The sequence below is a fragment of the Mesorhizobium sp. WSM1293 genome, assembly GCF_000513875.1.
In the GTDB taxonomy this organism is placed as follows: domain Bacteria; phylum Pseudomonadota; class Alphaproteobacteria; order Rhizobiales; family Rhizobiaceae; genus Mesorhizobium; species Mesorhizobium ciceri.
On the sequence record NZ_AZUV01000008.1, the window covers coordinates 57,342 to 282,239 of the forward strand.

217 protein-coding genes, 2 tRNA genes and 5 pseudogenes (2 of these 224 running past the window's edge) are annotated in these 224,898 nt (G+C 62.4%); 127 read left to right on the forward strand and 97 right to left on the reverse strand.

Features of this window, described 5'->3' with window-relative positions; translation table 11 throughout:
* The 3 genes from M729_RS0110120 to gltX (M729_RS0110130) form a co-directional block, all read left to right on the forward strand.
* On the forward strand, positions 1-1,069 hold the 3' portion of the coding sequence (locus tag M729_RS0110120) for an ABC transporter ATP-binding protein (RefSeq protein WP_027161486.1). The gene continues 737 nt to the left of window position 1, outside the view; 1,069 of the gene's 1,806 nt are visible here — the last part of the coding sequence; its start codon lies off the left edge, out of view; its stop codon occupies positions 1,067-1,069.
* A 260-nt stretch (positions 1,070-1,329) separates the two neighbouring features.
* Complete coding sequence (locus M729_RS0110125) at positions 1,330-2,505, forward strand: hypothetical protein (RefSeq protein WP_024503554.1); 1,176 nt, start codon at positions 1,330-1,332, stop codon at positions 2,503-2,505.
* 185 nt (positions 2,506-2,690) lie between these two features.
* Positions 2,691-4,064 carry a glutamate--tRNA ligase gene (gene gltX / locus M729_RS0110130; RefSeq protein ID WP_027161487.1) on the forward strand — a complete coding sequence of 458 codons (1,374 nt, stop codon included), beginning with the start codon at positions 2,691-2,693 and terminating at the stop codon, positions 4,062-4,064.
* On the opposite strand, the gene M729_RS0110135 is transcribed toward gltX (M729_RS0110130), so the two are convergent.
* The 3 genes from M729_RS0110135 to M729_RS0110145 all read right to left on the reverse strand — a co-directional run bounded on the left by M729_RS0110135 (position 3,982) and on the right by M729_RS0110145 (position 8,566).
* On the reverse strand, positions 3,982-5,196 hold the full coding sequence (locus M729_RS0110135; RefSeq protein ID WP_027161488.1) for a DUF2865 domain-containing protein: 1,215 nt from the start codon (positions 5,194-5,196) through the stop codon (positions 3,982-3,984). The genes gltX (M729_RS0110130) and M729_RS0110135 overlap by 83 nt on opposite strands.
* 88 nt (positions 5,197-5,284) lie before the next feature.
* Positions 5,285-7,609: an NADP-dependent malic enzyme gene (locus M729_RS0110140; RefSeq protein WP_024503551.1), complete on the reverse strand. Its 2,325-nt coding sequence runs from the start codon at positions 7,607-7,609 to the stop codon at positions 5,285-5,287.
* A gap of 177 nt (positions 7,610-7,786) precedes the next feature.
* Positions 7,787-8,566: an SDR family oxidoreductase gene (locus M729_RS0110145; RefSeq protein ID WP_027161489.1), complete on the reverse strand. Its 780-nt coding sequence runs from the start codon at positions 8,564-8,566 to the stop codon at positions 7,787-7,789.
* Positions 8,567-8,684: 118 nt separating this feature from the next.
* On the opposite strand from M729_RS0110145, the gene M729_RS0110150 reads away from it, so the two are divergent.
* Positions 8,685-9,500: a UDP-2,3-diacylglucosamine diphosphatase gene (locus tag M729_RS0110150; RefSeq protein WP_027161490.1), complete on the forward strand. Its 816-nt coding sequence runs from the start codon at positions 8,685-8,687 to the stop codon at positions 9,498-9,500.
* A 124-nt stretch (positions 9,501-9,624) separates the two neighbouring features.
* Positions 9,625-10,839 carry an MFS transporter gene (locus M729_RS0110155; protein ID WP_027161491.1) on the forward strand — a complete coding sequence of 405 codons (1,215 nt, stop codon included), beginning with the start codon at positions 9,625-9,627 and terminating at the stop codon, positions 10,837-10,839.
* Here the strand turns inward: M729_RS0110155 and dgcA are convergent.
* On the reverse strand, positions 10,810-11,793 hold the full coding sequence (gene dgcA, locus M729_RS0110160; RefSeq protein WP_027161492.1) for an N-acetyl-D-Glu racemase DgcA: 984 nt from the start codon (positions 11,791-11,793) through the stop codon (positions 10,810-10,812). The genes M729_RS0110155 and dgcA overlap by 30 nt on opposite strands.
* A 76-nt stretch (positions 11,794-11,869) precedes the next feature.
* Between dgcA and M729_RS0110165 the strand changes: the two genes are divergently transcribed.
* The 4 genes from M729_RS0110165 to M729_RS0110180 are packed head-to-tail and all read left to right on the forward strand — an operon-like array spanning position 11,870 to position 15,956.
* Positions 11,870-13,057 (forward strand): ABC transporter permease, encoded by a 1,188-nt coding sequence (locus M729_RS0110165; RefSeq protein ID WP_027161493.1) that lies wholly within the window; start codon positions 11,870-11,872, stop codon positions 13,055-13,057.
* Between the two features lies 1 nt (position 13,058).
* Positions 13,059-13,880 (forward strand): ABC transporter ATP-binding protein, encoded by an 822-nt coding sequence (locus M729_RS0110170; protein WP_013531884.1) that lies wholly within the window; start codon positions 13,059-13,061, stop codon positions 13,878-13,880.
* 14 nt (positions 13,881-13,894) lie between these two features.
* Complete coding sequence (locus M729_RS0110175; RefSeq protein WP_027161495.1) at positions 13,895-15,268, forward strand: MlaD family protein; 1,374 nt, start codon at positions 13,895-13,897, stop codon at positions 15,266-15,268.
* Positions 15,249-15,956: an ABC-type transport auxiliary lipoprotein family protein gene (locus tag M729_RS0110180; protein ID WP_013531882.1), complete on the forward strand. Its 708-nt coding sequence runs from the start codon at positions 15,249-15,251 to the stop codon at positions 15,954-15,956. The genes M729_RS0110175 and M729_RS0110180 overlap by 20 nt, the downstream gene beginning before the upstream one ends.
* Positions 15,957-16,008: 52 nt before the next feature.
* Here M729_RS0110180 and M729_RS0110185 read toward each other — a convergent pair whose 3' ends face one another.
* Entirely contained in the window at positions 16,009-16,623 is a 615-nt protein-coding gene (locus M729_RS0110185; RefSeq protein WP_027161497.1) for a 3'-5' exonuclease, read from the reverse strand.
* Between the two features lie 186 nt (positions 16,624-16,809).
* Positions 16,810-23,115, reverse strand: a complete 6,306-nt coding sequence (locus M729_RS0110190) for a kinesin (RefSeq protein WP_027161498.1) — start codon at positions 23,113-23,115, stop codon at positions 16,810-16,812.
* 272 nt (positions 23,116-23,387) lie between these two features.
* Between M729_RS0110190 and M729_RS0110195 the strand changes: the two genes are divergently transcribed.
* The 3 genes from M729_RS0110195 (at position 23,388) to M729_RS0110205 (ending at position 25,412) form a co-directional block, all read left to right on the forward strand.
* Positions 23,388-23,756 carry an Hpt domain-containing protein gene (locus tag M729_RS0110195; protein WP_023813039.1) on the forward strand — a complete coding sequence of 123 codons (369 nt, stop codon included), beginning with the start codon at positions 23,388-23,390 and terminating at the stop codon, positions 23,754-23,756.
* A 111-nt stretch (positions 23,757-23,867) separates the two neighbouring features.
* Positions 23,868-24,188, forward strand: coding sequence for a 2Fe-2S iron-sulfur cluster-binding protein (locus tag M729_RS0110200; protein WP_013531878.1), 321 nt, complete (start codon positions 23,868-23,870; stop codon positions 24,186-24,188).
* Between the two features lie 195 nt (positions 24,189-24,383).
* Positions 24,384-25,412, forward strand: coding sequence for an NAD(P)/FAD-dependent oxidoreductase (locus M729_RS0110205; protein ID WP_013531877.1), 1,029 nt, complete (start codon positions 24,384-24,386; stop codon positions 25,410-25,412).
* 3 nt (positions 25,413-25,415) lie between these two features.
* On the opposite strand, the gene M729_RS0110210 is transcribed toward M729_RS0110205, so the two are convergent.
* Entirely contained in the window at positions 25,416-26,897 is a 1,482-nt protein-coding gene (locus M729_RS0110210; RefSeq protein WP_027161499.1) for an MDR family MFS transporter, read from the reverse strand.
* 201 nt (positions 26,898-27,098) lie between these two features.
* Positions 27,099-27,757, reverse strand: a pseudogene (locus M729_RS01000000134815) (DUF922 domain-containing protein).
* A gap of 103 nt (positions 27,758-27,860) precedes the next feature.
* Between M729_RS01000000134815 and folP the strand changes: the two are divergent.
* The 3 genes from folP to folK are packed head-to-tail and all read left to right on the forward strand — an operon-like array spanning position 27,861 to position 29,571.
* Positions 27,861-28,712 (forward strand): dihydropteroate synthase, encoded by an 852-nt coding sequence (folP, locus tag M729_RS0110220; protein ID WP_027161500.1) that lies wholly within the window; start codon positions 27,861-27,863, stop codon positions 28,710-28,712.
* Positions 28,713-28,715: 3 nt separating this feature from the next.
* Entirely contained in the window at positions 28,716-29,075 is a 360-nt protein-coding gene (gene folB / locus M729_RS0110225) for a dihydroneopterin aldolase (RefSeq protein WP_013531873.1), read from the forward strand.
* Complete coding sequence (folK, locus tag M729_RS0110230; protein WP_013531872.1) at positions 29,059-29,571, forward strand: 2-amino-4-hydroxy-6-hydroxymethyldihydropteridine diphosphokinase; 513 nt, start codon at positions 29,059-29,061, stop codon at positions 29,569-29,571. Before folB ends, folK begins: the two co-directional genes overlap by 17 nt.
* 26 nt (positions 29,572-29,597) lie before the next feature.
* Here the strand turns inward: folK and M729_RS0110235 are convergent, their stop codons facing one another.
* Both M729_RS0110235 and M729_RS0110240 read right to left on the reverse strand, forming a co-directional pair.
* Entirely contained in the window at positions 29,598-30,143 is a 546-nt protein-coding gene (locus M729_RS0110235; RefSeq protein WP_027161501.1) for a DUF924 family protein, read from the reverse strand.
* Positions 30,144-30,157: 14 nt separating this feature from the next.
* Positions 30,158-31,993, reverse strand: a complete 1,836-nt coding sequence (locus M729_RS0110240; protein ID WP_013531870.1) for a monovalent cation:proton antiporter-2 (CPA2) family protein — start codon at positions 31,991-31,993, stop codon at positions 30,158-30,160.
* Positions 31,994-32,153: 160 nt separating this feature from the next.
* On the opposite strand from M729_RS0110240, the gene M729_RS0110245 reads away from it, so the two are divergent.
* From M729_RS0110245 to M729_RS0110255, 3 genes are all read left to right on the forward strand, one after another.
* The gene (locus M729_RS0110245; protein ID WP_027161502.1) at positions 32,154-33,143 is read left to right on the forward strand and encodes an AraC family transcriptional regulator; all 990 of its coding nucleotides are present in this window, start codon (positions 32,154-32,156) and stop codon (positions 33,141-33,143) included.
* Positions 33,144-33,203: 60 nt separating this feature from the next.
* Positions 33,204-34,412 (forward strand): MFS transporter, encoded by a 1,209-nt coding sequence (locus M729_RS0110250; protein ID WP_024503537.1) that lies wholly within the window; start codon positions 33,204-33,206, stop codon positions 34,410-34,412.
* 182 nt (positions 34,413-34,594) lie between these two features.
* A complete protein-coding gene (locus M729_RS0110255; protein ID WP_024503536.1) occupies positions 34,595-34,861 on the forward strand; it encodes a hypothetical protein in 267 nt (88 codons plus the stop codon).
* Positions 34,862-34,988: 127 nt separating this feature from the next.
* Here M729_RS0110255 and M729_RS0110260 read toward each other — a convergent pair whose 3' ends face one another.
* The 4 genes from M729_RS0110260 to M729_RS0110275 all read right to left on the reverse strand — a co-directional run bounded on the left by M729_RS0110260 (position 34,989) and on the right by M729_RS0110275 (position 38,812).
* Positions 34,989-35,543 carry a hypothetical protein gene (locus M729_RS0110260; RefSeq protein ID WP_024503535.1) on the reverse strand — a complete coding sequence of 185 codons (555 nt, stop codon included), beginning with the start codon at positions 35,541-35,543 and terminating at the stop codon, positions 34,989-34,991.
* A 135-nt stretch (positions 35,544-35,678) separates the two neighbouring features.
* Positions 35,679-36,770, reverse strand: coding sequence for a YcjF family protein (locus M729_RS0110265; protein WP_027161503.1), 1,092 nt, complete (start codon positions 36,768-36,770; stop codon positions 35,679-35,681).
* The gene (locus M729_RS0110270; protein WP_027161504.1) at positions 36,767-38,245 is read right to left on the reverse strand and encodes a YcjX family protein; all 1,479 of its coding nucleotides are present in this window, start codon (positions 38,243-38,245) and stop codon (positions 36,767-36,769) included. Before M729_RS0110270 ends, M729_RS0110265 begins: the two co-directional genes overlap by 4 nt.
* A 63-nt stretch (positions 38,246-38,308) precedes the next feature.
* A complete protein-coding gene (locus M729_RS0110275; RefSeq protein ID WP_027161505.1) occupies positions 38,309-38,812 on the reverse strand; it encodes a histidine phosphatase family protein in 504 nt (167 codons plus the stop codon).
* A 332-nt stretch (positions 38,813-39,144) separates the two neighbouring features.
* On the opposite strand from M729_RS0110275, the gene dksA reads away from it, so the two are divergent.
* Positions 39,145-39,561, forward strand: a complete 417-nt coding sequence (dksA, locus tag M729_RS0110280) for an RNA polymerase-binding protein DksA (RefSeq protein WP_013531862.1) — start codon at positions 39,145-39,147, stop codon at positions 39,559-39,561.
* 184 nt (positions 39,562-39,745) lie between these two features.
* Here dksA and M729_RS0110285 read toward each other — a convergent pair whose 3' ends face one another.
* Positions 39,746-40,483, reverse strand: a complete 738-nt coding sequence (locus M729_RS0110285; RefSeq protein WP_024503531.1) for a flagellar biosynthetic protein FliO — start codon at positions 40,481-40,483, stop codon at positions 39,746-39,748.
* 225 nt (positions 40,484-40,708) lie between these two features.
* Here M729_RS0110285 and M729_RS0110295 point away from each other — a divergent pair, with 225 nt between their 5' ends.
* Together M729_RS0110295 and M729_RS0110300 are read left to right on the forward strand one after the other, a co-directional pair.
* The gene (locus tag M729_RS0110295; protein ID WP_024503530.1) at positions 40,709-43,282 is read left to right on the forward strand and encodes an ATP-binding protein; all 2,574 of its coding nucleotides are present in this window, start codon (positions 40,709-40,711) and stop codon (positions 43,280-43,282) included.
* 86 nt (positions 43,283-43,368) lie between these two features.
* The gene (locus tag M729_RS0110300; protein ID WP_013531859.1) at positions 43,369-44,076 is read left to right on the forward strand and encodes a DeoD-type purine-nucleoside phosphorylase; all 708 of its coding nucleotides are present in this window, start codon (positions 43,369-43,371) and stop codon (positions 44,074-44,076) included.
* Between the two features lie 9 nt (positions 44,077-44,085).
* Here M729_RS0110300 and M729_RS0110305 read toward each other — a convergent pair whose 3' ends face one another.
* The 3 genes and pseudogenes from M729_RS0110305 to M729_RS0110315 form a co-directional block, all read right to left on the reverse strand.
* The gene (locus M729_RS0110305; protein ID WP_027161506.1) at positions 44,086-45,303 is read right to left on the reverse strand and encodes a cytochrome c; all 1,218 of its coding nucleotides are present in this window, start codon (positions 45,301-45,303) and stop codon (positions 44,086-44,088) included.
* Positions 45,300-47,065, reverse strand: a pseudogene (locus M729_RS01000000134820) (GMC family oxidoreductase). Before M729_RS01000000134820 ends, M729_RS0110305 begins: the two are co-directional and overlap by 4 nt.
* A 2-nt stretch (positions 47,066-47,067) precedes the next feature.
* Complete coding sequence (locus tag M729_RS0110315) at positions 47,068-47,694, reverse strand: gluconate 2-dehydrogenase subunit 3 family protein (RefSeq protein ID WP_244514297.1); 627 nt, start codon at positions 47,692-47,694, stop codon at positions 47,068-47,070.
* A gap of 588 nt (positions 47,695-48,282) precedes the next feature.
* Here M729_RS0110315 and M729_RS0110320 point away from each other — a divergent pair.
* Complete coding sequence (locus tag M729_RS0110320; RefSeq protein WP_024503525.1) at positions 48,283-48,720, forward strand: VOC family protein; 438 nt, start codon at positions 48,283-48,285, stop codon at positions 48,718-48,720.
* Positions 48,721-48,730: 10 nt separating this feature from the next.
* Here the strand turns inward: M729_RS0110320 and M729_RS0110325 are convergent, their stop codons facing one another.
* Positions 48,731-49,036 carry a ribbon-helix-helix domain-containing protein gene (locus tag M729_RS0110325; RefSeq protein WP_013531854.1) on the reverse strand — a complete coding sequence of 102 codons (306 nt, stop codon included), beginning with the start codon at positions 49,034-49,036 and terminating at the stop codon, positions 48,731-48,733.
* A gap of 207 nt (positions 49,037-49,243) precedes the next feature.
* Here M729_RS0110325 and M729_RS0110330 point away from each other — a divergent pair, with 207 nt between their 5' ends.
* From M729_RS0110330 to M729_RS0110340, 3 genes are all read left to right on the forward strand, one after another.
* Positions 49,244-49,639 carry a VOC family protein gene (locus tag M729_RS0110330; protein ID WP_027161507.1) on the forward strand — a complete coding sequence of 132 codons (396 nt, stop codon included), beginning with the start codon at positions 49,244-49,246 and terminating at the stop codon, positions 49,637-49,639.
* Positions 49,640-49,720: 81 nt separating this feature from the next.
* On the forward strand, positions 49,721-50,251 hold the full coding sequence (locus M729_RS0110335) for a hypothetical protein (RefSeq protein WP_027161508.1): 531 nt from the start codon (positions 49,721-49,723) through the stop codon (positions 50,249-50,251).
* Between the two features lie 46 nt (positions 50,252-50,297).
* Positions 50,298-51,869 carry a GMC family oxidoreductase gene (locus M729_RS0110340; RefSeq protein ID WP_013531851.1) on the forward strand — a complete coding sequence of 524 codons (1,572 nt, stop codon included), beginning with the start codon at positions 50,298-50,300 and terminating at the stop codon, positions 51,867-51,869.
* Between the two features lie 64 nt (positions 51,870-51,933).
* Here M729_RS0110340 and M729_RS0110345 read toward each other — a convergent pair whose 3' ends face one another.
* Positions 51,934-52,347, reverse strand: a complete 414-nt coding sequence (locus tag M729_RS0110345) for a hypothetical protein (protein ID WP_027161509.1) — start codon at positions 52,345-52,347, stop codon at positions 51,934-51,936.
* Between the two features lie 313 nt (positions 52,348-52,660).
* Here M729_RS0110345 and urtA point away from each other — a divergent pair, with 313 nt between their 5' ends.
* From urtA to M729_RS1000000137045, 6 genes are all read left to right on the forward strand, one after another.
* A complete protein-coding gene (urtA, locus tag M729_RS0110350; RefSeq protein ID WP_013531849.1) occupies positions 52,661-53,971 on the forward strand; it encodes an urea ABC transporter substrate-binding protein in 1,311 nt (436 codons plus the stop codon).
* A gap of 97 nt (positions 53,972-54,068) precedes the next feature.
* Complete coding sequence (gene urtB, locus M729_RS0110355; RefSeq protein ID WP_027161510.1) at positions 54,069-55,682, forward strand: urea ABC transporter permease subunit UrtB; 1,614 nt, start codon at positions 54,069-54,071, stop codon at positions 55,680-55,682.
* Positions 55,679-56,911 (forward strand): urea ABC transporter permease subunit UrtC, encoded by a 1,233-nt coding sequence (urtC, locus tag M729_RS0110360; protein WP_027161511.1) that lies wholly within the window; start codon positions 55,679-55,681, stop codon positions 56,909-56,911. The genes urtB and urtC overlap by 4 nt, the downstream gene beginning before the upstream one ends.
* A gap of 6 nt (positions 56,912-56,917) precedes the next feature.
* Positions 56,918-57,664, forward strand: a complete 747-nt coding sequence (gene urtD, locus M729_RS0110365) for an urea ABC transporter ATP-binding protein UrtD (RefSeq protein WP_013531846.1) — start codon at positions 56,918-56,920, stop codon at positions 57,662-57,664.
* 69 nt (positions 57,665-57,733) lie between these two features.
* A complete protein-coding gene (urtE, locus tag M729_RS0110370; RefSeq protein ID WP_013531845.1) occupies positions 57,734-58,429 on the forward strand; it encodes an urea ABC transporter ATP-binding subunit UrtE in 696 nt (231 codons plus the stop codon).
* A gap of 269 nt (positions 58,430-58,698) precedes the next feature.
* Complete coding sequence (locus tag M729_RS1000000137045; RefSeq protein ID WP_013531844.1) at positions 58,699-58,875, forward strand: hypothetical protein; 177 nt, start codon at positions 58,699-58,701, stop codon at positions 58,873-58,875.
* Positions 58,876-58,919: 44 nt separating this feature from the next.
* Here M729_RS1000000137045 and M729_RS0110380 read toward each other — a convergent pair whose 3' ends face one another.
* The 10 genes and pseudogenes from M729_RS0110380 to M729_RS1000000139195 all read right to left on the reverse strand — a co-directional run bounded on the left by M729_RS0110380 (position 58,920) and on the right by M729_RS1000000139195 (position 67,712).
* Complete coding sequence (locus M729_RS0110380; RefSeq protein WP_027161512.1) at positions 58,920-60,071, reverse strand: GGDEF domain-containing protein; 1,152 nt, start codon at positions 60,069-60,071, stop codon at positions 58,920-58,922.
* A 125-nt stretch (positions 60,072-60,196) separates the two neighbouring features.
* A complete protein-coding gene (locus M729_RS0110385) occupies positions 60,197-60,454 on the reverse strand; it encodes a hypothetical protein (RefSeq protein ID WP_027161513.1) in 258 nt (85 codons plus the stop codon).
* Between the two features lie 239 nt (positions 60,455-60,693).
* Positions 60,694-61,500 (reverse strand): DUF72 domain-containing protein, encoded by an 807-nt coding sequence (locus M729_RS0110390; protein ID WP_027161514.1) that lies wholly within the window; start codon positions 61,498-61,500, stop codon positions 60,694-60,696.
* Positions 61,501-61,526: 26 nt separating this feature from the next.
* Positions 61,527-61,996, reverse strand: a pseudogene (locus M729_RS1000000137050) (GNAT family N-acetyltransferase).
* A gap of 30 nt (positions 61,997-62,026) precedes the next feature.
* Entirely contained in the window at positions 62,027-64,948 is a 2,922-nt protein-coding gene (gene uvrA, locus M729_RS0110395; protein WP_027161515.1) for an excinuclease ABC subunit UvrA, read from the reverse strand.
* Between the two features lie 714 nt (positions 64,949-65,662).
* On the reverse strand, positions 65,663-65,959 hold the full coding sequence (locus M729_RS0110400) for a hypothetical protein (RefSeq protein WP_027161516.1): 297 nt from the start codon (positions 65,957-65,959) through the stop codon (positions 65,663-65,665).
* A gap of 88 nt (positions 65,960-66,047) precedes the next feature.
* Positions 66,048-66,653, reverse strand: a complete 606-nt coding sequence (locus M729_RS0110405) for an ATP-dependent Clp protease proteolytic subunit (RefSeq protein WP_027161517.1) — start codon at positions 66,651-66,653, stop codon at positions 66,048-66,050.
* Between the two features lie 20 nt (positions 66,654-66,673).
* Positions 66,674-67,162 carry an SRPBCC domain-containing protein gene (locus M729_RS0110410; protein WP_027161518.1) on the reverse strand — a complete coding sequence of 163 codons (489 nt, stop codon included), beginning with the start codon at positions 67,160-67,162 and terminating at the stop codon, positions 66,674-66,676.
* The gene (locus M729_RS0110415; RefSeq protein WP_013531836.1) at positions 67,159-67,473 is read right to left on the reverse strand and encodes a metalloregulator ArsR/SmtB family transcription factor; all 315 of its coding nucleotides are present in this window, start codon (positions 67,471-67,473) and stop codon (positions 67,159-67,161) included. The genes M729_RS0110410 and M729_RS0110415 overlap by 4 nt, the downstream gene beginning before the upstream one ends.
* 44 nt (positions 67,474-67,517) lie before the next feature.
* Positions 67,518-67,712 (reverse strand): cupin domain-containing protein, encoded by a 195-nt coding sequence (locus M729_RS1000000139195; RefSeq protein ID WP_245267552.1) that lies wholly within the window; start codon positions 67,710-67,712, stop codon positions 67,518-67,520.
* Between the two features lie 407 nt (positions 67,713-68,119).
* Here M729_RS1000000139195 and M729_RS0110425 point away from each other — a divergent pair, with 407 nt between their 5' ends.
* A complete protein-coding gene (locus M729_RS0110425; protein WP_027161519.1) occupies positions 68,120-68,641 on the forward strand; it encodes a single-stranded DNA-binding protein in 522 nt (173 codons plus the stop codon).
* Positions 68,642-68,776: 135 nt separating this feature from the next.
* Positions 68,777-69,202 carry an OsmC family protein gene (locus M729_RS0110430; protein ID WP_027161520.1) on the forward strand — a complete coding sequence of 142 codons (426 nt, stop codon included), beginning with the start codon at positions 68,777-68,779 and terminating at the stop codon, positions 69,200-69,202.
* 33 nt (positions 69,203-69,235) lie between these two features.
* Here the strand turns inward: M729_RS0110430 and M729_RS0110435 are convergent, their stop codons facing one another.
* Both M729_RS0110435 and M729_RS0110440 read right to left on the reverse strand, forming a co-directional pair.
* Entirely contained in the window at positions 69,236-69,865 is a 630-nt protein-coding gene (locus tag M729_RS0110435) for a MarC family protein (RefSeq protein ID WP_013531832.1), read from the reverse strand.
* A gap of 160 nt (positions 69,866-70,025) precedes the next feature.
* The gene (locus M729_RS0110440; RefSeq protein WP_027161521.1) at positions 70,026-70,556 is read right to left on the reverse strand and encodes a hypothetical protein; all 531 of its coding nucleotides are present in this window, start codon (positions 70,554-70,556) and stop codon (positions 70,026-70,028) included.
* Between the two features lie 86 nt (positions 70,557-70,642).
* Here M729_RS0110440 and M729_RS0110445 point away from each other — a divergent pair, with 86 nt between their 5' ends.
* Together M729_RS0110445 and gyrA are read left to right on the forward strand one after the other, a co-directional pair.
* Positions 70,643-71,464, forward strand: coding sequence for an AraC family transcriptional regulator (locus M729_RS0110445; protein WP_027161522.1), 822 nt, complete (start codon positions 70,643-70,645; stop codon positions 71,462-71,464).
* A 220-nt stretch (positions 71,465-71,684) separates the two neighbouring features.
* Positions 71,685-74,486: a DNA gyrase subunit A gene (gyrA, locus tag M729_RS0110450; RefSeq protein ID WP_013531829.1), complete on the forward strand. Its 2,802-nt coding sequence runs from the start codon at positions 71,685-71,687 to the stop codon at positions 74,484-74,486.
* A 69-nt stretch (positions 74,487-74,555) separates the two neighbouring features.
* Here gyrA and M729_RS1000000137055 read toward each other — a convergent pair whose 3' ends face one another.
* Positions 74,556-74,708 carry a hypothetical protein gene (locus tag M729_RS1000000137055; RefSeq protein WP_084652595.1) on the reverse strand — a complete coding sequence of 51 codons (153 nt, stop codon included), beginning with the start codon at positions 74,706-74,708 and terminating at the stop codon, positions 74,556-74,558.
* A 322-nt stretch (positions 74,709-75,030) separates the two neighbouring features.
* Here M729_RS1000000137055 and coaD point away from each other — a divergent pair, with 322 nt between their 5' ends.
* From coaD to tgt, 7 genes are all read left to right on the forward strand, one after another.
* Complete coding sequence (coaD, locus tag M729_RS0110460) at positions 75,031-75,531, forward strand: pantetheine-phosphate adenylyltransferase (RefSeq protein ID WP_027161523.1); 501 nt, start codon at positions 75,031-75,033, stop codon at positions 75,529-75,531.
* 109 nt (positions 75,532-75,640) lie between these two features.
* Positions 75,641-76,135 (forward strand): peptidylprolyl isomerase, encoded by a 495-nt coding sequence (locus M729_RS0110465; protein WP_244506973.1) that lies wholly within the window; start codon positions 75,641-75,643, stop codon positions 76,133-76,135.
* A gap of 40 nt (positions 76,136-76,175) precedes the next feature.
* Positions 76,176-76,688, forward strand: coding sequence for a peptidylprolyl isomerase (locus M729_RS0110470; protein WP_027161525.1), 513 nt, complete (start codon positions 76,176-76,178; stop codon positions 76,686-76,688).
* Positions 76,689-76,700: 12 nt separating this feature from the next.
* Entirely contained in the window at positions 76,701-77,150 is a 450-nt protein-coding gene (locus M729_RS0110475; protein WP_013531824.1) for a DMT family transporter, read from the forward strand.
* Positions 77,150-78,238 (forward strand): tRNA preQ1(34) S-adenosylmethionine ribosyltransferase-isomerase QueA, encoded by a 1,089-nt coding sequence (gene queA / locus M729_RS0110480; RefSeq protein WP_027161526.1) that lies wholly within the window; start codon positions 77,150-77,152, stop codon positions 78,236-78,238. Before M729_RS0110475 ends, queA begins: the two co-directional genes overlap by 1 nt.
* Positions 78,228-78,497 (forward strand): hypothetical protein, encoded by a 270-nt coding sequence (locus M729_RS0110485; RefSeq protein WP_013531822.1) that lies wholly within the window; start codon positions 78,228-78,230, stop codon positions 78,495-78,497. Before queA ends, M729_RS0110485 begins: the two co-directional genes overlap by 11 nt.
* The gene (tgt, locus tag M729_RS0110490) at positions 78,490-79,620 is read left to right on the forward strand and encodes a tRNA guanosine(34) transglycosylase Tgt (RefSeq protein WP_024503503.1); all 1,131 of its coding nucleotides are present in this window, start codon (positions 78,490-78,492) and stop codon (positions 79,618-79,620) included. The genes M729_RS0110485 and tgt overlap by 8 nt, the downstream gene beginning before the upstream one ends.
* Positions 79,621-79,624: 4 nt before the next feature.
* Here tgt and M729_RS0110495 read toward each other — a convergent pair whose 3' ends face one another.
* Positions 79,625-80,044 carry a DUF4864 domain-containing protein gene (locus M729_RS0110495; protein ID WP_013531820.1) on the reverse strand — a complete coding sequence of 140 codons (420 nt, stop codon included), beginning with the start codon at positions 80,042-80,044 and terminating at the stop codon, positions 79,625-79,627.
* A 264-nt stretch (positions 80,045-80,308) separates the two neighbouring features.
* Between M729_RS0110495 and M729_RS0110500 the strand changes: the two genes are divergently transcribed.
* The 16 genes from M729_RS0110500 (at position 80,309) to M729_RS01000000134830 (ending at position 97,229) form a co-directional block, all read left to right on the forward strand.
* The gene (locus M729_RS0110500; protein WP_010909609.1) at positions 80,309-80,545 is read left to right on the forward strand and encodes an Lrp/AsnC family transcriptional regulator; all 237 of its coding nucleotides are present in this window, start codon (positions 80,309-80,311) and stop codon (positions 80,543-80,545) included.
* 171 nt (positions 80,546-80,716) lie between these two features.
* A complete protein-coding gene (locus M729_RS0110505; RefSeq protein ID WP_024503502.1) occupies positions 80,717-82,129 on the forward strand; it encodes a circularly permuted type 2 ATP-grasp protein in 1,413 nt (470 codons plus the stop codon).
* Positions 82,130-82,261: 132 nt separating this feature from the next.
* Positions 82,262-83,203: an alpha-E domain-containing protein gene (locus tag M729_RS0110510; RefSeq protein WP_024503501.1), complete on the forward strand. Its 942-nt coding sequence runs from the start codon at positions 82,262-82,264 to the stop codon at positions 83,201-83,203.
* 85 nt (positions 83,204-83,288) lie between these two features.
* A complete protein-coding gene (locus M729_RS0110515; RefSeq protein WP_027161527.1) occupies positions 83,289-84,083 on the forward strand; it encodes a transglutaminase family protein in 795 nt (264 codons plus the stop codon).
* A 132-nt stretch (positions 84,084-84,215) separates the two neighbouring features.
* Positions 84,216-84,947, forward strand: coding sequence for a peptidase (locus tag M729_RS0110520; protein WP_027161528.1), 732 nt, complete (start codon positions 84,216-84,218; stop codon positions 84,945-84,947).
* A gap of 100 nt (positions 84,948-85,047) precedes the next feature.
* On the forward strand, positions 85,048-86,457 hold the full coding sequence (locus tag M729_RS0110525; protein WP_027161529.1) for an aspartate aminotransferase family protein: 1,410 nt from the start codon (positions 85,048-85,050) through the stop codon (positions 86,455-86,457).
* 78 nt (positions 86,458-86,535) lie between these two features.
* A complete protein-coding gene (locus M729_RS0110530; protein ID WP_013531814.1) occupies positions 86,536-87,303 on the forward strand; it encodes a DeoR/GlpR family DNA-binding transcription regulator in 768 nt (255 codons plus the stop codon).
* Positions 87,304-87,430: 127 nt separating this feature from the next.
* Positions 87,431-88,957, forward strand: coding sequence for a glycerol-3-phosphate dehydrogenase (glpD, locus tag M729_RS0110535; protein ID WP_027161530.1), 1,527 nt, complete (start codon positions 87,431-87,433; stop codon positions 88,955-88,957).
* Positions 88,958-88,999: 42 nt separating this feature from the next.
* Complete coding sequence (locus M729_RS0110540) at positions 89,000-90,079, forward strand: ABC transporter ATP-binding protein (RefSeq protein ID WP_027161531.1); 1,080 nt, start codon at positions 89,000-89,002, stop codon at positions 90,077-90,079.
* Positions 90,080-90,089: 10 nt separating this feature from the next.
* The gene (locus M729_RS0110545) at positions 90,090-91,157 is read left to right on the forward strand and encodes an ABC transporter ATP-binding protein (RefSeq protein WP_013531811.1); all 1,068 of its coding nucleotides are present in this window, start codon (positions 90,090-90,092) and stop codon (positions 91,155-91,157) included.
* A complete protein-coding gene (locus M729_RS0110550) occupies positions 91,158-92,024 on the forward strand; it encodes a sugar ABC transporter permease (protein ID WP_013531810.1) in 867 nt (288 codons plus the stop codon).
* 1 nt (position 92,025) lies between these two features.
* Complete coding sequence (locus M729_RS0110555) at positions 92,026-92,940, forward strand: carbohydrate ABC transporter permease (RefSeq protein WP_027161532.1); 915 nt, start codon at positions 92,026-92,028, stop codon at positions 92,938-92,940.
* Complete coding sequence (locus tag M729_RS0110560) at positions 92,937-93,230, forward strand: DUF2160 domain-containing protein (RefSeq protein ID WP_024503495.1); 294 nt, start codon at positions 92,937-92,939, stop codon at positions 93,228-93,230. Before M729_RS0110555 ends, M729_RS0110560 begins: the two co-directional genes overlap by 4 nt.
* A gap of 79 nt (positions 93,231-93,309) precedes the next feature.
* The gene (locus M729_RS0110565) at positions 93,310-95,037 is read left to right on the forward strand and encodes an ABC transporter substrate-binding protein (protein WP_013531807.1); all 1,728 of its coding nucleotides are present in this window, start codon (positions 93,310-93,312) and stop codon (positions 95,035-95,037) included.
* A gap of 200 nt (positions 95,038-95,237) precedes the next feature.
* A complete protein-coding gene (gene glpK, locus M729_RS0110570; RefSeq protein ID WP_027161533.1) occupies positions 95,238-96,728 on the forward strand; it encodes a glycerol kinase GlpK in 1,491 nt (496 codons plus the stop codon).
* Positions 96,729-96,821: 93 nt separating this feature from the next.
* A complete protein-coding gene (locus tag M729_RS01000000134830) occupies positions 96,822-97,229 on the forward strand; it encodes a DUF6882 domain-containing protein (protein ID WP_224672845.1) in 408 nt (135 codons plus the stop codon).
* Between the two features lie 86 nt (positions 97,230-97,315).
* Here M729_RS01000000134830 and M729_RS0110580 read toward each other — a convergent pair whose 3' ends face one another.
* Positions 97,316-97,801, reverse strand: coding sequence for a BA14K family protein (locus M729_RS0110580; RefSeq protein ID WP_013531805.1), 486 nt, complete (start codon positions 97,799-97,801; stop codon positions 97,316-97,318).
* A 256-nt stretch (positions 97,802-98,057) separates the two neighbouring features.
* On the opposite strand from M729_RS0110580, the gene M729_RS0110585 reads away from it, so the two are divergent.
* Positions 98,058-98,133 (forward strand) — tRNA-Lys (locus tag M729_RS0110585).
* 245 nt (positions 98,134-98,378) lie between these two features.
* Here the strand turns inward: M729_RS0110585 and M729_RS0110590 are convergent.
* The 11 genes from M729_RS0110590 to M729_RS0110640 form a co-directional block, all read right to left on the reverse strand.
* On the reverse strand, positions 98,379-98,849 hold the full coding sequence (locus tag M729_RS0110590; RefSeq protein WP_027161534.1) for a nucleoside deaminase: 471 nt from the start codon (positions 98,847-98,849) through the stop codon (positions 98,379-98,381).
* 129 nt (positions 98,850-98,978) lie between these two features.
* The gene (ugpC, locus tag M729_RS0110595; RefSeq protein WP_027161535.1) at positions 98,979-100,040 is read right to left on the reverse strand and encodes a sn-glycerol-3-phosphate ABC transporter ATP-binding protein UgpC; all 1,062 of its coding nucleotides are present in this window, start codon (positions 100,038-100,040) and stop codon (positions 98,979-98,981) included.
* 41 nt (positions 100,041-100,081) lie between these two features.
* A complete protein-coding gene (locus M729_RS0110600; RefSeq protein WP_013531802.1) occupies positions 100,082-100,903 on the reverse strand; it encodes a carbohydrate ABC transporter permease in 822 nt (273 codons plus the stop codon).
* The gene (locus tag M729_RS0110605) at positions 100,904-101,842 is read right to left on the reverse strand and encodes a sugar ABC transporter permease (RefSeq protein WP_013531801.1); all 939 of its coding nucleotides are present in this window, start codon (positions 101,840-101,842) and stop codon (positions 100,904-100,906) included.
* Positions 101,842-103,179 (reverse strand): sugar ABC transporter substrate-binding protein, encoded by a 1,338-nt coding sequence (locus M729_RS0110610; RefSeq protein ID WP_027161536.1) that lies wholly within the window; start codon positions 103,177-103,179, stop codon positions 101,842-101,844. The genes M729_RS0110605 and M729_RS0110610 overlap by 1 nt, the downstream gene beginning before the upstream one ends.
* A gap of 62 nt (positions 103,180-103,241) precedes the next feature.
* Entirely contained in the window at positions 103,242-103,901 is a 660-nt protein-coding gene (locus M729_RS0110615; protein ID WP_013531799.1) for a GntR family transcriptional regulator, read from the reverse strand.
* Between the two features lie 23 nt (positions 103,902-103,924).
* Complete coding sequence (locus tag M729_RS0110620) at positions 103,925-104,809, reverse strand: dihydrodipicolinate synthase family protein (protein WP_013531798.1); 885 nt, start codon at positions 104,807-104,809, stop codon at positions 103,925-103,927.
* Between the two features lie 145 nt (positions 104,810-104,954).
* On the reverse strand, positions 104,955-106,094 hold the full coding sequence (gene dprA, locus M729_RS0110625) for a DNA-processing protein DprA (protein ID WP_013531797.1): 1,140 nt from the start codon (positions 106,092-106,094) through the stop codon (positions 104,955-104,957).
* On the reverse strand, positions 106,091-106,678 hold the full coding sequence (gene plsY, locus M729_RS0110630; RefSeq protein WP_027161537.1) for a glycerol-3-phosphate 1-O-acyltransferase PlsY: 588 nt from the start codon (positions 106,676-106,678) through the stop codon (positions 106,091-106,093). Before plsY ends, dprA begins: the two co-directional genes overlap by 4 nt.
* A 60-nt stretch (positions 106,679-106,738) precedes the next feature.
* Positions 106,739-108,025, reverse strand: coding sequence for a dihydroorotase (locus tag M729_RS0110635; RefSeq protein WP_027161538.1), 1,287 nt, complete (start codon positions 108,023-108,025; stop codon positions 106,739-106,741).
* Complete coding sequence (locus tag M729_RS0110640; RefSeq protein ID WP_013531794.1) at positions 108,022-108,981, reverse strand: aspartate carbamoyltransferase catalytic subunit; 960 nt, start codon at positions 108,979-108,981, stop codon at positions 108,022-108,024. Before M729_RS0110640 ends, M729_RS0110635 begins: the two co-directional genes overlap by 4 nt.
* Positions 108,982-109,174: 193 nt before the next feature.
* Here M729_RS0110640 and M729_RS0110645 point away from each other — a divergent pair, with 193 nt between their 5' ends.
* From M729_RS0110645 to M729_RS0110655, 3 genes are all read left to right on the forward strand, one after another.
* A complete protein-coding gene (locus M729_RS0110645; RefSeq protein ID WP_013531793.1) occupies positions 109,175-110,803 on the forward strand; it encodes a DNA alkylation response protein in 1,629 nt (542 codons plus the stop codon).
* Between the two features lie 194 nt (positions 110,804-110,997).
* The gene (locus M729_RS0110650) at positions 110,998-111,567 is read left to right on the forward strand and encodes a hypothetical protein (RefSeq protein ID WP_013531792.1); all 570 of its coding nucleotides are present in this window, start codon (positions 110,998-111,000) and stop codon (positions 111,565-111,567) included.
* Entirely contained in the window at positions 111,567-111,908 is a 342-nt protein-coding gene (locus M729_RS0110655) for a DUF6105 family protein (RefSeq protein WP_013531791.1), read from the forward strand. The genes M729_RS0110650 and M729_RS0110655 overlap by 1 nt, the downstream gene beginning before the upstream one ends.
* Here M729_RS0110655 and ruvX read toward each other — a convergent pair.
* Positions 111,826-112,332 carry a Holliday junction resolvase RuvX gene (gene ruvX, locus M729_RS0110660; protein ID WP_027161539.1) on the reverse strand — a complete coding sequence of 169 codons (507 nt, stop codon included), beginning with the start codon at positions 112,330-112,332 and terminating at the stop codon, positions 111,826-111,828. The two genes, M729_RS0110655 and ruvX, sit on opposite strands and share 83 nt — an antisense overlap.
* 122 nt (positions 112,333-112,454) lie before the next feature.
* On the opposite strand from ruvX, the gene M729_RS0110665 reads away from it, so the two are divergent.
* From M729_RS0110665 to M729_RS0110695, 7 genes are all read left to right on the forward strand, one after another.
* Entirely contained in the window at positions 112,455-113,162 is a 708-nt protein-coding gene (locus tag M729_RS0110665) for a metal-dependent hydrolase (RefSeq protein ID WP_027161540.1), read from the forward strand.
* Positions 113,163-113,186: 24 nt separating this feature from the next.
* The gene (locus M729_RS0110670; RefSeq protein WP_027161541.1) at positions 113,187-113,603 is read left to right on the forward strand and encodes a hypothetical protein; all 417 of its coding nucleotides are present in this window, start codon (positions 113,187-113,189) and stop codon (positions 113,601-113,603) included.
* Positions 113,604-113,733: 130 nt separating this feature from the next.
* Positions 113,734-114,021 (forward strand): Asp-tRNA(Asn)/Glu-tRNA(Gln) amidotransferase subunit GatC, encoded by a 288-nt coding sequence (gatC, locus tag M729_RS0110675; RefSeq protein ID WP_013531787.1) that lies wholly within the window; start codon positions 113,734-113,736, stop codon positions 114,019-114,021.
* A 7-nt stretch (positions 114,022-114,028) separates the two neighbouring features.
* Entirely contained in the window at positions 114,029-114,484 is a 456-nt protein-coding gene (locus tag M729_RS0110680; protein ID WP_013531786.1) for a GNAT family N-acetyltransferase, read from the forward strand.
* Positions 114,484-116,049: an amidase family protein gene (locus M729_RS0110685; RefSeq protein WP_027161542.1), complete on the forward strand. Its 1,566-nt coding sequence runs from the start codon at positions 114,484-114,486 to the stop codon at positions 116,047-116,049. Before M729_RS0110680 ends, M729_RS0110685 begins: the two co-directional genes overlap by 1 nt.
* Before the next feature lie 85 nt (positions 116,050-116,134).
* Positions 116,135-116,581, forward strand: coding sequence for a hypothetical protein (locus M729_RS0110690; RefSeq protein ID WP_245267553.1), 447 nt, complete (start codon positions 116,135-116,137; stop codon positions 116,579-116,581).
* 7 nt (positions 116,582-116,588) lie between these two features.
* Positions 116,589-117,380: a YdcF family protein gene (locus M729_RS0110695; protein ID WP_024503482.1), complete on the forward strand. Its 792-nt coding sequence runs from the start codon at positions 116,589-116,591 to the stop codon at positions 117,378-117,380.
* Here M729_RS0110695 and M729_RS0110700 read toward each other — a convergent pair.
* Entirely contained in the window at positions 117,359-118,072 is a 714-nt protein-coding gene (locus M729_RS0110700) for a DUF599 domain-containing protein (protein WP_027161543.1), read from the reverse strand. The two genes, M729_RS0110695 and M729_RS0110700, sit on opposite strands and share 22 nt — an antisense overlap.
* A gap of 178 nt (positions 118,073-118,250) precedes the next feature.
* On the opposite strand from M729_RS0110700, the gene M729_RS0110705 reads away from it, so the two are divergent.
* The 4 genes from M729_RS0110705 (at position 118,251) to M729_RS0110720 (ending at position 121,682) form a co-directional block, all read left to right on the forward strand.
* Positions 118,251-119,654, forward strand: coding sequence for an L-serine ammonia-lyase (locus M729_RS0110705; protein WP_027161544.1), 1,404 nt, complete (start codon positions 118,251-118,253; stop codon positions 119,652-119,654).
* A 76-nt stretch (positions 119,655-119,730) separates the two neighbouring features.
* Positions 119,731-120,168 (forward strand): DUF1489 family protein, encoded by a 438-nt coding sequence (locus tag M729_RS0110710; protein ID WP_027161545.1) that lies wholly within the window; start codon positions 119,731-119,733, stop codon positions 120,166-120,168.
* An 84-nt stretch (positions 120,169-120,252) separates the two neighbouring features.
* Positions 120,253-120,984, forward strand: coding sequence for a hypothetical protein (locus M729_RS0110715; RefSeq protein WP_027161546.1), 732 nt, complete (start codon positions 120,253-120,255; stop codon positions 120,982-120,984).
* Entirely contained in the window at positions 120,984-121,682 is a 699-nt protein-coding gene (locus M729_RS0110720) for a DnaJ domain-containing protein (RefSeq protein WP_027161547.1), read from the forward strand. Before M729_RS0110715 ends, M729_RS0110720 begins: the two co-directional genes overlap by 1 nt.
* A gap of 46 nt (positions 121,683-121,728) precedes the next feature.
* On the opposite strand, the gene M729_RS0110725 is transcribed toward M729_RS0110720, so the two are convergent.
* On the reverse strand, positions 121,729-123,138 hold the full coding sequence (locus M729_RS0110725; RefSeq protein WP_013531777.1) for a D-alanyl-D-alanine carboxypeptidase: 1,410 nt from the start codon (positions 123,136-123,138) through the stop codon (positions 121,729-121,731).
* A gap of 285 nt (positions 123,139-123,423) precedes the next feature.
* Here M729_RS0110725 and M729_RS0110730 point away from each other — a divergent pair, with 285 nt between their 5' ends.
* The 4 genes and pseudogenes from M729_RS0110730 (at position 123,424) to M729_RS1000000137060 (ending at position 127,261) form a co-directional block, all read left to right on the forward strand.
* Complete coding sequence (locus M729_RS0110730) at positions 123,424-123,753, forward strand: phasin family protein (RefSeq protein WP_013531776.1); 330 nt, start codon at positions 123,424-123,426, stop codon at positions 123,751-123,753.
* A gap of 296 nt (positions 123,754-124,049) precedes the next feature.
* The gene (gene clpS, locus M729_RS0110735; RefSeq protein ID WP_023812950.1) at positions 124,050-124,379 is read left to right on the forward strand and encodes an ATP-dependent Clp protease adapter ClpS; all 330 of its coding nucleotides are present in this window, start codon (positions 124,050-124,052) and stop codon (positions 124,377-124,379) included.
* 6 nt (positions 124,380-124,385) lie between these two features.
* Positions 124,386-126,854 carry an ATP-dependent Clp protease ATP-binding subunit ClpA gene (gene clpA, locus M729_RS0110740; protein WP_013531774.1) on the forward strand — a complete coding sequence of 823 codons (2,469 nt, stop codon included), beginning with the start codon at positions 124,386-124,388 and terminating at the stop codon, positions 126,852-126,854.
* 60 nt (positions 126,855-126,914) lie between these two features.
* Positions 126,915-127,261, forward strand: a pseudogene (locus M729_RS1000000137060) (hypothetical protein).
* Positions 127,262-127,302: 41 nt separating this feature from the next.
* On the opposite strand, the gene M729_RS0110745 reads toward M729_RS1000000137060, so the two are convergent.
* The 5 genes from M729_RS0110745 to M729_RS0110765 all read right to left on the reverse strand — a co-directional run bounded on the left by M729_RS0110745 (position 127,303) and on the right by M729_RS0110765 (position 131,640).
* Positions 127,303-128,445 carry a phosphatase PAP2 family protein gene (locus M729_RS0110745; protein WP_245267554.1) on the reverse strand — a complete coding sequence of 381 codons (1,143 nt, stop codon included), beginning with the start codon at positions 128,443-128,445 and terminating at the stop codon, positions 127,303-127,305.
* 203 nt (positions 128,446-128,648) lie between these two features.
* Positions 128,649-129,080, reverse strand: a complete 432-nt coding sequence (locus tag M729_RS0110750; protein WP_027161550.1) for an HIT family protein — start codon at positions 129,078-129,080, stop codon at positions 128,649-128,651.
* An 87-nt stretch (positions 129,081-129,167) separates the two neighbouring features.
* Positions 129,168-130,382, reverse strand: coding sequence for a GNAT family N-acetyltransferase (locus M729_RS0110755; protein WP_013531771.1), 1,215 nt, complete (start codon positions 130,380-130,382; stop codon positions 129,168-129,170).
* 50 nt (positions 130,383-130,432) lie between these two features.
* Positions 130,433-131,161 carry a glycerophosphodiester phosphodiesterase gene (locus M729_RS0110760; protein ID WP_024503355.1) on the reverse strand — a complete coding sequence of 243 codons (729 nt, stop codon included), beginning with the start codon at positions 131,159-131,161 and terminating at the stop codon, positions 130,433-130,435.
* 14 nt (positions 131,162-131,175) lie between these two features.
* Positions 131,176-131,640 (reverse strand): RidA family protein, encoded by a 465-nt coding sequence (locus M729_RS0110765; protein WP_024503354.1) that lies wholly within the window; start codon positions 131,638-131,640, stop codon positions 131,176-131,178.
* A 138-nt stretch (positions 131,641-131,778) separates the two neighbouring features.
* Between M729_RS0110765 and M729_RS0110770 the strand changes: the two genes are divergently transcribed.
* From M729_RS0110770 to tsf, 5 genes are all read left to right on the forward strand, one after another.
* Positions 131,779-132,606 (forward strand): cell envelope integrity EipB family protein, encoded by an 828-nt coding sequence (locus M729_RS0110770; protein ID WP_013531768.1) that lies wholly within the window; start codon positions 131,779-131,781, stop codon positions 132,604-132,606.
* A gap of 113 nt (positions 132,607-132,719) precedes the next feature.
* Positions 132,720-134,018 (forward strand): hypothetical protein, encoded by a 1,299-nt coding sequence (locus M729_RS0110775; protein WP_027161551.1) that lies wholly within the window; start codon positions 132,720-132,722, stop codon positions 134,016-134,018.
* Positions 134,019-134,076: 58 nt separating this feature from the next.
* A complete protein-coding gene (locus M729_RS0110780; protein WP_013531766.1) occupies positions 134,077-134,355 on the forward strand; it encodes a DUF4031 domain-containing protein in 279 nt (92 codons plus the stop codon).
* Between the two features lie 202 nt (positions 134,356-134,557).
* Entirely contained in the window at positions 134,558-135,346 is a 789-nt protein-coding gene (gene rpsB / locus M729_RS0110785; RefSeq protein WP_013531765.1) for a 30S ribosomal protein S2, read from the forward strand.
* 109 nt (positions 135,347-135,455) lie between these two features.
* On the forward strand, positions 135,456-136,376 hold the full coding sequence (gene tsf / locus M729_RS0110790; protein ID WP_013531764.1) for a translation elongation factor Ts: 921 nt from the start codon (positions 135,456-135,458) through the stop codon (positions 136,374-136,376).
* A gap of 34 nt (positions 136,377-136,410) precedes the next feature.
* Here the strand turns inward: tsf and M729_RS0110795 are convergent, their stop codons facing one another.
* Positions 136,411-137,337, reverse strand: coding sequence for a LysR family transcriptional regulator (locus tag M729_RS0110795; protein ID WP_027161552.1), 927 nt, complete (start codon positions 137,335-137,337; stop codon positions 136,411-136,413).
* A 116-nt stretch (positions 137,338-137,453) separates the two neighbouring features.
* Between M729_RS0110795 and M729_RS0110800 the strand changes: the two genes are divergently transcribed.
* The 13 genes from M729_RS0110800 (at position 137,454) to lpxB (ending at position 150,569) form a co-directional block, all read left to right on the forward strand.
* Positions 137,454-137,981, forward strand: coding sequence for a nuclear transport factor 2 family protein (locus tag M729_RS0110800; protein ID WP_013531762.1), 528 nt, complete (start codon positions 137,454-137,456; stop codon positions 137,979-137,981).
* 37 nt (positions 137,982-138,018) lie between these two features.
* Positions 138,019-139,128: an aldo/keto reductase gene (locus M729_RS0110805; RefSeq protein ID WP_027161553.1), complete on the forward strand. Its 1,110-nt coding sequence runs from the start codon at positions 138,019-138,021 to the stop codon at positions 139,126-139,128.
* Positions 139,129-139,275: 147 nt separating this feature from the next.
* Positions 139,276-139,998, forward strand: coding sequence for a UMP kinase (gene pyrH, locus M729_RS0110810; protein ID WP_027161554.1), 723 nt, complete (start codon positions 139,276-139,278; stop codon positions 139,996-139,998).
* Positions 139,999-140,096: 98 nt separating this feature from the next.
* Entirely contained in the window at positions 140,097-140,651 is a 555-nt protein-coding gene (gene frr / locus M729_RS0110815; protein WP_013531759.1) for a ribosome recycling factor, read from the forward strand.
* 34 nt (positions 140,652-140,685) lie between these two features.
* Complete coding sequence (locus M729_RS0110820; RefSeq protein ID WP_027161555.1) at positions 140,686-141,420, forward strand: isoprenyl transferase; 735 nt, start codon at positions 140,686-140,688, stop codon at positions 141,418-141,420.
* Entirely contained in the window at positions 141,417-142,232 is an 816-nt protein-coding gene (locus tag M729_RS0110825) for a phosphatidate cytidylyltransferase (RefSeq protein WP_013531757.1), read from the forward strand. Before M729_RS0110820 ends, M729_RS0110825 begins: the two co-directional genes overlap by 4 nt.
* A 103-nt stretch (positions 142,233-142,335) precedes the next feature.
* The gene (gene rseP / locus M729_RS0110830; protein WP_027161556.1) at positions 142,336-143,478 is read left to right on the forward strand and encodes an RIP metalloprotease RseP; all 1,143 of its coding nucleotides are present in this window, start codon (positions 142,336-142,338) and stop codon (positions 143,476-143,478) included.
* 217 nt (positions 143,479-143,695) lie between these two features.
* Positions 143,696-146,068, forward strand: coding sequence for an outer membrane protein assembly factor BamA (gene bamA / locus M729_RS0110840; protein ID WP_027161557.1), 2,373 nt, complete (start codon positions 143,696-143,698; stop codon positions 146,066-146,068).
* 75 nt (positions 146,069-146,143) lie between these two features.
* Positions 146,144-147,202 (forward strand): UDP-3-O-(3-hydroxymyristoyl)glucosamine N-acyltransferase, encoded by a 1,059-nt coding sequence (lpxD, locus tag M729_RS0110845; protein ID WP_013531754.1) that lies wholly within the window; start codon positions 146,144-146,146, stop codon positions 147,200-147,202.
* Positions 147,195-147,662 (forward strand): 3-hydroxyacyl-ACP dehydratase FabZ, encoded by a 468-nt coding sequence (fabZ, locus tag M729_RS0110850; RefSeq protein ID WP_013531753.1) that lies wholly within the window; start codon positions 147,195-147,197, stop codon positions 147,660-147,662. Before lpxD ends, fabZ begins: the two co-directional genes overlap by 8 nt.
* Before the next feature lie 13 nt (positions 147,663-147,675).
* Positions 147,676-148,509, forward strand: coding sequence for an acyl-ACP--UDP-N-acetylglucosamine O-acyltransferase (lpxA, locus tag M729_RS0110855; protein WP_027161558.1), 834 nt, complete (start codon positions 147,676-147,678; stop codon positions 148,507-148,509).
* The gene (locus M729_RS0110860) at positions 148,496-149,398 is read left to right on the forward strand and encodes an LpxI family protein (RefSeq protein WP_244506957.1); all 903 of its coding nucleotides are present in this window, start codon (positions 148,496-148,498) and stop codon (positions 149,396-149,398) included. Before lpxA ends, M729_RS0110860 begins: the two co-directional genes overlap by 14 nt.
* Positions 149,391-150,569: a lipid-A-disaccharide synthase gene (gene lpxB, locus M729_RS0110865; RefSeq protein ID WP_027161559.1), complete on the forward strand. Its 1,179-nt coding sequence runs from the start codon at positions 149,391-149,393 to the stop codon at positions 150,567-150,569. The genes M729_RS0110860 and lpxB overlap by 8 nt, the downstream gene beginning before the upstream one ends.
* Positions 150,570-150,631: 62 nt before the next feature.
* Here lpxB and gltA read toward each other — a convergent pair whose 3' ends face one another.
* Positions 150,632-151,957: a citrate synthase gene (gene gltA / locus M729_RS0110870; RefSeq protein ID WP_013531749.1), complete on the reverse strand. Its 1,326-nt coding sequence runs from the start codon at positions 151,955-151,957 to the stop codon at positions 150,632-150,634.
* A gap of 184 nt (positions 151,958-152,141) precedes the next feature.
* The gene (gltX, locus tag M729_RS0110875; RefSeq protein WP_027161561.1) at positions 152,142-153,566 is read right to left on the reverse strand and encodes a glutamate--tRNA ligase; all 1,425 of its coding nucleotides are present in this window, start codon (positions 153,564-153,566) and stop codon (positions 152,142-152,144) included.
* Positions 153,567-153,668: 102 nt separating this feature from the next.
* Here gltX (M729_RS0110875) and M729_RS0110880 point away from each other — a divergent pair, with 102 nt between their 5' ends.
* Complete coding sequence (locus M729_RS0110880) at positions 153,669-156,131, forward strand: ComEC/Rec2 family competence protein (protein ID WP_027161562.1); 2,463 nt, start codon at positions 153,669-153,671, stop codon at positions 156,129-156,131.
* On the opposite strand, the gene lexA is transcribed toward M729_RS0110880, so the two are convergent.
* From lexA to M729_RS0110900, 4 genes are all read right to left on the reverse strand, one after another.
* Positions 156,125-156,865 (reverse strand): transcriptional repressor LexA, encoded by a 741-nt coding sequence (gene lexA, locus M729_RS0110885; RefSeq protein ID WP_013531746.1) that lies wholly within the window; start codon positions 156,863-156,865, stop codon positions 156,125-156,127. The genes M729_RS0110880 and lexA overlap by 7 nt on opposite strands.
* A gap of 410 nt (positions 156,866-157,275) precedes the next feature.
* Entirely contained in the window at positions 157,276-158,523 is a 1,248-nt protein-coding gene (gene kynU / locus M729_RS0110890) for a kynureninase (protein WP_024503342.1), read from the reverse strand.
* A 77-nt stretch (positions 158,524-158,600) separates the two neighbouring features.
* Positions 158,601-159,437 (reverse strand): tryptophan 2,3-dioxygenase, encoded by an 837-nt coding sequence (kynA, locus tag M729_RS0110895; protein ID WP_027161563.1) that lies wholly within the window; start codon positions 159,435-159,437, stop codon positions 158,601-158,603.
* On the reverse strand, positions 159,434-161,059 hold the full coding sequence (locus M729_RS0110900; protein WP_027161564.1) for an AMP-binding protein: 1,626 nt from the start codon (positions 161,057-161,059) through the stop codon (positions 159,434-159,436). Before M729_RS0110900 ends, kynA begins: the two co-directional genes overlap by 4 nt.
* 313 nt (positions 161,060-161,372) lie before the next feature.
* On the opposite strand from M729_RS0110900, the gene M729_RS0110905 reads away from it, so the two are divergent.
* The gene (locus M729_RS0110905; protein WP_027161565.1) at positions 161,373-162,203 is read left to right on the forward strand and encodes an alpha/beta hydrolase; all 831 of its coding nucleotides are present in this window, start codon (positions 161,373-161,375) and stop codon (positions 162,201-162,203) included.
* Positions 162,204-162,251: 48 nt separating this feature from the next.
* Here the strand turns inward: M729_RS0110905 and glp are convergent, their stop codons facing one another.
* The 5 genes from glp to M729_RS0110930 are packed head-to-tail and all read right to left on the reverse strand — an operon-like array spanning position 162,252 to position 167,657.
* Positions 162,252-163,457, reverse strand: coding sequence for a gephyrin-like molybdotransferase Glp (gene glp, locus M729_RS0110910; RefSeq protein ID WP_024503338.1), 1,206 nt, complete (start codon positions 163,455-163,457; stop codon positions 162,252-162,254).
* Complete coding sequence (moaC, locus tag M729_RS0110915; RefSeq protein WP_013531740.1) at positions 163,457-163,939, reverse strand: cyclic pyranopterin monophosphate synthase MoaC; 483 nt, start codon at positions 163,937-163,939, stop codon at positions 163,457-163,459. The genes glp and moaC overlap by 1 nt, the downstream gene beginning before the upstream one ends.
* A 2-nt stretch (positions 163,940-163,941) precedes the next feature.
* Complete coding sequence (trpC, locus tag M729_RS0110920) at positions 163,942-164,754, reverse strand: indole-3-glycerol phosphate synthase TrpC (protein ID WP_027161566.1); 813 nt, start codon at positions 164,752-164,754, stop codon at positions 163,942-163,944.
* Between the two features lie 3 nt (positions 164,755-164,757).
* Positions 164,758-165,768, reverse strand: coding sequence for an anthranilate phosphoribosyltransferase (gene trpD / locus M729_RS0110925; RefSeq protein ID WP_027161567.1), 1,011 nt, complete (start codon positions 165,766-165,768; stop codon positions 164,758-164,760).
* On the reverse strand, positions 165,765-167,657 hold the full coding sequence (locus M729_RS0110930; protein WP_027161568.1) for a SurA N-terminal domain-containing protein: 1,893 nt from the start codon (positions 167,655-167,657) through the stop codon (positions 165,765-165,767). The genes trpD and M729_RS0110930 overlap by 4 nt, the downstream gene beginning before the upstream one ends.
* Positions 167,658-167,802: 145 nt before the next feature.
* Between M729_RS0110930 and tpiA the strand changes: the two genes are divergently transcribed.
* From tpiA to M729_RS0110955, 5 genes are all read left to right on the forward strand, one after another.
* The gene (gene tpiA, locus M729_RS0110935; protein ID WP_013531736.1) at positions 167,803-168,570 is read left to right on the forward strand and encodes a triose-phosphate isomerase; all 768 of its coding nucleotides are present in this window, start codon (positions 167,803-167,805) and stop codon (positions 168,568-168,570) included.
* 169 nt (positions 168,571-168,739) lie between these two features.
* Complete coding sequence (gene secG, locus M729_RS0110940) at positions 168,740-169,210, forward strand: preprotein translocase subunit SecG (protein ID WP_013531735.1); 471 nt, start codon at positions 168,740-168,742, stop codon at positions 169,208-169,210.
* A gap of 209 nt (positions 169,211-169,419) precedes the next feature.
* Positions 169,420-170,547 carry a L,D-transpeptidase gene (locus M729_RS0110945; protein WP_013531734.1) on the forward strand — a complete coding sequence of 376 codons (1,128 nt, stop codon included), beginning with the start codon at positions 169,420-169,422 and terminating at the stop codon, positions 170,545-170,547.
* A gap of 137 nt (positions 170,548-170,684) precedes the next feature.
* The gene (locus M729_RS0110950) at positions 170,685-172,322 is read left to right on the forward strand and encodes a CTP synthase (protein WP_013531733.1); all 1,638 of its coding nucleotides are present in this window, start codon (positions 170,685-170,687) and stop codon (positions 172,320-172,322) included.
* A gap of 10 nt (positions 172,323-172,332) precedes the next feature.
* A complete protein-coding gene (locus M729_RS0110955) occupies positions 172,333-172,869 on the forward strand; it encodes a DUF1697 domain-containing protein (RefSeq protein ID WP_027161570.1) in 537 nt (178 codons plus the stop codon).
* Between the two features lie 38 nt (positions 172,870-172,907).
* Here M729_RS0110955 and M729_RS0110960 read toward each other — a convergent pair whose 3' ends face one another.
* Positions 172,908-174,365 carry an NCS1 family nucleobase:cation symporter-1 gene (locus M729_RS0110960; RefSeq protein WP_027161571.1) on the reverse strand — a complete coding sequence of 486 codons (1,458 nt, stop codon included), beginning with the start codon at positions 174,363-174,365 and terminating at the stop codon, positions 172,908-172,910.
* Between the two features lie 240 nt (positions 174,366-174,605).
* Positions 174,606-175,508 carry a LysR substrate-binding domain-containing protein gene (locus M729_RS0110965; protein ID WP_024503328.1) on the reverse strand — a complete coding sequence of 301 codons (903 nt, stop codon included), beginning with the start codon at positions 175,506-175,508 and terminating at the stop codon, positions 174,606-174,608.
* A 247-nt stretch (positions 175,509-175,755) separates the two neighbouring features.
* Here M729_RS0110965 and M729_RS0110970 point away from each other — a divergent pair, with 247 nt between their 5' ends.
* The 8 genes from M729_RS0110970 (at position 175,756) to M729_RS0111005 (ending at position 184,329) form a co-directional block, all read left to right on the forward strand.
* A complete protein-coding gene (locus M729_RS0110970) occupies positions 175,756-177,270 on the forward strand; it encodes a leucyl aminopeptidase (protein WP_027161572.1) in 1,515 nt (504 codons plus the stop codon).
* Positions 177,271-177,322: 52 nt separating this feature from the next.
* On the forward strand, positions 177,323-178,228 hold the full coding sequence (locus M729_RS0110975) for a proline iminopeptidase-family hydrolase (RefSeq protein ID WP_027161573.1): 906 nt from the start codon (positions 177,323-177,325) through the stop codon (positions 178,226-178,228).
* Between the two features lie 18 nt (positions 178,229-178,246).
* Positions 178,247-179,908 (forward strand): ABC transporter substrate-binding protein, encoded by a 1,662-nt coding sequence (locus M729_RS0110980; RefSeq protein WP_024503325.1) that lies wholly within the window; start codon positions 178,247-178,249, stop codon positions 179,906-179,908.
* 39 nt (positions 179,909-179,947) lie between these two features.
* On the forward strand, positions 179,948-180,964 hold the full coding sequence (locus M729_RS0110985) for an ABC transporter permease (RefSeq protein ID WP_027161574.1): 1,017 nt from the start codon (positions 179,948-179,950) through the stop codon (positions 180,962-180,964).
* The gene (locus tag M729_RS0110990) at positions 180,964-181,935 is read left to right on the forward strand and encodes an ABC transporter permease (RefSeq protein WP_013531725.1); all 972 of its coding nucleotides are present in this window, start codon (positions 180,964-180,966) and stop codon (positions 181,933-181,935) included. Before M729_RS0110985 ends, M729_RS0110990 begins: the two co-directional genes overlap by 1 nt.
* Positions 181,932-182,891, forward strand: a complete 960-nt coding sequence (locus M729_RS01000000134835) for an ABC transporter ATP-binding protein (RefSeq protein WP_024503324.1) — start codon at positions 181,932-181,934, stop codon at positions 182,889-182,891. Before M729_RS0110990 ends, M729_RS01000000134835 begins: the two co-directional genes overlap by 4 nt.
* An 8-nt stretch (positions 182,892-182,899) precedes the next feature.
* Complete coding sequence (locus M729_RS0111000) at positions 182,900-183,886, forward strand: dipeptide ABC transporter ATP-binding protein (RefSeq protein ID WP_027161575.1); 987 nt, start codon at positions 182,900-182,902, stop codon at positions 183,884-183,886.
* A gap of 140 nt (positions 183,887-184,026) precedes the next feature.
* Positions 184,027-184,329 carry a DUF982 domain-containing protein gene (locus M729_RS0111005; RefSeq protein ID WP_027161576.1) on the forward strand — a complete coding sequence of 101 codons (303 nt, stop codon included), beginning with the start codon at positions 184,027-184,029 and terminating at the stop codon, positions 184,327-184,329.
* A gap of 109 nt (positions 184,330-184,438) precedes the next feature.
* On the opposite strand, the gene M729_RS0111010 is transcribed toward M729_RS0111005, so the two are convergent.
* The 3 genes from M729_RS0111010 to M729_RS0111020 all read right to left on the reverse strand — a co-directional run bounded on the left by M729_RS0111010 (position 184,439) and on the right by M729_RS0111020 (position 187,036).
* Positions 184,439-185,137, reverse strand: coding sequence for a DUF1194 domain-containing protein (locus M729_RS0111010; protein WP_050596214.1), 699 nt, complete (start codon positions 185,135-185,137; stop codon positions 184,439-184,441).
* Between the two features lie 150 nt (positions 185,138-185,287).
* Positions 185,288-185,989 (reverse strand): hypothetical protein, encoded by a 702-nt coding sequence (locus M729_RS0111015; protein WP_086081341.1) that lies wholly within the window; start codon positions 185,987-185,989, stop codon positions 185,288-185,290.
* Positions 185,990-186,037: 48 nt separating this feature from the next.
* Positions 186,038-187,036 (reverse strand): DMT family transporter, encoded by a 999-nt coding sequence (locus M729_RS0111020; RefSeq protein ID WP_013531720.1) that lies wholly within the window; start codon positions 187,034-187,036, stop codon positions 186,038-186,040.
* A 151-nt stretch (positions 187,037-187,187) separates the two neighbouring features.
* Between M729_RS0111020 and M729_RS0111025 the strand changes: the two genes are divergently transcribed.
* A complete protein-coding gene (locus M729_RS0111025) occupies positions 187,188-189,170 on the forward strand; it encodes a BTAD domain-containing putative transcriptional regulator (protein WP_027161579.1) in 1,983 nt (660 codons plus the stop codon).
* A 243-nt stretch (positions 189,171-189,413) separates the two neighbouring features.
* Positions 189,414-190,412, forward strand: coding sequence for a tRNA dihydrouridine(20/20a) synthase DusA (gene dusA, locus M729_RS0111030; protein WP_027161580.1), 999 nt, complete (start codon positions 189,414-189,416; stop codon positions 190,410-190,412).
* 10 nt (positions 190,413-190,422) lie between these two features.
* Here the strand turns inward: dusA and M729_RS0111035 are convergent, their stop codons facing one another.
* Complete coding sequence (locus tag M729_RS0111035) at positions 190,423-191,127, reverse strand: TIGR02281 family clan AA aspartic protease (protein ID WP_027161581.1); 705 nt, start codon at positions 191,125-191,127, stop codon at positions 190,423-190,425.
* Positions 191,128-191,134: 7 nt separating this feature from the next.
* Entirely contained in the window at positions 191,135-191,368 is a 234-nt protein-coding gene (locus M729_RS0111040) for a DUF1289 domain-containing protein (protein ID WP_024503316.1), read from the reverse strand.
* A 197-nt stretch (positions 191,369-191,565) separates the two neighbouring features.
* Between M729_RS0111040 and M729_RS0111045 the strand changes: the two genes are divergently transcribed.
* On the forward strand, positions 191,566-192,564 hold the full coding sequence (locus M729_RS0111045; RefSeq protein WP_027161582.1) for a nicotinate-nucleotide--dimethylbenzimidazole phosphoribosyltransferase: 999 nt from the start codon (positions 191,566-191,568) through the stop codon (positions 192,562-192,564).
* 12 nt (positions 192,565-192,576) lie between these two features.
* Here the strand turns inward: M729_RS0111045 and M729_RS0111050 are convergent, their stop codons facing one another.
* Both M729_RS0111050 and M729_RS0111055 read right to left on the reverse strand, forming a co-directional pair.
* Positions 192,577-193,107 carry a GNAT family N-acetyltransferase gene (locus tag M729_RS0111050; RefSeq protein WP_032808244.1) on the reverse strand — a complete coding sequence of 177 codons (531 nt, stop codon included), beginning with the start codon at positions 193,105-193,107 and terminating at the stop codon, positions 192,577-192,579.
* A 50-nt stretch (positions 193,108-193,157) separates the two neighbouring features.
* Positions 193,158-194,678, reverse strand: a complete 1,521-nt coding sequence (locus tag M729_RS0111055) for a HAMP domain-containing sensor histidine kinase (RefSeq protein WP_027161584.1) — start codon at positions 194,676-194,678, stop codon at positions 193,158-193,160.
* Between the two features lie 75 nt (positions 194,679-194,753).
* Here M729_RS0111055 and M729_RS0111060 point away from each other — a divergent pair, with 75 nt between their 5' ends.
* From M729_RS0111060 to M729_RS0111075, 4 genes are all read left to right on the forward strand, one after another.
* Positions 194,754-195,374 (forward strand): thermonuclease family protein, encoded by a 621-nt coding sequence (locus tag M729_RS0111060; protein ID WP_027161585.1) that lies wholly within the window; start codon positions 194,754-194,756, stop codon positions 195,372-195,374.
* Positions 195,375-195,417: 43 nt separating this feature from the next.
* Complete coding sequence (locus tag M729_RS0111065) at positions 195,418-196,029, forward strand: glutathione S-transferase (RefSeq protein ID WP_027161586.1); 612 nt, start codon at positions 195,418-195,420, stop codon at positions 196,027-196,029.
* Between the two features lie 2 nt (positions 196,030-196,031).
* Positions 196,032-196,649 (forward strand): uracil-DNA glycosylase family protein, encoded by a 618-nt coding sequence (locus M729_RS0111070; protein ID WP_024503311.1) that lies wholly within the window; start codon positions 196,032-196,034, stop codon positions 196,647-196,649.
* Positions 196,650-196,757: 108 nt separating this feature from the next.
* Complete coding sequence (locus tag M729_RS0111075) at positions 196,758-197,249, forward strand: Lrp/AsnC family transcriptional regulator (protein ID WP_006205209.1); 492 nt, start codon at positions 196,758-196,760, stop codon at positions 197,247-197,249.
* Between the two features lie 27 nt (positions 197,250-197,276).
* On the opposite strand, the gene M729_RS0111080 is transcribed toward M729_RS0111075, so the two are convergent.
* From M729_RS0111080 to moaA, 12 genes are all read right to left on the reverse strand, one after another.
* The gene (locus M729_RS0111080) at positions 197,277-197,846 is read right to left on the reverse strand and encodes a DUF3299 domain-containing protein (protein ID WP_013531710.1); all 570 of its coding nucleotides are present in this window, start codon (positions 197,844-197,846) and stop codon (positions 197,277-197,279) included.
* Between the two features lie 124 nt (positions 197,847-197,970).
* Positions 197,971-198,675, reverse strand: coding sequence for a DNA alkylation repair protein (locus tag M729_RS0111085; protein ID WP_027161587.1), 705 nt, complete (start codon positions 198,673-198,675; stop codon positions 197,971-197,973).
* A gap of 9 nt (positions 198,676-198,684) precedes the next feature.
* On the reverse strand, positions 198,685-199,554 hold the full coding sequence (locus tag M729_RS0111090) for an NAD(P)-dependent oxidoreductase (RefSeq protein ID WP_013531708.1): 870 nt from the start codon (positions 199,552-199,554) through the stop codon (positions 198,685-198,687).
* Between the two features lie 112 nt (positions 199,555-199,666).
* A complete protein-coding gene (locus M729_RS0111095) occupies positions 199,667-200,488 on the reverse strand; it encodes an ABC transporter permease (RefSeq protein ID WP_024503307.1) in 822 nt (273 codons plus the stop codon).
* The gene (locus tag M729_RS0111100; protein WP_024503306.1) at positions 200,485-201,204 is read right to left on the reverse strand and encodes an ABC transporter permease; all 720 of its coding nucleotides are present in this window, start codon (positions 201,202-201,204) and stop codon (positions 200,485-200,487) included. The genes M729_RS0111095 and M729_RS0111100 overlap by 4 nt, the downstream gene beginning before the upstream one ends.
* 80 nt (positions 201,205-201,284) lie before the next feature.
* The gene (locus tag M729_RS0111105) at positions 201,285-202,070 is read right to left on the reverse strand and encodes an ABC transporter substrate-binding protein (RefSeq protein ID WP_013531705.1); all 786 of its coding nucleotides are present in this window, start codon (positions 202,068-202,070) and stop codon (positions 201,285-201,287) included.
* Positions 202,071-202,227: 157 nt separating this feature from the next.
* On the reverse strand, positions 202,228-202,737 hold the full coding sequence (gene mobB / locus M729_RS0111110; RefSeq protein ID WP_027161588.1) for a molybdopterin-guanine dinucleotide biosynthesis protein B: 510 nt from the start codon (positions 202,735-202,737) through the stop codon (positions 202,228-202,230).
* Positions 202,734-203,360, reverse strand: coding sequence for a molybdenum cofactor guanylyltransferase MobA (mobA, locus tag M729_RS0111115; RefSeq protein WP_027161589.1), 627 nt, complete (start codon positions 203,358-203,360; stop codon positions 202,734-202,736). Before mobA ends, mobB begins: the two co-directional genes overlap by 4 nt.
* Positions 203,361-203,408: 48 nt before the next feature.
* Positions 203,409-204,329: a DMT family transporter gene (locus M729_RS0111120; protein ID WP_013531702.1), complete on the reverse strand. Its 921-nt coding sequence runs from the start codon at positions 204,327-204,329 to the stop codon at positions 203,409-203,411.
* Positions 204,330-204,548: 219 nt separating this feature from the next.
* On the reverse strand, positions 204,549-204,908 hold the full coding sequence (locus M729_RS0111125; protein WP_027161590.1) for a hypothetical protein: 360 nt from the start codon (positions 204,906-204,908) through the stop codon (positions 204,549-204,551).
* Between the two features lie 119 nt (positions 204,909-205,027).
* A complete protein-coding gene (locus M729_RS0111130) occupies positions 205,028-205,462 on the reverse strand; it encodes a hypothetical protein (RefSeq protein WP_245267557.1) in 435 nt (144 codons plus the stop codon).
* Positions 205,463-205,552: 90 nt separating this feature from the next.
* Positions 205,553-206,548 carry a GTP 3',8-cyclase MoaA gene (moaA, locus tag M729_RS0111135; RefSeq protein ID WP_013531699.1) on the reverse strand — a complete coding sequence of 332 codons (996 nt, stop codon included), beginning with the start codon at positions 206,546-206,548 and terminating at the stop codon, positions 205,553-205,555.
* A gap of 199 nt (positions 206,549-206,747) precedes the next feature.
* On the opposite strand from moaA, the gene M729_RS0111145 reads away from it, so the two are divergent.
* Together M729_RS0111145 and M729_RS0111150 are read left to right on the forward strand one after the other, a co-directional pair.
* Positions 206,748-207,101: a DUF971 domain-containing protein gene (locus M729_RS0111145; protein WP_013531698.1), complete on the forward strand. Its 354-nt coding sequence runs from the start codon at positions 206,748-206,750 to the stop codon at positions 207,099-207,101.
* Positions 207,102-207,166: 65 nt separating this feature from the next.
* On the forward strand, positions 207,167-207,778 hold the full coding sequence (locus M729_RS0111150) for a pyridoxamine 5'-phosphate oxidase family protein (RefSeq protein ID WP_027161592.1): 612 nt from the start codon (positions 207,167-207,169) through the stop codon (positions 207,776-207,778).
* An 18-nt stretch (positions 207,779-207,796) separates the two neighbouring features.
* Here the strand turns inward: M729_RS0111150 and M729_RS0111155 are convergent, their stop codons facing one another.
* Complete coding sequence (locus M729_RS0111155) at positions 207,797-208,249, reverse strand: MarR family transcriptional regulator (protein ID WP_013531696.1); 453 nt, start codon at positions 208,247-208,249, stop codon at positions 207,797-207,799.
* A gap of 47 nt (positions 208,250-208,296) precedes the next feature.
* Between M729_RS0111155 and M729_RS0111160 the strand changes: the two genes are divergently transcribed.
* Positions 208,297-209,205: an alpha/beta fold hydrolase gene (locus tag M729_RS0111160; protein WP_027161593.1), complete on the forward strand. Its 909-nt coding sequence runs from the start codon at positions 208,297-208,299 to the stop codon at positions 209,203-209,205.
* Between the two features lie 13 nt (positions 209,206-209,218).
* On the opposite strand, the gene M729_RS0111165 is transcribed toward M729_RS0111160, so the two are convergent.
* Positions 209,219-209,614, reverse strand: a complete 396-nt coding sequence (locus tag M729_RS0111165; protein ID WP_013531694.1) for a rhodanese-like domain-containing protein — start codon at positions 209,612-209,614, stop codon at positions 209,219-209,221.
* 55 nt (positions 209,615-209,669) lie between these two features.
* Positions 209,670-210,284, reverse strand: a complete 615-nt coding sequence (locus M729_RS0111170) for a TetR/AcrR family transcriptional regulator (protein ID WP_013531693.1) — start codon at positions 210,282-210,284, stop codon at positions 209,670-209,672.
* 99 nt (positions 210,285-210,383) lie between these two features.
* Between M729_RS0111170 and M729_RS0111175 the strand changes: the two genes are divergently transcribed.
* From M729_RS0111175 to M729_RS01000000134840, 3 genes and pseudogenes are all read left to right on the forward strand, one after another.
* A complete protein-coding gene (locus M729_RS0111175; protein ID WP_027161594.1) occupies positions 210,384-211,130 on the forward strand; it encodes a 3-oxoacyl-ACP reductase family protein in 747 nt (248 codons plus the stop codon).
* A 210-nt stretch (positions 211,131-211,340) separates the two neighbouring features.
* Positions 211,341-213,230 carry a murein L,D-transpeptidase gene (locus tag M729_RS0111180; RefSeq protein ID WP_027161595.1) on the forward strand — a complete coding sequence of 630 codons (1,890 nt, stop codon included), beginning with the start codon at positions 211,341-211,343 and terminating at the stop codon, positions 213,228-213,230.
* Positions 213,231-213,580: 350 nt separating this feature from the next.
* Positions 213,581-214,472: pseudogene (locus tag M729_RS01000000134840) on the forward strand (arginase family protein).
* A 141-nt stretch (positions 214,473-214,613) separates the two neighbouring features.
* Here M729_RS01000000134840 and M729_RS0111195 read toward each other — a convergent pair.
* From M729_RS0111195 to M729_RS0111210, 4 genes are all read right to left on the reverse strand, one after another.
* A complete protein-coding gene (locus tag M729_RS0111195; protein ID WP_032808250.1) occupies positions 214,614-215,096 on the reverse strand; it encodes a hypothetical protein in 483 nt (160 codons plus the stop codon).
* A 352-nt stretch (positions 215,097-215,448) separates the two neighbouring features.
* A complete protein-coding gene (locus tag M729_RS0111200; protein WP_024503292.1) occupies positions 215,449-215,706 on the reverse strand; it encodes a PepSY domain-containing protein in 258 nt (85 codons plus the stop codon).
* 151 nt (positions 215,707-215,857) lie between these two features.
* The gene (locus M729_RS0111205) at positions 215,858-217,015 is read right to left on the reverse strand and encodes a hypothetical protein (RefSeq protein WP_027161597.1); all 1,158 of its coding nucleotides are present in this window, start codon (positions 217,013-217,015) and stop codon (positions 215,858-215,860) included.
* Between the two features lie 106 nt (positions 217,016-217,121).
* The gene (locus tag M729_RS0111210; RefSeq protein ID WP_027161598.1) at positions 217,122-218,039 is read right to left on the reverse strand and encodes a rhamnan synthesis F family protein; all 918 of its coding nucleotides are present in this window, start codon (positions 218,037-218,039) and stop codon (positions 217,122-217,124) included.
* 969 nt (positions 218,040-219,008) lie between these two features.
* On the opposite strand from M729_RS0111210, the gene M729_RS0111215 reads away from it, so the two are divergent.
* Positions 219,009-219,362 carry a hypothetical protein gene (locus M729_RS0111215; RefSeq protein ID WP_027161599.1) on the forward strand — a complete coding sequence of 118 codons (354 nt, stop codon included), beginning with the start codon at positions 219,009-219,011 and terminating at the stop codon, positions 219,360-219,362.
* A 51-nt stretch (positions 219,363-219,413) separates the two neighbouring features.
* Here M729_RS0111215 and M729_RS0111220 read toward each other — a convergent pair.
* A tRNA-Val gene (locus M729_RS0111220) sits at positions 219,414-219,488 on the reverse strand.
* Between the two features lie 354 nt (positions 219,489-219,842).
* On the reverse strand, positions 219,843-220,526 hold the full coding sequence (locus M729_RS0111225; protein ID WP_027161600.1) for a phosphoglycolate phosphatase: 684 nt from the start codon (positions 220,524-220,526) through the stop codon (positions 219,843-219,845).
* 319 nt (positions 220,527-220,845) lie between these two features.
* Here M729_RS0111225 and rpiA point away from each other — a divergent pair, with 319 nt between their 5' ends.
* The 3 genes from rpiA (at position 220,846) to gor (ending at position 223,675) form a co-directional block, all read left to right on the forward strand.
* Positions 220,846-221,577, forward strand: coding sequence for a ribose-5-phosphate isomerase RpiA (rpiA, locus tag M729_RS0111230; RefSeq protein ID WP_024503288.1), 732 nt, complete (start codon positions 220,846-220,848; stop codon positions 221,575-221,577).
* Entirely contained in the window at positions 221,564-222,166 is a 603-nt protein-coding gene (locus tag M729_RS0111235; RefSeq protein ID WP_013531665.1) for a DUF2059 domain-containing protein, read from the forward strand. Before rpiA ends, M729_RS0111235 begins: the two co-directional genes overlap by 14 nt.
* Before the next feature lie 117 nt (positions 222,167-222,283).
* Positions 222,284-223,675, forward strand: coding sequence for a glutathione-disulfide reductase (gene gor / locus M729_RS0111240; RefSeq protein ID WP_024503287.1), 1,392 nt, complete (start codon positions 222,284-222,286; stop codon positions 223,673-223,675).
* A 60-nt stretch (positions 223,676-223,735) separates the two neighbouring features.
* On the opposite strand, the gene mgtE is transcribed toward gor, so the two are convergent.
* Positions 223,736-224,898, reverse strand: the 3' portion of a protein-coding gene (mgtE, locus tag M729_RS0111245) for a magnesium transporter (RefSeq protein ID WP_027161601.1). Its footprint extends 202 nt past the window's final position; 1,163 of the gene's 1,365 nt are visible here — the last part of the coding sequence; its start codon lies beyond the right edge, outside the window — the gene reads right to left on this strand; it ends in the stop codon at positions 223,736-223,738.

Below are 224,898 nucleotides of genomic sequence, written 5' to 3' on the forward strand. Positions count from 1 at the left end.
ATGGCGTGCGCGTACACGGCGCACCTGGGTGCGCGGCACCATCAACGGCACCACGCAAGGGGTGCTGCTGCTGGTCATGCGCGCTGCGGTGATCGGCCTGGCGCTGATGCTGTGGTCGTGGGGGCAGGCGAGCGCCGGCGACGTTGCGTTCGTGCTGACCTCGCTCTTCGTGCTGCAGGGCTATCTCAGGGACATCGGCACGCATATCCGCAACCTGCAGCGCTCCATCAACGATATGGAAGAGCTGGTCGATTTCCAGTCCGAACCGCTCGGCATCGAGGACCGGCCAGGTGCCAAGCCGATCCGGATCACCGAAGGACGGATCAGCTTCGACAACGTCACCTTTCACTATGGCCATCACCGATTGGCGCTTTACCGAGACTTTTCGGTCGATATCGCGCCGGGTGAGCGCGTCGGGCTGGTCGGCCATTCGGGGTCGGGCAAGACGACCTTCGTCAAGCTTATCCAGCGGCTCTATGACGTGAATGCGGGGAAAATCCTGGTCGACGGTCAGGACATCTCGCAGGTGGCGCAAGCCTCGCTGCGCGGGCAGATCGCCATCGTTCAGCAGGAGCCGATCCTGTTCCACCGGTCCCTGGCCGAAAACATCGCCTATGCCAGGCCGAGTGCGTCGCAGGAGGAGATCGAGCATGCCGCGAAGCTGGCGAGTGCGCATGACTTCATCACCAACCTGCCAAAGGGCTACGGTACACTGGTCGGCGAACGCGGTGTGAAACTGTCGGGTGGCGAGCGTCAGCGCGTGGCGATCGCGCGCGCCTTCCTTGCCGATGCGCGCATCCTGATCCTCGACGAGGCGACATCGAGCCTCGATTCGGAATCGGAGGTGCTGATCCAGCAGGCGATGGAGCGGCTGATGGTCGGCCGCACCACGCTGGTCATCGCGCACCGGCTTTCGACAGTGCGGGCGCTCGACAGGCTGCTGGTCTTCGATCGCGGCAACATCGTCGAGGAAGGCTCGCATGATGAACTGATCCGGCTGAAAGGCGGCATCTACCGTCGCCTGTTCGAACGCCAGGCGCTCGAACTGACCAAGGGACTTGTCAGCTGACCTGAGGTGGCCTCCAGCTTCGGCCGGAGGCCGCCTCTGTCAGGCACGGTCAGCCCAGCGGGCTGGAGCAGGAGATGCGATCGCAAGGAGGCAGTCGACCCGTCGATCAGCGCCGTGATGCTGGCCGACTTGATTTGCCTGTGAAGTCCTGTCCGGATAGTAAGTCTTGGGACCTCTGTTCATCATATTGACCGAGATACGTTGTTTCTACCATTGGTTGATATATATCCGATGGAGGCAACCCACGGACGTTCTTCACGATGCATCTTTCTGCGAATGCCGAGGAAAAGTTGGCTGCGCCGTCAGTGCTGGAATCTCAGCATGGCTCGGTTCGGCCGCTTGCTGCCGAAGATCTCGAGCGCGTCGCCGCACTCTTCCTGACGAAGTTTCGCCGGCGGCGCCGTCACCTCCTCGATCGCGCTATCGCCGAAACGGCCGCGTATATGAGGGAGATTTATCTCGACCCTGCCGGCCAGTCCGGTGAAAGCAACGCTCTTGTCCAGATCAACCGGCAGGGCCGCCTGGGTGGGTTCCTCGGCGTTTTGAAAGCCCGCTACGAGCTCAATGGTGCGCCATTGAATGCGGCGATCATCGGGCCGCTCATGGCCGACCCCGGCACCGATGACGGCTCGGCCGGACCGCAATTGCTGCGGGCATTGCATCAAGGCGAATTCGATCTGCAGCTGACCGATTCGGCCAACCGGACATCCTTGGCCTTCGCGCGCCCGATGAAGTATCAACTCCTGCCGGTGCATTGTCTGGGATGGACATATGTCTTCCGGCCGGCGGGAATGGCCGCCGCCGCACTGCACCGTAAATGGCCCGGCCTGCCTCACCTTGTACTCGACCCCTTTGCGCGAGCATTCGATGCTCTTGCGAAAAGAAGGTTCGAGCCCCCCGTCCAGCATTCATCGTCGCATCGCACCCACCGTGAGCCGATCAATGCCGTGCAATTTGCCGAGGAACTGCCGACCCTCCTGTCTGGTTACGCTCTTCGGCCGAGTTGGAAGGATGGGGAGTTGCCACGGCTGCTTGCGCTGGCGGCCGAGAAGCGGGCCGACGGCCCCCTTCATTTCGGTGGGATCTACGACGAAACGGGCAAAATGCTCGGTTGTTATGCCTTCTATGGTCAAGCCGGCGACATGGCGAACCTGTTGCAAATCCAGGCATTCGGATCGCATTGGGGCGCGACGCTGGATGCGCTTGTCGCCGCCGCATGGGAGATGGGCTGCGTGGGCATCACCGGGCAGACGCAGACCAGATTCATATCCCAACTCTTTGGCTACAAGAATGTCTTCTTCCGCTATGCCGGGGGAACGATGGTCCGCTCGCGGATCGCCGAGGTCACGGAAGCGGTCCGCTCCGGCGACATCTTTATCGGTGGATTGGTGGGCGACCGCTGGACCCGCCTCAGTTCCGATGATTTCGGCCGCTGATCGCCTTCAACCGGTGGTCGGCCCCAGCGGCTGGCAGCGCTCGGTTACAAAGGCCGCCTGCGGACTGGGTGCCTCCTGAGGCGTCCAACGCCCGGTCTTTTCATTCCAGCCGCCATGTTCTATGTCTGCCGGGCAGCGCGGGGGCGCGTCTTGTCAATCGTAAAAGCATCCGGTACGCCCCGCTCATGACAGTTACCGTTCGTTTCGCCCCTTCGCCGACCGGCCGCATCCATATCGGCAATGCGCGCACGGCTCTGTTCAACTGGCTGTTCGCCGTGAACAACAAGGGTCGCTTCATCCAGCGCTTCGACGACACCGACATTGCGCGCTCGAAGCAGGAGTTTTCCGACGCCATCCTATACGACCTGCATTGGTTGGGCATTTTTCCCGACGCCACCGAGTACCAGTCGCGGCGCTTCGAAGTCTATGACGCGGCGGTCGAGAGGCTGAAGGCGGCAGGCGTTCTCTATGCCTGCTACGAAACGCCGGAGGAGCTGGATCTCAGGCGCAAGGTGCGCCGCACGCGCGGCCTGCCGCCGGTCTATGGCCGCGAGGCCCTGACGCTGACGCAAGAGCAGATCGCCGAATACCAGACCGATGGCCGCCGGCCGCACTGGCGTTTTCTCCTGCCCAATTTCTCAGACGATCCACAACAGCCGGAACGCACTGAAATCCACTGGAACGACTTGGTGCGCGGTGAGGAAACCGTCGATCTGGCCTCGCTTTCCGACCCGGTCCTGGTGCGCGAGGACGGCACCTATCTCTATACGCTGCCTTCCGTGGTCGACGACATCGAGATGGGCGTCAGCCATGTCATCCGCGGCGACGACCATGTCACCAACACCGGCGTGCAGATCGCCCTGTTCCAGGCGCTGGCTGCCGAGCCGCCAGTGTTCGGCCACCACAATCTCCTGACCACTGCATCGGGCGAGGGCTTGTCGAAGCGCACCGGCGCACTCTCCATCGAAAGTCTGCGCGAGGACGGTATCGAGCCGATGGCCGTCGCATCATTGGCCGTCCTGGTGGGCACTTCGGAGAATGTCGCGGCGATGCCGACGATGGGCGAACTCGCCGAACGCTTCGATCCGGCGGCGACATCGAAATCCGCGGCCAAGTTCGATCCGGACGAGCTGTTCGTGCTCAACCGGTCGCTGCTGCACCACATGCCGTTCGCCGAGGCACAAGACCGTCTCATCGTGCTCGGCGTCTCCGGCGAGCAGGCCGAACCGTTCTGGCTGGCGGTGCGCGGCAATCTCGACAGGCTGGCCGATGCGGTCAACTGGTGGCGCATCCTGCGCGAAGGACCGCAGGAGAAGCCGGAATTTTCCGATGACGACCGCGACTTTCTTCGACAGGCATTCGACCTGCTGCCGGAGGAACCCTGGACCGCGACGATCTGGAAGGACTGGACGGGCAAGATCAGGGAAGCGACCGGCCGCAAGGGCAAGGCGTTGTTCATGCCGCTCAGGACAGCCCTTACCGGACTGCCTTCGGGGCCGGAGCTTGCAGATCTATTGCCGCTGATGGGTCGGGAAGGAACGTTGGCCCGACGACCCTGACCTTGCGCTGTTCCGGCGGCAGCGCGGACACGGGCGACGTCACCGGCCTGGCGGAAAGCCGCTTGATCGCCTCGCGGTCGAGCCCACCTTCCAGATTGGCCAGCGTTTCGGGATCGGCGCCCGGATCAGGTTTTGCAACCGGGACTGGAATGAATGATGACGCGTCTGTCTCTGGCTGCGATTGCACCGGATTCGGCGGATTGCCGGCAATGATCTGGAAGCCCTGCGCAGCGGCGTTGCAGCCGCAAGCCGGCGGCCGCGACATGCCGGGCCGCTTGTAGAGATAGGCGGTCGGCAATTCGCTGTAAGGCCGGCCGGTGACAGATGACGTCATCGACGCCGAATCGTCGTCCATGCCGCGCGAATAGAAAACCTGCATCTCGGTGCCGGGGCAGCTCGATTCGCAATTCTTCTGGTCGCGTTCGAAATCGCCTGCCGAGGCCGAGTTCGACATAGGGAAAAAGTAGCCGTCGCAGGTGCGCACACAGGACGTGTGGAATTCGCCACCGACGCTCGGAAAATCCGGTACGCCGGGCTGGTTGAGCACACGGCGGACATTGCGCTCCTCGCTGGGATCGTCGGGCTGGTTGGGTTCATCAAGCATATCGAGCTGCTTGCTGTTGCCGCCGAAGAGCTGATCGAACAGGTTTGCGCTGCCGCCGTCGCGGTTCGCTTCCTGCAAAGGCGCACGCCGAGGCGCAACGGTGTCGCCGCGGCAGCCATTGGCGTCGAGCGCCGCCAGGATGCGTCCGCGATCGCGGCGAGAGCCACCGCCAGCCAGCCGCTCGCGCTTGTTTTGCAAGGCGTCGAGATTGGCATTCATGCGGTCGATGGTGGCGTTGAGCCCGGCGCATTGATTGAGGTTGCGGCCAAACAGCGAAAAACCGCACCCGGCCTGGCTCGCCTGGCTGCGAGCCTTCGAAATCTGCTCATGCTGCCTGGCAATCGCGGAATCGTATTTCCGGACTAGCGCCGGACCGCCACCGCCGCCGCGCGAGGACGCGGCAAGATCGGCTTCCAACTGGCGGCAGACCCGCGAAGCAGCCTGTGGCTCGGCTACTCCCCAGGTTGCGGACAACAGCAGGCCAAGCAGCACGGCAGCATGCGCCTGCTTCCACCCTCCGCTTGCCATCCGCCCAAACTCCGCCTTCCAAATCGGCTGTTAGCCCCGCAAGGCTACCGTGTTCGCGGTTAACTGCAGTTTACCGCGAAATCCGTGTTCAGCCCAGATTGACGACCGCTTGTGCCTTGTGGGCGGCTTCGACCACGGCAAGCGCCGTCATGTTGACGACGCCGCGCGAGGTGACAGACGGCGTCAATATATGCGCCGGCATGTCGGTGCCGAGCAGGATCGGCCCGACATGCAGCGCATCCGTCATGGTTCTGAGCGCCGTCAGCGTGATGTTGGCCGAATCGAGGTTGGGGAACACCAGCAAATTGGCTTCGCCCTTCAGTCTCGAATGGGGATAGACGCGCTGGCGCAGGTGCTCCGACAGAGCAGTGTCCGCATGCATCTCGCCATCGCATTCAAGGTCAGGCGCGATGCGCGCCAGGATCGCCGCTGCTTGCCGCATCTTCAGGGCGCTGGGCGAATCGCGCGAGCCGAAATCGGAATGCGACAAGAGTGCTGCCTTCGGCTCGATGCCGAAGCGCTGGATTTCTTCCGCCGCCAGCACCGTCATCTCGGCGATTTCTTCCGCCGTCGGGTCGACGGAGACGTGGGTGTCGGTCAGAAAGATGATGCCGCGCTGCGAGATCAGCATGGAAAGCGTCGACAGGTCGTGGTCCTTGATGCCGGCACGGGGGCCGATGATCAAGGTGACGTTGCGCAGATGCCGCTCGAACCGACCTTCGAGGCCGCAGACCATGGCGTCGGCATCGCCGCGTTTCAGCGCAAGTGCTGCGATCACCGTGTTGTCGGTGCGCACCATGGTGCGCGCGGCCTCCGTCGTCACGCCACGCCGGCCGGCGAGTTCGATCAAAAGGTCGACATAGTGGCGGTAGCGCGGATCGTCTTCCGGGTTGATGAGGCCGAAATCGACCCCGGGCTTGATGCGCAGGCCGTAGCGCTTCAGGCGCACTTCGATGACGTGCGGGCGGCCGATCAGGATCGGCTCGGCGATGCCTTCCTCGAGCACCACCTGGGCAGCCCGCAGCACGCGCTCATCCTCGCCGTCGGCATAGATGACGCGCTTGGCGCTCGATGCCTTGGCGGACGAGAACACCGGCTTCATCACCAGGCCGGAGCGGAAGACGAAGCGGTTCAGCTTGTCGATATAGGCGGCAAAGTCGGTGATCGGCCGCGTCGCGACGCCGGTGTCGCAGGCTGCCTTGGCGACCGCGGGCGCTATGCGCAGGATCAGCCGCGGATCGAAGGGCGAAGGGATCAGGAATTCAGGGCCGAAGATCGGCGTCTCGCCGGAATAGGCGCGGGCCGCGACGTCCGAAGGTTCCTCGCGTGCGAGCGCTGCGATTGCCCGCACCGCCGCCATCTTCATCTCCTCATTGATGGCGCTGGCGCCGCAGTCGAGCGCACCGCGAAAAATGTAAGGAAAACACAGTACGTTATTGACCTGATTGGGAAAATCGGACCGGCCGGTGCAGATCATCGCATCCGGACGCGCTGCACGCGCTATTTCCGGCATGATCTCCGGATTGGGGTTGGCCAGCGCCAGGATCAGCGGCTTCGGCGCCATGTGCTGGAGCAGTTCCGGCTTCAGTACGCCTGCCGCCGACAGGCCGAGGAAGACGTCGGCGCCCGAAATGACGTCGGCCAGCGTGCGCGCCTCGGTGTCCTTCACATAGGGGTCTTTCCAGCGATCCATCTCATCGGTGCGGCCCTTGTAGGCGACGCCGAAACGGTCGGTGACCCAGATGTTTTCGACCTTGGCGCCGAGCGAGACCAGCAAGTTGAGGCAGGCAAGGGCGGCAGCCCCGGCGCCGGAGGTGACGATCTTGATGTCCGATATGGTCTTGCCGGCGAACTCCAGCCCGTTGAGCACGGCGGCAGCGACGATGATGGCTGTGCCGTGCTGGTCGTCGTGGAACACCGGTATGCCCATGCGGGCCTTCAGCTGTTCCTCGACCTCGAAGCATTCCGGCGCCTTGATGTCCTCGAGATTGATGCCGCCGAAAGTCGGCTCGAGCGCCGAGATCGTCTCGACCATGCGCTCGATAGCGGGCGCGTCGATCTCTATGTCGAAGACATCGATGCCGGCGAACTTCTTGAACAGGACGGCCTTGCCTTCCATGACCGGTTTGGAGGCCAGCGGGCCGATATTGCCGAGGCCGAGCACGGCCGATCCGTTTGTGACGACACCGACCAGATTGGCGCGTGCGGTGTAGTCGGCGGCGGTCGCCGGATCGTCGCGGATTTCCAGGCAGGGGGCGGCGACGCCGGGGGAATAGGCGAGCGCGAGGTCGCGCTGATTGCCGAGCGGCTTGGTCGCCTGTATCTCGAGCTTTCCCGGCCTTGGGTGCTTGTGGAAGTAGAGGGCGGCTTCGTCGAGGTCCGAACGTGCCGTCTTTTTGCTCTCGCCTTCCATGCGGCCACTCCCTCGAAATCTGCCTGGAGATTCCCTTTTAGCATGCAGCCGTGGCTTTTCGCGACGCTAATTGACGCGCCGGCGGCAATACCCGGCGGCGCGTAGAAGACCTCGAATAATCAAATACTTATGACGATTTTCTGACGGACGGCTCCGACCGTTTCACGGATAAGTTGATCAAAAGGCGCTGACGTAAAGACCACCATCGACCGGTATGTTCTGCCCGGTCAGATAGCCGGCATGGACCGAGCACAGGAAGGCGCAGATCTGGCCGAACTCCTCCGGCGTGCCGAGCCGCTTGGCCGGAACATCGGCGCTGATGCGGGTCTTGCGCGCGGCTGCGGCCTCAGGGCTTTCGACTGTGCCGGCCTCATGCGGGCCGCGCAGCCGGTCGGTGTCGAGCTTGCCCGGCAGAAGGCTGTTGATGGTGACGTTGCGGTCGACAACCGTTCTGGCCACGCCGGCAAGGAACGAGGTCAGGCCGGCACGCGCGCCGGACGACAGGTCGAGGCCGGGAATGGGCACATAGACCGACAGCGAGGTGATGTTGACGATGCGACCGAAGCCGCGCGCCGCCATGCCGTCCAGCACGGCCTGCACGAGCTCGATCGGAGTCACCATGTTCTGGGTAACGCCTTCGAGGATCTTTTCGCGATCGAGCGTGCGGAAGTCGCGAAGCGGCGGTCCGCCATTGTTGTTGACCAGGATGTCCGGCTCGGGGCAAGCCACGAGCAGCGCCTTCTGCACCTCCGGCTTCGAGACGTCGCCGACGACTTCCGTCACCGTGACGCCATAGCGCTCGCGCAACTCAGCGGCGGTTTTCGCCACCAGCTCCGCATTGCGTCCGTTGACGACAATGTCGCAGCCGGCTTCCGCCAGCGCCATGGCGCAACCGCGCCCAAGTCCCTTGCTCGAAGCGCAGACGATGGCCTTCTTTCCGCGGATACCGAGATCCATGACGATTTCTCCTGTGATTTGGCCGGCAAGCTAGTCCTTCGGCTGGACCAATCGCAACCGTCATACGGTTGTTGCATGAATCGGGGCATAGGCTCGCGAAAGCAACGGTGAAATCGCGATGTCCGGCCAAGAGCCCCGCACTTTCCGCAGCATGTTCATTTCCGACGTCCATCTGGGCTCGAAGGCGGCCAAGGCCGAGTTCCTGATCGATTTCCTTCGATATCACGATGCCGATATCATCTATCTGGTGGGTGACATCGTTGATGGCTGGCGGCTGCGGCGGAGCTGGCATTGGCCGCAAAGCCACAACGACGTCGTGCAGAAACTGCTGCGCAAGGCGCGCAAGGGCGCCACCATCACCTACATCGCCGGCAACCATGACGAGTTCGCCCGCCAGTTCCAGGGCGTGCATTTCGGCGGCATCGTCGTTGCCGATCGCGCCATCCACGAGACCGCCGACGGCAAGCGGCTGCTCGTCATCCATGGCGACCAGTTCGACACCGTGGTCCACAATGCGCGCTGGCTCGCCTATCTCGGTGACCACGCCTATGACGCGGCCATGCTGGTCAACCGCGTGGTGACGCGGCTGCGCCAACTGCTCGGCCTGCCTTATTGGTCGTTTTCGTCCTGGGCCAAGCACAACGTCAAGAAGGCGGTGAACTTCATCGGCTCGTTCCAGACCATGCTTGCCGACGAGGCGCGCCGTTCGCATGTCGATGGCGTCATCTGCGGCCACATCCATCATGCCGTCATCGAAAATTTTGGCGATGTCCAGTACATCAACACCGGCGACTGGGTGGAAAGTTGTACGGCTGTGGTCGAGCATTTTGACGGCCGCATGGAAATCCTGACCTGGGCGCAGGTGCTGCCCGAGGCGCCGGACGAGCCCTTTATCCCGCTGCTCATCGAGGACCGGGTAGGGCAGGCGGCCTAGTCCGAAGTCCTTTCGGGCTTCGGAATCAATCAATTAGTCCAACCGGTTTCGTCCGGTTTTCGTCCATGTTAAGGGATCGATACGCGTTGCCCTCCGGTCGAATACAGCGCGATTGGATCGATTCATGTCCCTGCCGCAGCTCTCGCCCGAACAACTCGTCAAGCCGCGCCATTTCGAACTGCGCATGAGCCTCATCTTCGCGACGCTTTTCGTGCCGCTCGGAACGCACTTGCCGTATTTTCCGCTGTGGTTGCAGGCCAAGGGTTTTCATGCCGAGCAGATCGCGGTCATTCTGGCGGCGCCGATGTTCCTGCGCGTGGTGACGACGCCGCTGCTGACCGCGCTGGCCGACCGTGCCAGGGACCGCGCCGACGTCTATGTCGCGCTGATGGCTGCGTCGCTGCTTTTGTCGGCAGGTTATTTCCTGACACCCACCTATGCGATGGTGCTGGCGGTCTCGCTGGCGCTGACCATCGTCTGGACGCCGCATTCGCCGATCGCCGATTCGCTGGCTCTTTCTGGTGTCCGCCGCTTCGGTTCGAACTACACAAGCATGCGTAAATGGGGCTCGATTTCCTATTTGTTCGCCAATATCGCCGGCGGCTTCATTCTGTCGGTAACCGGTTCACAAGCCGTTCCGGTTATCATTCTGGTGGCGTTTGCCGCCGCCCTTGCCGCTGGCCTGCTGGCGCCGCGCCTTGGCCGTCCGCGGCGCGCCTCGCCGCTGTCGGCCACCGACATCCAGCATTCAGCGCCGAAGCTTCTCAACCCGTATTTCCTGTATTTCTCCATGGGCGTCGGCGTCATCACCGCCAGCCACGCATTCCTCTACGGTTTCGTCTCCATCTACTGGAAGTCGATCGGCCTCGGTGATTCGGTAGTCGGTCTCTTATGGGCTTGGGGCGTGGTGTCGGAAGTCTGCATGTTCATGATGTTCACCCGCTTTTTCGACCGGTTCTCCGTCGTGTCGGTCATGGTGATGGCCGGAATCGGCTCCATCGTGCGCTGGATCGCCTTTCCGCTGGTCTGGCCGCTCGGCCTCGGCATTCCCGGCTTCTTCGCTGTCCAGTCGCTGCACTCGGTCTCGGTGGCGCTGGGGCTGATCGGGCTGCAGAAGATGATCGGCGAAACGATCTCCGAGGAGCGGACAGGTGCCGCGCAAGGCATCGCCTATTTCTCCAACGGCTTCTTCATGGCGGTGGTGACGCTGGCGTCCGGCCCGCTCTACGACCGTCTCGGTGTCGACGGCTTCTTTGCCATGATCCCGATTGCGTTGATCGGACTGGCGCTGATCGGCCTTGCTGCGCGCTCAGCCCCAGAGCGCCGTATCGGGCGGTGACACCAGCGATCCCTGGTAGACAAGGCCCGGTACCCGGTCGCGGGCAAGCAGCAGCGGACCGTCGAGGTCGACGAAATCGGCATGCTGGGCAAGCAGCACCGCTGGCGCCATCGCCAATGAGGTGCCGACCATGCAGCCGACCATCACGCCGAAACCGAGTTCGCGGGCGCGATCGCGCAGCACCAGTGCCGCAGTCAGCCCGCCCGACTTGTCGAGCTTGATGTTGACGGCATCGTAGAGACCGACAAGCGCTTCGAGATTCTTAGCCTCGTGCACGCTTTCATCGGCGCAGATCGGCACCGGATGCGCGATATGGCGCAGGATCTCGTCATGACCGGCCGGCAGCGGCTGTTCGATCAGCGCGATGCTTTGTTCGGCGGCAAAGGCGAGGTTCGCAACGATGTTGTCGTCGCTCCAGCCCTCATTGGCGTCGAGGATGATGCGGCTGTCTGGCGCTGCCTGCCTGACCGCGCGGATGCGGGCAATGTCGTTGTCGCCGCCGATCTTGACCTTGAGCAGCGGCCTCGCGGCATTGGCGCGGGCCTGCGCCGCCATCGCCTCCGGCTCGCCCAGCGACAGCGTGTAGGCGGTTTCGAGCGCCTGCAAGGGAACAGCGCCTATCGCAACCGCCACCGATGTTCCGCTGAGCTTCGCCTCCAGATCCCATAGGGCGCAGTCTATGGCGTTGCGGGCGGCTCCGGCCGGCATGGCATCGAGCAAGGCGCTGCGGCTGATGCCATCGGCGATCCGGCCGCGCATGGCGTCTATCGCCTCGCGCACGCCCTCAATCGTCTCGCCATAGCGCTTGTAGGGGACGCATTCGCCGCGGCCGAAATGGCCGCCGTCGCTGATCGTGCAGGAGATCACTTCGGCTTCGGTCTTGGAACCGCGCGAAATGGTGAAGGTTCCGGCGATGGGAAAACGCTCGGCCTCGACCGAAATAACACGCGCCATATTTTTCTGCTCCTGCTGTGCGACAAGCGTTGTCGGCAAATCGACAGGTCAGACCCGTCAGGCTAAACAGGACGCCATGTTGACCATCGGCAAGCGCGACGCAAGCGGCACGACCGCAGGGGAGGCTGACCACGAACCGCGCGTGGCGATCGGCGAGGAGGACGGCGTTCTTGGCTGCGCTTTCTCCGGAATCTGGACGACACGGACCGTTGCACTCGTCGACGCCGACATGCGCAAGATCGAAAAGCGAAGCGGCTTCAAAACCTTGGCGCTCGATGTTTCCAAGATCGAGAAGATGGACACTGCCGGCGCCTGGCTGATCGACCGGCTGGTCAGCGCCTTCGAGAAGAAGGGCGTCGAGATCCAGATGGAAGGCCAGAGCGAGATCGCTTCGATCCTGCTCGAAGCTGTCGGCGAGGCCGTGCGGCGCGAACCCGAATCCGGCCCGGTGCGACCGCCCAACATCGTCATTCGCGCGCTGGAGGCGGTTGGCCGCCGGGTCTACGAGATGCGCGACGATTTTCTGGCCTCGATGAACATCCTCGGCGCCACCATCCGTGGCGCGCAGATGAAGCTCGGCCGTGGCCATGCGGTCAACCCGGCGGCGATTTTCAACCAGATCGACCGTATGGGCGTCGGCGCCATTCCGGTGGTGGTGCTGATGTCGGCGATCGTCGGCGCCATCGTCGCCCAGCAGGGCGCCTATCAGCTCAGCTATTTCGGCGCCGATATCTTCGTCGTCGACCTCGTCGGCGTGCTGATCCTGCGCGAACTCGGCGTGCTGATGACGGCGATCATGATCGCCGGCCGCTCCGGCAGCGCGATCACCGCCGAGATCGGCTCGATGAAGATGCGCGAGGAGGTCGACGCGCTGAAGGTCATCGGACTTAACCCGATCGGCGTCCTGGTCTTTCCGCGCCTTGTGGCGCTGGTCATCGCCTTGCCGTGCCTGACCATCATCGCCAATTTCGCCGCACTCGGCGGCGGCATCCTGGCTGCCTGGCTCTATTCCGACATTCCACCCGCCGCCTTCATCGACCGGCTGCGTGTCGCCATCGATCTCAGCACCATCTTTGCGGGCCTGATCAAGGCGCCGTTCATGGCCATGATCATCGGCACGATTGCCTCGGTCGAAGGCATGAAGGTCGGCGGCAGCGCCGAATCGCTCGGCCAGCACGTCACCGCCTCTGTGGTGAAGTCGATCTTCGTCGTCATCATCCTCGACGGGCTTTTTGCCATGTTCTACGCAGCGATCGAGTTCTGAGATGAAGCTGCGAAACAGGAAAAGGGCGGGTGCATTGGCGGATGACGCGGGCGAGGGCGATATCGTGCTTTCCGCGCACGACATCAGCGTTTCCTTTGCCGACAAGCTTATCCTCGACAGACTGTCGCTCGACATAAGGCGCGGCGAAATCCTTGGATTTGTCGGCGCCTCGGGCGCTGGCAAATCCGTTCTACTGCGCACCATTCTCGGCCTGACGCGCAAGCAGTCGGGCACCATCAAGCTGTTCGGCGTCGATATCGAGAAGGCTGATGATGCCGAGCGTCTGCGCATCGACATGCGGCTTGGCGTGCTGTTCCAGCACGGCGCCCTGTTCTCGGCGCTGACGGTGCTGGAAAACGTCCAGGTGCCGATGCGCGAATATCTCGACCTGCCGCGAAAGCTGATGGACGAACTGGCGATGCTCAAGATCGAGCTGGTCGGGCTGCCGCCCGACGCGGCGCAAAAATTCCCATCCGAACTGTCCGGCGGCATGATCAAGCGCGCCGCACTGGCGCGGGCGCTGGCGCTCGATCCCGACATCGTCTTCCTCGACGAGCCGACATCGGGTCTCGATCCGATCAGCGCGGCGGAGTTCGACGAGCTGGTGGTCAAGCTGCGCGATACGATGGATCTGACCGTCTACATGGTGACGCATGACCTCGACACGCTGTTCACCGCTTGCGACCGGGTGGCCGTGCTCGGCAAGAAGAAAGTGCTGGTCGAAGGCACCATCGACGACATGCTGAAGAGCGAGGAACCGTGGGTAAAGTCCTATTTCCGCGGAAAACGCGCCCGGCAACTTGATCTTGCGGCGCGCGCATAGCCATAAGTGGGACAATGGAAACCAGAGCCAACTACGTCATTGTCGGCATCTTCACGCTGGCCGCGATCCTGGCGGCGTTTGCCTTCGTCTACTGGACGGCGGCGATCGGCGACAAGGGCGAGACGACGTTGCTGCGCGTACGTATTCCGGGCTCGGCCTCCGGGCTCGGCCGCGGAAGTTTCGTGCTGTTCAACGGCGTCAAGGTCGGCGACGTCAAGCGCGTCTATATCGATGTCGACAATCCGACGGTTGCCATCGCCGATACCGAGATCGACCGCATGACGCCGATCACCAAATCGACGCAAGCCGATATCGGGCTTGCCGGCCTGACCGGGCAGGCCAACATCGAGCTCAAGGGCGCCGATCCCAAGGAGGTAAAGCTCCTCGACCAAGCGGAAAAGGAAGGCAAGGTCGCCGAGATCGTCGCCAACCCGTCGGCGGTGACCAACCTCTTGCAGACGGCGCAGAATATTTTCACCCGCGCCGACAAGGTGCTGACCGAGCTCGAAGGCTTCACCAAGGACGTTCGCGGGCCGCTGACGCAGACCGTCCAGAACGTCCAGACCTTCTCCGATGCGCTGGCCAAGAATTCGGACGGCATCGACAAGTTCCTGTCCGCCGCCAGCACGCTGGCCGATGAGCTGAAAGGCGTTTCCGGCAAACTCGACGGCACGCTGAAGGCGGCCGAAGGCCTTCTCAACGCGGTCGACAAGGACAAGATCAAGAGCATCGTCGCCAATGTCGACGCAGCAACCGGTAACCTCAAGCAGACGTCGAAGCAGCTCGACGGCGTGATCAAGAACGTCGATACAGCCGTGGGGTCGGTCAACGACTTCGCCAAACGGACGCAAGGCACGCTGGCCAAGGTCGACAACGTGCTCGACGGTATCGATCCCGCACAAGTGCGCTCGGCGCTCGCCAACATCCAAAAGGCCAGCGAGAGCGCCGACAAGGCCGCCGCCGACATCGCGGAGGTGACCCACAAGTTCGCCAACCGGGCCGACGACATCGACCAGACGATCAAGGACGCAAAGCAGCTCGCGCAACGGCTCAACGATGCCTCGGTGCGGGTCGATGGCATTCTAGCCAAGGTCGATACCTTGCTCGGGTCGGGGCAGGCCGACGGCGTGATGGCGGATGCGAGGGCGACGCTGAAGTCGTTCAAGCAGGTTGCCGACACGCTGAATTCGCGCCTTGGCGTCATCACCGACAATCTGGCGCGATTCTCGGGCCAGGGGCTTTCGAACGTCGAAGCGCTGGTGCAGGACAGCCGCCGTTCGATCAGCCGCATCGAGGAGGCGGTAACCGATCTCAGCCGCAATCCGCAGCGCATCCTGTCGGGTGGCGACGGCGAGGTTCGGCAATTCGATGGCAGGGCGCGGCGTTGACTTCGGCGTCGGCGCGCCCCAGAAACATGAGCCGCGAAAGCGGGTCGATCTTACGATCCGGGGACAACGGGGATCGCGCGTGAAGTCTGTGTGGGTGAAAACGGGCGGGTTGACATCGGCTGCGGCACTGCTTGCTTTGACGCTGGCCGGCTGTGCGGCGTTGGGCGGCAAGCCCGCGCCGCTCGATACGTTCGAGCTGTCGGCGCCGTCGGTCGACGCGCATGGCCACAGCCGCCGCCAGATCCTGATCGCGCAGCCGTCGGCGCTCAAGGCGCTGGACAGCCAGAACATCGTCATCAAACCGTCGGATCGTTCGATCCAGTATCTCAAGGGCGCGCAATGGGCCGACCGGCTGCCGCTGATCGTGCAGGCGCGGCTGGCCGAGACCTTCCAGCGCTCGGGCAGCTTTGCCGGCGTCGGCAAGCCGGGCGAGGGCCTGGCGATCGACTATCAGGTGATCGTCGAGATCCGCTCATTCGAGGTTCGGGTCGACGGCGGCGAACATGCCGAGGTCGATCTGTTCGTGCGGATCCTGAACGATCGCAACGGCGAGGTCCGTGCTTCCAAGAGCTTCACCGCAGCCGCACCCGTCTCGGGCAGCGGCAATCCTGCTTATGTCAGCGCACTCGACAAGGCGTTCGGCGACGCCGCCGGGCAGATCGTGCGCTGGACGGATTCGGTGATCTGAGCGCGACGCGCGCCGGAATCCCACCAGGCTTCATCCCACCAGGCTTCTCTACCTACAAGTGGTCGAAGATCTCCGGCCGGAGCTTTCCGGTCTTCATCAGGTGCTGCAGGGTGTAGGTCACGGACAGCGCGTCATCGAGCGCATCGTGCCCCTGCAATGGCGGGTGCTTGACGCCGTAGTAATCCGCAAGCTTGTTGCTCGGCGTTCTCGCCAGATCCTCGATCGGCATTCCGGCTGCGATCAGCAGCTTGACGGCGTTGTCAAACCGGGTGGCCGGGATCGGAGGCTGAATGCCCGCGATATAGCAGCTGATGGCGATCATGTTCAATTCGTCCTTGCCCCAGGACCAGAATCGCGCCCCTTCGGAAAAACGATCGATGTCGGCGAGGGCATCCCCTAGTGCCACCCCTTTTGTCTCCAAATCTTCCTCGGTGATGCCGGTCAGTTTGGTGAAGAATGGGTCCAGGGCGTATCTCTGACCAAACCGGTCGACCGGTCTGATATAGGCCTTGTGTGTTCCGAGCAGGGGGAAGTCGCCTTCAAGTCCAAGCCTGACGGCGCCGATCTGTGCGATCACCGGGTCGGGATCGTGGGCTGCGCACCAGAATCTGCGTTGCGAGCCCTCCAGGCAAAGAAACTCGCAGTCGAAAATGATTGCCGTCTTCACGATCACACCCTGCGAGCGTTAGGGCAGCGGTACTGTGGATGAATTATGGCGCCGTCGGGAGATCGACTTGGGGCGGATTCCGAAGGCATCGATAGTCTTGCAAGACCTGTTGCGGGCAGGTTCAACGCGTGCCGGACGTTAGAGCAGGCACAGGCGGGACCATGGCCCGCCTGTTCAATTCCTGTCTTAGTGCAGGCGGCCGCTCGCATGCGCCAGCATGGTGTAGACCTTGCCGGTGTCCGACGTCAGGTAGGTCTGCGCCATGATGTTGTCGCGGTCGTTGCGCGAGACATCCTTGAGCAGCTTCTCGAAATCGTCGCAGTAGCGGTCGACGGCGGCGCGGAACTCGGCCTCGGCCTGATACTTGCGACGGATCTCGTCGAACGTCTGCTGACCCTTCAGCGTGTAGAGCCGCCTTGTGAACACGTCACGCTCGCCGCGCCGGTAACGGTTCCACAGCTCGATCGAAGCATCGTGGTCGATGGCCCGCGCGATATCGACGGAGAGCGAGTTCAGCGATTCGACGACATGAAGGGGCGATCGCTGGGCAGGCGTAGCGCGGGGCGCTTCCGCAGTCGCTGGGGGAGCTGCCGACCTGAGGTCCTCATCGTTCGATGCCGCGGTCAGCAGATCGCGCACCCAGCCACCCTGCGGCGTGCGGGCGTTGGCATCGCCGCGCGGACGCGGTGCCGCCTCGGTCGGACGGTCAAGGTCGAGCGTGCCGCGCAATGCAGGGCCGCCCAAGGGCGCCTGAGGCGTGCGCAGGTCCGGCTGCGGTGCCGGTGCTCGGCGCGGCGGCTCGGCAGCGCGTGCGGCCGGCGCTTGCGGCGCCGGACGCAGGTTGCGTGGTTCGGACCCTTCACCGCCGCGGCCGGACTTGGCCACGATGTCCGAAAGCTCCTTCAGGGCGTTGATCTGCTCGGAAACGGCGCGGCGGATGGCCGAAGTCGATTCCTTGGCCTCTTCCGGCATTTCGATGACGCCCTTCTTGAGCTCGGCGCGGGTCAGGTCGAGCTCGCTCTTGATCGAACCCGCTGTGCGCCGCATCTCCTCGGTCGCATCGGCAAAGCGCTTGGTTGCCGAGTCGACGACGTCGGTGATGGCGTTGCGGATCTTGTCGGCCGACTCCATCGTCTTGCCTTCGGCGTTCTGCAGCGTCTGGCCGACGAGATTTTCGAACGAGCGCATGACCCTTTCGAGATCTTCCGACTTCTTGACCAGGCCGACGGCGAGGTCTTCGAGCGACGACTGCCGTTCGAGCGTGTGCTCGAGGTTGCTCTGGGCCGAGCTCAACAGGTCCGAAGCACTGGAGAGCAGGCGGCTGTGCTCGTCGAACTTGGTGGCAATCGACGCGACCTCGCGCAAGGTGGACGACGACAGTTCCGTCAGCCTAGTCGTGTTCGAATCAACCAGACGTGCCGAGCTGGCAAAGGTCTGCGCGGCCTTCTCGGTGGTGGCGGCGAAGCTTTGCGTGCTGCCGCTCAGGCGTTCATCGACCTGGCCGAGATTGACCGCGGCCTGCTCGATCAGCTGACCGAGCTGCGAGCTGGACTTGGTCATCCGGCCGATGAGGTCGGCGACGCTGTCGGACAGCGACGAGCGGGCGCCCTCGACCGCCGACAAGGTTTCGGCGGTGCGGTTGGCGAGCGCGTCGACAAGTGCGGCATTCTCGCTGCGCAGCTTCTCGGTGGCGCGTTCGGTGACCTCTTCCATGCTCTTTTGCAGGTCCGAGCCGCCCTGGGCGAAGCGCTCGACCAAAGGCCGTGCGGTTTCGTCGAGGATCTTCGACATTTCGGCCGAACGCGCCGCGAGCATGGTGTTGAGTTCGCGGGTGTTGGCGCCGATCGTCTTGGCGGCATCGTTGGTGCTCTGGCCGATATGCTGGCCAACCGCGGTGAAGGTCTCGGCGATCACATTGGCGCGCGAGACGAGTTGCGCCTCGGCGTTCGACACCTGCTCGTTGAGCTTCTGGCCCATCGTCTCGGCCGTAAAGGCGAGGCGGTTCTCGACGCCCGAGACCTGCTCTTCGACACGGGCTGCCGCGGCCGCCGCGCTCGAGGCGAGACGCTCGTCGGCGCCGGCAAGCGCCTGCTCGATTTCGCGGGCATGCACGGCCATTTCCTGGCCGGTCCGCCTTGCGCGTTCGGCAACCCGTTGCTCGGTATCGGCAAAGGCGCCGACGATCGTCTCGGCATGCTCGCCGATCGTGGTGGTGCTGCTGGCGATGCGCGACACCAGACGCTGATCCGCGTCGTCGAAGATACGGCCGATTTCCGAGGCGCGGCTCGACAGCGCTTCCGAACCCTCGGCGATGCGCGAGACGAGCTGCTGGTCGGCGGCATCGAAGATGCGGCCAAGGTCCGATGCGCGTGCGGCAAGCGCTTCGGCCGATTCGCCGATCCGCATGCCGAGCCGCTGGTCGGCGCCTTCGAAGTTGCGCAGGATGTCGCCGGCGCGCGCGGCCAGCGACTGGGCCGTTTCGATGGCGCGGGCGACCAGCTTCTGGTCGGCGGCATCGAACGTGCCTGCAATTTCGCTTGCACGAGCTGCCAGATGGTCGGCGGTGTCCTGAGCCCGGGCGGTCAGCTGATCTGCGGTTTCCTGGGCGCGGGCGGCAAGCTTCTGGTCTGCCGCTTCGAAGGTGCCGGCGATCTGATTTGCGCGAGCGGCCAGCTGATCGGCGGTTTCATGGGCACGGGCCAGCAGCGAGCTGGACGTGTCGTCCGCGCGGGCAAGCAAGGCGTTCGACGTATCTTCTGCACGGGCGTGCAGGCGACGGTCGGCCTCCTCGAAGGTGCGGGCGATGTCTTCGGCCCGCGCCAGCAGGGCGGCGGAGGTCTGCTCGGCGCGCTCGGCGATCTTCCGGTCGGCGTCGCTGAACGCGGCACCGGCCTGCTCGTGCAGGGTGCTGGTGACTTCCAGCACCTTTTCGCGCAGGGCGCCGGCGACAAACACGGCGCTCTTCTCGAGCACGGCGCGGACGTTGTCGACGCCTGTCGAGAGCGCACGTTCCATGGTGCCGGCGCGCTCCTCGATGATGCCGGTCTGGCGACTGAACGCCTGCTCGATCTTCTCGACATCGGCAGCGATTGCGTCGGAAATGCCGGTGCTTCTGGCAGCGATCTGGTCGATATGGCCCGACAGCGAGCGGTCAACGTCCTTGCGGGTCTCGGCGAGCTTGCCGAGATCGTCTTCCAGCGCGCGGGTCAACATATTGCGGCCTTCGGACAGCTTGCCGACATGTCCGGCGATGACGTCGTCGATGTCGCTGCGGCTTTCGGTCAGCTTCTGCAGGTCGGCTTCAAGGGCGCGTTTGAGAATGTCGCGGCCCTCGGCCAGCTTCTCGACCTGGCCGGCAACCAGACCGTCGATGCTGGAGCGGCTTTCGGCCAGCTTGGCGAGATCGGCTTCCAGCGCGCGCTTGAGAACATCGCGACCTTCGGCGAGTTTCTCGACCTGGCCGGCGACCAGACCGTCGATGCTTGAGCGGCTCTCGGCCAGTTTGGCAAGATCGTCCTCGAGCGCCTTGGACAGGGTCGAGCGCTCCTGGACAAGCCTTTCCGCGTGGCTGTTAACGAGGCCACCGACGTTTTCGAGGTCGGCTTCAAGCGCTTTCGACAGCGTCGAACGATCCTGGACGAGCCTTTCGGAATGGCTGTTGACCAAGCCATTGACGCTTTCGAGGTCAGCCTCGAGTGCCCGGGCGAACTGTGCCCGGTCATCGACCAGTTTCTGCGACTGGTCGGCAATGGTCCCCTTGATCGCGTTGAGGTCGGATTCCAGAGCGCGCCGCAGAATATCTCGGCCCTCGGACAACTTCTCGACCTGACCCGCAACCAGCCCGTCGATGCTGGAGCGGCTGTCGGCCAGCTTGGCGAGGTCGTCCTCAAGGGCCCTGGACAGGGCGGAGCGGTCTTGGACAAGCTTGTTCATGTGATCGGCGATGACGCTGTTCACATTCTGCAGGTCGGCTTCCAGGACCCGGGAAAGCTGACCGCGATCCTCGGCCAGCTTTTCCGACTGGCTTGAGATAACGCCCTTGATCGTGTTCAGGTCGGATTCCAGCGCGCGCTTGAGAATGTCGCGGCCTTCCGCCAGCTTCTCGACCTGACCGGCGACCAGACCGTCGATGCTCGAACGGCTTTCGGCCAGCTTGGCAAGGTCGGCTTCAAGGGTCTGCGACAGCAGGCTGCGGTCCTCGGCCAACCGTCCCGAATGGCTTTCGATCAGGCCGCGCATGCCGGACAGATCATTGTCGAGCGAATGGGAAAGCTGCGTGCGGTCTTCCGCCAGTTTGGCGGAATGGGTTTCGATGAGGCTCTTGATGCCGACGATGTCGTTTTCCAACGCCTTGGCGAGCACGGCGCGGCCTTCGGCGATTTTTTCCACCTGACCGGCGACCAGACCGTCGATGTCGGCGCGGCTGTCGGACAGTTTTCCGAGATCGGCTTCCAAAGCGCGCGACAGAATGTTGCGGCCCTCGGCGAGTTTTCCGACATGTCCGGCGACCATTTCATCAATGATCGTACGAGCTTGCACCAGCTTCCCGGAGTCTTCATTCAAGGCAATAGAGAGCCTGTTGCGACCTTCTTCCAGCCTTTCGAGATGGCTGCCGAGCGATGCATCGATGGCCGCCCGCGATTCATTGACCTTGCGCAGATCCTCTTCGAGAGCGCGCGAGATCAGGCTGCGGCCTTCGGCCAGCTTCTGCACCTGGTTGGTTACTGCCGCATCGATGCCGGCGCGGCCCTCGGCGAACTTCGCCAGGTCGGCCTCCATGGCCGCGGCCATGCGCTCGCGGCTTTCGGACAGTTTCCTGCTGTGGTTCTCAACAGCTTCCTCGATGCCGACGCGGGCGTCGGCGAGCCGCTGGATGTCACTGTCGAACGAACGCGACACGACGTGACGGGCGGCTTCCATGCGTCCGGCGAAGTCGCTGGCGCGGGCTTCGAGCATAGAGGAGGTCGAAGTGACGATGTCGGCCATGTCGGCGCCGATCTGGGTCTTGCCCTGATCGATCATCGCCGACAGCGTGTCCTTGCTCTCGGCGAAGGTGTGCGCGATTTCGCGGGCGCGCTCGACCAGCGTTTCATTGATCTGGCGGGCGCGGGCCTCGAGTGCCGCATTGAGCTTCTGCGTTCCGGTGTCGAGCGCCTCGGCGCGGGTCTGGAACTCGCTGATCAGCGCCTGGCCGCGTTCGGCGAGCGTCCGCTCGATGCCGTTGAGGCTGGCCTCGAATTCGGAATTGAGGGTGCGCGCGGCGCCGCCAAGCAGCGACACCATGCCGGTGGTGCGATCGTCGAGCAGATCGGTCAACGACCGCGTCAGTCCGTCCGTGGTGTCCGTCAGCTTGGCAATGCGGGTGTCGAGAAGGCTGGCGAAGGCCTCGCCCGAGGTCGACAGACGGTCGGTGATCGAATCGAGCCGGCCTTCGACGGAATCGAAGATCGACATCGAGCTTTCGTTGATGCGGTCGATCAGCGTGTCGCCGGAATTGGTGATCGTCATCGACAATTTGGTCGATGCATTGAGGATCGAGTCGCGAATGATGTCGGAAGCCGCGCCGATCTCGTCCTTCAGCGTCTCATGCGCGCCGGTAATCGAGGCGCGGACGCGCTCGGCATGGGTGACGACGGCTTCGCGCTCGCTGCCGAGGCCGTCGACCAGCGAACGGATGCGGGATTCATTCTCGGAATAGGAGCGTTCGATCTGGTTGACTTCGCTGTGGACAAGCGTTTCCAGTTCGACGGCGCGGGCAAGCGTGCGTTCGATGCCTTCGCCCATCGCCGCGACCTCGCGACGAACGGCCTGGCCGATCATCATGACGCGATCCTGGGCAAGGTTTTCCGGCTCGGTCAGGCGGAAGGCCACTTCGGTCATCGACTGTGCGGCGATGCGCATTTCCTGGGCGCGGCGAATCATGGCGGCGAAGGCCCAGAACAGGATGACGGGCACGATGGCCGCGACGGCGAGGCCGATCAGTTCCGGACGGGCGAGGAACTGGTCGAGCGTGCGGATTCTCCAGATGCTCGGTCCGAAAAGCAGATTGGCCAAACCACCGGCACCGGCGAACCAGGCGAGCGAAACGAAGGCGACGACCCAGTAAATGGTGTTCGAGGCACGCCTGTTGAGGCTGTGCAGGAGCGTCTTGTAATCCTTCTGGCGATCGTCATTGGCCGGCGCGAAACCTGCGGGCTGGGCGCCATTGCGCGGTTCCACGGGGCGCAATTCGGCAGGTTTGGCCTTGGGCGCGGGTTTCGCGGCCTGGTTTTGGTTGACCACCGGCTCCGGGTTCTGTTCCGGCTTATGATTGCGTCCCTCGCGCGCCAGCTCGTCGGCCGCCTGGGATATCTGCGCTTCAAGATCCTCCATCGAAGCCGCGATATCGAGGTCGCCGCTGCCGATCTCATTGCTGAGGTCGAGATCGAGCGCCTTTTCCAGTTCCCTGGCCACTTCGCTGTCGAGAGTTCTCGTCGTCGGTTTCTTTGCCATGCCTTCGCTACCCTGTACTAGCTGCCGCGGGCTTATAATTCTGTTTGTCTTGCCCCGCGCAGGAGGCTGAAAATGGACCCCTCGTATCGTAATGACACAGGGGGGTAAAGAAAACATGCATTCCGCGGGATACGTAAAACTTTAAATATAAGGTTAACGGAACTGTGATTTGGACGCCGCTTTGGCAACATTTTTCCGGGCCATTCATTAACCCGTTGTCCATTGGATTCGCCTAGGTTTTTGGGCGAGTCGAAGAAACGGAGTTCGAGTTCATGCGTGGCGAAAGCGGCATCGCCTTCTCAATGCCCGGGGGAGATGTATCCGGACCAAGACGGTCACGGCCGGTCGATTTGGCACACCTTGCCCGCCAGACGATGGGTGACCGCAGCCTTGAGCAAGAGGTTCTGGCGCTATTTGTACAGCAGGCGCTGTCCGTGCGCGACAGAATAGTCGACGCCGATATCAAGGACCGGCTTCTGCTCGCCCATGGATTAAAGGGTTCGGCACGGGGCGTGGGCGCCTTTGCCATCGCCGATTGCGCCACCGAGATCGAGCACCGGCCGGAAGACGGCCAGACGCTCAAGCGGCTTGGTACGCTGATCGACGAAGTGCGCGATTTCATCGCCGCCATCAACCGCTGAATCCGCGCCGAATCCGATTTGCGGAAAAACGTCATCGGGCGGCGCTTTCATGCGGCAGTTGACTTGTCAGCCGGAGTGATTATCTCGGCTGCAACTCCCTTCAGGTGACAAATGACCAAGCTGACTTTCATTGCCCATGACGGCACGCATTTCGACATGGACGCCGAGAACGGCTCTACGGTCATGGAGAACGCGATCCGCAACGCCGTGCCCGGGATCGAAGCCGAATGCGGCGGTGCCTGCGCCTGTGCCACCTGTCACGTCTATGTCGACGAAGCCTGGACGGCTGAAGTCGGCGAGCCGGAAGCGATGGAAGAGGACATGCTGGACTTCGCCTACGACGTCCAGCCCAACTCGCGCCTGTCATGCCAGATCAAGGTCCGCGATGCGCTTGACGGCTTGGTCGTGCGGGTGCCTGCCCGCCAGGGATAAGCGCAACCTTTTTGCCAACTGATTTTTCCCGCTGTGGCTTGGCAGCGGGGCGATGGTCATGCAGTGTCCTGCTGTTTCACCACAGCGCCGCGCGTCCTCTTGGACGCGCAAAGGACGCTGTAGCACTTTTATTTGCGCGTGATCCTTTCCGAAAATCGATCCGATTTTCGGGGTCATGCGCAGCGAGGCACAGGCATGACCGACATCACCAGGACAGACGTGCTTATTGTCGGGGCAGGGCCGGTTGGCCTGTTTGCCGTGTTCGAGCTCGGCCTGTTCGACATGAAGTGCCACCTGATCGACATTCTCGATCGGCCGGGCGGCCAATGCGCGGAGCTCTATCCGGAAAAGCCGATCTACGACATTCCAGGCTGGCCTTCGATCTCGGCGCAGGGGCTGGTCGACAAATTGCTCGAGCAGATCGCGCCGTTCAAGCCCGATTTCAGCTACAACCGAATGGTTTCCAGCCTGGAAAAACTGGAGGACGGCAGTTTTCGCGTCACCACCGACGAAAACGAGGTGTTCGAGGCCAAGGTGGTGGTGATTGCCGCCGGCGGCGGCTCCTTCCAGCCCAAGCGTCCGCCGATCCCCGGCATCGAGCCCTATGAAGGCAAGAGCGTCTTCTATTCGGTGCGCCGGATGGAGGATTTTCGCGGCCACGACCTCGTCATTGTCGGCGGCGGCGACTCGGCGCTCGACTGGACGCTGAACCTGCAGCCGGTGGCAAAGAGCGTGACGCTGGTGCACCGGCGGCCTGAGTTCCGCGCCGCTCCCGACAGCGTCAACAAGATGTATGCCATGCAGGAGATGAAGCAGCTCGAATTCCAGGTCGGCCAGGTGACCGGATTGACCGGTGCCGACGGCCAGTTGTCATCGGCCACCATCAAGGGACCGGATGGCGACGTCGAGGTGCCTTGCACGCGCATGCTGCCGTTCTTCGGCCTGACCATGAAGCTCGGACCGATCGCGGAGTGGGGTCTCAACCTTCACGAGAACCTCATTCCGGTCGATACCGAAAAATTCCAAACATCGGTGCCCGGCATCTTCGCGGTCGGCGACATCAACTGGTATCCGGGCAAGCTGAAGCTGATCCTGTCGGGTTTCCACGAAGTGGCGCTGATGGCGCAGGCCGCCAAGCGCATCATCAGCCCCGGCGAGCGCATCGTTTTCCAGTACACGACCTCATCGACCAGCCTGCAGAAGAAGCTCGGCGTCTCCGGCTGAACTTTACTCGGCCAGCATCGGCGCCGCATTGTCGGCGTAGCCGCGAAGCTCCTTTTCGGGCATCAGCGTCAGCGTGATCAGCCCGAGCAGCAATGTAGCGGCGGCGACGGCAAAGATCATCACGAACGGCTCGATCGTCGCGCTATGGCCAGCGATCCGCACGCCTTCACCGGCAAGCGGCAAGCCGTAGCCCAGAGCGACCGCGCCGAGCATGGCGACTCCAAGCGCACTGCCAAGCGAACGCAGGAATGTCAGCACGCCCGTCGCGACGCCGAGATGCACGCGATCGACGGCGTTCTGGACCGACACGGTGGTGACCGGAAACGTCGTTCCGGTTCCAAACCCGATGCAAATCGTCAAGACCTCGACCTCCAGCAGCGTTGCATATCCTGCGACGACGGCCAGCAGGCAGAGGCACAGCATGCTGAAGACGACGCCCACCATCGCAATGCGCTTGTAGTGGGTGAAATGCGGGATCATACGCCCGCTGAATGCCGCGCCGCCGACGGTCCCCAGCAGAAGCCCAAGCATCGCGATGCCCGACTCCGCTGCCGACAAGCCGAGCACCGCCTGAAGATAGACGGGCAGGTACACAGCCATGCCGACGCTTGCGGCCTGAAGCAGGAACATCGAAAGCGTGCCCGCCAGAACGATTGGATTGCCAAGCACTTCGAGTGAGATGAGCGGCTCGGCGGCGCGCATGAGCCGCAAGGCAAAAGCGCTCCAGAAAATCGCCGAACCGCAGAGAACGCCGATGACTTCAAGCGAAGTCCAGGGATAGGCGCTGCCGCCCCAGTTCAAGGCGAGCAGCAGCAGCGCCGTGGCAATTATCAGAAGCAGCGCGCCCAGGCCGTCGATGCGATGGCGCTTTGCGGCAATGGGCAGTTTCTTGAGCGGCTTGTTGATGATCGCCATCGCAAGAAAACCAAGCGGAATGTTGATCCAGAAGATCAGTGACCAGTGCAGGTGCTCTGCGAAAGTGCCGCCGAGCAACGGACCGGCAATGCTGGCGACAGCCCATGTGCCGGAGAACCAGGCGGCATAGCGTGCCCGCTCGCGCGGCGGCACGAGATCCCCGACGACGGTCTGCGTCAAAGCGAACAAGCCGCCGCCACCGGCGCCCTGGATCGCCCGCCCGACAACCAGCACAAACATGTTGGGAGCCATCGCACTGACCACCGATCCCGCCAAAAAGATCAGGATCGCGGCATAGACGGTTGGCCGGCGGCCGTAGACGTCGGAAATCTTGCCGTAGAGCGGAGCCACCGCGGTAGCGGTCAGGAGATAACCGGTGACGATCCATGGCAGATAGTGTGCGTTTCCGAGCGCATGCCCGATGGTCGGCATGGCCGGCGCGACAATGGTCTGATCGAGTGCCGCCAACAGCATCGACAACAGCACGCCGCCGATGATGGCGTTCTTTTCGCGCTCTGTTATCGGCGTGCCGGTTTCCGCCATCGTTTTCTCATCGACAGCCTGGTCCATGATCGTTCATCCATAAGCTTGCGATTTGACCGGCGCTGTTCAGCCGCTCCGGCTTCATGACCGTTTGGATCGCATTGGTGTTTTAAGCTCGTCTGGCGAGCCTGATATGTCGTCCCATATAGGCCGGTTTCGACGGCGGCTCGAAAGTTTTTCGAATCTGGCACTACGCTTCGGTGAATTTGGCTTTCAGTTCGGGTGCGTTCAGGCCGGCGGCAGTCGTCCGTTGCCGATGCGCTCCATGCGGTAGCGCAGCAGCCGCAAGATGCGGCTTTCGAAATTGACGCTTTCGACGCGGTCGAACTGAAGCTGGGCGCGGTCGTGCCTGGCCAGAACAGCCGCGGTGATCGCGGCCGCCTTGGCCTTGGCGGCGTCGCAGTTCTTTTGCGGGTAGGTGGCTTTCAAGGCCTCTTCGAGGTCGCCGCCATGGTCTTGGCGATTTCGACATGGCGCTCCTCATGGCGCTTGATGTCGGCCGACAGCGTATCCCAGAACAGCCTGACATCGGCATCGGCCTTGCGCGGCCGGCGCCACTCGGGAAGGATCACCTTCACCTTGACGGTCACCACCGCGTCGGCGATCCGGCAGGAACTCGGTGTCTGCGCATAGCTGATACGGGTGGTGAACGCCATTTGCGTAGCGCCCGGGTGCCGCGTGCCGGTGCTTTTCACCTCCGGCCCGCGTTTGGAGAGTTGTGCCTCGATGTCGTCGAGCGTGCTGCCGCCAATGGCGAAATAGCTGTATGTCTTGACGAGATTGGCCGCCGCCGCCGGGTGCGGCGTTATGGCGAGCAGCAGCGCGCAAGCCAAGGATTGTTTCACGCCCAAGGACTGTTTTTTCATGCCAAGCATGGATCGTTTCATCATGTTGCCTCTTCGACCACCTTGCTTTACGGCCGTTGCCGGCGCAATGAAATTGATCCGCCAGGGATCACACATGATTGATGAACTCCATGGTCGATGAGCAATGACGGCCAGGCGATGGCAGTTGGCGCATGGACGCCATCTCGACCTTGGCGGCAAGGCCGTGGTCGTCGGCATCCTCAATGTCACGCCCGACAGCTTTTCCGACGGCGGCCAGTTCGACGCCCCTGAAAAGGCGCTGGCCCAGGCGCGCCGCACGATCGGGGAAGGGGCACTGGTTGTCGATGTCGGGGGAGAATCGACGCGCCCAGGTGCTGCCGCGGTATCGGCCAGCCAGGAACAGGCCCGCATCCTGCCGGTGATCGAAGCGCTGGCGGGCGTGGGCGAGGTGCTGATTTCGGTCGATACCTATCGCGCCGACACGGCGCGGCTGGCGGTCGCCGCCGGCGCGCATATCGTCAACGATGTCTGGGGTTTGCAGCGCGAGCCCGATATTGCTCGTGTCGCCGCCGATACCGGTGCCGGGCTTGTCATCATGCATACCGGGCGGGATCGCCAGAAGCTGCCGGACGCGATTGCCGATCAGTTGGCATTCCTGCGAAGGTCGCTGGAAATCGCCCGCCGGAACGGCATCGCCGATGATCACATCGTGCTCGATCCCGGTTTCGGATTCGCCAAGGAGACGGCGGAGGAGAATCTCGACCTGATGGCACGCTTTTCGGAATTGCATGCACTCGGCCTGCCGCTGATGGCCGGCACGTCGCGAAAACGCTTCATCGGCGCGGTCACCGGCCGTGATGCCGCCGACAGAGGGGTCGGAACAGCGGCGACCAGCGTCATTTTGAGGCTCCAGGGCGCCGATCTGTTTCGCGTCCACGATGTCGCATTCAACGTGGACGCATTGGCGCTCGCCGATGCTATGCTGGCGCGTCAAACCGACCGGGCGAGAAACTGATCGATGTATGTCATCCGCATGAAGAACTGCGCTTTCTTTGCCCGGCACGGCGTGCTGGACGAGGAGGAACGGCTCGGCCAGCGCTTCTATGTCGATGCCGTTCTGACCGTTGATCCAGGCCGGGCGCTTGCCGAAGATTCGATCGAGGATACAGTCCACTACGGCGTTGCATTCAGCGTCATTGAAAAGATCATCACCGGGCAGCGCCGTTTTCTGATCGAGTCGCTGGCGCTCGAAGTGGCCCGTGCGCTGACGGCGCGTTTTCCGCAGATAAAGAAAGCCGAGATCACGGTGCGCAAGCCGAACGCACCAGTGCCCGGCGTGCTCGATTATGTCGAGGTGACCGTTGTCTGGCCCGAATAGTACCGTTTATCTCAGCCTTGGCGGCAATCTTGGCGATCCGGCGAAATCCATGAGCGCGGCGCTGCGCATGCTGGATGCCGACGCGGATACGCGTGTCACCGGCGTCTCCTCGCTTTATCGCACACCGCCCTGGGGCAAGCTCGATCAGCCGGATTTTCTCAATGCGGCCGCCGAAATTTCCACCGTGCTTGCACCGCGTGCCTTGCTCGACCTCTGCCTCGATGCGGAGCGCAAGCTGAAGCGGGTGCGCGAGGAGCGGTGGGGGCCGCGGCTGATCGACATCGACATTCTGGTGTTCGGCGACCGCGTCATCCACGAGACCGGGCTGGAGGTGCCGCATCCGCGCATGCTGGAGCGCGCCTTCGTGCTGGCGCCGCTGGCCGAGATCGCGCCCGGCCTGGTTGTCAGCGGTCGCAGCATCACCGACCGCCTGGTCGCCGTCGATACCTCAGGCATCGAGCGATTGTCGTCCGGCCGGGATTGGTGGCTGGCCTGATTTCTGGGCAAAGCGACGGCCGAACTTTAGCCCGAGAAGCCGCCACCATCCAGGAACGTCTGCTCCTGCGGGGTGGTTTCGCGCCCGAGCATCCTGTTTCGATGCGGAAAACGGCCGAATTGCTCAATAATATCACGATGTTCGACAGCATACTTCAGATAGGGCTCGGCCCTGGCCTGCGTCAGCTCGACCGAAATATCCTGGTCGGCCAGTAGCTCCGAATGCTCATAGGGCAGGTAGAGGAAAACGCGGAGTTCTTCCTCGAGTGCCAGGTCATGACCAGCCGCGATCGCCTTCTCTGCGAAATATCTGGCGAGCGGATCGGTCGCGTACATATGGCCGGTGCCGCGAAAGCAGTTCCGCGGAAACTGGTCGAGCAGGATCATCAGCGCCAGCGCGCCTTCGGTATGTTCCAGCCAGTCGTCGCATTCACGCCGCGCGGCGGCGTAGTGCAGGTCGAGAAAGCGGTCGCGGAACTCGGCATCGAATGCTTCGTTCTTCTCGAACCAGGCATCCTCGCCGGCATCGCGCCAGAATTTGGTGACCGACAGGGCTCTGCTGTCCAATTCCATACCTGATTCCTTGCTCAATCGGCGGGTTCGGACTTGTGCAGCACACCCGCGGTCTCTTCGTTGAGTGCCTGACCAGGCCGGCGCGGCGTCGAGAGCGGTGTCGGAATCGGCGTGCCGATATTGCCTCTCAGGAAGCGCTGTCCGGCGCGAATGCCTTCGGCGAGCTGGGTTTCGAAGCGGTCGGTGTCGCGGCGCCTGACATCTTCGATCGTTTCAGCCACGTCTTCAGGATCGACGCCCAGAGATTCCAGGGCCGAGCCGCCGAAAACAAGTGCGGATTCGAAGGTTTCGCGAAGTTGGTAGTCGACGCCGGCACGTATGAGCTGCAGCGCCGTTCCACGGTCGAATGCGCGGGCCAGCACGGTGAGCAGTGGGAATTCGGCCTTGATCAGCTGGGCGATGCGAACAGCCACATCGGCCTTGTCGACGCAGATCAGCACGGCGCGCGCCCGGCCGGCACCGGCGGCATGCAGGATGTCCAGCCGCGTGCCGTCGCCATAGTAGACCTTGAAGCCGAAATCGGCCGCCGCCTGGATCATTTCGACGTCATTGTCGATGATCGAGACGTCGATGCCGCGCAGCAGCAGCGGCTGGCTGGCGATCTGGCCGAAGCGGCCGAAGCCGATGATCAGCACGCTGCCGGTCAGGCCATCGGCGACGTCGACGCCGTCGAGCGACTGCTCGTCGCGCGGCGTCAGATAGCGCAAGGCGATGATGGCCAGCGGCGTCAGCACCATGGAGATGATGACGATCGCCGTCAGCGTCGCATTGGCGTTGCCGTCGATGATGCCGACCGCCGCGGCCGCCGAATAAAGGACAAAGGCGAACTCACCGCCTTGCGCCATGAAGACCGCGCGCTCAAGCGCCTCGCGGTGGCTGGTTTTCAGGATACGGGCGACGATGTAGATGCCGAATGCCTTCATCACCATGTAGGCGACGACATAGATAGCAATCAGCCGCCAGTTCGCCGCGACCACATGCAGGTCGAGCGACATGCCCACCGCGAGAAAGAACAGACCGAGCAGGATGCCGCGAAACGGTTCGATATCGGCTTCGAGCTGATGGCGGAAGGTCGATTCGGACAAAAGCACACCGGCCAGGAAGGCGCCCATCGCCATCGACAGGCCGCTGAGCTGCATGGCGAGCGCGGATCCGAGAACGACCAGAAGTGCCGCCGCCGTCATCACCTCGCGGGCACGGGCATCCGCCAGGATGCGGAAGAACGGATTGAGCAGATAACGGCCGGCCACAACCAGGCCGACGATCGCGGCGAGGCCGATGCCGACCTCGGTCAGCCGCTCCGATAGGCTGGTGTCGGCACCGCCGGGCGCCAGAAACGCGATCAGGGCCAGCAGCGGCACGATGGCAAGATCCTCGAGCAGCAGGACCGATACGATGCGCTGGCCTTTCGGCGCGGCGATTTCGCCGCGTTCCTCGAGAAGCTGCATGACGATCGCTGTCGAGGTCAGCACGAAGCCGGCGCCGGCGACGAAGGATTGCGCGATTGGAAACCCTCCAGCCATGCCGACCCCGGTCAGCAGGAGCGCGCAGACGCCGACCTGCAACGCACCGAGGCCAAAGATCTCGCGGCGCAGGCCCCAGAGCCGCGATGGCTGCATTTCCAGCCCGATGATGAACAGGAACATCACCACGCCGAGTTCGGCGACATGAAGAATGGCTTCCGATTCGGAAAAGACGCCGAGGCCGAACGGGCCGATCACCACGCCGGCAGCCAGATAGCCGAGGATCGAGCCGAGGCCCATGCGCTTGAAGATGGGAACGGCGACGACACCGGCAGCAAGCAGCGCCACCACCTGAACCAGATCACTGCCCGATGCTTCCGCCGCCATGCCTCTTGTCCCTGTGTCTTGCAGCACTCCTTGCATGCAGTTGGAGCGGGAGGCAAGGCGAGAAATCTGCCGGAAAGGGTAGGGTGCCGTTGCAGTGATTGACCTGGTGGAACAACGGTCCCCGCTTGCCTGCCGGACGTTCGGCATCTATATTGCGTATATGTTTGACCATTCGTCCCGGCCGTCCTCGCCGCCATATATCCCGATGGATGCGCTCAGCGAAGTTCTGCAAGACTTTCGCTTGAGTGGTGTCAACTATGGCCGCTGCGAACTCCGGCACCCATGGAGCATAGACTTTCCGCAACAACAGCTGCTTCGGTTTCACTTTGTCGGCCAGGGCCCATGCTGGATTCATACTGAATCGCAAGGTTGGCAGGAGCTGCGCGATGGCGATCTGGTGCTGCTGCCGCAAGGCATCGCCCATCGGCTGGCGAGCGCGCCGGACGTTGCAGGGGGCTCGCTCGAAGGTTGCCAGGTGATCAAGTTGGGGGGCAACGTCTGCGAAGTGGTACGGCAAGGAACGGGCGCGACGAGCACCCTTTTCTGCGGCTCCATGGCCTTGGACTCCTATGCGCTCAACCCATTGATCACGTTGATGCCGCCTGTCATCAAGGGTTGCGACGTGGCCGGCAATGACCCGGTCGTCGGTCCTTTGCTGGCGGCCATGACGGTGGAGGCCTCGCAGCCGCAGATGGGCAGCGCCACGATTCTGTCGCGTATGGCCGACTTGCTGACGGCCCGGCTCATACGCTGCTGGGTCAATTGCAACGGAGCCTCGACCACCGGTTGGCTCGCAGCCATCCGCGACCCCCATATAGGCCGCGCTTTGGCGGCCATGCACCGCGACCCCGGCCACAACTGGACGCTGGGAAGCCTGGCCGGCGTGGCAGGCCAATCGCGCTCGATTTTCGCCGAGCGTTTCAGTGCGGTATTGGGGGAGGGTGCCGCACACTATCTCGCCCGCCTGCGCATGCAGCTTGCCCGCGAATTGCTGGGCCAAAACGGCTTGTCGGTTGCCGAAGTCGCTACCCGTTTGGGCTATGATTCGGAGGCATCCTTCGCGCGCGCGTTCAAGCGCATCACCAATGTCTCGCCGGGCGTTGTGCGTCGCACAATTCCCGGACGAATGGATATGAATTTCGGATTCTAAGATACATATCATCCGAGCGGACTCGCCTATTTAAGACCTCCAAACTTTGGAGATCTTTCCGTGACTGACACAACATTACAGCTTGAAGACGCCGCGACTGGCCTTGATGCCGATGCACCAGCCGCGTGGAGCGCAGCCACCTGGTTCGCGGTCATTTCATTGGCGGCCACCAGCTTTGCCTTGGTGTCGGCCGAATTCCTGCCCGCAGGTCTGCTGACGCCAATGGCACGTGATCTCGGCATCAGCGAGGGGACGGCCGGACAGGTCGTCACCGCCACCGCTTCCGTCGGCGCCGTGACGGCCATGTTGAGCAATGTTCTCATCGGCCGCTTGAACCGCAAGGCGGTGCTGGTTGGTCTCAGTGCTCTTGCGGTCGGTTCCAATGTCCTGGCGGCGCTGGCGACCGATTTCTGGCTGTTGTTGTTGGGCCGGGCCGGGCTGGGCATCGCTCTCAGTGCTTTCTGGGCACTTTCGGTCGCCGTCGTGGCGAGGCTGGTTGGCGCCAGCGCGACGGGGCGGGGCATGGCGATCGTCACCCTGGGCGTCTCGCTCGCAACCATTGCCGCACCGTCGATGGGCGCGTTGATCAGTGACTGGATAGGGTGGCGCAGTGCCATGGCCATGACGGCGGGGCTGGCCGCGCTTGCCATGCTGCTGCAGTTTCTCAGCCTGCCGACCTTGCCCGCAACGGCAAGCAACAGCCTTGCAGATGTATTTCGGCTGACCCGGCGGCGCGGCATCCAACTCGGCATGTTGGCTATCCTTTTGCTGATGACGGGGCATTTTGCCGGCTCGGTCTATGTGCGTCCCTTCCTCGAACAGGTGACACTCCTTACAACCGGACCGATTGCCTTGGCTCTGCTCGGGTTTGGCATCGCTGCCGTGATCGGTAATGTTGCCGGCGGCCGCATGGCCGACACCAACATCCACATGGCCCTCGCAGTCACCGCGGCGTTGATGGCGGTTGCGGCACTTACTTTGGTGCTTTGGGGCTCGCATATCGGCGTTGCCTTCGGTTTCGTTACGCTGTGGGGTTTCGCCTTTGGCATGGCGCCGGTGGTGCTGCCGACCAATATGTCGCGCGCGGCGCCTGATGCGCTGGAGGCAGCGGGCAGCCTGATGGTCACCTCTTTCCAAATTGCCATCACCATCGGCGCGGTTGTCGGCGGCTATGTCGTGGACACCTATGGCGCGACTGGGCCCTTGACTCTGACTGCTATCCTTGCCGCATCGACCGCCGTCTTGGCGCTGCTGCAGCCTCGCAGCTGAACTTTGCAGCCGCCGACACAGTAGCCTCAAATCCTGCCGCCAGCGATGTTGCAGGCGCGATACACAAGTTGAGGCCGGGAACACGTTGCATCTTGCCGCAATCGAAGGCTAAGGACGCTCGGCTTCGGCCATTGGAGGGTGATCGACGATCAAGTCGCGCCCTTTTTGAGGAGATGACTGACATGAAGAAGTTTTTGTTTGTTGCCGTCGGCCTGGCGGTGCTTGCCGGTTCGGCTTGCTCGAAGGCGCCTGAGTGCACGGCGGAGATCGCAACCAAGAAGGCGCAGGACATGGCTGCAGCACTTCAGGAGGCGATCACCAAGGACCCGGCCAAGGCGGCTGATCTGACCGCCAAGGTCCAGGCGGTGACAACCAAGTATCAGGGCACCACGACGTTGGCCGACGCCTGCAAGGCCTATGACGAAGTGACGGCCGCGATCAAGGGCTGACACCCTGATTTGAGATCAAGGCCTAAGCGCCTGATTCGATGGGCTCAAGTGAGAGGGCGGTGACCGTTGGGTCGCCGCCTTTTTCTTCGGATTTTTCAGTTCGGCGCGATTTCAGTTCGGCGCGATTTCAGTTCGGCGCGATGGAACCGACTTCGACCGCGTCGACCCGCTTCAGGCTCATGCCGATCACCGGCACCAATTGGTCGTTGACGCGCACGGCGATAGTCACCGTCATCGAATTGTCGTCAGGGATGCGAGCCTGCATGACGCCGCGCAGCTGGTTGCGGTTGATGGTGAAGACCACCTTGCGGGGATCGACGACGTTGCCGCCGATGATGTCGAGGCCGGAACCGGTCGCGCCACCCATGAAGCTGCCCTTGTAGCCCTCGCGGCCCTTGCGCTCGATCTTGGCCGACATTGGCTGGGTGAACATACCGACCCGGCAGCCGCCGTCGAGCGACATGCCGACCTTGCCGTCGGGCGTCGAGCCGGTGAAGCTGCAGTTGAACTTGGTGCCCTTGTACTTGCCGGCGACGATTTCGCCGGGACCGATCCACTTGCCTTCGGCAGACTGGAAGAACTGCTTGTCCGGCTCCGCCGCAGAGGCCACTCCGGCAATGCCGACGACTGTCGTAATCACCGTTGCCAGGGACAGGACGCTGGATAGAATTACGCTTTTCATCGACGACACCCGGCAACAAAGATGCTGTTTGGAACCGGTCTGACCATGAACAAGATTGGTTAATGCTTCGTCACCGCGGGGCCGCCGCAGAGCAGTCCGGTAACGATTCCGAATGCCCGGACACTCCAGCCCGGCTCACTTGCCGGAGGGGGTCGTTGCACCGTCTTTCCTGGTTGCGAACGATGTCAGCGCCGAGAGGAAGTCGCCCAATCCGGGACGTTTGGCGGCGCTGAAGGGCAGGGGTCGAGCCGTCTCCATCGCGGCGATGCCGATGCGCGCCGTCATCATGCCGTTGACGACGCCCTCGCCAAGCTTGGCCGAAAGGCGCGCGGCCAGGCCGTGGCCAACGATCTGCTGGACGAAACTGTCGCCGACCGCGATCGAACCGGTGACCGCCAGATGCGCCAGAACGCTGCGCGCCAGGCGGAAGAAACCCAGCGTTCCCGGCCGTCCGCCATAGAGTTCCGACAGGCGTCGAATGAGCCGCCCGGCCTCGAACACGACATAGGCAACATCGACCAGTGCGCGTGGACTGACCGCCGTCACCAGCGAGACGCGTTTGGCAGCTTCGAGAATCATCACTTTCGCCCTGGCATCGAGTGGTCCGAGAATTTCAGCCTCCGCCAGACGCACGAGATTGCCGCCGTCGATGATTTCGCCGCGCAATTCGGCCAGCGCGCGCCGGCCGGCCGCGGTCTCGGGTTTGGCCGAGACAAAGGCCGATAGTTCGTCGACGACCGATCGTGCCGCCTTGGGATCGTCGCGGGCGATCGCATCGAGCGCCCGCTTCTGCAGCTTTTCGACCTCGGCGAGGCGGGCGATCGCCAGGAATTCGCGAATCAGGATCACCACAAGCGCCAGCACGGCGATGGCGGCCATGCCGGCCGCCAGCCAGCCCAGCCACTCAGCGCGCGCAAAGAGGTCGCGTATGAGCTGGTCGGTCCACAGGCCGACCGCCAGCGAAACCAGCACGCCGAAGGCGCCGAAGAAGATGCTGCCGAGCAGCGAGCGTTTCCTGGGGGCGACGGCTGGTGGCGGCTCTGCGGCAATGATGTCGGGCTCGTCGAAGACATCGACTTCCGCCGGTATGACCATCGCGACATCGGTTCTCATCGCGCGGGGTTTGCGCTGGGTGTCGGCCTGGATGTTGCGCGGCTCAGGGGCCTCTTGTCTCGGTGGGGCTTCCGGTTCGATGCGGAATGCCGCCGGCTTGCGGGGCGCGGTCATGCCAGATGATCTCCGATCAGGAACTGCAAGGCACGGTCGAGCCTGATATGCGGCAGCGACAGGGTGACTCCTTCGGCCGTGCGTTCGAGCTTTGGGGGACGGAAACGGACGAAGCGGATTGCCGGGTCCGCGGAGTCCTGCCTGTGATCGGCTCCCGAAACATCGAACACCGCGTCAATATTCTCCGGTAAGTCACCGGGAAATATGGCTGTTTCAGTTTTTCCATCGAAGGTTTCGCCGTTGATCTTCTCACCGGCTATCGGCGTGCCGATGATGACGGGAAGCGTCTCCCGGCCTTGCTTGACGGTGCCTTCGCGTGTCGCGCGCACCGCCGCCATGGCGACCACATCGACGTCGGCGCCGGTGAAATTCGCCCGTGCCACGGCGCGGTCGGCAAGCCGCCGCACGATCGCCTGCAGGCGGTCATGGCTTTCGTGGTGCAGATGGTCGGCTTTGGTCGCGGCAACCAGGATGCGGTCGATGCGCCGCGAGAACAGATCGGTGAGGAAGCTGCCCCGGCCGGGGCGAAAACAGCTGAGGATCTCGGTCACCGCGCGTTCCAGGTCGGCCATGGCGCCCGGGCCGGCGTTCAGCGCCTGCATAGCGTCGATCAGCACGATCTGGCGGTCGAGTCGGGTGATGTGTTCCCGGAAAAAAGGTTTGACGACATGCGTCTTGTAGGCCTCATAGCGCCTGTCCATCATTGCGTGCAGCGAGCCTGCGCGCGGGCGCTTGTCGTCGATCGCGGCCAGTGGCGCGAAGGTCAGGGCGGGCGAGCCTTCGAGATCGCCCGGCATCAGGAAGCGGCCGGGCGGCAAGGTCGAAAGCGCCCGCTCGTCGAGCTTGCAGGCCTTCAGATAGGCGGCGAAACTCTCGGCCAGGCGGCGCGCCGTCATCTCGTCGGCATCGGCGTTCGGGTCGATCCCGGCCGATAGTGCCCGCCAGGCTTGCGACAGGTCCTCGCGCACCGGCAGAACGGCCATCTCAAAGGCTTCGTGGGAAAAATCGGCGAAGGATTTGCCGAGCAGCGGCAGATCGAGCAGCCATTCGCCGGGATAATCGACGATATCGACCGACAATCTGCCCGAGGAAAACATGCGGCTCCAGCCGGAAGCCGATTCATATTCGATGGTCAGCCGCAGCTCCGAAATGGCGCGCGTCGAATCGGGCCAGACGCGGTCGTTGACCAAGGCTGCGATGTGGTCCTCGTACTGGAAACGCGGCACCGCGTCGTCGGGCTGCTGCTCGAGGAAGGCGCGCGCGATGCGCCCCGATTTCTGCGCCTCAAACAGCGGCAGGCGCCCGCCATGGATCAAATTGTGGACAAGGGCCGATATGAACACCGTTTTGCCGGCGCGGGACAATCCGGTCACGCCGAGGCGCAGCGATGGGGAAAAAAGCCCGGTGGCGCGGCCCGATAGCGTGTCGAGGGCAATCCTCGCCTCGTCGGTGAAGGTGGTCAGCGATGATGCCAAAATATGCTCTCTCGAACTTCGGTCCGTCCGATATAGGCGCTGCAACAAGGCTTTGAAATGGCTTCAGAGATCGGCCGGCGTCAGGAACACTTCGAGATAGCCGGTGCCTTGGGCGGCGCTGGCAAGATCGCCGTCGAAGCGGACGACCGCCAGGCCCGCGGTCGGGAACCCATGGTTCAGTGTGGCCCGCGCAGCCTCGTCGCCGCCACCCGAAACTGCCATGGCAAGGTCTTCCATCATCGGGTTGTGGCCGATGACCAGCAATGAGCCCGATCCGCCATTGTCCCTGATAAGGTTGAGGTAACCGGCCGCGTCGGCGCTGTAGAGCCCGTCGAAGAACAGGACCCGGCCGGTGTCGGTCTGGCCGGCCAGGCCTTCCAGCGTCTCTTTGGCGCGTTTGGCGTTGGAGCACAGCGTCCGGTCCGGAACATAGAGGCGGGAGCGCATGGCGGCGCCCATCATTTCGGCATCGGCGCGGCCGGACGCATCAAGCGGACGGTCGAAATCGCGCATGCCGGGCAATGCCCAGCCTGCCTTGGCATGTCGCAACAGATAAAGCCTGCTCACCCAACCTCCGAATGCCGAAGCCTTCCGGGATTAGCCACGAGAACGGCGTCGCGCACAATGGCCCGTGCCCTTCAAACACGGCGAATCAGCCAACGCTGGCTGCTGCAAAAGGCGCTTGCATATCGGCCCCGGGGTCACCGCGATCAGGGAAAATATGCGTCACCGGATCCAAAGTGTCGCGGCGGAGTTTGTACCAAAGCGACCGTACGCGGCTGCAAAGACGCGTGCCCGGGTACTTTAACAATTGCGTGAAACAGCGGCCGATTGCGCTTGTGCAGGCGTCGGACGACGAATATATAGGCGCCAAATTTGGGGCAGTTTGGGTGAGTCGAATGAACGACATCGTTACCGCCGATTACGTACCCTCCGAAGACGAGCCGTTCATGAACGAGCGGCAGAAATCCTACTTCCGCTCAAAGCTCGTCACCTGGAAGAATGACATATTGCGCGAAGCGCGCGAAACACTGGAAATCCTGCAGCAAGAAAACGCCAACCACCCCGATCTGGCCGATCGCGCCTCTTCGGAAACCGACCGTGCCATCGAACTCAGGGCCCGCGACCGTCAGCGCAAGCTCATTGCAAAGATCGATTCCGCCCTGCAACGCATCGACGAAGGCACCTACGGCTATTGCGAAGAAACCGGCGAGCCGATCGCGCTGAAGCGGCTCGATGCACGTCCGATCGCGACATTGTCGATCGAAGCGCAGGAGCGGCATGAGCGCCGCGAAAAAGTCTATCGCGACGACTGAAGCTCACGGCCGGCTGTCTCGAACGAACTCGATTCTGAAAATGGCCGGTTTTCCGGCCATTTTCATTGGTGCGGCATCCACCGCTCAGGGCGCGCGAAGATCGAAAACCCTCGGCGCTTCGGACGAGGTGGTTCGGCAGCCGACCGGCGACGGTGTTTCGCGGGGATAGCGACCCGGCGGTCGCTCATTTCTTCTGGCTGGAGAGTTCACCGAGAAGCTTGGTCATCTCGTCGTCGAGCGACTGCGGCGCCGCCGGCTTGCCTACCTGGCCGCCCGAACGGGGCTGGTCCAGCGATACTTCAAGTTCTCTCATCAGCGTGTCGTCGATGCTGTCCTGCACCGGCTGCGGTGGTGGCGGGGCGTGCCGGGCGGTGTTGGCGTTGGCGGAGCCGTAGGCGGGCAACGGCGTGACATTGGTCGGCTGATAGCTTTGCGTTGCCGGCTTCGGTGCAGGTGCCGGCGGCGCTGTCGGACGGGGGCGGGCGGGCGGCGTCGTATTCACCGGCTGTGGAGCGGGTGCCTGTCTCAGCGGCGGCGGAGCGGGTTGCGGCGGACGCGGCCTTGTCGGAGCGGCGGCCGGAACCGGCTGCAAGCCGCCATCTCCAGTCAATGCCGGCCGGCGCGGCGCCGAAAGCCGGATATCGCGCTCGACGACGACGTCGGTCGGACCGCCGATCAGAAGCAGATGTTCGATGTCGTCGCGGCGTATCAGCACCAACCTGCGATGGCTGTCGACGGCGGTGGCATCCATGACGGCCAGTCGCGTCTTGCGGTTCCGGCCGCCGGCGACGAAGGTTCCGAATGTCAGGTTGCGCACCAGCTTGACGATGACGAGAACGATGACCAGCAGGACGAGCGCTGCAAACGTCCACAACAATGCTGCGGCATAACCGGGACCTGCCACGCTATCGAGCCATTGCATTGGTTTCCCCTGATCGCCCCTTGGAAGTGATAAGACACTAGACCGTTGCAGCGGGCCACCGCAAGTTGCGTTTCATGCTGTTGAACAGCTTGAAAAACTCCGAAGGCCGGAAGACATCATTTTTATCCGACATTTGCCGCCCAGGCCTTTTCCGGACTAGGAGAATGTGATTCAACCCGGTACGGGGCGGGTGTCGGAACACCGGAATTCACGAGCAGGGGGCACATGGCCAAGGAAGCGCGCGGCGATTTCTATCCGGTACCGATCGTCGACCAGAATACGCGACCGGGCGCGGTTACCCGGCTTATCATTTTCATCGTCGTTCTGACGGGGGCGGCGATCGTCTTCGGTCTTTTCCGCGAGCGCCTCGGCGATCCTTTCCTGCTCGGCATGCTCGGCGTGCTGGCGATGATCGGCGTCGGCTTCCTGTTCGCGACGGCGATCGGCTTCGTGCAGGTCACGCCACGCTCGACAGGCGACGAACTGTCGAAATCCTTCGTCGATTCGATGTCGCAAGGGCTTCTCGTCACCGACACCAAGGGCCGCGTCGTCTATGCCAACCGCGCCTATGCGGATATGACCGGAGCATCGTCCGCTGCCGACCTGAAGACCGTCGAGGGATTGCTCTCGGATGTCCCCGAAGCCTCGGTGACGATCTATCGCCTGGCGTCCGGCCTTCGCGACGGCCAGCCGGGCGACGGCGAGTTTAGGCTCGCACAGTCCATTCGGCCCGGTGCCGAGCCGGGCGCCCGCTGGTACCGCGCCCGCGCCCGCGCCTTCAGCGTTCCGGGCCAGCGGCTGCCGATGCTGGCCTGGCAGCTTGCCGATATCTCGCAGGAGCGGGCCGAGCAGGAGCGCTTCTTCCTCGATCTGCAGAAGGCGATCGATCACCTCGACCACGCGCCGGCCGGCTTCTTTTCGGCCGACCAGGAGGGCCGCGTCACCTACATAAACGCCACGCTCGCCGAATGGCTGGGCATCGACCTCACCAGCTTCACGCCCGGCGCCGTGTCTCTGTCGGAGATCGTGGCCGGTGACGGCATGGCGCTGGTCCGCTCGGTCAAGGCCGACCCCGGCACCACACGCAACGCGGTGATCGATCTCGATTTGACGACCATGACGGGCGAAGCGCTGCCGGTGCGCTTCATGCACCGCGTTTCGGCCAGCCGCGAAGGATTGAATGGGCCGACACGCACGATCGTGCTCAACCGCACGCAAGGCGAGGATGCCTCTGCCGATTTGCGGGCTTCGGAAGTGCGCTTCACCCGCTTCTTCAACTCGACACCGATGGCAATCGCCGGCGTCGACCACAACGGACGCATCCTGCGCACCAATGCGCCGTTTTTGTCGTTGTTTTCGTCTGTCGTCGATCGCGACGCCGTCGACCGTCGCGTGCGGCTCGACACGGTAATCCACGAACGCGACCGGCCGGCCTTCGCGGCTGCCTTCGAGAAAGCGCAGCAGCGGCAGGCCGACATCGAGCCGATCGACACGCTTCTGCCCGGCAACGACGAACGGCACATCCGCTTCTACGTCAACGCCGTCGCCGACGGCACCGGCGGCGAGGGCGCCGAGGAGTCGGCCATCGTCTACGCCGTCGAGACAACGGAGCAGAAAGCGCTGGAAGGGCAGATGGCGCAAAGCCAGAAGATGCAGGCAGTCGGCCAGCTTGCCGGCGGCATCGCGCATGATTTCAACAATGTGCTGACCGCCATCATCATGGCGTCCGACCTTTTGTTGACCAATCACCGCCCGTCGGACCCGTCCTTCCCCGACATCATGAACATCAAGCAGAATGCCAACCGGGCGGCTTCGCTGGTGCGGCAGTTGCTGGCCTTCTCGCGCAAGCAGACATTGCGGCCGGAAGTGCTCAACCTGACCGACGTGCTCGCCGATCTCAGGATGCTGCTGGCCCGCCTTGTCGGCAACGACATCAAGCTGAAGGTCGACCATGGCCGCGACCTGTGGCCGGTCAAGGTCGATATCGGGCAGTTCGAACAGGTGGTGGTCAACCTTGCGGTCAACGCGCGCGATGCTATGCCGGCGGGCGGCGATCTGACCGTGCGCACCCGCAATGTAACCGCCGAGGAGTGCAAGGCCTTTTCCTACCGCGAACTCGCCCCGGCGGACTATGTCGTGGTCGAAGTCGAGGACACCGGCAGCGGCATCGCGCCCGACGTGCTGAAGAAGATATTCGAGCCCTTTTTCACCACCAAGGAAGTCGGCAAAGGCACCGGCCTTGGCCTGTCGATGGTCTACGGCATCATCAAGCAGACCGGCGGCTTCATCTTTTGCGATTCCGAAGTCGGCAAAGGCTCGACGTTCCGCATTTTCCTGCCGCGTCACATCGCCGAAGCGAAAAAAGCAGGCGAGCCCGGCGATGCGCCGGCGGCGCCGGCAAAGGTCGCCGATCCGGCCAAGGATCTGTCGGGCTCGGCCACGGTGCTGCTCGTCGAGGACGAGGATGCCGTGCGCATGGGCGGCATGCGGGCGCTGACCTCGCGCGGCTACACCGTGCACGAGGCATCGTCGGGAGTCGAGGCGCTGGAAGTGTTCGAGGCGCTGGGCGGCAAGGTCGATATCGTCGTTTCCGACGTGGTGATGCCGGAAATGGACGGGCCGACGCTGCTCGGCGAATTGCGCAAGCGCCAGCCCGACATCAAATTCGTCTTCGTGTCCGGCTATGCCGAGGACGCATTCGCCAGAAACCTGCCGGCAGATGCGCATTTCGGCTTCCTGCCGAAGCCGTTTTCGCTCAAGCAACTGGCCACGATCGTCAAGGACGTGCTGGAGTCCTAGAGCCTTCCCCATGTTCCTCCTTGCGCAACGCCGTGACAACGCCATGATTGAAGGGTGAACGGCAGGAAGGCTTAGGGGAGCAACCGGTGACGCCGCACAACGAAGCGGACAAGGACGACTATGCCGACACGGTGTTGTTGCCGGGCGACCCGCAGCGCGCCGAATGGATGGCGCAAACGTTCCTGGAAGCGCCGCGCTGCATCAATCGCCGACGCGGCACGCTTGGCTTCACCGGCTTGTTTCGTGGCAAGTCCATCAGCATTCAGGCGACGGGCATCGGCGTTTCATCGTTTCTGATCTATGCGCATGAACTGCTGGACCATTATGGCGCCCGGACGCTGATCCGTACCGGCACCTGCGGCAGCCTGACCGCAAAGGCAAAGCTGCGCAGCCTTGTCATCTCGCAATCGGCACAGGCGGAAAGCGCCCAGAGCGGCCAGGTTTTCGGCCTTTATGGACCGGCTGGCCCGGACCCGGCGCTCCTCGCATCGTCACGGGCCAAGGCGGTAGAATTTGGCATCGACCATCATGTCGGCCTGACGGTCTGCAGCGACATCTTCTATCACCCGGATGGGCGTGCCCGTTTTGCCGATGCACGGGCGCAAGGAGCCCTGGCCGTGGATATGGAAACCAGCGCGCTCTATGGCATATCGGAGCATTTCGGAGCACGTGCGCTGTCGATGTGTGTCGTGGTGGACAACATCGAGACCGGCGAACAGACCGACTATTCCGAGCGCCAGGCGCTTTTCACCGACATGAGCCGTCTGGCGCTGGCCGTCGCAGCAGAGAGCTAGAGTCCGGGTCTACCGGGTCAATCCCTTGCGTACGGCAGCGACATCGCCGGACGAGACTGCAGGAGCCGCGTTGCCCCAACTGGCGCGCACATAGGTCAAGACGTCGGCGACCTCCTGGTCTTTCAGGCGCCAGGCCAGGGAAGGCATGGCGGGCGTCGTCGGTGCATCGGCCGTGTGCACGGCCTGGCTGCCGGCAAGGACGAGCCGGGCCAGTGTTTCGGCACTGCCCTGCGCGACGATCGAATTGCCGGCAAGGGAAGGGAAAAGCGCGCCTGACCCGGCACCATCTCCACCATGGCAGGCCGAGCAATTGTCGCGATAGATTGCCTCGCCCGCGGTCATCCGTGTTGCGTCAGGCTTTGCCGGTTGGGCGCTGTCGACATCCGAGCCCAGGCTCTTGAGGTAGACTGCAACCGCCTTGAGATCGGGATCGGTCATTTTCGACGTGGAGTTCTCGATGGCCTCCGCCATCGGACCGGAGGCAATCGAATGCGCATTGACGCCGGTCTTGAGGTATTTCACCAGATCCTCTTCCGACCACTTGCCCAGGCCCGATTGCGCATTGTTGGTGATGTCGGGGGCAAACCAGCCCTGCAGGGAGGCACCTTGCAGGAACTCGCTGTCCTTATCGGCGCCAAGGAAAGATTTGGGCGAGTGGCAGGTGCCGCAATGGCCCGCGCCCTGGACGATATAAGCGCCGCGATTCCACTCCGCCGACTTGGAGGGATCCGGCTGAAAGCTTGCTTCGGTGAAGTTGAGGGCATTCCAGCCCAGCATCGCCAGCCGGATGTTCAACGGGAACGGCAACTGATTGGCTTCGACCTTGTTCGATACCGGTTGAACCGTCGTCAGATAGGCCCACAAGTCGGAAATGTCCCGATCGTTCATCCTGGTATAGGCGGGGTAGGGCATTGCGGGGTAGAGCCGCACACCATTGTGGCCGATGCCTGACTTCATCATGCTGCGGAAGTCGGCTTCCGACCAACTGCCGATGCCCGTCTCGCGGTCAGGCGTTATGTTGGGCGGCACAAGCGCGCCGAACGGCGTTTCGAGCGGCAGACCGCCGGCCAGCGGTTTGCCCTCGGCTCGCGTATGACAGCCTGCACAGTCGCCGAGCACCGCCTGATACTGTCCACGTATGATCTGGTCCGCCTGGTCGGCACTCCATGCCGGGCCGCCAGTGAGGGCCGCAGCACCGATGGCGAGCGTGAGAACGAGCTTGTTCATGCCTGCACCAGGGGTGCACCGGGATTGCGCAGATATTGATTGCGGATGGCATCGGCGGCGCGGAAAGCGAGCGCGCCGACCGTTCCTGTCGGATTTTTGCCGGCATTCTGCGGGAAGGCCGACGCACCGATGACAAAGACATTGGGGACGTCCCAGCTCTGGAGGAAGGTGTTGACCGCGCTCTTCTTCGGGTCCGTTCCCATGATGGCGCCGCCCGTATTGTGGGTGCTCTGGTAGGGGACGCTGTCCCAGCCTTTCTTGCGGCGGCTGACGGCGTACTGCTTGCCGCCGAGCGCCTTGGCGATTTCCTCCATCCGGTCGCAGACATAGTTCGACATGCGGATGTCGTTGTCGGGAAAATCGAACGTCATGCGCATCAGCGGCCGCCCGAAACGGTCCTTGTAGGTCGGGTCGAGGTCGAGGTAGTTGTTGCGCGTCGCGTAGCTGCTTCCCTGGGACGAGTAGCCAAGCGTGCTCTTGTAGCCCTCGACCGTTGCCTTCTTCCAGGCGCTGCCCCATTTCGGCGTGCCGGGCAGGGTCGGCCTGGTTCCGATCGGGCGCCCGTTGGGGGGATGCAGTTGATGCCCGCACCGCCGACGAAGTCCAGCGCGCCGTGGTCGAACGCGTCACCATTGTAATCGTCGATCGTCTGGCCGAGCGCGCCTGCGGCGATGAACGGGTTGAAGTTCTTGTCGTCGAAGAACACCTGCACGCCGGCGTTTGTCTGGTAGCAGTAATTGCGCCCAACCGTTCCTTCGCCGCTGCCGGGGTCGTAGATCTTGCCGATGCCGGACAGCATCATCAGCCGGGCATTGTGCAGGCCGTAGGCGCACAGCAGCACCAGATCGGCCGGCTGGAAGTACTCCTCGCCTGAGGTATCGACGTAGGTCACGCCGCGCGCCGACTTGCCTCCGGGAGCCAGATCGACATGCAGTACCTCGCTGTCGGTGCGGACTTCGAAATTGGACTTCTTCATCAGCACCGGAAGGACGGTGGTCTGGGCGCTCGACTTCGAATAGTTGGCACAGCCGAAGCGTTCGCAGAATCCGCAATAGGTGCATTGACCCATGGCGATGCCGAGCGGGTTGACATAGGCCCGCGACATGTTGGCGGATGGGGTCGGGAAGGGATGCAGGCCGATCGACCGGCCGACCTCGGCGAACAGGGTTGGCGCGTAGGTCATCTGCATCGGCGGGTTCGGATAATCCCGCGACCTTGGATCCTCGAACGGATTGCCGCCTTCCTGCAACTGCCCCTTGATATTGCCGGCCTTGCCCGAGATGCCTGCCAGATACTCGAACTGGTCGTAATAGGGCTCCATCTCCGCGCCGGTCACGCCCCAGTCCTCGACCTGGAGATCGGCGATTCTCGATGCACCATATTTCTTCGTCAGATTGGTCTTTATCTGAAAGTCTGAATCCCAGAACCGCCAGGTGTGGCCGTTCCAGTGGACGCCGGCGCCGCCGACGCCGTTGCCGGGGAGGAAGGAGCCGAAATCGCGCATCGGCAGCGCCTTCTGCGACGGGTCGTTGCGCACCGTCATGGTTTCCACGGCGGGCTGCAGGAAGAGGTCGCGCCGGATGCTGTAGCGCAACTCATCCTGCGCGTAGCCGATGTTGAAATCGGTTGCCGTATCGCGCCAGGGGCCGCGTTCTATAGCCACCACGTCCAGGCCCTGATCGGTCAATTCGTGGGCCAGAATGGATCCCGTCCAGCCGAGGCCGACGATCACGACGTCTTTGCGAGGCAGTATCTTGGTCATGATCAGGCGCCTTTGCCGAGCCATTCGGGGCGCCCGATGATCGAGACAGGCGGCTGCGGATATGGCTGATTGTGTTTGCTGACGTGGTCGCGGTAGTCGTAGCGGGCGCCTGGAAAACCAAGCATGCGCCACGAGACCATGTCCTTGTTGCCGCCATAGACGGGGTCGGCAAAGAACCCCTCCATGGTGTTCTGCAGCAGAAGCCCGAAGAAACCCGGCCCCTTGACGCCATTGGGCAGGTCGACCTTCCCGGCCTCCATAGCCGTCAGGAAGGCATCCTGTTCGGCCGGTGCGAGCTCGACGAATGTCTTGCCGTCCCGCTGTTTCAGGAAAGCGTCGATGGCGGCAAGCCCGGTGCGGTAACGCTGCGCCGGATTGGCCTCGCCCTGATAGCCCTGGGTGGGCAGTCCAGGCAGAAACGGGCCTTGCGTGTAAAGCCGGCTCGACGCACCGAACGCCCCCATCAACTGCCTGTCGATATAGACGGCGCAACCGGCTTCCTTGCCGCCCATGCTGAGCTCGTCGGCCGGAATGATGCGGTCGACGATCGCCTCGACTAGAGCTGCTTCCTGGGCCGAGAAAAAGTGCCAGCCGCCTGCCACGACCTGCGTCGGTGGATCGGATGTCATTGGCGTCCAGGGCAAAGTGCCCGAGAACGATCGCGCAAAACCGGCCGATGTCGCGGTTGCCGTAAACATTGCGACCGAGGACAGGAAAAGACGCCGATTCATTCGGACAGGGTTGCGACGGTTCATATTAGGAATCTCAAAAATAAGAGAGCACGCTTGGGAAGTGATTCCCAAGTATTCATGACAACGATAGTTAGGTTAAGCCGCAGATCGAATGCCGATAGACTGCGAGATGAAAATGACCTCGTCAACCACATCACAAAATCGTTAGCGAGGGTTTGGTCTACTGTCGACCAGGTCTGCTTGTGCTGTTGGAAGCCGGTTTTCGCCCGGAACTTGGGCTGCAGCGTCGCCTCTTGCAGAGCGTCCTGGCATACGCGGCCGGATACTGGACCGATAGAAACAGCATCGTGCCATCAGGCATGAATCAGGGACAGCCACAGACCGGCTGGCGTTCGAGGTAGTGGTCGACACCAGGGCGCCACCGCGACGTATCACGAGGCGTTCCGGACCCCTTGATCATACCTGCTCAGCTGGCAAGCAGCCTGATGAGTTTACGACCTGGACGACGCCTTGTAGACTGAACACATGGCGCTCAAACGGATGGACAACATAGGAATCGTCGTCGATGACCTCGAAGAGACGATTGGTTTCTTTGGCGAGCTCGGCCTTGAGCTCGAAGGGCGGGCCACGATCGAAGGAGAATGGGCCGGACGTGTCACTGGACTGGGCGATCAACGCGTCGAGATTGCCATGATGCGGACGCCGGACGGCCACAGCCGGCTCGAACTGTCCCGCTTCCTCACGCCGCCTGTCGTCTCGGATCACCGCAACGCCCCGGTTAACGCCCTCGGCTACCTCCGCGTCATGTTCGCCGTGGACGACATTGACGGGACGCTTGAAAGGCTCCGCAATCGCGGTGCGCGGCTCGAAGGCGAAGTCGTCCAGTATAGAGACGTGTACCGGCTCTGCTACATTCGAGGGCCCGGAGGGCTTCTCATCGGGCTCGCGCAAGAACTCAGCTGAGCGCAATGCGCTAAGCAGCCTCCCGTTTCGGCACCATCTGCTCATCCATCCCCGGCCGATGGCCGCGCAGATAGAGCGCGCAGGTGGTGCGCAGCATCGACGCAAAGTTCGGGATGGCGCCGTTGATCTCTATAGCTTCGTCATAGAGCTTGGAGATGAATTTCGGCGTCGTCAGGTTCTGGTTTTCGGCGATCTCGTCAAGCAACGCCCAGAACGTCGCTTCGAGCTGGATGCTGGTCGAGTGACCGTCGATGCGAATCGAGCGGTTGATCTGGCGATAGCCTTCGGGGTCCTGGCCCGCAAACACCCTGCACATCCGACAAACCTCCCATGATTGTTGGTCTTGGGTGGACGGCGTGCAGTTTGATACTGCTTGACCTGTCCCCACACGTATTCTCGGGCAAAATTGCCGGTCCGGCAATCGGACTTTCGTCCCGTTCGCGGCTGCGGGCGTGGTAACCGGCTGCCACCACCTTTTGTCCGCGCCGCGCATAATCGCCTCCACACCAGCGCGGAGACTAATTTGGCCAAGGCGATCCACAGTATGATCCGGGTTCTCGACGAGACCCGATCGGTCGATTTCTACAGAAACGCCTTCGGGCTCAATGTCGCCGACAGGCTGGATTTCGAGACGTTCACGCTCCTTTACCTCAGCAATGCCGAGGCAGGGTTCGAGCTCGAACTGACCGTGAACAAGGATCGGCAGGAAGCTTACGGGCTCGGCGACGGCTACGGTCACTTCGCTGTCTCCGTCGCCGACCTCGACAGCGAACATGACCGTCTCGGTGCGCTTGGCCTGAATCCGAAGAAGATCGTCGAGTTCAACCGCGACGGATCGCTGATCGCCCGCTTTTTCTTCATCGAGGACCCCGACGGCTACAAGATCGAGGTTCTGCAGCGCGGAGGTCGCTTCCAATAGGAGACATAGCAGTCGCGCCGGCAGGTGCGGCGCCAGCAAACGCACTCTCAACAGTGCACATAGCAAGCAGGGAGGAATAAAATGGTCACGATCTATGACGCGAAGCCCGGGCTTTCCCGTCGTGAGCTTCTCAAACGCGGCGGCATCGGCGCGCTGCTCGTCATCTCCGGTAGCGCCGTCATCAGCCCTGAACATGCCTGGGGGCTCGAGACATCGGCACTCAAGCCCGAAACCATGGCGACGCTGATCCAGATGGCGCGTGACATCTATCCGCACGATCAGGTGCCGGACAAATACTACGCCATTGCCGTGAAAGGTCATGACGAGCAGGCCGGCAAGGACGCCGCCTACAAGGCGATGCTCGAGGATGGCATCGCCGACCTCGACAAGAAATCCGGTGACGGCGGCTATCGCGGCCTCGGCTGGGAAGACCAGCGCGTCGGCGTGCTGAAGCAGATCGAGGCGACGCCCTTTTTCCAGGCCATCAGAGGCGGCCTTGTGGTCGGCCTCTACAACCAGAAAGAGGTGTGGCCGATCTTCGGCTACGAGGGCGAGTCCTATTCCAAGGGCGGCTACATCGCGCGCGGTTTCGACGACATTGAGTGGCTCTGAGCCCCGTCGTTCCTGAACCCGCAAACAGAAATCATGGGAGGAAACCATGGCAGCTTCATTTGATCTGAACAACGACGGCGTGGTCGTCATCATCGGTTCGGGCGCCGGCGGCGGCACGCTCGGCAACGAACTTGCCCAGAAGGGTGTCGACGTCGTCATCCTGGAAGCCGGCGCGCGCCACGAATACGAGGATTTCGTCAATGACGAGTGGGGTTCGTTCGCCCAGCTCGCCTGGACCGACAAGCGCACCACGTCCGGCGACTGGCGCGTGGCAAAGGATTTTCCGAACCTGCCGGCCTGGATCGTCAAGTCGGTCGGCGGTTCGACCACGCATTGGGCGGGAGCCTCGCTGCGCTTCCAGGAGCACGAGTTCAAGACGCTCTCGACCTATGGCAAACTGGAAGGCGCCAACCTGCTCGATTGGCCGATCACGCTGGCCGAGATGGAGCCCTACTACGCCAAGGCCGAGGCCAAGATGGGCGTCACCGGCACCAATGACTGGCCGCGGCTGCCGGGCAACAACAATTTCAAGGTGTTGAAGGCCGGCGCCGACAAGCTCGGCTACAAGGAATGCCACACCGGCAACATGGCCATCAACTCGGTCGATCGCGACGATCGTAATTCCTGCCAGCAAACCGGCTTCTGCTTCCAGGGCTGTAAATGGGGCGCCAAATGGTCGACGCTCTACACCGAGATCCCCAAGGGCGAGGCGACAGGCCATCTCGAAGTCAGGCCGAATGCCATGGCGATCAAGATCAACCACGACGCCAGCGGAAAGGTGACCGGCGTCGTCTACGCCGACAAGGACGGCAAGCTGCAGGAGCAGAAGGCGCGCATCGTCGCGGTTGCCGGCAACTCGATCGAGAGCCCAAGGCTGCTGCTCAATTCGGCGTCGGGAAAATTCCCCGATGGGCTTGCCAACTCGTCGGGCCAGGTCGGCAAGAACTACATGCGCCACACCACCGGCTCGGTCTATGCCATCTTCGACAGGCCGGTGCATATGTATCGCGGCACCACCATGGCCGGCATCATCCGCGACGAGGCGCGGCATGATCCGTCGCGTGGGTTCGTGGGCGGCTACGAGTTCGAGACGCTGTCGCTCGGCCTGCCGTTCATGGCCGCATTCCTCGATCCGGGCGCCTGGGGGCGCTCGTTCACCACCGCACTCGATCACTACGACCACATGGCCGGCCTGTGGATCGTCGGTGAGGACATGCCGCGCGCGGAGAACCGCATCACGCTGCATGCAGACGAGAAGGACGCGCACGGCATGCCGATCGCCGACGTGCATTTCGACGACCATCCGAACGACACGGCGATGCGTAACCACGCCTACAAACAGGCTACGGCACTTTACGATGCGGTCGGCGCCACCCGTACCTTCCCGACGCCACCCTATCCGTCGACTCACAATCTCGGCACCAACCGGATGAGCGAGAAAGCGGAAGACGGCGTCGTCAACAAGCACGGCCAGGCGCACGACATCAAGAACCTGTTCGTGTCGGACGGCAGCCAGTTCACCACCGGGGCCGCCGAAAACCCGACCCTGACGATCGTGTCGCTGGCGATCCGCCAGGCCGACTACATCGCCGCGCAGATGTCGGCAAAGACGATCTAGTCACATCCTCCCGACGGGCTGCTGGCGCGGAACCCGCAAGGTTCCGCGCCTTTTTCTTGCCGCCTTATTGCTTGGTGCAGGTCGATGCGGTGAAGGCGCCGTCGGGTTGCTTCATGATGATGTCGAAGGAGGGCACGGTTTCGCCGTCCAGCGTCGCCTGGGTCAGCGACAGCGAGTTGCCGCCGGCGGTGTAGCCGCCCAGTGGTCCCAGCCAGGAAATCACGCCGTTCGCATCCATTTGGTAGTTGTACCCTTGCTGAGCGGGGCCGAAGACGCCGAGGCTGGTGTAGACAGGGCCGCTGTAGACGTTCCCCTTGATGGTGATGTCGCCGAGGCTGAGGAACATGCCAAGCAGGTACACTTCGCAATGATAGGTGCCGTCAGGCATCTTGCCATCGCTGAAATCGGCTCGCGCGGCTCCGGTTGCTGCGGCCAGAAGCAGTATGCCGATGAAAAAGCGTGAAATCCCTGAAATCATGACGTCGCTCGTTTGAAGAGCGAGCTTGCCCTATTTTTGCACCGCGCCGCAACATCGGTCGCCCAAGGCGCCGCTATTCAGATCAAAATCTAGGCAGTCTGGGAGAATGAGCGAAAATTAGGCAAAAACTGTGTAAGCTGCGCAAATTTCCCTCAATCGATTTCTGGCCGGCTCTCTTTGTTTTGGAAGCCCCTATATTCCAAGCTGCTGATATCTATGAACTATTTGCACCCTTTCAGGATCGCTGGAGCGGTTGGCATGGGGGTTGCATTGTAGTGTTGCGGTGCAATCAACTAGCTTGGGAGTCCGTAATATGAGGGGTAATTTCTCGACAATAACAAAAATGTTTTCGGCTGGTGCGGTCGCCGCCGGCCTGTTGATGTCGGCTCCGGCCAAGGCCGCCGACGACACGATCAAGGTCGGCATTCTTCATTCGCTCTCGGGGACCATGGCGATTTCGGAGACGACACTGAAGGACGCCATGCTGATGCTCATCGACGAGCAGAACGCCAAGGGCGGCCTGCTCGGCAAGAAGCTCGAGGCGGTGGTCGTCGATCCGGCTTCCAACTGGCCGCTGTTTGCCGAAAAGGCGCGCGAACTGATCTCCAAGGACAAGGTTGCGGCGGTGTTCGGCTGCTGGACCTCGGTGTCGCGCAAATCGGTGCTGCCGGTGTTCTCCGAACTCGACAACATCCTGTTCTATCCGGTCCAGTATGAGGGCGAGGAGAGCGAGCGCAACGTGTTCTACACGGGGGCGGCGCCGAACCAGCAGGCGATCCCGGCGGTCGACTATCTGATGAGCGAGGACGGCGGTTCGGTTAAGCGCTGGGTGCTGGAAGGCACCGACTACGTCTATCCGCGCACCACCAACAAGATCCTCGAGGCCTATCTGAAGGCCAAGGGCGTGGCGGCTGAAGACATCATGGTCAATTACACGCCGTTCGGCTTCTCCGACTGGCAGACCGAGGTTTCGGCGATCAAGAAGTTCGGTTCGGCCGGCAAGAAGACCGCCGTCGTCTCGACCGTCAACGGCGACGCCAACGTGCCGTTCTACAAGGAACTCGGCAACCAGGGCATCAAGGCCGAGGACATTCCGGTCATGGCCTTCTCGGTCGGCGAGGAAGAGCTTGCAGGTCTCGACACCGCGCCGCTGGTCGGCCATCTCGCCGCCTGGAACTATTTCGAGAGCATCGATACGCCCGAGAACAAGAAGTTCATCGCCGACTGGCACAAGTTCATCAAGAACGACAAGCGCACCACCAACGACCCGATGGAGGCCCATTATATCGGCTTCAACATGTGGGTGAAGGCGGTCGAGAAGGCCGGCACCACCGATCCGGACAAGGTCATCGACGCCATGATCGGCGTGTCGGTGCCGAACCTGACCGGCGGCTATTCGACGATGATGCCGAACCACCACATCACCAAGCCGGTGCTGATCGGCGAAATCCAGGCCGACGGCCAGTTCGAGACCGTGTCGCGCACGCCGGGCCTGGTGATGGGCGACGAATGGTCCGACTATCTGCCTGATTCCAAGGACCTGATCTCGGATTGGCGCGCGCCTCTGTCCTGCGGCAACTTTAATGTTGCCACCGGCAAGTGCGGTGGCAAGGGCACGAACTGATCCCTCCCAGGGCTGACCCAGTCAGACCGCGCGCGTCCGGACGGCTTCCTCCGCCGTCCGGACGCCCACTTCAACCTTCAGGGGTTACCAGAAACCGATGACCTTAATCCGCACGGGTTTGATGCTGTTGTTCCTGCTGGCGACACTGTCGTCATCGGGCGCTGGCGAAACCGATCTGCGCGGCATGATCGCCAAATTCGCCACGGCCAAGGGCTTTTCCGAGATCGGAGCCGTCGTCCACGAACTGGCAGCCGCCGGCGACCCGGCGGTGGAGCGGCCGCTTGCGGCACTTGCCGACGGCAACCTCTATGTCCGCAAGGCCGATTCCCTGGTGTTTGTCGGCAAGGAAGCGGGCGAGAGCGTCCAGCTTTCCGACCCGTTGAGCGGGGAGGCATCGGGTGAGGCGGCCAAGGACGGCATCACCAAGATCAAGGTCAACAACACGCTGCGTCGCGTCATCCGCGATGCGTTGGGCACGCTGACGCTCGGCGCCAAGGATCCGGCTGTCCGCATCGCCGCCGCCGACACCATGTTCAAGACACCTGACGCCGCAAATATCGCCCCCCTCGATACGGCGATCGCCGGTGAGGCCGTGGCCAGCGTCAAGGCTCTGCTCGAACAGGCCCGTGCCGCGTCAGTTCTTGTCTCGGATCGGCCCGAAGGCGACAAGCTCGCCGCCATCGCGCTTATCGGGGCACGGGGCGATCGCGATGCTGTTTCGCTGCTCACTTCGGTCGTGGCGAATTCCACCGACGCGGTTAGGCAAGCGGCGACAGCCGCGATCGCCAACATCAATTCGACGCTGGCCTTCTGGGACGCCGGGCAGAACGTCTGGTACGGCATCTCGCTGGGCTCGGTGCTGCTGCTGGCGGCAATCGGCCTCGCCATCACGTTCGGCGTCATGGGCGTCATCAACATGGCGCATGGCGAGATGGTCATGCTTGGCGCCTACACGACCTTCGTCGTCCAGCAGGTGATCCGTACATCCTTCCCGGACCTGTTCGACTGGTCGCTGGTCATCGCACTGCCGCTCGCGTTTCTCGTCGCGGCCCTGGTTGGCCTGATCATCGAGCGCGGTGTCATCCGCTTCCTCTATGGCCGGCCGCTTGAAACGCTGCTGGCGACATGGGGCGTCTCGCTGATCCTGCAACAGGCCGTGCGCTCAATCTTCGGGCCGACCAACCAGGAGGTCGGCAACCCATCCTGGATGTCGGGCTCGTTCAATCTCGGGCAACTTGCGATCACCTGGAACCGCCTGTGGATCCTGTTTTTCGCGCTCGCTGTCTTCGGCATCCTGCTCTACGTGATGAAGCGCACACCCTGGGGCCTGCAGATGCGCGCCGTCACCGCCAACCGGCGCATGGCTGCCTCGATGGGCATCAGGACGCCGTGGGTCGACGCGCTGACCTTCGCGCTCGGCTCCGGCATTGCCGGCATTGCCGGCGTCGCGCTGAGCCAGATCGACAACGTCTCGCCCAATCTCGGCCGCGGGTACATCATCGACAGCTTCATGGTCGTTGTCTTCGGCGGCGTCGGTAATCTGTGGGGCACGCTGGTCGGCGCCTTCTCGCTCGGCATCGTCAACAAGTTCCTCGAGCCTTATGCGGGCGCGGTGCTCGGCAAGATCGTCGTGCTGGTGCTGATCATCCTGTTCATCCAGAAACGCCCGCGCGGCCTGTTCGCGCTCAAGGGGAGGGCGGTGGAAGCATGATCACGGGACGCTTCTTTGCCGCCGGCGCGGACCGCCGCATCGCCATTACGATCTCCATCCTGCTGGCGGTGGCCGTCATCGTGCCGTTGCTCAACCTTGCGGTGTCTCCTACCAGCGCCTTCTACATCCCATCCTACATCGTCGCGCTGACCGGCAAATATCTCTGCTATGCGCTGCTTGCCTTGGCGCTCGACCTGGTCTGGGGCTATTGCGGCATCCTTTCGCTCGGCCACGGCGCCTTCTTCGCGCTCGGCGGCTATGCAATGGGCATGTATCTGATGCGCCAGATCGGCTCGCGCGGCGTCTATGGCAATCCCGTCTTGCCCGACTTCATGGTGTTCCTGAACTACAAGGAACTGCCATGGTTCTGGTATGGCTTCGACCATTTCTGGTTCGCCGGCCTCATGGTGCTCGCGGTGCCTGGCCTGCTGGCTTTCGTCTTCGGCTGGTTCGCCTTCCGCAGCCGCGTCACCGGCGTTTATCTCTCCATCATTACCCAGGCGATGACGTATGCGCTGCTGCTTGCCTTTTTCCGCAACGACATGGGTTTCGGCGGCAACAACGGCCTGACCGATTTCAAGGATATTCTGGGCTTCAACGTGCAGGCCGACGCGACGCGCTCGGCGCTGTTTGCCGCCAGCGCGGTGATGCTGGCACTTGCCGTCTTCGTCACCTGGGCGATCGTCGGCTCAAAATACGGCAAGCTCTTGATGGCGGTACGCGATGCCGAGAGCCGCACGCGCTTTCTCGGCTGGCGGGCGGAGAACGTGAAACTGTTCGCCTTCACCGTCTCGGCCGTCATGGCCGGCATAGCCGGTGCGCTCTACGTGCCGCAGGTCGGCATCATCAATCCGGGTGAATTCGAGCCGGCCAATTCGATTGAAGTCGTCGTCTGGGCGGCTGTCGGCGGGCGCGGCACCATTGTCGGGCCGATCATCGGTGCGTTGCTGGTCAATGCCGGAAAATCCTGGTTCACCGGTGTGCTGCCGGAGTTCTGGCTGTTTGCACTGGGTGGGCTGTTCGTTGCCGTCACGCTTTTGCTGCCCAAGGGCATCATCGGCATGTGGGACAGCTGGCGCGGCAACGCCAAGGCGTTGCGAGCTGCTTCGATTGCCGAGGAAGCCGGCACCGATGCCGATGTCTCGCCGCCGGCGAAAATCGTTCGCAGTGAAGCAAGAAAGCCAGGTGACTGGTCCGCCAGCAACCCCGAACCACAGCCGGCGGAGTGAGCGACCATGTCAAAGTCGAACACGATCCTTTATCTCGACGGCGTCTCGGTCTCCTTCGACGGCTTTCGCGCCATCAACAATCTGTCGCTGGTGCTCGACAAGGGCGAGATGCGCGCCATCATCGGCCCCAACGGCGCCGGCAAGACGACGATGATGGACATCGTCACCGGCAAGACGCGGCCCGACGAGGGCGAAGTGTTCTTCGACGGCCAAGTCGATCTGACCAAGCACGACGAGGCCGAGATCGCCATGATGGGCATTGGCCGTAAATTTCAGAAGCCGACCGTCTTCGAAAGCCACACGATCGAGGAAAACCTGATGCTGGCGCTGAAGGGTCCTCGCTCGATCTTCCCGGCGCTGTTTCACCGCCGCTCGGCCGCCGAGACGCGGCAGATCGATGACATCCTCGGCATCATCCGGCTTGGCGACAAGCGTGACGAACTGGCGGCCAATCTCAGCCATGGGCAAAAGCAGTGGCTGGAGATCGGCATGCTCTTGGCGCAGGACCCGAAACTGCTTCTGGTTGACGAGCCGGTCGCCGGCATGACCGATGCCGAGACCGAGGAAACCGCGCGGCTGCTCAAGGATATCGCCCGCGACCATTCGGTCATCGTCGTCGAGCACGACATGCATTTCGTGCGCGAGCTCGGCGTCAAGGTCACCTGCCTGCACGAGGGCTCGGTGCTCTCGGAAGGCACACTCGATTTCGTGTCGGCCGACGAGCGTGTCGTCGAAGTCTATCTGGGGAGATGAGCATGGTCTGGCGGGTTCAGTTCCATCACTTCGATCTGTCGTTTCTCAGGTTCTGGAGACGGCGCTGACATGCTCGAAGTTTCCAATGCCACGCTGCACTACGGCGCCGCCCAGGCGCTGCGCGGCGTATCGCTGAAGGCGGGCGCCGGCAAGATCACCTGCGTGCTCGGCCGCAACGGCGTCGGCAAGACCAGTTTGATGAGATCGATCGTCGGCCACCACCGGCTGACGAGCGGAAGCGTTGCCTTCGAGGGGAAGGCGCTCGACCGGAGCGCGGCGTATGACCGCGCCCGGTCGGGCATCGCATTCGTACCGCAGGGCAGGGAGGTCTTTCCGCTGCTCACCGTGCGGGAGAACCTGGAATCAGGCTTTGCGCCGCTGAGGCGAGCCGACCGCAACATTCCGGCGCATGTCTTCGAATTGTTCCCTGTGCTGAAGCAGATGCTCGGCCGTCGCGGCGGCGATCTTTCCGGCGGCCAGCAGCAACAGCTCGCCATCGGGCGGGCGCTGGTGATGCGGCCGAAACTGCTCGTGCTCGATGAACCGACCGAGGGCATACAGCCGTCGATCATTAAGGACATCGGCCGCGCCATCCGCTATCTGCGCGACCAGGCGGGCATCGCCGTGCTTTTGGTCGAACAATATCTCGATTTCTGCCGCGAGCTCGCCGACGAGGTCAACATCATGGACCGGGGCGTGATCGTCCATACCGGCCCGGCTGAAGATTTGGACCGGGCTGATGTGCGGAAGTTCCTTACCGTCTAGAATTGGCGGTGAACTTCAGTTGGCGATCCGAAGTTCTTGCCAAGTCCAATATTTCTCCATCCGATCACCTGCGTCTCTGGCACGCTCAATATCGCGTGCTAGTCTTTTCCATGGCTTTGTGAGTCGGCCGCTTCCGTATCAGTCTGGTTATCGCAGATCGAGGACCACGGCCAATGCCGGGCAAGTTTCACGCAAGCAAGGCTGCCTAGCTTCCCTCCTGCGATCTCTGTCGTTCAAACGCGTTTGGGCACACAGGCTAAAGGACAGCCATGGAACGTTACGTCGAGGATTACCAGAAGCGGCGGCTTACCGAACGCGTCGACATCATCGCTGCCATCAATATCTTGAGATCACAGGGCTGCGACTACGACGATCTGATCGAGGAGATCACCAAGGTCTTCTATGTCGATCTCGATACCTTCAATGAGATTGTCATGGCGGCCTAGGAGCCGCATTCGTCTCCCCACGATCAGAGGCCGGTGTTGCGCGATTAGCTTGCGCGCCTGAACGGAGACGCGGTGACGCGGTTACGGCCTCCGCGCTTGGCGTCGTAGAGCGCCTTGTCGGCGGCGTTGAGCACCTTGTCGAAGCCGAGGCCTTCCTTGGTGCCGAAAGCAAATCCGGCACTGACGGTGCATATCAGCGAGCCTGTCTCGGTTTCGATGCGGTGCGCGGCGAAAGCTGCCCGTATGGCCTCGGCGGTGGCCTCCACCGTTTCGGGCAAGGTCCGCTTCAGCACCAGCGCGAACTCCTCGCCGCCCATGCGCGCGGCGACGTCGACCGGGCGGCGATTGCTGGCGAGTTCCCGTGCAAACACCCTCAGCACTTCATCACCGGCGGCGTGGCCGAATTCGTCGTTGATGGCCTTGAAGTTGTCGAGATCGAAGACGACCACCGCCGTGAAGGCGCCGACCGGCGCATCGCCGTGCAGGTCGAACAGGGCGCGGCGGTTGAGCAGGCCGGTCAGCGGGTCGGTCAGGGCATTGTGGCGGTGATGCCGGGCCAAGCGTCCCTGATTCAGGGCCAGGGAAAGCGCTCCAATCCCGGTCATGCTGGCGATGACGATGATGAGGCTCAGTTCCTCGGCCCAGTTGCTTGGCGCATGTCCAAGGACCAGCTTTCCATCCAAGGCTAAAACCATGGCGCAGAGAGCGAAGGATGCGGCCGTGGCAGAATAGAGCGCGGTGATACCGATCGTCAGGGCAGGGGCTTCGTCGCGGCCCTTCCAGTATTCGACCGCCGTTGCGAACAGAAGCAAGGCGGCGAAGGCATTTTCGAACATGAAGCCCAGCCCGTCATAGCCTAGAGCCATGGGAGGCAACGTCACGGCCAGCGAAATGGCGCTGCCAAGTACAGTTCGGGGCACTGGCGAGCCGCCGGTTCTGAACTGGTAGGCCGCGCCTAGCATTGTCGAGAAACCGAGCAGGAGGAAAGCCAGCGTGGCGATGCCCAGCAGGCGCCCGGGCATGTCGATATAGGTGTCATAGACAAAAATATCGCCGACCACGAACACCAGGCTGATCGCCCATGTCAGCAGGAATTTCTCCGAGCGAGCGGTCAGCCACATGCCGAACAATGTCAGGCTCAGGCAGGCCGCGGAAAAACCGACAGCCAGGAGAAGTGAAGTGTAGTCGAGCGACATGCCCCTCGTTCCTTGCCGGCGGCGATTCCAGCTCTGCGACTTGGCCTGACTGGGTTCATGCAGCAAGGAGGTATCGATAAGGTTACGACAGCGGTGAAGATGCCGTAATTCCTTGGGTTATTGGGTCAGGGGATCAGCACCGACAATAGCAGAATGACGCCGACCGCCATCATCAGCAGACCCGGCCAATTCTGTGACAGGCCGAGGAAGCCTAATCCGCGCCGTCGCGGCTCAAGCGTCGGGCCGGACGTTGCGAGATTCGGCATCGGGCGGTCCGAAGCTGCGGGCGTCGGATCACTGAGCTTCCCGCGTCTGAGAACGGCGTCCGCCATGTACACAACGCCGGCGATAGTGAGCAACGCCCCGATGAGGATGATCGCCATCTTTCCTCGCTTTCTTCCGGTTCGCCTGATGCCAGCATTCCGCCGGTTGGGCGCGCCTGGCCTCTGGTCTTCGGCGAACAGCGAACCTATCGCGTCCACGCGAGGCACTCGCCCGGTCGCCGCTAGTGAAGCAAAAACGGTCAACCTGCCCTGCAGGTTCCGGCAGGAGTTGCCGGACCGGACCCGAGAGTGCGAAATTCGACGCTTAAACGGAAGGTTAGCGCCGCAGGCTCGCCGCTCTAATCCGCCACGCGCTTCATCAGCGCCATCGCTCCGAACGGCGCGCGCACTTTGCCCTCGGTGATGAAGTAGACGAACACGTCGCGCGGCTTGACCGGCGCATCGGTGGCGGGGTCGGCGCGCCGCAGGTCGGCCGGCTGCTTGCCTTGCGCCCAGGTCTTTACCCGCGCGGCCCATTCATCGAGGCCTTTCGGCGTATAGCAGTCGGGATTGTCATCGCTGCCGGTCTGCAGTCGGGCGTAGACGAAATCGGCGGTGATGTCGGCGATATCAGGATATTTGGCATGGTCGGCGTAGACGATCGCGGCCTTGTATTTTCGGGCAAGTGCTGCGAATTCCGGCACGACAAAACTGTCGTTGCGGACTTCGAGCGCATGGCGCAGCGCAACGCCGTCCTGCTTTTCCGGGAGCAGCTTCAGGAAGGCTTCGAAATCGTCCGGATCGAATTTCTTGGTCGGTGCGAACTGCCACAGGATCGGCCCGAGCTTTTCGCCGAGCGCCGCCACGCCGGAGCCAAGAAAGCGCATCATCGATTCGCCGGCCTCGCCCAGCACGCGCCGGTTGGTGACGAAGCGGTTGCCCTTCAGCGAATAGACAAAGCCGTCCGGCGCCTCGCTGGCCCATTTGACGAAGGTCGGCTCCTTGAAGCTGGAATAGTAAGTGCCGTTGACCTCGATGCTCGGCACCTGGCGAGTGGCGTAGTTCAACTGCTTGGCCTTGGAAAGCTTGTCGGGATAGAAGGACGTATCCCAGGGTTCGAAGGTCCAGCCGCCCATGCCGGCGCGGATTGTTCCCGATGTGGTCATTGTCATCCTCCCAATGCAGAAAAAGATCAGGCCGCGGTGATCTGATCGACGGTTTTGGCCATGTCGACGAGCACCATCCTGGCCGGTAGGGATTGGGCCGGCGACCCGTTTCGTGGAAACCATAGGCAAGATAGAGCGCAATGTTCCGCTCCATCCTGGCGTTGGTGTAGAGCCGCACTTCTGGCAGACCCCAGAGATGGGTCTGCTCATCCGCGTGTTTCAGCAGCGCAATGCCGAAGCCCTTGCCTTGAAAGTCGGGGGAGACCGCGACGGAGAAGATCATCGCGTGGTCGTCATGTCGCCCCAGCGTGATCAGCCCGGCAAGCTCGCCGCCACTTTCCAGCAACCAGACCTCGCCGCGCGCGATGCGCGGCGCATAGTCCTCGGTGACCGGGATCGGCGGCGCGCCGAACAGCGCGATGTAAGGCGCATAGGCCGCTTCCGTCAGCGAGACGACGGTTTGGAGATCACCGGCAAGCGCTCTTCTGATTGTCATTCAAAAGCTCTCCAGGCGCCAACCGGTCGATCACTCCGCCGCTTCGCGTTTGCCTCCGGGACGTCGCTCCAGAAGCTCCTTGAGGAACTGGCCGGTGTAGCTGCGCTTTTCGCGCACGATGGCTTCCGGCGTGCCGGAGGCGACCAGTTCGCCGCCGCCGTCGCCGCCTTCGGGGCCGAGGTCGAGCACCCAGTCCGCGGTTTTTATCACTTCGAGATTGTGCTCGATGACCACCACCGTGTTGCCCTGGTCTACCAGTTCGTGCAGCACTTCCAGCAGTTTGGCAACGTCGTGGAAATGCAGGCCAGTGGTCGGCTCATCCAGGATGTAGAGCGTCTTGCCGGTCGCCTTGCGCGACAGTTCCTTGGCGAGCTTGATGCGCTGCGCCTCGCCGCCGGACAGCGTTGTCGCCTGCTGGCCGATATGGATGTAGCCGAGGCCGACCTGCTTCAGCGTGTCGAGCTTGTCGCGCACGCCGGGCACGGCGGCGAAGAAATCGACGCCTTCCTCGACCGTCATGTCGAGCACGTCGGCGATCGACTTGCCCTTGAACAGGACATCGAGCGTCTCTCTGTTATAGCGCTTGCCGTGACAGACGTCGCAGGTGACGTAGACGTCGGGCAGGAAGTGCATCTCGATCTTGATGACGCCGTCGCCCTGGCAGGCCTCGCAGCGGCCGCCCTTGACGTTGAACGAGAAGCGTCCCGGCTGATAGCCGCGCGCCTTGGCCTCCGGCAGGCCAGCGAACCAGTCGCGGATCGGCGTGAAGGCGCCGGTATAGGTGGCCGGGTTTGAACGCGGTGTGCGGCCGATCGGCGACTGGTCGATGTCGATGACTTTGTCGAGGAATTCGAGGCCCTCGATGCGGTCGTGGTCGGCCGGATGTTCGCGCGAGCCCATGATGCGTCTCGAGGCGGCCTTGAACAGCGTCTCGATCAGGAAGGTCGACTTGCCGCCGCCGGACACGCCAGTGACGGCGGTGAAGGTGCCGAGCGGGATTTCGGCGGTGACGTTCTTCAGATTGTTGCCGCGCGCGCCGACGATCTTGATGCGGCGGTTCTTCTTCGCTTCCCGCCGCACGCCGGGCGTCGCCACTTCGAGCGCGCCCGACAGATATTTGCCGGTGATCGAATTGGGATTGGCCATGACCTGCTGCGGCGTGCCCTGGGCGATGATCTCGCCGCCATGGATGCCTGCGGCCGGGCCCATGTCGACGACATAGTCGGCATGCAGGATGGCGTCCTCGTCATGCTCGACGACGATCACCGTGTTGCCGATGTCGCGCAGGTGCTTCAGCGTATCGAGCAGGCGCGCATTGTCGCGCTGGTGCAGGCCGATCGACGGCTCGTCCAGCACATAGAGCACGCCGGTCAGGCCGGAGCCGATCTGCGATGCCAGCCGGATGCGCTGGCTCTCGCCGCCCGACAGCGTGCCGGAATTGCGCGACAGCGTCAGATAGTCGAGCCCGACATCGTTGAGGAAGCGCAGCCGTTCACGGATTTCCTTGAGCACACGCACCGCGATTTCGTTCTGCTTGTCGTTGAGCGACGCGGGCAGGTCGGTGAACCACTGGTCGGCCTTGCGGATGGAAAGCTCGGTGACTTCGCCGATGTGCCTGCCGGCGATCTTCACCGCCAGCGACTCGGGCTTCAGCCGATAGCCCTTGCAGACCGGGCAGGGTGTGGCCGACATGAAGCGCTCGATCTCCTCGCGCATCCAGGCGGATTCGGTCTCTTTCCAGCGCCGCTCGAGATTGGGGATGACGCCTTCGAAAGTCTTCGTCGTCTTGTAGGAGCGCAGGCCGTCATCATACTGGAAGGTGATCTCGCGCTCGCCGGTGCCGCGCAGGACGGCTTCCTTGGCCTCTTCGGTTAGATCCTTGAACTTGTCGCCGAGCTTGAAGCCATAGGCCTTGCCCAATGCCTCCAGCGTCTGCGCGTAATAGGGCGAGGTCGACTTCGCCCACGGGCTGACGGCGCCGTCGCGCAGCGAGATGTTTTCATCCGGCACGATCAGATTGCCGTCGATGGCGCGCTGGCTGCCGAGACCGTCGCAGGTCGGGCAGGCGCCGAACGGGTTGTTGAACGAGAACAGCCGCGGTTCGATTTCCGGAATGGTGAAGCCGGAGACCGGGCAAGCGAACTTTTCCGAGAACAGGATGCGCTCATGCGTCTCGTTCTTCGACTTGTTGACCGAATCCTCGCCGGTCTGGCTGGAATCGAGCGGCTTGTCGGCGAATTCGGCGACCGCCAGCCCATCGGCCAGCTTCAGCGCCGTTTCTATGGAATCGGCAAGCCGCGTCGCGAGATCGCCGCGCACGACGATGCGGTCGACGACGACATCGAGGTCATGCTTGTACTTCTTGTCCAGCGCCGGCACGTCGGCGATCTCATAGAAGACGCCGTCGACCTTGACGCGCTGAAAGCCCTTCTTCTGCAGTTCCAGCAATTCCTTGCGGTATTCGCCTTTGCGGCCGCGCACCATCGGCGCCAGGATGAACAGGCGCGTGCCTTCCTCGATCGCCAGCACGCGGTCGACCATCTGCGAAACCGTCTGGCTCTCGATCGGCAGGCCGGTGGCCGGCGAATAGGGGATGCCGACGCGCGCAAAAAGCAGGCGCATGTAATCGTAGATCTCGGTGACGGTGCCGACCGTCGAACGCGGGTTCTTCGATGTGGTCTTCTGCTCGATGGAAATGGCAGGCGACAGGCCGTCGATCTGGTCGACGTCAGGCTTCTGCATCATTTCGAGGAATTGCCGCGCGTAGGCCGACAGGCTTTCGACGTAGCGGCGCTGGCCCTCGGCATAGATCGTGTCGAAGGCAAGCGATGACTTGCCGGACCCCGACAGGCCGGTCATGACAATCAGGCTGTCACGCGGCAGGTCGAGATCGACATTCTTCAGATTGTGTTCGCGCGCCCCGCGAATGGAAAGATATTTATGGTCGGCCATAGCCGGTCGCCGCCTCAGAATCTGGAATTTCCTGGAATGGCGGGTTTTCCCGGCCATCCCCTATGTAGGTAGTTTTGCCGCCACGTCGAGAGACGCCACAATTCCCGACAAAAGCGTTTAAGCGTCTTTCGCGTGAACGGGCAAGCGGAAAGAACAAAGGCCGAACACGCTCCTGACAAAGCTGTGCAAAAACTGACTTGTACGTAACCTCCCGGCGATCACGTTTTTCGGTAACCGGCTATTGATGGTTGACGCGGGCAACCCAGGAGCGCAGTCTCCGGAAGTCAACGAAGCCGGCCGTCTTTCGATGGCCTCGCCGCCCAAAGGCGGCCTGCGAGACGCCGCAGGCATTTGCGATTTGTGCTTCGAATTGACAACAATCGCAACGGACAGAGGAGCGGAGCTATGACGCCACCGGATCGTCCCCTAGGGTTCCAGTTGTCACTGGAGCCGCGGCAGGCATAAGTGCCAGGGTTTAGCGTCTGCGCCACCCGGCAAACCGTGACCTGCCATATCCCCTAAAAATCAGAGACTGCTAGTCGGATCGTCGGCCGAACGCCGCGGTGCATCCGAAATCAAACGCCGGCAGTACACTCCCGGCAAAGTTGGATTTGAGATCCAGAAGGCCCCGTCCGTTTGCCCAAGGCACGGCGGGGCCGTTTTATGTGGGGAACGCTCATTTCCGCGCGCACTCAGTGACGCGTCCGCGCGCACTCAGTGACGCGGCGGCCCGATCGAGCCGGCGCCGACATCGACGGTGATGCTGCCGGAAATCCTGACATCCGTATCGCCGATCTTGAATGTGCCGTTCTCGCCGGCCGGCAGCGCATCGTCCGGCTCGGGAGCCGGCTTGGCGATGCGGTAGTCGCCGGTCACGCCGGGCAGGGCGCTTTTTTGCGTCGACGGCGAACTGTCCTCTGCAAGAGCCGCGCCGCCCACGAGGCTGGCAACAGCGAGCACCATGACGGCGATGACGGGACGCAGTGGTCTGGAGGGATGAGTGTCGGTCATCCCAGGACTATAGTGGCGCGCCGCCGATGGAACCAGACCGGCATCGTCAAATCTTCGACAGCCGGCCGGACTCCGCTCCGGCCCTGGCTTACGCCGCCTTTTTGCGCGTGTCGAAAACATGGTCGACGATGCCCCATGCCTGCGCCTCGCGGGCGGTCATGAAGTGGTCGCGGTCCAGCGTGCGCTCGACCTCTTCATAGGTACGGCCGCAATGCTGCGCGTAGAGCTCGGTCATGTGCCGTTTCGTCCTGCCGATGCGCTCGGCATGGCGCTGGATGTCGGAGGCCTGGCCCTGGAACCCGCCCAGCGGCTGATGCAGCAGGATGGTGGCGTTCGGCAGGGAAATCCGGCGCCCCGGTGAGCCTGCCATCAGCAGGAACGAGCCCATCGAAGCGGCAAAGCCCATGCATACGGTCGACACCGGACAGCTGATATATTGCATCGTGTCGTAGATGGCGAAGCCGCTGGTCACCACGCCGCCCGGCGAGTTGATGTAGAGCGAGATCTCCTTGTCCGGATTGTCCGATTCCAGCGACAAAAGCTGCGCGCAGACCAGCGCCGAGATGTCGTCGTTGATCTCACCGTTGATGAAGATGATGCGCTCGCGCAGCAGCCGCGAAAAGATGTCGAAGGCGCGTTCGCCGCGGCTCGATTGCTCGATGACCATCGGCACCAGACTGGCAACACCGCTCATTTTTCTTCTCCGATTTTCTATTATGCCGCGCGCAGAAGGCGCGGTGCGTTCGCGGCGATGGGCTTTCCAATTGCGCGCAAACCGAGCGAAAGACGGCAGCCGGCGCCTGCCATGGCGATGGCAGGCATGGCCTTGCGCGCAAAGCCGTCATGGACGACACGCAGATGCGTGCCGCCGGAAACGGTCCGGGCAAGTGTGAAGGTGACGGTACTGTCGAGCGGATCCTGCCTGGCTGCGTCGCCCGGCTGCTCCCGCCAGGAATAGCGCAGCAACTTCTCGGGTTCGGCGTCGAGGATTTCGCATTCGATCGGCGCGCCCGTCCCGGCGAAGGCAAAACGGTTGCCGATCTCGGGTCTCATGTCGTTGGGCATCATCCAGGCGGCGAGCAATTCCGGCACGGTCAGGGCCCGCCAGACCTTTTCCGGCGGCTCGGCAAGGTCGTACTCGAACTCGAGCGCATCCGCGGCGTCGATTTGGCCCTCGTTGGTCGTTGATCCCGCCTTCTTCATTGATCCATGTCCTTCAAAACCGCCTTCAGCCTTTCGATGCGTTCCGGCCAGAAAGTGCGGTAGCGTTCGATCCAGGAGAGCAAGGGAGCGAGCCCCTGCGGATCGGCGCGGTAATAGGCGTTGCGGCCGGCTCGCCGCTCGACCACCAGGCCGGCGCCACGCAGCACCGCCAGATGCTGCGACACCGCGGGCTGCGACACCGTCATACCGGTGCGCAATTCCGACACGCTCATCTCGCCTGCGGCCAGCCGCTCAAAGACGGCGCGTCGCGTCGGGTCGGCCAGTGCACGAAAAATCTCTGCTTCGATCATGTCAAAAGCATAAGTGAATACTTATTGATTTGGCAAGCACTGTTTTACGAGATTGTCGGAAGCCAGCGTCTCACCATTCCGGCAGGCCCATCGAACGTGGCCTCGAAAATCGGCGACGCAAGGACGGCGTGGATGTGAAGCGTTCCAGTGCCGGCGTTCTTGAACCCGTGTTTCCTGTTCGCGGGGACAACGAGAGACTGGCCCGATGTCACGACTGTATGCTCATCGTCGATCCACATCTCAGCCTACCGGCGATAACGGTCAGCACTTCCTCCACGGGATGCCAATGCGTTGGAGCGCCGACCGTGGGCTCGACCCATTGCTCGAATATGCAAAGTTGCGATGCACCATTGCTGGCCGACACATGCATGCGTGTTTCCACACCTGCTCGCCATTGCTAGCGCTGCTGGTCCTCATGTGCGACAGACTTCATTTGATCGCCCCCGGTCAGATCCGATTTCATGGAAATTTCCGGCCGGGACACTACATCTTGCTGACAAACATTGACAGAACGTCATCTGCACCATAGAACGAACAGGGAACAAAAACCTTGTGGGTAAAGGCAGCCGCGGCAAGCGGCTGACGCCTGCAGCCTGTAAGGTGCTGCGACAAAAAAAATTGTTTCGGATGAGCGCGGAGAAATATCATGGCGGGTAGCGTCAACAAGGTCATTTTGGTCGGCAACCTCGGCGCGGATCCCGAAATCCGTCGCCTCAACTCGGGCGAGCCGGTCGTCAACATTCGCGTTGCGACGTCGGAAAGCTGGCGTGACAAGAATTCCGGCGAGCGCAAGGAAAAGACCGAATGGCACAACGTCGTCATCTTCAATGAGGGCATCGCCAAGGTGGCGGAGCAGTATTTGAAGAAGGGCATGAAGGTCTATGTCGAGGGCCAGTTGCAGACGCGCAAATGGCAGGACCAGACCGGCGCCGACAAGTACACGACGGAAGTCGTGCTGCAGAAATTCCGCGGTGAGCTGCAGATGCTAGACGCGCGCGGGCAGGGTGAAGGCGGCCAAGTCGGCGGCTATGCCGGTGGCGGCAGCAGCCGTGGTTCCGATTTCGGCCAGTCCAGCCCGAGCGAAGGCTTCAATCGCGGTGGTGGCGGTGCCAAGAGCGGCGGCGGTGGCGGTTCGTCGCGCGAACTGGACGACGAAATCCCGTTCTGATCGCAACAGCAGATGTTGTTTTTGGCTTAAGTCAAACATTGCGCCCCGAGAGTCCCTCATGGACTTTCGGGGTTTTGCATTGTCGAACTGAACGCCGACATGGCGATCAACGAAATATGGCGAAGGACGAGTTCGATGAAAGCACGCGTAAAATGGGTCGAGGAACGCACTTTCGTCGGCGAGTCCGGTAGCGGCCACAAACTGGTGCTGGGAACCGCGCCCGGACCGGAAGGCAGGACGCCGGGACCGAGCCCGATGGAGCTGGTGCTGATCGGCACCGGCGGCTGTTCGGCCTATGATGTCGTGCACATCCTCGAAAAGGGGCGCGAGGCGGTCGAGGACTGCGTGGTCGAGCTCGAGGCCGACCGGGCGGAAACCGAGCCAAGAATGTTCACCCGCATTCATATGCATTTCGTCGTCAAGGGCAGGCAACTCTCCAGCGACAAGGTGAAACGCGCGATCGACCTTTCGATCGAAAAATATTGCTCGGCCTCCGCGATGCTTGCCAAGACCGCCACGATTACCCACGATTTCGAGGTCGTCGACACAACGGCGAGATAGAGCCGGCTTTGAGATTCTCGCCGCGTCAGCCTGTCAGCCCGCTATCAGCGCCTTGATGCCGTCGGCGACGAATTGCACGGCCAGTGCTGCCAGGATGACGCCGAGCAGGCGGGTCAGGATCGAGCGGCCGGTCTGGCCGAGGATGCGGTCTATGCGTTCCGACAGCACGAACACCAGATAGGTGATGGCAAGGCAGACGAAGATGATGCCGACCAGCGCCGCCTGCGCCGCAAAGCCTTGAAAGGAACCTGAGAGCAGCACAGTTGCCGAAATGGCGCCGGGACCCGCGATCAGCGGGATTGCCAGCGGGAAGGCGGCGATGTTGTGGATCATGTCCTTGGTGATGGCGACGTCGCCGATCTTTTCCTTGCGGTCCTGCCGGCGCTCGAACACCATTTCGAAGGCGATGAAGAACAGCAGGAAACCGCCGGCGACGCGGAAGGCCGGCAGCGTGATGCCGAACACCGACAGGATCGAGGCGCCTGCAACCGCAAACAGCGCCATCACCAGGAAACCGATGATCGAGGCGCGGACGGAAACCTGCTGGCGCTCCTCGCGGTTCATGCCGCGCGTCACGGCGAGGAACAGCGGCGCCAGGCCGGGCGGATCGATGGTCACGAGAATGGTGACGAACGCGTTGAACAGGCTGTCGAAACTCGGCATCTCTGACCCTCCCGCCGGGCCGTGCCCGTACCAGGACAATTGGTAGAGCAAAGCCCGTTCGGTGGGAACTGTTCGTGAGAAAGTGGTTGATGCCGGCGGGACAGCGGAGGGCGCAAAGGGTCGCGACGCTTTTATTCCGGGCTGCTGCATTCTTCGGCGATCAAACCGCTCGGCGCGCCAGGAACTCGACCTCCAGCCGCCATGTCGCGCCATTGTCATGCGAGCGCTCGCCCAGCCATCGGAAGGCGTTTTCGGTGATGCGTGAAAAGCCCCAGCGTACTGAGCTGCCGGTGCCGTCGGTGCCCACTTGCACGATCGTGTCGCCCTCGGCGCGGCCGAGCTGGCGGCTGAAATACTGGTTGCGCGGGTCGCTCCAGAAGATGTGCCAGGCATCCGCGCCGGGATCATAGACGCGCAGCGTCGTGCCATAGAAAGTCCATTTGCCGAGCGAGGGCTGGGAACCAGTGTCCCGCGCGGGCAGGATCCAGACGTCCTGGATCGCCCGGCCTTCCAGCACCCAGCCGAAATGCACCTCGCCATGCCCTGTCAGCACCGTTCCGTCCTCGAGGTGGCGCGAGGCCTCGAAAGTCCAGGCGCCGACGAAGCGGCCGTAAAGGCTCAGTTTTTCGGCAAGGCCTTCGATCGGTCCGGGGCTATGCAGAGCATCGGCAAACGAAGATTGATCGAACATGGTTGTGGCCTCTTCTTGTCAGGAGACTGGGAGGGAATAGGCGGTTACGGGGTTCTGGGCTTGGGAAAAATTGCTATATTTCGACCATGACGACGACCACGCATAGTCTCGCATCCGGAGCCGGTTGGCATGTGACGGATGTGATCTGCACGGCCGGCGCCGGCCGGCCGTTCGAGGAGGCGCATCAGGATTTCTGTGTGGCTGCAGTCACCAGCGGCACGTTCCGCTACCGCGCCCAACAAGGAACGGCGATGCTGGCGCCCGGCGCGCTCCTGCTCGGCAATCCCGGCACATGTTACGAATGCGGGCACGAGCATGGCGGCGGCGATCGTTGCCTCTCGTTCCATTTCAGGCCGTCCTACATGGAGCGGATCGCGGCTGGCGTGCCGGGCGCCAGGAAGCTGGCTTTCGAGGCGGCGCGCCTGCCGCCTTTGCCGGTCCTGGCGCCACTCCTGGCCGAGGCGGAGACCGCGCGCGAGACGGCCGACATCGACGCCTTCGAGGAACTTTCCCTCCGCATGGCCGGTGCTGCCGTGGCCACAGCCTCTGGCGCTATGCATGTCAGCCGCGCGCCGAGCCGCCGCGACCAGAAGCGGGTGGCCGAGGCAGTGCGGTGGATCGAACTCGATGCCGAGGGGCCGGTTTCCCTTTCAGCGCTTGCCGATGGGACGGCGACCAGTCCGTATCATTTCCTGCGCATCTTCCGGCAGGTGGCGGGCATGACCCCCTACCAATTCCTGCTCAGGACGCGATTGCACAGGGCCGCGGTGCGGCTACGCATGTCGGACGATACGGTTTCCGCGATCGCTTTCGGCGCTGGCTTCAGCGATCTGTCGACCTTCAATCGTCGTTTTCGGCGGATCATGGGGCAGACGCCAAGCCAGTATCGCAGCCGCCCTGGCGCATAGGTCGTTTCTGCTTGGTGAATCGGCCCGGTGCACCGCAAGGCAGACACGCAGGCTTTTGCGTCAGGGCGGTGAAAACCGCCTTGGCCATATCGTCGCAATCATCGGTATCCATTTGAAATTACCATCAAAAATGACACTGGAAAAGTGCCGTGAAGGTTGGAGTTTCGGGCTTGCTTCCTATATAAGCACCAAGTGATTCCTGATTAGATTGTGATCCGATTTGACCGACCAGAAGACACCGCGCGGCGCCGACGGCGGCCCCACCGGCATCGAGCCGATATCCATCGTCGAGGAGATGCAGCGCTCCTATCTCGATTACGCCATGAGCGTGATCGTCAGCCGTGCGCTGCCGGACGTGCGCGACGGCCTGAAGCCGGTGCATCGCCGCATTCTCTTCGCCGCCCATGAGAGCGGCTACCATTGGAACCGCAAATATGTGAAGTCGGCGCGTCCTGTCGCCGACGTGATGGGTAAATACCATCCGCATGGCGATGCTTCCATCTATGACGCCTTGGTGCGCATGGCGCAGGACTGGTCGTTGCGCGTTCCGTTGATCGACGGGCAGGGCAATTTCGGCTCCATCGACGGCGATCCGCCTGCGGCGATGCGCTACACGGAAGCGCGGCTGACCAAGGTCGCGCACGAGCTCCTGGAGGATATCGACAAGGATACCGTCGATTTCCAGGACACGTATGATGCTTCCGGCAGCGAACCGAAGGTTCTGCCGGCACGTTTTCCCAACCTTCTGGTCAATGGCTCGGGCGGCATCGCCGTCGGCATGGCGACCAACATCCCGCCGCACAATCTCGGTGAAGTCTGCAATGGCGCCATCGCCATCATCGACAATCCGGCGATCGACCTGCCGGCGCTGATGGAGATCATTCCGGGGCCGGATTTCCCGACCGGTGGCATCGTGCTTGGCCGTTCGGGCATTTACAGCGCCTATTCGACCGGCCGCGGCTCCATCGTCATGCGCGGGCGCGTCAACATCGAACAGCGCGGCAACGACCGCGAGTCCATCATCATCACCGAAGTTCCCTACCAGGTGAACAAGTCGTCGATGATCGAGAAGATGGCTGAACTGGTGCGCGACAAGCGCATCGAGGGCATTTCCGATATCCGCGACGAGAGCGACCGCCAGGGGTACCGGGTCGTCATCGAGCTGAAGCGCGACGCCGTTGCCGACGTCATCCTCAATCAGCTCTACCGCTTCACGCCACTGCAGACCTCTTTCGGCGCCAATATGGTGGCGCTGAATGGCGGCAAGCCGGAAGTGATGAACCTGACCGATATGCTGAAGGCTTTCGTCGCCTTCCGCGAGGAGGTGATCACAAGGCGGACGAAGTTCCTGCTGCGCAAGGCGCGCGATCGCGCCCATGTGCTGGTCGGTCTCGCTATCGCAGTCGCCAACATCGACGAAGTCATCAAGCTGATCCGCACCGCGCCGGATCCGCAGACGGCGCGTGAGCAGTTGATGGAGCGGCGCTGGCCCTCTGGCGACGTGGAATCTCTGATCCTCCTGATCGATGACCCACGCCACCGGATCAACGAGGACGGTACCTACAATCTGTCCGAGGAGCAGGCGCGCGCCATCCTCGAGCTGCGCCTGCAGCGCCTGACCGCGCTCGGCCGCGACGAGATCGCCGACGAGTTGAACACGATCGGCGCCGAAATCATCGATTATCTGGACATTTTGTCTTCCCGCGCGCGCGTCCAGCAGATCGTCAAGGACGAGCTTGCCGCCGTGCGCGACGAGTTCGGCACGCCGCGCCGCACCGAGCTTACCGACGGCGGTTCGGACATGGAAGACGAGGATCTGATCCAGCGCGAAGACATGGTCGTGACGGTGAGCCATTCCGGCTACATCAAGCGCGTGCCGCTGTCGCTCTACCGGGCGCAGCGCCGCGGCGGCAAAGGCCGCTCCGGCATGTCGACCAAGGAAGAGGATTTCGTCACCCGGCTGTTCGTCGCCAACACCCATACGCCGGTGCTGTTCTTCTCCTCGCGCGGCATCGTCTACAAGGAAAAGGTCTGGCGGCTGCCGATCGGCAATCCGCAGTCACGCGGCAAGGCGCTGATCAACATGCTGCCGCTGGAGCAGGGCGAGCGCATCACCACCATCATGCCGCTGCCCGAGGACGAGGCCAGCTGGGGCGAACTCTACGTCATGTTCGCCACCACGCGCGGCACCGTGCGCCGCAACGATCTATCCGACTTCGTCCAGGTCAACCGCAACGGCAAGATCGCCATGAAGCTGGAGGAAGAAGGCGACGAGATCCTCGGCGTCGAAACCTGCACCGACAAGGACGACGTGCTGCTGACCGCCAGTTCCGGCCAGTGCATACGCTTCTCCGTCGGCGACGTGCGCGTCTTCCAGAGCCGCAATTCGGTCGGTGTGCGCGGCATAACCATGGCCGAGACCGACCGCATCATCTCGATGTCGGTGATCGAGCATGTCGATGCTTCGCCGGCGGAACGCGCCGCTTACCTGAAGCGCGCGGCGGCGGAGCGGCGGCTTGCCACGGAAACGGCCGGAGAAGAGGAAGAGATCGCGCTGACCAATGAGGAGATCGGCGAGGAGACAGAGCTTTCCGACAGCCGATACGAAGAACTCAAGGCGCACGAACAGTACGTGCTGACGGTGACCGAATTCGGCTACGGCAAGCGTTCGTCGTCCTATGATTTCCGGCTGACCGGACGCGGCGGCAAGGGCATCCGCGCCACCGACGTGTCGAAGGCGGCCGAGATTGGCAGGCTGGTGGCGACCTTCCCGGTCGGCAATGACGACCAGATCATGCTGGTGTCGGACGGCGGCACCGTCATCCGGGTGCCGGTCAACGGCATTCGTTTCGCCAGCCGCGCCACCAAGGGCGTGACCATCTTCAACACGGCTGAAGGCGAAAAGGTGGTTTCGGTCGAGCGGATCTCTGAACCGCAAGCGGACGAAGAAAGCGAAGAGACCGTCGAGGGCGGTGCCGATGCCGCTGCGGCGTCTGACGCCGGTCCGGAGGGTGCGGACTAAGTCCGGCACCCACGTTGTGACATGGCAACGCCGGCCAACTGGCCGGCGCGGCAGCAAGTTCAGGCTTTATCAGTAGTGGCGATATGGCTTACGCGGGCCGAAGCCTTCGAAGCGCTTGGTGTTTGCCTTGACGCGGATGCGTTGTGCCTCCTGATGCAGCCCAAATACGGTGGCGATCAGCATGGCGACGGTCATTGCGGTGGCGAGGATGTAGATCAGCATGTGCGTGTTCTCCTGCGCCTAACAACGGATAGATGGGATTTTGGTTTCATCTAATTAAGGTGCAACCTAGTGAACGCTGCGTGAAGGCTTCGTGATCAGCGTGTTCATCTGTCGTTCATGTGCCGGAAAAGGTTCACGGCCGGCGCGCCGATCGGATTTGCCTTTGCGAGAGAGGCTCGCTAGAGCCTGTTCCATCTTGGTGGACGGAAGATGGAACAGGCTCTAGCTTTCATTTGAGCATGATCTCTAGGACAAACGAAAAACCGTTTGTCCGCAAAAACCGGTTTCCACTTTTTGGGATCATGCATTAGAAGCACCTGCCATGACCGAACGCATTGCCCTCTATGCCGGCTCCTTCGACCCGCTGACCAACGGCCATCTCGATGTGCTGAAGGCATCGCTGGCCGTGGCCGACATCGTCTATGCGGCGATCGGCATCCATCCGGGCAAGCAGCCGCTGTTTTCCTTCGAGGAGCGGGTGAAGCTGATCGAGACGGCGACGAAGACGGAATTCGGCAGCGATGGTGCCCGTATCAAGGTCGTCGCCTTCGACGGGCTGGTCATCGACGCCGCCAGGAAGCACGGCGCCTCGATCATGATCCGCGGCCTGCGCGACGGCACCGACCTCGACTATGAGATGCAGATGGCCGGCATGAACGAGACTATGGCACCTGAGTTGCAGACGGTTTTTCTGCCCGCCAGCCCGTCCGTGCGCACCATTACCGCCACACTTGTCCGCCAGATTGCCTCTATGGGAGGCAACATCCGCCCCTTCGTGCCGGCGGCGGTTGCCGGTGCGCTCACCGCCAAATTCGCGAAATAAGATTCCGGAGATAGATATGCAGCTGAAAAAGCTCGCCTCGTTCCTCGTTGTGCTTGCCGGCCTTGTGACCGCATCGGTCTCGGCCTTCGCCGCCGACCCGGAAAACACCATGATCATCACGCTGAAGGATGGAGACGTCACCATTGCGCTTCGGCCCGATCTGGCGCCAAAGCATGTCGAGCAGATCAAGAAGCTGGTGCGCCAAGGCGCCTATGACAACGTCGCCTTCCACCGCGTCATAGACGGCTTCATGGCGCAGACCGGCGACGTCAAGTTCGGCAATATGAAAAAGGGTTTCAGCGCCGAGGCCGTCGGCACCGGCGGTTCCGACCTGCCCGACCTGCCGGCCGAATTCTCGCAGACCGAACATTACAAGCGCGGCGTGGTCGGCATGGCCCGCTCGCAGGACCCCAATTCGGCCAATTCGCAGTTCTTCATCATGTTCGCTCCGGCACCGCCGCTCGACGGCCAGTACACCATCGTCGGCAATGTCGTCAGCGGCATGGAACTGGTGGATCACATCAAGAAGGGCGACCAGGCGGATAACGGCACGGTCTCCGACCCCGACCGGATGATCAAGGTGCGCATCGCCGCAGACAAGTAAAATTGTCAAATAACTCTGTTTTCTCAAAAGGATATCCGACATGGCCGAAATCAAGGACCGCGAGAACGCGCTCATCATGGAAACGACCAAGGGCACGGTCGTCATCGAACTTTTCCCCGACCTGGCGCCGGGCCACGTCTCCCGCATCAAGGAACTGGCTAGGGAAGGCGCCTATGACGGCGTGGTCTTCCACCGCGTCATCGAAGGCTTCATGGCCCAGACCGGCGACGTCAAGTTCGGCAATTCGAGCAAGCCTTCCTTCGCGCCGTCCCGCGCGGGCATGGGCGGCTCTGAGAAGCCGGACCTGAAGGCCGAATTTTCCAACGCCAACCATGGCCGCGGCACCTGCTCGATGGCCCGTTCGCAGAACCCGAACTCGGCCAATTCGCAGTTCTTCATCTGCTTCGACGACGCCGCCTTCCTCAACCGCCAATACACGGCCTGGGGCCAGGTCATCGAAGGCATGGACAATGTCGACAAGATCAAGCGCGGCGAGCCGGTGCAGGATCCCGACAAGATCGTGTCGCTGAAGGTCGCGGCCGACGTCAAGTAAGGGCAAACGACAATGATGGGCGTCGTCTGGTCGCTTCTCGGCATCCTGTCCGGCGCCTTCATTGCCATTCAGGCGCCAATCAATTCGCAGCTGGCGCGCGGCCTGGGTCTCCCGGTCGCGGCGGCTGCGTTTTCGTTCCTGTCGGGCGCGATCGTGCTCGGCATCATCTCCGTTACGGTGGTGAAGCTGCAAGGCATCTCGCTCGACTGGAAAGCGCCGGCGCCCTGGCTGTTCGTGGCCGGCGGCATGCTCGGCGGTTTCTATGTCACGCTGTCGACGATCCTGACGCCACGCATAGGTGCTGCCGCGCTGATGGCGTTTCTGGTCGCCGGCCAGTTGCTGGCCGGCATGCTCATCGACCGCGTCGGCTTCCTCGGCGTCGCGGTGCGTGAAATCTCGCTGGGACGCGTTGCCGGCGCGGTGCTGCTCTTGGCCGGAGCGCTGCTCGTCCGGCTCTACTGATGCGCGTCGATCTCTTTGACTTCGAGCTGCCGGAGGAGCGCATCGCGCTCCGCCCGGCGCAGCCGCGTGACAGCGCCAAGATGCTTCTGGTCAAGCCCGGCGAAGGGCTCGAGGACCGGACGGTTGGCGACCTGCCGTCCTTGCTCAGGGCCGGCGACGTGCTGGTGTTCAACGACACCAAAGTCATTCCGGCGCAGCTCAAAGGCATAAGGCGGCGGGGCGAGGCGACGGCGCAGGTCGAAGCCACGCTGCATATGCGCATGGCGCCGGACCGCTGGCTGGCCTTCATGAGGCCGGGCAAGCGCATTGCCGCCGGCGACCGCATCCATTTCGGCCATGACGGCAATTCCTGTTTCCTCGGTCATCTCGACGCCACGGTGATTGAGAAAGGCGAGGGCGGCGAGGCGCTGCTTGGCTTCGACCTGTCGGGGCCGTTCCTCGACGAGGCGCTGCACGCGGTAGGCCATATTCCGCTGCCGCCCTATATCGCCTCGAAACGCGACGACGACGAACGCGACCGGGCCGATTACCAGACCATCTATGCAAGCGAGGAAGGCGCCGTCGCGGCTCCGACAGCGGGCCTGCATTTCACGCCGGAGCTTTTTGAAGCGCTTGACGCCAAAGGCGTCGAACGCCGCTTCGTCACCTTGCATGTCGGCGCCGGTACGTTCCTGCCGGTGAAGGCGGACGACACCGCCGACCACAAGATGCATGCCGAGACCGGGTCGGTCAGCGAAGCCACTGCGGACGCCCTGAATGCCGCAAGAGCAAGGGGCGGGCGCATCGTTGCTGTCGGCACGACCTCGCTGCGTCTGCTGGAGAGTGCGGCGCGTGAGGACGGTACTCTGGCTGCGTGGTCCGGCCCGACCGATATCTTCATCACGCCCGGCTACCGTTTTCGCACCGCCGACATGCTGATGACCAATTTCCATCTGCCGCGCTCGACGCTGTTCATGCTGGTTTCGGCCTTCAGTGGCCTCGACACGATGCGCGCGGCCTATGCGCATGCGATCGCGAACCGTTACAGGTTCTACTCCTATGGAGACGCAAGCCTGCTTTATCGAGCGGAGACGAGCGATGGACGATGATCTGCAAGCCTTTGACCGCGATGCGCTGATCGCGGAAGTGAAAAAACTGCGCGCCGGCATTCGCCAGCACCGCGATTCCACCGGCCATGAATTGTGCTGGCATCACCCCGATCTGTGGGACCTCCTGCCGGAGAAGACCGAACCATCGATCGCCGTGCCGCCCTGGCCAAAATTCATGCGCGGCTGCATCCACTACCGCCAGTCGCTCGACAAGCAGGCGCCGGACGCCCCGGTCCACGACAAGGAATTCAATGGCTAAGCAGTTCAGCTTCAAGGTTCTGGCAATCGACGGCAAGGCGCGGCGCGGCGTGATCGACATGCCGCGCGGCGAAATCCGCACGCCGGCCTTCATGCCGGTCGGCACCGGCGGTACCGTCAAGACGATGTATATGGACCAGGTGCGCGGCGTCGGCGCCGACATCATCCTTGGCAACACCTACCATCTGATGCTGCGGCCAGGCGCCGAGCGTGTGGCGCGGCTCGGCGGCTTGCATGAATTCGCCCGCTGGCCGCATCCGATCCTGACCGACAGTGGCGGTTTCCAGGTCATGTCGCTGTCGAAGCTGAGAAAGCTGACCGAAAAGGGCGTCACCTTCCGCTCGCATATCGATGGCGCCGCCTACGAGATGTCGCCGGAGCGGTCCATCGAGATCCAGGGACTGCTCGATTCCGATATCCAGATGCAGCTCGACGAATGCACGGCGCTGCCGGCCGAAATGAAGGAGATCGAGCGCGCCATGGAGCTGTCGCTGCGCTGGGCCGAGCGCTGCAAGACGGCGTTCGGCGACCAGCCGGGCAAGGCGATGTTCGGCATCGTGCAAGGCGGCGACAACGCAGCGCTGCGGGTGCGATCGGCGCAGGCGCTGAGCGCGATGGAGTTGAAGGGCTATGCGGTCGGCGGCCTGGCCGTCGGCGAACCGCAAGCGGTGATGCTCGAGATGCTCGACATCACCTGTCCGGAGCTGCCGGCGGACAAACCGCGCTATCTGATGGGCGTCGGCACGCCTGACGATATCCTGAAATCGGTGGCGCGCGGCATCGACATGTTCGACTGCGTGATGCCGACACGGGCCGGCCGCCACGGCCTCGCCTATACAAGGCGCGGCAAGGTCAATCTGCGCAACGCCCGCCATGCTGACGATCCGCGCCCACTGGACGAGGAAAGCGACTGCCCGGCCGCCCGGGACTACTCACGCGCCTATCTGCATCATCTGGTGCGCTCGCAGGAAGCGCTCGGCGCCATGCTTTTGACGTGGAACAACCTGTCCTACTACCAGAAACTGATGCAGGACATCCGCGCTGCGATCGAGGCTGGCACCTTCGAGGCGCGCGGCGCCGAAATCACCGAGGGCTGGGCGAGGGGCGATATCCCGTTGCTGTAAGGCCTCAAGTGCTGAGCGAATTCGAGGCGCGCAGGCTGCAGCCGGTGATCTGGAACGTGCCGTCGGGCTGCTGCTGCAGCGTATAGACCGCCTCGTAATCCTTGCCATCGGGGCCGACGATCAGCACCTGCTGGACGATCGAACCCGGACCGGTCTCCTCGACCTTGCCGAAGGAATAAGTCTGCGGCTTGCGCACCGGCGGATAGCCGTTGGTCACCATGTTCATGAAGGCATCGACGGTCGGGAAGATCCGCTTCACATTCGGGGCGGCGAAGCTGTAGGCGGTGGCGCCGTCATTGGCGATGAGGGCCTTTAGCTGACCGTCGATGACGGACTGGCCTGCCTTGATCTCGGCATCGCCGGCCAATGCCGACGACACCCAGAGGAATGGAACGACTGCGAATGCGAAAAAGGCGCGGCGCATGGCCTGTCTCCGTTGTCCCGCGAAACATCTTCCCTTGAAATGGTGCTGTCCGAAGACGCATCATAACATACGCTTGGCAGCGCATCGCGGTTTCAGCGATCGCGAATAATCGCTGGCGCTCGGCGGCAGGTTGCATGCTGGCGGAGAGCTGCGGCAGGTCGCAGCCCAGGCCTGGGCCGGCAGAGTACGGATTCCAGCGCTTGAAAGCCCGCCTCCAGTCTGCCAGAAGGGCCGCTGGACTTGGACGTTTAGCGGGACGAAGCCATGAAGGCGTTTTTCGTGCAGATCAAATGCGAGCTCGGCAAATCCTATGAGGTTGCCAGCGCGCTTGCCGATGCCGAGATCGCCTCGGAAATCTACTCCACCGCCGGCAACTACGATCTGCTCGCCAAATTCTATGTCGACGACGAGGAAGACGTCGGCCATTTCGTCAACGAAAAGGTGCAGATTCTCCCCGGCATCAAGGACACGTTCACCGTCGTCACGTTCCGTGCTTTCTAGCTGGTAAACGCATTTGCCCGGGCACGAGGCAAAGGCTGATCAAGGTCATATTTCAGCTGCCTCAATTTTAGGCAGGCGCAACATACTGATCGCCCGTATCTCTCAAATCACCGATTGCGCTTGATTTTCTCCGGCGACGCCAGTGAAATGGCGTCACAGGGGAGTATGCGATTGGCAGCGTTCGATGAAATGCTTCCGGAAGTCTCCGGATTGAGAAGACCGTATTCGGCGTATGATCGCTGGCTGAAGGAGCAGGATCCAGCCAGGCTGACCGAGAAGATGCAGGACGCTGAACGCGTCTTCCGCAAGACCGGCATCACCTTCGCCGTCTATGGTGAGCAAGAAGCCTCCGAGCGGCTGATCCCGTTCGACATCGTTCCCCGCATCATTTCAGGCAATGAATGGCGGCGCCTCACGCAGGGCATCGAGCAGCGCGTGCAGGCGCTGAACGCCTTCCTCGACGACATCTACCATCGCCAGGAAATCCTGCGGGCAGGGCGCGTACCCAGGGAATTGATCGCCAGGAATGAGGCATTCCTGCCGGAGATGATCGGGGTCAGGCCGCCGGCCGGCGTCTATACCCACATCATCGGCGTCGACATCGTCCGCATCTCGGAGGACGAGTTCTACGTGCTGGAGGACAATGCGCGCACGCCGTCCGGCGTCTCCTACATGCTGGAGAACCGCGAGACGATGATGCAGCTGTTCCCCGAGCTGTTCCAGAAGATCAAGGTGCGGCCGGTGGAAAACTACCCGCAGCTTCTGCGCCAGTCGCTGGCGGCGGTGCGGCCGCAAAGCACCAAAGGTGCGCCGACCATTGCGGTGCTGACGCCCGGCAGCTTCAATTCCGCCTATTTCGAACACGCCTTCCTTGCCGACCAGATGGGCGTGCAACTGGTCGAAGGCCAGGACCTGCGCGTGGTCGACGGCCATGTCGCGATGCGCACGACGGAAGGCTACAAGCAGATCGATGTGCTCTACCGCCGCGTCGATGATTCTTTCCTCGACCCGTTGACGTTCCGTCCGGATTCCGCACTTGGCATACCCGGCATCATGGATGTCTATCGCGCCGGCAACATCACCATCGCCAATGCGCCGGGCACCGGCATCGCCGACGACAAGGCGATCTATTCCTACATGCCCGAGATCATCGAGTTCTACACCGGTCGCAAGGCAATCCTGGGCAACATTCCGACCTGGCGCTGCTCGGAGCCCGACAGCCTGAAATACGTGCTCGAACACATCGACGAACTGGTGATCAAGGAAGTGCACGGTTCCGGCGGCTATGGCATGCTGGTCGGGCCTGCGGCAACCAAGAAGGAATGCGAGACCTTCGCCAAGAAGTTGGCGGCCAAGCCATCGAATTATATTGCCCAGCCGACGCTGGCGCTGTCGACATGCCCGATCCTGACGGAAAAAGGGCTGGCGCCGCGCCACGTCGATCTCAGGCCCTATGTGCTGGTCTCCGACCGCATCCAGATCGTGCCTGGGGGCCTCACACGCGTCGCGTTGAAGGAAGGTTCGCTGGTTGTGAACTCGTCGCAGGGCGGCGGGACGAAAGATACTTGGGTGTTGGATGATTGAGACGAGTGAGTAGGGAATAGTCAGTAGTCAGTAGCGGAAATAGAGGGACAGGAATGCCATATTTCATTGAGATTCAATTGCTTAATATTCACTACTCACTATTCGCCACTCACTAGCCCGAAGGGCCACTTCATGCTTTTAGGCCGCACCGCAAACGGGCTCTATTGGATGAACCGCTATATCGAGCGGGCGGAAAACATGGCGCGCTTGGTCGATGCCGGCCTGCGCATGGCGCTGACCCGCACCCAAAGCGCCTCGGAAGAGTGGAATTCGGTGCTGCTCAGCGCTGGTTCCGACGTCACCTTCAGCCAGAAATATTCCGACTATACCGCCGCCAATGTCGCCGACTTCCTGTTGCGCGACACGTCGAACCCATCGAGCACGATGTCGTCCATCGAGACAGCCCGCAACAATGCCCGCATGGTGCGCACCGCGCTGACGCGCGAGACCTGGGAAAGCATCAACGAAGCCTGGATGGCGCTGAAGCGGATGCTGGCCAAGCCGATCGACGAGCGCGACCTGCCAAGCGTGCTCGACGCCATCAAGCGCGAGACGGCGCTGATCCGCGGCTCGTTCTACGGCACCATGCTGCGCAACGAGATCTTCGACTTCTCGCAACTCGGCACTTACGTCGAGCGCGCCGACAACACGGCGCGCATCCTCGACGTGAAATATTATGTGCTGCTGCCGTCGATCTCCTGGGTTGGCTCGACGCTCGACAATTATCAGTGGGAATCGATCCTGCGTTCGGTCTCGGCGCATCGCTCCTATCGCTGGGTCTACGATGCTGATTACAAGCCGACCAACATTGCCGACTATCTGATCCTCAATGTCCGCATGCCGCGTTCGCTGATGTTCTGCTATCGCTTCCTGTCGGAGCATCTGAAATTCCTCGGCGACGATTACGGCGAGCGCCATGCCTGCCACGCAACGGCCGAGAAGACGCAGACAATGCTGAGAGCCGGGTCGATCAAGGATATCTTCGATACCGGGCTGCATGAATTCCTGGCCAATTTCATTCGCGACAACACCAAGCTGGGCGACGAAATCGCACAAGATTATCGGTTCAATTGAGCATGGTCCCGAAAGGTGGAGCCGGTTTTCTTAGACAAACGGAAACCGTTTGTCCGGAGATCGCGCTCACAAACGGAATAGAAGCATGCGGCTGAAGATTACCCACCGAACTGAGTACCGTTACGATACGCCGGTGCACTATCTGTTGCAGCGGCTGCGGCTGCTTCCAGTCAGCGGGTCGACGCAGACCGTTCTGTCCTGGGCTCTGGCGATCGAAGGCGCGCGCGAAGAGGTCCGCTTTGTCGACCATTTCGGCAACGACACAAGGCTGTTGAGCGTCGAGGGCGAGCGCGACTTCATCACGGTGGAGGCGTCGGGCGAAGTGGTGACGCGCGACACCGCGGGCGTCTCGGGGCCACACCAGGGCTTCACGCCGCTCTGGCTGTACAGCCATGAGACACCATTGACGGTGATCGGCAGCGGTATCCGCGAACTCGCCGCATCGGTTGGCAAGGGCAGCGACATCGAACGGCTGCACCGGCTGATGGCTGTCATCGGCGAGCGCGTTGTCTACACGCCCGGCACCACCAATGCGACGACGCCGGCGGAGGAAGCCTTGGCGCTCAAGACCGGGGTCTGCCAGGATCATACCCATATCTTTGCCGCCGCCGCCCGCGCCATGGGCTTTCCGGCCCGCTATGTCAGCGGCTATCTGATGCTGGATGCGACGGTCGAGCAGGCCGCAAGCCATGCCTGGGCCGAAGCGCATGTTTCGGGTCTCGGCTGGGTTGCCTTCGATGCCGCCAATGGCATCTCGCCCGACGAGCGTTATGTAAAGGTGGCGACGGGCCGCGATTACCGCGACGCGACGCCGGTGTCGGGAATTCGGCTGGGAGAGGCGGAAGAACAGCTTGCGGTCACCGTTACGGTGGAGCAGTAATCCTCGCAAGATTGCTGCCGAGCGATTCATCGTTTCAAGGAAACGCCGAACCGCTCTATCCCCTTGTTTTAACGCAATTCCGGACGGAAAACCGCTTCACACTTTTCCTGGAATTGCTCTAGAAGAGATTCCATGACCTATTGCGTTGGCCTGAAGATCGACCGCGGGCTCGTGTTCATGTCCGACACGCGCACCAATGCAGGCATGGATTCCATCTCCACCTTTCGCAAGATGCATGTCTGGGAAGAGCCGGGCGAACGCGTCATCGTTTTGATGTCGGCGGGCAATCTGGCGACGACGCAGGCCGTGGTCAGCCTGCTTGACGAGCGCACCAAGGCAGTCTCCGAAAGACATTCCACACTGCTCGAAACGCCGTCGATGTACCAAACGGTCCGCATTGTTGGCGACACGGTCAAGGAGGTTATCGCCAATTCGTCACCCGCTGGCGAGAAGGCGGATTCCTATTTCAATGCGTCCTTCATCCTCGGCGGTCAGATCAAGGGCAGCGAGCCGCGCCTGTTCATGATCTATCCCGAAGGCAATTTCATCGAATCGACCGATGACACGCCGTTCTTCCAGATAGGCGAGACCAAATACGGCAAGCCGATCATCATCCGCGCCTACGAAAAGACGATGAGCCTCGCCGAGACGGTGAAGCTGCTTTTGGTGTCTTTCGATTCGACGTTGAAGTCGAACCTGTCTGTCGGCTTGCCGCTCGACCTGCTCTTCCTGGAGAAGGACGCTTTCAAGGTCGGATTGAAGAAGCGGATCGGCCAGGACGACCAGTATTACCGCACGATCTCCGACGGCTGGTCGAATGCGCTGAAGACGGCTTTTGCCAGCCTGCCGGATTTCCCTGGCTGAGGCGTGCGGCATCCGTTGCTGGTTGCATATATTTCACGCGTTAATTAATAAGAGATCAACCGCGACGGATGGTAGCGATGGATCATGTCGGGAGGACAGGATGAACAATGATGATTTCCGGCAATGGTCGCGGCGCGCCGCCGACTGGGGCGCTGACTATCGCAACAATCTGCGCGACCGCCCCGTGCGGCCACTGGTAGAACCCGGCGCCATTTCTAGAAGCATCGAGGTTTCGCCGCCCGAAGACGCCGAACCGATGGACCGGATCTTCGCCGATTTCGAAGAGAAGATCCTGCCGGGAATGACGCATTGGCAGCATCCGCGCTTCTTCGCCTATTTCCCGGCCAATGCGGCGCCGGTTTCGGTGGTGGCGGAATATCTGGTTTCGGCGATGGCCGCGCAATGCATGCTGTGGCAGACGTCGCCGGCGGCGACCGAACTCGAAACGCGCACCGTCGACTGGATGCGCCAGGCGCTCGGTCTGCCGGAAGGCTTCTCGGGCGTAATCCAGGATTCAGCCTCATCGGCGACGTTGGCCGCGGTGCTGACCATGCGCGAACGGGCACTCGACTGGCAAGGCAACAAACAGGGCCTGGCAGGGCAGGCGCGGCTGCGCATCTACTCCTCCGACCAGGTGCACACTTCGATCGACCGGGCGATCTGGGTGTCCGGCATCGGCGAGGACAATCTCGTGCGCATTCCCGTCAGCGGCCGCTTTCGCGCCATGGACACGGCCGCGCTCGAGGCGGCAATCGTCGCCGACCGGGAAGCCGGCATGCTGCCGGCGGGCATCATCGCTTGCGTCGGCGGCACCAGCACTGGCGGCACCGACGACATTGCTGCGGTTGCCGAGGTGGCACGGCGGCATGGGCTTTATCTCCATGTCGATGCTGCCTGGGCGGGATCGGCGATGATCTGTCCGGAATATCGGCATTTCTGGACAGGCGTCGAAGGCGCCGATTCGATCGTTTTCAATCCGCACAAATGGCTGGGCGCTCAGTTCGACTGCTCGATCCAGTTCCTGCGCGACCCTGAAAGCCATGTCAGGACGCTGGCCATCAAGCCGGATTATCTGAAGACGCACGGTCATGACGGCATCATCAACTATTCCGAATGGTCGGTACCGCTCGGCAGGCGATTTCGCGCGTTGAAATTATGGTTCCTGCTGCGCGCCCATGGCCTGGAACGCCTGCGCACGATGATCCGCAATCATGTCGCGTGGAGCGAAGGGCTGGCGGCGCGGCTGGCAAGGGAGCCGGATTTCCAGATCGTCAGCGAACCGATGCTGTCGTTGTTCTCGTTCCGGCACAAGACCGCAACCGACGGGGACGAGCACAATCTGCGCCTTGTCAATGCGATCAACGACGATGGCCGCATCTACCTGACGCAGACGAAGGTTGATGGACTGATCGCAATCCGGTTCCAGGTCGGACAGTTCGAGGCGACCGCCGCCGATGTCGAAACGGCTTTTGTGGTGATTACTGAAATCGCACGTGGCCTGGGTCGCTGATTTCGTTAGCCGGCTTCTGCCTTTTCATCGGTTTCGTTTTCGACTATAGACAAGAAAAACGAAAACGGGAGGTTGCCCATGTATCTGTCGCCGCGCCATGCCGAGATTATCCAGATGGCCAAGGATCACGGCCGCGTGCTGGTCGATGATCTGGCCAACCACTTCAATGTGACGCCGCAGACCATACGCAAGGACCTCAACGATTTGTGCGACCAGCGGCTGCTCTCGCGCATCCATGGCGGCGCGCTGTACCCCTCCGGCATCGAGAACATGGAGTATGAGGCGAGACGCAAGATTGCCGCCGACGAGAAGGAGGCGATCGGCCGTGCGGCAGCCAGGCTGATCCCCGACAACGCCTCGCTGTTCATCAACATCGGCACCACGACCGAGTCGGTCAGCAAGGCGTTGCTCGATCACAACGGTCTCATGGTCATCACCAATAACATCAATGTTGCCAATAGGATGCGGATATATCCGTCGATCGAAGTGGTGATCGCCGGTGGTGTCGTGCGCGGTTCCGATGGCGGTGTGGTCGGCGAGGCGGCGGTCGATTTCATCAGGCAGTTCAAGGTCGATTACGCGGTGATCGGCGCATCCGCCATCGACCATGACGGGGCCTTGCTCGACTTCGATTTTCGCGAGGTCAAGGTGGCGCAGGCGATCATCGCCAATGCAAGGCATGTCATCCTGGTTTCCGACCAGACCAAATTCGAGCGAACCGCACCGGTGCGCATCGGCCATCTGTCGCAGGTCAACACCTTCATCACCGACCGTTGCGACATCCCCTCGGTGCGCAAGATCTGCCAGGAGGCCGAGGTTCAGCTGATCGAGACGTCGCTCGCCTAGGCGGTTTTTCAGCTGATATCACGCGCCCGTGATATTTCGTTTGACATTCGTTATCATTTCGAAATAATTCCGACACGGTTTCGTAAAAGCCCAAAAATGGTGCAATGCGAAATCGCTGGAGGAATTTGTGGACGCATCTCCGATCCGTGACATTTTCGTCATAGGCGGCGGCATCAATGGCTGCGGTATCGCCCGCGACGCCGTCGGGCGTGGCTTTTCCGTCTTTCTCGCCGAGATGAACGACCTCGCCAGCGGGACCTCCTCGGGCTCGACCAAATTGATTCATGGCGGCCTGCGCTACCTCGAATTCTACGAATTCCGCCTGGTGCGCGAGGCACTGATGGAGCGCGAGGTTCTGTGGAAGAACGCGCCGCACATCATCTGGCCGATGCGCTTCGTGCTGCCCTATGCCAAGGGCCTGCGCCCGGCCTGGCTGATCAGGCTCGGTCTCTTCCTCTACGACCACATTGGCGGGCGCAAATTGCTGCCGGCGACCCGGACGCTGGACATGGCCAGGGATCCGGCCGGCAAGCCTTTGAAGCCGCTATTCAAGAAGGCCTTCGAATACTCGGATGGCTGGGTCAATGACGCGCGGCTGGTGGCGCTGAACGCACGTGATGCCGCCGACCGCGGCGCGACAGTCCGCACCCGCACGAAAGTGACCGGCGCGCGCCGCGAAAACGGCTTGTGGACGGTCCAGGTCGAGGATCTGCAGACCGGCGAGACCGAGGAGATCAAGGCGCGCCTGCTGGTCAATGCCGCTGGACCCTGGGTCGATCATGTGCTTTCCGGCGTCGTCGGCCTCAACGATGTGCACAATGTCCGCCTCGTGCAGGGCAGCCACATCGTCATCGCCAGGAAGTTCGACGATCCGCGCGCCTATTTCTTCCAGAACAGGGATGGTCGCATCATCTTCGCCATTCCCTACGAAGAAGAGTTCACCCTGATCGGCACCACGGACCAGGATTATCCCGGTGATCCGCATGACGTGAGGATCAGCGACACCGAGATCGACTATCTCTGCGCCGCAGCAAGCGAATATTTCGCTGAAGCCGTCAAGCGCTCGGACATCGTCTGGACCTATTCCGCCGTCCGTCCGCTCTATGATGACGGAGCCTCCAAGGCGCAGGAAGCGACGCGCGACTATGTGCTCAAGGCCGATGGCGGCGAGGGTGCCGCCCCGATCGTCAACGCCTTCGGCGGCAAGATCACCACCTATCGCCGGCTGTCGGAATCGATGCTGGAAAAGATCGAGGGTTTTCTGGGTAAACGCGGCAAGCCGTGGACGGCAAACGCGCCGTTGCCGGGCGGCGATTTCCCGGCCACCGGTTTCGATGCCGAAGTGACGAAACTGAAGACTGCCTATCCGTTCCTCGACGCGCGCCTGGCTCGCCGGCTGACCCGGCTCTATGGCACCCGCGCAAGGATGCTGCTGGGGCTGGCCAAATCGAACGTCGATCTCGGCCGCAACTTCGGCGCCGATCTCTACGAGGCCGAGGTGCGCTATCTCGTTCAAAACGAATGGGCCGTCACATCGGAAGATGTATTGTGGCGCCGTACCAAGCGCGGTCTGCATCTCAGCCGCGAGCAGGTGGCGGCTCTCGATGAATTCATGCACGGCATAAGCCGGCGCCATGTCGCGGCTGCCGAATGAAGAGGGGTTTGAGCTGATGCGGAAGGCCTGGGAGGAGGCGTCATGCTGGAACTGAGAAACGTCACCAAGACGGTCGGTGCTGTCGCGCATATAAGCGATGTGTCGCTGACGCTCCAGCACGGCTCGCTCAATGTCCTGCTCGGACCGACGCTTTCGGGCAAGACCAGCCTGATGCGGCTGATGGCCGGCCTCGACGTGCCAACCTCCGGTTCGATCTGGTTCGACGGCCAGAATGTCACCGGCGTGCCGGTGCAGAAGCGCAAGATCGCCATGGTCTACCAGCAGTTCATCAACTATCCGGCGATGACCGTCTACGAGAACATCGCCTCGCCGCTCAGGGTGGCGGGAACCGATCAGGCGAAGATCGACAAGGAAGTGCGCCATGCCGCAGCACTTCTCAAGCTGACGCCCTATCTCGACCGCACGCCGCTGAGCCTGTCCGGTGGCCAGCAGCAGCGCACCGCACTGGCGCGCGCCATCGTCAAGAACGCCAGCCTGGTGCTGCTCGACGAACCGCTCGCCAATCTCGACTACAAATTGCGCGAGGAACTGCGCGCCGAATTGCCCAGGATCTTCGCCGCCGCCGGCACCATCTTCGTCTACGCCACGACCGAGCCGCACGAAGCGCTGCTGCTCGGCGGCAACACGGCGACGCTTTCCGAAGGGCGCATCACCCAGTTCGGACCGACCATCGACGTGTTCCGCAAACCGGTCGATCTGGTGACGGCCAAGACTTTCGCCGACCCGCCGCTCAACACCATCGTGCTGGCCAAGAAAGGGGGGGATTTCCTGCTGGAAGGTGGGGTCAAACTGCCGGTGCCCGCCGATCTCGCCGGCATTGCCGATGCCATGTACACGGTCGGTTTTCAGCCGCATCACCTGTCGCTCGATCGGCCCAATGCCGCCGCTGTGCCGGTGCGCGCCAAGGTGACGATCACCGAGATCACCGGCTCGGAAAGCTTCATCCATCTCGATTTCGCGGACGCGCGCTGGGTCATGCTGACCCACGGCATCCGCGACTTCGAACCCGACGCCGAGATCGAGGTGTTCATCGATCCGCGCCACATCATGGTCTTCGACGAGCACGGCCGTGCCGTGGCCGCGCCGAAGCTGGCGGCTTGAGGGGAAAGATATGGCACGCATAGACGTCAACCATGTCAGGCATTCCTATCTGCCGAACCCTCGGAAGGATGCCGATTTCGCGCTCAGGGAAGTGCACCACACCTTCGAGGACGGCGGCGCCTATGCGCTGCTCGGGCCATCGGGCTGCGGCAAGACCACGCTGCTCAACATCATTTCGGGATTGCTGCACCCGTCGCACGGTCAGTTGCTGTTCAACGGCAAGGACGTGACCAATTTGTCGACGCAGGAGCGCAATATCGCGCAGGTGTTCCAGTTCCCGGTCATCTACGACACCATGACCGTCTACGACAATCTGGCCTTCCCGCTGCGCAATCGCGGCGTGCCGGAAGCCGATGTCGACCGCAAGGTGCGCGAGACGCTGGAGATGATCGACCTGGCGTCCTGGGCGAAGAAGAAGGCGAGGGGCCTGACCGCCGACCAGAAGCAGAAGATCTCGCTCGGCCGCGGGCTGGTGCGCTCCGACGTCAACGCCATCCTGTTCGACGAGCCGCTGACCGTCATCGACCCGCATATGAAATGGGTGCTGCGTTCACAGCTGAAGCAGCTGCACCGCCGCTTCGGCTACACCATGGTCTATGTAACCCACGACCAGACCGAGGCGCTGACCTTCGCCGACCAGGTCGTGGTCATGTATGACGGCGGCATCGTCCAGATCGGCACGCCGGCCGAACTGTTCGAACGGCCACGCCATACCTTTGTCGGTTATTTCATCGGCTCGCCCGGCATGAACGTCATGCCGGTGGCCATCGACGGCAAGACGGCGACGCTCGGCTCGCAGCGCATCGAACTGCCGGGCGCGCCAAAAGCGGGCAGCGGCGCCATCGAACTCGGCATCCGTCCCGAATATGTCCGGCTTGGCCGCGACGGCATGGCCGTGCAGGTCAGCAAGGTCGAGGATCTCGGCCGCCACAAGGTGGTCCGCGCCAAGCTCGAAGGCCGCGAGATTGCGGCCGTCATCGGTGAGGACGAGACCGTGCCGGCCGATCCGAAGGTGCGGTTCGAGCCGGCCGGCATCAACATCTATGCCGATTCCTGGCGCGTCGAGATGGGGGCATAGATGGAAAAGACCTGGAACAACAAGGCCTGGTTCCTGGTGCTGCCGGTGCTGGTGCTGGTGGCGTTCTCGGCGGTCATCCCGCTGATGACCGTCGTCAACTATTCGGTGCAGGACACTTTCGGCAACAACGTCTTCTTCTGGGCCGGCACCGAATGGTTCGAGGAACTGCTGTCTTCCAGCCGTTTCTGGGAAGCGATGGTCCGCAACCTGATCTTCTCCTTCATCATCCTGGCCATCGAAGTGCCGCTCGGCATCTTCATTGCGCTCAACATGCCGAAAAAGGGCTGGGGCGTGCCGGTCTGCCTGGTCCTGATGGCGCTGCCGCTGCTGATTCCGTGGAACGTCGTCGGCACCATCTGGCAGGTCTTCGGCCGCAACGACATCGGCCTGCTCGGCTACTACGTCAACGCGCTCGGCATCGACTACAACTATGTGCAGGACCCGTTCGATGCCTGGGTCACCGTCATCATCATGGATGTCTGGCACTGGACCAGCCTCGTCGTGCTGCTCTGCTATGCCGGCCTGGTCTCCATTCCGGATGCCTTCTATCAGGCGGCCAAGATCGATGGCGCCTCGCGCTGGGCGGTGTTCCGCTACATCCAGCTGCCGAAGATGAACAGGGTGCTGCTGATCGCCGTGCTGCTTCGCTTCATGGACTCATTCATGATCTATACCGAACCCTTCGTGGTGACGGGCGGCGGTCCCGGCAACTCGACGACATTCCTGTCGATCGACCTCGTCAAGACCGCGCTCGGCCAGTTCGACCTCGGTCCGGCCGCAGCCATGTCGCTGGTCTACTTCCTCATCGTCCTTCTGCTGTCATGGGTCTTCTACACCGTGATGACCAACTACGACGCGGAGCGCTGAGATGACCGGCGCCAACGAAAGAGCCGATAGAGTGAGCGAGACCACAGCAGCGGGCAAACTGGCGAGCACACTCTCGCAGGATCAGGTCGCCCGGCTGATGCGCAAACGCGGCGAGGAATCGCGCTGGTGGTGGATCGTGCCGACGATCTACATCGTCGTGCTTTTGCTGCCGATCTACTGGCTCATCAACATGAGCTTCAAGACCAATGCCGAGATCGTCTCCTCGCTGACGCTCTATCCGCACCAGCCGACGTTCGCCAACTACGTCACCATCTTCACCGACGCCTCCTGGTACTCGGGCTACATCAACTCGATCACCTATGTGGTGATGAATATGGTGATTTCGGTGGCTGCCGCGCTGCCGGCAGCCTACGCCTTCTCGCGCTACCGCTTCCTCGGCGACAAGCACCTGTTCTTTTGGCTGCTGACCAACCGCATGGCGCCGCCGGCGGTGTTCGCGCTGCCGTTCTTCCAGCTCTATTCGGCCTTCGGCCTGATCGACACGCACATTGCGGTGGCGCTGGCGCACTGCCTGTTCAACGTGCCGCTGGCGGTGTGGATCCTCGAAGGCTTCATGTCGGGTGTGCCGAAGGAAATCGACGAAACCGCCTATATCGACGGCTATTCGTTCCCGCGCTTCTTCGTCAGAATCTTCATGCCCCTGATCGCCAGCGGCATCGGCGTGGCCTGCTTCTTCTGCTTCATGTTCTCGTGGGTGGAACTGCTTATCGCCCGTACGCTGACCACCACCGACGCCAAGCCGATCGCCGCCACCATGACCCGCACGGTTTCGGCCGCTGGCATGGACTGGGGCCTGCTCGCCGCCGCCGGCGTGCTCACGTTGATCCCCGGCGCGCTCGTCATCTGGTTTGTGCGCAATTATATCGCCAAGGGCTTCGCCCTGGGGAGGGTTTGACGATGAATTTCGACCTCACCTGGATGGCGTGGACGTGGCCGACGGCGGCCTTTTTCGGGACCATCCTTCTGCTGCTGTGCGGCATGGCGGCTTGGGAATACGCTTCGCCGGGCGGCAATCCGCGCGTCGGCGTGCTGCGCTTCGAGACAACGCGCGGCGACCGTCTTTTCCTGTCGCTGCTTGGCAGCGCCTTTATCCATCTCGCTTGGTTGGGTCTTGTCGGATCCAACCTGTGGTGGGCTCTCGCTCTCTCCGTGGTCTACGCCATTGGCGTGTTCCGCTACGTATAGAGGGGGAAACTGTTGGAGCGACCGCGTGCCGGCGGCCGCTCCAGATCGCACTTGAACCTTAAAACTGTGGAGGAAACACATGCGAAGGCAATTTTTAACATCAACGACGGCCCTTGTCCTGTTGCTGGGCGTGGGCAATGCCTATGCCGGGATGGACGAGGCAAAGGCTTTCCTGGACAAGGAAATCGGCCCGCTCTCGACGCTCGACCGCGCTGGCCAGGAAGCCGAAATGCAGTGGTTCATCGATGCCGCGAAGCCTTTCGCCGGCATGGACATCAAGGTCGTTTCGGAAACCATCGCCACGCACCAGTATGAATCGCAGGTGCTGGCGCCGGCCTTTACCGCCATCACCGGCATCAAGATCACGCATGACGTCATCCAGGAAGGCGACGTCGTCGAGAAGATCCAGACCCAGATGCAGACGGGTCAGAACCTTTATGACGGCTGGGTCAACGATTCCGACCTGATCGGCACCCACTGGCGCTACCAGCAGGTGCGCAATTTGACCGACTGGATGGCGGGCGAGGGCAAGGATGTCACCAACCCGAACCTCGACCTGAAGGATTTTATCGGCACCTCGTTCACGACCGCTCCGGACAAGAAGCTCTACCAGCTTCCCGACCAGCAGTTCGCGAACCTCTACTGGTTCCGTTACGACTGGTTCAACGACGAGAAGAACAAGGCGGACTTCAAGGCCAAGTACGGCTACGACCTTGGCGTTCCCGTCAACTGGTCTGCCTATGAGGACATCGCCGAGTTCTTCACCGGCCGCGAGATCGACGGCAAGAAGGTCTATGGCCACATGGACTACGGCAAGAAGGACCCGTCGCTCGGCTGGCGGTTCACCGACGCCTGGCTGTCGATGGCCGGCAATGGCGACAAGGGCCTGCCGAACGGTCTGCCGGTCGATGAGTGGGGCATTAAGGTCGACGAGAATTCGCGTCCGGTCGGCTCCTGCACGGCGCGCGGGGGCGACACCAATGGCCCGGCCGCCGTCTACTCGATCCAGAAATACCTCGACTGGCTGAAGGCCTACGCTCCGGCGGAAGCCCAGGGCATGACCTTCTCCGAATCCGGCCCGGTTCCGGCGCAGGGCGCGGTTGCCCAGCAGATCTTTTGGTACACCGCCTTCACCGCTTCGATGGTCGATGCCGGCGCCAAGGCGGTGCTGAACGACGACGGTACGCCGAAGTGGCGCATGGCGCCGTCGCCGCATGGCGTCTACTGGAAGGACGGCATGAAGCTCGGCTATCAGGACGTCGGCTCCTGGACGCTGATGAAGTCGACCCCGACCGACCGCGCCAAGGCCGCCTGGCTCTACGCGCAGTTCGTCACCTCGAAGACAGTCGACGTGAAGAAAAGCCATGTCGGCCTGACCTTCATCCGCGAGAGCACGATCCACGACAAGAGCTTCACCGAGCGGGCTCCGAAGCTCGGCGGCCTGATCGAGTTCTACCGTTCGCCGGCCCGCGTTCAGTGGTCGCCGACCGGCACCAACGTGCCTGACTATCCGAAGCTGGCACAGCTCTGGTGGCAGGCGATCGGCGATGCGTCGTCGGGCGCCAAGACCGCGCAGGAAGCGATGGACTCGCTCTGCGGCGAACAGGAAAAGGTCATGAGTCGCATCGAGAAGTCGGGCGTCCAGGGCGATATCGGCCCGAAGATGGCCGAAGAGCATGACCTCGCCTACTGGAACGCCGACGCGGTCAAGAAGGGCAATCTCGCTCCTCAGTTGAAGATCGAGAACGAGAAGGAAAAGCCGATCACCATCAACTACGACGAACTGGTGAAGAGCTGGCAAAAGTAGCCTTGGTGTCGGCGCTCGCGCCAGCATCATGAGAATAGGGGGAGGCGGCATCTTGCCGTCTCCCCTGTTTGTGTAAAAGACTAAAGCGCGTCGCGTTGAGATGGATTCATGCAACGCGCTTTAGGTCTTTGTTTTTGTGCATGTCGTTCTCCCAAAACCGAGGTCACCTTTGGGCGACATGCATTAAGCGGGGAAGCAGAATGACCGGATACATCCTTGCCATCGACCAGGGCACGACTTCGACCCGGGCGATCCTGTTCGACGGCGATATGAAGGTCGCCGGCAGCGGGCAGAGGGAATTCATCCAGCACTATCCGGCCTCCGGCTGGGTCGAGCACGATCCCGAAGACATCTGGGCGAGCGTGGTGACGACCGTGAAGGCGGCGCTGAAGAATGCCGGCCGGGCTGCATCCGAAGTGGCCGCGCTCGGCATCACCAATCAGCGCGAAACCGTCGTCATCTGGGACAAGGCGACCGGCAAGCCGATCCACAATGCCATTGTCTGGCAGGACCGGCGCACCACGCCGCTGTGCCAGAAACTGAAGAAGCAGGGACTGGAGAAAAAGTTCACAAAAAAAACCGGCCTGCTGCTTGATCCGTATTTTTCCGGTACCAAGATCGCCTGGATGCTGGACAAGGTAAAAGGGGCGCGGCGTCGTGCCGAGAAGGGCGAGTTGCTCGCCGGCACCATCGACAGCTTTCTGATCTGGCGGCTGACCGGCGGCAAGGTCCACGCCACGGATGCCACCAACGCGTCGCGCACGCTGGTCTACAACATCGAGAAAAATGCCTGGGACAACGAACTGCTGTCGATACTGAACATCCCGGCAAAAATGCTACCCGAGGTAAAGGACTGCGCCGATGACTATGGAATCACGGAAAAAAATTTCTTCGGCGCCGAGATAAGAATCCTTGGCGTTGCCGGCGACCAGCACGCGGCGACCATCGGCCAGGCCTGTTTCGAGCCGGGCATGATGAAATCCACCTACGGCACCGGCTGCTTTGCGCTGCTCAACACCGGCAGCGACCTTGTGCGTTCGAAGAACCGGCTCTTGACCACTATTGCCTACAGGCTGAACGGCAAGACCACTTATGCGCTGGAGGGCTCGATCTTCATTGCCGGCGCCGCGGTCCAATGGCTGCGCGACGGCATCAAGGTGATCGGCAAGGCCGAGCAAAGCGGCAAGCTGGCTGCCGAGGCTGATCCAACGCAAAACGTCTACCTGGTGCCGGCCTTCGTCGGGCTCGGCGCGCCGCATTGGGACGCCGAGGCACGCGGCGCCATTTTCGGGCTGACGCGCAATTCCGGGCCGGCGGAATTCGCCCGCGCCGCACTCGAATCCGTCGCCTACCAGACGCGCGACCTGCTCGACGCCATGCGTAAGGACTGGAAGGGAGCTTCGGCCAAGACCGTGCTGCGGGTCGACGGCGGCATGGTTGCGTCGGACTGGACCATGCAGAGGCTGGCCGACATCCTCGACGCGCCGGTCGACCGTCCGACCATCCTGGAGACGACGGCGCTGGGTGCCGCGTGGCTCGCCGGGTCGAAGGCAGGCGTGTGGCCGGATGCCAAGAAATTCGCGAAGAGCTGGGCGCTGGAGCGGAGGTTCCAGCCGGCCATGGATGGCTCCGCGCGCGCAGCCAAACTTGCTGGTTGGCGCGATGCTGTGCGCCGGACGCTCAGCGTGTAGTGAGCAGCCATCAGGGTGAGGGGAGAATGAAGCCAGACTGGTATCCTGCTTGGCGCGACGGCCGTTGAGCAACTGCATGCCAAGAATGACCGCTTGCATAGAGATTTTCGCCTCGGCAGTTGGTCACGCTATGACTATGACCTCACGGCCGGAAAGCTTCTGTTCTCGGATGAAGGAGGCGTCAAGATCGTCACTGAGATCCAGATTGCAGGCTCCACGAGCGCCAAGGCCAGCAATTGGCTGTGGGCTTGGGCAAATTCGAATTTGCCCAGCGAGCTTCTCAGCGACGCCAAGCTGGTTCGCTCCTTCGGCGAGAAGAACAGCATAGATGAGTTGGCCCAGGCCTATGTGCCCAACGCCGGCAATGACCTGGAAGCGCTGGGTTGGGAATTGACGGGAACAATGGTTCGAATTTGCCATGCTCTCGGTGCGTATCGCTCACCGCGTGGTGAGGGTGGAGCGCTCTATTTGATTTTCAAAAGTATCAGCTGGGCGAACTGACCAGCACTCTCGCGCCTGGGCACGTCGAAAAATGGCCCGCGCTGTTGCCGGCGCAGGCCATTTTTACTCGGTACTCACACTTCGGATCAGTAAGGCGAACGGCACTCCTTGCGAGGGCCGTAATTCGGCTGGAACGTGTTGTCCGAAGCACGGTAGCTGCGATAGTGGTCGTAGCACCACTGGACGTGGGCGTTGCCCCCGTAGACGCGGTTGTTTTCGTTGTTGATGATTGCCCCGGTAATCAGCGCGCCGGTAGCGAAGGCCGCAAGCGGGAACCAATAATCGCCGTGACGACGGTAGCCGGGGCGATATTCACGATAGCCCCGATGGCCGTTCCAATACGCGCCGCGATTGCGGGAAAAATTGCGGTCACGCGAAAAACTGCGGTCACGCGAGAAATTGCGATTGTAGCGGTCCTTGCGCCACTCCCGGTACTGGACTGTCTGTACATCCGGCACCGCGACCTGGGACTGCGGCACATAGTTCGGTTGGGCATTAACCGACACCGCCTCCGCCGCAACGAATGTGGCGGAGAGAGCGGTCGCCAGCAGGCTCGTTGTGATTCTGTTCATTGGTCTTCTCCTCGATGGTTTGGCGGACGTCCCTGTGCCCGAAAAACGAGCGGCGCATACAATTGTTCCCCAGACTGGATGCCACTGTCAGGCATAAATGGCAGCGTTCCTTGGCCGTTCTCCCCCGACAGCGCGTGGGACAAGTGCCGCGACAGGGCGAAGCCGCCCGTGTTTGCGAGACCTCTTTTTCCGGTTGACCGGTCGAGGCACTCTCCCTATGTTCCGCGCAATTTCGAGGGCCGCCTTTCGCCCGCGGGAGCGCGTAGCTCAGCCGGTAGAGCAACTGACTTTTAATCAGTAGGTCATGGGTTCGAATCCCATCGCGCTCACCATTGTTTTAGCATTAAATATCAGCCACTTAGGGCCTTTGAGTCTTTGAGAAAGCAGCGACTGTGAGTTTTCACGGTCTGCACGCCCTTCTCAAGGATCTCGCCACGGGCAACGCATGACAAGATCGTCCGACTTCGGATCGTTGATTCTACAAGTCTTTGATTTTGTTGAACGGCGGCGGTGGCTCCCACCGCGATCCGACAGTCACTGCTGCCATTGATCGACCTTACCAACCGGCACAAACCCGTCAGCGCTTCCAGAAATCGCGGTGCGGTGCGAGCATCTCGTCGGCGATTTCGGGGAAGGGGCCAAAGACCTCGATCTTTTTCTGGCCGGAGCCGAGGACGGTGCGCGAAGAGAGGCTCATCGTCGGATTCTCCGCGTGATCCCCGGTGAGCGCCAGGAGTTCGGTCTCCTCGACCCCGTAAACCAGCCGCCCGATATTGGCCCAATACATCGTGCCGGCGCACATCGCGCACGGCTCGAAGGTTGAGACCAGCGTGCATTGCCACAGGAACTCCGGCGCGTAGGCAGCCGCGGCGCGCCGGGCGAGCTCCGTCTCGGCATGGCGCACCGTGTCGAGATTGCCCTGCCGCATCAGCACGCGGTCATCCGGCCCGACCAGAACGCAACCAAAGGGATGATGCCCATGTGCCGCCGCCTCGCGCGCGACCGCGTCGGCGGATCGAAGGTGGGCGAGCATCTGATCGCGTGTCATGGCAAAATCCCGGGACGCCGACATCCACCCGATGAGCGGCTCTTTGATCCGAGATTGCTGCCAAGCGATGCGAGTGGCAAGAGCGAACCGTGGCTTGAGACCTTTGCGCCGGGATATCAGACCTTTGCGCTAGAATCGCCGACCGGTCTTGGCGTCGAACAGATGAGCACAGGCGCGGTCGATCTCGATGCGCATCTGCGCGCCTTGCTTCAGCGCAAGCCGCTCCCGGAATAGGCAGGAGATTTCCTCGCCGGCGCAGTCGACCCTGGCGAAGATTTCCGAACCCGTGGCTTCCAGAAGCACGATCGTGCCGGCAATACCCTGGGAAATCGTTGCTCGGATATGTTCGGGACGGATGCCGTAGATGAGTTCACCCACGGGAATTTTTGCCAGGTTGATGCCTTCCGGCAGCGGCAGGGTCAGCCCACTGGCGCTGCGGAAAACGCCTTCCTCGACGCGGCCGGCAATGAAGTTCATGGCCGGCGAGCCAATGAAGCCGGCAACGAACAGATTGGCCGGACGGTCATAAAGGTCGAGCGGCGCACCGATCTGCTCGACAAGGCCGTCATGCAGCACGACGATCTTGTCGGCCATGGTCATGGCCTCGATCTGATCATGCGTGACGTAAATGGTGGTGGTGCCCAGCCGCTGGTGCAACGCCTTGATCTCGCCGCGCATCTGGACGCGCAATTTGGCGTCGAGATTGCTGAGCGGCTCGTCGAACAGGAAGACTTGCGGGTCGCGCACGATGGCGCGGCCCATGGCGACGCGCTGGCGCTGGCCGCCGGAGAGCTGGCGCGGATAGCGGTCGAGCAGCTTGTCGAGGCCCAGGATGCTGGCGGCCCTGCCGACGCGGCTTGCGGTGTCGGCCGGATCGGCTTTCTTGATCTTGAGGGCAAAGCCCATATTGTCGGCCACCGTCATGTGCGGATAGAGCGCGTAGTTCTGGAACACCATGGCGATGTTCCGGTCGCGCGCCCGCAGATTGTTGACGGTGCGATCGCCAATCGCGATCCTGCCGCCCGAGATCGTTTCAAATCCGGCAATCATGCGCAGCAGCGTCGACTTCCCGCAGCCCGACGGGCCGACCAGGATGACGAACTCGCCGTCAGCGATATCGACGCTGACATCGTGGATAATCCTGGCCGTTCCGAAAGCCTTTTGCACGTTGTTGATTGTGACCGATGCCATTGGGTTTTCCTCGAAAAAGAGTGCGATGCCGTAGCGTGCCTTCAGCCGCCCTTGACGGCGCCCGCGGTCAGTCCGGCGACGATCTGCCTTTGTGCGAACATGGTCAGGACCAGTACCGGCAGTGTCACCACCAGGGCCGCGGCGGCGAGCGGCCCCCAGCTCACTTGCTCGTAGGAGAGCATGTTGTAGACGGCGACCGGCAGCGTGCGCGTCTCACGGCTGGCGAGCACCACGCCGAAGACGAAATTGTTCCATGAGAAGATGACGGACAGGATAAAGGCGACCACTATGCCCGGCTTGGCGATGGGCAAGGCGACCAGCCGGAACACCTGCCAGGAACTGGCGCCGTCGATGTTGGCGGCCTCTTCCAGTTCCATCGGGGTGGTCTCGAAATAGCCGATCATCACCCAGACGACGATCGGCACGGTCACCACCAGATGGATGATGATCTGCGGCCACAGCGTGCCGAGAATGCCGACCCATTGGAACAGCAGGAACAGCGGGATGAGATAGGAAAGCCCCGGCGTCATGCGGGCGATCATGATGACCACCGCCGATCGCTCGGCCTTGAGCCGCGCGATGCCATAGCCGGCCGGCACACCGATCAGCAGCGCCAAAAGCGTCGCCGTGCCGGTCACCAGAACCGAATTCCAGAGATAGAGCAGGAAATTGTTCTCCTCGAACACTTTTGCATAGTTCGACCAGGCGAGATGTTCGGGGATCAGGATCGGCGGATAGGCGCCGTTGTCGATCTCGAATTTCAGCGACAGCGAGATCATCCAGAGGAAGAACAGGATCGCCGGCGAGACGAAGACGAGGGCCGCGAAGAACAGCCCGATCCGGTTGAGCAGTCGTGAACTCATCTATTTGCCCTCCACGCCGATCCACTGCGAGCGCTGGCGCAACATCAGGAGGATGAAGGACAGGGCGACGATGACGATGAAGAACACCACGGCCATGGCCGAGCCATAGCCGATGTCGTAGTAGGAGAAGGCGGTGTTGTAGAGATAGATGTTGATGGTCTCCGAGGCCGTGCCCGGCCCGCCCTGGGTCATCGCGTAGATGATGTCGAAACTCTTCAGTGCGTCGATGGTGCGGATGATCACCGCGATCATCAGGAACGGCGCGATCATCGGCAAGGTGAGATAGCGGAATTGCTGCCAGGCATTGGCGCCGTCGATCTCGGCGCTTTCGAACGGCTCGCGCGGCACGGACGCCAGGCCGCCGAGCACGATCAGCATCACCAGCGGCGTCCACTGCCAGGTCTCGACCGCAACCAGCGACGGGATGACCGTGTTGGCGTTGAAGATCCATTCCTGCGCCGGAATGCCGACCAGCGACAGAAGATAGTTGAGGACGCCGAGCTGGGGGTGGAACATCATCGTCCAGACCAGCGCCACGGCGACGGGCGTTGCCATCATAGGCATCACGAAGACGCCGCGCAGCAGGCCACGCAGCGGAAACCTGGCGTCGAAGATCAGGGCGGCGATGGTGCCGAGCAACATCGGCGCGGCAACCGAAAGGAAGGTGTAGCTCAACGTATGGAGAAGCGATTCCCAGAAGCGTTGGTCGTACGCCAGCCGCAGATAATTCTCCATCCCGGCAAAGCTTCGCGACTGGCCGAGCGTCCAGCGGTTGACGCTCATCCACAGCGTGAAGGCCCAGGGAAAGACGATCACGGCGCCGACGACGACGAGCGCCGGAACGACGAAAGGCCAGTAGTTGGGAGCCAGCCGGATCGTCTGGCTCCCTTCGATGGCTTGCGTCGTCACCCCGGTGCGTTCTGGGGTGGTGGCGGACATCAGCCTTGCTCGCTCCTGTCGAGGACCGGCTGGAATTGGTCGGTAGCCTTCTTCAACTCCTCGGCGGGATCAGCGCCGGCGATCAAATTGGTCAGCGCCACGCCGTAGATGTCGCGGAACTCTGTGACCGGGATAATGACCGGCAGCGACAGCCGGCTGACATTGCCGGAGCCGACCACCGCATCGAGCCAGCTTGCCGGCATGGTGACACCTTCGCGCACCTTTGGATCTTCGAGCACCGATTTGCGGAACGGTACGCCGGCGCCTGCCTGCAGCAGGCGCGCGCCCATGACCGGCGACACTGCCCACTGGCAGAACAGATAGGCGGCCTCCTTCTTCTCGCTGGTGGCCGTCACGCCGATACCGTCGCCGAAGGTGCCAGCCGCGTGCGCCTTGGGACCCTTGGGCATGACGCCATAGCCGACCTTGCCGACCACCCGCGATTTTTCCGGATTTTCCATCGGCGGGGCAAAGCCGACGCCATCGAACCACATGCCGATCTTGCCTTGCAGGAAGGCGGACTGCGCTTCGGCCCAGTTGAAGCCAGTGACGCCTGGAGGCGCGGATTTGGTCATCAGCCGCTGGTAGAGGCCGGCGGCCTCGATCGCCTCGGGCGACGTCGTGCGCAGCTTGCCCTGAGCGTCGAGTGGCGTCATGTCGTAGCCGAGCATGAGCGATGTCCACACCGGCGTGTTGGCGTTCTTGATGCCGCGGGCGACGAAACCGTAAGTATTGGTCGACGGGTCGGTCAGCGCCTCGGCCGCGGCCACCAGCTGCTCGAAGGTTTCGGGATATTTGAGGCCCTTGGCCTCGAACAACTCCTTGTTCCAGTAAACGATCCAGTAGTCGACCGAGAAGGGCAGCGAGCGCAGCACGCCCTGACCGTCCTTGGCGAACAGCATGCCGGCGTCGGCGAAATCGTTTTCGACCAGACCCGGATCGGTAAGGGTGGGGTCGGCGAGATAGCCTGATATGTCGGCAAGCCAGCCGCCTTTTTCGAACTGCCGCTTCTGCACATGGTAGCTCAGATGCACGACGTCGAAGCTCGGCTTGCCGGAGCTCAATTCGATCACCGTCTTCTGGCGCTGCTGCTGCTCAGGCGTTGCCTCGGCATTGACCTTGATCCCGGTCAACTCCTCGAACTCGGCGAGATATTTTATCAGGGTGTCGCTGCGCGGGCTTTTCACCAGATTGACGTCAAGCGTCGTGCCGGCAAAGCGCTTCCAGTCGACGGCCGCGGCAAAGCCTGGGCGAACACCCACAAGGCCGGCGGCGGCAAGTGCCGCGGTTCCCTGGAGGAGTTGCCTCCTGGTTGGGTTGAACAGATTGGACGACATTTCTTCCTCCCGGTTGCTGTCGTTGTCGAATGCGTCGCGACCGCGACGCGGCTCATGCTTCCTCAGATTTGCAGCGCCAGCCGGCGCGCCTTGTCGATGTGCAGGCTGATCGCCTCGACCGCCTTCTGCGGGTCGCGGCTTTCCATGGCTTCGATGACCGCAAGGTGCTCACGCATGACCGGCACGACGCGCCCGTCGATGCGGAAGCGCTCCTGATGGATCAGCCGGATCTTCACCGAGTTGACCAGATAGGCCTTGGCGATGATCTCGTTGCCCAGCGCATCGATGAAAGTGTCGTGCATCGCCCAGTCGATGCTCTGCGCCCTGGCCTCCATTTCCGGCGTCGGCGCCTGCGAAAGGGCTTGAGCCAGCATCTCCTCGTGTTCGCGCCGCAGGCGGGCAAGTTCGTCATCGGAAGCGCTGGCGGTGAACAGCGCCACCGCTTCGCGCTCCATGAACAGGCGGAACTGAAAAGCCTCGCGGATCAGGCTGATGTCGATATGGGCGATCTGCATGCCGCGCTGCGGGATCGTCGTCAGAAGCCCTTCGGCCTCGAGACGCGGCACGATTTCGCGAATGGCGCCGAGCGGCAGACCGGTGAAGGCGACCAGTTCGCGCTGCGATACGAACTGGCCCGGCAGCAGATCGCGGGCCAGCAAATGCCGCGTGAAGCTGGCATAGGCTTTTTCCCTAAGCGTGGTCGGTTCGCCGCCGTCTTCCATTTCAGCGCGTATCCCTTTGCCGGTCAGGCTGATTCCCTGGCAAACAGTCTGTCATAGGCGTCAGCCAGCTGTTGTCTCCCCTGCGAACCGATCGGCTCCAGCGGCGGACGGACCGCCAGCCAGCGGTCGTCGCTGGTCTTGCGCGCCACCATGACCTTCACCGCCGGCGTGACCGGATATTTGAGCAATTCGAGCACGAAACGCTCGACACGTGTGTCGTCGCGCCCGTCCTCGGCCATGGCCCGGATTTCGCTGGTAACGAAATTGGCCATGCCGGAGATTGCGCCTTGAGCACCAATTCGCACGGCTCGTGCCAGATGCCGCTCGTCACCGATCAAGATCACCAGATCGCCATGGGCGCCGAGCAGCGCCTCGCTGTAGTCCCAATCCCCGCCGGAATCCTTGACCCCCGCAATGACATCCGGAAAAGCCGTACGCAATCGGCCGATCAGGTCAAGCGAGAGCTGCACCATGGTGACCGACGGAATGTTGTAGAGCAGAACGCCACGGGCGAGGGGACCGAGCACGGCAAAGACAGTGGAAAACCAGCCGAAAAGACCATCGTCGCCGACATTCTTGAAGTAGCTCGGCGGCGCCAGCAGAATGTTGCGGGCGCCGCGCTGCAAGGCATGCCGGGCCTGCTCAGCGGCGTCTTCGGCCGCATCGACCAGCACGCCGGCAACAAGCTGATGCGGCAGGATGCCGGCAGCCAGCATGGCTTCGGTCACCGACCGCCGCTCCCCGGTGCCAACCGATGCGCCTTCGCCGGTGGTGCCAAAAAGCGTAACACTGGTGCACCCCTCCGCCAGGCAACGCTTGGCCTGGGCGACCATGAGGGCGGTGGCGATCTGCCCGGAGGCGTCAAAAGGCGTGGCAAGGGCGGCTGAAAGGCCAAAGCGTGATGTCACCGGGGGTCTCCGAAAAGAAGTTCGAAGGCAGTGATATCTCACTAACATGTCAGTTGTAAATCGGTCTGGTGCGAATTTTCTGCCCCGGATGACGTGGGCGAATCTTCTTGCTGGGAAGCGAACAGCGTCACACCGGAGATGTCGGTCAGACAGAAGAATCCCCCAACACCAGCGAAACATTGCCGCCGGCATGGCGTTCTAGCCGGCCGGCGAGGTCGAGTTCCAGCAGCACCATGAACACTTGGGCCGGGTGCAGGCGGGTATGGCGGATGATCTCGTCGACCGGCACTGGGGTCGGGCCGAGCGCCTCGATGACGCGGGCGCGGTCGCTTTCGCCGGGCGGTGGTGCGGCCAAGAAGTCGGGCGGCTCTTCGAACGGCGGCACGTCGGGCGCTCGCATGCCGGTCAGCGGCGCGATTGCCCTGGAAATATCCGATGCCTCGGTGACCAGGGTGGCGCCATCCTTGAGCAGGCCATTGGCGCCGGCGGCGCGTGGATCGAGCGGTGAGCCCGGTACAGCGAAGACCAGTCGGCCCATTTCGCCGGCAAGCCTGGCGCTGATCAGGGACCCAGAGCGTTGCGCTGCCTCGACCACCACCAGCCCAAGGACCGCACCCGCGACAAGGCGGTTGCGGCGCGGAAAATCCTGAGCGCGCGGCTGCCAGCCGAACGGCATCTCCGAAATGATGGCGCCACGCTCGGCAATCTCTTCGCACAGGCCTGCATTTTCAGGCGGATAAGGCTGGTCGAGGCCGCCGGCCAGCACGCCGATCGTGCCGGTCGCAAGACTGCCCTGATGCGCCGCTGTGTCGATGCCGCGCGCCAGGCCGGAGACGATTGCGTAGCCGTCGCGGCCGAGGTCGGCTGCCAGCATGCGCGCCATCTTGATGCCGGCCAGCGACGCGTTGCGTGCCCCGACTATGGCGACACCCGGCAGCCGGAAAACAGCTGCGTTGCCCTTTACCGCCAGCAGGGGCGGCGGATGATCCATGTTGCGCAAGAGGGGTGGGTAGTCTGCTTCACCGATGCCGACGAAGCGGGCGCCGGCCTTTCCAGCTGTTTCCAGTTCGGCCTCGGCCTCGGCAACGGACGGGATGCGGGCGATCCGGATGGCGCCGCCCGAAATCATCAGTTCCGGCAGTATTTCAAGCGCCGCTTCGGCTGAGCCGAAGCGGTTGATCAGGTCGCGAAAGGAGGCAGGGCCGACATTCTGGGTGCGGATCAGTCGTAGCCAGCTCAGCCGCTGCCGGTCGCTGAGGCGCGGCCCGGCGGTCGGCTCGCTCATCCCTTGGCTCCGATCTTGCCCTCGGTGCCGGCAAGCAGGCGCGAAATGTTTTCCCGGTGCTTGATGAAAACGATGATGCTCATCACTGCGAACAACCCGGCATTCTGCGGTGTGCTCATGAAATAGAGGGCGATCGGCACGATGACCGCCGCCGTCAGCGCCGCAAGCGAGGAATAACGGAAGAGAAATGCCATCACCAGCCAGACGACGGCGAAGATCAGCGCCACCTGCCAGGCAAGGCCGATCAGCACGCCGAGATAGGTGGCGACGCCCTTGCCGCCCTTGAAGCCCAGCCATACCGGGAAGAGATGACCGAGAAAGGCGCCGAGACCGGCCCAGATCGCCAGGTCAGGCGCGAAATAGCCAGCGATCAGCACGGCGGCCGTGCCCTTCAGCGCGTCGAGCAACAGCGTCGCCGCGGCTAGGCCCTTGTTGCCGGTGCGCAGAACATTGGTGGCGCCGATGTTGCCCGAGCCGATCTGGCGCACATCGCCAAGGCCGGCCGCGCGGGTGAGCAGAAGCCCGAACGGAATCGAGCCCAGGAGATAGCCGAACACAAGCGCTGGGATGAGGCTGTAAGTCATTGTTTCCCCCGCATTTCCCCCAGTTTGGCCGGATCAGGCGCGGTGCGCGGGTTGTCCGGCTCAGACGGAGAACACTGTGCGGCCCGCAACCAGCGTTTGCAAGACCTTGCCTTGCAGGCGCGCACCTTCGAAACAGGTGTTTTTTGAGCGCGAACGAATGCCGCTTTCGCTGACGATCCAGGGTTCGTCGAGGTCGACAAGCGCAAGATCGGCGACAGCGCCGGGCTTCAGCGTGCCACCGGGCAGTCCGAACAGTTTTGCCGGGGCCGTGGACAGGGTCTCGATCAGCCTCAGCAATGGCACGTCGCCATTGTGGTAGAGCCGCAAGGCCGCGCCCAGCAGCGTCTCCAACCCGATGGCGCCGGCCGCCGCATCGGCGAAGGGCAGGCGCTTGGTGTCGACATCCTGCGGATCGTGCGAGGAGACGATGACGTCGATCGTACCGTCCCTGACCGCCTCGATCATCGCCAGCCGGTCTTCCTCGGCACGCAATGGCGGCGTCAGGCGAAAGAAGGTGCGGTATTCGCCGACATCGTTTTCATTGAGCGACAGATTGTGGATCGCCACGCCCGACGTCACCGTCGCCCCGTCGGCCTTGGCACGCGTCACGGCGTTTGCCGCCATCGCCGTCGAGATCTTCGCCGCATGGTACGAACCGCGCGTCAGCCGCGCCAGCGCAAGGTCGCGTTCCAGCGGGATGGATTCGGCCTCGCGCGGAATGCCGGAAAGGCCGAGCCAGCTGGCGTAGAGGCCTTCATTCATCACGCCGGATGAACCGAGGTCCGCATCCTGCGTCTCATGCACGATGGTGGCGCCGAAGTCGCGCGCATAGGTCAGCGCGCGGCGCATCACCAGCGCACTCGATATGGTGTGGCGGCCATCGGTGAAGGCGACCGCGCCGGCTTCGCGCAGCAGGCCGAACTCGGTCATCTCGCGCCCGTCGAGGCCCTTGGTGATCGCCGCAGCCGGAAAGACGTTGACGATAGCCGTGTCTTTGGCGGTGCGCAGCACGAATTCGACAAGCGCCACATTGTCGATCACCGGGTCGGTATCGGGCATCATGACGATGGAGGTGACGCCGCCAGCCGCCGCCGCGACACTCGCCGACGCAATGGTTTCGCGATGCTCGCCGCCCGGTTCGCCGATGAAGACGCGGCCATCGACCAGGCCTGGAATGATCGCCTTGCCGGCGCAGTCGATAATGGTGGCGCCCTCGGGCGCGCCCTGGTTGAGCGCTGGCTTGCCGGCGGCAACGATCTTGCGGCCATCGACGATGACGGCGCCGACTTCGTCGATGCCGCGCGAGGGGTCGACGATGCGGGCGCGCTCAAAGACCGTTATGCTCATGCGCCGCGGCCCTCTTGGTTGCGACGGGGATCGAGCAGCGCTTCCATGACCGCCATGCGCACAGCAACGCCCATTTCGACCTGTTCCTGGATGACGCTTTGCGGGCCGTCGGCGATTTCCGAAGCGATCTCGACGCCACGGTTCATCGGTCCGGGGTGCATCACCAACGCGTCGTCTTTGGCCGCCTTCAGTTTTTCCGCATCGAGGCCGAAATAGCGGAAATACTCGCGCACCGAAGGCACGAAGGCGCCTTCCATGCGCTCGCGCTGCAGGCGCAGCATCATCACCACATCGGCGTCCTTGAGGCCTTCGGCCATCGAACGGGTGACGATGACGCCCATCTTCTCGATGCCGGTGGGCAGCAGCGTCGACGGCGCAACGACGCGCACCTGCGCGCCGAGCGCGTTGAGCAGCATGATGTTGGAGCGCGCCACGCGCGAATGCAGGATGTCGCCGCAGATCGCCACGATCAGCTTCGACAGCGGGCCCTTGGCGCGGCGGATGGTCAGCGCGTCGAGCAGCGCCTGTGTCGGGTGCTCATGCGCGCCGTCGCCGGCATTGACGACGGAGCAGCCGACCTTCTGCGCGAGAAGCGCGGCCGCACCGGCCGACTGGTGGCGGATGATCAATATGTCGGGCCGCATGGCATTCAGCGTCATCGCCGTGTCGATGAGCGTTTCGCCCTTCTTCACCGAAGAGCTTGCCACCGACATGTTCATGACATCGGCGCCAAGCCGCTTTCCGGCCAGTTCGAACGACGACTGCGTGCGCGTCGAGGCTTCATAGAACAGGTTGATCTGTGTGCGGCCGCGCAGCGTCGAGGTTTTCTTCTCGGACTGCCGCGAGATCGCGACCGCCCGGTCCGCCCTGTCGAGCAACAGCTCGATGTCGGCAGGGGAAAGGTCGCGGATGCCCAGAAGATGGCGATGAGGATAGGGGGACGAAGCGTCGGTCATCTCAAGGGGCTGCTATAGGGTGGAGACTTTGCGGCTGCAAGCGCCAGCTTTGCATTGGAGCCGTTCTCCTCATTTTTTTCGTGTAGATGGCCGATTGTATCGGCCGGTATTTTCATCGCGCGCGCTGCATGGCTTGGCTATATCTAGCCGACAGCCTCGGATTCGTGGCTTTCTGACGATAGAAGGATTGGGCGTGACCGACGACGTGACGAACCAGCCGCCGCCGCTGACGGGCGGCAACGCCTGGCGGGGCGATCCGTTGCTGATCCAGCTCGCGGAGCGTTTTTCCGATCCGGTGCGCCGGGAACTCGACGGTCTCGGCCGTTTCGTGCTGACGCAGGAGGCGCAGGAACTGGCGCGCCTCGCCAATGTCGAGACGCCGAAGCTGAGGACGCATGATCGCCAAGGACGGCGCATCGACGTGGTCGAGTTCCATCCCGCCTATCACGCCTTGATGCGCCGCTCCGTGGCCAATGGGCTGCATTCCTCGGTGTGGGAAAACGGCGACACCGAGATCGGCCGCCGCCATCAGGTCCGTGCCGCCCGGTTTTATCTGACGGCGGAGCTCGAGACCGGGCATCTGTGCCCCATCACCATGACCAATGCTTCGCTGGCGGCCTTGATGGCAAGCCCGAAACTGTTTCGTGAATGGGCGCCGCGCGTGACGACGCGCAAATATGACCAGAGCCAAAAGCCGCCGGTCGAGAAAACCGGGCTGACGCTCGGCATGGGCATGACCGAGAAACAGGGCGGCACCGATGTGCGCGCCAATGTGACGAGGGCGGAACGCGCCGGCAGCGGTTTTTATCGTCTGACCGGGCACAAATGGTTCATGTCGGCGCCGATGTCGGATGCCTTCCTGGTGCTGGCGCAGGCGCCGGAGGGGCTGTCGTGCTTCCTCGTACCGCGCGTTCTCGGTGACGGCTCGGGCAACGGCTTCCGCTTCCAGCGGCTGAAGGACAAGCTCGGCAACCGTTCCAACGCATCCTCCGAAGTCGAATTCGTCAATGCCATCGGCGAGATGGTCGGCGAACCCGGTGCCGGTGTGAAGACGATCATGGACATGGTGACGCTCACCCGGCTCGATTGTGCCATCGCCTCGTCGGCGATCATGCGCGCGGGCCTCGCCGAGGCCGTTCATCATGCCCGCCATCGTCAGGTGTTCGGTTCGACCCTGATCGAGCAGCCGTTGATGCAGCGCGTGCTGGCGGACATGGCACTCGATGTCGCCGCCGCCACCGCACTGTCGTTCCGGCTGGCGCGGTCCTTCGACGAGGCGGCCAGCGACCGCGGTGAAGCGGCGTTTGCCCGCGCCATGACGCCGGTCGTCAAATACTGGGTCTGCAAGATCGCGCCGCCTTTGCTCTATGAGGCGATGGAGTGCCTCGGCGGCAATGGCTATGTCGAGGAGGCGCCGCTCGCCCGCTATTATCGCGAGGCCCCGGTCAACGCGATCTGGGAGGGCTCGGGCAATGTCATGGCGCTCGACGTGCTGCGCGTGCTTGGCCGTGCGCCCGGCCTGTTCGAGGATGTGCTGGCCGGCATCGACCGCGATCTCGGCGCCGGCGGACGCGGCACGATCGGCGTGCTGAAGGCGGCGATGCAGGTCGCTTCAACCGACGAAGGTTCGGCTCGGCTGCTCACCGAGCAGCTGGCTCTGTCGGCTGCGGCGGCAGAATTGCGCCGTCTGGGGGCAGGGCGGATCGCCGACGCTTTCGTCGAGACGCGATTGGCCGGCCAATGGCGCAACACCTATGGCATGATCGATTCGCGCCACGATGCACGCATGATCATCGACACGCTCTATCCGCCAGTGAACTGAGCCGCGAGCATCGCAAAAACCGGCGCCATCCACAGTTTTGAGGCGTTGGTCCGTATCCTCTCGCATATGGCTAATTTCCGTTAACCTTAACAAATGGTTTCCGTTGCGATGGCGAGCGGCAAGGCCCACTGTCCCGGCGCAAGCAGGCAATGGTTCAGATTGGCCGTCTCCTGCTTTGCGAAGCAGGAACACCGATGCGACAGGTACTGACCTCTTTTCTGACCTTGCACTGGACGATTGTTTTCGCCCTGCTTGCGCTCATCTGCATCGACGGAAACCGTGGTGTGGCGGCGGCGCTCGGCGTGATCGGTGCCACAATCGAGGGTACCCGCTTCGTCAACCTCGACAATTTCGTTGTCGTGGCGCCGCTTGCCACCGCATTGCTGGTCGTCGCGGTTCTGTTTTTCTGGGCCTTTGTCGAAGCCCTGGTCAACGACGCGACCAGCCCGGACGCCGACAGCGTTGCCCGCATCGCCTTCATCTGCGCGTCCGGCGTGTTGTCGCTGATCGTCATCGGGGGTGCTGCGCAAGGCATAAACGGGCTGTTCATGGCTGTTGCCGTGCAGCTGGCAGCACTTCTGGCATCCTATGTCGCCATGCTTGCCGAACGGCGGTCCGTGGTTGCGGCAGCGGCTTCGGGCGAAGGCGAGATCCATGCCGTCGCGCACGGCATGGCAAAAGCCGCAGCCCACAATTCGCTGCTTTCACTCATATCAGGCCGAACGGTGTCCAAAACCGGCTCCAATCCCAGGGGAGGCCGCTGATGCGCTACATCTTCGGATTCTGGGCGGCGCCGATGGCGATTTTCTGGGGCTGGTTCTATCTGTCGGCCAATGACATCAATTTCGGCTACGCGATGCTCAGCCGACAGATGCACGACTTCTTCTTCCAGCTCTACGGTCAGATGCTCGGCATCGATCCGGCGATCATCCCCGGCATGGTGGCGAAGACGTGCGTCTTCGACGGGTTGCTGCTGATGGCGCTTTGGGCATTCCGCCGTCGCCGCGAAATCGCCGGCTGGGTCAGACAGCGCTGGGCGGGTCCGGTTCCGTTCGAGCGGATGCGTGGAGCGACTGAAGCCGGTCCAAAACTCCCTGCAGAATAAACGCGGCTGCCGCCGAATCGATCTTGCCGGCGCGTTTGCGGCGCGAGAAATCCATCTCGATCAGCGTCCTTTCGGCTGCGACCGTCGATAGCCTCTCATCCCAGAGCACGAAGGGCAGGTCGCTTATCTGCGCCATGTTGCGGACGAAAGCGCGAGATTTCTGCGCACGCGGACCTTCCGAGCCGTCCATGTTGATCGGCAGCCCAATCACCACGGCGCCGGCATTCTCCTTCTGCAGCAAGGCGAGCAGCACCGCCGCATCGAGCGAAAATTTCCTTCGCATGATGACCGGACGCGGATGGGCGAAGGAAAACCTCTGGTCCGAGACCGCGACGCCGATCGTCTTGTCGCCGAGGTCAAGCCCCGCCAGCGTCTTGCCGCCGGCTAACCGCGCCGGCAATTCTTCGATCGTGATAATGCCCACCGGCCGTCCTTCGCCTTTCACCACCAGGTGTTTTGTCAAACGCGCGGCGGACAAGTAACCCTTTGATCTCGGGGCCATTGGCGTTCTATCCTTTGGCAAGTCAAAAATCGAGGAATGCATTCATGAAACTGACCTGGTACGGCCACTCGGCCTTTCGGATCGATACCGCTGATGCCAAGATCCTCATCGACCCCTATCTGATAGGCAATCCGTCATGGACGGGTGGCTGGGAGGGCCCGGCTGAGGGTGTCACGCATGTGCTGCTGACGCATGGCCACAGCGACCACATCAGCGGCGCGGTGGAGGTGCTCGGCAAAAGCGGCGCCCAGCTCGTCGCCAATTTCGAGATCTGCATGTATCTGGTCGGCAAGGGCGTCAGCGACAAGAAGATCAATCCCGGCAACATCGGCGGCACCGTCGATTGCGGCAGCTTCACCACCACTTTTGTCCAGGCGCTGCACTCATCCTCGTTCCCGGGCGAGGGCGGCCAGAACACCTATCTCGGCAATCCGGGCGGCCTCGTCCTGCATTTCGCGGAAGACAAAACGCTCTATCACATGGGCGACACCGACATCTTCTCCGACATGGCGCTGATCAACGAGTTGCATGAGCCGAAGATAGGCCTGGTGCCGATCGGCGACCGCTTCACCATGGGCGGCGCGGTGGCGGCACTTGCCTGCCGGCGCTTCTTCAAATTCGACACCGTGGTGCCCTGCCACTTCGGCACGTTTCCGATGATCGACCCGACCGCCGATAAGTTCGAGGCCGGCCTGGAAGGATCCGGTGTAAGGGTGGCGTTGCCGAAAATCGGTGAGACGATTACGATCTAGAAACAGCTAAAGTGGAATAAATCCATGGTATTGGGGCGATCTCTTTGCGTTTCCATGTTTGTCGCGGCGTCGCCCGCGGTCGCCGCGGATGATTTCATCGAAGGCGTCTACCTTCAGTCCGAAGAGCTTTGCACGCAGGCCAAAAAGGACACGCTGCAAACGCTGATCGACGCCGGCAACATCGTGCTTTCGGCGCACGGCCTGCAGAGCGTCGAATACAATTGCGAGTTTCTGCAGGTCAGCAAGGCGACCGCTTCGCCGAGCTGGGCGGTGACGGCCCTCTGCCAGGAACCAGGCTATGTCTTCCCGGATGTCCTCTCGGTGACGCAAATGAATGAGAAGCAGATCGATCTCGTGTCGGTCCGGCCCGTCAACGACGAAAGCGAAGCAAGCGGCAACAGCGGCAGCTACTATTTGTGCGAGGGCGTTGCCCTGCCGTAGACATCATCCTGTGCGTGGATCGATGGCCGAAGACTAGGCCGCCGCCGCAGCCTGGTCTCTCGCACGATGCATGTTGCGCAGCGCGCGCGGCGCCGCTATAGCCCGAACTGGTTTTCCCCGAGGCAAAAACATGTCCGTAGATCTTCAGACAGTGAAGCGCGTCGCGCATCTCGCCCGCATTGCGGTGAGCGAGGAAGATGCCGAACGGATGACCGGCGAGCTGAACGCCATTCTGGGCTTCGTCGAACAGCTGAATGAGGTCGATGTTTCCGGCATCGAACCGATGACCTCGGTGACGCCGATGGACATGAAGAAGCGTCAGGACGTTGTTACTGACGGCGGCAAGGCAGCTGACATCGTCGCCAACGCGCCGGCGACCGAAGAGAATTTCTTCCTCGTGCCGAAGGTCGTGGAGTAACCGGCCGATGGCAATCGACATCGCCATTGAAACGCCACTGCAGGACGACGTGCGCGGCCTGGTCGAGGAACTCAACCAGACCTTGCTCGAACTGACGCCGCCGGAGCATTGCTACCATCTGACGGTCGAGCAGATGGCTGGTGAGGACACGACTGTCTTCATCGCCCGCGACAACGGCATGGCCATTGGCTGCGGTGCGCTGAAACGCCATGACGGCGCTGTCGGCGAGGTCAAGCGCATGTACACGCGGCCCTCGCATCGCGGGCAGAAGATCGGCGCGAAAATCGTCGAGCAGGTCGAGGCGCTGGCGCGCAACGAGGGGCTGAAGCGCCTGGTGCTGGAGACGGGCGACCGTCACCCCGCGGCGTGGACCGTCTACGAACGCGCCGGGTTTTCGCGTTGCGGCCCGGTGCTGGATTATCCCGATTCCGAGTGGTCGGTGTTTTACGAAAAGAGCCTTTGATGAGCGACCTGACCCAGCTGACGATTTCACAGGCCCGCGCCAAGCTGCACGGCAAGGAAATCACCGCGACCGAGATCACCGAGGCCTATCTCTCGGCCATCGATCGCGCCAATCCCGCGCTCAATGCCTATGTCGCGGTGACAGGCGACAAGGCGCGCGACATGGCCAAGGCGTCCGACGCAAGGCTGGTCAAGGGCGAGGGCGGTGCGCTGGAAGGCATCCCGCTCGGAATCAAGGACCTGTTCGGCACCGAAGGCGTCCATACGCAGGCCTGCAGTCATGTGCTGGACGGGTTCAAGCCGCGCTACGAATCGACCGTTACGTCAAATCTGTGGGCCGACGGCGCCGTCATGCTCGGTAAACTCAACATGGACGAGTTCGCCATGGGCTCGTCCAACGAGACGTCCTACTATGGCCCGGTCATCAATCCGTGGCGGCGCTCGCGCCTAGACACGGTGGTGATGCCGACGACGCATCAGGGTGATGGCGGCTTCGTCTCGGCCGGCGGCACCAGGACCGCGCGCAGCCTGGACAATGCGCAGCTGGTGCCGGGCGGTTCTTCCGGCGGTTCGGCAACCGCAGTGTCGGCCTTCCTGTGTGCCGGCGCGACCGCGACGGATACTGGCGGCTCGATCCGCCAGCCGGCCGCCTTCACCGGCACGGTCGGCATCAAGCCGACCTATGGCCGCTGCTCGCGCTGGGGCATCGTCGCCTTCGCCTCGTCGCTCGACCAGGCCGGCCCGATCGCTCGTGACGTGCGCGATGCCGCGATCCTGCTGAAGTCGATGGCCTCCGTCGATCCGAAGGACACGACGTCGGTCGACATGCCGGTACCGGACTATGAGGCCGCGATCGGCAAGCCGATCAAGGGCATGAAGGTCGGCATTCCCAGGGAGTACCGCGTCGACGGCATGCCCGAAGAGATCGAAGCGCTGTGGCAGAAGGGCATTGCCTGGCTGAAGGACGCCGGCGCCGAGATCGTCGATATTTCCCTGCCGCATACGAAATACGCGCTGCCCGCCTATTACATCGTGGCGCCCGCCGAGGCTTCGTCCAATCTCGCCCGCTACGATGGCGTCCGCTACGGCTTGCGCGTGCCGGGCAAGGATATCGTCGACATGTATGAGAAGACCCGTGCCGCCGGTTTCGGCCGTGAGGTCAAGCGCCGTATCATGATCGGCACCTATGTGCTGTCGGCCGGCTATTACGACGCCTACTATCTGCAGGCGCAGAAGGTGCGCAATCTGATCAAGCGGGATTTCGAGACTGTCTTCGCCGCCGGCGTCGATGTCATCCTGACCCCGGCAACGCCATCCGCCGCCTTCGGCATCGCCGACGAGGACATGGCTGCCGATCCGGTCAAGATGTACCTGAACGACATCTTCACCGTCACGGTGAACATGGCCGGCCTGCCGGGCATCGCTGTGCCCGCCGGGCTCGACGCCAAGGGTTTGCCGCTCGGGCTTCAGTTGATCGGCCGGCCGTTTGACGAGGAAACCCTGTTCCAGACCGCTGCCGTCATCGAGCAGGCCGCGGGGACGTTCCAGCCGGAGAAGTGGTGGTAGCATGCCGCCCCCGTCTCGCATTTCCATCGTCGAGACGGAAGACGAACTGCTGATAACCAACCCACCGCGCATCTCGGATTTCAGGATGGGCTTCGTCCTGGTTGGGGCCGCGATCGTTGCCTACACCGGCTACATGGGATTGACCGACACGTCGCCCGCAAACGTCGCCAGCGGCACTCTCGGACTGCTGTCGTTCACTGCGATCATTGCCCTCTTCACCTACTTCCTCGGCAAGGATTTCATGTGGCTGGTGTTCGGCAAAGAAACCCTGCGGCTAACCGACGTGGCAGCCGTGCGCGACGTCAGGGGTTTTGTGCGAAATCGTTCCTCATTGCCTTTGAAAGGGCACCTTGAGGCCGAAATCCTCGACCATACCTATCCAACGGATGAAGCGGGGCTGTCGGAAGTCATCAGGTTGACCAACACCAACGGCGTCCTTGTTTTCGGCAGGGAGTTGAGCCGGCCCGAGGCCGAGGCTGTGACAAGTGCCGTCGAGCACTTCATCGGTCGTGAGAATTCGAGCCGACGATAGGCAGCCAATGTTCTTCTACCTTTCCAAGATCTTCTGGTTCTTCATCCAGCCGCTCAACCTGGCGATCTTCCTGCTGCTGGCGGGACTGCTCGCGGTCACGATCGGGCGCCGACGGTTAGCGGCCGCCGGCAGCGTGCTGGCATTTTTGATCCTTGCACTGTCAGCATGGACGTCGCTCGGCGCCATGATGCTCAATCCGTTGGAAGAGCGCTTTCAACGGCCGCCGCTGCCGGAAAAGGTCGACGGCATCGTCGTGCTCGGCGGCGGCTTCGAGGGCGCCATCAATCTGGCGCGCGGCGGCTATGAGCTGAACAGCAGCGGCGATCGGATGGTCGAGACCGCGATTCTCGCCCGGCGCTTTCCCACCGCCAAGGTGGTCGTCTCCGGCGGCACCGGCGCGTTGTTTCTCGATGGCGAGGGCGATGCCGCAACCGCGCCGCGCCTGCTCACGGCGCTTGGCGTGGCGGCCGACCGTATGATCCTGGAGAACAAGTCCCGCAACACCTATGAGAACGCGGTCTTCACCAAGGAGTTGGTAACGCCGAAGCCCGGCGAGACCTGGCTGCTGGTGACCTCGGCCTTCCATATGCCGCGCGCCAAGGCGCTGTTCGACAAGGCCGGCTTTGCAACCGTTCCATGGCCGGTCGACTATCGCACCTCGGGACGGGAAGGCGTCGGCCTGTTCCGCGACAATCCAGCCGATTCGCTGCAGGCCACCACCATGGCCATCCGGGAATGGATCGGGCTTTTTGCCTACTGGCTGTCAGGCCGGATCGATCAGCCTTTTCCGGGTGGCTGACCGATCACCGCCTGCCTGGCCGCCGAGAAGAACTGGCGCCGCACCAGCACCGCCAGCAGCAACAGCGTCGACAACACGAACACCATGGGGTCGACGAACCAGCCGAGATAACCGATCGAGAAGAACACGCCGCGCAGGCCGGAGTTGAAGTGCTTTCCGGCCAGCATGTTCATTTGCGCCGCACGCCACACCGCCGTTTCGGTGACCGGATTGCGCGAGGCTTCGCCATGCGGGATTGGCACGGCGCCGATCAGGATCGTGCAATAATTGAACAGCCGGTACGCCCAGCCGAATTTGAAGAACGAAAACGCCAGGATCAGCACCAGCCCAAACACCTTTATCTGGAAGGCCGCGCGCGACGGCGCGCCACCCAGAGGCAGGTCGCTGAGCACTTCAAGAACCCGGTCGGACGCGCCGAGCAGGGCAAAGCAGCCGCCGATCGCGATCAGCGAGCTGGAGGCGAAGAAGGCGGTGCCTTGCTGCAGCCCGCTCATGATGGCGGTGTCGACGATGCGGATCTCGCGCTCGGCCATGGTCCGCATCCAGGCTTGCCGCTGTGCATTCATCGCCGTCGTCAGCGACATCCGGCTGACAAGCTTGCCGTCGGAGGCAAACGTGTGCAGCAGCCACGCGACGAGGAAGAAGGCCAGCGCCGCGAGATCGGCTGTCGAAAGATCGAGGGAATCGCCCATGGCCTGAATTTATCACATTCAGGGCGATCGCTTCGATGTCCGCATTCAGCGATCGTGCCAATGTCGCTGCCGGAGCAAACAAGGTCGGCGGGTGCAGCGCCGCGATTTCCAAAAGAGCGGAAACATCGTGGGAATTCCTATATGTAGTCCTCGACCTGACTCCAGGAGACAACGCCGCGTGTTCCTTTCGGTTTTCGACCTGTTCAAGATCGGCATAGGACCCTCGAGTTCGCACACGATGGGACCGATGACCGCCGCGGCGCGGTTTCTCGACGAGGTCGCGGGAAATGACTGGCCGCGCCCGGCGGGTGTGAAGGTCGACCGCCTTGGCGCCAGCCTGCACGGGTCACTCGCCTATACCGGCATCGGCCACGGCAGTGACCGCGCCGTCATGCTCGGCCTTGCCGGTCTGACGCCGCAGACGGTCGATCCCGACCAGGCCGATGGCATTGCCAGCCGCATCGCCGCCGAAAAGCGCATTTCGCCGCCCGGCCATCCCACCTATCGCTTCGATCCGGCCACCGATCTGGTGCTGGACCGCAAGACGCCGCTCACCGGACACGCCAACGGCATGGCGTTCTACGCCTATGATTCCGGCGGCCGCCTGCTGCTCAAGCGCATCTATTATTCGATCGGCGGCGGCTTCGTGGTTTCCGAAGAGGAACTGCAGCGGATGAAGGCCAAGGGATCGGTGACGACGGAAGGCAAGAAAGTGCCTTATCCGTTCAAGAATGCGGTCGAGATGCTGGCCATGGCCAGCAAAAGCGGCCTTTCCATCGCCGACATGAAACGCGTCAACGAGGAGACGCAGATGACGCGCGAGGCGCTCGACGCCGGCCTCGACGGCATCTGGAGCGCCATGAAAGGCTGCATCGACCGTGGCCTGTCGCAGGACGGCATCATGCCGGGCGGGTTGAAGGTGCGCCGCCGTGCCCGCATGCTGCATGACAAGCTGCAGGAGCAATGGCAGCAGAACAAGCCCAATCCCTTGCTCGCCAATGACTGGCTGTCGATCTACGCCATGGCGGTGAACGAGGAAAACGCCGCTGGCGGCCGGGTCGTCACAGCGCCGACCAACGGTGCGGCCGGCACGCTGCCGGCGGTGCTGCGCTACTGGCTGCATTTCCATCCCGAGGCGGACCAGCCGAGCATTCGTGATTTCCTGCTGACGGCTGCTGCCGTCGGCGGCATCATCAAGACCAATGCTTCGATCTCCGGCGCCGAAGTCGGCTGTCAGGGCGAGGTCGGGTCGGCATCGGCAATGGCGGCGGCCGGCCTGTGCGCCGTCATGGGCGGTACGCCCGAGCAGGTCGAGAATGCCGCCGAGATCGCGCTCGAACACCATCTCGGCATGACCTGCGATCCGGTTGGCGGGCTGGTGCAGGTGCCGTGCATCGAGCGCAATGCGCTGGGCGCGGTCAAGGCGGTGACGGCAGCGTCACTGGCCATCAAGGGCGACGGCACCCATTTCGTACCTCTCGATGCAGCGATCGAGACCATGCGCCAGACCGGCCTCGACATGAACGAGAAGTACAAGGAAACCAGCCTGGGTGGGCTCGCCGTCAATGTCGTGGAATGCTGAAGGCTGGCCTAAACTGCCACTGTGGAGAAGTCGATCCGGTCGTTGACGCGTCCGCATGCGGGACTAACCTTAAGCGATGTCTCTCAATCTCATAAAACTCTGTGTCGGCTGCGACAGCGTCGAAGATCTCGAGGAGTGGATCGCCTTCCGCCTCGACGAGCGGCGGCGCGCCGGTGAGCCGGTCGAGCAATATCACACCACGCGCATGATGCCGACGCGCGGCGCCGAGGTCACCGATGGCGGTTCGCTCTATTGGGTGATCAAAGGAAATGTGCAGTGCCGCCAACTGATCACCGAGATCCGGCCGTTCACCGATAGTGAAGGCATCGGCCGCTGCCACCTGATTCTCGACCCGAAGGTTGTTCGAACCGACTGGCAGCCGCGCCGGGCCTTTCAGGGCTGGCGCTATCTGAAGCCGGCCGACGCGCCGCTCGATCTGGGCAAGGGCAAGGCCGGACTGATCGAGATGCCGCCGAAACTCAGGCGCGAGCTTGCCGATCTCGGCCTGCTCTGACCTCAGGTGGCATCACCGTCTGGCCCTTTGTGCCACCCGATGTGGGGCTTGCAAGCGATGTGGCAACGCCACATCTTGTTTTTTATGAGCGATAAGAAGCAACCTGTGCCAGCGAGGACCAATCCTGCGCCGATCAAGCCTCAATCCAACGCTGGCGAGATCGACGCCTTCATTCGCCAGGCGAGGACACTTGCCGCATCGGCGACCGGTTCGGGCAGGCTGATCCTTGCTCTCGACGCGACGATGAGCCGCCAGCCGACATGGGATCTGGCCTGCACGCTGCAGGGCCAGATGTTCGACGCCGTCGGCAAGGCAGGAACCCTCAGCGTGCAACTGGTTTATTTTCGCGGTCTTGGCGAGTGCCGTTCGTCCGCTTTCGTGAGCGACACCAATGCCTTGAAGCAGCTGATGACGCGGATCGAGTGCCGCAGCGGTCATACCCAGATCGGCAAGGTGCTGGCGCATGCGTTGAAACAGACGGCAACCGCTAAGGTCAATGCGCTGGTCTATATCGGCGATGCGATGGAAGAGGATATCGACGATCTGGCCGAAAAGGCCGGCAGCCTCGGCCTTCATGGCGTTCCTGTCTTCGTCTTTCAGGAAGGCCATGATTCCAGCGCGGAAAAGGCGTTCAAAGAGGTTGCGCGGCTGTCCAAGGGGGCCTGGTTCCGGTTTGATCGGCGGGCTGCCGCGACCCTGGCCGGACTGCTTTCGGCTGTCGCCGTGTTCGCGACCGGCGGGTTGAAGGCGCTCGAAGCCAGAGGCAGGCCGGAAGACCGGCTGATGATCGAGCATCTGCGGGGCGGCGGAAAATAATGGGCGCAATCATCGCTTTTGTAGCGTTGCTTTTGCTGCTGCTCGGCGCGGTGACGATCTTTCTGCGTGCCGAGCCAGCGAAACTGGCGGGCACGCTGCGAACGCTCGGGCCGGCTCTTCTGGCAGTTGTCGGCGTCGCCGTGCTGGTGGTCGGCCGTGAAGGCATCGGCGGCATGATCCTCACCGCGGCAATTGCCTGGTATGGTTCCATGCGAATGAAACGCCAGCCGGCGGGGCTTGCACCGGGCAAACGCTCGACGGTGCGCACAGCGGCATTGGAAATGGAGCTCGATCACGATACCGGCGGCCTCGAAGGACTGGTCCTGGCTGGCCGCCACGAAGGCAAGATGCTTGGCGCGATGGGGCTGATGGAATTGCAGCATCTCTACCGCGAACTCTCCGGTGATCCGGAGAGCCGGCAGTTGCTAGAGACGTATCTTGACGGCAGATTTCCCGTCTGGCGCAAAAACACTGAGACGAACGGTGGCGAAGGGCTGGGTGTTGCGCCAGGTCCGGGCGCCATGACTAAGGAGGAGGCCTACAAGGTCCTTGGTCTTGAAGCGGGGGCCGCCGCGGCGGATGTCCGCAAGGCGCACCGCCGCCTGATGCAGCGCCTGCACCCCGATGTCGGCGGCACGTCTTTCCTGGCGGCGCGGATTAACGAAGCCAAGGACGTCTTGCTCTCCAATCACAACTAGTCTCCTTCGACGCAGAATTTTTCCGGGAGATGATTTCCACGCCGTCCTACTGCTGGACGGCGTAGCACTCGATGTTCTTCTTCTTCAAAGCGGTGCAGGCCTTCCAGGCGGCGGTCTTCGAACCGAAGCCGCCGAAGCGGGCGCGGTAGTAGGTGACGCCGTCCTTGTCGAAGGCGACGGTGAAGCCGGAGGCGTCGGCCAGCACCTTGGGCGCCTGCTTGGTGGTCTTGTCGAGGAAGGCCTGTGCCTCGGACTGCTTTGGCGACGAGGCGACCTGAATGGCCCAGCCCGACGGCACCGACGCCGTGTTGACCGGGTCGACGGCCGCTGGCGTTGGCTCGGCATAGGCAGCGACGACCTGGGCCGTCGCGACCTGGGGAGCTGAAACGATGACGGTCTTGACCTTTCTGGTCTTGACGACGGGGGCTGCTTCTTCGGCCTGCGGGGTATCGTCTTCCGCGACCGTGGCGTCCTCGGCGACGGTGGCGTCGTCCTGCGCCACAACAGGCTTGTCATCGGGCGTCGGAGCGTCATGCTTGGGCAGGAGAACCTGGGCGAGGGCGGTGACCGGGTTGTTGCCGCCGGCCTTGGCCACCAGATCGCCACCGCCGCGAGTCGATGCCCTCGGCAGATAGGTGTTGATCAAGCTGGCCATCTGATTGTCGCGGCTGCGGCCGGAACTGCCGCCCATGACCACGCCGACGATGCGGCGATTGCCGTCGGAAACCGACGAGACGAGGTTGAAGCCGGAGGCGCGGGTGTAGCCTGTCTTGATGCCGTCGACACCCTTGATGCGTCCGAGCAGGCGATTGTGACCGTTGATGCGCTGACGCCCGTAGAGAAAGGAGCGCTGCGAGAAATAGCCGTAATACTGCGGAAAATGCTCGCGCAGCGCGATGCCGAGGGTCGCCATGTCGCGCGCGGTGGTGAACTGGCCAGGGTCTGGCAGGCCATTGGCGTTGCGGAACACGGTGCCGTTCATGCCCAGCGCACGCGCCTTGGCGGTCATCATGCGGGCAAAAGTGGTTTCATTGCCGCCGAGCATTTCGCCGAGCGCGGTGGCCGAGTCGTTCGCCGACTTGGTGACGATCGACAGGATCGCGGTCTCGACCGTGACCGAACCGCCCGGCTTCACGCCAAGTTTCGTCGGCGCCTCGGCGGAGGCCTTGGCGGAAAACACCACTGGCGTATTCCTGCTGATCTTGCCCTTCGCCATCGCTTCGAAGGTCAGGTACAGCGTCATCATCTTGGTCAGCGAAGCTGGATAGCGCCTGCCGTTGGCATCTGCGGAGTAAAGCACCTTGCCAGTCTTGGCATCCACGACGATGGCCGCCTGCTTGGCCGCCAGCGACGAGGCAACGTCTCCAAAAACGAATGTCATCGCCAAGGCGATGATCATCATCGTTTTGAGAGGGGAGGTGGATTTGGAAACGATGCCCAACAACGCCTTACGCACTGGTACTTCCCTTGGATTTCTTCGTTGCGTTGGAGGCGGCAAAGGGTCCTGCCTCGCTTCCGGCCAAGCTACCGGCGCAGCGTTACCAATCCGTTTATGGTAACCGCCGCGTTCACCATTTTCTTCGTGCTTGAAGCTCTCTTTATTCGATTTTTAGCCATTGGCTGCGCAGGCGGGTCCGCAAGCCCGCGAAATCTTGACTTTTGTGCGGCGCACAATATATTATCTTGCATTGCACAAGGGCGCCCCGAAGAAGGACGCCTCAACCGTCAAGGGAATCGTGAAATGACCCAGACCTATGAGGACTTCAGCAAATACGGCAAAGAGTTCGCCGACACCGGATTGAAGAGCTTCGCGTCGCTCTCCAAGGGCGCACAGGCGATTGCCACCGAGGCTGGTGAATACACCAAGAAGAGTTTTGAAACCGGCAGCGCCACTGTGGAGAAGCTGTTTTCAGCCAAGTCGCTGGAAAAGGCCATCGAGATCCAGTCGGACTATGCCAAGCAGTCCTATGAGGCTTTCGTCGCCGAGGCCACCAAGATTGGCGATCTCTATGCCGAACTCGCCAAGGAAGCCTACAAGCCATTCGAATCGATCGTTGCCAAGGCGAAGTAATTTCGCCCGGGCGAACTGATTTCGCCTGACGTGACCCAGATTCAGCCTTTTGACCCGAGAAAAAGCCCGGCCGTGGAAACGTCGCCGGGCTTTTTCGTGTCAATTTCCGTTCCAGAGCCTCGCGCCCCTTCACGATTGCGAAAATCGTCCAAGTTTGGTGACCTAGCCATATTGTCAGCTAACCAGAAGGGCTTAAAATCGTACATCGAACACCTACATGTCGAACTCGCATGGGGAATCGAAAGAGGCAGGAATACGTGACGATCGGTTTGACTGCCACGAGACGCGTGGTGCGAATGCAAGACGGCGACGGTAACGGCAATGGGGCCGGCCGTGGGACGGCCGTCATCACGCGCACCAAAACCAAGACCAAGAAGCCCAGCCTTTATCGGGTCCTCATCCTCAACGACGACTACACTCCGATGGAGTTCGTGGTTCACGTGCTGGAGCGTTTTTTCCAGAAGGATCGCGAAGCCGCCACACGCATCATGCTTCATGTTCACAATCATGGAGTGGGCGAGTGCGGGGTCTATACATTCGAGGTGGCCGAGACCAAAGTGTCCCAGGTCATGGATTTCGCCCGACAGAATCAGCATCCGCTGCAATGCGTGATGGAGAAGAAGTGAGGTAACATGCCGGCTTTCTCCCAAGGCCTGGAAAAGGCGCTTCACCAGGCGCTGACGCTCGCCAATGAGCGGCACCATGAATATGCAACCCTAGAACATCTGCTGCTCGCGCTCATCGACGACACCGAGGCGGCCGCCGTCATGCGCGCCTGCAATGTCGATCTCGATGAGCTCAAGCATACGGTTCTCACCTATATCGACACCGAGCTGGACAACCTCGTCACCGGTTACGACGAGGACTCCAAGCCGACGGCCGGTTTCCAGCGCGTCATCCAGCGCGCGGTGATCCATGTGCAGTCTTCTGGCCGCGAGGAAGTGTCGGGCGCCAACGTGCTCGTCGCCATCTTCGCCGAGCGCGAGAGCCATGCCGCTTATTTCCTGCAGGAACAGCAGATGACCCGCTACGATGCGGTCAACTACATCTCGCACGGCATTGCCAAGCGTCCGGGCGCGTCGGAGACACGCTCGCCGCGCGGCGCCGACGACGAGCAGGGCGGCCAGAACGGCGCCGAGCCGCAAGAGGAAGGCGGCAAGAAGAAGCAGCAGCAGGACGCGCTGACGGCTTATTGCGTCAACCTCAACAACAAGGCCAAGGCCGGCAAGATCGATCCGCTGATCGGCCGCGAGTCCGAGATCAACCGCACGATCCAGGTGCTGTGCCGCCGCTCCAAGAACAACCCGCTCTATGTCGGTGACCCCGGCGTCGGCAAGACGGCGATCGCCGAGGGCCTGGCCAAGCGCATCGTCGAGGGCGACGTTCCCGAAGTGCTGCACAATGCCACCATCTTCGCGCTCGACATGGGCACGCTGCTCGCCGGCACGCGCTATCGCGGTGATTTCGAGGAACGGCTGAAGCAGGTCGTCAAGGAGCTCGAGGATTATCCTGGCGCCGTGCTGTTCATCGACGAGATCCACACGGTGATCGGAGCAGGGGCGACTTCAGGCGGCGCCATGGATGCGTCCAACCTGTTGAAGCCGGCGCTGTCGTCGGGTGCGATCCGCTGCATCGGCTCGACCACCTACAAGGAATTCCGCCAGTTCTTCGAGAAGGACCGTGCCTTGGTGCGGCGCTTCCAGAAGATCGACGTCAACGAGCCGACCATCGAGGACGCGATCGAGATCATGAAGGGCCTCAAGCCCTATTATGAGGAGTTCCACAAGGTGAAGTTCACCAACGAGGCGATCAAGGCCTCGGTGGAACTGTCGGCACGCTACATCAATGACCGCAAGCTGCCGGACAAGGCGATCGACGTGATCGACGAGACCGGCGCCTCGCAGATGCTGGTGCCGGAAGCCAAGCGCAAGAAGACTATCGGCATCAAGGAGATCGAGGCGACGATCGCCACCATGGCCCGCATCCCGCCGAAGACGGTTTCGGCCGACGACGAGAAGGTGCTGCAGGGCCTCGATATCGAGCTGAAGCGAGTCGTCTATGGCCAGGACACTGCGATCACCGCACTGACCTCGGCGATCAAGCTGGCGCGTGCCGGCCTGCGCGAACCGGAGAAGCCGATCGGCTCCTATCTGTTCTCCGGCCCGACCGGCGTCGGCAAGACCGAAGTGGCAAAGCAGTTGGCCGCGTCGCTCGGCGTGGAGCTGATCCGCTTCGACATGTCGGAATATATGGAACGCCACACCGTGTCGCGGCTGATCGGTGCTCCTCCGGGCTATGTCGGCTTCGACCAGGGCGGTCTTCTGACGGACGGCGTCGACCAGCATCCGCATTGCGTGCTGTTGCTGGACGAGGTCGAGAAGGCGCATCCGGACCTGTTCAACATCCTGTTGCAGGTTATGGACCATGGCAAGCTGACCGACCACAACGGCAAGCAGATCGACTTCCGCAATGTGATCCTGATCATGACCACCAATGCGGGCGCGTCGGATGCGCAGCGTGCGGCGATCGGCTTCGGCTCGACCAAGCGCGAAGGCGACGATGTCGAGGCGATCAACCGGCTGTTCACGCCGGAGTTCCGCAACCGTCTCGATGCGATCATCCCGTTCGGCTCGCTGCCGGTGCCGGTCATCCATCAGGTGGTGCAGAAGTTCGTCATGCAGCTCGAGGCCCAGCTTTCCGAGCGTGGCGTCACCTTCGACCTGTCGGCGGACGCGATCGCCTGGCTCGCCGACAAGGGCTATGATGAGCGCATGGGCGCGCGGCCGCTCGGTCGTGTGATCCAGGAGCACATCAAGAAGCCATTGGCCGACGAGGTGCTGTTCGGCAAGCTCAAGAAGGGCGGCACGGTGCGCGTCACCGTCGAGAAGAAGGAAACCGGCGAGACCGGCCTGAAGCTCGAATCGCTGGCCGACGAGGCGCCGGTGAAGCCGAAGAAGGAAGAGCCGGAAGAAACGCCGAAGTCCAGAAAGGCCGTGGTGAAAAAGCCGGCGGCCAAGAAGCTGGTGGCGCAGAAGCCCGAAGCCAAGGGCAAGGACGGCGGCAAGCGCAGCCTGGTGCCACAACTGCCCCGAAAGAACTGAACCTTACGAAAGTCAAGAAAGCCCCGGAGACGGGGCTTTTTTATTGGAGCGAGGGTAGGCATAATCGGCCAGATCATCATCCTGAACGGTGCGCCGCGATCGGAAAACAAGCATCGCCAAGGCTGTTCAGGAGTGCTTCGATGGCGTCTGGATCAATCTCGGTGTCGACGTTTGCGAGCAGGCCATGCCGCCGCGCTATCGACCCGGGATGGGATTGCGGCCCGATGGCGCGCCTGTGGCAGGAAGAGGTGCACCGGCCCGGCGTGTACGATCTGGAAGTCGACACGTCGCTCCTGAGTCCTGGGCAATGCGCGGACACGCTCGCAGAGCAGCTTCGGCAAGGATCGTATCGAACAGCGTTTCGGAAATTGTCCAACCCATCCAGCGCCGCCCTTGAGTCGTTTTGACCGGCATGCCGCCGCAGGCGAGTTCGTCCAGATCGGCGAATTTACATCCCGCAAAGGGCCGGCGATTGCATGGTGGAGCTCTCGATTTCAGCGGCCGCGCTGTCCGACTCGAAACGGGTCAGCAAATATCCGCACGCCTTCCAGATCGCGACCATCAGGGATGCGCCCGCATAGCCATCCACGGCATAGTGCCAGCCAAGCACGACGGATCCGACCATAATGACGCCCGCGAATAACCACATCACAACACCGGCCAGCCGAGACCGCCGCGTTGCATAGAGAGCGAACAGCACCGCCATCGCAACGTGCAGGGATGGGAAGGCGGATATACCGACGCTGCCGGTAGTTGCGCCGGTGTAGCCACCCCACAGCATATCCTGCGTGTTGAGCGCCCAGATTGGATAGATGCGATCGGCGGTGGCGAGTGCTTGCATGAGGGCGTGAAAGTCGTTGCCGAACCCCAATCGCTCGTAAAAGCAAGGGCCAGCCGACGACAGGCCCATCGCGAGGAAGAAGCCACCCAGGGTCCACACCGTCATGAAGCTCATCAGGAACTGGTGACGCAGCTTCGTATCCTTGCGTGTGATGCACACGGTGAAAACCGCGGTAATGAGCACGACGAACCAGAAATTGTAAGCGATGTTGATGATCTTCAATGCAAGCGGCGACTGGACGATAAACCACAACCATTCGTGCGGGGCTCGACCGAAATGCAGGATGCGGTCGGCCTGAGCCAATGCGTCGTCCCATGCAAACGGAGAGAGAATTGCAATGGCTCCCTTCAACACACCGATCGCGGATATGAAGGCAAGACCTGCACCCAGGCCATTCAGGCTGTTGGCAATGCGTTCGGCGTCGCCAAAGAATCTACCCAGTGACTTGAGGAAGGTGTGCAGCGGTTCGGTGTCCCGCTGGACCAGCGCAAGATGGAGAAGCGTCCCAAGTGCAAAGGCTGAGCCGCAAATCCAGAAGGCGATGAAAAGATACTCAGCGTATTCCTCCAGAACGCCGAAATCCGGCATGTTTCCAGTGTGCCACCCGACTGCGCTTGCCAGAAGCAGCGCAGCGGCAGCCATAGCGTGCAGCAGCCGGTGTCGCCAAAAGGCATCCGCCAAGATGCCAAGAAAAGCACGCTCGACAATTGCCCCCGCCAGTGGGGCCGATGCCGCAACCGAATGTTCCATGGTTTTGAAGCCCCACAGCTCGCCACGCGTTAGCATTTTACCGTGAGATGGTTCGATATTTCCTAATCAGACGATTAGAGTTGCAAACGGTTGAGTCGGCACTGGGCACGGCCGGGCATTAGAATCGGCTTCTGGACTGAACGGCGCTTGTTAGTCCGATATTCTCGACCAGGTCCACCACATCATTGGCGGACCTCCCGCTCTCAATTTTTGAGTGCAGTCCGTATCTTTTCGGCGTTCCCGACCAGAATCTCCGGCTTCTCCATCTCGCCCGTGTGCGGCTTCAGCGGGATGCCGTCGAAGCGCGGAATGACATGCACATGCAGATGATAGACGGTCTGCCCCGAGGCCGGCTCATTGAACTGCATGACGGTGACGCCATCGGCGCCGAAGGCCTTTTTCACCGCCAGCGCCACTTTCTGAACGGCGCTCAAGAGATGGCCGAAAATTGACGGATCGGCATCGAGAAGGTTGCGCGACGGCGCTTTCGGCACCACCAGCGTATGGCCGAGCCCCTGCGGCATCACATCCATGAAGGCGATGACCGCGTCATCCTCGTAGACACGGTGCGAGGGAATTTCGCCGCGCAGGATCTTGGCGAAAATGTTGTCGGTATCGTAGGCGGCCTCGGTCATGGCGAACGCTCCGGATTGTGCCTTCGTGTAGCGAAGGCGTCGAAATTCGGCAAGATAATCGTCGCCCCCCCAGCCGGCCAACCGGGGCTACTCCTCGAGATCCTTGCGGAACGGGGTATGCTCTTCCAGATATTCGCTCATCCGCTCCACCTCCTGCCGTTCGCGCCGAAGATAGTCGGCGACGGCGTTGCGCAGGCCTGGGTGCGCAATGTAGTGCGCGGAATGCATGGTCACCGGCCGGTAGCCGCGCGCCAGCTTGTGCTCGCCCTGCGCTCCCGCCTCGACCACCTTGAGCTTGCGCTCGATGGCGAAGTCGATCGCCTGGTGATAGCAGACCTCGAAATGCAGGAAGGGATGGTCCTCGATGCAGCCCCAGTTGCGGCCATAAAGTGCATCCGAACCGATGAAATTGATCGCGCCGGCGATATAGCGCCCGTTGCGCCTAGCCATCACCAGGAGGATGTCGTCGGCCATGCGCTCGCCGATCATCGAGAAGAATTGACGATTGAGATAGGGCCGGCCCCATTTGCGACTGCCGGTGTCCATGTAGAAGGCGAAGAAATCGTCCCAGGCTTTCTCCGTGAGGTCCTTGCCGGTCAGCCGGTCGATTGAGATGCCTGGGGCAAGCGCTTCGCGCCTTTCCTTTTTCATCGCCTTTCGCTTGCGCGAGGCAAGGGTGGCGAGGAAGTCGTCATAGGTTGAAAAGCCTTCGTTGAAGAAATGGAATTGCTGGTCGGTGCGGTGCAGGAAACCGGCTGCTTCCAGCACCTCCACATCGCTCTCTTGCGCGAAGGTGACATGTGCGGAAGAGACACCGAGCTTTTGGGTCACCGCCTTCAGGCCCGCCGCGAGACCGGCCTTCACCTTGGCACTGTCCTCGCCCCTGGTGACCAGCAGGCGAGGGCCGGTGACCGGGGAGAACGGCACGGCACTTTGCAGTTTGGGATAGTAGCGGCCACCGGCGCGTTCGAACGCATCCGACCAGCCATGGTCGAACACATATTCGCCCTGGCTGTGCGATTTGAGATAACAGGGCACCGCGCCCAGCAATCTGCCCCGCCCATCCTCCAGCCTGAGATGGTGGCCCTGCCAACCAGTGCGGCGCACGGCGCATCCGGAATCCTCAAGGGCGCTCAGGAAAGCGAATGAAACCAAAGGATTGTAGCTGGTTTCTAAATCGCCGCGCGCAGTTCCCGCAAAGCCATTCCATTCATCACAGGTGAAGGCGCCGATGCCGGCGGCGACGCGGATCGAATAGTCCGCATTGGCCGTTTGTCCGTCACCCTCGTCGCCCTGATCCATGAGGCTTATTTAAGCTCCGTCCGGCCTGGTGCAAGTCACGTTTCAGACACTCAGGCGACTTTGACCAGATCGGGTTCGAACCCTTCGAACGTCATCTGATCGGCATATCTGAAGGTCAGGTCGACCGCCGGCTGGTCATGCACCGTCCAGGTGATAACAGGCATTTTCAGCCTTTCACGCACGAAGCTGACAAATGGGTTTGGCAGGTCGCCGGCGGCGTAGGAGGTGAAGGCGATCTCATGCGCCAGCATGGCGAAATGCGCCTCGATCAACCCGACGTCCTTGCCGTAGGCGGTGAGACCCCCTGGGATACCCGGCGCGTCCTTCGGAAAATCGCGGACCAGCCAATGGTCGAACGACATGATCGCCGCCTTGCCCTTGTAGCGCTTGAGCATCTTGCCGACGCTTGCCACCAGGCCTTCGTCATAGCCGGGCGTGCCTTTCAGCTCGACGACCAGTGGCACGCGGCCATCGACCAGGTCGAGCGCTTCCTGCAGCGTCGGCACATGGTCCGCCGTGCCACCGACCCTGAGCGCCGCGAGTTCAGCTGCGGTACGCTGCCAGACGAAACCATCCTGGCCGGTCAGGCGCTTGAGATCGCCGTCATGGATGATGACGGGAACGCGGTCGGACGACAGGTGCACGTCGCATTCGATGGCGTAGCCGCGTTCGGCGGCTGCGGCGAAGGCCGACAGCGTGTTTTCCCAGCGCGTCTTGTTCATGTCGTGGAAGCCGCGGTGGGCAACGGGCCGGGCGGTCAGCCAGGATAGGTCGGTCATATCTGTACCCTGGCTCATGCGACTTCGAAGATGGCTTCGATTTCCACTGCGGCATTAAGCGGCAGGCAGGCCGTGCCGACGGCGGAGCGTGCATGCTTGCCGCGCTCGCCAAGGGCGGCGACCAGGAAATCGGAGGCGCCGTTGGCAACCAGATGCTGCTCGACGAACTCGGGTGACGAGGCGACGAAAACGGTGATCTTCACCAGACGGCTGATCTTCTCGAGGTCGCCGAGTGCTGCCTTGGCCTGCGCCAGGATGTTGATCGCGCAGTATTTTGCCGCGTCCTTGCCGCCTGCCGTGTCGACGTCGCGGCCGAGCAGCCCACTCGCCTGCAGCTTGCCGTCCTTGAGCGGCAATTGCCCGGCAGTGAACAGCAAATTGCCGGTCCTGCAATAGGGCACGTAGTTGGCGGCGGGCGCGGCGGCGACGGGAAGCGTCACGCCCAGATCGCTTAGCCGCTTTTCGATTGTTTCACTCATGGTATTTCCCTATTGCTTGGTGACGCCGCGCCGGCCGGGCCGAAATTGCTATTTTTGCCTCGCTTCCGCCACGACTTTTTTTAAGCTGGACCATCTTTCCCTGCGGCCTGCCATCAGTCGCGACGATCGGAGTACCTCATGCGCGCAACGCGCCTCGCATTCCATGCCGTCCTGTTGTCGGGGATATTCTCGATAGGTCCTGTCTTCGCGGCGCCGGCGCTGCAAGCCCACCGCGCCGTTTACGATCTTACCCTGAAAAAGGCTTCCGATCAGTCCGGCATCACGGGCATATCCGGCCGCATGGTCTATGAGTTCAATGGCTCGGCCTGTGAAGGCTATACGGTGAAATTCCGCTTCGTCACCCAGATCGTCACCGCCGACAACACCAGGTTGACCGACCAGCAGACGACCACTTTCGAGGATGCCGAGGGCAAGACTTTTTCGTTCGTGACAAAATCCTTCGTCGACCAGAATCTCGACAAGGAGGTCAAGGGCATCGCCACGAAAGAGACCAAGGGCCTCAAGGTCGACATCGACAAGCCTGAAAAGAACAGCGTCGAGCTCGCGACAACCCAATTCCCGACCCAGCATCTGGTCGAACTGATCGGCAAGGCCGAAAAGGGCGAGAACTTCTACGAAACCAACCTGTTCGACGGTTCCGAAGACGCCAACAAGGTGATGACCACCACCGTCGTTGTCGGCAAGAAAACCGATGCCGACAAGGCCGACCCGGAAGCTTCGGCACTGGCAAAGCTCGCCACCGACAAATACTGGCCGGTCGACATCGCCTATTTCGACGACACCAACAAGACCGGCGAAGAGGTTCCGGAATACCGTATCAGCTTCAAGCTGCATGAGAACGGCATCACCCGCGATCTCGTCATGGACTATGGCGACTTCTCGATGACCGGCAAGCTGGTCAACCTGTCGCTGTTCGACCAGACAAAACCTTGTCCCGCCAAATAGTGCCTGTCTAGGCAGCTGATTTGCCACGGCACGGCGTGGTCGTAACGAACGACTTGAACGTGCCGCAATCGTCCCTCAACCTCTTCCAGCGTCCAGGCGCGAGGGGGATCAGCTTGAGCGGGATCGATACGTTCGTCGCGCCGCGGCCCAACCCGGCACTGATCAGGGCCATGACATCCGTCAACCGGATCGTCATGCTGCGCGGCATTCCCGGGTTTCGGGATCTGTTGCCGTTCAATCGCCTGGCCGGTCTGCGCGGCGTCTCAAATGTCCGCCATATCGACTTTCCCGACGCCGATCTTGAGCGGCTGAAGGCCAGTTGCGGGGCAGGGAAGGCGACCTTCATCACGCCCAATCATCCCGAGTTCTTCACCGACTGGATGATCGACAAGGAAATCGTGTCGCAGGTCAGCCCGCTCACGGCCTCATGGGCGACCAATGGTGTCGTCAACGGCCTTGGCCGGCTGATGCAGAAGTTCTGGCTGGCCAACAATCTGATCGCCCAGATTCCCGGCAACAGCGGGGCAGCGAAGGAACACTCGATCGCCTGGGCCCTGAAAGGCCATGGCGTGCTGCTGCATCCCGAAGGCGGCGTCGGCTGGCATGCCAATGTCGTTGCGTCTTTGCTGCCGGGTGCCGTCGAGATGGGACTGGAAGCCCTCAAGCGCGGTCGGGCCACGGATTCCAATTTCAAGGTCTGGATCGCGCCCGTCGTCTGGAAGCTTGCCTTCACCGGCAACGTCGAAGCGGCACTGGCGAAGGAATGCGCCTATGTCGAGAAAAACCTCAAAATAGAACGCCAGGCGACCGACACGCTGCCGCAGCGCATTCACCATGTCTATTCGACACTGCTGGCCCGCGATGAAGCTGCCAGCGGCATGCCGTTCGACCAAGGCGCTTCCTATGCCCAGCGTCAGAGGGTTTTGGTCACCGAGCTCAGCCGCCAGCTCGGCAAAAGCATCTCAGCCGACATTGATGTCGCCGACATCACCGAGCTTCTGCGGCGGGCGCGCCGCTGGCAGCGCGAAAACACTGGCGATGCCGAACGGCAAAGGCAGGTCCGCGCGCTCGTCGATAGGGTTCAGAGGCTGCAACGCGTCGGACCCTGGGCCTGCGCCAATCCGCGCATTAGCCAGGAGGAGATCGCCGAACATCTAAAGCGGATCCGCAACGACTATTGTCGGGGCGGGCTGCGCGACACGATGAACCGGTTCGTTCCGCAGCCAGCCGGGCCGCGTTGCGCCCACATCCGGGTGCCGGAGGCACTGGGCTTGCATGAGCATACGGGCTCGATCGACGATGCGGTTGCCGATCTGCACCGTCGCATGCAGGATACAGTCACCAACATCGTCGCCGAGCTTGCAGTCAATGGCGGCTTCATTTTCTATCCGAATCCATTCTATCGTCACTGACATCAGCCGGGCCATGTGGCCGACTGTCGTGACGGATGGAAGGCAGACAGCAAGCTTTATGGCAGCCTATGTCGACGCAGCGATCTGGAACTGGGCCGGCCATCGCTGGTGCCATCTGTTGGCCGACGACACCGACGAGTTGCATCGCTTTGCCGCGCATCTTGGCGTCAAGCGCTCATCCTACCAGGGGCCGCCCAAGACATCGGCGCCGCATTATGACATAACCGGCTTCGAGCGTGACCGTGCGGTGCGGCTCGGCGCCATCGAATGCAGCCGCGAGGAGATCGTCGCGGTCTTCCGGCGGGTGCGGGTGCCGAACGGCAAGATAAAGCGCTGACGGCAGCGCGCGGATCGTCGCACGCCGCACACAGGTCCCGCGGCCCTTGCGTTTATCGCGCATCCCCTCTATATGCGCGCTCATTCCACACACGGACTTTGGTGTCTGCCCGGGAGAAATCCGGCTGAAACCTCCGGTGGCGTTCGAGGACAAAGTCCAAAAATGCCTGTGTCCGTGGAGGCTAACCGGAAAGGAACTTTGAATGGCACTGCCTGATTTCAGCATGCGCCAGCTTTTGGAAGCTGGCATTCACTTCGGCCACCAGACCCATCGCTGGAACCCGAAAATGGCGCCCTACATCTATGGCGCCCGCAACAACATCCACATCATCGACCTCTCGCAGACGGTGCCTTTGCTGCACCAGGCGCTGAAGCAGGTTTCCGACACCGTCGCCAAGGGCGGCCGCGTGCTGTTCGTCGGCACCAAGCGCCAGGCGTCCGACATCGTCGCCGATGCGGCACAGCGTTCGGCCCAGTACTACGTCAACTCGCGTTGGCTCGGCGGCATGCTGACCAACTGGAAGACGATCTCGAATTCGATCCAGCGCCTGCGCAAGCTCGACGAGATGCTGGCCGGCGAGGCGCAAGGGTTGACCAAGAAGGAACGCCTGAACCTCGACCGCGAGCGCGAGAAGCTCGACAAGGCGCTGGGCGGCATCAAGGACATGGGCTCGACGCCCGACCTGATGTTCGTGATCGACACCAACAAGGAAGCGATCGCCATCCTCGAGGCCAAGCGCCTCGGCATTCCGGTCGTCGCCATCATCGATTCGAACTGCGATCCGGACAAGATCGACTTCCCGATCCCCGGCAATGACGACGCGGCCCGCGCCATCCAGCTCTATTGCGATCTGATCGCCAAAGCTGCGATCGACGGCATCGCCCGTCAGCAGGGCGCGCTCGGCGTCGACATCGGCGCTTCGATCGAAGCTCCCGTCGAACCCGCGCTCGACCCGGCTCCGGCCCCGGCTGCAGACGCTCCGGAAGCTTGATAATCGAAGGCCGGTTGCGGCCTTCATCTTTCTCATATTCTGGCACGCTAAACAGACGCACCATCGAATACCGATGGTGCGTCGGTGCATTTAAAACAAAGAGGCGACAATGAGCATTTCGGCTGCACAGGTCAAAGAACTCCGCGACTTGACCGGCGCGGGCATGATGGATTGCAAGGCGGCGTTGACCGAGACCAACGGCAACATGGAAGAGGCCGTCGACTGGCTGCGCAAGAAGGGTATCTCCAAGGCCGACAAGAAGGCTGGCCGCACCGCGGCTGAAGGTCTGATCGGCGTCGACAACGGCGTGCGCGAGGCTGCCGTCGTGGAAGTCAATTCCGAGACCGACTTCGTTGCCCGCAACGCCGCGTTTCAGGAAATCGTCGCCAATGTTGCCAAGGTTGCGCTGGCCTATGGCACGACGGAGGCTGTGGCCGCCGCAAAGTATCCGGGTTCCGACAAGTCGGTTGCCGACACCATCAAGGACGCTGTCGGCACCATCGGCGAAAACATGGGCTTCCGCCGCTCGGCCAAGCTCACCGTCCCGCACGGTGCTGTCGCCACCTACGTCCACAACGCAGTTGCCGATGGTCTTGGCAAGCTCGGCGTTCTGGTCGCGATCGAGACCACGGGCAATGAGCATGCCGCCAATGCCTTTGGCCGCCAGGTTGCCATGCATGTCGCCGCCACCAACCCGCTGGCGCTGACGGCCGAGCAGATCGATCCGGCTGCGGTCGAGCGCGAGAAGGCGATCTTCGCCGATCAGGCGCGCCAGTCCGGCAAGCCGGAAGCGATCATCGAAAAGATGGTCGAAGGCCGCCTACGCAAGTTCTATGAGGAAGTCGTGCTCCTGAAGCAGGCCTTCGTGCTCAATCCCGACATCACTGTCGAGCAGGCACTGAAGGATGCCGAGAAGGAAATCGGCGCTCCGGCCAAGATCTCCGCCTATCTGCGCTTTGCGCTCGGCGAAGGCATTGAAAAGGAAGAGACCGATTTCGCGGCGGAGGTCGCGGCTGCGGTGAAGAAATAATCCTTACAAATAGCCCCTGAAGGGGCTTCTCAGCTCAGGCAACTCGGCCGGGTGTCCGCAAGGATGCCCGGCCGATTTCTTGTGCGGTGTCGATAAAGGCCCTGAGCTTCGGCGCCATTGACGCCCGGCGCGGGAAATAGAGGAATAGCCCCGGTTCCTCGATCGCCGTCTGCGGCAGCACCTGGACCAGGCGGCCCGCGGCAAGATCGGCGCGCGCCAGCGGCTCGAAGACATAGGCAAGCCCGACGCCTGCAAGCGCAAGATCGATTGCTGCGAGCGAATCCGTCACGACAACGCTGCCCCGCGTCTCCATGGCGATGTCCTTGCCATCCTCGATCAGATCCCAGCGATAGAGCGCACCGGAGCGGACGAGCCGGTAGCCAATACAATTGTGGTTCGCCAAATCGGCAACGCTGCTGGGACGGCCGTGCCTTCCGATGTAAGCGGGCGAGGCGACAATGACGACGGAGAACGGCGGCGTCAGCCGGACCGCGACCATGTCCTGGGCGATCATCTCGCCAAGCCGGATGCCGGCATCGAAGCCTTCGCCGACGATATCAACCAGACCCTGGTCAGCGAAGACCTCCACCGTAACCTCCGGATAGCGCTCGGCCATCGCCGCGACCACCGGCGTCACCGCCAATGGTATGGCGATGTTGGAGGCGTTGATCCTGAGCAGGCCAGACGGCCTGCCTTTGACGCTGCGGATACGGTCCATCCGCTCGGCAATATCCTGGAGGGCCGGAGCCGCCGTTTCCACCAGCGCCTTGCCGGCCTCGGTGAGCGAAACGCTGCGCGTCGTCCGTGCGAACAAAGGCTGGCCGATCCGCTCTTCGACAATGCGCACCGCATGGCTGACTGCCGAAGGGCTCATGCCGAGTTCGGCGGCGGCAAGCGCGAACCCGCCGCGTCGGGCCACGGCGACGATCACAGGCAGGTGAGTGAGCAGGTCCCGGTCCATTCATGCATGATATCGCATGGTCCATGCGAACCATGCAATCTTATCGATGTCAGCCTGGCGGTCCAAATTGTCGGCAGCACATCGGCGACGGGCTGATGGCATCGAGGAGAAAGAACATGAATGCGTTGAAGCGTGTAACTTTCGCGGCAGGCATGGCGTTGGCGCCGATGGACGCCGGCGGGGCGGAGCCATCAGACTGGCGGGCGCTCGCAGACGAACGCGCGGTCATTCGCATTGCCGATGCCATCGACCGGGCCGTCGACGCCCAGGACTGGAAGCTTGCACGCAGCTATTTCGCGGATCGGGCCACTGCCGATTTCAGCAGCCTTTCCGGACAGCCGGCGGCCAACATCGCTTCCGACGACCTGATTGGCGCCTGGGCGGCCAACCTCAAGGGCAGCAAGACAAGCCTGCATCTGCGCACCAATCACCAGGTCGTTCTCGAAGGGGACACGGCGACTGTCCTGTCGACCGGCTATGCCTGGAACCGGATGGAAGGCAATGGCGACCCGCTTTGGGAGGTCTGGGGCACCTATGAGCATCACCTGACGCGTTTTGCGGATGGCTGGAAGGTCGATGGCTTTGCGTTCCGCATGACACACGAGCGCGGCAATCCCTGGGTCAAGACCACTCCGGGCCAGTGACGCTCGGGCATCTGTCACCAAGCATTGGAAGACGATTATGACCATGACCTACTACACTCTTGGCAACAGCGGCCTCAGGGTCAGCCGGCTGGCGCTGGGCACGATGACTTTCGGCACGGAATGGGGCTGGGGAGCCGACAGGGATACGGCGCGGGCGATGTTCGACGCCTATGTCGAGGCGGGCGGCAATTTCTTCGACACGGCGGATCTCTACACAGACGGCACGGCCGAAGCCTGGCTTGGCGAATTCATCGCCGAGCGCGGCTTGCGCGACATGGCGGTGATCGCCAGCAAGTTCACCATGAACATGCAGCCCGGCAATCCGAATGCCGGCGGCAATGGCCGCAAGAACATCATGCGGGCCGTCGATGCTTCGCTGAAACGGTTGGGGACCGACTATATCGATCTCTATCTCATGCATGTCTGGGACAGGCTGACCCCGGCCGAGGAGGTCATGCGCACGCTGGACGACCTGGTTCGGATGGGCAAGGTGCGCCATGTCGGCCTTTCGGATGTGCCCGCCTGGTATGCGGGCCGCGCACAGGCGATCGCCGAATTGCGCGGATATGAGCCGGTTTCGGCGCTACAGCTCGAATATTCATTGGCCGAACGCGCAATCGAGAATGAGTTCGTGCCATTCGGCACGCGCCATGGCGCCGGCATCATGGTGTGGAGCCCGCTGGCCAGCGGACTGCTGAGCGGCAAGTATCGGCCGGCTCAGGCCGGAAACGCGGGCCGGCTCGACGGATTTCGCAACTCGACGCATCCGGGGTTCCAAAAGTTCACGCAACGCAACTGGGCTATCGTGGCCGAACTCGAGAAGGTCGCATCCGAGATCGGCCGCAGCATGCCTCAGGTCGCGCTCAACTGGGTAGCGACGCAGCCGGGGATCGCGACCGTCATTCTCGGTGCGACGACGCTCAGCCAAATGCAGGACAATCTTGGCGCGCTGGATTTCGAGATTCCGAAAGCGCATCGCGACCGGCTGGAGAGGGTCAGCAGAACTCCAGCGCCGTTTCCCTATTCCTATTTCGGCGCGCAGATACAGGCGCGCGTCACCGGCGGCGCGACAACCGGCGACAAGCCCTCCAACTACGTGTCACCGGTGCTTATCGAAGGAGAGTCGGCCAGCGTGTCCACCAATTGATTGATGGGACAGGAAACCGGCGAATTTGCCGTTTGGGCGCCGCGTGACATCGCGGCGCCCTTCGTGTATCGGAACGCCATTGTTTCGAGGCGGCGCCTGCGCGAGGGTAGCCACCGGAACGCGCCACATGCAAATGAAGAGGCCCAGATGACGGTGAAGCCCCTCTACCGACGTGTCTTGTTGAAAGCGTCGGGCGAAGCATTGATGGGCGAGCAGCATTTCGGCATCGACGTTTCAGTGGTGGATCGCATCGCCGGCGACATCGCCGAGGCGCGTGCATTGGGCATCGAGGTCGGCGTCGTCATCGGCGGCGGCAACATCTTTCGCGGCGTGGCGGTTGCCTCCAAGGGCGGCGACCGTGTCACCGGCGACCACATGGGCATGCTTGCCACGGTGATCAACTCGCTGGCGCTGCGCACGTCGTTGAACAAGATCGGCGTCGACGCCGTGGTGCTTTCGGCGATCGCCATGCCCGAACTTTGCGAGAGCTTTTCGCAGCGCCAGGCGACTGCCTACATGAACCAGGGCAAGGTGGTGATCTTCGCCGGCGGCACCGGCAATCCGTTCTTCACCACTGATTCGGCCGCCGCCCTCCGCGCGGCTGAAATTGGCGCCGACGCACTGTTCAAGGGTACTCAGGTCGACGGCGTCTACTCGGCGGACCCGAAGAAGGACCCGAGCGCGACGCGTTTCGAGCGCATCAGCCATGGCGAAGTCATAAATCGCGGCCTTTCCATCATGGATACTGCAGCGATTGCACTTGCGCGCGAAAACAACATTCCGATAATCGTCTATTCGATCCACGAAAAAGGTGGTTTCGGCGATATTCTGAGGGGCGGCGGCCGCTGCACGGTCGTCGCGGACGATTGATCGGCGGCCTGGCCCGAAGGGAAACCGGTTTTCGAAGGTCCGATTCGAAGACGGCCCCGAAGCAGTGAGCCCGCGTTAGACGGGTCGAGGAGATAAAGATGAGTGGTGAGTACGACGATCTCAAGCGGCGCATGGATGGGGCCATCGCCGCGTTCAAGCATGATCTGGCTTCGCTGCGGACCGGTCGCGCCTCCAGCAATCTGCTCGATGCGATCCAGGTGCAGGCCTATGGCACCACCATGCCGATCAACCAGGTCGCCAACGTCTCGGTGCCGGAGCCGCGCATGATCTCGGTATCGGTATGGGACAAGTCGATGGTTGGCGCGGTCGACCGCGCGATCCGCGAATCCAATCTGGGTTTCAACCCGATCGTGGACGGCACCAACCTCAGGATTCCGCTTCCCGAACTCAACGAACAGCGACGCAAGGAACTGGTCAAGATCTCGCACACCTACGCCGAGAACGCCCGGGTCGCCGCGCGCCATGTGCGCCGCGACGGCATGGACTTCCTGAAGAAGGCGGAGAAGGACGGCGACATCAGCGAGGACGATCAGCGCAAGCGCTCGGACCAGGTTCAGAAACTTACCGACGAGACGATCAGCACCATCGACCACCTGCTTTCCGATAAGGAAGCTGAAATCATGCAGGTTTAGGGTCTTGGCCTCCGGCTGACCCGAAAGCGAGAACATGGCAACGCCCGCGCATGTCGCGATCATCATGGACGGAAACGGACGCTGGGCCAAGGCGCGCGGCTTGCCTCGTCTTGCGGGCCATCGTGCCGGCGTCGAGGCGCTGCGCAAGACGGTGCGCGCAGCACCCGGGCTCGGCATCTCCTACCTGACCGTCTACGCTTTCTCGTCGGAGAACTGGTCGCGGCCGAAATCCGAGGTCAGCGACCTGATGGGCCTTCTGAAAATGTTCATCCGCCGTGACCTTGCCGAACTGCACCAGAGCGGTGTGCGGGTTAGAATCATCGGCGACCGGGCAGGGCTGCAGCCCGATATCAGGGGACTGCTCGACGAGGCCGAAACGCTGACGGCCGCAAACGAATCGCTGACGCTGGTGATCGCCTTCAACTATGGCGGACGCGACGAGATTGTTCGCACGGCGCAAAAGCTCGCTTTGGCCGTGGCGCGTGGCGAACTCGACGCCGAGGCGATATCTGCCGAAAGCTTTGCCATTGCGCTTGATACGCAAGGCATTCCCGACCCGGAACTGGTCATTCGCACCAGCGGCGAGCTTCGGCTGTCGAATTTCCTCCTGTGGCAGGCCGCCTATAGCGAGCTCGTCTTCCTGCCTTGCTACTGGCCCGACTTCAGCCGCGAACACCTTGCCGAGGCCTTGCGTGAGTTTGCTGGCCGCGAACGCCGTTTCGGCGGACTTGGAGGCCAGGACGTTGCTTCGCGACCGGCCGCGGGATGAGCAATCTCCAGCTACGTGTCGTTTCGGCGATCGTGCTCGCCATCATCACTCTCGGTTTGACCTGGATCGGCGGTCTGCCGTTCCGGCTGCTGTGCGCCGTGATATCGGCGGCGATCTTCTATGAATGGACCCGCATGTCGCGCCCGACCGGGGTCACGGGCCTGGGCTTCCTGCCGGAAGCATTGCTGGTCGTCTTCGTTGGCGCCTTGATCGGCGGCCTGGCCGCCTCCTGGCTGCTACCGCTTGTGGCGGCCATTGTTGCCGCAACGGCGATAGCCGCCTCGCTTCGCAAGACCGGACAATGGGATGCGAGCGGCCTCGCCTATGCCGCGGTTTCAGGCCTGTCGCTCGCCTTGCTGCGCGATGGCGATCGTTCGGGCCTCATTGCCATCCTGTTCCTGTTTGCGGTCGTCTGGGCCACCGATATCCTTGCCTATTTCGTTGGCCGTGCCGTTGGGGGGCCGAAACTGGCGCCCTCTATCTCGCCCGGCAAGACGCGCAGCGGCGCGCTCGGCGGTGCGCTCGGCGGCGTCGTCGCCGGGCTGGTCCTCGCCGTAGCTGCCGGGGTCGGCAATCTGGCATTGCTCGGCCTGGTGGCGCTCGTGCTGTCGATTGTCTCGCAGGCAGGCGACCTGTTTGAATCCTGGGTCAAGCGCCGCCATGGCCGCAAGGACTCAGGCGCGCTCATCCCGGGCCATGGCGGCGTCATGGATCGTGTCGATGGGCTTGTCGCAGCCGCATTCGCCCTATACGTCATCGGCTGGATTTCGGCGAACGCCGATCATCCGGCGCAGGGTCTGTTTCCCGTTTGAGTGGTGTCATTTCAGGTCCTTTGCGCGATGCGCCTTGGATTCGCCCGGATTGGTGTCACAGTCACGGCGCAGTCTGCGCCGTGGAAGAATTTGAGGGTTTGTCTTGAACGAGATTCTTCACGCGCTTTTCAGCACACAAGGCTTTGTCCTCGGCACGCTGGTGCCATTCCTCTTCGTGCTGACCGTGGTCGTGTTCGTCCACGAAATGGGCCATTACCTTGTCGGGCGCTGGTGCGGCATCGGCGTCAGGGCCTTCTCGATCGGCTTCGGCCCGGAACTCTTCGGCTTCAACGACAGCCACGGCACGCGCTGGAAACTGTGTGCGATACCGCTTGGCGGCTATGTCAAATTCGTCGGCGACATGAACGCCACATCGAGCCAGCCGACGTCGGAAGAAATTGAAACGCTGACCGCGGAAGAACGCAAGGTCGCCTTCCACACGCAGCCGATCTGGAAGCGCGCGGCAACGGTGGTGGCCGGACCGCTGTTCAATTTCCTGCTGACGATCGTTGTCTTTTCCGTGCTGTTCACCGCCTATGGCCGCTATGTCGCCGAGCCGATGGTGGCCGAGGTGACCGCCGACAGCCCGGCGGCGAAGGCCGGCATCCTTCCCGGCGACCGATTCGTCAGCGTCGACGGCAACAAAGTCGAAACCTTTGGCGACGTCCAACGCCTGGTCTCGGGCCGTGCGGACGACGCAATCACTTTCGTCATGCTGCGCGACGGCCGGGAGGTCACTGTGACCGCGGCACCGCGGCTGATGGAACAGGAAGACGCGCTCGGCAACAAGGTCAAGGTCGCCGTGATCGGTGTCGTCAACAACAAGGAACTCGGCCAGCCGAGGCTCATCACCTACACGCCTGTTGGAGCTGTCGCGGCGGCGGTCGAGGAAACCGGTCACGTCATCCAGCGCACCGGCCAGTTCCTGCAGCGCTTTGTTGTCGGGCGCGAAGACAAATGTCAGCTGGGCGGTCCGGTGAAGATCGCCGACATGGCGGGCAAGGCTGCGAAACTGGGATTCGAATGGCTCGTGCAACTGGTTGCACTGCTATCCGTTGGCATCGGAATTCTGAACCTTTTGCCGATTCCCCCTCTCGACGGCGGTCACCTCTTGTTCTACGGGGTGGAGGCTGTCATTCGCCGTCCGGTGTCGGAACGGATGATGGAAATGGCCTATCGGGCCGGGTTGCTTCTGGTGCTGTGCTTCATGGGGTTCGTTTTTTGGAACGATCTGTTTGGGTGCTGAAATCATGAAGAAATTTGGCTTCTGCATGGACGATGTTGAGACGCCGTTTACCATGCAAGGGGATATGAGTGACGCGAAAGCCACGCCGCAGGGTTAAGTAAATACAAATTAACCAGAAGCCTTGCGTGTAGGGAAAATCCGGTTAATACGGTAGGGGAAATTACCGCACGTCCGGTTTTCTCGCCGTGGGGACTACGAGAAAAGGTTATTAAGCCCGATGAAGGCAGCATCCAAGTTTCTAAGCGCCGCGTCCGCGGTGACCCTGTCCGCGGCCATGGTCGTGCCAGGCGCGCTCGCAGTGCAGTTCGTTGCCACATCGGCGGCTGAAGCCGCTGTCGTCAGCAGAGTCGAAGTAAGCGGCAACCAGCGTATCGACGCTGAGACCATCCGCAATTACATCACCATCAAGCCGGGCAAGGCTTTCTCCAGTTCCGATATCGACGGTGCGGTCAAGGCACTGTTTGGCACCGGCCTGTTTTCGGACGTGCAGATCAACCAGGTCGGCTCGACGCTGGTGGTCAAGGTTGCCGAGTATCAGGTTGTCAACCAGGTGCTGTTCCAGAACAACAAGAAACTCAAGGACAATGCGCTCGCGGCGGCGGTGCAGCTGAAGCCGCGCGGAACGTTCTCGCAGGCGACGCTCGATGCCGACGTGGAATCGGTCAAGGCTGCCTACAAGCGCATTGGTCGCGACGACGTGACCGTGACCACGCAGGTCATGCAGCTTGGCGACAATCGCGTGAATGTGGTCTTCAACATTGCCGAAGGCGATCGCACGCAGATCGCGGCGATCAATTTCGTCGGCAACAGCGCCTATTCCAGCCGCCGCCTGTCGGATATCATCAACACCAAGCGTTCGTCCTGGGTTTCCTTCATCCTGCGCGACGACGTCTACGACGACGACAAGCTGCGCGCGGACCAGGAGCTGCTGCGCCGCTTCTACTACAATCACGGCTATGCCGACTTCCAGGTCGTGTCCGCTGTCGGCGAGCTTGACAGCGCGACAAACAAGTACACGGTCACCATCACCGTCCAGGAAGGCGACCGCTACACGTTCGGCGATGTCAGCGTCGAGAGCACGATCCCTGAAGTCGACGGCAAGTCGCTGGAATCGGTGATCGAGACCCACAAGGGTGACGTCTACAACGCCAAGAACGTCGAGGATTCCATCATCGCGCTGACCGAGAAGGTGGCCGGTTCCGGCTATGCCTTCGCGCAGGTCACGCCGCGCGGCGACCGCAATTTCGAGAACCACACCATTTCGGTGGTCTATACGATCGACCAGGGCACCAAGGCCTATATCGAGCGCATCGAGATCCGCGGCAACGATCGCACGCGCGACTATGTCATTCGCCGCGAGTTCGACGTCAGCGAAGGCGACGCCTTCAACCAGGTGCTCATCCAGCGCGCGAAAAAGCGCCTGGAAAACTTGAATTACTTTGAGAAAGTCGACATCTCGACTGTGCCGGGTTCGCAGCCCGACCAGGTCGTTCTGGTGGTCGACGTGGTTGAGAAGTCGACCGGCGAGTTCTCGGTGGGTGCTGGTTATTCGACCGGTGGCGACACGGCCGGTCCGTCGGTCGAAGGATCGGTGACCGAGCGCAACTTCCTCGGCCGCGGCCAGTTCATCAAGGTGTCTGCGGGCGGCGGCAAGAATTCGCGCGACTACAGCCTGTCCTTCACCGAGCCTTATTTCCTCGGACGGCGCATCGCCGCCGGTTTCGACATCTTCAAGCAAACCCGGAACTACGATCATTACGACAGTGACACCACGGGTGCGACCGTGCGTTTCGGCCTGCCGATCACCGACAGCATCACGACGCAGCTAGCTTACAACATCTCGCAAGAGAAATATAAGCTGGATGATGATTGCGTGACCGGTGGCATTTATGATCCCCTTAAGTGCAATGTTTCCGACGCTATCCTGGATGGCATAGAGCAGAGCCCATGGATCAAGTCTTCGGTTAGCCTGGGATTGGTCTACAACACCATCGACGACATGAAGAACCCGCACGAGGGTATCTACGCCACCACGACGGTGGAAGTCGCGGGTCTCGGTGGCGATGCAAAGTTCGTGAAGGTCACGGGGCGAGGCAGCATCTACCAGACGCTGTCGGAGCAGTATGATCTGGTCGGACTTATTTCGGGCGGCGCCGGTCATGTCGAAGGCTACGGCGGCGACGGCGATCTGCGCGTGTTCGATCACTTCCAGAGCAGCGACCGCATGATCCGCGGCTTCGCCTACGGCGGCATCGGTCCGGTCGACAACGACGGCGCTGGCGACCATCTGGGCGGCACGACCTATTTTAACGCCTCGGCGGAAGCCCAGTTCCCGCTTCCGGTCGTTCCAGAGAGCTTCGGCCTGCGTGGCGCGGTCTTCGCGGATGCGGCCACGCTCTACGGCAGCAAGGTTGCCAACGACTTGGTCGACCAGTCGACTGTGGGCATGAAGCTGCGCGCTTCGGTCGGTGTTGGCTTGATGTGGGCGTCGCCGTTCGGTCCGATCCGTATCGACTACGCGATCCCGGTCAAGAAGGAAGCGTCTGACGACGTGCAGGAATTCAACTTCGGCATATCGACCCGCTTCTGATCGGCGGCCAACGATGCTCCCGGGTCTTCAGGGTCCGGGAGAAATGTTCCGACCTAGCTGGATATAGCTTCTGGAATGACCGATCCGGTGTTCTTCGCGCCATCACGCCGGTATACGGCGGGCGAAGTCGCGAATCTGACCGGCTCGGTGCTTGTCGATTCCGGCCACTCCAATATTTCGATCGAAGCACTCGCGCCGGCCAGCGAGGGCGGCGAGAATGCGCTGGTCTTTGTCGACGGCAAGCGTAATTCCGCGCTGATGCCGTCGCTGCGGGCTGCCGCGGTCCTGTGCCCAGCGGAATTTGCCGGCAAGGCGCCGGCAAGCGTTGCCGTTCTCATTCATCCGCGCCCGCAACAGGCCTTTGCGCTGATCGGGCGTCTGCTGTTTCCGAGGGCGGCGACACCAGGGCCGATGACCAGTGAAACCGGCGTCTCGCCGCACGCTCATGTCGATGCGACCGCGCATGTCGAAGCCGGTGCCGTCATCGAGGCCGGCGCGGTTATCGGGCCAGGCGCTTCGATCGGCAGCGGTACTGTCATCGCCCCAAATGCGGTCATCGGACAATCCTGCCAGATCGGCCGCGACGGCTATGTCGGTCCGGGCGCCAGCATCCAGTATGCCTTGATCGGCAATCGCGTCATCATTCATGGCGGCGCCAGGATAGGCCAGGATGGTTTTGGGTTCGTCGGCGGGGCCAAGGGTCCCGAACGCGTGCCGCAGATCGGTCGTGTCGTTATCCAGGACGACGTCGAGATCGGCTCCAACACCACCGTCGATCGCGGCGCCATGTCCGATACGATCATCGGCCAAGGCACCAAGATCGACAATCTCGTGCAGATCGCCCATAACGTCCGCATCGGCCGCAATTGCATAATAGCCGGGCTTTCGGGTATTTCGGGTTCTGTGGTCGTGGGTGACAATGTCACCATGGGCGGCGGCGTGGGGCTTGCGGATCACCTGACCATAGGGACAGGGGCCAAGCTTGCCGCCAGAAGTGGATTTATGAGCAATGTCCCTGCAGGCGAGATCTGGGGCGGCTATCCGGCACAGCCGATGGCGGAAGCCATGCGGGAGATAGCCATGCTGCGCAAGCTCGCCAGGACCCGCAAACAGGGCGAGGGAGGCAATGGCTGACATGATCGCGTCGACGACGCTGGAAGCGGTCGACATCATGGGGCTGATGAAGCTCCTGCCGCACCGCTATCCGTTCCTGATGATCGATCGTATCGTCGACATCGATGGTGACGAATCCGCCATCGGCATCAAGAACGTGACCATAAACGAGCCGCATTTTCAGGGCCATTTCCCTGAGCAGCCGGTCATGCCGGGTGTGCTTATCGTTGAGGCGATGGCGCAGACGGCCGGCGCCATCTGTATCCGCAGCCTGGGTACCGAAAAGCCGTCGCTGGTCTATTTCCTGACCATCGACAACGCCAAATTCCGCAAACCGGTCGTTCCCGGCGACCAGTTGAAGATCTATGTCAAGAAAATCAAGAAACGCGGCAACCTGCTCAAATTCGCTTGTGAAGCCATGGTCGACGGCGCCAAGGCGGCCGAGGCCGAGATTTCAGCCATGATGGTCACCAGCGACTGACGATCGAGTGCTTATGAAAATCAAGACATCCATTCATGCTTCCTCCATTGTCGAGGAAGGCGCCCAAATCGGCCAAGGTGTGCGCATCGGGCCGTTCTGCCATGTCGGCGCCGATGTGGTGATCGGCGACGACGTCGAACTGGTCAGTCATGTCTCGGTGATGGGCGCGACGTCGATCGGCGCCTCGACCAAGGTCTACCCGATGGCGACATTGGGCGCGCCGCCGCAGAACACAAAGCACAAGGGCGGCCGAACCACCCTGGTCATCGGCAGGAACTGCACGATCCGCGAAGGCGTGACCATGCATCTCGGCACCGATTCCAGCCGCGGTGAGACGACGGTCGGCGACAACGGCAATTTCCTCGCCTACGCCCATATCGCCCATGATTGCGTCGTCGGCAACAATGCGACGTTCGCCAATGGCGCAACGCTGGGCGGCCACTGCGAGGTCGGTAACAACGTCTATATCGGCGGCTTGACCGCAGTGCATCAGTTTGTCCGCATCGGCGACAACGCCTTTCTGGGCGGCTGCTCCGCGATCGTCGGCGATGTGATCCCCTTTGCCATAGCGGTCGGCAACCGCGCCAGTTTGCGCGGTCTCAACATCATTGGCCTCAAGCGCTCCGGCTTGCCGAGGTCCGAAATCCTTGTGCTGCGCAAGGCTTACAGGATGATCTTCGATCGTTCCCGCACTGTTGGCGAGAACATCGAGTTCGCCAAGGCGGAGTTCGCGTCGTCGCCGACCGCCATGAAGATCATCGATTTCATCACCAGTCGCGGCAAGCGGCACTATGCTGTGCCGTCGCTCAAGGGCGGCGATGGCGACGATGTCGATGACGAAGACTGAGACAGCGGCAGCGCGTCTTGATCTTCCGCCGGGCTCCAGGGTCGGCATCATTGCCGGCGGCGGCAGTCTGCCGGTCGAAGTCGCGGCCGGTTCGGCTGAACAAGGCTATCCGCCCTTCGTCATCCTGATGGAAGGCGAGGTCGACCGCATCGCGGAGCTCTCCCGATACGATCATGAAAGCCTCGCTCTGGAAGGTATAGGTTCGCTGGTCCCATTGCTACGGCGGCACCGGATCACCCATCTGGTGCTTGCAGGCGAGATCAAGCGCCGGCCGCGATTGCTTGCGCTGCGCCCCAGTCTCAGCCTGCTCGCGGTAATTCCGCTGGTCGTCATGGCGCTCGCGCGCGGCGACGATGGCCTGCTGAAGGTCTTGGCGAGGGGCCTCGAAGCCCGTGGAATAAAAGTTGTCGGCGCCCATGAAGTCGTGCCGAGCCTTGTCGCCGCCGAAGGCGTCCTGACCAACGCCGCGCCACAAAAGTCGGACTGGCGTGACATCGAGGCAGGCCTTGACGCGGCAAAAGCCATCGGGGCGCTGGACATCGGCCAGGCCGCGATCGCCATCGGTGGCCGGACCATTGCGCTGGAAGGCATCGAAGGAACAGCCGGACTGCTTGAGCGGGCAAAGCTCTTACGCGGCCACGGCCGTATTGCGGGCAAGACTCGCGGCGTCCTGGTCAAGTGCGCCAAGCCTGGTCAGGAACTGCGAGCGGATCTTCCGTCCATCGGCCTGCAGACGGTCGAAGCAGCGCATGCAGCCGAGCTTGCCGGGATTGCCGTCGAGGCTGGACGTTCGCTGGTTCTCGAAGGTCCTGAAACCATCGCGCGCGCCAACGCACTCGGCCTGTTCGTCATTGGCCTGCCTGCCACGACGGAGCCGCACAGTGGCTGACAGGGCATTGAAGATCGCGATTGTTGCCGGCGAGGAGTCCGGCGACCTGCTCGGCGCCGACATAGTACGCTCGCTCAGGCAGGCGGCCGGGCGCGAGGTGCAACTCGTCGGCCTCGGCGGCCGTCATTTGCAGACGCTGGGACTGGTCTCGCCATTCGATGCCGGTGAGATCGCCCTCATGGGGTTCAGTGCCGTCCTGCGCGACCTTCCGCGCCTGATGCGGCGGATCAGCCAACTGGCCAAGACCGTTGCCGACGAAAAGCCGGATTGCCTCGTCACCATTGACAGTCCGGACTTTTCGTTGCGCGTCGCCAAAAAGGTGCGTGCGGCCAACCCGTCGATTCCGATCATCCACTATGTCTGCCCGAGCGTGTGGGCGTGGCGGCCGGGCAGGGCGGTCGCGATGAAGCCCTATGTCGACCACATCCTCTGCATCCTGCCTTTCGAGGTTAACGAGTTGGAGCGGCTCGGCGGGCCACCGGGCACCTATGTCGGGCATCGCCTGACGCACGATGCGGGCTTGCTCGCTGCAGCCAAGGCGCAGGAGCTGCCGCGCGACCTTTCTCCTGATCGTGTCAAAACCCTGCTCGTCCTGCCCGGTTCGCGGCGTAGCGAGGTACGGCGGCTGCTCGACCCGTTCGGCGAGACGGTGTCGATCCTGCGCGCGCGCGGCCACCGCTTGCGGCTGCTGCTGCCGACCGTCCCGCATGTCGCCGACCTCGTCAAATCTTCCGTCAACCGCTGGGATGAAAAGCCTGAGATCATCGTCGAGCCCCAGCGCAAATGGCAGGCTTTCGGCAGGGCCGATGCGGCGCTGATCGCGTCCGGGACGGTATCGTTGGAACTGGCGCTGGCCGGCGTGCCGATGATTTCCTGCTACAGGCTCGACCCGGTCGCGCGCATCTTGGCGCCGTACCTCGTTTCCGTCTGGTCGGCGCTGCTGCCCAATCTGATATCGGATCGAGCGCTTATTCCCGAATTCTACGACGGCTATATCAAGCCGAATAACCTTGCCCGGCAATTGGAAGCACTGTTCGCCGACAGCGGCATGCGTGCCTGGCAGAAGGATGGATTTGCAGAGATCAGGCGGCGCATGGCTACCGGTAGACCGTCCGGCGAGATCGCCGCGCAGGTGGTGATGCGGTACGTCAAGAGAGTGAGTAGTCAGTAATCAGTAGAAATGGCCGACTTCACTACTCACTACTCACTACTCACTACTCACTATTTCCTAATTCACCGCTTGGCGATCGGCACGTAATCCCGCTCCGGTGCACCGGTATAGAGCTGGCGCGGGCGGCCGATCTTCTGGCGCGGATCCTCGATCATCTCTTTCCACTGGGCGATCCAGCCGACGGTGCGGGCGACCGCGAACAGCACGGTGAACATGGTGGTGGGGAAGCCCAGCGCCTTCAGCGTAATGCCGGAATAGAAGTCGACATTCGGGTAGAGCTTCTTCTCGATGAAATAGGAATCGGTCAGCGCGATCTTTTCCAGCTCCATGGCGATGTCGAGCAGCGGATCGTCCTTGATGCCGAGCTCGCCCAGAACCTCATGTGCCGTCTTCTGCATGATCTTGGCGCGCGGATCGTAGTTCTTGTAGACGCGGTGGCCGAAGCCCATCAAGCGGAACGGGTCGTCCTTGTCTTTGGCGCGGGCGATGAATTCGGGGATGTGATCGACATGGCCGATCTCGCCAAGCATGTTGAGCGCCGCTTCATTGGCGCCGCCATGCGCGGGTCCCCACAGGCAGGCTATGCCGGCGGCGATGCACGCAAACGGGTTGGCGCCCGACGAGCCGGCGAGGCGAACGGTCGAGGTCGAGGCATTTTGCTCGTGGTCGGCGTGCAGGATGAAGATGCGTTCCATGGCGCGCGCCAGCACCGGATTGATCTTGTATTCCTCGCAAGGCACGGCAAAGCACATATGCAGGAAGTTGGCGGCAAAGTTCAGCTCGTTCTTCGGGTAAATGAAGGGCTGGCCGATGTGGTATTTGTAGGCCATCGCCGCGATCGTCGGCATCTTGGCGATCAGCCGCATGGAGGCAACCATGCGCTGGTAGGGGTCGGAAATGTCGGTGGAGTCGTGATAGAAGGCCGACAGCGCGCCGACCACGCCGCACATCACCGCCATCGGATGCGCGTCGCGGCGGAAGCCGGTGAAAAAGCGCGACATCTGCTCATGCACCATGGTGTGGCGCGTCACGCGGTAATCGAAATCGTCCTTCTGCGCCTTGGTCGGCAATTCACCGTAGAGCAGGAGATAGCAGACCTCGAGGAAGTCGCCATGTTCGGCCAACTGGTCGATCGGATAGCCGCGGTGCAACAGGATGCCGGCGTCGCCGTCGATGAAGGTGATTTCGGACTCGCAGCTTGCCGTCGAGGTGAAGCCGGGATCGTAGGTGAAAGCGCCGGTGGTTGAGTAGAGCGAGGCGATGTCGATCACATCAGGCCCGACCGAACCGCTTCGCACCTTGAATTCATGGGTCTTGCCGGCGAATTCAAGCGTTGCGGTGGCCTCTTGGGTCTTGCCCAAATCCAGTTTTTTCGCAGCTTCGGTCATTGCAAACTCCTTCTTGTTTCCTCATGCCGGCAAAGGCAAATTTCGCAGAGCGACACGTCGAAAATCACCGCAATGCGCGTATTCGCCACCGCATTTCAGGAGGTGCGTGCCAGATTGGGCCAAGGCCTAATGTTGCACTGCGAAACCCGCCTTTCAATGCCAATCTTCTTGGGCCAGTTTGCTCCTAATCGATTTGATCTGAGATGCGCGCCAGGCTTTCCTCGCGGCCGAGCACGGCGAGCACATCGAACACGCCCGGCGAGGTGCTTTTGCCGGTCAAAGCGGCGCGCAAAGGCTGGGCCACCGCGCCGAGCTTGTGGCTGCCGGCCGCTGCCACCTCGCGGATCGCCGCCTCCGCCGAGGCGGCTGTCCAGTCATCCGCAAGCCCGTTCAAAGCTTCGTGAGCACTGCGCAGGATCTTGCGGGCGTCATCGGTGAGCAGAAGCGCCGCCTTGTCGTCGATCGGCAGCGGTCGCGTGGCAAACAGGAAGGCCGCGCCGTCGACGAGCTCCACCAGCGTCTTGGCGCGCTCCTTCAGGCCCGGAAGCGCTGCCAGCAACTGCGCCTTGGTGCTGTCGTTCAGGCGTGCGGCGATCGCCGGGCCACCTTCGAGGTAGGGCAGGGTGGCGATGAAGATGTCGAACAGTTCGGCATCGCTCATGCGGCGCATATGCGCGCCGTTGATTGCCTCCAGCTTGGCGAAGTCGAAGCGCGCCGCGCCCTTGTTGACGTCGCCGATGTCGAACCAGGAAATCATGTCCTTTATCGACATGATCTCGTCGTCGCCATGGCTCCAGCCGAGACGCGCCAGGTAGTTGAGCAGCGCCTCCGGCAGGTAGCCCATGGCGCGATAAGCCTCGACGCCAAGCGCGCCGTGCCGCTTCGATAGCTTGGCGCCATCGGCGCCGTGGATCAGCGGGATATGCGACATGGACGGCACGTTCCAGCCCATGGCGTTGTAGATCACGGACTGGCGAGCGGCGTTGGTCAGATGGTCGTCGCCGCGGATGATGTGGGTGACGGCCATGTCATGATCGTCGACGACGACGGCATGCATGTAAGTGGGATTGCCGTCGGAACGCAGGATGATGAAGTCATCGAGATCCTTGTTGGGAAAGCGCACGTCGCCCTGGACCCGGTCATGGACGACGGTCTCGCCTTCGGTCGGCGCCTTGATGCGGATGGCGCCCTTGGCACCTGCGGGTGCCTCTGATGGGTCGCGGTCGCGCCAGCGGCCATCGTAGCGGGGTGGCAGCCCCTTGGCTCTGGCGGCCTCGCGCATGGCCTCCAGTTCGGCTGGCGTGGCGTAGCAATAATAGGCCTTGCCCATGCGCACGAGCTCCTCGGCCACCTCGCGGTGGCGCGGCGCACGCTCGAACTGCGACACTGGCTCGCCGTCCCAGCTCAGGCCAAGCCAGGAAAGCCCGTCGAGGATGGCAGCCGTCGCGGCTTCATTGGAGCGTTCGCGATCGGTGTCCTCGATGCGCAGCAGCATCGTGCCGCCGGTGTGCTTTGCATACAGCCAGTTGAACAGCGCCGTGCGCGCGCCGCCTATGTGCAAATAGCCGGTGGGCGAAGGGGCAAAACGGGTGACGACCTTGTCGGACATGGAACTCTCGGAAACCATCTGAAGCGGGGTGCGGTCGCGCGGACTTTCGCGCTTTGCGCGTTCATGTAGCATAGGGTGTCGAGGGCGCAAGGGGCAGACCCGATGGCTGGACGAGGCTGGGGCTCGGATCAGGGCGAGGACGCTGCCATTGGCGTCCGCGAACGGTCCCTGTTTGCGCCTCTGCCAGCCTCATTGCCGCCGCCGTCGCCCCTCGTGCCGGATTCCGGCAAGCTGCCCTTGCAAACGGGTGTCGCCGCCTCTGTTCCGGTTGCCGGAACCGGCAGGATCGTGCGCGTGCGCCGGCAGATCGGCCTGATATCACTGCCTCGCCTGCGCCACAGCGTGAACACGGCGGCGAGCCTGGAACTCGACCGGGGCGTGGCCTTCCTGCTGGTACCGGTCTGCCTTGCGATCGGAGCGATCGGCTATTTTTCGCTGACGGCTGAACCCGACTTTGCGAGACCTGTCGCGGTTGTCATCCTGACGGGGATCTGTGCGCTGGTCTCGCGCTCATGGCCAAAGACCCATCTGTGTTTCATGGCGGCACTTTTGTGCGCCCTAGGACTGCTTGCTGCCAAGGTCGAGACGTGGCGTGCGGGCACACAAATGTTGGGCTCGGAAATCTCGACGCAGGTGACCGGCCGCGTCGTCTCGCTCGACCGGATGGAAACTGGCCGTATCCGGCTGACCATCGACGTAACATCGACCGCAAGACCGAAACTGCGCTATGCGCCGGAACGGGTACGGCTTTCGGCACGCAAGATCCCGGCTGACGTGACCGCAGGCTCGCTCATCACCGGATATGCCAAGCTTTTGCCGCCGACCGGGCCGGTGCGACCGGACAGCTATGATTTCTCCTTCGACAGCTATTTTGCCGGCATTGGTGGCAGCGGATTCTTTCTCGGCAATCCAAAGCTTGTCGTCAGCGATGATGGCGACATGCCGCTGTCGGCCCGAATTTCCTCCAGCGTGGAAAATGCCCGTGAAGGCATCGCCGACCATATCAGGGCGAGCGTCGGCGGCGCCGAAGGCGAGATCGCCGCGGCGCTGATCGTCGGCGTGCGCGCCGGCATTCCCGACGACATCAATGAGGCGATGCGACGTACCGGCATCTACCACATCATCTCCATTTCGGGACTGCACATGGCTCTGGTCGCCGGCACCATCATGGGGTTGCTGCGCGGCGCCTTCGCCTTGTTTCCCGATTTTTCCGCGCGTCGCCCGGTCAAGAAGTATGCCGCTGCCGCCGCACTGTTCTCGATCGCAGCCTACCTCGTCATCTCAGGTATCGTCGTCGCCGCCGAGCGCAGCTTCATCATGCTGGCAGTGATGCTGATTGCAGTTCTGTTCGATCGAGCAGCACTCACCATGCGCAATCTGGCGATCTCGGCGATCGCCGTCATCGTGGTGTCGCCGCATGAGGTGGTCGGCCCGAGTTTTCAGATGTCGTTCGCCGCGACCGCAGCTCTGGTCGGCGCCTATGCCGGCTGGGCGGATCACCGCGCGGGAAAAGCAAGACCGCCGCCGCCGAAGCGATCCTTGCCCGGGTTCCTGACACGAAAATTCCTGCTGGCGGCAATCGGTCTGGCCATGACCTCGATCATCGCCGGCAGCGCCACGACGCTGTTTGCCATCTGGCATTTTCAGCGTGTGTCGCCGCTCAGCCTGTTCGCCAATCTCGCGGTTATGCCGATCGTCACCGTCGTCATGTTCCTGGCCGTCGCCAGCGCGCTGCTGATGCCTTTCGGATTGGATTGGCCAGGTCTCTACCTGATGGGCAAGGGCCTGACGATGATGATCGCCATATCGGGCTGGATCTCCGAGCGTTCGCCTGTCGATGGGGTCGGGCTGATTTCGCAACAGTCGGTCCTGCTGGTGGCCATTGCCCTGGTCATCGCGACGATGGCGACGACATGGCTGCGGCTCGCGGCTCTGCCATTCGCGTTGGCAGGCTTGCTGACCGTCTCGGATACGCGCACGCCCGATGTGCTGATCTCGGAAGACGCCCGGCTGGTGGCGTTGCCGATCGGTGGCGGTGAGCTTGCCGTCAGCCGGCAACGGCCGAACGAATTCACCGTCGACAACTGGAAACGCGCGCTGACATCGGAAACCATCGTCGTTCCGGAAGTGTTCGACAACAGCGATGGGCAATTCGACGTCGCGGATGCCGTTGAGCTACCGCCGGGATCGCCGTTCTATTGCTCCTCAGGCGTTTGCGTGGCCAGGCACATGTCCGGTGCGATCATTGCCTATGTCGAGGACCGCAAGGACACCTGGAAAGCCTGCGGCTTCGCCGAGCTGATCGTCGTCAACGATGCCACCGCCTATGACGCCTGTCACAACCCGCTGGTTCTCGTCATCACCAAGCGGCAACTGGCTCGCAAAGGCAGTGCCGCGGTCTTCTTCGATCGCCAATCGGCGACCACGCCGGCGACGATCAGCTTCGCGGTGGACAGCCCATATCGGCCCTGGCACACGCAACGCAGATACTCTCGCGAGGCGAGGGGGCTGGCACCCTTCAAGAAACCCGAGAAGCCAGTGGTCAACCCACAGCCGTCTCAGTAGCGACGGATCAGGCCGACGAGCTTGCCTTGCACCTTGACCCTGTCCGGCCCGAAAATCCGTGTCTCGTAGGCTGGATTGGCGGCTTCGAGGGCAATCGAGGCGCCCTTGCGGCGGAACCGCTTCAGCGTCGCTTCCTCTTCATCGACCAGCGCCACGATGATCTCGCCGGGGCTGGCCGTATCGGCGTTACGGATGATGACGGTGTCGCCGTCGAAGATGCCGGCCTCGATCATCGAATCGCCCTTGACCTCCAGCGCATAGTGCGCGCCGCCCATGATCATGTCCGGCGGCACCGAAATCGAATGCGTCTGATGCTGGATGGCATCGATCGGCACGCCGGCGGCGATGCGACCCATGACCGGGATCGAAACGGCAGAGACCGCATCGTCGTCATTGCCGGGCGAAGGCATCCGCGAAGGCGCCGGCTTGATCTGCCGGCCAAGAGCACCACCCTGACCAAGACTGCCCTGGATGACGCTTGGCGAAAACTTCTTTGCCGCATTGAGGCCTGGCGCGATGGAGTCCGGCAGCCGCAGCACTTCCAGCGCGCGGGCCCGATTGGGCAGCCGGCGGATAAAGCCGCGCTCCTCAAGGGCCGTGATCAGCCGATGAATCCCGGATTTGGAGGCAAGGTCGAGCGCCTCCTTCATTTCGTCGAAGGATGGCGGAATGCCGCTCTCCTTCAGGCGTTCATGGATGAACATCAGCAGTTCATGTTGCTTGCGTGTCAGCATGGCGGCCCCCAGGTTCCCTGAAACCAGAATCGAAAAACAAACCCAGAACAAACACTATCTGTTCCAGTTGTGTTCTGCAACCGTTTAAAGTTTAATGAATTTGTTAAGGCTGCTGAAATTATTTGGCGCTTGCCAGCGGGTTACGATCGACGGGCGCCACCTTCGGCAATGCGCCTGCTCACATTGAAATTGTTATGGTTAATGACCTGTGGCTTATCCTCTACCAAAGCTTGGCGTTATCTGTCGATCAGCCTCGACAAGGGGCGATTGCAACCTTCGGGACGTTCGTTTGCCGTGAACGAAACGGAGCCAAAACGCCAACGTCAGTTGGGCATTTTGGCTGGAAATTCAGCTCTCCGTCATTTGCCAGGCAGTGAGGGCAGCGACGGCGGATCGCCGGGATCGGTGCGTCAGGTAACGGCTTCCTTGACGGCGAAACGCTGGTCCTTCCATGCACCCGTGCGCAGAATGTCTTCCAGAACCTCAACCGCCAGCCACACATCCTTGTAGCTGACATAGAGCGGCGTGAAGCCGAAACGGATGGTCGACGGTGCGCGGAAGTCACCGATCACCCCGCGCTCGATCAGCGCCCGCATGATTTGATAGCCGTGGTCGTGAAGGAACGACACCTGGCTGCCGCGCCTGGTCGCGTCGCGGGTGGTCTCCAGCGTGAGACCGTAGGCGCCGCACTTGGCTTCGACGAGCTGGATGAACAGTTCTGTCTGCGCGACGCTCTTCTTTCGCAATGCCGCCATGTCGACGTCGCTCCAGATGGCAAGCGCGCCTTTGAGCGCCCGCATCGACAGGACCGGTTGCGTACCGCACAGAAAACGGCGGATGCCGGTGCCGGCAACATAACCCCGTTCGAAGGCAAAGGGCCGCGCATGGCCCCACCAGCCGCTGAGCGGCTGGCTGATATCGCCGTGGTGGCGCTGCGCGGCATAGATGAAGGCCGGCGCGCCCGGACCGCCGTTGAGGTACTTGTACGTGCAGCCGACAGCGAAATCGGCATTTGCCTGATCGAGCTCGACGGGCAGGGCGCCGGCGGTGTGGCAGAGATCCCAGACGATCAGCGCTCCGGCCGTATGAGCCCTGCGCGTCAGCGCCGCCATGTCGCGCAGTTCACCCGATTTGTAATTGACGTGGTTGACCAGCACCACCGCGACGTTTTCGTCGATCAGATCTTCGATGGTCGGCGCGTCGACGCCCGCGAGGCGCAGCAGGACGCCATCCCGGGTCGAGGCCACGCCTTCGGCGATGTACAGGTCGGTGGGAAAACTGTCACCTTCGGCGACGATGGCTGACCGGCCGGGCCGCATCTCCATCGCTGCGTGCAGCACCTTGTAGATGTTGGTCGATGTCGTGTCGCAGACAACGGTCTGGCCGGCCGCGGCTCCTATCAGGCGTCCGAGCTGGTCGCCGAGTTCGATCGGCATCTCGAACCATCCGGCCGTGTTCCAGGCTCGGATAAGATCTCGGGCCCATTCCTGCGTCGCCGCCTGCTGCAGCTCGCCGAAAACGGCATGAGATGCTGCCCCCAGTGAATTGCCGTCGAGATAGATCACCCCCTCCGGCAGAATGAAACGGTCGCGCATGGCCCGCAGCGGATCCGTGGCATCCATCGCTTCGACTGCGGCGAGATCAGGAATTCCACTCATGGTCAGTCCCCGGTTGTTCGCGAAGGGTTTCCGCCACAGAGCGTCCCTTCGGTGAGCCTGTTCTCATTTCGATGATGTCAGAGCCGAGTGCGGACCGTCCACAGCTCCGGAAACAGCACGACCTCGAGCATTTTCTTCAGATACGAAGCACCCGACGTGCCGCCGGTGCCGCGCTTCAGACCGATGATGCGCTTCACCGTGGTGACGTGGTTGAAGCGCCAGCGGCGGAAATAATCCTCGAAGTCGACCAGCTTCTCGGCCAGTTCGTAGAACATCCAGTAGCGCTGCGGATCGCGGTAGATAGTCTGCCAGGCGACCAGGACCTCTTCATTCTCGGTTCGCGTCTCACGCCAGTCCGTGCGCCTGGCATCGGCACCGATGTCGAATCCGTTGCGCGCCAAAAGCAGCAGCGCTTCGTCGTAGAGCGATGGCTCGGCCAGGATGGCTTCCAGCTTTCCGCTGAGGTCAGGCCGATGCTTGTGAGGGCCGAGCATGGCCAGGTTGCGGTTGCCGGCCATGAACTCGATGGCGCGATACTGCCAGGACTGGAAACCCGAGGACTGGCCGAGCGCGTCGCGAAACTCGGTATATTCGCTGGGCGTCATCGTTCGCAGCACATCCCAGGCATTGTTCAGCTGCTCGAAGATGCGCGCGACTCGCGACAGCATCTTGAAGCTCGGCTCGAGCCGGTCGGCGCGGATCGAGCGGATCGCGGCGCCAATCTCGTGCAAAGCGAGCTTCATCCACAGTTCCGAGGTCTGGTGCTGGATGATGAACAGCATCTCGTCATGCGCCGACGACAGCGGCGTCTGCGCCTCCAGCACTTTCTCCAGGTGCAGATAGTCGCTGTACGACATGCGCTCGTTGAACGACATCTGTGCGCCTTCGGACGCCGGATCGTAGGGCTCGCTCAATTGACTTTCTCCGTGCGCAGCCGGAAGCGCTGGATCTTGCCGGTCTGGGTCTTGGGCAAAGCAGCAATGAATTTCACCGATCGCGGGTATTTGTAGGGTGCGATCGTCGCCTTGACATGGTCCTGCAGGCGCTTGGTGGTCAATGCGTCAGGCGCCACGCCCTGCACCAGCACGACATGTGCCTCGACGATCTGGCCGCGCTCGGCGTCCTCGGCACCAATGACCGCGCATTCGGCGACGTCGGGATGTGACAGAAGTGCGGCCTCGACTTCGGGGCCGGCGATGTTGTAGCCGGCGCTGACGATCATATCGTCGGAGCGCGCAGCGAAATGGAAGAAGCCGTCCTCGTCCTGCGTGAAGGTATCGCCGGTGATGTTCCAGCCGTCGCGCACGTAGTCCTTCTGCCTGATATCGGCCATGTAGCGGCAGCCGGTCGGTCCGCGCACCGCAAGCCTGCCGGTCGCGCCGCGCGGTACTTCGCGCATCTCGTCGTCGACGATGCGCGCCTCGTAGCCGCCGACCGGCTTGCCGGTCGACGCGGGCTTCATGTCGCCAAAGCGGTTGGAGATGAAGATATGCAGCATTTCGGTGGCGCCGATGCCGTCGAGGATCGGCTTGCCGGTCTTTTGCGTCCACTCTTCGAAAACCGGAGCGGGCAAGGTTTCGCCGGCTGAAACGGCAACGCGCAGCGACGACAAGTCGGCACCTTCATCCATGGCCTTCAGCATGGCGCGATAGGCAGTCGGCGCGGTGAAGGAGATCGTGGCTTTGTAGGTCTCGATGATGTGGATCATGTTGGGTGGCGTCGCCTGCTCCAGCAGCGTCGCCGCCGCACCGAAGCGCAGGGGAAAGATAGCGAGCCCGCCAAGGCCGAAAGTGAAGGCCAGCGGCGGCGAGCCGACGAAGATGTCGTCCGGCGTCACCTCCAGGATTTCGCGGGCATAGGCGTCGGCGATGATCAGGAGGTCGCGGTGGAAATGCATCGTCGCCTTCGGCACGCCTGTCGTGCCCGAGGTGAAGCCGAGCAGCGCGACATCGTCGCGGCCGGTGTTGACGGCGGTGAATGTCACCGGCTTGTCGAGAGCGGCACGATCGAGCTCGGCATCATGGTTGGCGGTGCCGTCGAAGCCTATGACCTGTTTGAGGAAGGTGCTGTCCTTGGCGCAGGCGGTCATCTCGTCCATCAGCCTGGTGTCGCAGAGCGCGACGGTGATTTCCGCCTTGTCGACGATCTTGGCCAGTTCGCCGGCGCGCAGCATAGGCATGGTGTTGACGACCACGGCGCCGACCTTGGTGGCAGCCAGCCAGCAGGCGACCATGGCGGGGTTGTTGGCCGAGCGGATCAGCACCCGGTTGCCGGGCTCGACGCCATAATTCTCGACCAGCGCGTGGGCGAGCCTGTTCGTCCAGTCCGACAGTTCCTTGTAGGTGCGGCGGCGGCCATTGCCGATCAGGGCTGTGCGGTCGCCGAGGCCCTTCTCGACCAGCCGGTCGGTAAGTTCGACACCGGCGTTGAGGCGTTCGGGATAGTCGAAGCCATCGAGCAGTATATCGGGCCATTGCTCCGGCGGCGGCAGGTGATCGCGCGAGAACGTGTCGATATGCGCTGAAGGCCCAAGCATGTCGCCGCTCTCCCGTCTGCTGCCTGGCCAGTGCGCAATGCGCCTTGGCTGGATGTGGTGGATCCTAAGGTCCTGCTCTGAGGAGGCTTCGTGCTGCCCATCACGCCTGCTCGGAGATGCGCGCCGAAAGGGTGAACATCTGCAGGTGAGGGCAGCACAGCAGACCTCCCATTGTCGGCTGTTCGTGCGGGCAGGATCGCACCAGTCGAAATTTGTTTCAAGCCTAAAGTGTTTTTGCCCTGGAGCATTGACGCATGTCGTGGCGTTGGCCATTGCTGGCGGAGAAGCGATGCCGTTTTGGGGGAGGGCGCAGATGTTCGAACGTCACATCGTCGATTGGGATGATGCCTATGCCAACGGTGCGAACATCGCCGGCAGCGACCGTTGGCCAGCCGCCTGGGCGGAGCCAGCGGCAGCATTCCGCGATGCGCTCTCGGCAGAGAGCCGGGCACGGCTCGACATCGCCTATGGCGACGGGTCGCGCAATCGGCTCGATCTTTTCCTTCCCAAGGCCGCGCCCAAAGGACTGGTGGTGATCATCCATGGCGGTTACTGGCTGGAGACCGACAAGAGCTTGTGGTCGCATCTCGCCAAGGGCGCGGTCGGCAGCGGCTTCGCCGTTGCGATGCCCTCCTACACGCTGTGCCCGGACATACGCATCGCAGGCATCGTCCGGGAGGTCGGGGCGGCGATTGGCAAGGCAGCGGCAATGGTTGACGGACCGCTGATGCTGACCGGACATTCGGCCGGCGGCCATCTCGCCACCCGGATGGTGACGACAACCACGCCTTTGGCGCCGGATGTGGCGCGGCGCATACGCCATGTCGTTTCGATTTCAGGTCTACACGATTTGCGTCCGCTCATGCGCACCGGCATGAACAAGGACCTGGCAATCGACGAAGAGGAGGCGCTGGCTGAAAGCCCAGCCCTGCTGCGCCCGATGGATGGCGCCCGCATCACCTGCTGGGCCGGCGGCGGTGAGCGCGCCGAGTTCCTGCGCCAGAATGCGTTGCTTGCCAACATCTGGACCGGCCTTGGCGCCACCACCAGCACCGTGGTCGAGCCCGACCGGCATCACTACGACATTGTCGACGGCCTTACCGATCCGGCGCATCCGCTGACGCAGAGCTTGATCTCCAGCTAGAGCCGAGATCACTTTCTCGTCTGTTATGAACGGCTTGCCTGGAATTCCTCAGCGCAGCATCAAAACGCTGCAAGCCTCGCCCGCGGCTGCTGCAGGGGCAAACGGCGCCCGCACGATCAGCCCGTTGGCGTCGGCCAGCATTCTCAGCATCGAGGAATCCTGAATGCCGAACGGCGTCGCCACCAGCGCGCCGTCATCTTCCCTGACCACGGCTCGGACATAGTCCTGGCGCAAATCATTGGCCGGCATTGCGGTACCCAGTCGCGCTGGGCGAATGTCCTGGCGATGGTTGCGGCCGCCGAGCCGCGCCAGCAGCGGCTTCAGGAACAGTTGCGAGCAGACCAGGCTTGCCACCGGGTTGCCGGGCAGGCCGATGCACCTGATATCGCCGAGGCGGCCGAACATCAGCGGCTTGCCGGGGCGCATGGCGATCTTCCAGAAGCCGAGCGTCATGCCTTCGCCGGTCAGCACATCGTGGATCAGGTCGTGATCGCCGACCGAGGCGCCACCAAGCGTCACGATGACATCCGCACCGGCCGCGACCGCTTTTTGCACCAGTTCGGCGATGGCCTCCTTGCGATCGGCGGCAATGCCGAGATCGAGCGCGCGGGCGCCGACCGAGTGTGCGGCGGCAGCGACGCCATAGGCATTGGACGAGATGATCTGGTCCGGGCCGAGATCACTGCCCGGCGGCAGCAATTCATCGCCGGTGGCGATGATGGCGACCAGCGGTCGTTTCACCACGTTGACCCGGGGATGGTTGGCCGATGCTGCCAGCGACAGTGCCGCCGGGTCGAGCAAACGGCCTCTTTCGAGCAGCATGTCGCCTGTTGAAAAATCGAGCCCGATGCGACGGATATTGCGCCATTGCGCCGTCGGCTCGGTCACTTCGATTTCGCCGCCGCCGAGGTCGCGGACATTCTCCTGGATGACGATGGTGTCGGCGCCTTCGGGCAACGGCGCGCCGGTGAAGATGCGCACCGCTTGTGCCTTGCCGATCCTACCGGCAAAACCACGTCCGGCCGGCGCCATGCCGATCACCGACAGCCTGGATGGTACCGACGCCACGTCGGCGGCTCGAGCGGCATAGCCATCCATGGCGGAAGCGTTGAAAGGTGGCTGGGTACGGAGTGCCACGACCGGTTCCGCCAGAACACGATCCACCGCCTCGAACAGAGGAACGCTTTCGCCGGCTAGAGGTGCCGCACCATCGAGCAGGCGTTCAAGCGCCTCCGCGATAGGAACCAGCGCCATCAGGAGCTCGCCTTGTAGTCACCCGACTTGCCGCCGGTCTTTTCGACCAGGCGGATGCCGGTGATGACCATGGCGCGGTCTACTGCTTTGGCCATGTCGTAGATGGTCAGGCAGGCTACCGAAGCGGCCGTCAGCGCTTCCATCTCGACGCCCGTCTTGCCGGTGACGCGCGCCAGCGCGGTGACCTTCAGGCCCGGCAATGCATGGTCGGGCTCGATGTCGACGGAAACTTTGGTCAGCAGCAGCGGATGGCAGAGCGGGATCAGATCATGCGTCTTCTTCGCCGCCATGATGCCGGCGATGCGCGCGGTGCCGAGCACGTCGCCCTTCTTGGCGTTGCCGGCGAGGATCATCTTCAGCGTCTCGGGCTGCATCGCGACAAAGCCTTCGGCGATCGCCGTGCGCGTTGTTTCTTCCTTGTCGCCGACATCGACCATGTTGGCCTCGCCCTGCGCGCCGAGATGGGTCAGGCCTGATACCATCGTCAGATAGCCTCGGCCAAAGCCTTGCCTGTCAGAAGCAAGCGCGTCGCGGTGGTGACGTCCTGTTGCCGCATCAGGCTCTCGCCGACAAGAAAAGTGCCGATGTCGCTCTTTTGCAGCCTGAGGCAGTCGTCATGGGTGAAAATACCGCTCTCGCTGACCAGCAGGCGGCCGCCCGGCACCATGGGTGCCAGCCGCTCCGACGTTTTAAGGCTGGTTTCAAATGTTCTCAGATTGCGGTTGTTGATGCCGATCAGCCGCGACGACAGTTTTAGCGCGCGCAGCGTCTCGGCCTCATCATGCACCTCGATCAGCGCATCCATGCCGAGTTCGAATGCCGTTGCCTCAAGCTCGCTCGCCAGGGCGTCGTCGACGCTGGCCATGATGATCAGGATGGCATCCGCGCCCCAGGCGCGGGCTTCGTAGACCTGATAGGGATCGAACAGGAAATCCTTGCGCAGCGCCGGCAGCGCGACGGCGGCTCGCGCCCGGGTGAGAAATTCCGGCGCGCCCTGGAAGGACGGTGCGTCGGTCAGCACCGAAAGACAGGCAGCGCCACCCTTGGCATAGGCCTGCGCCAGCGCCGGCGGATCGAAATCGGCGCGGATCAGCCCCTTGGACGGGCTTGCCTTCTTGATCTCGGCAATCAGCGCAAAGGCGCCGGATTTGCGCTTTGCTTCGAGCGCGGCAAGAAAGCCGCGCGGTGCGTCGGCGTCCTTGGCTCGCGCCTTGATTTCGGCCAGCGGCACACGTGCCTTTGCCGCCGCGATCTCGTCGCGCTTGTAGGCCTCGATCTTGCGAAGAATGTCAGACACGTTTTACCCGTTCGAAATCTCGACCAGCCTGTCGAGCACTTGCAGGGCCCGGCCGCTGTCGATGGCTTGCGCGGCGAGCGCGATGCCGTCGGCAAGCGTCGTCGCCTTGCCCGCCACCACCAGGCCGGCGCCGGCATTCATCAGCACGGTGTCGCGATAGGCGCCGGCAGCGCCGCCCAACATATCGCGCAAGGCTTTGGCATTGTAGTCCGCATCGCCGCCACGCAGTTCGTCCCTGCTGTGGCGCGGCAACCCGACCGCTTCAGGCGTCAGGGTGAAGCTGCGGATCTCGCCGCCGATCAGTTCGGCGACCTGCGTCTCGCCGGTGGTGGTGATCTCGTCATAGCCGTCGCCATGAGCAACCCAGGCATGCCCCGCACCCAGTGCCTTCAGCGTCTCGGCAACCGGCAGGATCCATTCCGGCAGGAACACACCGACCAGCTGCCGCTTGACGCCAGCTGGATTGGAGAGCGGCCCGAGCAGGTTGAAGATGGTGCGGGTGCCGAGTTCGACGCGGGTCGGACCGACATGTTTCATCGCTGGATGGTGCGCGGGCGCGAACATGAAACCAATGCCAGCCTCGTGGATGCAGCGGCCGATGAATTCGGGCGAGATGTCGATCTTGACGCCGAGCGCAACCAGCACGTCGGCGGCTCCTGTCAGCGAGGACAGGCCACGATTGCCGTGCTTGGCAACCGGCACACCACTGCCGGCGATGACAAAGGCCGATCCCGTGGAAATATTGACGCTGTGGGAATTGTCCCCGCCGGTGCCGACGATATCGATGGCGCCGTCCGGCGCGTCGACTTGCAGCATCTTGGCCCGCATGGTGGCGACGGCGCCGGAAATCTCGCTCACCGTCTCGCCGCGCACGCGCAGCGCCATCAGGAAACCGCCGATCTGGCCGGGGGTCGCATCACCCGACATGATGATGTCGAAGGCCTCGCGCGCTTCCTCGAAGGAAAGCGCGCTACCGGTCGCGATCTTGGCGATATGGGTTTTCAGCGCGCTCATCTTGTCGAGGCTTGGGCGACGGCGGCCTGGTCGACGCGAACGTCGTACTGCGTCTGCAACTGCGCCACCAATTGGTCGAGCAGGTCGTCCGACATGCCGGAGGTGAAGGATTTCTGTGCGTCATCCGGCACCGAGCTGGCATCGGCCCCGGCGGGCTCGAACACTTCGGCGACCTTGTACAGGATCTGCCCGTCGCCGGTAGGCGAGGGGATCAGGCCGGTATCGCCTTCGCCGACTCCGAACATCGCTGCGGCACCTTCCTTGCCGAAATCGACATCGTCAGCCTCGCGCTTGACACCGCGCTTGGTCTGCTTTTCCAGCTTCAGTTCGCTGGCAATGACATCGAGCGTTGCGCCGGCCTTGAGCCGCTTTTCCAGCTCGTCAGCCTTGGCGGCGAGCCGCTTGCTTGTTTCCGCCGCCGTCCAGTCGGCCACGACTTTCTGACGAACCTCATCCAGCGTGCGGTCGCGAGCCGGCGTGATGGACGCCACCTCATAGAAGACGAAGCCGTTGTCGGCTGTGGTCAAGGCATCGTTTTCCGTGTTGGGTTCGGCGTCGAAGACCGCTTTGATCAGCTCCGGCGATTGCGGCAGGTCCTTGACGATGCTTGCATCTGGCCGCAGTCCACTGCGATCGATGGCGTCGATGGTGACGACCTTCAGCTTCAGCTTGGCCGCAGCGTCGGCCAGCGAACTGCCGGCGGCGCGGGTGTCATCGTAATTGTCGCGCACGTCCAGAAGGATGCGGCTTGCCTCGCCCAGCGCCAGATCCTTGCGGATCTGGTCGGACACCTCGGCCAGCGGCTTCACCACCTCGGGCTTGATCTCGGTGACACGCAGCAGCACCGGACCGAAGGCGCCCTGCACGACCTGGCTGACTTCATTGGCGTTAAGCGCGAAGGCGGCGTCGGCGACCGCCTTGTCGGCGATCTTGTCCTTGGCAAGCGTGCCGAGCAACGTGTCGGCCGGGGTCTTGCCTTCCGCCGTGACCAGCTTGTCGAAAGTGGCGCCTGCCTTGAGCGAATCGAGCGCGGCCTTGGCCGCATCCGGCGTCTTGAACACGAGCTGCTCGATGGTGCGCAATTCCGGCGTGGTGTAACGCGCCTTGTTCTTGTTGTAGTCGTCGCTGACCTGTTGGTCGGTGACGGCGGTCGGATCCATGATGTCGACCGGCTCGAGGCGGACATAGGAGAATTTGCGGTATTCGGGTGCCGCATATGTCTTCTTGTTGGCTTCGAAATAGGCCGAAAGCACGCTATCGGATGGCGCCGCTATCGGCTCCACCAGTGCCTTGGGCAGCGTCAAATAGTCGATGGTGCGGTCTTCGCCGCGATAGAGCGCAACTGCCTTGAAGAAAGTGTCCGGAGCCTTGAGGCCGTCCGAGACCGCCTCGACAATCTGCTGGCGCACCGCCACCTGAGCACGGTTCTTCAAATAGTCCTCGGGTCGCATGCCAATCTGCTGCAGCATATATTCGAACGTTCTGCGATCGAACTGGCCGCCCGGGCCTTTGAAGGCCGGGTCTTCGCGTGTCAGCTCGGCCAGCCGATCCTTGGAAAGTCCGAGGCCCAGCTTGCGGGCCTGTTCATCGAGAACGGCACCCGAGACGAGCTGCGCCAGCACCTGGTTGTCGACACCGAGCGCCTTTGCCTGTTCGTGGCTGAGACGTTGGCCGAACTGCTGCGACATGACGGCGAGCTGGCGATCATAGGCGAGACGGTATTCGTTGATCGACACTTTGGTGCCGCCAGCGGTTATCACCGAATCATGGCCGGCCAAACCGCCCATCAGCCGTCCGGAAACGCCCCAGACCAAAAAGCTGAGCACCAGCAGCACCAACAGCCCCTTCGCGACCCAGGTGCCTGCCGCGCTTCTCAATATACCAAGCATTTTTACTTCCGATTTATGCGCATTTTCGCATGCGCCGAGTCTGAAACAAGCGCAATAGCGCCCTTCCGGCCCACTGTCGATTGCTTTGTGGCCTGATTTTGGTAGTGAGGGCCAGAGCCCCGATATCATCCGGAGAAGCAAACCCATGACGCCAGGAATTCGCCCGCTCGTCGCCGGCAACTGGAAAATGAACGGCACCAGCGCCTCCCTCAACGAGCTCAGGATGATCGGCAACGGCTTCATGAGTGGGCTTGACGCGGAGACCGAAGCGCTGGTTTGCGTTCCCGCAACCCTGCTTGCCCACGCCGCCGAGATCCTGTCGCGCACGCCGGTGCATGCCGGCGGCGAAGATTGCCACACCAAGGAGAGCGGAGCCTACACCGGCTGCATCTCGGCGGAAATGCTCAGGGATGCCGGTGCGAGCCATGTCATCGTCGGCCATTCCGAATGCCGCGAGCAACGCGGCGAGGATGACGCCACTGTCCAGGCCAAGGCATCCGCCGCATGGCGTGCCGGGCTTGTTGCCATCATTTGCGTCGGCGAAACGCATGAGCAGCGTGAAGCGGGCGCCACGCTGGACGTGCTGTCGCGGCAGGTCGAGGGCTCGGTCCCGCCAAGCGCCACCCCGTCCAACACCATCATTGCCTATGAGCCGGTATGGGCGATCGGCACCGGCCTGACGCCGACGGCGGCCGACGTCGCTGCGGCACACGCACATATCCGCGAAAAGCTGTCGGAAAAGCTCGGCGGCGTCGCGGCGAAGGTGCGCATTCTCTATGGCGGCTCGGTCAAGCCCTCCAACGCGGTCGAACTGCTCGGCGTCAGGAATGTCGACGGCGCGCTGGTTGGCGGCGCCAGCCTGAAAGCGGCGGACTTTCTCGGCATCGCCGAGGCCTATCGCAATATTGCTTGAAGACATTTCCCCGCCGGACAGGGCTTCCGGTGCACGAAATCGTTGCAAAGGACGGGTTGCTTCCCATATTCCGGCCACGGGCTTGGAAATGCCGTCAAAGCATTGTATTGAGCCGCCTCCAATTCACCGGTCGTGTCCGCGGCCGGGCAAGGCCTTGCCAGGATAAACTATGGAAACCGTACTGATCGTCATCCATCTCATGGTCGTGCTCGCCCTTGTCGGCGTGGTGCTGCTGCAGCGTTCCGAAGGCGGTGGCCTCGGCATCGGTGGCGGGTCCGGCTTCATGACCGCGCGTGGTGCGGCCAATGCGCTGACGCGTGCGACGGCGATCCTGGCGGCTGCCTTCTTCGCCACCTCCTTGACCCTGTCGATCGTCGCCCGCTACGGCGAAAAGCCGATCGATATCCTGGACCGCGTGCCGGCGACCTCGGACGGCGCCGGCAAAGGCGTGCTCAACCAGTTGCCTGGAACCACAACTCCGGCGCCCGCGGGCACCACCACGCCGACGCCACCTTCCGGCAACGATGCTTCGGCTCCTGCGACTGCCCCTGCCACTGCGCCTGCCGCCGGCTCGACGCCGCCGGCGACCAACGGCACGGCTCCCGCCGCACCGGCGACCCCGCAGGTTCCAAACCAGTAGTCCTCGGTGCCTGAACCGCGATCTGTGGTCGTTTGAACACAGTCGCGGCAAATGCAGCGAGATCACGAAGATTCGACGGGGTGAGGCATGGCCCCACGCTTGAGGCGGCCGCGCTTATTCGACTATAGATTGCACGCGGCATTTCCGGCGCCCTTGGGGGGCGCTGGGCGACGCCGTGGCAACAAGCATAGAACGATCGGATCTTCGCCATGCAGCTTCGCAGCTTCATTTTCCTGGGACTTTGCGCCGCACTCGGCGTGAGTTCCCCCGCTTTCGCAGGCGTTCCGGCCAATATGGCCGCACAGCCTTCGGCTGAAACAACTTCTGCCATCAACGTCGCCGTCAAGAGTGATGCGTCGCAATTGAAGCTTCTCAAGAAGAAGAAAAACCCGACGCCCGACGACCTCGCCCAGATCAAGAAGATCGAGGCCAAGATCGTTGCCGACAAGGAAGCCGCCAAAGCCAAGGCGCTCGAAGCCAGGAAGCTGGCAATGCGCGAGGCGGCAAAGGCCAAGGCCGACGCGGAACGGCAGGCGTTCCTTGCCAAGAAGGGCAAGAGCGCGCCGGCAACCGAGGTGGCCGATGCCAAGCCGGCCAAGAAGCAGGCTGCCAAGATCATCGAGCCTATCGAACCGATAGCGCCGATCCAGTCGGCCGAGCCGCTTCCGGCGGAGGCCATGAACGTCGCCCTGACCGGCAACAATGGCGAACTGCGCAGCGAAGTCATCGGCCAGAAGAAGCCGAGCGGCGGCGGCCTGTTCGCCGGCCTTTTCGGCGGGACGTCGTCCGGCTCCTCGATAAGCTATCTTCCCGAGACGCGGGCTCTCGATCAGGCTCTCGCCAAGAGGGAGGCCAAGAAGCAGTTCAAGGTGAAGCCGGAATTCGTGCCGCAGGACGTGGAATTCACTGGTTACGATGCCGGCACCATCGTCATCGACACCAGCGCGCGGCGCCTTTACCTCGTCGAATCATCTTCCACCGCGCGGCGCTACGCCATTGCGGTCGGTCGCGAGGGCCTGCAGTTCAAGGGCACGGTCGCGGTCGGTGACAAGCAGGAATGGCCGCGCTGGATCCCGACGCTGGACATGCAGAAGCGCGAGCCGAAGCATTACGGCCAGTATAAGGACGGCATGCCTGGCGGTGGCCAGAATCCGCTCGGCGCCCGCGCCATCTATCTCTATGACGGCAAGAAGGACACGCATCTGCGCATCCACGGCACCATCGCGCCGCAGTCGATCGGAACCAGCGCCTCTAATGGCTGCTTCCGCATGATCAACGAGCACGTCATGGACCTCTACAGCCGCGTCAGGGTTGGCACCAAGGTCGTCATCATCTGACGTTTTCGTCATCCTGCCGAAAGGGCCGGCTCAGCCGGCCCTTTTGTTTTGCCCTATTCACGATCCGAGCGCCTTCTTGGGAAAAAACCTTCGCGGTGGTTTTTTCTCTGGCGGAATCAATCCGGCCGCGTTAAGCGATGACTCCCATGGCGCGATATGTATTCATCACAGGCGGCGTGGTTTCCTCACTTGGAAAAGGCATTGCCGCAGCGGCCCTTGGGGCTCTCCTGCAGGCGCGAGGCTATCGCGCACGCATCAAAAAACTCGATCCCTATCTCAATGTCGATCCGGGGACGATGTCGCCGTACCAGCATGGCGAGGTTTTCGTCACCGACGATGGTGCGGAAACCGATCTTGATCTTGGCCATTACGAGCGCTTCACAGGCCGCTCCGCCAACCAGCAGGACAACATCACCACCGGCCGCATCTACAAGAACATCATCGAGCGCGAGCGGCGCGGCGACTATCTCGGCGCCACCGTGCAGGTCATCCCCCACGTCACCGACGAGATCAAGAATTTCGTCCTCAACGGCAATGACGACTATGATTTCGTGCTGTGCGAGATCGGCGGCACGGTCGGCGACATCGAGGCGATGCCGTTCCTGGAGGCTATACGCCAGCTCGGCAACGACTTGCCGCGCAACAATGCCGTCTACGTGCATCTGACGCTGATGCCCTATATCCCGACGGCCGGTGAGCTGAAGACCAAGCCGACTCAGCATTCGGTCAAGGAACTGCGCGGCATCGGCATCGCGCCCGACATCCTGCTGGTCCGCGCCGACCGCGCTATCCCCAAGGAAGAGCGCAGAAAACTGTCGCTGTTCTGCAATGTGCGCGAAAGTGCCGTGATCCAGGCGCTCGACGTGCCGCATATCTACGACGTGCCGATGGCCTATCACAAGGAAGGGCTCGATTCGGAAGTCCTGGCCGCCTTCGGCATCGATCCGGCGCCGAAGCCGCGTATGGAGCCGTGGCAGGCGGTGTCCAACCGCATCCACAATCCGGAAGGCGAGGTGACCATCGCCGTTGTCGGCAAATATACCGGCCTCAAGGACGCCTACAAATCGCTGATCGAGGCGCTGTCGCATGGCGGCCTGGCCAATCACGTCAAGGTCAAGCTCGACTGGATCGAATCGGAGATCTTCGAAAAGGAGGATCCGACGCCGTGGCTGGAAAAGGTGCATGGCATCCTGGTTCCCGGCGGCTTCGGGGAGCGCGGCTCGGAAGGCAAGATCCTGGCGGCGAAGTTCGCGCGTGAGCGAAAAGTGCCGTATTTCGGCATCTGCTTCGGCATGCAGATGGCCTGCATCGAGGCGGCGCGGTCGCTGGCCGGCGTCGAGCATGCGTCTTCGACCGAGTTTGGTCCGACCGAGGAGCCGGTCGTCGGCCTGATGACCGAATGGCTGAAAGGCAACATGCTGGAGAAGCGCCGCGAAACCGGCGACCTCGGCGGCACGATGCGGCTCGGCGCCTATCAGGCCGAGCTCGCCAAGGGTTCCAAGATCGCCGAAATCTATGGGGACACGCAGATTTCCGAGCGCCATCGCCACCGCTACGAGGTCAATGTCGACTACAAGGAGCGGCTTGAGGATTGCGGCCTGGTGTTTGCCGGCATGTCGCCCGACGGCGTGCTGCCGGAAACAGTCGAGTATCCCGACCATCCCTGGTTCATCGGCGTGCAGTATCACCCGGAACTGAAAAGCCGGCCGCTCGACCCGCATCCGCTGTTCGCCAGTTTCATCGAGGCGGCGGTGGAGCAGAGCCGGCTGGTGTAGCCGGTCGGCCATGCAGACCTATGTCGCGCTGCTTTACAGCATCATCCTGGGCGAGGGCCGCCGGGTCGTCATGGCCGATCTCAAGGCCATGGCGGAAGATCTCGGGCTGAAGAACCCGCGCACCCTGGTGGCGACCGGAAATCTGGTCTTCGAGGCGACGGCAACTGATATTGCCGACCTTGAACAGCGGCTGGAGGCAGCCTTCGAAAAAACCTTCGGCCGCCATGTCGACATCATCGTGCGTGGTGCCGAGGACTGGCTGAAGCTTGCCGCCGGCAATCCGTTCCCGGCCGATTCGGCCAAAGCAGGCGATCAGGTGGCCGTACGGGTGATGCGCAAGCCTGCGCCCGTGGAGGCCGTGACGGGGCTCCAGGCCTATGCCGGCGAGGATGAAAAAGTGACTTCGGTCGGCGGCGACATCTGGGTCGTCTTTTCGCGCGAGAGGCCAAGCTCGCGGCTGCTTGCGGCGATGAATCACAAGCGCATGGGCACGGGCACGTCGCGCAACTGGAACACGGTGCGCAGATTGGCCGAGATGCTCGGGTAGGTTTTGGGGCGGCTCTCGCCGCCCCAAAATTCACCTTGTCAGGCCTTCGCGGTCCTGGCGCCGGCGCCCAAGGCGGCGGTGCGCAGCACGTAGTAGATGATGCCGGCGATCGCCACGCCGAAGAACCAGCCATAGACACCCCACCAGGACGGCAGCCAGTTGGTGAAGTTGGGCAGGATCGACGAGAAGATGGCGCCGATGCCGGCGGCGATGAAGGCGTTGACGTGCCAGCCGCCCTGGAAGCGGAATTCGCCATCTTCGCGATAAAGCGCCTCGACGTCGACCTCACCCTTCCGGATCAGGTAGTAGTCGACCATCATCACCCCGAAGATCGGCCCCATCGTCGCGCCGATGATGTTGACGAAGGAAGCCGCACTGCCTTCCCATGGCGCGAAGGGATAGAGCAGCAGGGCGATCACGGCCGCGATATAGCCGCCCTTCTTGAAGTCGATCTGCCTGGGAAAGACATTGGAGAAGTCGAAGGCCGGCGAGACGAAGTTCGCCACCACGTTGATGCCAAGCGTCGCAACTGCAAAGGTCAGGGCAGCAAGCGCCGCCAGGAACCAGCTGTCGAATTTCGCCGAGATCTGGTCGGGATGCAGCAGCACCTCGCCATAGACGTCAAAGGCGGCAATGGTGGTGACGCCGGCCACCAGCGAAAACAGGATCAGGTTGATCGGCAGGCCCCAGATGTTGCCCTTGCGCAGCGATGCCTTGTCCGGCGCGTAACGGGCGAAATCGCAGAAATTGAGATAAAGCGCGGAAAAGTAGGTGACCCAGATCGCCGCCACCGCGAACAGTGAGGTCCAGGAGCCAGGAGTACCCGGCACGCCAGCATCCTTGGTCTTGTCCAGCAGCACGTCCATGGGGATGTCGCTGGTGAAGGCAAATCGTCCTGATTTGACGCAGAGATAGATCGCCAGGATCAGCATCATCACCCAGACAGCGGGGCCGGCCCAGTCCTGGAATCGGCGGACCGTTTCCATGCCGTTCTGGATGATCAGCAATTGCAGCCCCCAGATGACCACGAAGCAGATCACCTCCAGGCCGGTATGACCGAGGAAGTGCGTGCTGGCGTTGAAATCGGCGAACCATTGCGTGCGGATCAGCAGCGCCACGATCGCGCCCGAGGCGGCGGCAGTCTGCGCGCCGTACCAGAAGCAGGCAACGATGGCGCGCACCAGCGCCGGTATGTTGGCGCCCCAGATGCCGAAAGAGGCGCGGGCAAGCACGGGGTAGGGCACGCCCGTCTTCACGCCGGCATAGCCGACCATGTTCATCAGCGCGTAGATGATCAGCGAGCCGATGCCTATGGCGATGATGAAATTGACGAAGCCGCCGCAGAACAGGAACAGACTGGCGGCAAGATAGTAGCCCCAAAGGCTGTGGACGTCCGACGTCCAGACGTTGAAGATCGAGAATGGTCCCCAGTTTCGAACTTTGGCCGGAGCCAAATCCTCGTTGTACAGATCAGGTGAAGCACCCTGTATCGTCATGGCAATGTTCCCCTTTTGCAGCACGCGCCCTCACGCGTTGGCCGCGTGCAGGTTAAGCCTGCCGCAGGGGAACCGACAAGCAACCTATTTGCCGGCTTTGGCCTTAAAGATATTCAATGAGAACTGCGATTATCGATGCACGGCGATGGTGGGTCATCGCTGAACCACGGATGAGTCGAGGTTCGACGCGGGGATTCCAATCTGAAGCGGTGGCTCCCGACATCTTCGGTTGGGGGGCATCTAAGCGATTGCCATCACCTGCTTGTGATCCGCGACTTCGGCGAGCAGCCAATCCTGAAACAGACCGGTGCCTGGCTTGTTGCCGATGCTGCGACGCTGATGCAGGTAAATGCCGGCCGGATAGGTGTGGCGGGCACGGAACGGCGCGACCAGCTTGCCTTGCTGCAGAAAATCTTGCGCCATCATCGTGTCCGCAAGCGCTATTCCGGCGCCATTGATCGCTTCGCGCATGATCAAGGTGCAATCATCCAGTGTTGTGCTGGATTTTGGCGTCGTTTCCAGAACGCCTTCCTGCTCCAGCCAACGCTTCCATCTCATGGTTTCGCATTCATGGATCAGATGATGATTGACCAGATCGGCCGGCGATCGCAGCGGCACAGGCCCCTCCAGAAGCGAAGGCGCACAGACCGGCGTCAAAAGCAGCGGGATCAGCAGCGTCAGAGCCGGGCCGGCCTTGTAGACGAACTCGTCGACAATGGCCAAATCGAAGTTGGCGCGCTTGCCTGAAGTGGAGATCTCCAGATCCACCGACGGATGCAACCGGCGAAAGTTCGGCAACCGGTCCGCCAGCCAAAGGTTCAGAACGGTGGGCACGCACAAGACCCGAACACGTTGGATCTTGCCGTGGCGCGACCCCTCGGAGAGGCTGACGTCGTCGGTGGCGCGCCAGATCGCTTCGAACGCCTCCGAGAGGCTGCGCGCATAGTAGGAGCCCCTTATGGTTGGCGTTATCTGGCGAAAACCGCGTTCGAACAGGTCCTGGCCAAGATTTCGTTCAAGCGCGCGGATGTGCCGGCTGACAGCCGAGGGTGTCAGATGCAGTTCTTCCGCCGCGTCCTTGACGCTGCCGAGGCGAGCGGCGGCCTCGAAAGCGCGCATGCCATTGAGTGAGGGAAGGGCCATTGGCCGATCATGAATTGTCAGTTGAGTTTTTGTCAATCGACATGGGCAGAATTCGCGTTTGATCGCCTGCCCTGTTAGGAGATACCCAGAAGACAAGAGCAATTAAGTCGTCTCAAGAAAGCGACTATTTGGGGACCGGCATTATACCACGAACGGCGGAGACCGGCTTGACCAGTCTCCACCGGGGTGAGCGAAGCGTTGCTCGCTACCCGGCTGGTATTGCCGCAATTGGAGAGAGCGCCAGCCTATGCCTCAATCGCCAGCGCCGGTGTTCGAGACCGCGGACGAGATTTCCTCGGAAGCCTCCGTCGTCGTGATCTTGCAAACTGCACTAACAGGCTTCGGCCCGCGGGCAGCCGCCTTTGATGCCGAGATGGGCGGGATTCTCTCTCGTGCATGCTCCGACCCGGCCGCCTTGATCGAATCCGGCAGCTGCATCGATCTTATTGCCCCGCAGTCCGTATCGACCAAGCGCGTGGTCATTCTAGCTCTGGGCAAAGCTGAAGCCGTAACCACCCTGTCACTGGCGCGCGCCGGCGGTCTGCTTGCCGCGCATCTCGAGGGCAAGGGGGAATGCGCGCCCACCCTGGTCCTGGACCCGATCGCCGGCGTTGACCTGCCCGGCGCCGAAATCCTGGCGCGTGTCGCGCTTGGCATGCGGCTACGCCGCTATCGTTTCGATATGCGCAACCGGCGGCAAGGGGCGGGAGCGGATAGAACCTTGCGGGTGAAACTGGTAGGGGCTCGCGGCCCGGATCTGACAGCGGCGCTGGCGCGGATCAATGCCATCGCCGACGGCGTCGAATATGCACGCACCCTGGTCAACCTGCCGCCGAACCACCTCCATCCCGACAATTTCCACGATCATCTTGAGCCCCTGCGTGAAGCCGGCATCGACATCGAAATGCTTGATGCCGCGCAACTGAAGGAGCTCGGCATGAACGCGCTTCTTGCTGTCGGATCGGGCTCGGCGCGCCCGCCGCGGGTCGCTGTCCTGCGCTACCGGGGCAAGGGTGCTCCCGCCCAACCACTCGCTTTCGTCGGCAAGGGCGTCTGCTTCGATTCGGGCGGCCTCTGCATCAAGGGCGGAGCGCAGATGTTCGACATGAAAGCCGACATGGGCGGAGCGGCCGCTGTGGTCGGCCTGCTGATCGCGCTCGCCCGGCAAGGCAGCCCGGTACACATTGTCGGTGTTCTCGGCATCGCGGAGAACATGCCATCCGGCACGGCGCTCAAACCGCGCGACATCATCACGACGGCGTCCGGACAGACAGTGGAAGTGTTCGACACGGATGCGGAGGGACGCCTGCTTCTGGCCGACTGCCTCCACTATGCAGCCACGCGCTTCAACCCTTTAGTGATCGTCGATCTGGCAACGCTGACCTATTCGGTGACGCGCGGGTTGGGGTCGATATTCGCCGGCCTGTTCAGCACCGACGATGCCATCGCGTCACAGATGATCGCGGCCGGAGAAACGGTCGGCGAGCGGTTCTGGCGGCTGCCGCTCGATCGGGCCTACGACGAGGGCCTGCAATCGCCGTTCGCGGACCTGCGGCATCATGCCAAGGATATGGAAGATGGCGATGCTCCCTATGCCGCAGCCTTCCTGCGCCATTTCACGGAAGATCGCCCCTGGGTGCATCTCGACATCGCCAGCAAGGAACTGACCGACACCGATCGGCCGCTCGGCAGGCAAGGTGCCACGGCATTTGGCGTGCAGATGCTGGAAGAGTGGGTGCAGGTCACCCGTAACATGAGTTAGGCGCCTGCCGCCGCGGACGATAAAAGTACCTTCAATCGCACTGGAAATTGGGATGTCATCTGAGATCATCGGCATGGAAGGACGGGCCGCTTTTGGCGCCTACGAGACCTGGTATCGGGTCAGTGGCGAACTCGGCGGCGAAAAGGCGCCTGTGGTGATCCTGCATGGCGGCCCGGGCGTCGCTCACAACTATGTCGATGCCTACAAGCTTCTTGCGCGAAGGGATCGCGCCGTCATCCACTACGACCAGTTGGGCTGCGGCAATTCCACCTTGCTGCCTGAGAAAGGCGCCGATTTCTGGACACCTGGGCTGTTCATCGACGAGCTTGAAAACCTCGTCGACCACCTCGGCATTCGGACAGGCTTCCACGTGCTCGGCCAGAGCTGGGGCGGTATGCTGGGCGCCGAATATGCCGTGACGCGGCCGCAAGGCCTGAAATCGCTGACCATAGCCAACTCACCGGCGTCCATGAAACTGTGGGTCGAAGAGGCCAACCGGTTGCGTGCGGATCTGCCCGCGGATGTGCAGGAGACCCTGACCCGACACGAACAGGCCGGCACGACGGACGATGCGGCTTACCAGGCTGCGACGATGGTGTTCTACGAGCGGCATGTCTGCCGGGTCGTGCCTTTCCCGCCCGAAGTCACGGAAAGTTTCGCCCAGGTCGTGCGCAATCCGACCGTCTATAATCTGATGAATGGGCCAAACGAGTTCCATGTCATCGGAACGCTGAGGAACTGGAGCATCGTCGAGCGCCTGCCGGCCATCGATGTTCCCACACTGATCATCTCCGGACGTCACGACGAGGCCACGCCCGCGACCGTGCAGCCCTACAAGGACGGCATCAAGGGGTCTCGCTGGGAGATATTCGAGCATTCCAGCCACATGCCGCATGTCGAAGAGCAAGATGCGTGCATGCGGGTGGTGGGAGACTTCCTGGACCACAACGATAACTGAAAAAAGGGGAATCAAGACATGAAGAAACTGCTTCTGGCGGCAACAGCCGCGGCATTGCTGGCCGGTACATGGCTGGCCCCGGCACAGGCCGAATATCTCAAGGAGCACCGAGGCGGCACCATCCGCCTGCTGGCCCGCTCCGCGGCCGGAACGCTCGATCCGCACATCAATTACACGGACCAGGGCTGGCAGATGTACCAGCCGATCTATGACGGCCTGGTGGCCTTCCGTAAGGCCGAGGGCATGGACGGCTTCACCATCGTCCCCGATCTGGCCGAGGCCCTGCCGCAGGTCAGCAATGACGGCAAGACCTTCACCTTCAAGCTGCGCAAGGGCATCAAGTTCTCCAGCGGCCAGGATCTTGGCGTAAAGGACGTCGTCGCTTCTTTCCAGCGCATCTTCAAGGTTTCCGGACCCACCTCCGGCACGTTCTATGCCGGCATCGTCGGGGCCGACAAATGCCTGGCCGACACCAAGAGCTGCACGCTGGAAGGCGGCGTTGTCGGCGACGAAGCGGCCGGCACCATCACCATCAACATCACCAAGCCGGATGCCGAGCTGCTCTACAAGCTTGCCTTGCCGCATGCCGTGGTCCTGCCGGCGGACACGCCCGCTGAAGACATGGGTTCCAAGCCCATTCCCAGCACCGGCGCGTACATGATCTCCGCCTTCGACCCGAACAAGGGCATGACGGTTTCCCGCAACCCCAATTTCAAGCAGTGGAGCGAAGAAGCCCAGCCGGACGGCTATCCGGATGTCGTCCAATATGATTTCGGCCTGTCCGAAGAGGCAGCCGTCACCGCGATCCAGAACGGCGAAGCGGACTGGATGTTCGACGCTCTGCCGAGCGACCGCCTGGGCGAACTGGGCAGCAAGTCCATGGACCAGCTGCACATCTCGCCGCTTTCGGCTTGGTGGTACGCGCCGCTGAACAACCGTCTCGCACCCTTCGACAATGAAAAAGCCCGCCAGGCCGTTGCCTATGCGATCGATCGCAACACGCTGGTCAAGCTGTTCGGCGGCAAGGTGCTGGCTTCGCCGGTCTGCCAGGTTCTGCCTCCGGACTTCCCCGGCCATGAAGACTATTGCCCCTTCACCAAGAATCCGGGCGCCAAATGGTCGGCCCCCGACCTCGACAAGGCAAAGCAGCTCGTTGAGGACTCCGGCACCAAGGGCCAGAAGGTGACCATCATCGTCGAGGACACCGCCATTTCGCGCTCCATCGGCGTCTATCTCCAGAGCGTGCTGACCAGCATCGGCTATGTCGCCGACGTCAAGCCGATCTCGTCGAACATCCAGTTCACCTATATCCAGAACACCAACAACAAGGTGCAGATGTCCGTCACCCAGTGGTACAAGGACTATCCGGCGGCTTCGGACTTCCTGAACATCCTGTTCAGCTGCGCCTCCTTCCGCGAAGGTTCGGACGCCTCGATCAACATCGCCGGCTTCTGCGACAAGGAAATCGACGCCAAGATGCAAAAGGCATTGGACCTCGGCGTCACCGATCAGAAAGCCGCCGATAAAATGTGGGCTGAAATCGACAGGCAGGTCACCGACAAGGCACCTGCCGTCGGCCTCTTCACGCCGAAGCGGCTCGATTTCGTCAGCAAACGTCTTGGCAATTTCAAGTTCAACCGGCAGTTCAACTGGATGATCACCCAATCCTGGGTACAGTAATGGCCTGGGTGCAGTAACGAACCGCGGAGGGGCACGTCCGTGTCGAACGTAGCTGTCGCCGCGCCGCGCAAAACGCGAGGGCCCTGGGCCGTCGCGTTTGCGAAGCTGGCAAGGGACAGGGCTGCCATGGCGTCGCTGGCCGTGTTCCTCCTCATCGTCCTTGCCTGCCTCAGTGCGCCTCTTTATGCGAAATGGGCAGGCGTGGACCCCTTCGCCTCGACGCTCGACGCCGTCATCCAGATCGACGGCGTCGACGTTCCAGTGATGGAACAGTCGACGGAGGGGCTCGGGCTTGGCTACACACCGCTCGGCCCGACCTGGCGGCTGGGCAATTACTTCCTCGGCGCCGACAGCCAGGGGCGCGATGTCATGGCCAGGATGCTCTATGGCGGGCTGAGCTCGCTGCTGATCTCCGGAGCAGCCACCATCTTCACCCTGATCCTGGGCACGGCGGCGGGATTGATCGCCGGCTATTTCGGCGGCGTCACCGACACGGTGCTGTCGCGCTTCCTCGACATACTGTGGGCGTTCCCCATTTATCTGCTGGCGATTTCGCTCTCCATCGTCACCATCGCGCATGGCATCACGATAGGACCGATCCAGATCGAGTCCGGCAGTCTGTGGCTGCCTGTCATCATCATCGGTATCGTCTACGTGCCCTATGTGGCTCGTCCGATACGCGGGCAGGTTCTGGCACTGCGCAAAAGCGAATTCGTGCTCGCCGCGATCAATCTGGGCGTGCCGGGATGGCGCATCCTGTGGCGCGACATCCTGCCCAACGTCACCACGACGCTGATCGTCTTCGTGCCGCTGATGATGGCGCTGAACATGCTCACGGAATCAGCCCTTTCCTTCATTTCGATCGGCGTGCAGCCGCCGGCCGCGAGCTGGGGCACCATTATCCAGGACGGACAGGCGCTGCTCTACACCAGGCCACTGGTGGCGCTGGTGCCGGGCCTGGCGATCGCGGTTTCCGTCATGGCGCTCAATGTCTTCGGCGACGGTCTGCGCGACGCGCTCGACCCGCGCTCCAAGGTTCGGCTGGGGCGCGACTGATGATCTACGCAATCCTGCGCCGGTTCGGCCAGATGCTGTTCGTGATGTTCGGCATCTCGGTCATCGTCTTCCTGATTTTCTTCGCCACGCCGGGCTCCGATCCGGCGGCGCGCATCGCCGGCCGCAATGCATCGCCCGAAGTGCTGGAGGCGGTACGCCACAGCTTCGGCTTCGACCGGCCGCTCTACGTGCAATATGTGACGATGATGGAGAAGATCTTCGTCACCGGCGATCTGACCTCCTTCGTCAATCGTGGCTGGAAGGTGGTGCCGGCGGTCATGGATTCGATCCCGGTCACGCTCTCGCTGGTGTTCGGAGCGGCGATCCTGTGGGTGGTCGTCTCCATCATCATCGGCATCGCCGCCGCCGCCACGCGCGGCAGCTGGCTGGATAAGCTGCTGATGGCGCTAGGGCTGCTCGGTATTTCGATGCCGGTGTACTGGCTGGGCGAGGTGATGAACCTGATCACCCAGAGCCGCTACCACGACAGCTGGGCGTTCTCCTGGGTGCCGCCGCTCGGCTACAAGAACTTCTCCGACGATCCAAAGGGCTGGTTCCTGACCCTGGTCATTCCGTGGATCACGCTGTCCATTCTCTACATCGGCATTTATGGGCGCGTGCTGCGCGCGGCGATCATCGAATCCCTGCAGGAGGACTATATCCGTACGGCCCGGGCCAAGGGCCTGTCGGAGACCCGCATCCTGCTGCGCCATGCCTTGCGCACGTCGCTCATCGCCTTCGTCACCTTGTTCGGCCTGGATTTCGGTGCGCTGGTCGGAGGCTCGGCCCTGCTGACGGAGGTGGTGTTCGGGCTGCACGGGATCGGCAAGCTCACTTATGACGCGCTGCAGAATCTCGATCTGCCGATGATCATGGCAACGGTGATGTACGCTTCGATGTTCGTGGTTGTTGCCAATGCGGTGGTCGATTTCGTCTACATCCTTCTCGATCCGCGCCTGAGGACATCATGATACTGTCGGTGCGCGACCTCAAAGTATCCTTCCGCACAAATGATGGCCTGGTGCGGGCCATCGATGGCGTTTCCTTCGACCTCGAGGAGAGCGAGATCCTCGGCGTCGTCGGTGAGTCCGGTTCCGGCAAGACCGTGTCGCTGCTGGCCGTCATGGGTTTGATCACCGATCCCAACGCCACCATCGAAGGCTCGATCCGTTACAAGGGCCGCGAACTGGTGGGACTGCCCGCGCGCGAACTGAGGCGGCTGCGCGGCAACGAGATCGCGATGATCTTCCAGGATCCGATGACCGCGTTGACACCTGTCTACACGATCGGCTGGCAGATCGCCGAACAGATCCGCGCGCATCGCAACATCAGCAAGTCCAAGGCGATGGAGCGCGTGGAGGAATTGCTGGCCGAGGTGAATTTTCCGAACCCGCACGAGGCGATGTCGCGCTACCCGCACCAACTGTCCGGCGGCATGCGTCAACGGGCGGTGATCGCAATGGCTTTGTCCTGCAATCCGGCGTTGCTGGTGGCTGACGAACCGACCACGGCGCTCGACGTCACCGTACAGGCCGGCATTCTCGATCTGGTGCGCAAGCTGCGCGCGACGCACAAGTCGGCGGTGGTCTTCATCACGCATGACATGGGCGTGGTCTCCGAACTCGCCGACCGGGTCATGGTCATGTATGCCGGCCGCGTGGTGGAGCGCGGCAGTCGCGCGGAGCTGTTTTCCGATCCGCGACACCCCTATACGCGCGCGCTGCTCGGTTCGATCCCGCCGCTGACCGGCGAAAAACCACGCCGCCTGCCGGCCATTCCCGGTTCGCCGCCGTCATTGCTGCGATTGCCGCAGGGCTGTGCGTTCGGTCCGCGGTGCCCGGTTCACTATGAGCCCTGCGAGGCCGGCAAACCCGACCTCGGGAGCGGCACTCATGCCGCGGCGTGCTTCAGGGTGGCACAGGCATGAGCGGATCGATGACCGACAAGAACCGCCCCATTATCGAGACGCGTTCGCTGGGCAAGCGCTTTTCCATCGGCAGCCGTTTTTCCGCCGAAGGCAAGCGAACCGTTCATGCGGTCGACAATGTTTCCCTGACCGTGTGGCGCGGCGAGACGGTCGGCCTGGTCGGCGAATCCGGATGCGGCAAGTCCACGCTGGCGCGCTGCCTGGTGAGGCTCTACGACATATCGGACGGCGAGCTTCTGTTCGAAGGCAACGATATCACCTCGAAGTCGCTGTCCGAACTCAGGCCGCTCCGGCGCCGCTTGCAAATGGTTTTCCAGGATCCGTCGGCATCGCTCAATCCGCGCCGGCGCGTCGGCGACCTGGTGGCCGAGCCGCTGCGCATCCATGGCAGGCTCTCGTCGAGCGAGATCACCAGACGCGTGGCGGAACTGTTCGACCTTGTCGGCCTGCTGCCGGATCACGTCATGCGGTTTCCGCACGAATTTTCCGGCGGGCAACGCCAGCGCGTCGGCATCGCGCGGGCTATTGCATTGAACCCGGACCTCGTGGTCCTCGACGAACCCGTCTCCGCGCTCGACGTGTCGGTGCAGGCGCAAATCGTCAACCTGCTTGCCGATCTGCAGGAGAAGCTCAATCTCACTTACATCTTCATCGCCCACGACCTGTCGGTGGTACGTCAGGTTTCAACCCGCATAGCGGTCATGTATCTCGGCTCGATCGTCGAAGAAGGGCCGGCGGAAGAAGTGTTTGCAGCACCGGCCCATCCCTATAGCCAGGCGCTGATCTCGGCGGTTCCTGTCGTGGAGACGACGCCCAGCGGGACGCGCAAGCGCATCATCCTCACCGGCGACGTACCGAGCCCTCTGAACCCTCCAACCGGCTGCCGTTTCCATCCCCGATGCCCGATCGCGGCGGAGCGCTGCCGTTCGGAGCGGCCGCAGTTGCGGGAATACCGACCCGGTCGCAAAGTCGCCTGCCACTTTCCGACGATGTAGGCGACACTCACCACCGCACAGGTGATCGCCTTCGCCTGACAGATTTCTCAAAAAATTCCATTTTTTGGCTGGAACCAACCGGCTGTTGGTGCGTTTAGTGGGGTTCGATCGAGCGCATTGCGGTCGACCGGGAGGAAACGATGGATCAATTGCATTTCTTTTCGCCCGTGCGGATTTCGCGCGGGCAAGGACACCCTGCGGAAGAAATCGATAGTGTTGCCGAAGCCATGATGTTCTTGCGGAAATGGCCAACGGGACGGCGCGGTCCGGTTTATCAGTGCGCGCTGAACTGTTGCTCGGCCGCTTTGTCGGGCCAGATGTCGGCCGAGGAAGCAAGGAAAGCGTTCACCGGCTTTGCCCGCATCACGCGCCTTCTCGACGATGACATGGCTTTGCCGGTAGGCAGCGAAGGCAAGGCAAGCGTGCACGCATTGCGGCGATAGGCTGTTGTCCTGACGGTCCTACAAGGTCTCGCGCTGCAGCGGCGCGGGATCTCGTTGTGCAATGCGCTCCGGGATGGGGCCTCGAAAGTTCGTCCTACATGGCGCACTTTCACAGCGGACGGTCGTCGTTCATGCTTACTTCAGTCACGAGCTTGCGGCGAAGCGCCATGGTGTAGTCGTCTGGCCCCTTCGGCGTCATGACGAAGGCCTGGGAACCGCCAATGACCGATTTGGCAAAATAGGATGCCAGAGGTTGGTCGGGATTCTCATCCTCCGTCGGGATGGCGATGGCATTGATCGTATATCCCTTGGCTATGGCGTTCGACCTGCTCGGCTGGACGGGAAGCCCGTCGTTGTTCTCGCCATTGGAGGAGATATCGATGACTTTCTTTGCGGCCTTTCCCGGGAACTGGTCGAGCAGGAGACTGCCGATGTCGATAGCCGAGGAGACGGATGTTCCGCCACGCCCTCTGCGGATGAAGCCGGTATCGCCTTTCCTGCTGATCACCGCAGCCGCCGCTTCGGCATCTTCCAGTCCGCAGATGCTTGTCCACGGCAGCACGACGCGCGCGTGTCCGGGGCTCGACCACTCAAAATAGGCAACGCCGATGCAACCAATATAATTCCGGCTGATGGCGGCGATGATCTCTGGCGAGGTGAGTGCCGCGGCATGTCCCTCGCGTTGCATATCGGCGATCTTCGGATCGATGGATGACGAAAAGTCGACCGCGAACACGATGGCGACGTCAACGTTCGCGGCATGGGCAGAGACCCCCCAAAACAGCGAAGCTGCAAGTATTCCTGTCATTCTCGAGATTGAACCGGCCGGCGTCAGGAGACTGCCCCAGCCTGTCATCCGCACCCGTTCGCGAAAGGGTGGGGGGCCGGCGTCCTGATGATACACACTGCCAAACATGTCATTCTCCATCTCGACATCCGGTCGTTTCAAAAAGCGGGTTCAACATGTGAAAATTTGGCGGGTGGCCTTGGTGCCCACGCCGAAGAGCAGCAGATCGGCCTTGGTCCACAAGAGATAACAGCCGAGCAAGGTCAGTGGCATGGCGAGGGCCGCGAAGGAGCCGCTCCACCAGACCTCAGGCAAAGCGCGGGCGAGGGCCACTGTCGTCGCCAGCATTGCCGGCAACCGGCTGGCGAGCACCGCACTGCGGAACGGATCGGGCCAAGCGGCCGGCCAGATCGAAATTGGCGTGCCGGGCCTGTGGAAGGTGCTGCCGAATTTGCCCAGCGCATGCAGCAGGCCGGAGGTCGCCGCAAGCAATGGATCGCCGAGCAGCAACAGGGCAATGCCGAGCCCGATCGCACCCAGGCCCGACAGGAAGTCGCCTAGACGGTTGAGGGCGGGATCGGGAGCATCCGGCCTTGCCCAGGCCCGGTGATAGGCCTCGCCGCCCCAGAAGAAGACCAGGGTGGTCAAGGTCAGCGCAACAGTGCCATGGCTGCCAGCGAAATATTCGATCACCGCCATGGTGACGCTGCTTCCCTCATGCAAGCCGACCGGCGCGGTGGCAATCTGGATCGCCAGACCGACAATGAGGCCGAGCGCATTGCCGCTGTTGTAGTAGCCACCCGGTCCCTTCATGCGGGCGCGAAGCGCCGATACCAAATGTGCGACCGGAAGAAGGATTGTCCGCGCATCCATCACTGCGCCCCCGCGACAAGTCCGGCCGGGTCTGGAATACGTTTCGCATCACCGGCAAGGGCCATCACATTCCTCCACTGGACCTGAATTGTTGGGATGACGATCGCCCGCCCAATTTGCGGCGGCAGCTGCAAAGGCAGGGGCCGCGTCGAAGGGTTGAACCGAAGCGGTTCGCAAGGACGTGCGTGCCTGCGGCGCTCGGTTCGACATTGCAACGGACAGGATGGCACCCAGGATGATGCCGGCACCCAAGACGCTCGCGGACGAGCTCCGCTCGCCGAGAAAGATTGCCGCGCCCAGCGCCCCGAAAACGCTTTCTGCGCTGACGATCACGGCGGCGTGGCTGGCCGGCGTAAAGCGGAGGGCAACCGTCTGTATGCCGAAGGCAATCGCAGTGGAGAACACGCCGAGGATCGCCAGTTCCGGGCCGGCTGCGAATGCGGCGGCCAGCGACAGATTGCCTTGCATTGCACCGAGCGGCAGGGCGAAGGCTGCGGCGCCGAAGAACTGTGTCGCGGCAGCGGTGAACGGCCGCGCATGCACCTGCATGTGCCGGCCCAGCTCGACTGCCCAGAGCGCATAGCAGGCAGCCGAGAGCACAGCGGTAAGATCGCCACTGCTGAACCCGGCTATCCCATCCGACAACAGCAGGGCTCCAACAAGGGTCAATCCGGCGGCGATTGTAAGACTCGCTGTCGGACGTTCGCCTACGAGAAACCAGGCGGCCAGCGGTGTCATTACCGTTGCCGTGCTTACCAGGAAGCTCGCATTGGTGACGGAGGCCCCGAGATAGCAAAGCTGCTGGAGCGTGATGGAGATGGCAAACAGCGCGCCCACCTTGGCCAAGCTGGAAAAATAGTCCGGCCCGAGCGGAAGCCGCTTCTCCATGAAGACAAAGGGCAGCACAAGCAGCCCGCCGATCAGGCATCGCAGACCCACAGCACTCAGCGCGTCGAGATGCACAAGCACCATCTTTTGCGAGACATTGCCGAAGCCCCACAAAGCGGCTGCAAACAGCAGCAGCAAATTGGCTCTTGTCCTGGACACGCGCCCCCCTCGAACCAAGCCTTTCGTTGACTTGGTCGCCTTAATTTAGCAAAGCCTAAACAGCCTGCCGTTACGGCAGCGCTTGAGCGCGAAGGCCGACTGTTGCGAAGCGTTAGTTTTGAGTTAGGATTTCGTCAGGCTGGGATAGCAAATGCAAAGTGAGGACAGCGGCGCTGCAAATAGAATCTCACTCTTCGGCGGTTTCCGGATTGAAAATGAAACGGCCGGCCCGCTTCGGCTGACCGGGAAACGAGGGCCGGCAATCATCGGCTATCTGGCCCGGTGTCCGGGCATGGCGGCGACGCGGGAGAGGCTGGCTGACCTCCTATGGGGCGACAGCGACGCTGAACATTCGCGCAACAGCCTTCGGCAGGCCCTCAGTGTCCTGCGCCAGGATCTGGCGCGAGAGGGGGTGGATCTCATCCATTCCAGCGGTGAGTTGATCGCCCTGAGGCCAGAGCTGGTTCAAGTCGACGTGGAGAAGTTCGAAACGGGTCTCTCGGCCCGTTCCGCCCAGGAGCTGGCGAAGGCCTTGGCGAACTACACCGGGCCCTTCCTCGACGGGCTTTATCTGGGAAGCAATGCGTTCGATGACTGGATCACATCGGAACGCGACAGGCTGCTCGGCCGCGCGCTTGAGTCCTTCGAAAAACTGGCCCGTCTCGTCGACCCCGATGCCGGGCTGATCCTGGCCGATCGTATTCTGACCATGGAACCGACACGGGAGGAATCCTATCGGCTCAAGATGGAATTGCTGCTCGCATGTGGCCAACGCGACAGGGCAATCAGGACATACGAAGCTTGCAGAAGCATGCTGAAGAAGGAGTTCGGCGTCGAAGCCGGCCCTGAAACGCGGGCGCTTTGGCAATCTCTGTTGCTTGCCGCCGACGACGCTTCAAATGTGCAGTCGACAAATGGTGTTCCGTCCAGCCAGCGCCTTGGGCGTCCGTCCATCAGCGTTGCCGACTTCGTTAATCTGACCGGAAAGCAAGGCGACGACTTTTTCGCCAAGGGACTTGTCCAGGACATCACGACAGCCCTCTCCGGAGTGGCCGACTATGTCGTGCTCGCCGCGCTTCCGTCCGAGAAGAGCGGCCCAGGCGAAGAAGCCAAGACACCAGGGATACTCCGGGCGCGATATATGCTCAGCGGCAGCGTCCAGAGATCCGGCAATGGGTTGAGGGTGAATGTCCAGCTCGTCGATGCCGCCGGCGGCCACCACGTCTGGGCCCAGAAGTTCGACGGCCACTCCGAGAACGCGCTCGAATTCCAGGACAGGATCGCACAATCTGTTGTTCTTGCCGTGATCCTCGAACTTCAACTGACCAACTGGAAGGTTCGAGACAAAAGCCCGCCAGGGATCCCTGAAGTGCGCAGGCTGGTGAACGAAGCCCTCATGAAATATTTTGAGATGACTCGGGACTCACTTTTGGTCGGGATAGAGCTTGCCGAGAGGGCCTTCTCGATAGGTCCCGACAATGCCCGTGCAAAGCGGACGCTCTCGATCGTGATATCCATGGGCGTGGCGTTTGGTGCGCTGCCTCGGGAGCGTGGGGTGATCGAGCGTGCGGTCGAGCTTGCGGAAGCCGCAGTACGGGCGGTACCGGACGATGAAATTGCCCGATGTATTCTGTCGTTCGCTCTCGAAAGTTGCGGTCGCATCGACGAGGCGATCGCCGAATGCCGCCACGCGATCAGCCTCAACCCAAGCTACCCAACTGGCCACGGCGATATTTCGATGCTCTTTGCGTTGCGCGGACAGGTCGACGAAGCGGTGCGTGAGGCCAACGAAGCAATCCGGCTCGGAACGCACGATGTCATCGACTTCTGGCGCCACCACGGCCTGGTTGTGGCGCTCTTCGCTGGCGGAGACAACCAGCGGGCGCTCGAAGCCGCCCGCAAAGTGGTCAGGACAAAGCCTGGCTTCGTTCGCGGCGCCCTTTATTGGGCCGCGACCGCATCGGCCACCGGAAACAACGAAGAAGCGTCCCGGGCCATCCACCATTGCCTGTCACAACTTCCGCATCTCAATCTGAGCAATGTCTGCCCTGGCTTTGTGCCGCGCTATGTAAAGGATCATCATCATTCCCGGTTCCTTGAGATGCTGTCGAGGGCTGGCCTTCCCAGTTCCTAGCCACATCGTTGGCGCAGACACCGTCATACGAAGCTGGAGGGTTCCGTCCTCCGCCCAGGCATCGAAAGCAGACGACGCGTTGGCATTTCCGGCCAGGTCGACCTATACGCCACCCTGCGATTGAGGTATTCGGCGCCGCACGCCGTCGCGCCGGCCAGTCATCCGCCGAATTTGCGGCTTGGGCCTATCATGGCGCGTGATAGAGTCCGTACGACGCGATCCAACCTGTCGAAGTTATGAAGCATGAAAGATTATCAAAGGTTTAGGATAGCCATAGCGCCCATGATGGACTGGACGGACCGGCATTGCCGGTTCTTCCACCGCCAGCTGTCGAGCCATGCGCTGCTTTACACCGAGATGGTGGTGGCCGACGCCGTCATCCATGGCGCACGCGAGCGTCTGCTCGGCTTCGATGCGTCAGAACATCCGGTCGCGCTGCAGCTCGGCGGCTCGGATCGCGAAAAACTCGCCGAGGCGGCGCGCATCGGCGAGGCCTTTGGCTATGACGAGATCAACCTCAATGTCGGCTGTCCGTCAGACCGCGTCCAGTCGGGCACGTTCGGCGCCTGCCTGATGAAGGTGCCGGACCTCGTTGCCGGCTGTGTCGCGGCAATGAAGGCGGCGGTGACAATTCCCGTGACCGTCAAATGCCGCATCGGCGTCGACGAGCAGGATCCGGAGCCGGCCCTCGATGCGTTGGCGGATGGAGTTTTCGACGCCGGCGCCGACGCATTGTGGGTGCATGCGCGCAAGGCGTGGCTGGAAGGGCTGAGCCCCAAGGAAAACCGTGACATCCCGCCGCTCGACTACAACAGAGTTTATCGGCTGAAGGCTAGAAAACCTAACGAATTCATTGGCATCAATGGCGGCATTCAGACGATCGAAGAGGCGTTGGCGCATCTCGACCATGTCGATGGCGCCATGCTTGGCCGCGCCGCTTACCACACGCCCGGCATTCTGGCTGGCGTCGATGCCGCTTTCTACGGCGTCCAGTCCGAGCCGTTCGATTTCGCCGCGCTGATCGATACGATGGCGGACTATGCGGCACGTCATATCGAGCAGGGTGGGCGGCTTGGACATGTCACCCGCCACATGGTCGGACTGTTCCATGGCTTGTCCGGCGCGCGCCGCTACCGGCAGATCCTGTCCACCGACGCGACAAAACCCGGCGCCGGCCCGGACGTGCTGAAGGCGGCTTTCGCGGCCGTCGAGCTCGGCGGAGCGGCAGCCGAAGCGGCTTGAGATTCCGGGATCAGTCCCTGAGGATCATGCGGTCGCCGCGCACGTCAAAACCCGACAATGAACCGATGAAGTTCATGCCGAGCAGGCTCTGGCTGAGCATGCCGGGTGCGGCGATCATCACCGACATATCCCTGCGCGTGATGCCGCCGATCGCAATCTGATCGGTTTTCACGGCCGCGGCGCGTGCCATGCCGTTGGCGGTCGAAACCGGTATGGTGTAATTGAGCGCCGCTGGATTGAATCCGGCGGCTTGTGCGTCTTCGGACGTCAGCACGGTGCTGGTCGCGCCGGTATCCACCACGGCCCGGACCGGGTTGCCGTTGACCAGGATGCGCGCTTCGAAATGGCCGTTGTCCGCCTTGTCGAGCGTCACCGTGGCGTGGCCGTCTTCGACGCCAAGCGCAAGCGGGCTGCCGGGAACAAGGCCCGCGGTCACCCGGCTGGCGACATCCTGCAGCTCATAGCGATACTGGTAACCGGCGATCAGCGCGAGCGCGATGGCCGCCCAGGCGCCAAGGTTGCGGGCCATGGCGCCCAGGGGCCTACCCGAGCGAAGCAGGCCGGCGCCGATAAGGGCGCCAAAGGCGCCGAGCCAGATCAGCCGGCTCAAATCGTTGTTCTCCACGCCGAGGGTGCTGCCGGCGGAATCATTGAGCATGAGCAGGACTGCTCCCACCCCGATCGCGGCCATCAATATCCAGAACAACCGGCTCATCCGCACCTCACGACAGCGCGTCGCGTTCGCGCGCCATGCGGGTGCGGCGCGTTTCCCGGCGCGGCCGGCGCTCGACCGTTTCCAGCCGGGCCGGCAATTCAGCCATGACGCTGCGGCGCGTTTCCGGCGTCATCCCGATCCAGGCGCCGATTTCCTCGCGCGTGCGGCCGCACCCGAAACAGAAGCCGGTTTTCATGTCGATCGAGCAGACCAGGATGCACGGGGATTCGATGGCCGTCATGACTTTCTCTTGGGCTTCCATCCGCAATCCCTTGTTCCACCTCCACATGGTGCAACGGCAAAGCCAATGCAAGCCCTCGCGATTGCGCCCTGCGGGGCCGGCTTTGCGGCAAATGCAGGCCCATCATCCCAGAGGTTGTGCCAACCCCGCAAGGCGGCTATGCCGCTTACCAACTCCAGGGAATGATCGATAACAAGATGACCAGCGCACTGCCTTTCGACGATTTTCGCAACTTGTTGGCCAATCTGCCGGCGGCCGACACGGCAGCCGAGACCCGCGTGCGCACGCTGTTTGCCAAGGCCGACAAACCGGGCAATTCGCTTGGCCGCATCGAGGACATCACCGCCTGGCTGGCCGCCTGGAGCGGGCGGGCTCCGCCCGCGGTGACAAGACCGCTGATGGCGGTCTTTGCCGGCAATCACGGCGTCACGCGCCACGGCATTTCGCCACGGCCGGTGGCGGCGACCGCCAACGCGGTCGAACTTTGCGCCGCCGGAGGTGCCGCGATCAACCAGATCTGCATTGCCTACGATCTCGGACTTAAGGTTTTCGATCTTGCCCTGCACATCCCGACCGCCGACATCACCGAAGAGGCCGCGCTGGACGAGCGTGGCTGTGCCGCCACCATGGCCTTCGGCATGGAAGCGATCGCCGGCGGCACCGACCTTTTGTGTCTCGGCGATCTCGGCGTCGGCAACTCCACCGTCGCCGCCACCCTGTTTGCGGCGCTGTTCGGGGGCAGGGGCGCCGATTGGGCCGGCCCGGGGTCAGGCGCCGATACGGCGATGCAGGCACGCAAGGCGGACGTGGTCGATGCGGCGCTGGCTTTTCATGGCGGCCATCTCGGCGACCCGCTCGAGGCGCTGCGCCGGGTCGGCGGCCGGGAATTCGCGGCGATCGCCGGTGCCATCCTGGCCGCGCGGATGCAGAATATCCCGGTGCTGCTCGACGGATTGGCGGCAACGGCAGCAGCAGCGGTACTGCATGGCGTCAACCCCACCGCGCTCGACCATTGCCTGCTGGCCAGCCTGTCGCCGGAACCCGCGCATGCACGCGCCGCCCAACGGCTCGGCCTGCGCCCGTTGCTTGATCTGGGCATCAGCCATGGCGAAGGGGCAGGGGCCGCCCTTGCCGCGGGTCTGGTCAAGGCCGCCGCCCTGACCAGTTCGGGCATGGCTGCGGCGGTACGGGCTTAGAGACTTGACATGCTAGCGCCGGAGATTGGGAATGCGATAGATGACGGCGTTGTATTTTGCATTGGAGCGGCTGCCGACTATTACGCCTCCAAGGCGTTCCGCTATTCTTCTGCTGGCCACGTTCCTTTCGGCTACCGGATATTCGAAGCAGTCCGGTTCTAGTGCCTCGGAGGCCCACTCCGCGACAGCAGCAACTGCCTCTTGGCCAATGCCGTTTCCTTGAGCGTCTTCCCTGATCCAGATCCCGAGTTCGGGACATACGGTCTTCGCGCCATGAAGGCCGACAAGTCCCAGACAGCGATCGTCCGCCAAGGCACGCACAACAAAGTGCAAATCCGATCCGTCCTGGATTGGCGACAGCCAGGATCGCCATACTTCGGCAAAGGTCGCCAGTGATCGAGGTGGTTCCCACTGCATGAAATGGGTGATGGCGGGAGTGATGGCGAAAAAGAGGTCTTCAGCGTCGTCGGCTGTAAACAGCCTCAAGCGAAGGCGGTCCGAGTTGATCTCTATGCCACCGACATGCCAGTCACCTTCTGCCATCGTGGGGTGCCGTCCTTCTTGCTGGCCATCGACACAGTCCGCCGCGACGCTTACCGCCGTCGAGCCGCCACCGCCGCGGTCGGCAGTGCTGGCAGTTCCTCCATCACCCGGCTGAGCGGGAAGATGGCGATCGCCTCGGTCCCTTCGCGCAGCTTGGAAAGAAGCTCGAACTCGCCGCCATGCATGGCGAGCAGCCCTTGCACGATCGGCAGGCCAAGGCCGGTGCCTTGCTCGGCGCTCTTGATGGCAATGGAGCCCTGGCCGAAGGCGGAAAGCACGATCGGGATCTCGTCTTCCGGTATGCCCGGCCCGTTGTCCTTGATCGAAATGTATTGTCCGCCGCCCGCGGTCCAACCAACGCGGACACGGATTTCGCCGCCGGTGGCGGTGAACTTGATGGCATTAGACAGAAGGTTGAGCGTGATCTGTCGCACCGCACGCTCATCGGCGAAAAGGCGTGGCAACTGATGTTCGAAATCCTGGACGACCCGGATATCCTTGTTGCGCGCCCTCAACTCCATCATGTGACAGCAATCCTCGACGATACCAAGCAGCATCACCGGCTCTTCGTTGAGCTGGTAGCGGCCGGCTTCGATGCGCGACAGGTCGAGAATCTCGTTGATCAGGTCGAGCAGATGCTGGCCGGATTCGTGCACGTCATGGGCGTAGTCGCGATAGGTGGGATTGCTCATCGGCCCCAGCACCTCGTTCGACATCACTTCGGAAAAACCGAGAATGGCGTTGAGCGGCGTGCGCAATTCGTGGCTCATCGAAGCGAGGAACCGCGATTTCGCCAGATTGGCGTCCTCGGCCCGCCGCCGCGCCTCGTCCGACATCGATTTCGCCGTCTCCAGTTCGGCGATCAGCGCATCCTTTTCGGAGCGGAACGACAACATCATCAGGGACGAGTGGTTGAGATGACGGGCCACATAGGCCAAGAACGGCAGCGAGACGACCAGCAACGCGGCCATGATCGCCTCGACCGGCATCCATAGCTTGGCGCCGGCATAGGCGTAGAGCGCCACGGGAACGGCAAAGGTCGCCAGCAGCGCCCCGCGCAGAGACGAGGTCATCACCGCGGTCGCTGCCATGGCGAACAACAGCACCACGGCCTTGACGATGTGGAACGGATCGACCTCGCAGACGCTGCAGCCAAGCCACACGAACCATGCCCAGCCGAGACCGCACAGGAAATGGCCGATCAGGAATTCCCGCCGTGCTTGCAAAGGGTTGAGCTCGGAAGCTTCAGTGCGCTCGATGCGCCGCGCCATGAAGGCAACGATAGTGTAGCAGGTTAGCGTGAACAGCGCCCAAAGCCCGATCTCATTGCCGATTCCGGCCAGCCGGCCACCCGCGGCAATCGCCAGCACGAGAAGCGGGATGGCGATGGCGCCGCTTGTCATCGCTCGGGCGTGCAGCTTCAGCAGTTCGCGATCGAAATCGGGATTGCCGGCCTGCTGCGAAAGACGGTCACGCGTCTTGCGCACCGCGCGCGCGACATCGCTGTTGCGATGGCGTTTCCTGCGGTCCACAATGAACTTGTCCGCTGTGTTCGAGCGTTGCAAGGGCATCAAAACTTCAATTTATGCGAGCAGCGGTTTCCAAGTGTTAAGCTACGTTCGAATGATTAACCAACCGTTTGCCATATGAGCCGTTCATGGTCGCCGAGGCCGCGCCGGCGATACGTTGCGCGCCCCAGAAGCCTGTGGCGCCGGCTGGTGGATTACGGGCTTGCCGTCATCATCCTCGGACTGCTGATCCTGCTGGCGGCCCGCCTCGACCGGGTGGAGAAACGCAAGACGCAAGGCGTGGCAATCATCAACGACGGCGATTCGATCACGCTTGGCACCGAGCGTATCCGCATGCGCGGCATCGATGCTCCGGAATATACGCAGACCTGTCGCAAGAACGGCGCGGACTATTCCTGCGGCACGCTTGCGCGTCAGTCGCTCGTTCGCCTGATCGCCGGCAAGCCCGTCTCTTGTACCGGCTGGCAGCGTGATCGTTATGGCCGGCTGCTCGGCGACTGCACCGCCGGCGGCAAGGATCTCAACCGCGCGCAGGTCGAGGCGGGCTGGGCGGTTGCCTATGGCGACTTCGAGAGCGAGGAAGCCATCGCCCGCGCGGCAAAGGCCGGCATCTGGGCGGGAACGTTCGATCAGCCGCAGAATTGGCGAGACAGCCATCACGGCGAAGTCGTCGAGAAGAAGCACGGCACACTGGCGTCGATCGGCGATGCCGTGCGCGAGATTTTTCGCTTCTGGTGATGCGCATCCTGGAACTGGAACCGAGGACGAACAGGAGGATGGAATGAAGCTCTTCGACGGTGGCCGGGCGCCCAATCCAAGGCGGGTCCGCGTTTTCCTGGCCGAGAAAGGCATCGAGGTTCCGCAGGTGCCCATCGATATGGGCGCGTTGGAACACAGGCAACAGGCGGTCAGCTCGCGCAACCCCTTGCAGCGTCTGCCGGTGCTGGAACTCGACGACGGCACCGTCATCACCGAATCCGTCGCCATCTGCCGCTATTTCGAGGAACTGCATCCGGAGCCCGCTTTGTTCGGGCGTGGCGCACTCGGCAAGGCGCAGGTCGAGATGTGGCAGAGGCGGATGGAATTCAATTTGCTCAGCTGCGTCACGCAGGCCTTCCGGCACATCCATCCGGCCATGAAGGAATGGGAAATCCCGCAGGTCCCTGAATGGGGTGAGGCCAACAAGCCGAAGGCCGTGGCGTTCCTCAGGCTGCTGGACGGCGAACTGGGCAGCCGGGAGTTCATCGCCGGTGACAGCTATTCGATCGCCGACATCACCGGCCTGATCGCTGTCGACTTCATGAAGCCGGCACGCATCAAGGTACCGGATGAGTGCGCGAATGTGTTGCGCTGGCATCAAGCCGTTTCCAGCCGGCCGAGCGCATCAGCCTGAGAATGACTGCCGAACTCGAAAACCTCGTCGCCAGGGTCCGCGCCTGCCGCATCTGCGTGGAAAATCCGGCCGGCAAGCCGTTGCCGCATGAGCCGCGACCAGTGCTGCGCCCATCATCCACCGCCCGGATCCTGATCGCCAGCCAGGCGCCCGGCACCAAGGTGCATCTGTCGGGCATGCCGTTCACCGACGCTTCCGGCGACCGCCTGCGCAGCTGGCTTGGCGTGACGAGCGACGAATTCTACGACATCGAAAAATTCGCAATCGTCCCGATGGGCTTCTGCTTTCCCGGCCAGGATGCCAAGGGGGGAGATCTGCCGCCGAGGCGCGAATGCGCGGCGGCCTGGCGCGCACCTTTGATGGCCTCTATGCCACGGATCGATCTGGTGCTGACGATCGGTATCTACGCGCAGTCCTGGCACATGGGTGCGGCGCGCCGGCCCTCACTGACGGAAACGGTCATGGACTGGCGCTCCATCTGGGAGAATTCCATCGGTCCGAAAGTGCTGCCGCTGCCGCATCCCTCGTGGCGCAACACGGGCTGGCTGAAGAAGAATCCGTGGTTTGAAATGGATTTGCTGCCTTTTCTGCGTTCGGAAATCCGCTATCGCCTCGGCTGACCTTTCAGCAAGAAATCACTCGCTTTTTGCCCGATCAGCAGAATTTCTTTCTTGTGAAAGGCCTGGATAAGGCAGAGTATAGGCATTCTATACCCTTGGGAGCACGATATGGATCGCCTCGATAGAAAAATTCTCCGCCTCTTGCAGGAGGACGCGACACTCGCGGTCGCCGATGTCGCCAAGAAAGTCGGGCTGTCGACGACGCCTTGCTGGAGACGCATCCAGAAGCTCGAGGAAGAGGGCGTCATCAAGCGGCGCGTTGCCATTCTCGACCATGAAAAGGTCAATGTGCGCGTCACCGTCTTCGTGTCGATCCGCACCAATTCGCATAGCCATGAATGGCTGCGGCGTTTCTCGGAAGTCATCCAGGAGTTTCCCGAGGTGGTCGAGTTCTACCGCATGAGCGGCGACGTCGATTATCTCCTGCGCGTCGTGGTGCCCGACATCGCGGCCTATGACGCCTTCTACAAACGGCTGATCGCCAAGATCGAAATCCGTGATGTGTCGTCGTCCTTCGCCATGGAGCAGATCAAGTACACGACCGAAATCCCGCTCGACTACATGGTTCTGGACAAGGAATCGGGTGCCAACGCTGCCTGAGCTGAACGTCACATAAAGTCATCCCGGTTAGTTCTTCTTTTTGTTGAGGAAACTCCAGGGTGAGTTCACCGGCAGAGTGATCGTATCCGGCACGGTCTCGACGCTCACCACATCTGCCTTGCGCACGCTGTAGCCAGACTGGATGATGCTGACGCCGTCGAGGATGAACAGCTGGCTCTTCTCCATGTCCGGCTTCAGCGCGCCGGTGACCGCTACAGGCTGATAGGCCTCGGACATCTTGTAGGGACGGGCCGGCGTAACCAGGACAATCTGGTTGGGCGGCGGCGTCGGCATGTGACTGCAGGCACCCGTCCAGGGTACCAGCAGGAACTGGTAGACAAGATCACCGTCGCGATCGACCGGCAATGCGTAGCCGGCTAGCTGAATGCTTTTGTCCTGAAGATTGACGGACAGCGTTTCGCCATGGTCGGGCAATTTTGCCGCGATCATCGGCAGCCCGACGTTTTCGGCGGCGGATTGCGTAGCCGGACGCAGATCCTTCCAGAATATGTGCGCAGTCTCGGCCGAGGCATCGGCGGCAGCGGACACAAACAAAGCGGCAGCGAGCGCCAGGGTTGATTTTAGAGGATTGCTCATCGGCCGCTTCCTTTGAGCCTCAAGTAAAGACGCCGCTGCCAAAGACGTCAACGCTCGAGGCGCATCACATGTCGGCAGCCACTTCACATGTCGGCGAGATCCTGACATGGCGGAACGCGCGCCGTCAGCCTTTCCTGGCGGCGATCCGCGCGAGCGTCTTGGCATTGGTCAGCTCCCTTACGGCGTCCTTGCCGATCCAGCGCGCCGTCTTGTCTGCCGACTGCGCCAGCCGTTCGGCGACAGCCAGGGCGGCACCGTGCATGTTCATCGATCGCTTACCGATCGACCGAAGCGCCCAGTTCACGGCTTTCTTCACGAAATTGCGGCTGTCGTTCGCGTGCGTTTCGATGATCGGCAGGAAGGAGAGGAAGGTCGCCCCTGGCTCCTGCTTCCGGTGGACGACAGACCAGGCCATCATGGCGAAGGCCGTGCGCCGAACGAACTCCCGCTCGTCGGCCGCAAACTCGGCGATCAGTTCTTTCCAGGCGTCCGTATCGACAAAGAGATCCGAGACGCCGTCGACGATGTCCCAGGAGTCGAAACTAGCCGCCCATCGCCTTGCATCTTCAGCAGAAAACCGTTTCGGGTCAGCTGTGACGGAGGCAATGAACTGCGCCTCCATGATGCCGCTGTCCCATAGCTCGAAGGCGCGCTCGTGGTTGCGTTTGATCGTCCGCGCGATCTGCCGCTGCATGCCGTGCGAGATGCCAAGTGCACGGTCGATCTTGATGCCGTAGCGCAACATGCCGAGGCGGTTCTGCTCGGATCCGATGGCGCGAAGATGGGCGACGATTTCCGCGGCACTGGATTGAGGCGAGAGCTCTGCCACGGCAGAGACCTATTTTTCGAGACGGGCGAGCAGCGAGGACGTGTCCCAGCGCTTGCCGCCCATCGCCTGCACATCCTTGTAGAACTGGTCGACGAGTGCGGTGACCGGCAGTCTGGCGCCATTGCGGTCGGCCTCGGCCAGGCAGATGCCGAGATCCTTGCGCATCCAGTCGACGGCGAAGCCGAAATCATATTTGCCGGCGTTCATCGTCTTGTGGCGGTTCTCCATCTGCCAGGAGCCCGCGGCGCCCTTGGAAATCACCTCGATCACCTTCTCGATGTCGAGCCCGGCCTTCTTGCCGAAATGGATGCCTTCGGCCAAGCCCTGGACGAGACCGGCTATGGTGATCTGGTTGATCATTTTGGTGAGCTGGCCGGCACCGGCCGACCCCATCAAGCCGACCATGCGCGCAAAAGCGTCGATGACAGGCTTCGCTTTGTCGAAAGCGTCCTGCTCGCCGCCGACCATCACGGTCAGCACGCCGTTCTCGGCGCCGGCCTGGCCGCCCGAGACCGGCGCATCGAGAAACGAAAACCCGCCGGCTTGCGCCGCCGCTGCCAGCTCGCGAGCGACCTCGGCCGAGGCGGTGGTGTTGTCGATGAAGACCGAACCCTTCTTCATCGATTTGAAGGCGCCTTCCGGACCGGTCGTCACCGAACGCAGATCGTCGTCATTGCCGACGCAGGAGAACACAAAATCCTTGCCCTCGGCGGCCTGCGCGGGGGTCGCCGCCAGGCTACCGCCATGCTGGCCAACCCATTGCTCGGCCTTGGCCTTGGTGCGGTTGTAGACGGTGACGTCATGGCCGCCCTTGTTCTTCAAGTGTCCGGCCATCGGATAGCCCATCACGCCAAGACCGAGAAATGCCACAGATGCCATGAGCTTGCCCTTCAGAATGGAAACGGAATTTGCTGCGAAAGCTCTAGGCTCTGCGCTCAATTCGTCAAGACGCGTATAGCCTGATCGACTGGTGCAGCTGAATTGAAAATCGTCAGCGTTTCAGGTGAACGGTGATCCGGCGCTCGATCCATTCGACGCCATGCCGCAAGATCTCGACCATCACCAGATAGACGAGGGCGACCCAGATATAGGCCTGGATGTCGAACGAGTTGGCGAAGGCGAGCTTGGCGTTGCCCATCAGATCGTAGACCGTGATGATGGCGACGATGGCGGACGCCTTGACCATCAGGATCAGTTCGTTGCCATAGGGCCGCAAGGCGACGATCAAGGCTTGCGGCAGGATGATCTTGCGCAACGTCTGCAGCTTATGCAGGCCAAGCGAGGCCGCCCCTTCCCATTGCCCTCTTGGCACGCTCTCTATGGCGCCGCGCAGAATCTCCGCCTGGTAGGCGGCCGTGTTGAGCGCAAAGGCAAAGACGCCGCAATTGAACGCGTCCTTGAAAAAATCCCAGAGGCCGACCGACTGGAGTTCGACGCGGAACGAGCCCAATCCGTAGTAGACCAGATAGGTCTGGACCAGCAGCGGCGTGCCGCGGAAGAAATAGACGTAGCAATAGGCGAGGCCGGACAGGATCCGGTTGCTGGACATGCGCCCGTAAGCGACGGGCACCGACAGGATCGCGCCGAGTACCATCGATATGGAAACCAGCGCCAGCGTGACCCCAAGCCCGCTCAGATAAGCCGGCGCATATTTGGCAAAGAAATCGGGATTCCAGGCAAGGAAGAGATAGCTGACGATGCCGATACCGAACAAAATCCATAGGCCCACCAGCGCGTAACCGGCGATACGCCTGCGCGGCCAGCCGCGCGCCCGTGGCGGCGGACGTTCGACCATGGTGGCCGTGGCGCTCATCGCTGCGCCTCCCGCCGGCCAAGCGAGCGCAGGATCGCATTGGTGGCGAAGGACGACAGGACGGCCAGGCCAAGAAAGACCAGCGAGGCGACGCCGAAGAACAGGAAAGCGTGCTTGGTGACGCGGGCCGCAATGCTGGCATTGCGCAGCGTCTCGGCCAGGCCGACGACCGACACCAGCGACGTGTCCTTGAGCAGGCTGAGCCAGCAGTTCTCCAGTCCAGGAAACGCGATGCGCAGCAGTTGCGGCACGATCACCTTGCGCATGGTCAGCCAGTTCGAAAGACCGATGGCATAGCCGCCCTCATACTGGCCTTTGGGAATGGCGCGGAAGGCGGAAAGGAAAACCTCACTGGCATAGGAGGAGAAGATCAGTGCAAGCACGATCATGCCGGCGACAAAGCTGTTGACGTCGATGGTGACGTCAGGCCGGAAATACCTGACGAGATGCTGCAGCAGGATCGGCATGCCAAAAAAGAACAGGAAGAGCGTCACCAGTTCCGGCAGGCCGCGAAAGACGGTGGTGTAGATGTTGGCGGCAAGGCGCAGCGACGGTTCTTCGGACTGCTTGGCGAGTGCAATGAAAAAGCCGATCGTCAATCCGATGGGCAGCGTGGCAAGCGCCAACGCAATGGTGATCAGTGCGCCATAGGCAATATCGTCAAGCCAGCCTTCAGGTCCCCAACTGAGAAGTGTCCATATGCTCTGGGCTGGCATCGACCGGTCTTATCCCCACGGCATTCCCAAGACGAATAGAAAGACGGCGGGGAAATTCCCCGCCGTCTTGACCTGGCTTATCAGGACTCGGCGCCGTAGACGTCGAACTTGAAATACTTGTCGTTGATTTCCTTGTATTTTCCATTGGCGCGAATGGCGGCGATGGCCGAATTGAGCTTGTTGACCAGGTCGGTTTCGCCCTTGCGTACGGCAATGCCGGCACCAGGCCCGAAAATCTCGACCGGCTGCGGCGAAGGTTGGCCGAGGATCTTGCAGCAGGCGCCGTCAGGCGAGTCCAGAAACTGCTGCAGCACGACGATATCGTCCTCGATGGCGTCGAGACGACCATTGGCAAGATCGGCCTGCTCCTCGGGGCTGCTCGGATAGCCCTTCACGGTGCTGTCGGTGTAGGTCTTCGAGGCATAGTTGAAATGCGTGGTGGTGGTGGCGACGCCGATGGTCTTGCCGGCGAGATCTTCCTTGGTCACGCCTTTCAGCGTGCTGTCCTTCGGCACGGCGATCGCCGACGGCGTGTTGTAGTATTTGTTCGAGAAGTCGACCTTCTCCTTGCGCTCCGGCGTGATCGACATCGAGGCGACGATGGCGTCGAATTTACCGGCCTGGAGGGCTGGAATGATGCCGTCCCAATCCTGGGCGACGAAGGTGCACTTGACCTTCATCTCATCACAAAGCGCCTTGGCGATGTCGATATCGAAGCCCACGAGCTGGCCATCGGCGGTAAGGTTGTTGAAGGGCGGGTAGGCGCCTTCGGTGCCGATCCTCAGGGTCTTTTCCTGGGCCTGGGCGACGCCGAGCGTCAGCAGCGCGGCCGATGCGGCAAGCGCGATACGCAGTGAAATACGCATGATGGTCCTCTCTTTATGGTCCCGGCCGTCGTTCCGAACGGCTCTGTGGGGCGGTGCTTTTGACCGCCCGCTGGCGCGATACTCCCACTCTTTCCAAGAAAAAAGCAACTGCAAAACCATAAAAATGGGCAAGGCTATTCTGCCGTTGCGTCAGCGCTCAAGCAACGAGCCCGGTGGTGCGCTCGATGAAGTCGGCTATCGATTTTGCATCGTCGAGATGGAATACCGGCAGCAGCTCGCCTTCAATGGCAAAATCGGCGGCGACAGCGACGATGTTGGGATCCTCCGCCGAAAGCGGCGTGCGGTCCTTCGCATCCAGCCGGCGGGTTTCGATCTTGCTGTGGGCTTCGCGCTTGTAGCCCTCGACCAGCACGAGGTCGCAAGGGGCAAGCCGCGACAGGACAGTCTCCAATGTTGGCTCATCCTCGCCGCGCAGCTCGTGCATCAGTGCCCAGCGAACGCCGGAGACGATCGCGACTTCGGTGGCGCCGGCCTGCCGGTGGCGAAAGCTGTCCGCGCCAGGTTTGTCGATGTCGAAGTCATGGTGGGCATGTTTCACCGTCGACACCTTCCAGCCGCGCCGAACCAATTCGCTGACCAACCTCTCGGTCAAAGTCGTCTTGCCGGAATTCTTCCAGCCGGTGATGCCGAAGACGCGTCTGTTCATGGCTTGATGCTCTGCAACAGACGCTCGGCAGACACAAGATCGTCCGGCTCGTTGATGTTGAAGAAAGGGTCGACCCCCGCCGATGGCGGAACCGGGAATTCTACCTCGACAAAACCTTGCCGGTCGATGAAAGCCGAAACCCGCCTGATATCTTCATCGACCAGAAAGTGCCGCAAGGCATCGCGGCAGCCGATCGGCCACAGCGCGAAGGTCGGATGCCGCTTGCCGGCCGAGCGGGCAACGGCAATAGAACCGGGGCTTTGATCGGCGGCCCCTGCCAGACGCTCGACAAGGTCCAACGGCAGGAAAGGCGTGTCACCGGCAGCGCTGACGATCGCCTTGCAAGACCTGTTGGCCGCGGCCCATTCGAGGCCGGTCAGGATTCCGGCGAGCGGACCGGCAAAGCCGGGCACGCTGTCGGCAAGCACCGGCAGTCCAAAGCGCAGGAATCGTGCAGGGTCGCCATTGGCGCTGAGCGCCATCGATTCTATTTGCGGGGCGAAGCGCGACACGACCTGGTCAAGCAGGCAGCCATCGCCAAGCGGCAACAGGCTCTTGTCGCCGCCGCCCATCCGCCTCGACTGGCCACCGGCCAGAACAATCCCCGCAATGTCTCGCTTCATGCCACGAAGCCTGTACGCCAGCCGTCGGAAATCACAAGAATGATCTGGCTAGATTCCGTCCGGAACCATGCTTGGCCCCGTGCTTTCGGCGACGATCTTGCGCCGGCCGACGACCCGCTCGCGGTAGAGCGCATAGAGGCCGGAGCCGATGATGATGGTGGCGCCGACGATCATCGGCAGATCGGGAATGTCCGCGAAGATGAACAGGCCAAGCAGGATCGACCAGATCAGGGCCGTGTAGCGGAACGGCGCGATGAAGGAGATGTCGCCCGCCCGCATCGCCATGATGATGAACTGGTAGCCGATAATCACCAGCACAGCAGCCAGGGCCAGCAGGGCCGTGCTGTTGCCCGTCATCGGCGTCCAGCCGCCCATTGCCGGCAACAGCGCCGCGCCGACGATGGTCATGGCAAGCGCGGTCGCGGTCGACACCAGCAATGTCGGAATGGCCTTGGGGATCCGCTTGGTGGCGAGATCGCGCACCGCGCAGCAGGCGACGCTGGCCAGCGCCGACAGCGAGTAGACGCTGAACCCTTCGAAGCCCGGCCGCACGATGATCAGCACGCCGGCAAATCCGATGGCGATGGCCAGCCAACGCCGCCAGCCGACAGTCTCGCCAAAGACAAGTGCCGCTCCCATCGTCACCGCCAGCGGCAGCGCCTGCAGCACCGCCGAAACATTGGCGATCGGCAGATGGGCGAGGGCGACGAGGAAACTCACCGTTGCGCCGGCCTCGCTGATCACGCGCAAGGCGACCAGAGGCTGCAGCATCGAGCCCGGGCGGGCGAGAGCGCCGCGCTGCCAGGCCAGCAGGCCGACGAAAAGCGAAGCGAAAGCCCCACGGATCAACATGACCTGCGCCATGTTCATCGATTGCGACGAGTATTTGGTTATGGCGTCGTTGAGGGTGAAGCCGGCCATCGCCACCATCATGAACAATGCGCCGCGAAGATTTGGAGACAGGGGCAAGACGGCTACCGGTTCTGCTAATACATATCGCCCAAAAGTGACCTCGGTTTGGGGAAACGACATGCATAAGAAACAAAGACCTGAAGCGCGTGGCTGAATCCGTTCAAACGCGACGCGCTTCAGGCAGCAAGCCTGTAACAGTCGGGCATGAAACAGCAACAGCAAAGGACTGGGCCACAGCCTTGTTTGTGGCCCTGAATATCGCCTGCGATGGCGAACTTACTTCTTCGGCGTAAGCACCTCGGTGCCATTGCCTTCCTTGCCGGCGATCGTCCAAAGACCGTACAGCGAACCGTCCGCCGCCACCTTGTAGACGACGAGGCCAATTTCCTTGTCCATGACATAGCCGGCGGAGAAGGCATCATCGTTGCGCATGCAGATGCCGTCGGAAGATGAGCCACCAGTTTCCCAATGGATCGCGCAGGTCGTCCCGCTGGTCAGCGTGATGGTGGCTTCGCCGCCATAGGCCGAGCCGTCGAAGTTGGTGCCGGCGACCGTATAGGTGCCGCCGATCGACTGCGCCGCCGCGGGCACGGCCGCGAGGCCAAGCAGTGCCAGAGAAAGAACGAGTTTGCGCATGGTGTATCCCCCTGTGAGCGAAGAGCAGCTTCCAGGGGAAGGCTAGGCTGGAACAGACTGGCCGTAAATCCGGCTGCGGTTCGCGAACAAGACTTTTTCTGGGGTGTGGTTCGAAACCGTCATGGCCCCTTGAGACTGCCGGCGATGGCGCCGACCAGCGGATCGTATTTCGACTTCAGCGCCGGCGGGTAGTCGACCCAGACCGTACGGATGATACCGTCTTTCCCAAACAGACGTCGCTCGTAGAATATCTTTCCATCCCTCAGGCCCGACAGCACGGCCCAGTCCTTTCCGGCCTTGCTGTAGGTGATCTTGTAGCCCGGCTCCTTGCTCGCCTTCTCCGCCGCGACAAAGCCTTTCGGCGTGTCGTCGTCGGCGTTGAGGATGCCCGAGCAGATCAGGCTGGCGCCATCGGCGCTCAGCCATTGCTGTCCGTCGCCATTGTCGGGCTCCGGCTGGCGATCGGTGAAGACGTCGTCGGGAAAGGTGCAGACAGTGCCGAAGCGATCGTTCACATAGGTGAATGGCGCGGCGACCGCACTGGTTGCTGCCATTGTCGCAATGACCAGGAATGAAGAGTGCAGCCGCATGCTCGCCTCGAAGTCATGATCCCGAAGCGATATTGCATGAATTTCACGGAAAGATCAGCCGCCAGTGACGCTCATGTGGCGCGACACCGATGGGCGGCTGGTGCGGCGGTCGATGATGAAGTCATGGCCCTTGGGCTTGCGGCCGATGGCTTCGTCTATTGCTTCGGCGACCAGCTCGTTGCCTTCCGAGGCGCGCAAGGGCGCGCGCAGATCGGCGGCATCTTCCTGGCCGAGACACATATAGAGGGTGCCGGTGCAGGTCAGCCGGACGCGGTTGCAGCTCTCACAGAAATTATGCGTCATCGGCGTGATGAAGCCGAGCCGTCCGCCGGTCTCGGCGACCTGGACGTAGCGCGCCGGGCCGCCGGTCTTGAAGGGAATGTCGGTCAGCGTGAACTGGCGTTCGAGCGACGCGCGCAGCAGCGACAGCGGCAAATACTGGTCGGTGCGGTCGGCATCGATCTCGCCCATTGGCATGGTTTCGATGACCGTCAGGTCCATGCCGCGGCCATGCGCCCAGCGCATCATCTCGGGCAGCTCGGCGTCGTTGAAATCCTTCAACGCCACTGCGTTGAGCTTGACCTTGAGCCCGGCCGCCTGCGCGGCATCGATGCCTTGCATGACCTTGTCGAGATGGCCCCAGCGGGTGATCTTGTGGAATTTGTCGGCATCGAGCGTATCGAGCGAGACGTTGATGCGCCTGACGCCGCAATCGGCGAGTTCGGCGGCAAAGCGCGACAGCTGCGAGCCGTTGGTGGTCAGCGTCAGTTCTTCCAGCGCGCCGCTTTCGAGATGCCGCGACAGCTGGCGCACCAGATGCATGATGTTCTTGCGCACCAGCGGCTCACCGCCGGTCAGCCGCAATCGCCTGACGCCCTTTTCGATGAAAACCGTGCACAGCCGGTCGAGCTCTTCCAGCGACAGCAGGTCCTTCTTAGGCAGGAAGGCCATGTCCTCGGCCATGCAATAGGTGCAGCGGAAATCGCAGCGGTCGGTAACCGACACGCGGAGATAGCTGATCGTGCGGCCGAAAGGATCAATCATGTCCATGCTTCAAGCGCTTCCCGTGGCCGTGAACGGCTTCGTTATATACCGCTATGTGATACGATCCGGCCTGCTGTTCAAGATAGCGCCTCTCGATCTTTGGTAACATCTCTCAGCCGACATCGCATGTCGGTCGGTCTCATCAGACCTTTTCCCGTTTGGCGAAGCGGCGTAGGGAAGGGCGGATGACACGGGATCGAACAGCATGACCGCACCGAAAGAACTCAGGGTTTCCAAGGACCGCAAACTTCTGTCCGTCACCTTTCCCGACCACCATCCGTTCGAACTGCCGGCGGAACTGCTGCGCGTCGCCTCGCCATCGGCCGAAGTGCAGGGCCATTCACCGGATCAGCGGGTGACGGTTCCCGGCAAGCGCAATGTGGCGATCCTGAAGATCGAACCGGTCGGCAACTACGCCGTGCGCATCACCTTCGACGATTTCCACGACACCGGCATCTTCACCTGGAATTACCTGCATACGCTCGGCCACGAGAAGGATGCGCGCTGGGAAGCCTATCTCGCGGAGCTTGCGGAAAAGGGATTGAGCCGGGACCGCTAGGGCATCGCTGTCGTGAAGATGTCATCGATCTGGGGTAGCGCCGGCAAAGGTTTGGAGGCGAAAACATGTCCGTCATCACCACGGTCGAGCAGCTCGAGGCACTCTATGGCATTCCAGGCGAGGCCTCGCTGGTCAAGGAACTCGACCACATCATTCCCGAATATGCTGCCTTCATCGAAGCCTCGCCCTTTGTCGCACTGGCGACCAGCGGACCGGAGGGGCTTGATTGCTCGCCGCGCGGCGATCTCGCCGGCTTCGTGCGCATCCATGATCCGAAAACGCTGATGATGCCGGACCGACGCGGCAACAACCGCGCCGATTCGCTAAAAAACGTCATTCGCGACCCACGCGTCGGCCTGCTGTTCCTGGTGCCGGGCTCCGGCACGACGCTGCGCGTCAATGGCCGCGCCCACATCACAACGGATACAGCGCTGTGCGCGTCATTTGCGGTGGACGGCAAGGCGGCGCGATCGGTAACCGTCGTCGACATCGATGCGGTCTATTTCCAATGCGCCCGGGCCATCGTCCGCTCCGAGCTCTGGAACCCGGCAAGACATGTCGAGCCGAAGTCGCTGCCGACGCCCGGACAGATCTTGGAAATCACCAGCCGCAAGAACATCGACGGCGAAACCTACGACAAGGAATGGCCGGAACGGGCGAAGAAGACGATGTGGTAGGGTTGGGCTGAAGGGCGCTCAAGCCTCATTCAGCACATCATAGATCTTGCGCATCTGCTCGCCGATCATGTCGCATTGCTCCGGCGTCGACTGGCTCATCGCCTTCTCGATCAGCGCCATATGCACTTTCAGCGCCTGCATCAGCAGCGCCTCGCCGGCTTCCGTCAGGGCGAGACGCAAGATGCGCTTGTCCTTCTCATCACCCTCGCGGCGCAGCAGGCCACGCGCTTCCAGCTGCGGCAACAGCATGGTGATGTTGGAGCGGCCGACGAGCAGCTTGCGGGCAAGATCGTGCTGCGACATTCCGGGGTGGCGATAGAGGTTCATCAGCACGTCGAGCTGCGCCGGCTTCAAATCGAGCGGCGCAAGTTTCACCGCCAGCGTGCGCTCCAGCACATGGCAGGCGCGCGCCACCGCGACCCAGTTGCGGAAACGCGGGTTGTCCCAAGGCAGCTCTTGTTTATTGTTCATCTTTGAACTATTATGTTCATGCTTGAACGTATGGATGGATTCTCACTATGGCATCATTCGGGCTGAAGGTCATCCGGGGCGTGTTCGGTGCGGCAGAGCGTGTCGCGCCGCGGCTCAGCGGACGCGCGGCGTTCGAATTGTTCTGCCGCACCCCGAATGTCAAGGCGCTCAGCGATGGCGAGCGCCGCGCTGTCGAGCGTGCGACGGGGTTCATGACCGAGGCGCGTCATCACCGGCTGAAGACCGCGACCGGCTGCGTCATGGTGCACGAGTTCCGGCCCGAGCCGGGCAGGGCGGCCGTCGGCACGGTGCTCGTCGTCCATGGCTGGCGCTCGCGCACCGAATATATGCGCGCCTTGATCGAAGGCTATCGCGCCGCCGGCTACAGGGTCGTTTCGCTCGACCTGCCCGGCCACGGCCAGTCGCAGGGCCGGCGCCTGAACATGGTCAATGCGGTGGATGCGGTGCGGGTTGCCGGCGAATGGTTCGGCCCGTTCGCGGCGGCGGTTGGCCATTCCTTCGGCGGCGCCGTCGCCGCCAATGCCATCGCCGGTTCGGTCAAGAACATCCCGCCGCTGGCGGCGGGACGCCTGGTGCTGATCGCGGCGCCAAGTTCCCTGCCGGCGATCTTTGCCGACTTCAGTCATATGTTGAATGTCGGCCCGCGCTCGCAAGCCGCCATGGCGGACCGGGTCGAGCATCTTTCCGGCCGGCCGCTGCACGAATTCACCGGCGACCGCCAGCTCGCCCAGGCACCGGTGCCGACCCTGGTCATCCACGCGCCGGACGACCGCGAAGTCTCGGCCGATCACGCAAGGCGCTATGCCGGTGCCGGCGGCCATGTGCGGCTCTACTGGGCCGACGGGCTTGGCCATCGCCGCATTCTTGCCGACAAGGGCGTGGTCGAACGCGCTGTCGGCTTCGTGACGCATCGCGAGCCATTGCTGCTGCATTGAGCGGCGGTCGAGATTATTTCTTCTTCTCGCCGGGTTCGACCGGCAGTCCGGCGGCCTTCCAGGCGGTGTAGCCGCCAAGGATGTGCTTGACCGGCGAAAGCCCCATGTCCTGCGCCGTCTTTGTGGCCAGGGCAGAGCGCCAGCCGCCGGCGCAGAAGAACACGAAGCTCTTTCCCGAGGCAAAGAACGGCTTGTGGTAAGGGCTTTCGGGGTCGATCCAGAATTCCAGCATGCCGCGCGTGACATGCTTGGCGCCCGGAATCCGGCCGTCGCGTTCCACTTCGCGTGGATCGCGCAGATCGACGAAGATGGTGTCTTCATCGTCGAGCAGCCCGGCCGCTTCCTCCGGCGAAACCACCTCGATCACGGCGTTCGCCTCGTCCAGCAGCTCGCGATAACCCTTTTTCACGCTCTCGTCCCTCCCGGCCTTGCTGGCGGATTTCGAGCACACCAGCCGGCGTTTGTCACGCCGCGTTGCCGCCGGCCAACGTCTGCCAGGCAGCCATGGCCCCGGCAACCGTCGCCAGCAGGGCAGCGTGCGAGGCGCCGTCTCGCGCCTGGATCGACATGCCGTGCTGGACCGTGGCGAAGAAGGTCGCGGCAGCGCTCGCGTCGAAATCCGCCGGCAATTCGCCTTCGGCAATACCGCGCTCCAGACGTTTTTGCAGGGCGGTGTGGTTTTCGGCACGACGGCGGCGCAGATCGTCGCAGATGGCGCCGCGGCTCGAATCCTGATGCAGTGCGCCCAGCGTGATCAGGCAGCCCTGCGGGCGATCGCTCTGCGCATAGGCTTTCGCCGTCAGGCAAAGGAATTGTTCGATCGCCTGCCGCGCGGTCGGAGCCTCGTCCAATGCCAGCCAGATGTCGGCACCCTCGGTGTGCGAGTAAAAATCCGTCGCCTCCAGGAACAGCGCCTCCTTGCTGCCGAAGGCAGCGTAGAGGCTGGGCGAGTTGATGCCCATGGCGGCGGTCAGCTCGCTCATCGATGCGCCTTCGTAACCACGCGCCCAAAACACCTGCATCGCGCGGCGCAGGGCTGCGGTTCGATCGAAGGTGCGGGGACGGCCTCGTTCCGACATGACGCTCTTTCTGTGTTGATCGATACATAATTCAGTTGACGCCGGCGGGCAAGGCTGACAGATATTTATGTATCGATCATTACATAAAAGGAGAATTCGATGTCTTCCAGCAGATTGAACGGCAAGGCCGCGCTCGTCACCGGCGGCAGTCGCGGCATCGGCGCGGCGATTGCGCGGAGGCTGGCGGCCGATGGCGCCAGCGTCGCGCTGACCTATGTGCATGGCGAGGAACAGGCCCGCGCTGTCGTCGCCGAGATCGAGGCCGAGGGCGGCCGCGCCATCGCGATCAAAGCCGACAACCGCGATGCGGTCGCCCTAGACAAGGCAGTCGACGACGCCGTAACCGCCTTTGGCCGGCTCGACATCCTGGTCAACAGCGCCGGCATCTGGCGCGCCGCCCCAATCGACACGCTGTCGCTCGCCGATTTCGACGAGACCATGGAGGTCAATCTCCGGGCCCCATTCATCGCTTCCAAGGCCGCGGCCGCCCATATGGGTGAGGGCGGCAGCATCATCTCGATCGGCAGCAACCTTGCCGAGCGGGCGACCGACGGCAGCCTCACGGCCTATTCAGCCAGCAAGGCGGCGCTGGTCGGCCTGACCAAGGCGCTGGCGCGTGACCTCGGCCCGCGCGGCATCACCGCCAATGTCGTCCACCCCGGTTCGACCGACACCGACATGAACCCGGCCGACGGCCCGCATGCCGAGCATCAGCGCCGGAAGATGGCAACGCCGCGCTTCGGCAAGGCCGACGACATTGCCGGCATGGTCGCCTGGCTCGCAGGCCCGGAAGGCCGCTTCGTCACCGGCGCTGCCCTGACCATCGATGGCGGCGCCAACGCCTGATCCCGCGGGGATTTCCGGCTGGGGCGGAACCACCCTCCGCTCCAGCCGTCACGATCTTGTGAAACCGTTCTGCAACAGGCTTTCCAAAATTTATGAAAGCTTAACGAAATCGGTATGAATCAGTATAGTCGCGCCTTACATCCGCCATGCGGTGAGCGGGACGATCGAGCGTGCGGAACGGGAACCGGTTGCGGCCGGAGCGGGTGATTCATGAAATTCCTCGGAAACAAAGCAACCGTGATGCCGCTGATGGCAATCACGGCGACGCTGGCTTTCGGTGTACCCCAGGCAGGCGCGCAGGGGCTCTTCGACATGCTTTTCGGCGGCGGCGTCAGGCATGCGCCGAAAGGCGAGTTTCCGCCCCCGCCACCGAAGAACAAGCCAAAGCCGAAAGTGTCCGGTGGCGGCGGCGGCAATGTGAAGATCAGCAGCCCGTCCTACTACACCTACAAGGCCGACCGGCTGGTTCGCGTCGACTTCTCGGCATTGGCCGCGACGCCGGCGCCGGCGACACCGCAGGACGCCGCCTTCGTCCCGTCGGCTACGGGTGCCGCGTTTCGTGATGCGGTTGCCAGCTTGGGCGACTACGAACTCTTGGCCGAGCCCGACATCGCCAAGGCGCTGATCGCGTACTACTCGGCCAATCCGGATTTCATCTGGATAAGCGGAACCAGCCTCAACAGCCGTGCGCAGGATGCGGTGCGGGTGCTTGGCGAGGCTTCAAGCTATGGCCTCACGCCCGCCGACTATACGGTCGAAGTGCCCGCTGCCGGCGCATCGACGACCGATGCCAATGCGCAACTGAAAGAACTCGTCCGTTTCGAGATGGCGCTTTCGGCGCGTGTGCTGCGCTATGCCCACGACGCCCAGAACGGCCGCGTCGATCCCAACCGCATGACCGGCTATTATGATTTCCCGGCCAAGCCGCTCGATCTGCAAGGCGTGCTGAAAACGCTGGCTCATACCCAGCAGGTGCGCACCTATCTCGAATCGCGGCACCCGCAGAATGCGGAATACCAGGCGCTGCGCGTCGAACTGGAAGCGCTGCAGGCCAGTGCGGAAAACGAAATCGTCGTCGACCCCAAACTGCTGCTGAAGCCGGGCGAAACCAGCCCCGAACTGCCGAAGCTGCTGACCCTGATCGCGCGCAATCTCGACGACGAGATGGGCGGCGCCTATGGCGAGGTCCTGTCAAGGCTGGCCACCAGCGAAGTCTATGATCCGGAATTGGTTCCGGTTATCAAGGCCGTGCAGCAGAAGGCAGGCATGAAGGGCGACGGCGTCATCGGCCCGCGCACCGTCGCGTCGCTGGCCGGAACATCCAAGGCCGACAAGCTGCTGAAGGTGGAAGTGGCGCTGGAGGAACTGCGCTGGCTGCCCTCCGATCTCGGCAGCCCGCGCGTCTTCATCAACCAGCCGGCCTTCACCGCGAGCTACATCGACAATGGCGAGGAAAAGCTCAAGACGCGTGCCGTCATTGGCCGGACCACCAACCAGACCTCCTTCTTCTACGACCAGATCAAGCAGGTCGATTTCCATCCCTATTGGGGCGTGCCCCAGTCGATCATCGTCAACGAGATGCTGCCGAGATTGCGCAACGATCCGGGCTATCTCGACCGGTCCGGCTATGAGGTGACGGATTCGCGCGGCAAGCGCATTCCTTCGTCGGCGGTCAACTGGGGCGCCTATGGCTCGAACATCCCATACAGCGTGCGCCAGCAGCCGAGCGAGGCCAACGCGCTGGGCGAGTTGAAGATTCTGTTCCCCAACAAGCATGCGATCTACATGCACGACACGCCGCAGAAATCGTTCTTCCAGCGCGATATGCGCGCCCTCAGCCATGGCTGTGTGCGGCTGCAGGACCCGCGCGGCATGGCGGCGGCGGTGCTTGGCACCTCCGTGGACTATATCGCCGAAAAGCTGAAGCACGGCCACGCGACCGAGAACGTGACACGCACGATCCCGGTCTATGTCGCCTATTTCACCGCATGGCCCGATCTGTCGGGCAAGGTCGAATATTTCGGCGACGTCTACGACCGCGACTCGCGGCTGAAGCAGGCCCTGGATGCGACGGAGGCGGTGCGTTCGCCTTCGAGTTGATCCAAGCCTTTCGGTAGGCCGTGAACTCATAAATACGGCGTGGCCGGAAACCGGAAAGGCGGTTGAGAGGGAACGAGTAGCGGCGGCTACCGTTATCGAACAAGCGCAAAACGCAACTGTGATCCTGTTTCGGTACGGACGAACGATGTTGAGCGCTCGAAGCGATTCTGCGGCGTCGCGTTGCCATCGTCGGCATTTTGCCGATGGCTGACGACGAAGGTGGACCAGACTATGGAGGTGGGCACGTTTCGCTTCAGCGTGCAGATGGAAGGGCCTTCATTCGCGATCACACAGCCACAAAACAGAGGCCCTGACCTACTCCGCAAAATGGTCACTAATGGAGGCACCCCATGCCGAGCCATTATGCGATTCTCGAAGCCCCCTCCACGCTGGGCCTGGCGACCGACGGTGTGGAGCGCTTGCCTGACCGGTTGCTTGACCTTGGCCTTGCGGAGCGCATTCATGCGCGCCACGCCGGGCGGCTGGTTGTGCCTGCGAAGGACCCGACGCCCGATCCCGAGACCGGCACCCTGAACGCCAGGGCAATTGCGCAGTGGTCGCCCAAGCTCGCCGACGCCGTGGAAGCGGTGCTTGACGCAGGCGGGTTTCCAGTGGTGCTGGGCGGCGATTGCACGATCGTCCTGGGCTCGGCGCTCGCGTTTCGACGGCGCGGCCGCTACGGCTTGCTCTTCATTGACGGCAACGCCGATTTCTTCCAGCCCGAGGCGGAACCCAATGGTGAGGGTGCCTCGATGGACCTCGCCTTCGTCACCGGCTACGGTCCGTCGCTCCTGACCGACATCGAAGGTCGCGGTCCTCTGGTCCGCCCTGAAGACGCTGTCGCCTTCGCGTATCGCGATCACAAGGATCAGGAGGAGTACGGAAGCCAGCCGCTCCCCGAAGAGCTCAAGGTGCTTGACCTTCCCGCTGTGCGCGCCACGGGCATCGAGGCCGCCGCCCGCGAAGCGGTCGATCATCTGACGAGAGCGGAATTGGACGGCTTCTTCATCCATCTCGACGCCGACTGTCTCGACGACGTCATCATGCCGGCTGTCGATTTTCGCGTACCAGGCGGGTTGTCGTGGGACGAGTTGACGGCTGCGCTCCGGCCTGCCTTGGCGAGCGGCAAGGCAGTCGGCCTTCGAGATCACCATCTACAATCCGCGCCTAGATGAGGACGGCAGCGCCGGACGCGGCCTCGCCGATGTACTGGCCGCTGCGCTCGGAACAGCAGCGCCATGACGACGACGAGCCATGTCTGCTCTACGCAGCAAGGAGCGACCGATTTGAGGTCGTTTCTTACTGCCTCATGTTGCGGCGGAATCTGTTTCAAGGCTCCGCATGAGCCGATCGGCTTGGCTCCGATTGTGAGTGTGCAAGCTACTAGCGCTCGAACAGTGGCCGCCGGAAGCCGGCGTCCCGCCCGGCGATCAGCCAGTAGAGCAACCCGGCGACAAGGCCGGCAGCGGCGATGATGCCGATGTCGACCCAACGCTCCGGGTCCATATCCTCCGGTGCACTCGGCCAGATCAGGGCGAAGCCGCCGACTGCGGCGCCGGCGCCGAAAACCATGTGCAGCAGGACATTGCGCAACGAGAAGAACTCGGCGATCAGCGCGAAAATCAGCGTCTGCAGCGCGGTCACCACGATGGTCAGGAAATAGACGAACATGCCGAGCGGCGGCACCAGCAGAACCGCGATCGGCGAAACGCCCATCACGTCGAAGTAGTCGGGCGCGTTGGGCAAGGAACTGAGCACGCCATAGATCACCGCCACGGCGATCAGGCCGACCAGAACCGACACGAAGTAGCCGGCCAACATCATCAATATGCGCTTCATCACGTGCTTCGCCGTCGCCATGCCCATCCCCCAATGCGGCGCGCACAGTCAGCCATCAAAGCGAGACTGACGCAAGGGGAGGCGACGGTTGGCAAGGGCAATCGCTTTAGGCAAACGACAAGTCCGACTTGCAGCGGAGAACGCCAATCGCCAAAGTCAGAGCTGCCCCTCATTGTCCTGCCGGACATTTCTCCCCGTATAGTGACGGGGAGAAAGGGGCTGGCCGCAACGCCCGCGCCATCCTTGCAACGCTGGCGATTGGCGAAATGGGCGATGACAGCGTCCCTCTCCCCGTCACTATACGGGGAGAGGATGCCGGCAGGCAGGTGAGGGGCGGCGCCGGCGCCGGGAAAGGCTGGCTAATTTGATGCGGCGAACCCTATTTCGGCTCCGCCGTCACAGGATCGTAGGTGATTTCGACCTTCGCCTTGTCCGCCGTGTAATAGGTGACGGTGTAGGCGCCGCTGTCCCAGTCGACCTCGTCCACATAGCGAAAGCCGTCGCGCTGCTCGACCTTGGCGATGATCTCCGACAGCTTCTTGGCATTGGGCGGCGGCAGCGGCTTGTCGTCCGCGGCCAAGGCCGGCGCGCCGGCGAGAAGAACGGCGACGCTTGTCGCCAGCAGAAATCTGGACATGGCTTTCCCTCAAGTTTTCGTCGGAGAGAAACTCGCTGGCGTGCCGGTTTGTTCCGCGGCTGGAGACTTGCAACCGAGACTTGCGATCGGTCGATTGGATGGTCGCCCAATCCGCCGCATCGATACCGAGCTAGGATCCCGGCAGGCAAGGCTAGTCCGCCGCGCCCACTGATATGCCGCTATCAATCCGATACAGTTCTTCCACATAGCCCCTACGGAGCCAGTAGGGGCTCCTGTAGGTGCGAGCAAAGCTCCGATCGGCACTCAGCAGCTTTGAAACGTGAAGAAGCCTCGCGCCGCCAGCGATGAGTTGCTCACCCTCGTGATTGATGCTGAGGAAGAAGCCCGAAGTGATGCGCTTTATCTGTTGCACATACTCGTCAAAGATGCGGCGATTGATTTCGGGAAATGAGTCCTGGTTGGCGGTGACCCGAAAGGTGCGGTCCACTTCATTGGAGCAGTTCCAGTTCGCTCTCAGTTTGATGGCTTCGTTGCGCGATTCCTCGCCTTCAAGGCAGACGGCTTCCTGACCGAGGGTTCCGATCAGGAAGTAACCCGACAGGACGTTCACAATTGGAAGGTCGAAGATCGTAACATCCTTGCGGCCCATCCGGTTCAGGTAAAATGCAGCAAGCCCGAGCCCTCCGCCAAATTCACAAATCCGATCTTCGGGTGCGGCAATATCCCGGATCCGGGTTGCCAGATAGAGTGCGTTGATGTGCCTGTAGTGGAGCAGGCCACCCCTGATTTTCAGACCGGCGACATGAACCGGTCCCTGCGGCGGGATGATGCGGATGCCGAGCTGTGCTTCTAAGGCGTCCACGATTTCGTCTGGGTTCCGGAGACCGTTCTTGCCCCATTTCCCGTCCGTCCCCTGTTCGGGGCTTTCCACCGACAGGACGCCGAGCGCCTCGCCCAGGCACAGCAATTTGTCGAAGTAGCTGTATGCAACAAACTGCTCGTCGCGATCCCAATACGTATAGCCGTCGATCCCCGTCGTAATTCCGCCGAACCAGGTGTATTCCTTGCCGAAATCAACCAGATAGCGTGACAATTGCTCGGCATCTTCGGCCTCGATGAAGCTGATCATCTGACCAAGGTTGTCACGCATCAATGCCGACCAGAGGTCATCGTCGGTGATTTGCTTGAGCCGGCTCTCCTGCAGTATCGTCGCCTTGTAGGCGGCAATCAGCCGGCGGCATGTCACCACCATCTCCGGGTTCCATTGAGCGTCCTTCTTGCCGAACGGCAAGGGGCGAGTTTCTCTCTCCATCGGATGGACTAGCGTGTGGCGGAAAATATCGTTCATGGGTTCATTCGTCTAAAGACCATTAAGAGAGCGGGCAATTTCAATCTCTCTTCCACGATCCCTCTTCCACAATCGTTTCCGGAGAGGTTGTCTGGTCCAGCCCTAGCTAGTTCCCACCAGGAAGCAAGTTGACGTTCCGCTTGTCCACGAACCGCCGGACAATCCAGGGAGACGATGCGGACTGGAGTTGATCGCTTGCGGCATGCCATTGCGGAAGAGCTATTTTCAACCATTTCAATCCGGCCAGTTCGCAGGAAATGAAAAACAAGCGCTCTATGGCATGCGCGTTTGTAAGCGAAAGCTGCCCATTTTCCTCGGGAAAATCAGTTGCAACGAGATTGAGGTCGAGAAGCGGCTTGAGGGCCTTTGAGCGTGCCCAGAACATCGAACCGGATGGAAAGTCGATGTTCTCGATCCCGCCAATCGCCTTAGCGAGGTGCGGGCCAAGGCCGGCGCCCAATTCCTTGCAGTCAGCCCAGTGGATCCAGGGGCGGATGAATGGAAGATGCTGTGGCGCGATCATGCCAACATCAGGACAACGTTCGAATATCTCAAAAACGCTTGTGACAATTTCCGGTGAGCCCAGAAGATGCTGCCAGAGGAACTGCCGCCAGTCCCGTAATCCGTCCTCATGACCGGATCGCTTGGTATGAATGTGCAGAACGTAGTCGTATGCCAGATGCTCTTGGTTCATCAGCCCGATTTTCGGGTAGATGTCGCGGCCGCGATTGGCGGTGATAGTGGTCTTTAGACGACGAATCCTCGGGTGGCTCTGAAAGCGCTCGTTGAGCAAGACGGCTTTCTCGCCGGTGTCCGTCGTGAAATAGATATCGACCAAAACCGGCAGATTGCGCAGTTGCAGGTCGATAGCGTCCGCCAATTCCTGCACATAGTAGGCGTGAAAAAAGACAGCTATCCTGCGTTCGGGCGGCACCAACTTCGGCCGATAGCCAAAGGGCACAACAAGCGACGTGTTTTGGGGCACCGGGAAAAGTTCGGCGTCTGACGGCACCGGTTTCGCCAACTGCCGCCATTCCCGGAAGACGCAAGACAATTTCAAGGCTCGCCCCTCCTTGCAGGCCGATCCGGCTCGGGAAAAGGCACCGATGGGCGATGCAGGATTAAACAGCGGGAAGGGTGTGCGTCGCTCCCCGCCTTTGGCCTGAATTCACAATCGACATCGGGATTGAACGCCACGATCTAACCTCCGCCGCACACTGCACTGTTTGTGCAAAAGCGCTAATGAAAGTCAGATCACATGTAGCCAGGAAAAGGGACGGTCCCCCCAAAAAAAGTCGTGCTCCATTCCGACACAACACTGCCAGCCCTCACTGAGGGACTCTTCCTATGCGCACGCGTCATGTCATTGCCCCCACGCTGTCACTGATGAGGAGCGCATCCCGCTGAGCCCTTGCTACCTGATAGAGGGGGCCGCCGCCCGCTTGACTTAAGCGGCGCGTCGTTGAGCGGGGTGGAGACCCGAACGGGTTCGGCGAGGGTCGACGGCGGTCACGATGCTGTGGTGGTGATCGCAATAGACGCGATCCGCCGAAGTTGGCCCGGCACAAAAACGATAACCGCCGGGTACCGACCGGTCTTCGCTTACCGGGAAGCGGCACTGATAGACGCCTAGCTGAATGAGGGGGACGTCTTTCGAAATTGGTCTGACATTTTCAGGCATGGTTTTTCAGGTTCCTGGTTCATAGCCATTGCCGGCTGACGGCCGCTATGCGACCGCGTCAAAGCGAGCTTCTCTCGTTTGGAGGGCTGTGGATCACCATATGGTGTCGATCGCAGCGTCAATGAAGGCCGAAACCCCGCTTTCGCAAGCCAATCCTTGCGACTTAAGGCCACACTGGCTGCTGGGCGGGCGAGCTACGGGAGCGAGTACATTTTGTCAGCAGACAGTGCGGTCGCGTCCCGGAGCATCTCTTCGAACCGTTGCGCCGGTGCTATGGTGTGCCTGCATGATCAGACAGCAGGGATATGAGGCATGCCCGAAATCACACGCCGTACACTTCTTGCGTTCACCGCCGTGGCCTCGGTTGTTGAACCGACGTTTGCCGAAGCGGAAGGGGCCTCACCCGAATTGCGGGCGCTGATCGGAGCCCATGAAGCCAGCTATGTCGGGCTTCACAGGGTTGTTCATCAAGCGGGCAGCAGCAGCCACGATCGCAAGAGGGCAGACCGGATTGAACAGGAAGCATTGCTTGCCATCTGCTCCTATCCCGCGATCAGCCGAGGCGACCGCCGGGCCAAGGCCGATTACCTGTTGACCGCCGAGGCTCGGGGCGAACTCGACCTGGAAGAGCACATGCAGGCCATCCTGCACTCGATGAAGCGCTGATCGCGGCTGGTGCATCTCCACAACCAGACATCGCCGACTGACGTAAGGATTTGGTGGGCGATGCAGGGATTGAACCTGCGACCCCACCCGTGTGAAGGGTGTGCTCTCCCGCTGAGCTAATCGCCCGCTCGTTGCCCGAAGGCCAAGCGAGCCGCGATATAAGGGAGGCAGGTGCGGGAAGTCAAGGCGGTGTCCGGCGTTCTGACGAGGATCGGATTGTCGGCCTATCCGGCCTTGTCTCGACGAGACGTGGCCGCTTCCAAAGGCAATCGAATATAGGTTTCTTGCGAAGAGGACCCCCACCCTAGCCCTCCCCACAAGGGGGAGGGAAGCTGCCGCGCTCTCACCCTTGCGTCGAGAACGTTGGAAATTTGCCGAGATCAGCGCCGACGGAATCTCCCTCCCCCCTGTGGGGAGGGGTTAGGGGTGGGGGTACTCGCAGGGCGCAAACCTTTGCCGATATGCGATTGCCCTAGCCGGTCAGTTTCCGGCGGCAGCAATCAGCTTTTGCGCCAGATCGAGCGTCAGGGCGTCGAAATGCGAGATCACCGCCGAAGGTTCGAACTCCCGCACATGGCGGTCGGTGTAGCCGAAATCGACCGCCACCACCGGAATGCCGGCGGCTTTCGCCGTGTCGATGTCGGTTTGCGAATCGCCGACCATCAGGGCGCGGTGAGGGTCGCCGCCGGCCAGCTTTATGGTCTCGATCAAATGGCGCGGGTCGGGTTTGCGGAAGGCGAACGTGTCCTGGCCGGCGATCGCCGCGAAATGTTTGGTCAGGCCGAGCGCCTCGATCAGCGCCAGCGAGTTGGCTTCGTATTTGTTGGTGCAGATGGCGAGGGTATAGCCGGCCTCCTCGAAGCGCGCGATCGCCTCGACGACACCGGGGTAGGGGCGCGACTTGCCGGGGATGTTGAGCGTGTAGTGGTCGAGGAAAAGTTTCAGCAGCCGGTCGTGCTCCTCGACGGCAAGCGATCGCTGATGGGCGGCGTGCGCCCGCTCGATCATCACCCGGCCGCCGTGACCGACAAAACGCCTGAAGCCGGCTTCGTCGACCGCCGCGATCTCGCTGGCGGCCAGGCTGTGGTTCAGGCTGTCGAGCAGGTCCGGCGCTGTGTCGATGAGCGTACCGTCGAGGTCGAACACGATGATCGGTTGGGTCATGGTCTGTCCTGGGCAGGTGTGCAATGGGCAGGCGATAGCGGCTGCGGCGCGTCGAGGCAAGCGCTGGGCCGGCTCGTTCAGGCGGGGCCTGCTTATCAGGCCGGGCATTCGCGGCTGGACGCCGCTATGAAAAAACCCGCCTCGACGGCGGGCTGTTGGCGCAAATCAGCACCATGGGCAAAAATGTAGCATAGCTGCACTCACCGGTCAAGGAAATAATTCCTACGCAGGATCACCTGGGGACCCGCCGCCTGGGGCTTTGACCGGACCGGCAAAAATGCTACGAGCCCGACAGCGAATTTCCGGGGCAACAATCGACATGGATGCAAGGCAGTTGAAGGTCGAAGCCGCGCGGGCAGCACTTGCCCATGTGAATGACGGCATGCGGCTCGGCATCGGCACCGGCACAACGGCCGAGGAGTTCGTGCGGCTGCTTGCCGAAAAGGTCGCAACCGGCATGACCGTCATCGGCGTACCGACTTCGGAGCGCACCGCGTTGCTCTGCCGCGAGCTTGGCGTGCCGCTGTCGACGCTGGAGGAAACGCCAGAGCTGGATCTCACTGTCGACGGCGCCGACGAAGTCGACCCGGAACTGACCCTGGTCAAGGGCGGCGGCGGCGCGCTGCTGCGCGAGAAGATCGTCGCCGCGGCGTCCCAGCGCATGATCGTCATCGCCGACCGCTCCAAGATGGTCGAGACGCTCGGCCGTTTTCCCCTGCCGATCGAAGTCAATCCGTTCGGCCTGCGCGCCACTGAAATCGCGGTTGCCGCAGCGGCTGAAAAGCTCGGTCTTTCCGGACCGGTCACATTGAGGATGACGGGCGGGCAGGCTTTTGTTACAGACGGCGGCCATTTTATCCTCGATGCATCTTTTGGCCGCATTCCGGATACAAGAGCGCTTTCGAATGCTCTCCACGCCATTCCGGGCGTGGTCGAGCATGGTCTTTTCATCGGGCTGGCTTCAGCGGCCATCATCGCCGGCGGCGACGGTATCCAAACCGTCCATGCCGCCCGAAAACCAGGGAGTTCTACCGATCATGACGTTGCATAACCGGGTTCGCAGCCTTTCCGTCCTTCTGGCGGCCTCGGCCGTTTTCGCCTTCTCGTCGCCGGCGTTTTCGCAGGATGTCACGGAAGCGCACCTGAAGGCCGCCCGCGCGGCGGTCGCTGCGATCCACGCGACCGACCCGTTCGACAACATCCTGCCGCAGGCAGCCGCGGCGCTCGAATCGCAGCTGATCCAGAAGAACCCGGACATGCAGGAACTGATCGGCAAGACCATCAACGAGAAGGCTCTGGCGCTGGCCTCGCGCCGCGCCGACCTCGAGAAGGAAGCAGCACTCGCCTACGCGAAAGTGTTCTCCGAAAAGGAACTGACCGACATCGCCGCCTTCTACAATTCCGATTCGGGCAAGAAGCTGCTCGATAGCGGCCCGACGGTAACCCGCGAATTGGTCAAGGCAGCCGACATCTGGCAGAACGGCCTCGGCCGCGATCTCGCCCAGCAGGTCGGCGAAACGCTGGCCGCAGCCGCCAAGGCAAAGGCGCAGGCAGCACCCGCCGCGCCCGCCGACGGAGCCGCCGCTCCGGCCGATGGCGCAGCGCCCGCCGATGGCGCGGCCCCCGCGGACAACAACTGACGCGCATTTTCAAATTGGCCTTGCGGCCTACTGCGAAAGCCCGGCCTGTCCGGGCTTTTCTTTTGCCGTTTTGCGGCCTACCTGTCTGACACATTTCTGAAGCCTGGGAGCCGCGTCATGGCTGGTTACGACTACGATCTTTTCGTCATCGGCGGCGGTTCGGGCGGGGTGAGGGCGGCCCGCGTCGCCGCGGCTCTCGGCAAGCGTGTCGGCATCGCCGAGGAATACCGCTATGGCGGCACCTGCGTCATCCGCGGCTGCGTACCGAAAAAGCTCTACGTCTATGCCTCGCAATTTCCCGAGCACTTCGCCGACGCCGCCGGCTATGGCTGGACGGTGCCGGAAGCCAGTTTCGACTGGCAGACGCTGGTCGCCAACAAGGATCGCGAGATCAGCCGGCTGGAGGCGATCTACGTCAGGAACGTCGAGGGCGCCGGCGGCGAGACCTTCCACTCGCGCGCCATGATCGTCGATCCGCATGTCGTGCATCTCCTGGGTGAGGATCGCACCGTCACAGCAGACCAGATCCTGATTGCCACCGGCGGCCGCCCGGCGGCGCATCCGGCGCTGCCCGGCCACGAACATTGCATCTTTTCCAACGAGGCTTTCGACCTCAAGGAATTGCCCAGGGCGATCATGATCGAGGGCGGCGGTTACATCGCCGTCGAGTTCGCCAACATTTTTCACGGTCTCGGCGTCGACACGACGCTGGTCTATCGCGGCAAGGAGATCCTCAGCCGGTTCGACATGGACCTGCGGCGCATGCTGCACGAAACGATGGAAAAGAAGGGGATAAGGATCCTCTGCCATTCCGTGTCCGAATGGATCCGCAAGCGGCCGGACGGCCGGCTCGACGCGCTGGTCAGCGGTGGCGAGGTGCTGACCGTCGACCAGGTGATGCTGGCCATCGGCCGCATTCCCAACACCGAGAATATGGGCCTGGAAGGCATCGGACTGGAGATGACCAAGACCGGCGCCATCGCCGTCGACCAATATTCCCGCACCAACATCGACAACATCTGGGCAATCGGCGACGTCACCAACCGCGTGCAGTTGACGCCGGTGGCGATCCATGAGGCGATGTGCTTCATCGAAACCGCCTTCAAGGGAAATCCGACCGCACCCGATCACGAGACGATCGCGACCGCCGTCTTTTCACAGCCCGAGATCGGCACTGTCGGCCTGTCGGAGGACGACGCCGTCAAACGCTTTTCCGACATCGAGATCTACCGCGCCACATTCCGGCCGATGCGGCACACCCTGTCCGGGCGCGACGAGAAGATGCTGATAAAGCTGGTGGTCGATGGCGCGTCGAAGAAAGTGCTTGGCGCCCACATATTGGGGCCGGACGCCGGCGAGATGGCGCAGCTTCTCGGCATCCCGCTGAAGGCCGGCCTGACCAAGGGCGATTTCGACCGTACGATGGCCGTGCATCCGACAGCGGCGGAAGAACTGGTCACCATGTACAAGCCGACCTATCGCGTGAAGGACGGCGAGCGGGTCGATTGACGGCAAAGCCGGGTTGAGGAACTCCGCCGCGGCAAGGACATGCCACGGCGGAGATGGTTGCTACAGCAGCGTGCCGCGCAGGATCACCAGCGCCACCGAGAAATAGATCACCAGCCCGGTGACATCGACCAGCGTGGCAACGAACGGCGCCGATGCGCTGGCCGGATCGAAGCCGATGCGCTTCAAGGCGAACGGCAGCATCGACCCCGACAGCGAACCGAAGGTGACGATGCCGACCAGTGCAGCACCCACCGTGGTGGCGATCAGCGGCCAGTGCGGGCCATAGTCGTAGAAGCCCATATACTGCCAGAGCGCGATGCGGCAGACGCCGACCACGCCGAGCATGGCGCCCAGCACCAGGCCGGTGGGCAGCTCGCGCAGCGCCACCCGCCACCAGTCGCCAAGGCCGATCTCGCGCAGCGCCAGCGCGCGGATGACCAGCGAGGTCGCCTGCGAGCCGGAATTGCCGCCGGAGCTCATGATCAGTGGGATGAACAGCGTCAGCACGATCGCCTTCTCCAGCTCGCCCTCATAGCTCTGCATGGCGTTGGCCGTCAGCATCTCCGAGATGAACAGCGCGCACAGCCAGCCGCCGCGTTTCCTGATCATGGCGAGGAAGCTCATCTTCATGTACGGCTCGTCCAGCGCCTCCATGCCGCCGAAACGGTGCACGTCCTCGGTCGTCTCCGCGATCATCGTGTCGATGATGTCGTCGATGGTGACGATGCCGAGGATCTTGCCATGGTCGACGACCGGAACGGCGAGCAGATCGTATTTGGAGATCGTCTGCGCCAGCGTTTCGCGATCGGTCAGCGGGCCGACCGTCACCGGAAGATGATCCGGCGCCACCGTCATGATCGAATCGTCCGGCTCACCGGTGATCAGCCGGCGCAGGCCCGTCGAGCGCACAAGCAGGTGCGTTTGCGGATCGACGATATAGATCGCATAGACGGTCTCGCGCGTCCGCTCCACCTTGCGGATGTAGTCGAGCGTTTGCCCGACGCTCCAGTCCGAGGGCACGCTGACGAACTCCGTCGTCATGATCGATGCGGCACTGCCTTCGGGATAGCCGAGGATGGAGAGCAGCGTTGCGCGCAGCGGCGGCGCAAGTCCGCCAAGCAGCTCGGAACGCGCCGGCTCTTCCAGCTCGCGCAGGATGTCGGCTGCCCGGTCGACCGACATGGCGGTGAGCAGCTTGCCCGCCTTGGCGCGCGGCAGCGCCT

What these genes read in the sequence shown, in the direction of transcription:
- M729_RS0110125 (WP_024503554.1), top strand. Translation starts at nt 1,330, where the DNA reads ATGCATCTTTCTGCGAATGCCGAGGAAAAGTTGGCTGCGCCGTCAGTG.
- gltX (WP_027161487.1), top strand. Translation starts at nt 2,691, where the DNA reads ATGACAGTTACCGTTCGTTTCGCCCCTTCGCCGACCGGCCGCATCCAT.
- M729_RS0110135 (WP_027161488.1), bottom strand. Translation starts at nt 5,196, where the DNA reads ATGGCAAGCGGAGGGTGGAAGCAGGCGCATGCTGCCGTGCTGCTTGGC.
- M729_RS0110140 (WP_024503551.1), bottom strand. Translation starts at nt 7,609, where the DNA reads ATGGAAGGCGAGAGCAAAAAGACGGCACGTTCGGACCTCGACGAAGCC.
- M729_RS0110145 (WP_027161489.1), bottom strand. Translation starts at nt 8,566, where the DNA reads ATGGATCTCGGTATCCGCGGAAAGAAGGCCATCGTCTGCGCTTCGAGC.
- M729_RS0110150 (WP_027161490.1), top strand. Translation starts at nt 8,685, where the DNA reads ATGTCCGGCCAAGAGCCCCGCACTTTCCGCAGCATGTTCATTTCCGAC.
- M729_RS0110155 (WP_027161491.1), top strand. Translation starts at nt 9,625, where the DNA reads ATGTCCCTGCCGCAGCTCTCGCCCGAACAACTCGTCAAGCCGCGCCAT.
- dgcA (WP_027161492.1), bottom strand. Translation starts at nt 11,793, where the DNA reads ATGGCGCGTGTTATTTCGGTCGAGGCCGAGCGTTTTCCCATCGCCGGA.
- M729_RS0110165 (WP_027161493.1), top strand. Translation starts at nt 11,870, where the DNA reads ATGTTGACCATCGGCAAGCGCGACGCAAGCGGCACGACCGCAGGGGAG.
- M729_RS0110170 (WP_013531884.1), top strand. Translation starts at nt 13,059, where the DNA reads ATGAAGCTGCGAAACAGGAAAAGGGCGGGTGCATTGGCGGATGACGCG.
- M729_RS0110175 (WP_027161495.1), top strand. Translation starts at nt 13,895, where the DNA reads ATGGAAACCAGAGCCAACTACGTCATTGTCGGCATCTTCACGCTGGCC.
- M729_RS0110180 (WP_013531882.1), top strand. Translation starts at nt 15,249, where the DNA reads ATGGCAGGGCGCGGCGTTGACTTCGGCGTCGGCGCGCCCCAGAAACAT.
- M729_RS0110190 (WP_027161498.1), bottom strand. Translation starts at nt 23,115, where the DNA reads ATGGCAAAGAAACCGACGACGAGAACTCTCGACAGCGAAGTGGCCAGG.
- M729_RS0110195 (WP_023813039.1), top strand. Translation starts at nt 23,388, where the DNA reads ATGCGTGGCGAAAGCGGCATCGCCTTCTCAATGCCCGGGGGAGATGTA.
- M729_RS0110200 (WP_013531878.1), top strand. Translation starts at nt 23,868, where the DNA reads ATGACCAAGCTGACTTTCATTGCCCATGACGGCACGCATTTCGACATG.
- M729_RS0110205 (WP_013531877.1), top strand. Translation starts at nt 24,384, where the DNA reads ATGACCGACATCACCAGGACAGACGTGCTTATTGTCGGGGCAGGGCCG.
- M729_RS0110210 (WP_027161499.1), bottom strand. Translation starts at nt 26,897, where the DNA reads ATGGACCAGGCTGTCGATGAGAAAACGATGGCGGAAACCGGCACGCCG.
- folP (WP_027161500.1), top strand. Translation starts at nt 27,861, where the DNA reads ATGACGGCCAGGCGATGGCAGTTGGCGCATGGACGCCATCTCGACCTT.
- folB (WP_013531873.1), top strand. Translation starts at nt 28,716, where the DNA reads ATGTATGTCATCCGCATGAAGAACTGCGCTTTCTTTGCCCGGCACGGC.
- M729_RS0110235 (WP_027161501.1), bottom strand. Translation starts at nt 30,143, where the DNA reads ATGGAATTGGACAGCAGAGCCCTGTCGGTCACCAAATTCTGGCGCGAT.
- M729_RS0110240 (WP_013531870.1), bottom strand. Translation starts at nt 31,993, where the DNA reads ATGGCGGCGGAAGCATCGGGCAGTGATCTGGTTCAGGTGGTGGCGCTG.
- M729_RS0110245 (WP_027161502.1), top strand. Translation starts at nt 32,154, where the DNA reads ATGTTTGACCATTCGTCCCGGCCGTCCTCGCCGCCATATATCCCGATG.
- M729_RS0110255 (WP_024503536.1), top strand. Translation starts at nt 34,595, where the DNA reads ATGAAGAAGTTTTTGTTTGTTGCCGTCGGCCTGGCGGTGCTTGCCGGT.
- M729_RS0110260 (WP_024503535.1), bottom strand. Translation starts at nt 35,543, where the DNA reads ATGAAAAGCGTAATTCTATCCAGCGTCCTGTCCCTGGCAACGGTGATT.
- M729_RS0110265 (WP_027161503.1), bottom strand. Translation starts at nt 36,770, where the DNA reads ATGACCGCGCCCCGCAAGCCGGCGGCATTCCGCATCGAACCGGAAGCC.
- dksA (WP_013531862.1), top strand. Translation starts at nt 39,145, where the DNA reads ATGAACGACATCGTTACCGCCGATTACGTACCCTCCGAAGACGAGCCG.
- M729_RS0110285 (WP_024503531.1), bottom strand. Translation starts at nt 40,483, where the DNA reads ATGCAATGGCTCGATAGCGTGGCAGGTCCCGGTTATGCCGCAGCATTG.
- M729_RS0110295 (WP_024503530.1), top strand. Translation starts at nt 40,709, where the DNA reads ATGGCCAAGGAAGCGCGCGGCGATTTCTATCCGGTACCGATCGTCGAC.
- M729_RS0110305 (WP_027161506.1), bottom strand. Translation starts at nt 45,303, where the DNA reads ATGAACAAGCTCGTTCTCACGCTCGCCATCGGTGCTGCGGCCCTCACT.
- M729_RS0110315 (WP_244514297.1), bottom strand. Translation starts at nt 47,694, where the DNA reads ATGACATCCGATCCACCGACGCAGGTCGTGGCAGGCGGCTGGCACTTT.
- M729_RS0110320 (WP_024503525.1), top strand. Translation starts at nt 48,283, where the DNA reads ATGGCGCTCAAACGGATGGACAACATAGGAATCGTCGTCGATGACCTC.
- M729_RS0110325 (WP_013531854.1), bottom strand. Translation starts at nt 49,036, where the DNA reads ATGTGCAGGGTGTTTGCGGGCCAGGACCCCGAAGGCTATCGCCAGATC.
- M729_RS0110335 (WP_027161508.1), top strand. Translation starts at nt 49,721, where the DNA reads ATGGTCACGATCTATGACGCGAAGCCCGGGCTTTCCCGTCGTGAGCTT.
- M729_RS0110340 (WP_013531851.1), top strand. Translation starts at nt 50,298, where the DNA reads ATGGCAGCTTCATTTGATCTGAACAACGACGGCGTGGTCGTCATCATC.
- M729_RS0110345 (WP_027161509.1), bottom strand. Translation starts at nt 52,347, where the DNA reads ATGATTTCAGGGATTTCACGCTTTTTCATCGGCATACTGCTTCTGGCC.
- urtA (WP_013531849.1), top strand. Translation starts at nt 52,661, where the DNA reads ATGAGGGGTAATTTCTCGACAATAACAAAAATGTTTTCGGCTGGTGCG.
- urtB (WP_027161510.1), top strand. Translation starts at nt 54,069, where the DNA reads ATGACCTTAATCCGCACGGGTTTGATGCTGTTGTTCCTGCTGGCGACA.
- urtC (WP_027161511.1), top strand. Translation starts at nt 55,679, where the DNA reads ATGATCACGGGACGCTTCTTTGCCGCCGGCGCGGACCGCCGCATCGCC.
- urtD (WP_013531846.1), top strand. Translation starts at nt 56,918, where the DNA reads ATGTCAAAGTCGAACACGATCCTTTATCTCGACGGCGTCTCGGTCTCC.
- urtE (WP_013531845.1), top strand. Translation starts at nt 57,734, where the DNA reads ATGCTCGAAGTTTCCAATGCCACGCTGCACTACGGCGCCGCCCAGGCG.
- M729_RS1000000137045 (WP_013531844.1), top strand. Translation starts at nt 58,699, where the DNA reads ATGGAACGTTACGTCGAGGATTACCAGAAGCGGCGGCTTACCGAACGC.
- M729_RS0110380 (WP_027161512.1), bottom strand. Translation starts at nt 60,071, where the DNA reads ATGTCGCTCGACTACACTTCACTTCTCCTGGCTGTCGGTTTTTCCGCG.
- M729_RS0110385 (WP_027161513.1), bottom strand. Translation starts at nt 60,454, where the DNA reads ATGGCGATCATCCTCATCGGGGCGTTGCTCACTATCGCCGGCGTTGTG.
- M729_RS0110390 (WP_027161514.1), bottom strand. Translation starts at nt 61,500, where the DNA reads ATGACCACATCGGGAACAATCCGCGCCGGCATGGGCGGCTGGACCTTC.
- uvrA (WP_027161515.1), bottom strand. Translation starts at nt 64,948, where the DNA reads ATGGCCGACCATAAATATCTTTCCATTCGCGGGGCGCGCGAACACAAT.
- M729_RS0110400 (WP_027161516.1), bottom strand. Translation starts at nt 65,959, where the DNA reads ATGACCGACACTCATCCCTCCAGACCACTGCGTCCCGTCATCGCCGTC.
- M729_RS0110405 (WP_027161517.1), bottom strand. Translation starts at nt 66,653, where the DNA reads ATGAGCGGTGTTGCCAGTCTGGTGCCGATGGTCATCGAGCAATCGAGC.
- M729_RS0110410 (WP_027161518.1), bottom strand. Translation starts at nt 67,162, where the DNA reads ATGAAGAAGGCGGGATCAACGACCAACGAGGGCCAAATCGACGCCGCG.
- M729_RS0110415 (WP_013531836.1), bottom strand. Translation starts at nt 67,473, where the DNA reads ATGATCGAAGCAGAGATTTTTCGTGCACTGGCCGACCCGACGCGACGC.
- M729_RS1000000139195 (WP_245267552.1), bottom strand. Translation starts at nt 67,712, where the DNA reads ATGTGGATCGACGATGAGCATACAGTCGTGACATCGGGCCAGTCTCTC.
- M729_RS0110425 (WP_027161519.1), top strand. Translation starts at nt 68,120, where the DNA reads ATGGCGGGTAGCGTCAACAAGGTCATTTTGGTCGGCAACCTCGGCGCG.
- M729_RS0110430 (WP_027161520.1), top strand. Translation starts at nt 68,777, where the DNA reads ATGAAAGCACGCGTAAAATGGGTCGAGGAACGCACTTTCGTCGGCGAG.
- M729_RS0110435 (WP_013531832.1), bottom strand. Translation starts at nt 69,865, where the DNA reads ATGCCGAGTTTCGACAGCCTGTTCAACGCGTTCGTCACCATTCTCGTG.
- M729_RS0110440 (WP_027161521.1), bottom strand. Translation starts at nt 70,556, where the DNA reads ATGTTCGATCAATCTTCGTTTGCCGATGCTCTGCATAGCCCCGGACCG.
- M729_RS0110445 (WP_027161522.1), top strand. Translation starts at nt 70,643, where the DNA reads ATGACGACGACCACGCATAGTCTCGCATCCGGAGCCGGTTGGCATGTG.
- M729_RS1000000137055 (WP_084652595.1), bottom strand. Translation starts at nt 74,708, where the DNA reads ATGCTGATCTACATCCTCGCCACCGCAATGACCGTCGCCATGCTGATC.
- coaD (WP_027161523.1), top strand. Translation starts at nt 75,031, where the DNA reads ATGACCGAACGCATTGCCCTCTATGCCGGCTCCTTCGACCCGCTGACC.
- M729_RS0110465 (WP_244506973.1), top strand. Translation starts at nt 75,641, where the DNA reads ATGATCATCACGCTGAAGGATGGAGACGTCACCATTGCGCTTCGGCCC.
- M729_RS0110470 (WP_027161525.1), top strand. Translation starts at nt 76,176, where the DNA reads ATGGCCGAAATCAAGGACCGCGAGAACGCGCTCATCATGGAAACGACC.
- M729_RS0110475 (WP_013531824.1), top strand. Translation starts at nt 76,701, where the DNA reads ATGATGGGCGTCGTCTGGTCGCTTCTCGGCATCCTGTCCGGCGCCTTC.
- queA (WP_027161526.1), top strand. Translation starts at nt 77,150, where the DNA reads ATGCGCGTCGATCTCTTTGACTTCGAGCTGCCGGAGGAGCGCATCGCG.
- M729_RS0110485 (WP_013531822.1), top strand. Translation starts at nt 78,228, where the DNA reads ATGGACGATGATCTGCAAGCCTTTGACCGCGATGCGCTGATCGCGGAA.
- tgt (WP_024503503.1), top strand. Translation starts at nt 78,490, where the DNA reads ATGGCTAAGCAGTTCAGCTTCAAGGTTCTGGCAATCGACGGCAAGGCG.
- M729_RS0110495 (WP_013531820.1), bottom strand. Translation starts at nt 80,044, where the DNA reads ATGCGCCGCGCCTTTTTCGCATTCGCAGTCGTTCCATTCCTCTGGGTG.
- M729_RS0110500 (WP_010909609.1), top strand. Translation starts at nt 80,309, where the DNA reads ATGAAGGCGTTTTTCGTGCAGATCAAATGCGAGCTCGGCAAATCCTAT.
- M729_RS0110510 (WP_024503501.1), top strand. Translation starts at nt 82,262, where the DNA reads ATGCTTTTAGGCCGCACCGCAAACGGGCTCTATTGGATGAACCGCTAT.
- M729_RS0110515 (WP_027161527.1), top strand. Translation starts at nt 83,289, where the DNA reads ATGCGGCTGAAGATTACCCACCGAACTGAGTACCGTTACGATACGCCG.
- M729_RS0110520 (WP_027161528.1), top strand. Translation starts at nt 84,216, where the DNA reads ATGACCTATTGCGTTGGCCTGAAGATCGACCGCGGGCTCGTGTTCATG.
- M729_RS0110525 (WP_027161529.1), top strand. Translation starts at nt 85,048, where the DNA reads ATGAACAATGATGATTTCCGGCAATGGTCGCGGCGCGCCGCCGACTGG.
- M729_RS0110530 (WP_013531814.1), top strand. Translation starts at nt 86,536, where the DNA reads ATGTATCTGTCGCCGCGCCATGCCGAGATTATCCAGATGGCCAAGGAT.
- M729_RS0110540 (WP_027161531.1), top strand. Translation starts at nt 89,000, where the DNA reads ATGCTGGAACTGAGAAACGTCACCAAGACGGTCGGTGCTGTCGCGCAT.
- M729_RS0110545 (WP_013531811.1), top strand. Translation starts at nt 90,090, where the DNA reads ATGGCACGCATAGACGTCAACCATGTCAGGCATTCCTATCTGCCGAAC.
- M729_RS0110550 (WP_013531810.1), top strand. Translation starts at nt 91,158, where the DNA reads ATGGAAAAGACCTGGAACAACAAGGCCTGGTTCCTGGTGCTGCCGGTG.
- M729_RS0110555 (WP_027161532.1), top strand. Translation starts at nt 92,026, where the DNA reads ATGACCGGCGCCAACGAAAGAGCCGATAGAGTGAGCGAGACCACAGCA.
- M729_RS0110565 (WP_013531807.1), top strand. Translation starts at nt 93,310, where the DNA reads ATGCGAAGGCAATTTTTAACATCAACGACGGCCCTTGTCCTGTTGCTG.
- glpK (WP_027161533.1), top strand. Translation starts at nt 95,238, where the DNA reads ATGACCGGATACATCCTTGCCATCGACCAGGGCACGACTTCGACCCGG.
- M729_RS0110580 (WP_013531805.1), bottom strand. Translation starts at nt 97,801, where the DNA reads ATGAACAGAATCACAACGAGCCTGCTGGCGACCGCTCTCTCCGCCACA.
- M729_RS0110590 (WP_027161534.1), bottom strand. Translation starts at nt 98,849, where the DNA reads ATGACACGCGATCAGATGCTCGCCCACCTTCGATCCGCCGACGCGGTC.
- ugpC (WP_027161535.1), bottom strand. Translation starts at nt 100,040, where the DNA reads ATGGCATCGGTCACAATCAACAACGTGCAAAAGGCTTTCGGAACGGCC.
- M729_RS0110600 (WP_013531802.1), bottom strand. Translation starts at nt 100,903, where the DNA reads ATGAGTTCACGACTGCTCAACCGGATCGGGCTGTTCTTCGCGGCCCTC.
- M729_RS0110605 (WP_013531801.1), bottom strand. Translation starts at nt 101,842, where the DNA reads ATGTCCGCCACCACCCCAGAACGCACCGGGGTGACGACGCAAGCCATC.
- M729_RS0110610 (WP_027161536.1), bottom strand. Translation starts at nt 103,179, where the DNA reads ATGTCGTCCAATCTGTTCAACCCAACCAGGAGGCAACTCCTCCAGGGA.
- M729_RS0110615 (WP_013531799.1), bottom strand. Translation starts at nt 103,901, where the DNA reads ATGGAAGACGGCGGCGAACCGACCACGCTTAGGGAAAAAGCCTATGCC.
- dprA (WP_013531797.1), bottom strand. Translation starts at nt 106,094, where the DNA reads ATGAGCGAGCCGACCGCCGGGCCGCGCCTCAGCGACCGGCAGCGGCTG.
- plsY (WP_027161537.1), bottom strand. Translation starts at nt 106,678, where the DNA reads ATGACTTACAGCCTCATCCCAGCGCTTGTGTTCGGCTATCTCCTGGGC.
- M729_RS0110635 (WP_027161538.1), bottom strand. Translation starts at nt 108,025, where the DNA reads ATGAGCATAACGGTCTTTGAGCGCGCCCGCATCGTCGACCCCTCGCGC.
- M729_RS0110640 (WP_013531794.1), bottom strand. Translation starts at nt 108,981, where the DNA reads ATGACCGACGCTTCGTCCCCCTATCCTCATCGCCATCTTCTGGGCATC.
- M729_RS0110650 (WP_013531792.1), top strand. Translation starts at nt 110,998, where the DNA reads ATGCGACAGGTACTGACCTCTTTTCTGACCTTGCACTGGACGATTGTT.
- M729_RS0110655 (WP_013531791.1), top strand. Translation starts at nt 111,567, where the DNA reads ATGCGCTACATCTTCGGATTCTGGGCGGCGCCGATGGCGATTTTCTGG.
- M729_RS0110665 (WP_027161540.1), top strand. Translation starts at nt 112,455, where the DNA reads ATGAAACTGACCTGGTACGGCCACTCGGCCTTTCGGATCGATACCGCT.
- M729_RS0110670 (WP_027161541.1), top strand. Translation starts at nt 113,187, where the DNA reads ATGGTATTGGGGCGATCTCTTTGCGTTTCCATGTTTGTCGCGGCGTCG.
- gatC (WP_013531787.1), top strand. Translation starts at nt 113,734, where the DNA reads ATGTCCGTAGATCTTCAGACAGTGAAGCGCGTCGCGCATCTCGCCCGC.
- M729_RS0110680 (WP_013531786.1), top strand. Translation starts at nt 114,029, where the DNA reads ATGGCAATCGACATCGCCATTGAAACGCCACTGCAGGACGACGTGCGC.
- M729_RS0110685 (WP_027161542.1), top strand. Translation starts at nt 114,484, where the DNA reads ATGAGCGACCTGACCCAGCTGACGATTTCACAGGCCCGCGCCAAGCTG.
- M729_RS0110690 (WP_245267553.1), top strand. Translation starts at nt 116,135, where the DNA reads ATGGGCTTCGTCCTGGTTGGGGCCGCGATCGTTGCCTACACCGGCTAC.
- M729_RS0110695 (WP_024503482.1), top strand. Translation starts at nt 116,589, where the DNA reads ATGTTCTTCTACCTTTCCAAGATCTTCTGGTTCTTCATCCAGCCGCTC.
- M729_RS0110700 (WP_027161543.1), bottom strand. Translation starts at nt 118,072, where the DNA reads ATGGGCGATTCCCTCGATCTTTCGACAGCCGATCTCGCGGCGCTGGCC.
- M729_RS0110710 (WP_027161545.1), top strand. Translation starts at nt 119,731, where the DNA reads ATGTCTCTCAATCTCATAAAACTCTGTGTCGGCTGCGACAGCGTCGAA.
- M729_RS0110715 (WP_027161546.1), top strand. Translation starts at nt 120,253, where the DNA reads ATGAGCGATAAGAAGCAACCTGTGCCAGCGAGGACCAATCCTGCGCCG.
- M729_RS0110720 (WP_027161547.1), top strand. Translation starts at nt 120,984, where the DNA reads ATGGGCGCAATCATCGCTTTTGTAGCGTTGCTTTTGCTGCTGCTCGGC.
- M729_RS0110730 (WP_013531776.1), top strand. Translation starts at nt 123,424, where the DNA reads ATGACCCAGACCTATGAGGACTTCAGCAAATACGGCAAAGAGTTCGCC.
- clpS (WP_023812950.1), top strand. Translation starts at nt 124,050, where the DNA reads ATGCAAGACGGCGACGGTAACGGCAATGGGGCCGGCCGTGGGACGGCC.
- clpA (WP_013531774.1), top strand. Translation starts at nt 124,386, where the DNA reads ATGCCGGCTTTCTCCCAAGGCCTGGAAAAGGCGCTTCACCAGGCGCTG.
- M729_RS0110745 (WP_245267554.1), bottom strand. Translation starts at nt 128,445, where the DNA reads ATGGAACATTCGGTTGCGGCATCGGCCCCACTGGCGGGGGCAATTGTC.
- M729_RS0110750 (WP_027161550.1), bottom strand. Translation starts at nt 129,080, where the DNA reads ATGACCGAGGCCGCCTACGATACCGACAACATTTTCGCCAAGATCCTG.
- M729_RS0110755 (WP_013531771.1), bottom strand. Translation starts at nt 130,382, where the DNA reads ATGGATCAGGGCGACGAGGGTGACGGACAAACGGCCAATGCGGACTAT.
- M729_RS0110760 (WP_024503355.1), bottom strand. Translation starts at nt 131,161, where the DNA reads ATGACCGACCTATCCTGGCTGACCGCCCGGCCCGTTGCCCACCGCGGC.
- M729_RS0110765 (WP_024503354.1), bottom strand. Translation starts at nt 131,640, where the DNA reads ATGAGTGAAACAATCGAAAAGCGGCTAAGCGATCTGGGCGTGACGCTT.
- M729_RS0110770 (WP_013531768.1), top strand. Translation starts at nt 131,779, where the DNA reads ATGCGCGCAACGCGCCTCGCATTCCATGCCGTCCTGTTGTCGGGGATA.
- M729_RS0110780 (WP_013531766.1), top strand. Translation starts at nt 134,077, where the DNA reads ATGGCAGCCTATGTCGACGCAGCGATCTGGAACTGGGCCGGCCATCGC.
- rpsB (WP_013531765.1), top strand. Translation starts at nt 134,558, where the DNA reads ATGGCACTGCCTGATTTCAGCATGCGCCAGCTTTTGGAAGCTGGCATT.
- tsf (WP_013531764.1), top strand. Translation starts at nt 135,456, where the DNA reads ATGAGCATTTCGGCTGCACAGGTCAAAGAACTCCGCGACTTGACCGGC.
- M729_RS0110795 (WP_027161552.1), bottom strand. Translation starts at nt 137,337, where the DNA reads ATGGACCGGGACCTGCTCACTCACCTGCCTGTGATCGTCGCCGTGGCC.
- M729_RS0110800 (WP_013531762.1), top strand. Translation starts at nt 137,454, where the DNA reads ATGAATGCGTTGAAGCGTGTAACTTTCGCGGCAGGCATGGCGTTGGCG.
- M729_RS0110805 (WP_027161553.1), top strand. Translation starts at nt 138,019, where the DNA reads ATGACCATGACCTACTACACTCTTGGCAACAGCGGCCTCAGGGTCAGC.
- pyrH (WP_027161554.1), top strand. Translation starts at nt 139,276, where the DNA reads ATGACGGTGAAGCCCCTCTACCGACGTGTCTTGTTGAAAGCGTCGGGC.
- frr (WP_013531759.1), top strand. Translation starts at nt 140,097, where the DNA reads ATGAGTGGTGAGTACGACGATCTCAAGCGGCGCATGGATGGGGCCATC.
- M729_RS0110820 (WP_027161555.1), top strand. Translation starts at nt 140,686, where the DNA reads ATGGCAACGCCCGCGCATGTCGCGATCATCATGGACGGAAACGGACGC.
- M729_RS0110825 (WP_013531757.1), top strand. Translation starts at nt 141,417, where the DNA reads ATGAGCAATCTCCAGCTACGTGTCGTTTCGGCGATCGTGCTCGCCATC.
- bamA (WP_027161557.1), top strand. Translation starts at nt 143,696, where the DNA reads ATGAAGGCAGCATCCAAGTTTCTAAGCGCCGCGTCCGCGGTGACCCTG.
- lpxD (WP_013531754.1), top strand. Translation starts at nt 146,144, where the DNA reads ATGACCGATCCGGTGTTCTTCGCGCCATCACGCCGGTATACGGCGGGC.
- fabZ (WP_013531753.1), top strand. Translation starts at nt 147,195, where the DNA reads ATGGCTGACATGATCGCGTCGACGACGCTGGAAGCGGTCGACATCATG.
- lpxA (WP_027161558.1), top strand. Translation starts at nt 147,676, where the DNA reads ATGAAAATCAAGACATCCATTCATGCTTCCTCCATTGTCGAGGAAGGC.
- M729_RS0110860 (WP_244506957.1), top strand. Translation starts at nt 148,496, where the DNA reads ATGACGAAGACTGAGACAGCGGCAGCGCGTCTTGATCTTCCGCCGGGC.
- gltA (WP_013531749.1), bottom strand. Translation starts at nt 151,957, where the DNA reads ATGACCGAAGCTGCGAAAAAACTGGATTTGGGCAAGACCCAAGAGGCC.
- gltX (WP_027161561.1), bottom strand. Translation starts at nt 153,566, where the DNA reads ATGTCCGACAAGGTCGTCACCCGTTTTGCCCCTTCGCCCACCGGCTAT.
- M729_RS0110880 (WP_027161562.1), top strand. Translation starts at nt 153,669, where the DNA reads ATGGCTGGACGAGGCTGGGGCTCGGATCAGGGCGAGGACGCTGCCATT.
- lexA (WP_013531746.1), bottom strand. Translation starts at nt 156,865, where the DNA reads ATGCTGACACGCAAGCAACATGAACTGCTGATGTTCATCCATGAACGC.
- kynU (WP_024503342.1), bottom strand. Translation starts at nt 158,523, where the DNA reads ATGAGTGGAATTCCTGATCTCGCCGCAGTCGAAGCGATGGATGCCACG.
- M729_RS0110900 (WP_027161564.1), bottom strand. Translation starts at nt 161,059, where the DNA reads ATGCTTGGGCCTTCAGCGCATATCGACACGTTCTCGCGCGATCACCTG.
- M729_RS0110905 (WP_027161565.1), top strand. Translation starts at nt 161,373, where the DNA reads ATGTTCGAACGTCACATCGTCGATTGGGATGATGCCTATGCCAACGGT.
- glp (WP_024503338.1), bottom strand. Translation starts at nt 163,457, where the DNA reads ATGGCGCTGGTTCCTATCGCGGAGGCGCTTGAACGCCTGCTCGATGGT.
- moaC (WP_013531740.1), bottom strand. Translation starts at nt 163,939, where the DNA reads ATGGTATCAGGCCTGACCCATCTCGGCGCGCAGGGCGAGGCCAACATG.
- trpD (WP_027161567.1), bottom strand. Translation starts at nt 165,768, where the DNA reads ATGAGCGCGCTGAAAACCCATATCGCCAAGATCGCGACCGGTAGCGCG.
- M729_RS0110930 (WP_027161568.1), bottom strand. Translation starts at nt 167,657, where the DNA reads ATGCTTGGTATATTGAGAAGCGCGGCAGGCACCTGGGTCGCGAAGGGG.
- tpiA (WP_013531736.1), top strand. Translation starts at nt 167,803, where the DNA reads ATGACGCCAGGAATTCGCCCGCTCGTCGCCGGCAACTGGAAAATGAAC.
- secG (WP_013531735.1), top strand. Translation starts at nt 168,740, where the DNA reads ATGGAAACCGTACTGATCGTCATCCATCTCATGGTCGTGCTCGCCCTT.
- M729_RS0110945 (WP_013531734.1), top strand. Translation starts at nt 169,420, where the DNA reads ATGCAGCTTCGCAGCTTCATTTTCCTGGGACTTTGCGCCGCACTCGGC.
- M729_RS0110950 (WP_013531733.1), top strand. Translation starts at nt 170,685, where the DNA reads ATGACTCCCATGGCGCGATATGTATTCATCACAGGCGGCGTGGTTTCC.
- M729_RS0110955 (WP_027161570.1), top strand. Translation starts at nt 172,333, where the DNA reads ATGCAGACCTATGTCGCGCTGCTTTACAGCATCATCCTGGGCGAGGGC.
- M729_RS0110960 (WP_027161571.1), bottom strand. Translation starts at nt 174,365, where the DNA reads ATGACGATACAGGGTGCTTCACCTGATCTGTACAACGAGGATTTGGCT.
- M729_RS0110965 (WP_024503328.1), bottom strand. Translation starts at nt 175,508, where the DNA reads ATGGCCCTTCCCTCACTCAATGGCATGCGCGCTTTCGAGGCCGCCGCT.
- M729_RS0110970 (WP_027161572.1), top strand. Translation starts at nt 175,756, where the DNA reads ATGCCTCAATCGCCAGCGCCGGTGTTCGAGACCGCGGACGAGATTTCC.
- M729_RS0110975 (WP_027161573.1), top strand. Translation starts at nt 177,323, where the DNA reads ATGTCATCTGAGATCATCGGCATGGAAGGACGGGCCGCTTTTGGCGCC.
- M729_RS0110980 (WP_024503325.1), top strand. Translation starts at nt 178,247, where the DNA reads ATGAAGAAACTGCTTCTGGCGGCAACAGCCGCGGCATTGCTGGCCGGT.
- M729_RS0110990 (WP_013531725.1), top strand. Translation starts at nt 180,964, where the DNA reads ATGATCTACGCAATCCTGCGCCGGTTCGGCCAGATGCTGTTCGTGATG.
- M729_RS01000000134835 (WP_024503324.1), top strand. Translation starts at nt 181,932, where the DNA reads ATGATACTGTCGGTGCGCGACCTCAAAGTATCCTTCCGCACAAATGAT.
- M729_RS0111000 (WP_027161575.1), top strand. Translation starts at nt 182,900, where the DNA reads ATGACCGACAAGAACCGCCCCATTATCGAGACGCGTTCGCTGGGCAAG.
- M729_RS0111005 (WP_027161576.1), top strand. Translation starts at nt 184,027, where the DNA reads ATGGATCAATTGCATTTCTTTTCGCCCGTGCGGATTTCGCGCGGGCAA.
- M729_RS0111010 (WP_050596214.1), bottom strand. Translation starts at nt 185,137, where the DNA reads ATGACAGGAATACTTGCAGCTTCGCTGTTTTGGGGGGTCTCTGCCCAT.
- M729_RS0111015 (WP_086081341.1), bottom strand. Translation starts at nt 185,989, where the DNA reads ATGGATGCGCGGACAATCCTTCTTCCGGTCGCACATTTGGTATCGGCG.
- M729_RS0111025 (WP_027161579.1), top strand. Translation starts at nt 187,188, where the DNA reads ATGCAAAGTGAGGACAGCGGCGCTGCAAATAGAATCTCACTCTTCGGC.
- dusA (WP_027161580.1), top strand. Translation starts at nt 189,414, where the DNA reads ATGAAAGATTATCAAAGGTTTAGGATAGCCATAGCGCCCATGATGGAC.
- M729_RS0111035 (WP_027161581.1), bottom strand. Translation starts at nt 191,127, where the DNA reads ATGAGCCGGTTGTTCTGGATATTGATGGCCGCGATCGGGGTGGGAGCA.
- M729_RS0111040 (WP_024503316.1), bottom strand. Translation starts at nt 191,368, where the DNA reads ATGACGGCCATCGAATCCCCGTGCATCCTGGTCTGCTCGATCGACATG.
- M729_RS0111045 (WP_027161582.1), top strand. Translation starts at nt 191,566, where the DNA reads ATGACCAGCGCACTGCCTTTCGACGATTTTCGCAACTTGTTGGCCAAT.
- M729_RS0111050 (WP_032808244.1), bottom strand. Translation starts at nt 193,107, where the DNA reads ATGGCAGAAGGTGACTGGCATGTCGGTGGCATAGAGATCAACTCGGAC.
- M729_RS0111055 (WP_027161584.1), bottom strand. Translation starts at nt 194,678, where the DNA reads ATGCCCTTGCAACGCTCGAACACAGCGGACAAGTTCATTGTGGACCGC.
- M729_RS0111060 (WP_027161585.1), top strand. Translation starts at nt 194,754, where the DNA reads ATGAGCCGTTCATGGTCGCCGAGGCCGCGCCGGCGATACGTTGCGCGC.
- M729_RS0111065 (WP_027161586.1), top strand. Translation starts at nt 195,418, where the DNA reads ATGAAGCTCTTCGACGGTGGCCGGGCGCCCAATCCAAGGCGGGTCCGC.
- M729_RS0111070 (WP_024503311.1), top strand. Translation starts at nt 196,032, where the DNA reads ATGACTGCCGAACTCGAAAACCTCGTCGCCAGGGTCCGCGCCTGCCGC.
- M729_RS0111075 (WP_006205209.1), top strand. Translation starts at nt 196,758, where the DNA reads ATGGATCGCCTCGATAGAAAAATTCTCCGCCTCTTGCAGGAGGACGCG.
- M729_RS0111080 (WP_013531710.1), bottom strand. Translation starts at nt 197,846, where the DNA reads ATGAGCAATCCTCTAAAATCAACCCTGGCGCTCGCTGCCGCTTTGTTT.
- M729_RS0111090 (WP_013531708.1), bottom strand. Translation starts at nt 199,554, where the DNA reads ATGGCATCTGTGGCATTTCTCGGTCTTGGCGTGATGGGCTATCCGATG.
- M729_RS0111095 (WP_024503307.1), bottom strand. Translation starts at nt 200,488, where the DNA reads ATGAGCGCCACGGCCACCATGGTCGAACGTCCGCCGCCACGGGCGCGC.
- M729_RS0111100 (WP_024503306.1), bottom strand. Translation starts at nt 201,204, where the DNA reads ATGCCAGCCCAGAGCATATGGACACTTCTCAGTTGGGGACCTGAAGGC.
- M729_RS0111105 (WP_013531705.1), bottom strand. Translation starts at nt 202,070, where the DNA reads ATGCGTATTTCACTGCGTATCGCGCTTGCCGCATCGGCCGCGCTGCTG.
- mobB (WP_027161588.1), bottom strand. Translation starts at nt 202,737, where the DNA reads ATGAACAGACGCGTCTTCGGCATCACCGGCTGGAAGAATTCCGGCAAG.
- mobA (WP_027161589.1), bottom strand. Translation starts at nt 203,360, where the DNA reads ATGAAGCGAGACATTGCGGGGATTGTTCTGGCCGGTGGCCAGTCGAGG.
- M729_RS0111125 (WP_027161590.1), bottom strand. Translation starts at nt 204,908, where the DNA reads ATGCGCAAACTCGTTCTTTCTCTGGCACTGCTTGGCCTCGCGGCCGTG.
- M729_RS0111130 (WP_245267557.1), bottom strand. Translation starts at nt 205,462, where the DNA reads ATGGCAGCAACCAGTGCGGTCGCCGCGCCATTCACCTATGTGAACGAT.
- moaA (WP_013531699.1), bottom strand. Translation starts at nt 206,548, where the DNA reads ATGGACATGATTGATCCTTTCGGCCGCACGATCAGCTATCTCCGCGTG.
- M729_RS0111145 (WP_013531698.1), top strand. Translation starts at nt 206,748, where the DNA reads ATGACCGCACCGAAAGAACTCAGGGTTTCCAAGGACCGCAAACTTCTG.
- M729_RS0111150 (WP_027161592.1), top strand. Translation starts at nt 207,167, where the DNA reads ATGTCCGTCATCACCACGGTCGAGCAGCTCGAGGCACTCTATGGCATT.
- M729_RS0111155 (WP_013531696.1), bottom strand. Translation starts at nt 208,249, where the DNA reads ATGAACAATAAACAAGAGCTGCCTTGGGACAACCCGCGTTTCCGCAAC.
- M729_RS0111160 (WP_027161593.1), top strand. Translation starts at nt 208,297, where the DNA reads ATGGCATCATTCGGGCTGAAGGTCATCCGGGGCGTGTTCGGTGCGGCA.
- M729_RS0111170 (WP_013531693.1), bottom strand. Translation starts at nt 210,284, where the DNA reads ATGTCGGAACGAGGCCGTCCCCGCACCTTCGATCGAACCGCAGCCCTG.
- M729_RS0111175 (WP_027161594.1), top strand. Translation starts at nt 210,384, where the DNA reads ATGTCTTCCAGCAGATTGAACGGCAAGGCCGCGCTCGTCACCGGCGGC.
- M729_RS0111180 (WP_027161595.1), top strand. Translation starts at nt 211,341, where the DNA reads ATGAAATTCCTCGGAAACAAAGCAACCGTGATGCCGCTGATGGCAATC.
- M729_RS0111195 (WP_032808250.1), bottom strand. Translation starts at nt 215,096, where the DNA reads ATGGGCATGGCGACGGCGAAGCACGTGATGAAGCGCATATTGATGATG.
- M729_RS0111200 (WP_024503292.1), bottom strand. Translation starts at nt 215,706, where the DNA reads ATGTCCAGATTTCTGCTGGCGACAAGCGTCGCCGTTCTTCTCGCCGGC.
- M729_RS0111205 (WP_027161597.1), bottom strand. Translation starts at nt 217,015, where the DNA reads ATGAACGATATTTTCCGCCACACGCTAGTCCATCCGATGGAGAGAGAA.
- M729_RS0111215 (WP_027161599.1), top strand. Translation starts at nt 219,009, where the DNA reads ATGCCCGAAATCACACGCCGTACACTTCTTGCGTTCACCGCCGTGGCC.
- M729_RS0111225 (WP_027161600.1), bottom strand. Translation starts at nt 220,526, where the DNA reads ATGACCCAACCGATCATCGTGTTCGACCTCGACGGTACGCTCATCGAC.
- rpiA (WP_024503288.1), top strand. Translation starts at nt 220,846, where the DNA reads ATGGATGCAAGGCAGTTGAAGGTCGAAGCCGCGCGGGCAGCACTTGCC.
- M729_RS0111235 (WP_013531665.1), top strand. Translation starts at nt 221,564, where the DNA reads ATGACGTTGCATAACCGGGTTCGCAGCCTTTCCGTCCTTCTGGCGGCC.
- gor (WP_024503287.1), top strand. Translation starts at nt 222,284, where the DNA reads ATGGCTGGTTACGACTACGATCTTTTCGTCATCGGCGGCGGTTCGGGC.